Here is a 230,686-nt window from a genome sequence, read left to right on the forward strand (position 1 = left end):
TTTTTTCGGAAAAATCCCGGCGGGCCTCCGGGATTTTTTTGTGTGCTTCGCAGCGGAAAAACAACGAAAAAACAAACATTTTTTGCCGGTTATATATAGTATTGCTAAACTTTTAGGAGCGTTTTAGATAAAATTTAAAAAGCAAAGAAATATCCCGCATGCAAAACGGGCTTTCATAAAGCAAAAATATGTTGACATGGGGCAGGCGCATGTGATTAAATAATATTTGCGCCGGAAGTTTAATGGCAATAAACAATTTGTTTAGTATTGCATGAATGCGGAACCGCGGAAGGATAAAAAGTTATGGAAATCGGCAGGAAGATCAAGGCGAGAAGGCAGAGCCTCGGCCTCACGCAAAGCGAGCTCGCCGACCGTGCGGAACTTTCAAAAGGATTTATTTCGCAGCTTGAGAGGGACCTTACTTCCCCCTCGATCGCGACGCTGATGGATATCCTCGAATGTCTCGGAACAGACCTGCGGGAATTTTTTAATGAGCGTGAAGAAGAAAAGGTGACGTTTGCGGCAGCGGATCTTTTTGAAAAGGCGGACGACGAAAAAAGCATCCTGTGGCTTGTGCCGAATGCGCAGAAGAACAAAATGGAACCGATCCTGCTGCATCTTGTGGCGGGCTGCTCCACCGAGGAAGACCGTCCGCATGAAGGCGAGGAATTCGGCTACGTGCTCTCCGGCACGGTCACGCTCGTCCTCGGCATGAAGCGCTATAAGGTCAGGAAGGGCGGCAGCTTCTATTTTCAGGCAGATATGCCGCATAAAATTGAGAATAACGGGAAAAAGGATGCGGAAGTGATATGGATTTCCACGCCTCCCATGTTTTAGCCGCGCATCCGGTTGCGGCGTGGATAAAGTCTTACACCGGTCCGCCTTGTATGGCGCACATCCGGGCGCTCTGCGCATGAACGGGCCGCCGCCGGACTTTTGCGGGAATTTACCGCGGCCGGCTGCTGCGGGCTTCAAAACCTGAAGCTCTTTGCAAAAAAAGATTATGCTTTGAAAGGGTTTATGCTATGTCAGAACACATCATCGATTTTTTAGGGGTCTACAAGGAGTACGACGGGGTGGAAGTCCTCTCCAACATCAACCTGTATATCAGGCAGAATGAATTCCTGACGCTGCTCGGGCCTTCCGGCTGCGGGAAAACGACGCTTTTGCGCATCATCGCCGGATTTGAAGAGCCGACACGCGGCGATGTGCACCTGTTCGGCGAAAGCATTAAGGGCCTTCCGCCCTATAAGCGGCGCGTCAATACAGTGTTTCAGAAATACGCGCTGTTTCCGCACCTCAATGTGTTCGACAATATTGCATTTGGCCTTAAGATCAAGAAGATGGATAAGACGGTGATCCGGAAAAAGGTGGAAGATATGCTCCGGCTGGTGGGCCTCTCCGGCTATGGAGACCGCGATATCGCCAAGCTCTCCGGCGGACAGCAGCAGCGCGTTGCCATTGCGCGCGCTCTCGTGAACGAGCCGGAGGTGCTGCTCCTAGACGAGCCGCTTGGCGCGCTCGACCTCAAGTTCCGGCAGGAGATGCAGCTTGAATTAAAGCGCATGCAAAAAACCCTCGGCATCACCTTTGTGTATGTAACGCACGACCAGGAAGAGGCGCTTACCATGAGCGACGCGATCGCCGTAATGAACGACGGCGTGATCCAGCAATTAGGGACGCCCGAGCAGATTTACAACGAGCCCCGCAACTCCTTCGTCGCGGATTTCATTGGGGAATCAAATATCATCAACGGCGTCATGAAACGGGATTATTTTGTGCATTTTGCAGACAACGATTTTGTGTGCCTCGACCGCGGCTTCAACGAAAACGAACCGGTACAGGTGGTCGTGCGGCCAGAGGATATCAACATCACCAAAAATATTGCGGAAGATATGGTCACGGGTACGGTTTCCTCCACGCTGTTCATGGGCGTTCATTATGAAATCCGTGTACAAGGCGATAATGGCTTTGAATGGCTGGTTCACTCCACGGATTTTTATGATGTGGGCGACCGCGTCGGATTCACGCTCGAACCGGACGACATCCATGTCATGGAAGTAAGCCAGTACGATAAAATGCGAATCGACATAGCTGCGGGGGCGGGCCAATGAAAAGTAAGCAGATTTCAGGCGTGGTGAACTCGCGCAAGGTGTTCGCGCTGCCCTATGTCGCATGGATTGCGGTCTTCACGGTCGCGCCGCTGATCCTTATCCTGCTGTATGCGTTCACCGACACGGGTTCAGGCGGGGTCATGATCCTTACCGCGGAAAACCTTGCGCGCGCGTTTTCGCCGCTGTATATGACGGTCTTCTGGCGCAGCGTGCTGATGGCGCTCATAGCAACGGCGGTATGCCTGCTCCTCGGATATCCCGTGGCCTATATGCTGTCGCGCATGAAGCCAAACCGCGCGGCTATCCTCTCCATCCTTTTTATCCTGCCCATGTGGATGAATTTCCTGCTGAGGACGTACGCGTGGCGCGCCCTGCTTGATAACGCGGGGATCATCAACCAGGGGCTCATGGCGCTCGGGTTTGAACCGGTGCAGTTCCTGTATACGGAAGGGGCGATCATCTTCGGGCTGGTGTATAACTTCCTGCCTTTCATGATCCTGCCCATCTATTCGGTGTTCCAGAAGATGGATACCTCGTGCATCCAGGCGGCACAGGATCTTGGGGCCAATAAGTGGCAGACCTTCTGGCGGGTCACGCTGCCCCTCTCAAAAGGCGGCATCGTCTCCGGGGTCACCATGGTGTTCATGCCCGCCATGACCACCTTCGTCATCACGCGTCTTTTAGGAGGCAGCCATTTTATGATGTACGGCGACCTTATCGAGATGGAGTTTTTGCTGATGTCCGAATGGAATTTCGGCAGCGCCCTTGCGGTGGTCATGCTGATCCTGACCATACTGTTCATGTGGCTGATGCGCAAATACGATAAAGAAGGGGAAGGGGGGGCCTTGCTGTGAAACTGTTTTTCAAACGCTTTTATCTGGCGGTCATACTGGCGTTCATGTACCTGCCCATCGGCGCGCTCATCATCTTTTCCTTCAACGAGTCCAAATCGATGGCCAAGTGGACGGGGTTCTCCCTCCATTGGTACGAACAGCTTTTTCAGGACCCTTCCATTGCGGAGGCGGTGTGGGTCACCATCTCCATTGCAATTATCGCATCGCTCGCAGCCACCTTTATTGGTACGCTTGCGGCGATCGGCATGGATAATTTCCGCAAAAAAAGTAAAAACGTGATGGTAAACCTCACCTATATTCCCATGGTCAATGCAGAGATCGTAACGGGTATATCCCTGCTGCTGCTGTTTATTTTCTTCAATATTCCGCGCGGCTATTGGACGATGCTGCTTGCGCATATCACGTTCGATATCCCCTTTGTCATCTTTTCCGTGCTCCCGAAGCTCCGCCAGATGGACCCGGGCACGTACGAAGCTGCGCTCGATATGGGGGCAAAGCCGGCCTATGCGGTCCGGAAGGTGATCCTGCCGCAGATCGCGCCGGGTATCGTAACGGGCTTCCTGCTCGCCTTCACGATGTCCTTCGACGATTTTATGATTAGCTTTTTCACCTCGCAGGGGGCGACGCAGAACCTGTCCACCTATATTTACAGTATGGCGCGCGTGGGCATCAACCCCATGATTAACGCCCTGTCTGCAATCATGTTTGTCGTAGTCATCACGCTGCTTTTGGTCATCAACCTGCGGTCCGTAAAGAAAACGAAGAGATCGCCGCGGGTAGAAAGTTTTCGCTGAAAAGGATAAACAACGTATGAAAAAATTATGTTCCATTCTGCTTATCTGCCTGCTGGCGGCGGGCATATGTGCGGGCTGCGCCTCCACGGAGACCGCGGGCGGCCGCACGGTCGTGCACTTCCTGAACTGGGGGGATTATATTGACCCGGCTGTCATTCCCATGTTCGAGGAAGAAAACCCTGATATCAAGATCAATATGACCACCGTACCCTCCAATGAGGAAATGTATGTGATCGCGACGACCGAAGGTACACAGATCGACGTGGTGGTTCCCTCCGAATATATGATCCAGCGTCTGATGCTGGAAGACCGCCTTGCTGGGCTCGACCATTCCAAAATGGAAAATTACGGCTATGTCGAGGATTTCGTCGAGACCTGCACCTATGATCCGAACGGGCAGTATTCCGTGCCCTATACGTGGGGAACGTTCGGCCTCCTCTACAATATCGAACTGACGGGAGGGGAGATCGACAGCTGGGATGCGCTTTTTGATCCCAAATATGAAAAACAAATCCTGATGTACGACAGTATCCGCGACAGCGTAGGGCTTGCGCTCATCAAGCTCGGCTACAGCATCAATACCAAAAACCAGCAGGAGATTGACGAAGCCGCGGAGCTGCTTGTGGAGCAAAAGCCCCTCGTGCTGGCTTATGGGACAGATGACCTGCGGATGACGATGATTAACGGGAGCGCGGCGCTCGCGCCCATGTACGCAGGCGACGCGGCTTACTCCATGATGGATAACCCGGACCTGCGGTATGTGATCCCCAGGGAGGGGGCGAATATTTTCGTGGACGGTATGTGCATCCTCAAAACAACGGATGTATACGATGCCGCCCTGCGCTTTGTAGACTTCATGATGCGGCCGGATATCGCGGCGCTGAATGCGGAATACAACTGCTATTCCACGCCGGAGGACGACGCCCTCGCGCTTGTAGACCCGGAGCTGCTTGAAAATACGGCTTTCAATCCGCCAAAAGAAGACCTTGCCAACTGTGAATATTACGAGCATCTCGAAAAAGATATCCTGCGAATGTACGAGGACGCGTGGATGAAAGTAAAGATCGCATGATGGCCGGGCAAAGGGAAGGGCGGTCCGCCCTTCTTTTTTTGTTGTGATAACACGAAAAAAACCGAAATATCACAAAAAATAGTAAAAAGCGTCAAAATTGAAGGAAAATAACAGCTTCAGGTCGCGATAATACGAAATTTATCGCTGTTTTGTTGAAAAGCAAAGAAATACTGGTTTATAATAAAAGAAACAAATGATCTTAATACTTCAGGCTTCGTCGCCGGGCGTAGGGGAATCTGGAATGATTTATGAAATTTGTACTTATAATGTAAAAGAAAACAGGCTGGATGAGTTTGAAGTGCTCGCGCGGGAACTTCGGGAATATTACCGTGCCTGCGAAGGCGTGCGCGAGGCCGCCTATATCCGGCAGGCGTGTGCGGCGCCGGAAGGAGCGGTAACCTATGTCCTGTATCTTGTGTGCAGCGAAGGGGCGGACACAAATATCCTCGATCTTGTACACCGGAAATACGAACGGCGTTTTTCGCGCTGCATCACGGGAGATCCCTGTGTGGTTGTAGGAGAAGCCTTGCAATAGTTATAGCTGTGTTGTCTGTTGGAAAAGAATAAGCAGCCCATGCGCGACGCATGGGCTGCTTATTCTGTTAGCGGATTAGTGTGGCAACGCTCCGTGGCTTTATGGAACAAGAATGGTTGACAAACATCCTCGTGAAACTTATGGCGATCAACGCCATAGACGGCAGTATGATTTAGGCCTGCCGCGAATGTAAAAAAATCAAGCCAAAAAACCTGTTTGGCTTGATTTTCTTTTTTGCGGCTTTTTTAGCAGGTTTACCTGCCTTCAACAAACAACTCGACATATTGGGTCAGCAGCTTTACCGAATTTTCTATCCCGATACTGTCGCTGTTCAGCATCAGGTGGTAATTTTCCTTCTGGCCCCATTTCATATCGGAATAGTAATTGTAATAGGTCGCGCGTTTTTTATCGGATTTGATAATCGCGTCCTTGAGGTTGGGTGCCTCGAGGTGATAATCGTTTTTTGCCCGCTCGATCCTGTGGTCAATGTCGGAATAAATAAAGATATTGATGCAGTTCGGATTGCCTGCGAGCACATAATCCGCGCAGCGGCCGACGATGATACACGAGCCTCTGGCCGCCACCGAGCGGATTACGTCCGCCTGGATCAGGAACAGCTTGTCGTCAAGCGCAATATCCGTTCCCCACGAGGACACGTTGCCAAGACCGGAGGAAAGGTAATACAGGAATTTGTTATTCGCCTTTTCTTCCGCGTTTTCAAAAAATTCCTCGTTATATCCGCTCTCTTTTGCCGCAAGGGTAATCAGCTCGTTGTCATAGTAGGGAAGGTCGAGCCCCGCCGCGAGCTTTTTGGCGATGGTTCTTCCACCGCTTGCAAATTGCCGGGAAATAGTGATAATAACGTCGTTTTTCATAGCTTAATTCCTCCTTGTGGCCGATTGGCAGAAACGATCCGCGCGGCACGGAGCGCGCCGTGCGTGAGGTTTGTTTACATTATGCCCCTTATATGATAAAATGTCAATTTGTGAACGGGAAACATTTGATTGGGAGAGAATGTGTATGGAAGCGGTAAAAGAAAACAAAATGGGCGTGTTGCCCGTCAAAAAATTACTGGTCACGATGGCTTTGCCCATCATGATCTCTATGCTGGTGCAGGCACTGTATAATGTTGTGGACAGCATATTTGTCGGCCAATACAGCGAAAATGCGTTTGCTGCGGTGTCGCTGGCGTTTCCGGTGCAGATGCTGATTATCGCGGTGGCGGTCGGTACCGGCGTCGGTATGAATTCGCTGGTGTCGCGCCGGTTGGGAGAAAAAAAGTATGACGACGCCAACGAGGGCGTTTCCGCCGGTATTTTCCTCGGGATCGTCAGCTGGATCGGTTTTGCGGCCTTCGGTATTTTCTTTTCGCAGATGTTCTTTGAGGCATTCACGGCGGGAATCGAGGGCGGCGTGGAAATTGCGGCAATGGGTACGCAGTACGTCTCGATCTGTACGGTTTTTTCCTTCGGCGTATTTATTGAGATCATGTGCGAACGGATCATGCAGTCCACAGGCGTTACGATTTATAATATGATTACGCAGATTGTGGGCGCGGTCATCAATATCATTCTCGACCCAATCCTGATTTTCGGCCTGGGGCCGTTCCCGGAAATGGGCGCGGCGGGCGCGGCGGGCGCGACCGTAATCGGGCAGATCGTCGCAATGCTGATGTGCCTGTATTTCGTCAACAAAAAAATCAAGGAAGTAAAGATCAAAATGCGCGGCTTCCGTCCGCGCAAAAGGATCATCGGGGAAATTTATAAGGTTGGGGTTCCTTCCATCGTTATGCAGGCGATCACCTCGGTCATGATCGTAGGCTTCAATTTTATTCTGGTCTACTTTTATGCGCCGGATATCTCCGCCGCCGCAGTCTCTGTGCTCGGAGCCTATTTCAAGCTGCAATCATTTATCTTCCTGCCGGTTCTGGGGCTTACAAACGGCTTGATTCCTATTGTGGCGTATAACTATGGCGCGCGGTATAAGCAGCGGATTACGGACGTGGTACGGTTCGCCACCATCCTTGCCGTCATCATCATGGTCGTCGGCATGGTGATTTTCCAGCTGTTTCCGGAGGCACTGCTGCAGATGTTTAACGCAACGCCTGCCATGCTGGACCTGGGAACGCAGGCGCTGCGGATCATCAGCCTGTGCTTTGCCTTTGCAGGGGTAGGGATCGTATTTTCCTCGGTATTCCAGGCAGTCGGCAACGGCGTCCTGAGTATGATTGTGTCCCTGTGCCGCCAGCTCGTGGTCATCCTGCCGGCAGCTTACCTCTTGTCGCTTTTCGGCAGTGTAAACGACGTATGGTACGCTTTCCCGGTCGCGGAATGCGTTTCGCTCATATTGAGCATCTTCTTTTTCCGGTATGTCGGCCGCAAGTATATCAAGCCGCTGGACGACCCGGCGGCGCTTGTGCCGGGAATGTAATGGCGCCTTCCCGCCGTTCGGACCGTACGGCGGGAAGGCGGAACGGGACGCTCCCTGCGGGGAAAGCGGACGGGCATTGTGCTGCCTTAGAAAGGCGCGGCCTTAAAACGCCGGCAGCCGCCTGTGGATCGATGTCGGCCAAACAGGAGAAAAAAATGAAAAAACTGTTTCATCAGATTTTAAAATTCGGTATCGTTGGAATTATCGCCTTTCTGATCGATTACGGATTGCTGTATGTATTTACGGAATGGTGCGGGATATACTACCTTGTTTCTTCTACCCTGTCGTTCAGCATTTCGGTTATTTTCAACTATATCGCCAGCGTGATCTGGGTTTTCGATGTAAATAAAAAGCACAGCAAGGTACGCAATTTTATCTTGTTTGTCATTTTCAGCGTGATCGGCCTCGGAATCAATCAGCTGATCATGTGGGCGGGGGTAGAGATGCTGGCCCTGCATTATATGCTTGTGAAGATCGGGGCAACGGCGATCGTGATGGTGTGGAATTTTATTACCAGGAAAAAGTTTCTGGAACAATAAGATGGTGCAAGACGGTAAAATATACGGCAGGACGGGGAAAGAAACATTTTTTCTTACCGGCCTGCTGTTTTCGCGTTTGCGGTATGTGGTATAATAAAGGCGGAAACTATTACAACTGTAGAGGTGAGAATAAATGGTAGATGAAAGAATCAAAAAATTGTCCCATACATTGGTAAACTATTCGTGCGGCGTTAAAAAAGGCGACAAAGTGCTGATCGACGTGTCCGGCTGTCCGGACGCGCTCACGGAAGAGCTGATCCGGGAGGTCTACGCGGCGGGCGGCCTGCCGTATTTCGATACGCCCCATAACGCGGTACAGCGCCAGTGGCTGATGCAGGCGACGAGGGAACAGATCGAAGACATTACGAAGTGGGGCAGCGCCCGCATGAAAGAGATGCAGGCGTATATCGCGTTCCGCGGAGGCGAAAATGCGACGGAAATGGCAGACGTCCCGGCAGACAAGATGGAGCTCTACCAGTCCATCTATGGAAAGAGGGTGCACCACGAGCTGCGGGTGAAAAATACCAACTGGGTCATCCTGCGTTATCCCACGCCCTCTATGGCGCAGCAGGCAGGGATGAGCACGGAAGCCTTCGAGGATTTTTATTTTGACGTGTGCAACCTTGATTACGGCAAAATGTCAAAGGCGATGGACCCGCTCGTTACCCTGATGAACAAAACCGACCGTGTGCACATCAAGGGGCCGGGTACGGATATTTCCTTCTCCATCAAGGGGATCGGCGCCATCAAGTGCGACGGGCACATGAACGTGCCGGACGGCGAGGTATATACCGCGCCCGTCAAGGACAGCGTAAACGGACGGATTACGTATAACACGCCTTCTTTCAACCAGGGCTTTAAATATGAAAATGTGAGCCTTCTCTTTAAGGACGGCAAGATCATAGAGGCGGCCTCCAACGATACGGAGCGCATCAACAAGATTTTCGATACGGACGGGGGCGCGCGGTATGTGGGTGAATTCTCCCTTGGCGTAAATCCGTATATCAACCGCTCGATGGGCGATATCCTGTTCGACGAAAAGATCGCGGGTTCCCTGCACTTCACCCCGGGCTCGAGCTACGACGATGCTTATAATGGCAATGAAAGCGCTGTCCACTGGGATCTCGTGCTTGTTCAGACGCCTGAAATGGGCGGCGGTGAGGTCTGGTTCGACGACGTGATGATCCGCCGTGACGGGTTGTTCGTACCGGATGAACTCCAATGCCTCAATCCCGAAAACCTTAGGTAAACAGGTGGCTCCAGGGTGTGTATTACGTTGTGTAGTACGGTTGTTTTCGTGTCAAAAAGTAGGGAGGACAAATGAAAAAGAACATTTTGGTCACCGGCGGGGCGGGTTATATCGGAAGCCATATCTGCGTGGAACTCCTCGGGCAGGGCTATGATGTCACCGTCATGGACAACCTTGCTAACAGCAACGAAAAAGCGCTCCGGCGTGTGGAAGAGATCACAGGGAAGAAGCTCCGGTTCTATGAGGCCGACATCCGGGACCGCAGCGCGTATGATGAAATTTTTTCGCAGAATGAAATTTACGGGGTCATCCATATGGCCGGCCTCAAGGCGGTCGGCGAATCGGTGCGCAAGCCCCTTGCCTACTTTGATAACAACGTCAGCGGTACCATCGTTCTGCTGGAGAAAATGAAAGAGCATCATATAAAGCGCATCATCTTCAGTTCCTCCGCCACGGTATACGACCTAACGCAGGGTGAATGCCTTACGGAGAAGTCCCCAATCGGCAATTCCACGAGTCCATATGGCCGGACGAAACTTGTGATAGAGCAGATGCTCGCCGATCTTTACCATTCGGACGCGAGATGGTCTATCGTCATGCTGCGCTATTTCAATCCGATCGGCGCACATGTAAGCGGCCGGATCGGGGAAGATCCGAATGGTGAACCAAACAACCTGATGCCGTACATCACGCAGGTCGCGGTGGGCAAACGCGAAAAGCTCAATATATTCGGAAACGATTACGATACGCCGGACGGTACGTGTATCCGCGATTATATCCATGTGATGGATTTGGCGGGCGGCCACAGCAAGGCGGTACGGAAGCTGGAAGAACAGGGGCTATTTATTTATAATCTGGGAACAGGACAGCCCCAGAGCGTCCTTGCGGTCGTCCATGCGTTCGAGAAAGCAAACGGCCTTAAGATCAATTATGCAATCGCGCCGCGGCGCGCGGGCGATGCACCCAAGTATTACGCGAATGCGGACAAAGCAAAAACAGAACTTAATTGGGAAGCGGAACGGGGGATTGAGGATATGTGCCGGGACAGCTGGAACTGGCAGAAAAACAATCCTGAGGGTTATCGGTAAAAAAAGCCCTTCGCTTAAGGACAGGTAGGATAAAGAAGTAATTTATCCCATCTAAGAGGCAACGGGCAAACTGAAAAACAAGGAAGAAATTTATCTTCCTTGTTTTTTAATGTTTTCGGTAATCTGTAAATGATAGAAACAGATTCCCCAAAGATTGTTGGCTTGCTTGTTATTGTTTCGCTTTATACTGAAACGCCGCGATCAAATAAAGGATCGGAACAATCAGTCCTGTCACAATAGACAAAATGCTGAAACTGTCAGGATAACCCACCAGTGTCATTATGATGGATACGACGCACAACGCGACAGTTAAAATTCCGCAAATCATGCAACTGTTTACTTTTTCCGGAACATTCCAATTTTTGATTCCCAGAATCCCTGCAATCAATTCAAAAACTGCGCTGGCCAATGCTATAATAAGAGACGCCGTCAATAGTTCCACCGGTACTGTCACTCCGGCCAATCCTGCCAATGATACGACCATCCCGATCCCCATCAGCGAGAGCAATCCGCCGATGATTGCGATGATCCCGAAAATCAGCATAATAATTCCCATTACTTTTAAAAATTTTGAACTCTCCATGCTATCTTTATCTCCTTACATTAATATTATATGAATTTAATCCCTCGTATATTCATAAGTTGTTTCCAGCGATTCATCTGTCAACGTCAGTACATCACCGCTAATGGAATAGGTATACGCCATTGCTTTTTCGCTGTCCATTCCAAACAACTGGGCATAAATATTAAGCTGATCCCCGTCTATATCATATTTAAAATCATAAGACAACAATGCATTCTCATTATGCCCTGTACCGTCTGCTTTAAATTCAAAAGTTTCCTCCATAAGATCGGAACCCTTCCATGTTCCCACTAAAGGTGAAACTTCTTCCTGCGCTCCTCCTGCACCGCAGCCCGCGAACAGGCAAAAGACAAACAAAACTAAAATAACAACGCAAACTTTTTTCATTTCTTCTCTCCCGTATCATTTTTAAATTTTAGTTGTGATTTCACCAACATAGAATTGATCTGCAAAAGGCCTTTTTCTGTTCAAGATAATACCAAAATCTTACGGGACAGGATAGTACCCAATGGGTACTCTTTAGTTTGCTTCCGTTTTTATCCCACAATAAAAAAGGTACCACGCGGGTACCATTCCTGAAAAAAATTCGGTTTGTCAGGCTTTATAATTGCTTTAATCGGTCAATTTTTCAATTTCAACCAACCGGTTACTGCGGCGGAGCAGGTCAATATAGAGCAACAGTTCTTCTTTCGTGCTGACCGCAAGCTTTCGATAGATATTTTTATTGTGCTTTCGCACCGTATAAATGCTGATAAATGCCAATCCCGGTATTTCGGCAATTTCATATCCGTCTATATAATATTGCAGAATATTCCGTTCCGCCGGAGTCAATGTTGCGATCCGGTCCACAAAAGAACCCAGCATATTTAAAACTTCAGAGGCAAACTGTCCATGCCCAGACTCTTCAGCCGCTCGTTCCTGTCCTGCGGCTTTTAATTCTTCTGACTTGACGGTCACTGGTTGCGTTTCGTGCCCTATATACGATAAGTCTACAAAACGCATCAAGCTTTCCACCGTCCAGTCTGTTCCCGCCAAATCTACTGCGCAAATTTGTATGGGAAGCTGCGCCATTTGATTTTTGTACTGCCATTCACCAGAAAATTTCCGGGCTATTTTCTCTGTTAATAGTTGCATATCATAACTGTTATGGAATACCGTCAGAGCAAAATGTCCTCTTTCACAGTCATACACGTCTATTTTTTTAGATAGGCTATTGAGCCATTCTGCCGCACCGGCCATAAATCCATTAACATATCCTGCGCCAAGCGCGGCAATATCAAAATAATGGGAACGCGAGAGCTTGACTATCGTCACATAAAGGCTGGATTGATTTTGGACTGTCAAATCAATACTTCGCAAAAAAGCCGCGCGGTTATATACTTTTGTAACCGGATTATGGGTTACGTCCAGATTTTCTACTGTAGTCAAAAATCCAAAAATACCGATCGACTGGAAAAAAAGTTCCAAAAGTTGATGCGGCATGAAAACCTGCTGCACAAAAATAGGAATAATGCTGAAAATAAGCAGCATGATCGCCGCATACCGCTGTGACTTAAGCAATAGATTCCGAAACCGTATTGCTAAATATACCGTAAACAACATATATAAATATCCCGCGCCATATAAAGCATAGATCATAACGCCGTGGGAATAGATACCATTTGCATCGTAATAAAATACCCAACCCAAAACCGGATTCAGCGCCAGCGGCAGAAAAATGAAAAGAACTTCCGGCAACAGAAACAGAATAAAAAGCGGCTTTTTAATGCGATGCTTCAATCCAAGCAATACGATCATATACCATGCAAACAAGCATGCTGTGCTGGTATGGACAAATAAGAAAATATAGTTGAGGATATCCCGTGAAAAATACGTATATTGATCTATATAAGAATTACCAACAGAACTCCAGATATCAAAAACAGCGGAGATCAGTGCTGCAATAATAACAAATAACAGTAATTGATTGGATTCTTTTTGCACCCCTTTTTTGGAAATAATCACATATAGGGAAAGAACGGAAATCACTCCGGCGCAAATATCAAAGGTTACATTGTAAATCATAGAATGTCTCTCCAACCGTCCATCGAATGGGAAAATAATTATATATCATATCATAGGGAAAAATAAATCCGCAATTTATATCATAAATTTTATTGGTACCATCAATAATTTTTCGCGCCCATTCCTTCACGCTTATTTTGTAATGATTCAGCCCTGCTTGACTCCTAATTATGGCGAATTTGCCATAATTAAAAACCGGGCTATGTATCTGTTCCCAAATTCCTGAAAATTCAACTGTATTCCGGTTACGTAACCAATCTGAAATGAAAAGTCTCCATCCTTTGCCTTAATCATATCTGTAAGGGAGATACAGTCTTTATCTTCAATTTTTAGAATTGTGATTTCTGTGGAATCGACAACTAATTTTTCATTTTTCTTTTTTCCCTGCCATATCCAACATCATTTTTTTGAGTTTAGTATTCATAGGGGAAGTGGGATCGAAACACATATCCACAAATTCTTTCCACGTATCATCTTTAGCGGCACGGCCTTTCAATGCCTGCGCCTCATAATTATATAATTTGCCCTACGGTATCCATGCGGCAAAAAACAGTCCAAAGAAACATCAAAATATTCCGCATATTTTAGTAGTATCTTATATAGTGCGTCTGAATGTTTTTTTCATAACGGTTTATTGCCGATTGCACTGTTCCGAATTCTTCCGCAAGGTTTTTTGTGAAAAATCAATCCTATCACGCAATATGCGAAGCCTATCGCCTACTGCCACCATGCGCATTTCTCCTTAACACAGTACTTATTCATATAACATGATATATTATATGAAGATTTTATTCAACGCTATTTTTAGATTTTTCTTTTTCTACTAATTTTGTCCTGTAATTCCGTCGTCTTATAGGAATATTCTCATTGACAACTTCCCGCGCCTGCGCAAGCGCCCGTACGATCCCCAGCAGGTACGCATCCTCCACATCCGGTACGGTCAGGTGTTCGGTTCCAATCCACAAACCCGGCTGCGGCAGAGTATCCCGTTCTGTCGTCAGGTAAGGTTCCTCCGCATCGATATACAGGAAATCCATGATCCGGTCAATCAGGAAATTCGTCTGCACCAATGTACTTAACGTATTCAAATATTTCCTGCTGTAACCGTCGCTATCATACTGCTTCGCGTGTTCCGTGATCCGCTCCAACGCTCCGTCGGACAGCTGCGTGGCCTCCTTCACATCCTGAAGCTCCCGCTCCGGCGTGTGGCTTTTCCCCAGCAGGTAATCATACGAACATTGCAATAGATCTGCCATGATCTCCAGCGTTTCCACCGAATAGCTCACTTTTCCCGACATATATTTCTTTAAGCTGGACAGGCCCACTCCCGCCGCTTCGGCAAACTCTTCCTGTGTGAACCCCCTGTCCTTAATTACCTTCTTTAATATGGCTCCTATTTTGGCTTTATCCACATTTAATCCCCCGAATTATATAAATATTAGCTCTTTTGAGCTCTGTATGTTTTGAGGATAATATTTTTACGGGATTTTGTCAAGCCCTGAACGGCAGCTTGTATCCTGCCAACTGCACAATGATACTTCCGTCCAGCCACAGCCCGGGCGCAGCACATACATATGCGCCGCACGCAATGGGGACGGCCCGGCACAGGAATGCGGGGAGGAAGGTTCGAAACGGTCTTTTCTATGAAACGGAAGGAGGAGAAGTTATCCACAACCGGTCCGCAGGGAGCGAAAAAAATTCCCGGCAAACATCGAGGTAAATGGATCACATCACATACCCGCCCTTGCGGCGGGTATGGTGGGTATGGCAAGCTCCCCAAGTGGCACGCCACTTGGTACCCACCCCGCACGCGGGGACCCCGGGAGCTTGCAAAGGGGAGCCCCCCCTTGATCCCCCTTATGCGAAACGGCTGCCGCAGTAGAAGTCGCCGTCCCGTTGCCCCGCAAACCCGCAATCGGGTTTTGCGGGTAAGGAAAAAGGGCGTTGCACAGGAAGGAGTGATGCGTATAGCAGAACGCAGCAGAAAACATAATATAGGGCTACGGGTAAACGACAGGGAGTGGAAGCTGATTCAAAGGAAAGTACGGTTGTCCGGGCTGACGCTGCGGGAGTTTTTCCTGCGGTGTGTTTGCGGCAAAGACATTATTGTCAAACCCGGCGGGCGCGAGGTAGTCGTGGAACTTAAGCGTTTGGGAAACAATCTCAACCAGCTTACTTACCTTGCCAACGCCGGGCGCATTTATGACTGTGCACAGGAGCTGCAGCATATCTATGCTGAGGTGCGGGAGGTGCGCAGGGCATGGCAGTAATCAAGGCGGTAAATTCACGGGCAAGCCTTGCGCGGGCTGTCAACTACATCACAGGCGGTGAGAAAACGGAGCGCACGCTGGTCGGCGGATACAACTGCAATCCCATGTGCGCCATTGAGGAAATGCGGGACACCAAAGACGCATGGCGCAAGACGGGTGGCAGGCAGTACAAACACTTCATCCAAAGCTTCCCCTACGATGAAGATATTACCCCGGAGGAAGCTTTTGACATCGCAGGGGAACTGATCCGCCGTTCCCCTTTATTCAAGGGCTATGAGGTCTGTTACGCCACCCATATAGACAAGGGACACATCCACACGCATTGGATTGTCAATTCAGTCAGTTTTGAGCATGGATATAAGTTCCGGTATTCCAAACGGATGTTACAGGAACTCAAGGACTTTTCCGACAAAATCCTCAAAGAGCGCGGCAAGAGCGTCTGCGAAAAGGGGCGCTCCGTTACCTCCTTCCGTACCAAAGCATACAAGGCTTTGGAAAAAGCCGCGCAGGGCACATACCATAGCTGGCTGCTGGATACTGTCATTGCGGTGCAGGATGCAATGCAAATGTCCCGAAGCAGGGATGCTTTCATACAGGTACTGGAAGATAAAGGATATACTGTGAATTGGAAAGGCGGCAGGAAATATATCACCTTCATCACGCCGGACGGGAAAAAAGTCCGGAATAAGACACTCTCCGCAACCTTTAAGGTCAATCTTTCAAAGGAGGAACTGCTGCATGGATTTGAATCAAATGCGCAAAGACAGGAATACGGAAATACAAAGGAACAAGGATATACTGGAAGAGCGGGTGAACCGCGATCTGCTCACTCTGGAAAACGCGCAGCTCAAGGAGCTGTGGACAAGCTTCGCTCAAGATTGGAGGATATTCAAGCAATCCCAGACAGATACTCTGAATCAGGAATTGGACGCAATGAATCGGAAGGAACAGGAGCATTGGGAGAACGTAGGGATAAGGCTGCGGAAACTAAAAGACAGCAACCTGGCGCTCAAAGAGGCAATAGACGGCAGCATCGCGGGATTCGCAGGGACGATGGACGCTCTCTGTAAGGATACACGGCAGGGCTTAGATGAAACTCTCGGTAATGTGAACAAAGCAGTGCGGCAATATATTACTGTTGTTCAAAATGATATTTCCGAAGCCCACAGGCAGCACGAGCGGTATTGGGCCTCCCAGCGCAGGCGCAATATCTGGATATCCATTTATCTCGCCGTTGTGCCCACGATTGTCTTATTCGACACCTTGATCCATTTGTTCAAATAACTACAGGAGGAGGTACTTTATACGAAACACACACACTTTGAAAACAGAATATGGAGGAGCAGTATGAGTGACACGGGCAGCACGAAAAAAATACCGGAACTCAGGCTTTGCGGGAAAATTGGCGGGACGGCATATATTGTGAAAGGATACTTCAGGAAAGACGCAAGGGAGGATATGGCCTCCAAACTGCGGCGGGTTATTCTTTCACGCAAATTCCCCGCTTAGGATAGACTTGGGCAGCCGGGTACGGTATAATGTTGCTACGCTGCATTACCGTTTGTCCGGCTGCCTTTGTATAAAGGAGGCATAGAAACATATGACAAAGCAGCCAGAACGGATCCCCGCGTTGTATTGCAGGCTTTCGCGTGACGACGAAAACGAAGGTGATTCCTACAGTATTGCAAATCAGAAAAAAATGCTGGATAAATTCGCCAAAGAACACAAATTCCACAATCCCGAATTTTTCGTGGACGACGGGTATTCCGGCGGGGATTTTGACCGTCCGGACTTCAACCGTATGATTTCACTGGTGCGGGACGGAAAGATCGGGACAATCATTGTCAGGGATATGTCCCGTTTCGGCCGGGACTACCTCAAGGTAGGCTTTTACACCGAGGTTATGTTTCCCGACATGGATGTGCGCTTCATCGCCATTGGCAACGGGATCGACAGCATCAATCAGCAGGACAGCGATTTTACCCCTTTCCTCAACATCATCAACGAATGGTACTTAAAGGACAGCTCTAAGAAAATTCGGGCGGTGTTCAAGGCAAAAGGCGAAGCGGGCGAACATATCGCTTCGCACCCACCCTACGGGTATGTAAAGGATAAGGAGAATCCCAAACAATGGGTCGTTGATGAAGAAGCCGCTGGCGTGGTACAACGTATCTTCTCGCTGTGCATGGATGGCTATGGCCCGATGCAGATCGCAAGAATCCTCCGCGCTGACCGTGTGTTATGTCCCGCGGCCTATGTCGTGCATCAGGGACACAAGCAGCGCAATCCCATTCCCGCCGATCCCTGCAAATGGAAGGCGGAAACTGTCGCGAAAATCCTTGCGCGTAAGGATTACCTTGGCCACACGGTCAATTTCAAGACCTTCACCAAATCCTACAAGGATAAAAGGTCAAAGGTGAATCCGGTGGAAAACCAACGGGTGTTTGAGGGCACGCACAAACCGGTCATCCAGCAAGATGTGTGGGACAGGGTGCAGGAACTGCGCAAACACAAGCGCAGACCCTGCAAAACCGGAAAGTCCAGCATATTCTCAGGGCTGGTGTACTGCGCCGATTGCGGTGAAAAGCTCTACTACTGCACAACGAATAACTTTACACCGAATCAGGACTTCTTCGTTTGCGCGAACTACAAGAGCAACACCGGAACGTGTTCCGCGCATTACATCCGCCAGCTTGTCCTCGAAAAGCTGGTTCACGAACACCTGCGGCAGATGCTTGCGTTTGCCAGGGGCTTCGAGGATGACTTTATTCAGGCGGTCAGCGACCAATCCGCACGGAGCTGGGAAAAAGAGCGCCGGGACGCGCACAGCGCCCTCACTGCCGCGCAAAAACGAATCGCGCAGCTCGACGCACTGTTCCAAAGGCTCTATGAGGATAATGTTTCCGGCAGGATATCTGACGAACGCTTCGGTATTCTGTCCAAAGGCTACGAGGACGAACAGGCTGCGCTGAAATCCAGTATGCGGGAGTTGCAGGCGCGGCTTGACGAAACGGAGCGAAAAGTGTCCGGCATTGGCAACTTCCTTGCGGTGGTACACAAGTATACACGCATTGAAAAGCTGGACGCGACAATCCTAAACGAGTTTATTCACAAGATTGTTATTCACGCCCCGGACAAGTCCTCCGGCAAGCGCACCCAGCAGATCGATATTTACTACAACTTCATTGGTGAAATTCCCTCAAAGGATTTTCCCTGCAGCGTTAAAGCGGTATAGCCCAGTAGGGCTACACCGCTTCCATACTTCTTTATGACACCCGCACATAAGCGAAGGGCTTTTTTAGTACCGCCAGATTCAAGCTTTGTTGTCGCAGCCGAGAACGTCTACGATCTTGTGGGCAACCATCTGCTTGATTGCTTCACGCGCTGGTTTCAGATACTGGCGTGGATCGAAATCGGACGGATGCTCTGCAAAATGTTTGCGAATCGTTCCCGTCATTGCAAGGCGCAGATCAGAGTCGATATTGATTTTGCATACCGCACTTTCAGCAGCCTTACGAAGCAGTTCTTCCGGAACGCCCTGTGCGCCCGGCATGTCTCCGCCGTATTTGTTAATCATTTCCACAAATTCCGGAATAACGGAGGATGCGCCATGAAGAACGATCGGGAAGCCGGGAAGGATTTCCGTAACTTTCTCGAGAATATCGAAACGGAGCTTCGGTTCGCCCTTGAATTTGAATGCGCCGTGACTCGTGCCGATTGCGATCGCAAGACTGTCTACGCCCGTTTTGCTTGCGAACTCATATACTTCCTCAGGACGCGTATAAGAAGAATCCTCAGCAGAGACCTTGATTTCGTCCTCCACGCCCGCGAGGCGTCCAAGTTCGCCTTCTACAACGACGCCGCGGTCGTGCGCATATTCAACGACACGCTTGGTTACGGCGATGTTTTCTTCGAACGGAAGATGGGAGCCGTCAATCATAACGGAAGTGAATCCGCCGTCGATACAGGATTTGCATGTTTCAAAGCTGTCGCCATGATCGAGATGCAAACAGATTGGGAGACCTGTATCCTCGAGGGCAGCCTCGACGAGCTTCGTCAGGTAAATCGGATTGGCATAATTGCGGGCGCCTTTTGAAACCTGAAGAATCAAAGGTGCGTTCAATTCCTTTGCGGCTTCCGTAATCCCCTGGATAATTTCCATGTTGTTCACGTTAAACGCGCCAATCGCATACCCGCCCTCGTACGCTTTTTCAAACATTTCCTTGGTTGTAACTAATGGCATCTATAAAATCCTCCTTATAATAATTCAAAAGATAAATTCATTATACTATTACAAAAAGGAAAGTACAACCTGCGAAACAGCGATTCTCCCGGGATCAAAAATTTTTTTGAAAGTGAGAAATAGAGAGATGAGAATAAACCGGACAAGTTGACATTTTAGCAAGAAAAAAGTAGCATATTGGGGACAGGAGGCGCGGTAGAATGGAGCAAGTCAAAAAGAAGGCAGATTGGCGCGGCATCATTTTTTTGCAGGCCATTATTGTTATTTATACATTTTCAAGTGTCTGTGGCAAGATGGCGACCAATGGAAACGAATTTATGTCCAGGATGTTTATTATTTATATCCTGCTTGATTTTATATTGCTTGCTGTTTACGCGTTGCTGTGGCAGCAAGGACTTAAACGTTTTGATCTTAATGTTGCATATGCAAACCGTTCGGTAGCGATCATATGGTCGATGGTATGGTCTGCGCTTATTTTTAGGGAAGGAATTACCGTGGCAAATATAATCGGGACCGCGATTATTATTATTGGCACGATGTTGGTGAATACAGATGCTGAATCTAAGTAGCGTATTGATTATGTTGTGCGGTGTGATAATCGCCGCATTTTCGCAGATATTACTTAAAACTAGCGCAAATCGGGAGTATACTGGCTTCTGGAAGCAGTATCTCAATAAGAGAGTGATTTTTGGATATTTGATGCTGCTCGTTTCCATGCTGTTTGCGATCTGGGCATATTCCGGAATGGACTATAAATATGGTCCGGCAATCGAGTCTGTTGGTATGGCATTGGTTGCTATTTTAAGCTGTGTGATTTTAAAAGAAAAAATGACAAAAAGAAGGCTCGCCGGAACCATACTTATTATCGCCGGCCTGATTGTTTTCTGCCTGTGAAAAAATGGACGAAAGCGGGTTGCAAAACGCTTTCCAATCACATATAATATTATATGTACGCAAAAAATTAATTAATAAATAAATTTAGGAGGTTTTTTACATTATGGCTATCAAAGTTGGTATCAACGGTTTTGGTCGTATCGGCAGACTGGTTTTCCGTGCTTCGACGAAAAACCCAAACATTCAGGTGGTGGGGATTAATGATCCGTTTATCGATCCTAACTATATGGAATATATGCTCAAATATGACACCGTTCACGGCCGTTTTGACGGGGAAGTTTCCCATAAAGACGATGCGATCGTTGTAAATGGCAATGAAATCAAAGTGTTCGACAAAATGAATCCGGTTGAGATCCCGTGGGGCGAGATCGGTGCGGATTATATTGTAGAATCTACAGGTGTATTTACAACGAAAGAAAAAGCGCAGGCTCACATTGAGGCGGGTGCAAAACAGGTTGTTATCTCAGCGCCTTCCGCAGATGCTCCGATGTTCGTAATGGGCGTTAATAACAAAACATATGATCCGTCCATGACGATCGTTTCGAACGCCTCCTGCACGACGAACTGCCTGGCTCCTCTGGCGAAGGTTATCAACGACAAGTTCGGCATCAAGGAAGGCCTGATGACGACGGTACACGCCACGACGGCGACCCAGAAGACGGTTGACGGTCCTTCGAAGAAAGACTGGAGAGGCGGCAGGGGCGCTGCGTTCAACATCATTCCGTCTTCCACAGGCGCTGCGAAAGCGGTCGGCAAGGTTATCCCGGAGCTGAACGGCAAGCTTACCGGCATGGCGTTCCGCGTACCGACTGCTGACGTTTCGGTTGTAGACCTCACCTGCGTGCTTGAGAAAGGCGCTTCCTACGACGAAATCAAAGCGGCTATGAAGGCTGCTTCCGAATCCGAAGAGTTCAAGGGCATCATCGGCTACACCGAAGACGCTGTCGTATCCTCCGACTTCATCACGGACGCAAGAACGTCCATCTTTGATGCGGGCGCCGGCATCAGCCTCAATGACAACTTCGTGAAGCTTGTCGCATGGTATGACAACGAGTGGGGCTATTCCAACAAAGTGCTGGATTTGATTTCTTATATCGATTCTGTGAAATAAGGTATCATAAAAGCACTCGCAGGAATGCGATAGCAAAGCGGTTTTGCGCGTAAGGCACAGCGGATTACGGAAAAGACAAAAATGTGAAGACAACGGTTCGGGTTTTCGTAACTGCAGGGTGTGAAACACAAAAAGCCGCATAAAAATGCAAGAAAAGCATCTTTTCAATAGGACGAATGTTCAAAAGAAAGGATGCTTTTTTGTATGCCCTGCGCGGCGCATCTTGAATTTTTGTGCAGCGCCGCCGACTTCGATGAACCATATGTTCTATCTCATCCGGCGGCGCTTTGAAAAATCCAACCTGCATCCACGCATTGTATACAAAAACAAGGAACATGGAATGCTGTTAAAAGATTTATTGATGGAGTATGTGTTTAACTGCCAATGCCGCAAGTTGTCTGATTGAAAGCGTATAAATGTTACTTTAAATACGCATATGAAGAACAGTATACGGATAAGCTGGTTACCGAACGAATCAGGAATGGCTGTAGGGGATAATATATCAGTATGACAAAAACAGCCGCCTGCTATCTTACTTAAATTTAGAAAGATTTGGGAGTTTCTCATAGTAGAATTGAAAGAAGATAGTATTGATGATATAATAAAAATACTTATTTTTGATGGGAAATAATCTATGGATTGTATGAGGTAGCGGATGAAAGTAGTGATTTTAGCAGGGGGATTTGGAACGCGTATCAGCGAAGAATCCCATCTGAAGCCAAAACCGATGGTAGAGATTGGCGATAAACCGATCCTTTGGCATATTATGAAATATTATTCTGCTTTCGGATTTAATGATTTTATTATTTGCCTAGGATATAAGGCCTATATTATCAAAGAGTTTTTTGCAGACTATTATTTACATATGTCGGATATCACATTTGATTTCAGGAATGAGAATAAAATGATCGTGCATGATAATTTCGCTGAACCATGGAGAGTGACCTTGGTAGATACGGGATTGAACACGATGACGGGGGGAAGAATTAAAAGGGTACGCGATTATGTCGGGGATGAATCCTTTATGCTGACCTATGGGGATGGGGTTGCTGATGTAGATATCAAAGCACTTCTTGAATTCCATAAAAAGCATGGGAAAATTGCGACAATGACAGCCATCCGCCCCAGCGGAAGGTTCGGAATATTGGATATTGAACAAGGAAATGCAATCACGTCATTCCGTGAAAAATCCCAGGAAGATATGGGGCTTATTAATGGCGGATTTATGGTTTTGGAACCGGGAATATTTGACTTTATCGAGGGGGATAATACAGTGCTGGAACGGGAGCCGCTTGAGAAGCTAGCCCGGCAACGTGAATTGATGGCTTTTAAGCACGATGGGTTCTGGCAGTGTATGGATACATTGCGTGATAAGAAATTACTGGACGAGTTGCTTGCAGAAGATAAAGCACCATGGAAGGTTTGGGAAGATTGATGTTTCAAAGAGATTTTTTTCAGGAGAAGCGCGTGTTCCTTACTGGCCATACGGGCTTTAAAGGCTCTTGGATGTGTGAATTATTGCTGCTCTGCGGAGCAAAAGTCACCGGATTTGCGTTAGAGCCGCCGACAGATCCGGCGCTTTTTGACCTGATGGGAATTGATAAGGATATTTGCTCTATAACCGGGGATATACGTGATTTAAGTCGACTGGAGAAAGCCGTGCAACAGGCAGACCCACAAATTGTGATCCATATGGCGGCGCAGCCGATTGTAAGGGATTCCTATAACGATCCGGTATATACGTATGAGACCAACGTAATGGGAACGGTCAACGTACTTGAAAGTATGCGGAGTGTCGGCAGTGTGCGGTCCTTTTTGAATGTTACGACTGATAAAGTATACAAAAATAATGAGTGGGAGTGGGGATATCGTGAAGCAGATGAATTGAATGGATATGATCCCTACTCCAATTCCAAATCTTGCTCTGAATTAGTAACAGATAGCTACAAGAAATCTTTTTTTCGTGACACATGTACTGCGATATCAACGGCGCGGGCTGGCAATGTGATTGGCGGCGGAGATTTTGCAAACGACCGTATCATACCCGATTGTGTACGGGCGGCGATGCAAAACAAAGAAATTGTTGTGCGCAATCCTTATTCCACCCGGCCTTATCAGCATGTACTTGAACCCCTATGTGCCTATTTGACGATTGCCCAAGCACAATATGAGGACAGGACTTGTGAAGGCAGTTATAATATTGGCCCGGATTATGCCGATTGTGTAACAACCGGAGAGCTTGCGACACTGTTTTGTAATGCGTGGGACGGGATCGGATGGACTGATTGCAGTGAAGAAAACGCCGTGCATGAAGCAAACTTTTTAAAGCTCGATTGCTCACGAGTAAAATCAGTATTTGGAGTGGCGCCTAAATGGAATGTGAAAAAGGCGATCGAAAAAACGGTGGAGTGGTCGAAATGTTGGCAAGCGGGCGGCGATGTGGAAGAATGTATGAAAAAGCAAATTTTGGAATATCTGGAAGGATAATGGGATGTTTGGAAATAAAACAGAACAGCAGGCGCGGGAAGAAATTTTAAAGAGCGTCAGGGAATATTGCAAAAAATATAAACTGGGGAAGAAAACGTTTTGTGAGGGTGACCGCATTACTTATGCAGCCCGCGTGTACGACGAACGGGAAATGGAAAACCTTGTGGACAGCGCGCTGGAGTTCTGGCTGACTACGGGAAAATATGCCGACAGGTTTGAAAAAGATTTCTCCGAATTCTTGGGTGTAAAATATTGTTCGCTGGTAAATTCAGGATCTTCGGCCAACTTGCTTGCTTTTATGGCGCTCACCTCTCCCTTACTGAAGGGAAAAAGGATTTTGCCAGGAGATGAAGTCATTACTGTGGCGGCAGGATTTCCTACAACAGTAGCCCCCATTATTCAGTATGGTGCGGTTCCCGTTTTTATCGATATGACGATACCGCAGTATAATCTTGATACCAAGATGCTGGATGCGGCTTTATCGGATAAAACAAAGGCAGTTTTTGCAGCGCATACACTGGGGAATCCATTTGACTTAAAAACTGTAAAAGAGTTTTGTGATAGAAACGGCCTGTGGCTCATTGAGGACAACTGCGATGCGCTTGGCTCAAAGTATTGCCTCGATGGAGAGATGAAATTTACGGGAACGATCGGAGACATTGGAACGTCCAGTTTTTATCCGCCCCATCATATGACGATGGGAGAAGGCGGAGCTGTCTATACGAACGATGCCCTATTGCATAAAATAGTAAATTCGCTTCGGGATTGGGGACGCGACTGTGTGTGTCCATCTGGGCATGACAATGTTTGCGGGCATCGGTTTGATAGACAATATGGAGAACTGCCGTTTGGATACGACCATAAATATGTATATTCTCATTTCGGCTATAATTTGAAAGTAACGGATATGCAGGCGGCTGTGGGATGTGCACAGCTTGAAAAATTCCCGTCTTTTATTGAAAAAAGGCGGAAAAATTGGCAAAGACTGCGGGATGGTCTTTCGGATATGGAGGACCAGCTCATTTTGCCTGAGCCGGAAAGAAATTCTGAACCGAGCTGGTTTGGCTTTTTGATTACGGTAAGACCGGACGCGAGGATTAGCCGGGAAGAACTTGTGCGGGAAATTGAAGGATACGGTATCCAGACGAGAAATCTATTTGCCGGGAATCTGATCAAACATCCCTGTTTCGATGAGATGCGCGCCTCAGGGAAGGGGTACCGTGTGGCTGGAGAGTTAAAAAACACGGATCGGATCATGAACGATACGTTTTGGATTGGCGTATATCCGGGAATGACGGATAAGATGCTAGACTACATGGTTGAGACGATCAGAAAAGCAATTCAATAAAGCAACAGGAGAAAGACGTGAAGATAAGAGTAGCGGATTATATCGCGAATTTTTTAGCCCAAAATGATATTACACAAATTTTTACCGTGACAGGCGGCGGCGCGATGCATCTAAATGATGCACTGGGAAAAAATAAGGAATTACATTGTACTTATAATCACCATGAGCAGGCTTGCGCAATCGCAGCGGAAAGCTATGCACGCTTAAGCGGCAAAATAGCTGCCGTGTGCGTTACGAGCGGACCGGGAGGCACGAATGCAATTACCGGGGTTCTGGGCGGATGGCTGGATTCGATTCCGATGCTTGTAATTTCAGGGCAAGTGAAATTTGAAACAACGGTGAGGAGTACGGATTTACCATTGCGTCAGCTAGGAGATCAGGAATTTGACATTACTACCTGCGTAAAAACGATGACAAAATATGCAGAAATGGTAACCAATCCAAATAAAATAAGATATCATTTGGAGAAGGCGCTTTATCTGGCGAAGCACGGCAGGAAGGGACCATGTTGGCTCGATATCCCTTTGAATGTACAAGGAGCATTGATAGATACGGAGGATTTGTGCGGGTATGACGGCAAACAGGAAGGGCTTGAGAACATCCCGGAAATTTCAGACGATGTTGTTCTTGATGTCATAGAAAAATTGAAGAACGCCGAACGGCCTGTGATTTTTGCCGGCTCCGCGATTCGTTCTTCCGGAGCGGAAAAAGTGTTTTATGAATTAATCGAACGCTTTAATATTCCGGTGGTGACGGCATGGAATGCTCATGATATTTTATGGGACAATCATCGGCTTTCCTTTGGGCGGCCGGGAACAGTTGGCAATCGTGCTGGAAATTTTGTCGTGCAAAATGCAGATGTGTTGCTTGTGCTTGGATCTAGGCTGAATATTCGCCAAATTAGTTATAATTGGGAAAATTTTGCTGAAAGTGCATATCAGATTATGGTCGATATTGACGAAAATGAACTGAAAAAGCCGACGCTCAGTTTGGATATGCCTATCCATGGAGACGTCGCTGAATTTATGGAAAAGATGCTGAAAGCGAATCAAAGCATTGAACCGAAGGAACAATGGATTACCTACTGCCAAAAAGTAAAAAAAGACTATCCGGTAGTCCGTAAAGAATATCGAAACCGGATCAGCCCGATCAACCCATACGTTTTCATTGATGAACTTACAAAATCTTTGCCGAATGGACAAATTGTTGTATGTGGGAATGGTAGCGCCTGCGTATGCACGTTCCAAGCAGCGAATATCAAAAAAGGACAACGATTATATACGAATTCAGGATGCGCTTCAATGGGCTATGATGTCCCGGCAGCCATAGGAGCCTATCAGGCATCGCATGAAAAAATTGTTTGTCTTGCCGGCGATGGAAGCCTCCAGATGAATATTCAGGAATTGCAGACCATTCGTTATAATAATATGAACATTATTATATTTATACTGAATAATGATGGATATCATTCTATTCGGCAGACGCAGAGTTCTTTTTTTGGGTTGCCGCTTGTTGGCGTGAATCGGGAGTCGGGTGTCGGGTTTCCAAATTTAAATAAAATTGCAGATGCTTATGAAATGCCATACTATAGGTTGGCCACGACAGAAAAAATGGATGCAGCGTTGAAAGAAATATTGGGGAATGACGGCCCTGCGCTTTGTGAAGTGTTGCTTGATCCGGAACAAGCATTTGAACCCAAATTATCTTCCAGGAAGCTTGAAGATGGAACAATGATTTCACCTTCGCTTGAAGATATGTATCCATTTTTAGACAGGAAAGAATTTGAGGAAAATATGATCAAGAACTCGAAGAATGAGAGGGGAAAATTATGAATCTTATCACAAAAGAAATGTTGGAGGTTTTGAAGCAACTCCGGGATGAATACGGGATTCTGGCGGTAAAAGCAGAATTTGAAGCGGAAGGCTCAAGAACTGATGAACTCATTTCTTTGAACGAAGTTGTGTTCCGGGCCGACATGAAGATGTTTATCAAAATTGGTGGATGCGAGGCGGTTCGGGATATGGACCAATGCCGCCTTTTGGGGGCGCGGGGGATCATGGCGCCTATGATTGAGACGCCATTCGCAATGCAGAAATTCTGCGATGCCTCAAATAAGGTGTTTACGGAACATGAGCAAAAAGATATCGAATTTATTATCAATGCGGAAACAGGTGTTGCACTCCAAAATTTTGATGGAATCTTAAAAAAGGGGAATGGTTTATTGGACACAATTTCGATTGGCCGTGTCGACCTTTCGGCTTCGGTGGGGCTTTCCCGAAAAGAAATCAATAGCGAACGGGTTTTTTCCATGGCAAAGGAATTTGCGGAAAAGGCGCTTGCGAGCAATATTAAGGTTGGGTTTGGCGGTGGAATTTCATTTGATGCGATTCCGTTCATACGGAATATGGAACCGTTCGTATCCCGGTTTGAAACACGTAAAATCGTTTTTGATCTGCAAAATTGCAAGGATAAGATGGAGGAGGCAATTCTGTGCGCAATGCAGTTTGAGTATTTGTATCTGAAAGGGAAATGTGCTTTCTATGACAGAATGGCGAAGGAAGACGAAAACAGAATGATCATGCTGAAGCAACGTATCGACGCAGCTGAAGGCAAGGATGCGGACTATTGTTGAAAATGATGATGCGGAACGAACTGATTTCTGAAATAAAGGAAAAAAAAGTCTTTGTATTGGATTTGGACGGAGTATTGTATTTGAACAATACTTTAATTAAGAATGCAGACAAGGCAGTTGCTTTACTGCGTGAAGCTGGATATCGTGTTGCGTTTCTGACGAATAATTCTGGGAAAAGCAGGACGTCAGTTTGTTTAAAACTGAATAAACTGGGAATATTCTGTGATAAAAGCGAAGTTTACACTTCGGTTGACTCGGCAATTCGTTACATTAAGCAAAAAAAACTTGATGAAACTGGAGTCTTTTACGTAGGAAGCGAAGAGATGCGCGAAAGGCTGTGCGAGGCAGATATACAGACAGTCCCGCCGGATGTATGCAGTTGTATCCTGGTTGGATTCAAGAAAAATGTGACATACGATGATGCGGCGCAAGCTATTATTGCGTTACGCCGCAACGTACCTTTTTTAATTTGCAACAGGGATCCATATTTCCCCGATGTGAATGATAAGCTGATGCCTGGATGCGGTTATACGGTTGGAGCAATCGAAGGTTGCTATACACGAAAAGCGGACGTAAACGCCGGAAAACCGGAGCCGCGGGTTCTGAATGTCGTCTGTGACGCATATCATGTTACCCACAATGAACTTGTATTGGTGGGAGACCTATATCATGCGGATATTAAGTTGGCGAAAGAAGCCGGCATCCCGGCGGTATATGTGGGAACGGAAGAATGGATGAAAGATGAACCGGGGGTCCTATGTGCGAAAAGTTTATACCAGTTTGTTCAAAATGACTTACTAAGGAAGAAAATGTGAAAAAAATTATTGTGACGGGGGCAACTGGAATGATTGGGGCCTTTTTGACAAGGTTGGCAGCAATGCAGGGAATCGAAGTGCTTGCTGTTATCCGTCCTGGCTCTTCAAAGCGCGCGAATGTACCAAAGCACCCTAACGTGAAAATTATAGAATGTGATCTTAGTGATTTATCCGGTTTGCCTCCTCAAAAGGGAGAGGACGGCGTATTGTTTCATATGGCATGGGAAAAAACATATGGGAATGGACGAGATGATGTCGCGGCGCAAATGAAAAATATCCAATATACGCTCGATGCGGTTGAGCTCGCGAAGCGTTCTGGTTGCAGTGCTTTTATTGGAGCAGGTTCCCAGGCGGAATACGGACGCATTGCAGACGGAATGCTTTCTCCTTTTCTTCCGGTCGATCCACAGACTGGCTATGGAATTGCGAAATATACGGCTGGAGCGCTCAGCAGGATTTTGTGCAGACAGTATGGAATCAGGCATTGCTGGGGACGTATTTTAAGCGTATATGGACCGATGGATAATCCATATACGCTGATTTCATATTGTGTAGAGAGCTTTTTGCGGGGTCAAGCGCCGGCATTGACAAATTGTGACCAAATATGGGACTATATCTACGGCGCAGATGCCGCCAGAGCGTTTTTGGCGATTGGGGAGTCTGGAAAAGACGGAAGCATATACTGTATTGGCAGCGGAAAGGCTCAAGCGCTTAAGCGGTATATTGAGACGATTCGAGACTCGATTGATACGAAGCTGAAGATTGGGTTTGGCGAACGGGACTATTATCCGAATCAGGTGATGAGAATGCAGGCTGATATCGGGAATTTGACTCAAGATACAGGCTTTTTTCCTGATACGCCCTTTGAGGAAGGCATTAAGCACGCGATTGAGTGGCAGAAAAAGGAAATGGAAAATGAAAAAAATTAGCATTTTGGTGGCATGTTTCAATGAAGTCGAGAATGTAAAACCGCTTTCAGAATCAATAAAAAATGTATTTCAGAAACAATTGCCAAGCTATGACTATGAAATTGTTTTTATTGATAATTACTCTACTGACGGTACGCGGGATTTGCTTGAAGAAATGTGCAAAAATGATGCGCATATTAAAACGATCTTTAATGCCAAGAATTTTGGGCATATTCGTTCCCCTTATTATGGATTACTGCAAACCAGCGGGGATTGTACAATATCATTGTGTGCGGATTTTCAGGATCCACCAGAATTAATTCCCCAATTTGTAAAAGAGTGGGAAAATGGATATAAGATTGTCATCGGCGTTAAAACAAACAGTGAAGAAAATAAGTTTATGTATGCCATCCGTTCGGCTTATTACAAATTAATTAAAAAGATATCCGATGTAGATCAAATCGAACATTTTACCGGCTTCGGGCTTTATGATAAGAGCTTTATCGAAGTGTTGCGTGAGCTTGATGATCCGATGCCTTATATGCGTGGTATTGTAGCGGAATTAGGGCCGGAACGTAAAGAAATACCTTATGAACAGCCAAAACGCAAAGCAGGAAAGACAAAAAATAATTTTTATACATTGTATGATATGGCAATGCTTGGAATCACGTCTTATTCAAAAGTTATTTTAAGACTGGCTACGATCATCGGATTTATTTTTTCGGCAGCGAGTTTTGTAATTGCTATTATTTACTTGATTTTAAAGCTGGTTAACTGGGATAATTTTGCGGCAGGGACGGCCCCAATCCTGATTGGCTTATTCTTGATCGGCTCTTTGCTGATGTTCTTCATCGGTTTCTTGGGGGAATATATTTTGAACATTAATACGCGCGTTATGAAGCGGCCGCTTGTAGTGGAAGAAAAACGAATCAATTTTGATGGAGCGGAAGAACGGAATAAAAAATAATTATATGAAACCAAAATTTAAACTAAGCTTTGCCAAAGATCTTTCATATAACGTTTTAGCTGTGGTGATCATGAATGTGGTCATCCAGTTTGCTGTTTACCCTTATTTGAACAAGATGATGGGGGAAGAAGCGTTTGGCACAGTTCTTTATCTGATGTCAATTGTTGCCATTGTGTCCAATTCGTTTGGAATGGCATTGAACAATACAAGATTGGTAATTAAGCCGAAATTTGAAAGCAAAAATGGCGATTATAATACGCTGATGCTTTTGTTTTGCGTGATTTCTTCGGTTGTCGCACTGATTATTCTGTATACGCTGAATATATTAACGTTGTTTAACGGTATTTTGTTTTGCATATTGGTGATTATGACCTTAATGCGTTATTATTCGGATGTTGAATATAGAATAACATTGAATTTTAAACGCTATTTTGTATATTATATGTTGCTTTCCGCAGGCTATTTAGGGGGCTTGCTACTATATCATTTTACAGGGGATTGGTATTCTACTCTTATATTGGGAGAAACAATAGCGGTTTTATTTGTGATATTTCGTGGAGAAATCTACCGCAAACCCTTTGAGTGTTCGGAAAAACGGAAAACCGTCTGGCGTATGACAATGACGGTTGCTGTTTCTTATTTGGTAAGTAATATTTTGATGAACTTAGACCGCATTGTACTTCAAAATTTTATGGGTGGAGACGCGGTTACTATATTTTATACCGCCTCCTTGCTGGGGAAAACAGTTGCGCTATTGGTCGGGCCCCTGAATGGTGTAATGATAGCTTATTTATCAAACTATCGCGGCGAGTTTACAAGAAGCGTATTTTACAAAGTACTGTGGGGGGTGATTGGGCTTACAGCGGTTTGCTATGTTGGCTGCATCCTGGTTTCTCCATGGTTGATCCAGTTGCTTTATCCAAATGTTTACGAAGCAGCCTCAGGGTTAATTAATATTGCCAACTTGGGACAAGTGTTGCTGTTTTCCTCTACAATGCTGACTGCGGTAATTCTACGGTTTTGCCATGAAAAATACCAGTTTATCATTGTTGTTGTGTATGGAATTATCTATATTGCGCTGGCTATCCCTGCAACTCTATGGTATGGGATTTATGGATTCGCTTATGCAACCCTAATCGCAAATATGTTGCGTTTCCTTTTTATTGTGATTATAGGAACACGGCATAGTATAAATCGCAGGAAGGGCGGCGCGGATTGAAAAAAGAGATATGAAGAAGTATAATAGTAGTTAAATGATAGGGGAGAAGTATGGAACCAATCGAACGGATTCACCAAGTGAATATGGAGCTTTTATTGGAAGTAAAGCGAATATGCGAAAAGCATCATATTAGATATTTTTTGGATGCGGGAACTTTACTTGGGGCAGTGCGCGAACAATCGTTCATCCCTTGGGATGACGATGTGGATATTGTTATGCCGAGGAGCGATTTTGAACGCTTTTCGAAAATTGTGGATCAGGAATTAAGAAAAGAATTTCGGTTCATATTACCGGAAGAACTGCCGAATGACGCATTTTTTGATTGCATTCCAAGAATAGTATATATGAACAGCAGGTTAAAGCATGAAAATGCTGAGACCGCTTATTATGGTAATATGTCTCACCGTATTTCTTTAGACATATTTTTATTGGATAATGTAGCCGAAAGCAAAACAGCACATAAAAAAAATGTGTATCTCCTCAAGATGTTTTATGCCATGCTGATGGGACACCGCTATAAGATAGATTATAAGAAATATAGCTTTATGCAAAAGCTGGTGATTGGCTTTTTTTCTAAAATAGGGAAATTGTTTGCAGTGCCGAATCTGATGAAGCGATACGAGAAAATAGCGCAAAAAGAGAATTCCAAGGAAAGTGAAAAGGCGTTTATATCCAATTATACAATCAATGAAATTGGCTGCGTTTTTGAGAAAGAGTGGTATGAAAAAGATTCTGTTGGTATAATAGATGGATGTGAATTCAGTATTCCAAAAGGCTACGACGGGATATTGACACAATTGTACGGAGATTATATGACGCCTCCCCCTGAACAGGAAAGGGTGACGATGCATTGTGGCGCTAGCGAAGAAATTTGTATATGGTAGCGAAGGAGAAGCAAAATGCTTAATTTTGCGGTAGGGCCAGTCATGATGGAAGAGGAAGTCTTGAAGATTGGCGCAGAACAAATTCCATATTTTCGTACAGAAGAGTTTTCTGAATTGATGTTGGAAAATGAAAAATTGCTTAAATACTGTACGAAAGCTGAAAATGACGCGCGGGTGGTCTTTTTAACTTCCTCGGGAACCGGGGCGATGGAAGCAACCGTTATGAATCTTTTGGGCCAGCAGGATAACGTTCTTGTGATTAATGGCGGAAGTTTTGGAGCGCGTTTTAAACAGCTTTGCCAGCTTCAACGCATTCCGGTGAATGAGGTCAAATTGGATGTGGGCCAAAACATAAGCGACGAGATGCTGGAAAAATTTGACGATGCCAAAATAACGGCTGTTTTAGTAAACAAGCACGAAACGTCGACAGGGGTTTTGTATAATATGGAGGCAATCAAACGATTCTGCCGGAGAAACAACTGCCTTTTAATCGTTGACGCGATCAGCTCTTTTTTGGCAGATCCTTTGAATATGAAAGAGGAGGGAATAGATGCTTTAATTATCGGCTCGCAAAAAGCATTAGCGTTGCCACCAGGAATGGCGTTCGTACTATTAGGAGAAAAAGCTCAGCAAATTGTTCGTCAAAATGAGGTATCATCTTTGTATTTTGCGTTTAAGAGCTATTTGGAAAATGGTGAAAGAGGGCAAACACCCTTTACACCCGCAGTAAGTATACTCCTGCAATTGAATGCAAAACTTCATATGCTTTTGGAGCAAGGCGTTGAAAGAGCAATTGATTCCACAAAGGAAATAGCGGAAGATTTTCGTAGGGGAATCCAAACTATTCCGTCCTTTGAGCTATTGCATTTCAATTTATCAAATGCGCTGACTCCCCTTAAGTGCAATCATTTAAGCGCTAAATATGTCTTTGAAGCGCTCAAGAACGATTATGGCATTTTTATTTGCCCGAACGGAGGGGAATTACAGGATATGGTTTTTAGGGTTGGTCATATTGGGGCAATTACAAGGCAGGATAATGCAAGACTGCTGACAGCATTAAAAAGAGTAGAGGAAGGAAGCAGGTCATGAGGGCATTGATTTTAGCGGCTGGAAAAGGGACGCGAATTGCGCGCGCTCTGAGTGGGCAGCCAAAGTCTATGGTTCATATCGGAGACAGACCATTGATTACCCACACGGTAGAACTTCTAAAAAAAGCAGGGATCGGTCATATCGGGGTAGCAGTGGGCTATCAGCATACAATGATTATGGAAGAAATCCAAAAGTATGAAGTTGAGTTTTTCTATAATCCATTTTTTGATGTGACGAACAGCATTGCTTCTGCGTGGTTCGCAAAAGATTTTATAAGTACAGAAGATGATCTGATGATAATGAACGGCGATCTTTTCATGGAAGAATGCATGCTCAAGAGTATTCTGGGGGAAAAAGCCTCTCCGGTTCTTTTTGCGGACAGCAGCAGAAAAGATGAAGCGGACTATAAATTATGCTATGAAAACGATCTGCTGTTGAAATATGGAAAAGATCTTACGGGAAATGATATAACAGGAGAGTATATAGGAATTGCAAAAATCGGCAGAGAATTCATTCCAACATTCAAAGAGCATTTGGAGTTTATGATAAGCCAGCAAAAGCATGAGGCTTGGTGGGAAGATGTTTTATACGACTTGAGTGGAGAAACCGATATTTATGTAAAAGAACTAACAGAAGGATTTTGGGCAGAGGTCGATTACATTGAAGACTATGAAAGAATTAAGGACTATCAGAAACAATTGTCCCATAAATCAGCGGAGTGAAAAGTGAAAAATATTTTTGAAAAATCCGAATATGAGTGTATAGGATGTGCTATATGTGCAAAGGAGTGTCCTGTCAACTGTCTTGATGTAAAGCTGGATGAATACGGATATTTAAGGGCTGAGTTGATCGGGGAGTGCATTGATTGCGGTGCCTGCCAAAAGGTATGCCCGCGATTTCGTGTTGAAACGCCTGAATTTAATATCTCAGGCGCTTCTTGTTATTATGGTTATAGTAAAGATGCAGAAGTACTGAAAAATTCTACTTCAGGCGGAATCGCATATGAGATATCGAAGTTTTTTTTGCAGCAGGGTTACAAAATAGTCGGCGTTACCTATGATTGTGAAAAAGATGTTGCGAAGCACATAGTGATAGACAATGAAGAGCAAATTAGGCAGATTACAGGATCCAAGTATATCCAAAGCTATACTCTTGAGGCGTTAAACCAGCTTGGAACAAAGCAGAAATATGTGTTTATCGGAACGCCTTGCCAGATTTATAGTATGCGCCAATATATTCGAAAGCATAATATGGAAGAAAATTTTTTGCTGATTGATTTTTTTTGTGGCGGAATCCCCGGATATTTATTATGGGAGCGCTATCTTGAGACCATTCGGCAGGAAATGGATATAGAAAAATTTAAATCAGTGGAATTCCGAAGCAAAAAAATGGGCTGGCATACTTTTTTGATGCGGCTTTCCAATGGAGAAGACGAGTATTTTGGGAAAGATAAGGCCGATCCGTTTATGGATCTATTTTTATCTGGGACCACGCTTATGAACGATTGCTATACATGTGGGTTTCGTTTTAACAAGGTATACGCAGATATCCGGGTAGCAGATTTCTGGGGGAATAAATTTGCGGATAATAACACAGGCGTATCCATGATACTGGCGGTAACGGAACGGGGAAGGCAAGTATGCGCTCAGCTGAAAGATCAAGTAGTCATGGAAAACGTCCCTTATGAATTGATCTATAAACTGAAAGATGGAAAGCATAAGGGAATTATGAAAAAGCCAAAATATCGGGAACGCGTATTGCAGTGGTTAGGTGACGGGAAACCTCTTTCCGAAATTACACTGTTTGTTGACAAGAAGATGAAAATAAGAGATTTTATCGTAAAAATGTATAATAGGGTACTGGGAGGATAAAAGTGAATTTACTTTTACTTGAAGCATGCAATACCTATAATTATGGCTCTATGATGATGGTTGAAAATTTTATACACTATTCTCATCAGAAAGATCCGGAGATTCAATATTATGTAGTGGCAGAAGATGAGGTTCATATAAATCGTATAAAAGAAGCTACTGGTTTGGGAGAACAAATCTTCTATATCAAAGGCGCGGAATTGTTTCGCAATAATTCTGTTATGCGGTCATTTATTCTGAAAAAAATATTTCATGTGGATGTGTATTCTGATCTGATGAAAAAAATGGATAAGATTTTGGTGTTTGGAGGCGACGATTATACCGAGATATATGGAATGAAATATTTGTATCGGCAATTATGCTATACGGACGCTATGAAGCCAAAGGAAACATATATGGCTTTAGTTGGACAGAGCATAGGACCATTCAAAAGAAAATTTACTCGAAACAGGGCATTTAGCCTTTTTGGATTAATGGATATGATTTCCTTAAGGGAGCATGAATCTTATCTTTATCTCAAAAAATATGGATTTTCTAACATTGTAGAAATGACCGATCTTGCACTGTTGCCTTTGGCAAAAGAGGATAGTAAAGCAATAACAAAAGAAAATACAATAATTCTATGCCCCAGTGAATTGATGTATAGGCATGCTAAAAAAATAAGCAGGGAAGAGTTCATAGAATTTAATATTCAGCTTTGCAGGTGCTTATTGAACAAAGGATACAAATTGATCTTGTTGCCGCATGTGTGGGATGATATGATAGGCGGAGATTTGGCTATCACGAAGGAAATTTATCAAGCCGTAGCGGATAAGGAGAATATTTTACTGGTTGAGGAACCTGTCTTACCAGCGCAGATCAGATATATGATCCGTAAGAGCAGATTATTGATCGCGGAGCGGATGCACCCGGCAATTTCCTGCCTTGAATGTGAAACTCCGTCTTTAGTGTTCTCCTATGGGAGAAAGTATGAAGGGATTTTTAAAAAATTATATGGGTTAAATGAGTTATTGATAGATATCAGAGAGTATGATGATATTAAAAGTTTGTTGTCCGATTGCATGAAAAAGCTAGAAAACATTATGCAACAATATGATTTCATTGTTGATAGAATTAAGAAAAAAAATAACGAGGCACAGCCGATTACACGCGAGCATATTTACAATATTGTGGATGCAACCCAGAAATAAAAGAGAGGAAGTAAAGGCGAATGAAAAGAGTATATGGAGAGAAAATTGATATAGACGTTGAAAATGTTAAGAATTTCTGGAATGAACGAAAAAGCAAGTATTCTGAAGAGAATCCGTATGTATCGATACAGTGTAATGATTCTGATCCCGAATATGTAAAAAAATGGGACGCTTTTGAGAAAGAAAATATACTTCCTAAAATGAATATCACAAAAGAAGATAATGTTCTTGATATCGGTTGCGGAATTGGCAGATTAGGCGAAGCCATCATACCAATGTGCAAAAGATATATTGGCGTCGATTTCTCGGACGAATTGCTTGGGATAGCACGGGAACGGATTACCTGTGAAGGAGAGTATGAATTTATAAACGCATGTTTTCAAGAAATTACACAAAATCAGCAAATTTGTGCAAGAGGGTCTTATAGCAAGGTGATTTTAGCAGGAGTTATTATGTATATCAACGATGAAAGCCTGACAAAAGGATTAAAAGATCTAAATAAAATTTTGGCTCCGCAATGTACTATTTTCACAACGGATCCTGTCGGCGTGGAAAAGAGGCTTACGTTGAATCAGTTTTATTCCGATAGCCTTTGCGCCAATTATAGTGTTATCTATAGAAAAGAAGAGGAATATGTGGAATTATTTAAGCCTCTGCTCGAAAAAGGTTTCCATATACATGAAAGTGAATTTATCTTCAAGAATGCTCACCAATATTCGGAAACAGAACGGCATTACTTTATTTTGAAAAGATAAATAAGAGACTAATATGCCGGAATATAGTATTGAAAAATTTCTGAGTAAAATTCTCAGGGCGCCACAAGATTATATGTCTGAATAAACGCTTCATATTCTTCAGGCATTAAATTTTTCATGGCTGCTAACGCATTGGCGGTAGTTAAAACAGGTTGTGGATTTCTGTTTAAATCTCGAATGATCTCGCGAAAGTGCTCTACAAATTGTGGTGACGTCGTGATGTCGGCAAAGTCCGGAGATGGCACAGGATTGACCAGGAGAGGTTTTATGAGGATGGGAGCGAAGCTCAAATACACAACTGAAACGTTACCAGAGAAACGACAACCGTTTTCCGCTGATCGTATTGGGCGGAAAGTCTCTGCTTCAATACTTCAAAGATATTGATTCCGATGTGTAACATATCATTTGACATTGTACATCATACTATAATTAGCGCGTAGACTTTACTATAAAATGTAGTTATACTATAATAGTTCAAGATGCTTAAATTTAAGCATCTTGGCGCAATGACAGGAATAAATATATTATAGGAGCTTTAGTTTTCTGCCGAAAAGCTATAAAAAAGGAAATAATGAAAAGGCAGTTTTTTTCGGAAAAACAGCAGAAGGTTAAAATTTCATATACAAGTTATTTTAATATTACTATGTTAATAAGCTTGATCGGCTTGTTCGTTTGGCTATTTATTACGCATGGACAGAATATAGACATGCTTTTTGCGGATAGTGAAAAAAGCGGTGGTACATTTATGAATTTCTTTGAACCACTTGCAAATGCTGCGATAGACCCTGTGAGAAATTTGGAAAGTTTAACGGCATTTGGGGCTCTTGTTTTTAGCGCGATTGCGTTTCCCATTTCTTCAGAAACAATTTTTGACATCTTGCAGCACAACGTTTATGACATAGTTGGAGAAAAAACGGTAATACTTTATCAGCAATTTATGTTCCCATTACTATTATGTATGTCTATAGGCATCTTACTTATAGCTTTCCTCTTGTTTTATATGAAGAATGGACGCCCTAACGAAAAATGGCTAACAGTTTTTTTGCTAATAAGTTCTTCGCCATTTCTATTTATGCTTGAACGTGCGGATATAGTTTTGTTCGCACTGATTTTACTTCTAATTTTTTTTGTATGGCATGATACAACTCCAAAGTGGCAAGTAGAAATTTCTTTGATCTGTTTGGGAGCGGCGGTTGCCTTAGAACCATTTCTGTTGGTAATTACGGTATTGCTACTGTGTGAACGAAGATATTGGTGTTTTGTGCGTGCGCTTTTATACAGTATATTAATATTTATACTTCCATATTTATTATTAGGCCAATATCAAGAGATAGGCAAAATCCTGCATCAATTATTCTGCGGATATGAAAAAAATATAGGAGATATACGATATATGGTCCAATACGACTATGTAGGACCGTGGGCTTATGTTATTCTGGGAATAAGTATTGTTTCAGCGTTTTTGACGAATAAAATGTGGAAGCGAGTTTTACTTTTATTGTGTAGTGCAATAGGGGTTATGGCTATTGCGCCGCTTTATGTTCTTTCATTTTTGGCAATACCAATCATTTTATTTTTGAAGCAGGAATGTAAAAATAGTATCTACTCTTACATTATTCTAACGTTAATGATACTTATTATGATTTCTAAACCCTGGGGCTACCTATTTGGGGATTTCCCGGTGTCTACATTGGTCGATAAAGTAAGTTTGTTTATTCTTGTTGTGACACTTAATTTGGAAGCAATAACTGGTTGGGCTCGAATTAAATTTAAAATGAGGCGCCGGAAACCAGTAGAAGGATAAATAACTATGGAAATGCAGTCTCGGAATCGTGAAAAAACTTATTACAAGTTGTTATTTTACGTGGCAATGATTGCTGCGATTTTTGTGTTTTTTTGTACGTATTTCATAACGAGGGGGGCGGCTGCTGGCTCCATATTATATATAGACATCCATGATACGTTTATGGATTTCTTTAATAGCGTGGTAAATACTGCAGTTGATCCTTATGCGGATGCGGGCATTATTTATCCACCTTTATGTACCATATTTTATCGGGCAATACTGCATATGATTTCTCCTAATGTTTTTCAGGAAATAATTATTGATGCAACTCCAGCAGCACAGCCCGAAGAGTTGAAATTATTTCAAGGATTTTGGATTCCCTTTATACTTTATGCAGCTATTACCTTTATTATTTTCATTATTGCCTTGGAAAGATTTAAAGGGGGAAAATTATCGGAAAAGATTTTATTTATTGCAGTATTATTACTTTCTAGTCCTGTTTTATTTCTGTTCGAGAGAGGGAATATTCTGTTTGTTGCATTGATTAGCTCTATTCTCTACTTTAGTCTATATGATTCGGAAAAAAAATGGAAACGCGAATTGGCATTGATTTGCCTTGCGGTAGCATTTGCTGTAAAGATATATCCGATTGTATTCGGTGTTCTGTTGCTGCGGGACAAGCGGTGGAAAGAAATACTTCGCTTGATTGTATATTGTATAGTTTTATTTGTATTACCTTTCTTCATGTTTAATGGTTTTGAAAGTATGAAACTATTTATCAAGCAATTAATGGGAGTGTCTTCCAGCCAAGGAACAGCTATGACCTTTGGTGGGCAATTGAATTTTTCTAAAAGTTTTATGTATATAAATGAGATGTTAGGTTGGGATATACCCAATCTACAATCTGCTGCCCAATTTTTCAATTGGCTACTCACAGGCTTGGCAATAATCTCGTTATTTATTTTAAAAGAAAGGTGGAAAGTTGCTGCTGTTGGAGCCGCCCTTATTGCGGGATTTCCCGGAATGAGTATATCTTATGTATTAGTATTTTTTATCATACCTATTGTGTTATTATTAGATAGCAATGAAAGAAATAAAATTTTAAATTATGTATATTTATTTTTTATGATAGTAATGATAATGCCTAAGGTGTTTTTAGATGCTGAGATGGGAGGGGGGAGCCGTTATATTGGTGGGAAACTAGATAGCTTTGCTTTTATGGGGATTGTTTTACTGGCAATAGGAGAATCGGTTATTTATCTTGCCTGCCAGATATCGAAGTGGGGAGAAATTAAAAAGGGCTTCTGCCTTGGGATTATATTAGGCTGTCTCACAGCTGTAATTGTCGTCCAAATATTCGTATGTCCGGGCGCGTGGTATTACACAGAGGATAAATACGAAAAGCTTTTTGGACAAGATTCAAATTTAGTGGCAGTAACGAAAAACAGTAGTGGGAAAATTATGGATCAATATATTAGTGAGACTGAAGCAATGGAAGAATTATTTGGAGAAGAGTATTATTTAGCATTTAATACAGCTGTTTTGGAAGATAATGAAGCGCATTCGGCAAAAAATTTATTATCCCATTTTGATACTGAAAACATAGACGAAACATACTATGATTCGGGTGATATAATTTATTATTATGCAGGACAAGAAAATAACGGGGTAGGAAGCCCTGAAACCTTTTATCACCTCCAATCAGATGAATATGTTCAGATTGCAATACCAATCTATTCATCCAGTCAAAAATTCCTCATTGATTGCTTTATTACCAGCGAAGAAGAATCCTACATTAATTTTATAATAAAAGAGGAAGCAACACGCTGTGGGGAAGATATGGTGACAAGTGTGTCGGTATTACCCGAAACAAAGCATTATTTGATAGAAATTGAAGCACAAGAAGAAAGTACACTGGGAGGTTATCTTATTTTATCCTTTCCTGAGGGAATTTATACTATTGAACAATTAAAAATTTTCCCTGTAGATGATCCGGTAAAAACGTTTAAGGAAGAGAGAAAAAATAATCAATGGGAAATAGAAGTGACACAGCCAGTCGTATTTAGTACAGAGCACGTATACGATGATATAAAAGAATTTTTAATTGATGGAGAATCAAGGGAGCCAATCAAAGTAAATGGAAGATATGCGGGTATTTATGTGTATCCTGATGATAGTCAAATACAGGTAATTAAAAAGCCATTGGGGATTAAAGTAGGCCTTAGCTTTTTGATTATTGTAACGGGAGCCGCTACTATTATTTGGAGAGGAATACATAACAGAAAAAAAAGCAGAAAACCAAAGTGATTTATGGCTTATTTACTTGAGCGGGAACCTTTCTATATAATCCCACAGTTCCATCTAATCCACGTTGAACAAATGAACGCGAGAATGTACGGAACAATTTGAAACCGTAACCGCTTTCGGCAAATATCTGTTCATTCAGATGCTGTTCATAGCTTGAGGCCGCATAGTCAAAATAGTATTGTATCAATGGAGACTTTGCATATTCTGCCTTCTGAAGCTGTGTAGTAACAAGCGGATAAATATCATTATAGAGTGAATATTCATATACATAAGGCCCCATTACATAATTGGATTGAACCGCATTGCCCAGATCAATGGCAACTTGCTTTTCTGTGTACTGCTGATTGCAATACACTTGTGAGAATGAAAAATAGATGTTAATAAAAAAGGAGCCAAACAAAGCAATAGCCAGCGCAATATATCCCAGTTTTTTGATAGACGTTTTTTTAAGGAACGTACAGTAAAGACATAATAGACCAGCACTACATTGTATAATGGAAGAAAGAATTAAAATATTCAAATCGGGAGTTGAAAAATCAGCGGCATATACATCAAAACGTACGCGAAATGCTTTCCAGAGAATTAAAATGACAACAACAGAAAAGAGAGCAAATAACATATGAGTTACTATATTTTTTTTGTGTTGAAGCATTTGACGAAAAGATTCTGTTTTGTAAAAAGCAAGCATAATATTGATAAATAGTAAAGGAAAGATTACAATGCTTTTGCGCATAATATAATCTTCTGAAAAGGTAGTTTGGAGCAAAAGGCCCAAAATGGCGCCGATTATAAAAGCATACTCCAAATTTTTCTCATTCAATAGAATACGGATATTAACAATCAGAGCCCACAATGTGAGAATTAAAAGCAGAGGATTATAAAAAAATATATTTGAAGTGAAAAAAGCAACTATATTCTTTAAGAATAATAGAGGGGATACATTCTGCGTAATAATCGTATAATCTTGTATCTGGGCAAAAGTGGAGAAAGCATCAAAAAGATTTTGGACAGCGGTAGTATTCCAAACTATGCGATAGTACAACTCTGCCAAGAAAAGAGCAGCAGCAGCGCCTAAACAATAAAATAGAAATGCGTACATCCATTTTTTTCTATCTCTCCGGAGAATTAAGACGATACATATTGCTAGGCCAATGACTAAAACAAAAAAATTAGATAAATATACAAAAAAAATTGAGGACACACTTAAAAAGGCAAGCCAGAAGTAACGCATTCGGTTAGAGTGCCGTTGCCTCAGGAAAATATAGAATGTAAGCAAGGTGAAAAAGCAACGAAAAATACTGGGCTCAAATTGACGGCTTGCAGTTAGAAAGATAAAATCTACACACAGATATGCTAAAATTACAAGCAAGGCAACACGATATTTTTTTTGATTCTCACCCAATAGATGATTTAGATTTCGAATACTAAGCGCTAGAAGAATAAAGATGCTGATTGCACAGAAAACAGAGGGCATACGCATACCATAGAAGTTATTGCCAAATAGTTGAAAAGATATATACTGAAGTGCGTTTCCCAGAGCATTTGAACGGAAATGAGGGGACGTCCACAGTTCAAATCCATCGGCTGTGGTATGAAGATCTCCATAATGGGTTAAATTAATCGCAACAGTTGAGTAAGCGCCTTCATCGATTGGCTGATACATTGCAAGGCCAAGGTTAGGTACATCTTTTTCCAAATCAATTCCCCGCATACAAAATAGAACCATTAAAATCAAAAAAACGATAAATACGGTATATTGTTTGCGAAGCGACGGCTTGAGTAGATTCATGTATTAACCTCAAAATATATTATTATAAGCTAAACTAATTATAAGTGATAAATCACTTTGGTTCAAGAAAAATGGTGAGTAGCAGTTAACTTAAAAGGTCAATCGATATAAAATATATTACCACTATATCAAGGAGAGAAATGACGGGAGGAAGAAAATATGGTATAATGTAAAACATAAAGAGCAAAGGATATTGGTAATAAAGATGATAAAAGTTTTAAGCGTTTTCGGTACCCGGCCGGAAGCAATTAAGATGTGTCCGCTTGTAAAGGAGATGGAGCTTTGCAGTGAGATGGAAAGCGTAGTCTGCATTACGGCACAGCATCGGCAAATGCTGGATCAGGTACTTGAAGTATTTGAGATAAGGCCAGACTATGATTTGAATGTTATGAGCAGATGTCAGACGCTTTTTGATATTACCGCTAAAGTAATTTGCGGTTTAAAAGAGGTGCTTGAGGACAGTCATCCGGATATTGTTTTAGTACACGGAGATACGACGACCAGTTTTGCGGCGGCGTTGGCTGCTTTTTATTGTAGAATACCGGTTGGACATGTAGAAGCGGGGCTGCGCACATACGACAAGTATTCGCCATTCCCGGAGGAGATGAACCGTACACTTACAGGCGATATTGCGGAGTTGCATTTTTCTCCTACTACACAAAATAAAGATAATCTTCTTTGTGAAAATATCCAAAAAAATATATTTGTGACGGGCAATACTGTTATCGACGCATTCAAGACAACGGTGCGGGATACTTATGTATTTGAAAATGAAGCATTGAATACCCTGCCTTTCGGAGAGAAAAGGTTTGTACTCATGACGGCACATCGACGTGAGAATCTTGGCAAACCTCTTGAAAATATATGTAAAGCCGTGCTCCGGCTGGCGGAGAAATATACGGATATTCATTTTGTGTATCCGGTACATCTGAATCCGGCGGTCAGAAAAACGGTATTTGCATATCTTGATGGTAAAAAAAATATTACATTGCTTGACCCCGTTTCGGTGGCGGATATGCATAACATGATGGCGCGCAGCTTTCTTGTGATGACGGATTCGGGCGGTTTACAGGAGGAAGCGCCTTATTTCGGGATACCTGTATTGGTCATGCGTACAGAAACAGAACGGCCGGAAGCTGTTGAAATGGGTACGGTACGCGTTGTTGGCGTAAAGGAGGAAGATATTGTTGCGGCAGCTGAACATTTGATAAATGATGCCACTGAATATGACAAGATGGCTCAGGCAGTCAATCCTTATGGCGATGGACATGCAAGCGAGCGGATCATTGATGCGATTTTAAAGTGGGCAAAGGAAGAAAAGTAATTTCATGAAAATATTTCGGAATGTAGGAAGTTTTATTGCAGATATTTTTGTAAATAGGCGCCTTGTACTTGCGCTGACGAAAAAAGACGTAAAGAGGAGATACGCCGGTGCAATATTTGGCAATCTATGGTCTTTTGTAACGCCGTTGCTCCAGATTATTGTCTATTGGTTTGTCTTTGGCTTTGTTTTTAACAGTGGCCCTGTGAATGGGGTGCCCTATGCTCTATGGTTCATATGTGGAATTGTTCCATGGCTATTTGTTTCGGAAGCAATCAGTTCTTCAAGCAATAGTTTTACAGAATATAGTTATTTGGTCAAAAAGGTTATTTTTAATGTTAATATTTTACCTTTGGTGAAAATATTTTCCTCTATGTTTGTCCACATTTGTTTTATGATTTTGGTTTTTGTGGTTGCTATGTGTTTAGGGTATTTTCCAACCCTGTATACTATACAGCTTATTTATTATATGTTTTGTTCTGTTATGTTAGTGTTTGCGATTGGCTTGATTTTTTCGTCTGTTATGGTGTTCTTCCGGGACATGAATCAGCTTATTGGAATTTTCATTATGATAGGTATGTGGATGACCCCTATCGCATGGCAGGTGAGTATCCTGAAAGGGTATGCTTGGGTCGAAAATTTGAATCCTTTCTTTTATATTATTGAGGGATACCGTGACAGTTTACTGTCACGGGCATGGTTCTTTGAGCATGGAGAGGTCACGCTTTACTTCTGGATATTCACTGGAATATTGTTTGTGATTGGAATTACGATATATAATAAACTGAAACCCCATTTTGCGGATGTATTATAAGGAGCTTCGGATGGAAGAGCAGGAATATAAAGTACAAGTTGAACATATATCAAAATCCTATCGGATGTATGAAAATCAGATAGATAGGGTCAAAGAGGCTTTTAGCATAAGAAAAAGGAGTTATCACACTGATTTCTCGGCCCTTACAGATGTTTCCTTCAAAGTTAGGGGAGGAGAGATACTGGGAATCGTAGGAAAGAATGGTTCGGGGAAATCTACATTACTAAAAATTATTACGGGAGTATTGACGCCGACTTCAGGTATAGTGACTGTAAAAGGTAGGATATCTTCACTTTTGGAGCTTGGGACAGGCTTCAATATGGAATATTCTGGAATTGAAAATATTTATTTTTATTGCACGATTATGGGATTGGAAAATGATGAGATCAATGCACGCCTCAATGATATCATCGCGTTCGCAGACATCGGCGAACATATCCATCAGCCGGTCAAAACATATTCTAGTGGGATGTTCGCGAGGCTAGCTTTTGCGTGTGCAATTAATGTTGATCCGGATGTTTTGATTGTCGATGAGATATTAAGCGTCGGGGATATTAAGTTTCAGGCCAAATCCTTTAATAAGTTTCGAGAGTTTAAAGAAAGAGGCGTTACCATTATTTATGTTGGGCATGATTTAGGAGTTGTACGCAATTTTTGTGATCGTGCTATTTGGATGAATAATGGAAAGATAATTGATGACGGTGAGCCTCTGTATATTACGGCAAAATATACTGAATTTATGTATACGGGAGAGAGTGATATAATCGATAGTTTCGAAACACAGGAAGGAAAGATTAAAGACCGTTCAACTGTAATCAAGGAAGCTGTAAAGACGGATACTCCTATTTCCCATTGGGGGACCTTTATGGGGCTGATTAAAGATACGAAAGTGCTGGATGACGAAGGAAAGGAACTGATGTATACAGATATATTTCAGCCATTCCATGTGAGGATAACATTTGAAGGCCGTGAAGATTTGAACTATAAAAATCTCAGTGTCGCCATCTCGATCAAGAATCAGGAGGGAACAGATATTTTGGTTTGTACGACTGCCGATATCGATATGACATTTGAAGCGGGCGCTTCAGAATATGTTGTAGATTTCCGTGTGGATCATAGACTGGCAAAGGGTGAATATGTTTTAGTGGTGGCGATTGAGGATAGGGAGAATGCTTCTACATCTTATTATGAATATATTGAAGGCGCAAAATATATCAAAAATTATGCACCAGATACAATATACGGATTATTTTTGCCGCATTATGATGTTACAGTTAATAAAATATAAGCTTGGAGCAAAATATGAGCGAAGAGAAAATCAATAGCAAGGAATACTGGAATGAGAGATTCGACGGCGACTGGGATGAAAGCGCCGGGAGAATACAGACAAAGTTTTTCACCTATATTTTGTTGGAAGGTCTTTCGGCGGATATCCGCGAAGATATCTTTAAAAGCAAATATTCGATAGGCGATGTGAGCGGAGGAACGGGCGACAGTCTTCCTATTCTACATGAAGAATTCCCAGAAAGTTTTCTGCGTGGCTATGACTTTTCAGAGCGTGCCATTGCGCAGGCCAGAGAGCTATATCCTAAATTTGATTTTAAGGTTGCCGATATTTTTTCGGCAGAATATCCCGAACATGTTTTAATTTGTTCTAATACGTTGGAGCATTTTAAAAATCCGTGGGAAGCGTTTGATAGTTTAGCGAAGATTGAGCCTAAATATATTGTAATCCTAGTTCCATTCCTGGAAGCGGAAACAATGAAAACTGATAATATCGTTGAAGAGCATGTATCTTACTTCGATTGCGAAAATATCCAGACGGAGCGCTGCGGATATAAATTGATACAATATCGGGCTGTTGATACGCTGGGAATATGCTGGCCGGGGTATCAGATATTATTGGTTTACGCACCCGATGACTGCAGCGCAGAGAAAGTAAGTCTGGAGAAAGAAGTAATAGATGCGCAGTTGAGAACACCGATAAATCTCCGTATGGAAAGGATGGCGGATCTATTTCGGGAATACAACACTTGTCTTTATAAGACAAAACTGAATTTTATTTATTCTCAGCTACATCTTGACAGTGAACGAAAGCATTCGGCCTATCTGACGACACGTGTGGAAGAGTTGGAGAAAGCAAAAGAAAAAATGGCGGCTGCTCAGAATGCTATGGAGAATCATATTTCTAATATTAGCAATTCGATGGGCTATAAGGTACTGCAAAGGTGTTACGCTTTTGCGGAGCGGCATAAAGCTGTGCGGGCAGTTGGCAGAAAAGTAAAGAAGATATTGGATGGGAGAAGGAAAAAGAAGCAAGAAAAAGCCTTGCTTGCCTATGTGGAAAGTATTCTTGATGCCTATAATGGGGAATATGTTTTTTTATTTCAACCTTTGATTGAGTGGCATGTACCGCTTTTTCAGAGGCCGCAGCAGATTGCACGGTCCTTAGGAAAAGCGGGTGTATTGTATTTTTATTCTACTGCAAATATGACAGATCATATCCCAATCGGTGAGGAAGTATCGAAGAACTGTTATGTATTAAATGTCGGGTCTTCTTTAGAAAAAATTGCACGCCTTATTACCAGAAAAAATAAAAAACTTATTTATAATATCTATTCGACAGATAACTGGTCGTCTATTGATTGGATCAAAAGCAATCAAAGATGGGCTTATAGAACCGTATATGAATATATTGATGCTATTTCAGAGGAAATATCTGGCAACGCAATTCCAGATGCAACCTATCAGCGCCATAATTATTTGATTCATGCAAAAGATGTATTGGTTGTTGCTTCAGCGGATAAACTTTATCAAGAGGTATGTGAGAAAGTCCCCGCAAAAAAAGAGGTTGCGTTGGTGACGAATGGTGTGGACATAGAGCATTTTACTCATTTGGAGGCAAGAGAAAGAGCGGTTCCGCGGGAAATGGAAGAAATTGTCGCGATGGGAAAGCCTATCATCGGTTATTATGGGGCGCTTGCGACGTGGACAGATACAGAGCTGATTACCTATGTAGCAAACCAGCGGCCAGATTATCAATATGTTCTGATTGGCCCGCGGTATCATAACAGACCGGAATTTGATGAGGTCGAAAAACTGACGAATGTTTATTTGTTGGGTACAATACACTATAATATTCTACCGCAATATGCGCGTTGGTTTGATGTGGCGACCATTCCGTTTATGGTAAACGATATTTCGGAATCCACCTCACCAATTAAGCTATTTGAGTATATGGCTTTGGAGAAACCTATCGTAACGACCGATATGCCTGAATGCGAAAAATATCGCTCGGTTATGGTAGCGAAAAGCTATGAGCAATATGTTGAAATGTTGGACAGAGCACTTGCACGAAAAAATGACCCGGAATATTTAGCGTTGCTTAGGGCCGAGGCGCGGGAAAATTCATGGGATCATAAAGCGGTGGAGATTCTGGAAGCTTTGAGAATCAGATAGATAAAATAATGAAGTAATATAAAAACCCCGAACCAAGAAAAAAGGACATTGAAAGAAAAGACCTCCAATTGTAGGATAGAAACTATGATAGGAGGTTTTTTGTGTGTCAGGGAAAAAGGAATGTATCACTACAGCGAAGAAATGGAGGCACAAGTGTGAAAAGAATATGAACCAGGGGAAAGCACGCATGGATTGAGCCGAAAATATGGTGTTAGCCGATGGTCAGTTCATTGATGGAGCGGATTAGCAGCGCCAGTCCGCACTGTTGAAAAGGAGGAGAAAACAAAAGAATCCCAAAGACCCGGAACAACTGATCCGACGATTGCAACGGAATGTATTGGCTGCTAAAAAATCCAGTCATTCGAACAGGCTGTGCAAATGATTGACGACTACATACATTTTTACAATTACGAGCGTATCCAACTAAAATACCGTCTGACTCCGTTCGAGAAACGAAGTCAGACGGCGTAATCCCTTGATATCCTACGATTGGTCTTTCTTTTTTATCTATTTATTCCGCCTCAGGCGATACACTCGGAGCCGCCTCAGGCGATGTACTCGGAGCCGCCTCAGGCGATGTACTCGGAGCTGCGTCAGGCGATGTACTCGGAGCTGCCTCAGGCGATGTACTCGGAGCTGCCTCAGGCGATGTACTCGGAGCTGCCTCAGGCGATGTACTCGGAGCCGCCTCAGGCGGTGCAAACAGAGATAATGTGTTTGCGGAAAGTGTGTTAGACATGCTGTTCAAAGAATTAATCAGCTTCATGATGGAATAGCCGTAAGATGTATTAGTTGCCCATTTTGCAGAGAGTTGTCCTAATGTAGGTGCTGAACCTCTTCCGTAAATATTGACTACGGCATCCCATCGAGGATCTACGCAGGAGTTCACCAGACTTGCGGAAGACGCATAACATTTCAGATGCTGGATTTGCGCCCGAATACCCATACGGATACCAGTAGCGTTATCGCCAAACTTTTCGGCAAAGTTTGCGCATTGTCCGGTACTATTATTATCGAAAGCTCCCAATCCTGCAAAATTAAAGTATTCGACTGGCACGATTCCACCGAATTGTAACCAACCTGTTTCATAGATCATCTGTGCAAAGGCAACATCAACCTTTACCCCCTCAGCTTTTGCCTCTTCATAGTATATTTGGCAGAACTGCGCTAAATCGACATTTCTGTCTATATAATATTGAGGATAAGTTTTGCCGCTATTTAAATAGTAATTTATCATCTGATTTACAGTAGTTCCTGAATCTCCCATAATTGTATAAGATAGGGATGAATCATAGATGACATTGACATACTTGGTCATCATACAACCGGTGTTACCTTTGTTATCCGTGCCGTAGATATTAACGCCATACATACCGTATTTGTTGTCGAACTTGCTGATGTCAACGGTAGCGTCCCATACGCCGGAGGCTGTGTTGACACCCGCGTATTGCTTGGCAGAACCGTAGCCGGCTGAACAGTTCCATACCTCGAAGAGGACGCTCTTAACGCCGCTCTTATCGGTGACGCCGCCGACCTGGGCGATGAATTTGGAATTGGTGGTCTCGTCCGGCTGGAACCATGTCGCTGTCGGCGCTTCAGTGTCACCTATCTTAATGTAGCGAGTCATTATACAACCGGTGTTGCCTTTGTTATCCGTGCCGTAGATATTAACGCCATACATACCGTATTTGTTGCCGAACTTGCTGATGTCAACGGTAGCGTCCCATACGCCGGAGGCTGTGTTGACACCCGCGTATTGCTTGGCAGAACCGTAGCCGGCTGAACAGTTCCATACCTCGAAGAGGACGCTCTTAACGCCGCTCTTATCGGTGACGCCGCCGACCTGGGCGATGAATTTGGAATTGGTGGTCTCGTCCGGCTGGAACCATGTCGCTGTCGGCGCAGTGGTGTCTCCAATGACATTGACATACTTGGTCATCATACAACCGGTGTTGCCTTTATTATCCGTGCCGTAGATATTAACGCCATACATACCGTATTTGTTGCCGAACTTGCTGATGTCAACGGTAGCGTCCCATACGCCGGAGGCTGTGTTGACACCCGCGTATTGCTTGGCAGAACCGTAGCCAGCTGAACAGTTCCATACCTCGAAGAGGACGCTCTTAACGCCGCTCTTATCGGTGACGCCGCCGACCTGGGCGATGAATTTGGAATTGGTGGTCTCGTCCGGCTGGAACCATGTCGCTGTCGGCGCAGTGGTGTCTCCAATGACATTGACATACTTGGTCATCATACAACCGGTGTTGCCTTTATTATCCGTGCCGTAGATATTAACGCCATACATACCGTATTTGTTGCCGAACTTGCTGATGTCAACGGTAGCGTCCCATACGCCGGAGGCTGTGTTGACACCCGCGTATTGCTTGGCAGAACCGTAGCCGGCTGAACAGTTCCATACCTCGAAGAGGACGCTCTTAACGCCGCTCTTATCGGTGACGCCGCCGACCTGGGCGATGAATTTGGAATTGGTGGTCTCGTCCGGCTGGAACCATGTCGCTGTCGGCGCAGTGGTGTCTCCAATGACATTGACATACTTGGTCATCATACAACCGGTGTTGCCATGTACATCCGTGCCGTAGATATTAACGCCATACATACCGTATTTGTTGCCGAACTTGCTGATATCAACGGTAGCGTCCCATACGCCGGAGGCTGTGTTGACACCCGCGTATTGCTTGGCAGAACCGTAGCCGGCTGAACAGTTCCATACCTCGAAGAGGACGCTCTTAACGCCGCTCTTATCGGTGACGCCGCCGACCTGGGCGATGAATTTGGAATTGGTGGTCTCGTCCGGCTGGAACCATGTCGCTGTCGGCGGATCTTTTTCCGATGAATATGGTGGAATCGAATTGGGATATTTTGCAGCATAGCTATTTACCGCGCTGGTGATACGGTCAGCCATGATACTCATATTGCTATCCTTCTGGACAGCGGTCAGATCATTGGTATTTGTCATAAAACCAGCTTCCAAGAGAATCGTAGGAACACGCGAATACTTTGTAAGATGGTTATTGCTGTTGTTAAGCTGAACACTGCTTTTTGAAGGATAGCTGGATTGTTGGAATGAACTATTTAATATATTTGCAAAATCATAGGAACGCTGAACAGATTCTTGATTTCTTTCATATTTACCAACACCATCACGATTTCCAACCCAGTTCGTATAAAAGGTAATACAACCGGAAGGATTACTGGCAGAAACGGTTCCATCACCACTTGAGTTATGGTGAAGGGAGAGCACAAGGTCCGGCTGAGAGGTGATTTTTGAATTATATTTACTGGGATTATGGATGGCATCCAAAATCACATCTAAATCATATTGGGAACGATTAGAAGGACAAGGAGTCTGAATCACCGATGGGAGGTTCGGATAGAGTGTAATGGGATTAGTAAGATATACTGTATAACCCGCCGCGGTCAATTTCTGATAAGTATAGTAAGTTAATTTTTCATTGAGATCATCTTCTCGGATGGTTTTTCCATCATAGGTTACAGATGCTCCGGAAGTTTTGGCCGATGGACTATGGCCTGCCTGTAAAAAGATAACAAAATCGCTGTTGCTTTTGGCCTGGGCGGGAATCATACCAACCAGTAACACTAAAACAAGAGTGATAACCAAAATAAAACTAAAATTTTTTCTTGCATATTTTCTCATTCACGATACTCCCGATTTGTTCTTTTTCCATAGTAATTGGTAATACTCTATATTAGGATACAGGAATCCTATCAAAAAATCAATTCATGATGTCACAAAAAATTCATGAAATTGTAAATTTTATGATACATTTTCCATGGCGCTTGGAGTGAAGACAGATATATGGTATACTAAAAAAAATTGAAAGGACGAGGACATATGAAAAAAGGAATTACATTTGCGGTGGCCATTATCTTCGGAATGTTCATGTTTATTGGATGCGCGATAGATGGAGAGAAGGAGGGAACAGTACAGTCAACAGTAACCTCCGAACCTACATTGATGGTTGAGACAACGCAAATCCCCTCTCCTATGCCGGTTCAGACTCCGGGGGCGCCGCAGGAATTTACATATGATGATCCTGCGCAAATTATAGTCAGATATCACAATGAAGAGACGCAACAGGAAGAAGAGAGCACTTATGAAATAGGCGAAGATGCGGGGAATTTTTCAGCCCTTGATGCTGTAAATGCAGTTATTTTTGGAGAGGACAAAGTCAAAGCGAATTCAATTGTACTTTCAGAGGGGAATTTATTTATTGATTTTGATAATTCCATTTATGATATAAATATGGGGTCTTCAGGAGAAGGAAATGTGTTGGAAGCGATTGCGGATGCCTATTTGAATAATGTAGAGGAAGTAAATGCGATTTATTATTCAGTTAATGGTGAAGATTATTCCAGCGGGCATATCATCCAAGGAAAAGATCAGCCATTTAAGCTAAGATGAAATTTGGAGCGGCATAAAATGGGGAAGATAGGGAAAAGGATTGACGATTTTTATGACAATGCGGAAACGCTCTATGAATTGTTGGTTGCAGATCAGCAGATTCTTGAAGAGAAACAAAATATATTAGATATAAAATGTATCGAAATTGGGAAGAAAGAGCAGGAAATTGAGCTTTTAAAAAATACAGCACAGGAATTTGGCGCCAAGCTGAATGAAATCTATCTTTCTCATGGATACCGGGCTTTACAAAAATATTATAATTTGTCTCAAAAAAATAAAATTACACGGGCTTTTTCAAAAGGTATTCACAGATGCCTTAATAGAATATTTCATGCACCGGCAGGTCCACCCTTGGCCGAAAAACGAGAAATTGAAAAACAGTCCTCCATTTTTCAAGATAAACAAAACCAAAAAACGTTTGATATTATTTTTTTGGCCATGATTGACTGGACCTACCGTTTTCAACGCCCGCAACATTTAGCGAAGGGGCTTGCCCAAAAGGGATATCGGGTTTATTTTATCAACCCTACGTTTTTGGGAAGAAACAGAAAACAAAAGGGTAATTTAGTTTCTGTTACATTTGAGAACGAGATGCCTAATATCAACGGGCTCTCAAATAGTAAGGACCTTTTTGATATTATGTCCAAAGTAGAAGCTTTGGTTAAAATGGAGGGCATTAAAAATGCAATTGTAATATCAGAATATCCTACATGGGCTCCTGTCTGCCACCGCTTGAAAAAGCGCTATGGGTTTCCGGTGGCCTTTGATTATTTGGATGACGTGCGTGACTTTACCCATTTGGAACATTCCGAATTGTTGAATGAATGCTTTGATCAAATGTTTGAAATCAGTGATCTCGTGTTTGCGTCGTCTTCGTATTTATTTGACAAAGCTGAGCGGCAAAATAGTAATTGCCTTCTATTGCGTAATGGTACGGAGTTTGCACATTTTTATCAGGCTTACGAAAAACGGGAGCAAAGTGAAAGACCGGTTGTCGGTTATTATGGAGAAATTTCCAACTGGTTTGATGATCGCCTCATGGTATATGCTGCCAAAAATTTACCGGAGTATGATTTCGTCCTGATTGGAAACCACACCTACGGACATGTAGAAGAGCTCGAAAAGCTTTCCAATGTGAAGTTGCTGGGAGAAAAACCTTATGGTGAGCTTCCCGGTTATTTGAAGTCTTTTGACGTTGCGGTAATTCCATTTGACGCGTCCAGGGATTTGATTAAAGCTACAAATCCAGTTAAATTTTATGAATATCTGTCAGCAGGGAAAAAAATAGTTGCAACGGAAATTCCGGAGTTGATGCCCTACCGTAATGAATATGCACTACTATCTAACGAACCTTCACGGTTTGTCGGGTATTTGAAAGAATGCATTGAAGGACGGGACGGATTAAAAGGCGAAGAGGAACGGCTGTGCTTTGCACGCAAGAATGATTGGACAAATCGCGTTGAGATACTCGGATGTGAGTTGGAAAAATTACAATCTTTATCGCATCACTAAAAAATATTCATATTCTTGTATAAAGGTATTGATTTTCTTGGATATATATGTATAATTATACATTATAAGTTTTAAATATTTATTGGAGGAACGATATGAAAAAGATTATTGCTTTGGTACTGACAGTATTGATGGCTGTGGCAGTGTTCGCAGCATGCTCTGCGCCGGAAACGGCTGCGTCGGAAGCGCCTTCCGAGGCTGTTTCCGCAGAACCGTCTACAGACGCGTCCGAAAGCGCGGAAGCGACAGGGGAAGGCGCGGCGGCAGGCGGCCTAGTGGATAAGATCAAGGAAGCGGGTGAGCTCGTGCTTCTGACGAATGCACAGTTTCCTCCTTATGAATACCTTGGGGACGACAATCAGCCGACGGGCGTGGATATTGAAATCGCACAGAAAATCGCAGACGAGCTGGGCGTGAAGCTGACGGTTGTAGATATGGATTTCGACGGCCTGGTTCCGGCGCTGAACGGCGGCAAGGGCGATTTTATCGCGGCTGGCTACACGATTACGGAAGAGCGTCAGCAGAGCGTTGATTTTTCGGATGAATATGCAACGTCCAATCAGATGGTGATCGTAACGAAGGACGACCCGAAGGTTGCGGGTGCGACGGTGGAAGATCTTGCAGGAAAGACAATCGGCGTGCAGCTGGGAACGACGGGCGACCTTTTTGTATCGGACGAGGTGGAAGGAGCAACCGTAAAGCAGTATAAGAGCGCAATTGAAGCGGGCATGGATCTTGCGAATGGTAAGCTGGATGCGGTAGTTGTGGATAAGCTGCCGGCACAGAGCATTGTGGCAAATAATGACAGTTTGACGGTGTATGACGACGTCCTCACAACGGAACAGTATGCGATGGCGGTTCGGAAGGGCGAATCGGATGACCTGCTGGAAGTGATTAACAAAGTATTGGCTGATATGAAGGGCGATATTCAGGATTTGACGCAGAAGCATTTCGACCAGTATTCGGGGACTTCTTCAGAAGCTGAGTAATCTCGACTTTTAAAAGTTTGCAGAAGAATTTTCTTCTGCAAACTTTTTTTTTCTCCATAAGTATAGTATAATAATACATGCTTGCGCGTTTTCCTGAAAAAATGCGGTAAATAGTTGCCGGTGTACGGTAAATAATGGAGCTTGGGGATATGTTTGACAATCTTGGACAACAAATTTATAATACACTGATTGCGAACGACCGTTGGACGATGTTCCTGGATGGTCTGCTCGTTACCCTGATGATCGCTGGAATTGCGGTGTTAATGGGCGTTGTAATCGGATCGGTTGTTGCGATCGCGAAGGTCAATGCGCTGCGCAATAAGCGCCTGAAATGGCTGAACGTCATCTGCGATATCTACCTGACGGTGATTCGGGGCACGCCGGTGCTGGTGCAGCTTCTGATTATGTATTATATTATTTTTGCTGCTGCGCCGATCGAGATGGCGCCATATGTTGCGGCGCTTGCATTTGGTATTAACAGCGGTGCTTACGTTGCCGAGATCGTACGTTCGGGCATTATGGCCGTACCGCGCGGACAAATGGAAGCGGGACGGTCTCTCGGCCTTACAAACGGCATGACGATGCGCACCATTATTTTTCCGCAGGCAATCAAAAATATCCTGCCCGCGCTGGGGAATGAATTTATCGTGCTGTTTAAAGAGACGTCTATCGTTGGATATGTTGCGGTTACGGATTTGACGCGTGCCGCCGAGCTGGTACGTTCGCGGACAATGGACGCTTTCGTTCCGCTGATCTTTATTGCACTTGTTTATCTTGGTATTGTTATGTTGATTACATGGGCGCTTAGGAAACTGGAAAAGAAACTCGCCCGGAGCGATGTGAGGTAGGAGTGCGCGATGATTATTGTAAAAGAATTATTTAAGCAATTTAATGATAATATGGTCCTCAGAGGCATTGACGAGCACATCGAGCGGGGCGAGAAAGTCGTGATCGTCGGACCCTCCGGCAGCGGAAAATCTACATTTTTACGTTGCCTGAATATGCTGGAAATACCGACCAGCGGTGAAATATGGTTCGAGGGAAAGCTTTTGACCGATAAAAACACGGATATCGATAAGGTGCGCCAAAAAATGGGGATGGTATTCCAGCAGTTTAATCTGTTCCCGCACAAGACGGTTGGGCAGAATATTATGCTTGCGCCGCTGAAGCTGGGATTGATGACGGAAGATGAAGCGCAGGAACGTGCAGAAACACTCTTGAAAAGAATCGGATTATCGGATAAAATAGATTCATATCCTTCGCAGCTCTCGGGTGGACAGCAGCAGCGTGTGGCAATTGTACGTGCGCTTGCCATGAATCCGGATGTTATGCTTTTCGACGAACCGACATCCGCGCTGGATCCTGAGATGGTTGGCGAGGTGCTTGATTTCATGCATACGCTCGCGGATGAAGGAATGACGATGGTTGTTGTCACCCACGAGATGGGGTTTGCAAAGGAAGTTGCAACCCGCTGCCTGTTTATGGACGAGGGTAAGGTTCTCGAGCAGGCGCCGCCGACGGAATTCTTTGATTCGCCGAGGAACCCAAGGCTGCAAGATTTTCTTTCCAAAGTATTGTAAACTGCATTTTGCAGTTTTATGTGCTCGTAGCTCAGCTGGATAGAGCGCAGGACTCCGACTCCTGAGGCCAGAGGTTCGAATCCTCCCGGGCACACCAAACCAAGATAATCCGAACCTGATCCCAATCGGAGAAGGGTTCGGATTTATTGTTTTCTTAGCGCCTTCTGAAGATAAAAAACCAATCAAACGGAGGCGTAAAAAATGAGCAGAATCAAAATCAATGAATCAAAAATCGGCAGGTACGGACGGATGCGGCTTGTATTCATCAAGGAGCACCGGAAAGATTTATACACAGAGCTTCTCTTTTCGGGTAGTCTGGAAGATTATCTATGTGAATTGAATAAGGAAGTGCTGGATCGGATATGGGAATATACCTGCCAGATTGCAAAAGAGCAAGGCATCGACGAAGAATTGAAAGCGCACGATCAAATGGCGTGGGTTGGAACGATGAATGCGATTAAAGCGCAGGCGGAGGAAGTTATCCTTAATGAGATAATCAGAGAATAATCCCCTATAATACGTAGATTGCAAGAACGATATGATATACTTATAATATAGGTGAGAGGATTAGATATGATGGAGAAATTCCAGATTGCTGTAGCAACATTACCCAAAAGCAGATTGGATATCCATCTGGATATTGATATGATAAAAGTGGCGTTGATATATGGCGATGAGGTAAAACTGTATAGTTTATCAGCCGAGTTTAGTACATATACACAAATAATATCGGGAATGAATAATGACCAATTTGGAGATTTCGAAGTGCTAAGGAAACTTTAACCTAAGTCAGAGTATCCAATGATAAGGCGGACGGTATCTATATGAATACCGGCCGCCAATTCATATTACCCGATTTTCTTTTTCTTTAATTTTTGTTTCCGCTTCCACTCCCGAAACTCTTTCTGACCTTCCTCGCTCTCAAAGAATCTTTGTATCTCCGGGAGCAGGCAGCGAGCCAGTGTGTCGATCTCGTACTGTGGTATTTTCTCCTCCTTTGCCTTCCTTACCATGTATCCCTCCGTATTCAGTTGTCAGACTCTATTCAGTTTTCAAGGTACTTACCGTATTGGGGCGTTATTGCGGCTGCGGCTTTCCCTGCGCATCTGCCGCTCCCGCTCCCGTTCCGCACGGTCTTTGGCAAAAATGTCTTCCAATAATTCCTTTACTCTTTTGGGCGCAATCTTCACCGCCCGAAAGAAATCCCGCGTACTCTCCCATAGCCGGTCAAAGTCTCCTCGCAGATCCCGCAGCTTCCATTCCTTCTCCGCCAGCTCCCGCTTCAATTCCGGGATTGTAGAGCGAGACACGATCCCCTCCTTGGCCAGCGTGAGCATCCCCTCAAATTCCTCCCCGGTCAGTTCCACCTTTCCGAAGATCTTCTTCTTTCCGGTATGTTCCAATTCATAAAAGGTCTTATATACCTCCCGTTTGGGCTCCAGTACCTGTTCGATCCTGTCCAGTTCCTGCTGCCGCATCCGCGCTTTCCGCTCCATTTCTCTTACTTTCTCCTGCTCCTGCCGCAACCTGTAATCCAGTACGGATAAGTGCTCCGCGGTGCTCCCGCGCACCCCGCGTTCAAAATCCGTATATCCCGCGTCCCTCATGTGTTCGTAGAATCTGTCCTGCAACAGGCTGTACGGATGTACCAGACGGGGCTTCCCCTTCCCGTCCCGTATCGTGTTTCCGCGTTCGTCCGTCATTTTCCTCGATCCCCATTTCTTGGAATGGCTGACCTGATGAACCACCTCCTTGACCTTGCCTATAAGGGCTTTGTCTCTGCACCGCTTTGTCCACCGGATCTCCTTTTCCACTACAGGGATATACACGACGTGCAGGTGGTAATGATATACGTCATATCCGTATTCGGCGGACAGGCTGCGGTTCCGCTCGTCCGCGTGCATGACCGCCGAGATAATGTACTGCTCGCCGCCCGCGATCTCTGCGGCGAGCTTGTATGCCTCCCGGTAGAACCTTACGGCATACGCATAGCCGCCGTGCCGCTCAAAGTACGCGGTGTTGACGTCGAATACCATCTCGTCGAATACGTTGGCGTCCTGCCTGAGTCCACGTGTGCTGACGACCTTGTCCTGTACCAGCCTGTCAAAGGCCTGCGCATAGGTCCCTTCGCACTTTTTGAAATATACATTGTTTCCGCTCCGCTCCGGTATGACGTCCGGGTTGCTGTACGATTCGTTCTTCCGCTCGTTGTGCCGCTCACGGATACCGATTGCTTTTTTCGTGTAAGGCTTGTTGCGCACGACGGTACGGTCTGGTTTGGGCATGAACTTCACCTTCCTTTCGCTGCGTGCCGCAGGGAGCGCCGGGAGAATACTTTGGAAAAGTATTTGACCCACTATGACACTTTCGTGCTCCGCTCCGAAAGCTGTCATGCGGGCTCTCCGAGGGCCCTGCGGGGCTGTATATCCGAGATAGACGCAAGCAGCAGTTCGCATATGAACTGCTCACGATATGATTCTATCAGTACAAATATGAACTGTCAATAAAAATATTTCAGAAGTGAACTGTTTATGATATACTGGTCACAGATAGTAACAACAAAAAGGAGAAAAAAGTAATGACGACAGGGGAAAAGATACGGAAATACAGACTGGAACGGGGGCTTTCCCAGAAGGAGCTGGGGCTGCGGGCAGGGATGAGCGAGCCCGCGGTACGCAACTATGAGCTGGGGAACCGTATCCCGTCGGTCAAGCGGTTGGAGGCTTTGGCGGGTGCGCTCGGGGTGAGCCGGTTCGCCCTGTCTGATCCGGACCTTGACACTTACATCGGGGTGATGCACGCCTTATTTTATTTGGAGGATACCTATGGACTGGAGCCGATTGACCGCAGCGGAGAGATTGTGCTGAAGTTCCCGATTGAAAATTCCCTTTATGAGGATGTGCGTTCATGGTGCAAAGAGCGGCAGGCGTTTGCGGAGGATAAGATTTCCCGCGAGGACTATGACGAATGGCGGCATACCTTTCCCAAAATACGGACGGAACGAAACATACGGGCTGTGCGTGAGCTGCAAAAGAAGCAAAAATAGCTTTGAGCCTTGTTCAGCTGCAAAAAACAACAAAAAAGAGAGGCGCGTGTCCTTTGCAAGCATCGCAAAAGTATATACTTTTGCAGCTTGTTAGGGACTATCGTCCCTATGACCCTAAGCGGATTAGCCGCTGATATAAACAAATAGTATTTCATATATTTTCGCAATTGATCGTATTGTTTTGTTATATAGGAATAAATAGAGATATATAATATTTTAATAACTTTTGATTTTGCATAGTTTAATTGAATCAATAATAAGTCTGCCCAAAATATAAATATGACTTTTTCTATTTTTAATATATTTAATATAATTTACGTAAATTGAGCAGCTTTACGTAAATTATGGCAAAATATTTTCAACTGATTGATTTTATTAGGCTAAAAAGATTATGATATATACCAAAAACAGTTTGTATTGCGGCAGTCTGAATAACAGAAAGCAATCTGAATACCATAAGAAAATTGATTGGGAGATAGATTTTGAATATTACAATAAAAGAGATTGCAAAAATGACGGGAGTATCGATTGCCACGGTATCCCATGTTATCAACAAGACCCGTTATGTCAGCCCAGAGCTGACGCAAAAAGTAGAAAGGGCCATTTATGAAACAGGATATATCAATAAAATACGAAGAAATCAATTCAAATTTGGAAGGCAATCCAGAATGGCATTTGTGCTGCCCACCACAAACAGTACCGTATATGCACAGCTTGCAAACACAATGACAGAGCTTCTTGCAAAAGAGGGATATATCCTTTCGACCTATGTTTCCCACGATAATGAAGAGTATGAAAAGCATATCCTGATGAATCTGCTTGCGGATAAAAATATTGCCGGCATCTTTTTGTCGCCTACGGTAAATGCGTCGCGGATATACACAAAGGTGAAGCGTTCCGGTATTCCTTTTATGTGCGTGGAGCGCAAGACGAAAGACGGCGAAATTCCAGCCATACTGTCTGAAAACGAAGAAGCGATGTTCAGGGGGACCCGCCACTTGATTCGCAGCGGGCATAAATTGATTGGTATCCTGCTCGAAGACTGCGACTTGATTCACTGCCAGGAGCGTCTTGCGGGATATAGGCGCGCGTTAGAGGAATATAAAGTCCCATTCGACAAAGGATTGGTTTGCAGAGTGGATCTTTACTGCCAGGAAGAGGAAAACATTTTTGAAAAAGCGCGTTTCAATACGCTCCCTTCTGCATTTATCGCGGCGGGAAACACTTTGACCCTAAAACTCCTGAAAAATGCGGACGATTACGGCTTGAAGTGCCCGGACGATATTTCCATTGTCGGCTTTGGCGATGATGAATGGAGCAGTATTTTTAATCCGTCGCTTACGATTCTCAGGCAGGATACCGCTAGCACCGCAAAGCGTGCGGTGGAGATGATGATGGGATTATTGAAAGGAAATTCTGCTGCACAGACAGTGGTTCGCATGCCCGTCGGTTTTACGGTCCGCAAATCCACGCGCGTCATCAATCGGGGGCCGTTTGGGGAAATTGCCGTTCCGCCTGAAAACATACTGGTCGATACGGCGGAAGAGGAATATTTAAAAAAGGAACAATTCAAGGTTGCCATCGCGTTCCACTGCACGGATACAGAATGGTCCCGGCTTCAGGAAACGGGGATCCGCGATACGCTTGCGCGCTATAACGTACAGGTCATTGCGGTGATGGACGCAAATTTTAATGCGCAGCTGCAGGTAACGCAGCTTGAGGCGCTTCGTATGCAGAAGCCGGATGCGATTATCGGCGTTCCGGTAGATGAAAACATTACGGCGGGCAAATTCAAGGAGCTCTCCCGCCTGACAAAAATGATTCTTATTGGAAATATACCTCAGGGGATTGACAAGAATGACTATTATAGCTGCGTTTCAGTGAACGAGCGGGAAAACGGACAAAATGCAGGAAATATATTGGGGGAATATTTCAGGGAAAGAACGGATGTCAAGCTGGGCTTGTTAAATCATGGGCTGCCGTTCCACATGACGCGCCAACGGGATAATGCAGCCGAGCAGGTTCTGACGGAAAATTATACCAATTTGCAGATCGTATCGCGCAAAAATTTTTACCAAATTCAAAACGTATATGATACCTGTATGCAAATGATGCGGGAACACCCGGAGATTTCCGGGCTTTATGTGTCGTGGGAACGCCCGGCAATGGAGGCGATACGCGCCCTGCGTACGCTTGGAAGGACGGACGTCGCCATTTCCACGGTGGATTTGGATTTGGAAATCGCATCTTATATGGCCCGCGGGGAAATGGTGCGGGGCATAAGCGCGCAGCGTCCTTACGAGCAGGGCGAAGCAGCGGCAATGGTTACGATCCAGGCGCTTCTGGGGAAAAAAGGATATAAATTTGTGGGCGTGCAGCCGGTGGTGGTATACCCGCGCGAGTTGACGCGTTATTGGCGCGAAATCATCAGAAAACCTGCGCCTGAATTTCTGAAACCGCATAAAAACCGTTGAATTTACGTAAAAAAGGCATAAAAACAGCATTTTCTTTGAAAAAAAGTTAAAACGGACAAATTTTCTTTCTTCCTTTTCTTGCTGTGCTATAGTATACGTAAACAAGGGAAAAGCACAAAGATAAAACAACAAACGATGTACCCGTGTGGAAACGGAAAAAGCAGGATTTTCCGTGGCTCTGTTAATTTACGCTTTTTTAGCGCAATCGAAAAAAAGAAAAGGAGAAAGCTTATGAAAATCACTTACTCGACAAATGCATGGGGGCCGGTCTTGGCGCATTGGGCCGCGCCAAATTGCGTAAACGCCGCATATTACAGGTGCGGCGGCAAACTCGAACAGGCGCTGGCGGATATCGCGGAAGCGGGATTTGAATCGGTGGAGATATTTGACGGAGAGTTGCTGGAGTTCGAGGGACGCAGCGGGATCCTGGAAAAAATGCTGGAAAAGTACGGTCTTACGCTAAAGGGCGTATACATTGCCTGCAATTTCATTTACGACGAGATATTGCCGGAAGAGCTGGACCGTGTCCGCCGCGCCGCGCAGTTTGCGAAAAACCTTGGGGCAACGGAGATCGCCCTTGGGGGCGGCGCGATCCGGTTCGACGGGATCAGGGAATCGGATTACGTAAAATTGGGCGAAGCGCTTGACCGGGTCTGCGACCTTGCGGACAAGCTGGAAATGCGGGCGAGCTTTCACCCTCATATGGGGTCGCTGGTAGAATCCCCGGTCCAGCTGGACAAGGTCATGCCGCATACGCGTATCCGGCTGTGCCCCGACCTTGCCCATGTAAAAAAGGGCGGCGGGGATCCGCTTAAGGTCGTAAAAAAATATCTTGACCGGATCGATTACATCCACCTGAAGGACATTATGGACGACGGTATGTTTTGCCCCCTTGGCATCGGGATACTCGATATAGACGCAATCGTGGAGGCGCTCAAAAAAGCGCCGCACAAGATCGAGATCGCGATTGAATGCGACGGCTGGACGGGCGATCCGGCAGAGGGGGCGCGGATCACGTCACATTATTTGAAGAAACAGGGATTTTAAGAAACAAAAATTGAAAGGAGAAACAAATGAAGACTTATCAGGTAGGTTTGATCGGCGCGGGATTTATGGCAAAAGCACATTCCATTGCATACGACGGGATGCCGATGTTTTTTTGGCCGGCGCCGGGGATGGCGGTCAAAAAGACCATTGCCGATTTGACGGAGGAATGCGCGAAGGACGCGGCGCAACGGCTGGGATTCCGGCAGGGGACGGCGAATTGGCGCGACATTGTGGACGATCCCGAGATCGATATCGTTGATATCTGTACGCCAAACGACGCGCACTACGAAATCGCTGTGGCGGCGGCAGAAGCCGGGAAGCATATCCTGTGCGAAAAGCCGATCTCAAGAACGCTCGAGGAAGCCGAAAAGATGCGCGACGCCGTTAGGAAAGCCGGCGTAATCAATATGCTTGCGTTCAATTACAGGCGGACGCCCGCAGTACAGCTTGCAAAAAAATTAATTGACGAAGGGGCGATCGGGACGATCCTGGATTTCCGCGGGACCTATTTGCAGGATTGGTCGGCCGATCCGGATTCCCCACTTTCCTGGAGGTTCCAGAAAAAGGTTTGTGGCTCGGGCGCGCTTGGAGATATCGGGACGCATGTGGTCGATATGGCGCGGTTCCTCATCGGAGACTTCGACGAGGTAAACGCGCGTGTCGCAACGTATATAAACGAACGGCCGCTGCAAACCGGTTCCGCGGACAGCCTTGGGAATGTGAAAGGCGGCAGCGGGCCGAAAGGAAAGGTTGACGTGGACGACCAGTGCTGCTTTATGATTAATTTCAAAAGCGGCGCGTTCGGCACGATAGAGGCGACGAGGAATGCGTGGGGCCGCAATAACTTCATTACGCTTGAGATCCACGGGACGGAAGGCTCCATCTATTTCAATTACGAACGCAGGGATGAACTGCAGGTCTGCTTTGCAAGCGACGGGGGAGACCGCCGGGGCTTCCGTACGATTTACACCGGCCCGGCCCACCCTTATGGAGAAGGCCTGTGGCCGATCCCGGCGCTGGGAATCGGATATACGGAGACCAAGATCGTCGAGTGCTACGATTTCATCAAGGCGATTGCGGAAAACAAACAGGCCTCGCCTAATTTTGAAGACGGCTACCAGATCGAGAGGATCAGCGACGCCGTCCTGAGGTCGGGCGCGAGCCGCGCATGGGAAAAGGTTTGAGCGAAACAGGTTTTGGAAACATCCAATATCAAGAGAAAACAAGGAGGAAAGAAATGAAAAAATTAGTGGCGATCATTGTAGTGATTGCGATGGCTGCGGCTGCTTTTACAGCCTGCGCCGAAACGACGGCTCCTGAAAGCTCCGCGGATACGTCTGTGGGGCAGGCAACGCAGGAAGCGACAGAGCCGACCGCCGAAGGAAGCCAAGCGGCGCCCGCCGAGGGCGGCGTAACGGAGCGCCTGAATGCAATGGCGGCGGAGTATGGATGGCAGCAGCCCTTCTGGTATGAGGAGCCCAGTGAAAATACGCTTAAAATGGCGGAATCGGCGCTTGACGGATCGGTTCTCAATTTTGGGCCGAATGGAGAGGAAGCGGTTCTGGGAAGCGATTTCGCTGCGGCCGTGACAGAGGATCAGAAAAATCAGATCGAAGCCCTCGACGGAATGACGGCGGCGCTGTGCATGCGGTGGACGGGCAGCTTCTGGCCGAACCAGCAGGTTGCGGGCATTACCGACACGCTCGAATCCTATGGGATCGAGGTGATTGCAACGACGGATGCGAATTCGGACGACGTGACGCAGATCTCCAATATTGAAGCGGCGATCGCGATGGAACCGGATCTTCTCTTTATCCATCCGACGAATGAAGCTACCCTCACGGATGTGTGCAAAAAGGCAGTGGACGCCGGAATCAAAATCGTGTTTATGGATCAGGCGGTAGACGGACTTGAAGCGGGCACGGACTACGTTACTACGGTTACGTGCGACAATCTTCTGAATGGTATGCGGCATGCCGACATCGTTGCGCAGTCGCTGGAAGGCAAAGCGGAAAAAAATGTCGGGATATTATACTACGCGCCGCAGTTTACCGCCACAAATGACCGGTATGAAGGGTTTGTAACGAGGATGGCGGCAAAATATCCGGACGTCAACATCGTGGCCATCGCGCCGTTCGAGGACGCGCTGGATACGGAAGCGTCCGCGGCTGCGCTGCTCACGGCGCATCCGGAGATCAACGCGATCTATACGGAGTGGGACGAGCCGGCAATCGGCATTATCTCAGCGGCACGCGCGGCAGGGCTTTCATCGGAGGATCTGGCAATCGGTACGGACCTCATGAGCGACGAGGTCGTGCTGGACCTGGCGCAGGGCGGATATGTAAAGGGGATCAGCACGCAGGATCCTTACCAGCAGGGAGTCGCCGAAGCGACGGCGGGCGTGCTTGCCCTGATCGGCGCGGACGTACCGGTATTTATCGAAGTCGTACCGACCATCGTTACGCGCGACAATCTTGCGGATACTTATGAAGCGGTATGCGGCGAACCCTTGTTTGCGGAGGCTGCCGAAGCGCTGAAGCAGTAAACTGAAAATATGTAAAAAATCCGAATGGGACAAGGCGGAACAGGACCTTTCCGGTTCCGCCTTACAGCCCATTTTACAGGGTGGCAAAGATGAATGAAAACGTTTTGGAAATGCACAATATCGAAAAACAATTCAACGGCGTTCCTGTCCTGAAAAAAATGAATTTTTCCCTGAAAAAGGGTGAAGTCCACGCCCTGCTCGGAGGCAACGGCGCCGGAAAATCTACGCTGATGAAGATATTGAACGGCGTGTATACAAAGGACGCGGGGCAAATACGGATCGATGGGCAGGAGGCCGACCTGCACAGTGTGGAGGATGCGCACAAAAAGGGCATCGCGATGATCTACCAGGAGTTCAGCCTGCTGCCCGCCATGAGCGTCGCGGAAAATATTTACATTACGCGCGAGTGGAAAAAGGGCGGATTGATCGATGATAGAAAAAACATGAAGAAAGCTGAGGAACTGCTGAAATGGCTGGAAATTGACAATATCGATCCCCGGGTTGCGGTCGAGTCGCTGGACGTCGGCTATTGGCAGATGGTCGAAATCGCAAAGGCGCTGTCTCAGGATGCAAAAATATTGGTTATGGACGAACCTACGTCTTCTTTGTCGAAGACGGAAACGAAGGCGCTGTTTAAGGTGATCCGCCAGCTCAAGGAAAAGGGGATCTCCATCATATATATTTCACACAGGATGGCTGAGGTTTTTGAAATTTGCGACAGGGTGACGATCCTGCGCGACGGCGTCAACGTTGCAACGGTCGAAAGCAGAGATACTACAATGGAAGAAATCATCGATAAGATGCTCGATGCAGCGGCCAAAACCTCCTTTGAGCGTGTGGAAAGGAATTTTGAACAGTCCGGCGATCCCGTGCTGCGCGTAAGGGATTTTGCGTATGGCAATAAGCTCGCGGACGTCTCGTTTGACCTATACCCGGGAGAAATACTGGGACTTGCCGGATTGATGGGGAGCGGAAGGACGGAGCTTGTCGAATCCATCTTCGGCATCAGAAGAAATTGGACGGGAGACGTTGCCATGCGGGGTGAACCCATCAAAAGCAAAAAAGACGCGATGAATAAAGGAATCGCACTCGTTCCCGAAGACCGCAGGCAGGAAGGGCTGATTCTGCAGCACAGCATCAAAAGCAATTTTATGCTTCCAAGCGTCCGGCAGATGAGAAAAGGTTTTTTGATCGACGATAAAAAAGGGGCGGATATTTCCCGGGAATATATTGAGAAGCTGTCGATCAAGGCGGATAGCATCAAGCAGATGGCCATGCTGCTTTCCGGCGGCAACCAGCAGAAAATTGTCCTGGGCAAATGGCTTGCGCGCGGCCCCAGGGTTTTGATTCTCGACGAGCCGACCATTGGCGTCGACGTCGCGGCCAAAGCCGAAATCCTGCGTATCATAAGGCAGCTTGCCGACGAGGGTGTTGCGGTACTGATGATCTCGTCGGAATTGAGTGAGCTGGTGGCGGCATGCGACCGGATCCTGGTCCTGTACAACCGGACGGTCAATAAAGAACTGTCCGGGCGAGAAATTGAATCGGAGGAGGTGCTTCATCATGCAATCCAAGGTCTCTAGCAGAAGAAGCTTTGAATGGAGAAATTACATCGTATACTTTGTTTTCATCGGCGTTTTCCTGTTCTTTCTGTTTTCAATCGGTGATTCTGGTTTCCTAAAACCAAGCAACCTGTTGAGCATAGTCAGGACGACTACGATGACAACGCTGATCGCGGTCGCAATGACGTTTACCATTGCGGCAGGCGAATTCGACCTCTCGGTCGGAGCGACGGCGGCGTTTGGCGCAATCTTTGCGGCCCTTGCGATCCAAGCGACCGGGAACGCGTTCATTGGCATTTTAGCGGGTCTCGCGGGAGGAGCGCTTGTGGGCGCGGCCAACGGGGCGCTCGTTGCCGGTCTTGGCATACCATCGTTTATCGTAACAGTTGGTATGCAAATGGTGGTTCGAGGGGCAGATATGTGGCTTACCAATACCAAGCCGGTCATCATTGGCGATGCAGCGTTCAACAATATTTTCGGACAGGCGAGCATCGGCCCCGTGCCGGTGCTGGTGATCTGGACGGCGGCAGCGCTGCTGATTGGGCACGTCGTGCTCAAGAAAACGTCTTACGGGCGCGAGGTGCTCGCGACCGGGGCTAATAGAGTGGCGGCGGAGTTCTCCGGCATTTCCACAAAAAAGGTTAAATTTATGGTCATGCTGGTTATTGGGATCGTGGCCGCCATTTCCGGTATGCTGTCTGCAGGCCTGATGCAAACGGCACGCAGCACGATCGGGGAGGGCGGCATTGAGCTAAACGCAATCGCCGCGGCGATCCTCGGCGGCGCCGCGCTGTCCGGCGGAAAGGGCTCGATCATAGGAACGGTAGTCGCGTCGCTTTTGATCGGCGTGATTAATAACGGAATCGTGATTATGGGACTTAATATCGCACAGCAATATATGGTGACGGGCGCGATCATCATTTTGGCGATCGCCTTTGGAGAAAAACGCAAAAAAGTTTGACTGCAATTAATTTTAATAAAATAAAAAGGAGAAGAAAACATGAAACAAGATATTTTGGACTTTCAGGGCAACAAGGTAACTCATTCCCGCAAGACCTGCAACGGAGTTCGCCTGCATTATTACACGGCAGGGCAGGGACCGGCGCTGATCCTGCTTCACGGCGTTCCCAAAACCTCTTATTACTGGCGGAAACTCATACCTATCCTAACGGAGAAATACACGGTCGTATGCCCGGATCTCCGCGGCCTTGGGGATTCAAACCGTCCGAAAGACGGGTATGACATGATGACGATGGCGGACGACATCGTATCGCTGGCCGACCAGCTCGGGATCGATAAGTTTTATCTGACGGGAGAAGATTGGGGCGCGGCGTGCGGATACTGCATCGCAAAAAAGTATCCTGACCGCGTAATGAAATTTGCCTATATCGAGATGCTCCTGCCCGGTTTCGGACTGGAAGAATGGTCTCATCTGACGCCGGAAAATGTGGAAGGTAACCGTTGGCTGTGGCACATCAATTTTTATAATGTGCCGGCATTTCCAGAGGCGCTGATTACGGGACGCGAACGGATCTATTTTGATCAGTTCTTAAAGAATGAGGCGCTGGACTGTAATATTCCAGATGATGCGATGGATGAATATATCCGATGCTATTCAAAGCCAGACAGCATCCGGAGTATGTGCGAAATTTACAGAGCTACATTCCAAGATGCGGAGTGGAATCTCGAAGCGGCCAAAGAAAAGCTAAAAATGCCGGTGTTGGCACTGGGAGGCAGAGAATTCATTTTCGAAGAAGTGGAACGTGAAATGAAACTGGTTGCAGAAGATGTCACCAGTGTTGTCCTCGACTATGGCCACCAGATGGCAGAGGAATGCCCAGAGCTTCTGGCATCGGAATTAGATCAATTTTTTGGAGAATAAAAGTTAGATAGGGCATCAAATTTGAAGCGCCACAAAAAGCAGACAATATTTTGAAGGGAAATTTGTTCATGCCCAAAAAACAGACACAAAGTTAAAAGCGGTTAAATCTTTATAGCTTCAAATTACGCCGGACTGAGCTAACCTAAAGCAGAATGTATGGGAATGTATGGTAGTAAAGTTCAATGTATTTGAAGATATCCATGCGGGCTTGTTCGGGATTGTCATACTTGACATCCTGAACAAGCCCTCTTTTTAGGATGCGGTAGAAAGATTCCATAATAGCATTGTCATAAGGGTTACCTTTTCGGCTCATGCTTTGCCGGAAGCCGCAGCGAATACACATAGACTGAAATCTGCGTACTGTAAATTGGCAACCTCTATCTGTATGAATAATCAATCCCTCTGGCGGATGTTTTCGGCAGATTGCTTGGGTAAGCACTGGTAAAACCAACGTATCCCGAACCATGGTGTCCATGATCCATCCAGTCACCTTACGGGAATAGATGTCAATAAAAACAACAAGATACAACCAGCCATGCTTTAATAGTTAATCTCTCTATAGTTTTTTGTACAATATATATGCTAAATCCACTACCCACTTGTAACTTTTTAGAATAGGCAGTATAATAAAATCTATACGGGAATTTTATATTATCTTTTCATAAAAGTAACAGATATTATTTGCAAAATAAAAATATACTTGAATATTTTCATAACTTAAAGAATATCGGCTAAAAACATAAAAAATAAAAAAATTATCAATATATTGCCGAATCCGTGGTATAATAAAAGCAGTGAATGAGGTACTGCTATGAAATTCTTATCGGTTGCGGAAACAGCTAAAAAATGGGATATATCTGAGAGAAGCGTGCGGAATTATTGTGCGAACGGAAGAATACCGGGGGCGTTCCGAAAAGGAAAGACGTGGAATATCCCGGAAAACGCCGTGAAACCCAAACGCGCCAACAAGAAAAAAGAAACGATGCAGGTACTTCTGGATATTTTGCGTGCGGAAAAAGATTCCGGTATGAGAGGGGGTATCTATCATAAGATACAGATCGACCTGACATATAATTCAAACCATATGGAAGGCAGCAGACTCACCCACGACCAGACGCGGTATATTTTTGAAACGAACACTATTGGCGTCGCAGAGGATGGGATGAATGTAGACGATATTATCGAGACGGTCAATCATTTCCGCTGTATCGATATGGTGATTGAAGACGCGGGAAAAATGCTCAGCGAAAGATGGATTAAAGAACTTCATCAGACCTTAAAGAATGGAACGAGCGACTCGCGGAAAAGCTGGTTTGCAGTTGGGAAATATAAACGGCTGCCGAATGAAGTCGGAGGAAAAGCAACGACGCTGCCGGAAGATGTAGAAACAGAGATGAATTCCCTGCTCAAAAAATATAGGGCAATCGAATCGCCGACGCTGCATGATATAATAAACTTCCATGTACGCTTTGAATTGATCCATCCGTTTCAGGACGGAAACGGGCGTGTGGGGCGGCTTATCCTGTTCAAAGAGTGTTTGAAGCATAATATCGTTCCCTTTATCATCGATGATAAATTAAAAATGTTTTACTATCGGGGATTGGCCGAATGGCATCATACAGAGGGATATTTGACCGATACCTGTCTTGCGGCGCAGGATACATTCAAACAGTATCTCGATTATTTCCGCATTGGCATTGGCTATATGGGTTGAAAGGCGATTGCACAGCCAGATGATTTCTAAAGGACAAAAGCGGGAGGAAAATCATGAACTCAATCAGCAAAAGGATCACTTTGCCCTGCGATTGCAAATGCTGTACGTTTGTGATCGAGAAGACGGTGTGGGAAGAAGGAGACATCGGTTATAATATTTCGATTCAGGATTCCAGATATGATCACAATTATAATACCGTGTGGGAACGAATAAAACGAGCGGTAAAAATTTTATTCGGCAAGCCGATTTATTACAATGACGTTTATTTGGACGGCGAGGAAACTTTCCGAAATCTGGTAAAGGATATGGGCGAATTGGCGAAATCGAATCCGGAGGAATCGAAGCAATGAACGGAGTGATCTATGCGCGGTATTCCTCGGACAACCAGCGCGAGGAATCCATTGAAGGACAGATTCGCGAATGTATGGAGTTTGCAGAAAAACAGGATATCAATATTCTTGGAACATATATTGACCGGGCACTTTCGGCTAAAACGGATAACCGGCCGGATTTCCAGCGAATGATAAAGGACAGCACAAAGGGGCTGTTTGATGTGGCGATCGTATGGCGGCTCGACCGCTTCGCGCGCAACCGCTACGACTCCGCCCATTATAAGATGATCCTGCGGAAAAACGGCGTGAAAGTCGTTTCAGCACGGGAGAGTATCGCAGAGGACTCGACAGGTATCCTGTTGGAATCGGTTTTAGAGGGATATGCAGAATTCTTTTCGGCAGAGCTTTCCGAAAAGGTCAGGCGCGGCATGAAAGAAAATGCGCTGAAATGCAAATCTAACGGGTGCAGTATACCGATGGGATATGTGGTCGACAGCGAACGGCATTTTCAGATCGATCCAGTTGCTGCCCCCATTGTGCAGGAAGTTTTCAACCAATATGCGGAAGGTGCAACAATGAAAGAGATCGCGGACGGGCTGAACGCTAAGGGGATCCGTTCTTCAAGAGGCGGACCGATTTCTTTGAATATCATTTCCCACATGCTGAAAAACAGGCGGTATCTTGGCGAATACCGCTATGGGGATATCGTAACGCCGGGCGGGATGCCTGTGATCATTTCAGAAGAATTGTTTGAACGTGCGCAGGAGCGGATGAAGCAGAACAAGAAGGCTCCGGCAAGACACAAGGCGGAGGACGATTATCTGCTGACGACAAAGCTGTATTGCGGAAAGTGCGGAGCCTTTATGGTGGGGGAAAGCGGTACGAGCCATACGGCGAAGATCTATCGCTACTACAAATGCACGAATACCAAGCAAAGAAAGACCTGTGATAAAAAAGCTGTGCAAAAGGACTGGATCGAGAACTTTGTAGTCAGCCGCATTATGCAGGAATTGATGCATGACGACGAACTGGAACGGCTGATCGACGCGCTGTTGAATCTGCAATCCAAGGAGAGCAGGGAGCTTCCTTTGCTGGAACGGCAGCTTGCGGAAACGGAAAATGGGATACGAAATTTGCTGGACGCGATCCAGCAGGGACTTTTGACAGAATCGACAAAGGAAAGGCTGCGGGAACTGGAGGAAACGAAAAGCAAACTGCAAACGAGTATCCTGCAGGAGAAGATACGGCATCCTTTATTGACGAGGGAGCAGATATCCTTTTTCATCTATCGTTTCCGGGACAGCGATATCACGAAACGGGAGCAGAGACAGAGGCTGATAGACAGCTTCGTCAACGCGATTTATTTATATGACGATAAGGTCGTCATCACATTAAATTATACGGAAGGTGCAAAGACCATTTCCCTTCGGGATATAGAGGGTTCGGATTTATTGAAAGAGGCTACACCAAAAAACGTTTCCATACGAAGTGTGGAGGCGTTTTTTTAATGGGAGAGGATTCGAACCGAAGAGTTCAACAGAGCGTGCGGGAAGCGCGGTGCGATGTATCCTCCCGGGCACACCAAATCGGAACAAAGCTTGCTTTGTTCCGATTTTTTCTTTTTCTTGAAAAATCTTACTGCGCGTTCGTCGTTTCTTTTCCGAAAAAGTAACGCCCGCATTGCCCAAGCACTTGCAAGCGCGTGCTTTTTACACCGGTTTGCTTGTTGCCACCTGCTTTGGGTTTTGCAGCGCATTGCGGACGGCCGCAGCAATCTAAAAAATGTATACCGCGATCAAAAGGATTTGGGATAGGAAACCGCGCTGATCTTCGTATAATGAGAAGCATGGGGACCGATCATTATAAAAAAGGGGATAGTGAAAATGGCATATATGAAAAAAACATATCTCACCAGCTACGAAGAGGCGCTTGGACTCGGGGACGAACAGATGAAAGCGCTTAAGGCTCGGGTAAAGCAGGAAAAGGCCGAGCATCCGCCGCGTCATATCGACAGCGAATGGGGAAGATTTGAAGGGCTGCACGGCCTCTCGGAAGAGCAGGTTGACGATCTGGCGAAAAAAGTGCTGGCAGGCATGACATTGGAGCAAAAGGTCAATCAAATGAGCGGCGATGAGTCGCTGGATTCTATTGCCCTCAGCATAACGCGCGAATACAATAAAACTCCTTATTACGGCGGGGAAGACCCGGAGCTCGGTCTGCCCGCAGTCAAGTTTTCGGATGGGCCAACCGGAGTGGTTATGTATCACTCCACGGCGTTTCCGGTTCCGGTCGGCCGCGCGGCCTCATTTGACCGGGAGCTCGAATATAAGATCGGGAATGCGATCGGAACAGAGATCAGGGCCCAAGGCGGAAATTACTACGGGGGCGTATGTATCAATTTGGTGCGGCATCCCGCGTGGGGCCGGGCGCAGGAATCGTTTGGAGAAGATCCCCATCTGCTGGGGGCTATGGGGGAAGCGCTGATGAACGGCGTACAGAACCACGTAATGGCTTGTATCAAGCATTTTGCGGCGAACAGTATCGAAAATACGCGGTTTGAAGTGGACGTGGATATGGATGAACGTTCCCTGCGAGAAATCTATTTGCCTCATTTTGAACGCTGCGTAAAAGCGGGAGCCGCATCCGTGATGAGCGCCTACAATTATTTCAGGGGCGAGCCCTGCGGGCACAGCGCCTACTTGCAACGGAAAATATTGAAGGAAGAATGGGGCTTTGATGGATTTATCCTTTCGGATTTTGTTTTCTGCGTACGGAACACGGAGGACTCTGTGAATGGAGGCATGGATATCGAGATGCCTTCGACGATTCATTGGGGGACCAAGCTGGTCGACGCGGTCAGGAACGGAAGCGTGAGAGAAGACGTGATTGACGACGCCGTCCTGCGTCTCCTGCGGCAGAAAATTCGTTTTGCACAGGTGAACGCCGGCACGAAGCCCGAACCGGGCAAGGTCGTATGCAGAGAACACATAGACCTTGCCCGCCGTGCGGCACAGGAGTCCTTCGTGCTGCTTAAAAACGACGCTGTCCTGCCGCTGGAAGACAAAAAAGGGCAGAAAATACTTATCGCAGGGAAGCTTGCGGAGAAAGTCAATATCGGAGACGGGAAAGGCTCAAGTGCGGTGCGCCCGCCTTATGCCGTAACACCCCTCGAAGGGATATACCGCCGGGCCGGGGAAGCTGCCATCTTCTATGACGACGGCGCCGATCTTAAAAGGACGGCCGGGAAAGCAAAAGATGCGGATGCCGTCGTTATTATCGCAGGACTTACGTGCGCGGACGAGGGCGAGTACATGGAAACCTTCAGCGGCGGCGCCGACGGTATCGTGGGCGGCGACCGGAGCAACCTGCGTCTGCATGAAGACGACCTGCGCCTGATCGAGGCTTGTGCGCAGAACAACCGGGCCGTTACAGTTTGCGTGATGGGCGGAAGCTCGATCATCATGGACCCGTGGTGTGAGGACGTACAAGGCATCGTGATGCTCTGGTATCCGGGCATGGAGGGCGGAAACGCGCTTGCGGATGTCCTCTTGGGGGATGTATCGCCAAGCGGGAAGTTGCCCGTCTCCATTCCAAGGGATGAGAGCCAGCTTCCGTTCTTTGAAGTGAACGCGGTAAAAGCGCAGTACGATTATTACCACGGTTATTTTCTCGCGGATAAGGAAGGCTACGATATGCGGTATCCGTTTGGCTTCGGGCTTTCGTATACGGAATTTGAACTGAAGAACCTGCGTGTGAGCGCGAAGGCCGCCGGGGAAGCGGATACCGTGAAAGTGCTGGTCGACGTGACGAATACGGGGAAACGGGCGGGAACGGAAATCGTACAGTTGTATACGGGCTACTGTAATCCGTCGGCAGAGCGCCATCTGAAGGACCTGCGGGGATTTGAACGCGTATCGCTTGAGCCGGGGCAGACGAAAACGGTGAGCATTCCGCTTGCTGTGAGGAATCTGGCGTATTATGACGATGCGAAAGGCGAGTGGGCTGTGGACCCGATCAGCTACCGCATCATCGTGGGGAATTCCTCCGCGGATGCGCATGCGCTCGAGACCACTCTGGAAGTACGGTAAACATTCAATAAAAAAAGCGCCGCGGCGCTTTTTTTATTCCGGTTTTTTCAGCCGGAACTCTGTTGGAGTATAGCCGCTTTGTTTTTTAAAGATTTTATCGAAATATTTTGAATTTGAAAAGCCGCATTTAACAGCGATGTCCGCGATCTTTTGCTCCGGGTCCTTGAGCAGGCGCTTTGCCTCTTCGATACGCAGGTTCGTCAGGCACTGCAAAAAGCTTTTTCCGTAATACTGCTTAAAAAGGGAGCTCAGGTAGCTCGGCGTCAGCTGGACCTGCTCGGCCGCGTCGTTGAGTCCGATATCCGAGGCGTAATTTTCCTGCAGGTAACGGAGCACGCGCTGGATAATATCTTTGTATTTTTCATTGCGGTTGGCGGAGATACTGCGGATGATCTCGAGGATCAGGTCGTCAAGGTTCTGCTTGGTAACGAACATATGCTCCGGGGACGCGGATTTCTGCCTGACATCGTCCAGCAGGCCGAGAATCCGTTTTCCCGAAATGCCGGACTCGTAAATGAATTCCTCCAGGTGCAGGATCAGTCCGCGCAGCGCAAGATGCTGGGTATGCCGCTGGAACTGTCCGGAGGAAAAAAGGAGGTCGAAGAATAATCCGGTGTTGGCGGATGCAAGGGTATAATCGGAGGAAGAGATACTCTGGAGGATTTTCTTTTCGATGTCGAGCAGAGAAAGCTGCGTGGAGGTGTGGCTGGAAAAAACTTCCGTATAACAACGTACCGGCGACGCAGACTGGTAAAAACGGTCGTGCAGCGTAGTGGCGGCTTCGCGGAAAGCTTCGGGGAGATCGGCCTCGCTGCTGTGTACGCCGGAAAGCCCCATAGTGACTGAAATGTGGTTGGAATCGGTGAGGAATTGCAGGATGCGTTCCGACCGTTCCGCGACTGCGTCGCCCAGCTCCACCTCCCTCAAAGGGTGCTCTGAAGCGATTACGCCGCATAACAGGTCCGCGTCGTTCTGGGCGAAGAAAACGTCATAGCCTGTATATTCATTTGAAAACAGCTCACGCAGGGACAGAACAAAGCAATTGAAGTCCAGCGCGGACATATCGGAAGCGGAATCGCATCCGATCGCGAAGCACATATAACCGGAGGCGAGCGAACGGATGTGGAACAGGTCCAGCGTCTGGCGGATTTCTTCCTGGGACCGGAGACGGTCCTGTGCAATCTCGGTGAAAAAGTGCTCCAAAAGATAGGCACGGTTTTGTTCTATTTGTGCGGTCATCGATTCTTCGCGCCGCTGTGCTTCGCGTTCCCGGTTCAGTTCGCCGACCGCGGTAAGCAGGGCGCGGTTCAGTTCCTGCGGGTCCAGGGGCTTGCAGATGTAATCGACAGAGCCGTAGGTAAGCGCCGGACGAAGGTATTCGTAATCGTCATAGCCGCTGATTACAATGACCTTTTTTTCGATGTTGTTTTCCTTCAGTTCGTGGATGAGGGCAATTCCGTCCATCACCGGCATTTTGATATCCGTAATGATGATATCGGGGTCCTGGCTGATTACCAGCTCCGAGGCCTCGAGTCCATTTTTTGCGAGGCCGCATACGGTGAGCGGCAGGTGTTCGTAATCGATCGAGAATTCAATGTTTTTACGAATTAGACTTTCGTCGTCGACAATTAAAACTTTATACATTGGGTCCTCCGTCCTTGTGATTGTCATACGGCAGAATGATCGTCACTTTTGTGTAATGTCCGGCAAATGAAGTAAAGGAAATCCCATACTGTGCGCCGTAATGAAGCCGGATCCTTTGGTGGATATTGTAGATCCCGTAAATATCGTTCCCCGGCTTGGTTTCGGGCAGCAACGTTGCTTCGATTTTTTGCAGGGTCTCTTCGCTGATGCCGCACCCGTTGTCGATGACCTCGATCACGAGCGTGTTCCCCCGGTGGAAGGAACGGATAGCGATGACGCAATCCGCTTCCTTATATTCAAAGCCGTGGATGATCGAGTTTTCAACCAGGGGCTGCAAAAGGAGCTTGATTACGGGCTGTTTTTCAGTTCCAGAGGCGATCCGGCAAATGAGGCGGAATTTACCGTCGTGCCGGATGTTCTGGATGTAAAGATAATTCTGTACGCGGTCGATCTCCTGTTCCAGCGTTAAAAAGGCGTTTCCCTTGTTAACGCTCAGACGGAGCATATGGGAAAGGGCCAGAACAAGCTGGCTGATATCCTTGTATCCGCGCAGGATTGCGAGGCTGTTGATTGATTCCAGCGTATTATAGAGGAAATGCGGGTTGATCTGTTCCTGCAGCGCATTGATTTCGATCATTTGCTTGGCGACCTGCTCGGCGGAAAGCTCGTCGATCGTGTCCTGCAATTTTTTCAGCGTATTATTGAATTGCAGGGAGAGCTGGTTGATTTCGTCCGTGCCCCGCACAGGCGCGCGTACCGAGAAGTCGCCCTTTTCCACCCGCGGCAGCATTGCCGAAAGCCTTGTGATCGTGGAGGTGAGGCCGCGCGAGAAGAAAAAGCTCAGGAACGTACCGATCACCATAGCGAGCAGGAACGTCATCAGGATGATATAGAAAAGGTTCGCTAAATTGTTGTCGATATAATCGAAGGGCGTGAAGCTGACAAGGTACCAGTCGTAATTCTGCGACGGAGACCAGTTGACCAGGTAATCGACGCCGTTGATGGTGAAGGAAAAAGAATTTTGCTGCGCAAGGATATGGTCTACAAATGGCAGATGGGCGGTGTAGATATCCAAAAAGGAATTTTGAGAATGGGCAATTGCCGTCCCTTCATTATCCATAATCAGGTAAGAGGAACCGGACTCGTTGCTTTCAACGGTAAGGGCGTCCGTCAGGGCAGACTCTTTGAGATTGACCAGCATCAGGGCCTTTGGCTCGCCGTTTTCATGATAGGAAATCCTGGCGTTGCACAGGATACGGTTGTTTTCCGTGAGCAGATGGGAAGTTGTGTAATAGTCATAAATCCATACTGGATCGCCTTTTTGTGCCTCCGCCAGCTGGAAGATGGAGCTTAGCCTGATGGAGTCCCATGCGTAATCGAACAGTTTGCCCTGATGGAGGCTTACCGCCTGCGCGCGTGAAATATAGATGGACGAAAGGTCGCCGTTGGAATCCATCAGAACATTGAGCAGTTCGTTGGGAACAGAGGAAGCAGCCTTGGATTGTTCCACATCGGAAAAATCCGCGTTCAGATAGCTGTTGATGACAGTGTTTTCATAGAGCGCCTCCGAGGTCTGTTCCACGGCGTTCATGCTTTGGGAAATATTATCGTCGATCTTAGAAAGCGTGCCATAAAGCTGCTGGCTGATCTCTTTGGTAAGGATATCGCGGTAAAAAACGTAACCGAAGCCTTCGGCAATCAGCGTTACGATGGTCACGAGCAGCAGGAAAAAACAGACGGTTTTCCGGCGGAAGGGAATACTGAAATACCAAAACGATAGCTTGCTCAAAAAACGGTCCATTTATCAAAAGCTCCCTGTATAAAACATAAAAGTGAATGAGAAGTTGCTTATAAACCTAACCCTATCATAACATGACACCACAAACGGAAGGTATCCCTTTTTTTTACGATTCGGCAAAAGAAAGAAAGAATCGTAAAATAATGCACCTTGTTCCAAAGAATTTTGAGTATACAGCACCTCCTTTTTTCAGTATGATGAGAACAGCAAGCGAGCCTTGCACAATTCCGGAATGAAGAGTGACCACAAAATGAAAAAGCAATATGGAACGGCCGCAGGGCGCCTCAAGCGCGCTGTGGCAATGGGAATGGTAATTGTATGCCTGTTGGCTTTGTGTGCATGCCGCACAACAGAGGGAGCCATCGTGTTTGAGGAGGAATCGGTGACGGAAGCGGGAACGGACATGAAGATCATGTTCATCACGCCGCTTGCGAAGCATCCGATCTGGCTGGAAGCGAAGGCAGGAGCGGAAGACGCGGGAAGAGAGCTGGGAGCGACCATTACGTGGCGCGGGCCGGACATTACGGACGCGGACAATATGGTCGGGGTGATGGAAGAAGCGATCGAGCAGGACTATGACGCGATCATCGTATATCCCATCGAGCCGGAACTGTTTGTGGATGTGATGAAAAAGACAGCGGACGCCGGGATACCCGTCGTAACGGTCTGCGGAGATTCCGCGCCAGAGCTGCGCGACTCCTACGTAGGCACCGATGTGGAGCGCTTCGGACAGGAGGCGGCAGAATTGATCGGGCAAAAATCCGGCGGGCAGGCAAACGTCGCCGTCCTGTGCACGGATTATGACGTGATTAACCAGATCCAGGAATATGAGGCGTTTTTGAAAGTTCTGGAGGAGAAATATCCGGATGTGAAGGTAGTGGTCCGGGAAACGGACGACACGGACTCTTTGAAGGCGATCCAAAGGACATATGAAATATTGGAGAAACATCCTGAAGTGGATTTTTTCTGGTCTATGGAAGGAGCAGGCGCGCCCGGCGTTGTGGAAGTTCTGAAGGAAAAGGACATGCTGGGCAAGGTCACGGTGCTCGGGACGGACGCCATGGAACCGATGTTGGACGCCATTGAAGCGGGAGAAGCATGGGGGTCGCTGGCACAGAACTTTTATAAAATGGGAAAACTCGCGGTAGAAAATGCGGTAAACCATATCAATGGCAACGACGTACCGGATACGACGGATTCGGGCTTCGTGTTTATTACGCAGGAAAACGTACAATCGTACCGGACGGAAAGCATTTTTTGAACAGAAAGAGGAGGAAGCACCATGGAAAGATTAAAGGACCGTAGTTCTGTAAAAAAGATCATAGGACAAATGACACTTGAAGAGAAGGCGGGCGCTTTGACCGGAGGGTCTCTTTTTTTCGGCACCGGGCTGGAAAAGTATGGGATACCGTCCCTGTATTTCCTGGACGGAGGCACGGGCGCAAATTATTTCCAGATGTATCTGGATTGCTTTTGCAAAAACCATAAAATGTCGACGGAAGGCGGCAGCGCACTTTTTGATATGAATTCGGAAGCGCAGGCTGTTCCCGAGCTGCTTGCGCTCGACGCGGACGAGCAGGCCGCGGCGCAGGCCGATGAGAAAACCCGCAAAGAAGTCGCCATGATGAAGGAAAAGATGAAGGCGTATATTCCCGGAGGCGTGATGCCGGGCTGCTTCCCTCCGGGATTTTGCTCGGGGCGACCTGGGACGGGGAAAACATCCGCAGGGTGGGCAGAGCGCTGGGAAAAGAAGCGAATTATTATGGCGTCGACGTACTGCTGGGAACGCCGAACGTCAATATCCACAGGGATCCCCTCGGCGGAAGATTATTTGAAGGATACTCCGAGGACCCCTGCCTGGTGGCACAGCTTGCCCCCGAGCTTGTAAAAGGCGTCCAGGAGGAGGGAGTACTTGCCAATCCCAAGCATTTTGCCGCCAATAACCAGGAAACGGACAGGAGGGGCGTGGACGAGACCGTACAGAAGCGCGCGCTGTACGAGATTTATTTCCCGGGTTTCAGGGCGTGCATCCAGGAGGGAAAAAGCAAGACGGTTATGAGCGCGTATAACGCAATCAACGGGGAATGCTGCGCGATGAACCGTTGGCTGCTGACGGACGTGCTCCGCGGCGAATGGGGCTTTGAGGGCTTCGTCGTTTCGGACTGGGGCGGCGCTTACGACCAAGCAGAGGCCCTGCGGGCCGGAAACGATTATGATATGCCGGGGCCGAGGAGTATAGCACCCATCGTAGAGGCTGTCAAAAGCGGACGGCTGCCGGAAAAAGTGCTCGATACTGCACTTGAGAGGGTTCTTAACATGATGTTGGAAGCTCCGGCAATGACGGGGAAAAAGACGGAAAAAATCGACATTGAGGATTCCCGGCAAGCTGCGTACGACGCGGCCAAGGAAGGCATCGTGCTGCTGAAGAACGAGGGAGGTACGCTTCCGTTTTCCACGGACGCAAATATCAGTTTCTTTGGAGGGAAAAGCAAAAAATTCATCGAGTCGGGCGGCGGCAGCGCGAACGTGATTACCGACCGGACCAGCAATGTCTATGACTGCAGCCGCACGATCGCGGGGGACGGGCGTGTGCGGTTCGGCGAGATTACGGACGATACGGACGCGGTTGTAGTAACGGTGGGCGTGATCGGCCAGGAGGGCTTTGACCGCGCATCGCTGAGTATAGACGCGGAAGATGAAAAGATGTTGAAGGAAACCCTGGAAGAGGCCAAGCGGTCCGGAAAGAAAACGGTTGTGATACTGAACGTGTGCGGGCCTGTGGACGTTAGGGAATTTATTGACGATACGGACGCGCTGCTGTGCGTGTTCATCCCCGGTATGGAAGGCGGCCGCGCGGCGGCGGACATCCTGTACGGCAGGGTGAATCCTTCGGGCAAGCTGCCGCTCACCTTTCCGAAGCGCTATGAAGACTGCCCGACCTATGGGAATTTCCCGGGCCGGGGCGCGAAGGTGATGTACGGCGAGGGCATTTTTGTGGGCTACCGTTATTACGACATGAAAAATATCGAGCCCATGTTCCCGTTTGGTTTTGGGCTTTCCTATACGCAATTCGGGATCGGCCACCTGCATTTGGACCGCGACTGTATGAACGTGGATAGGGAGGGCGACGACCTTTCCGCCACCGTGAAGGTGAAGAACACCGGCAGATGCGGGGGAAAAGAGGTCGTACAGCTTTATATCGCGCAGGAAAAACCGACATTGGTGAAACCGCCCAAGGAATTGAAGGCCTTCCGCAAGGTTTGGCTGGAACCGGGGGAGGAAAAGGAGATCACATTTACGGTCACCGCAGATATGCTGCAAAGCTATGACGACGGTACGGAAAAATGGCAGATCGAGCCAGGATATTACAAGGTGCTGGTGGGGAATTCTGCGCGGAATATCTGCGCGGAAGCGTCCTTTGAAGTAAAAGGATATAACCCTTACGGCGTGAACGAAGACACCCCGCTTGGGAAGCTTGTTATGATCCCGGGCGCGCTGGACGAACTGATGAAGCACTGCCCCGAGGGCAGGCTGACGCGCGAAAGCGTGGAACTCAGTATCCTTTTTGCGGCGACGGGAAAACTCAGCGAGTATTGGGACAAGGTGATCGCACCGGCAATGGAAGGCATTGGAGACGACGAAAAACAGCGGCGCTATGAGGCGATGCTGGCGGCGATGAACCGCTTCCATTAAGAGACGGACACGGTATGAAACGTTTGTGTAACCACAAAAACGAAAAATATTAGGAGGAAGAACAATGAAAAAAGCACTCATGGTAGTATTGGCGCTGGTGATCGTATGCGCATGCTTTCTGACGGCATGTGCAGGAACGCCGGCAGCGACGGAGGGAACGGCGGAAAGCTCCGCGCCGGCGGAAAGCGCGGCAGCGGGGAGCCCGGAGCCATCCGGCGAGGCAAGTGAAGAAGCGGCGGGAAGCGGCGGACAACTGCTGATCGGCCACAACAACATCCTGAAAGGGAACTATTCGGTCGATATTCTGGAAAACACGATCCAGGCGACCTGCGACGCGCTGGATATCGAATTGATGGTAACCAACGATGAAACGCAGGTGGAAAAATCCGTAACGAATGTGGACAACATGATTTCCGCGGGCGTGGACGGACTGATCTTTCTCGGCATGTCCGACACTTTGTTCCCGGTGATCGCTGAAAAGTGCGAAGCGGCGAACGTACCGTTTGCGATCGTCGACCACATCCCGGCGGACGACGTGGCGGCACAGCTTCAGGAAAGCCCGATGTATGTGGGCGGCGCCGTAACAGACGATTCTGTTACCGGCAAGACCATCGGCGAATATGCGGCGGCGCAGGGCTGCAAAAAGGCAATCGTCGTAACTGCCCTCAATACAGACCCGACGCACATCAAGCGTGTGGAAGGCTTTACGGAGGCGTTTGAAGCGGCAGGCGGAGAAGTTCTGGATGTCGGCTGGGGCGAACCCACGGTGGACAAAGCCCTGACCCGCGCGAACGACTTGCTGACGGCGCACCCGGACGTTGATTGCGTATATGGAACCAACGGCGACGTGGCCTCGGCAACGATCCAAGCTTTGGAAAAGCATCCCGAGGTAAGCGCGAAAATGTTTGCGACCGATCTTGACCCCGCTGTGCTGGAAGGCCTTGAAAGCGGCGTGGTAAGCGCGGCAAACGGTGCGCACTGGGTTGGCGGAGACTTTGCGGCAGAGCTGCTGATAAACTATCTGCAGGGAAATCCGATCAAGGATCCCGAAGGAAAAGCGCCCCTGTTTAAGGTAAGCGCGGCGGTACTCCCGAGCAGCCTTGTCGACCTTTACAATCAGTTCTGGATCAATTCGCAGCCGTTCTCCGATGAAGAGATGCAGGCAATGGTTGGCCCCGGCGTAACATACGATACATTCAACGATGCAATTTCAGGCTATACCGTGGAAAGCAGGCTGCAGGCAAAGGTAGACGCAGGACTGCTGACGCAGGAAGAACTGGACGCGGCCCTGGCAGGCTGACAAACAGGCAAAGATACGGCACGCCCTCCCGCGAGGCGAGGGCGCGCCTTGTATCGGTATTTGGTTCTCTTTCTGCGAAAGGAGCCGTAGGAGGGAGGTTGCTATGGGAAATACAGGCAGCGGCCGGATAAATTCCGAGCTACAGGCAAAGGCGGCAAGTGCGCAACGGAAAACGACGCTACTCGCGGTTGCCGCGATTGTCGTGATTTATATCATCTTGAGCGCAATCACGGAATGGAGGTTCCTGACCGCGTCTAATATGCTGGCGATCCTGACCAGCTCAATTGTGCCGGCCTTGGTGGTGCTGGGCTTTATCTTTATTTTTACATCGGGAATCATGGACCTTTCCACCGGGGCAATGATGATATTGGCAAGCAATGTAGGCGGCATTCTGGCCGTCCAACTGGGACTCGGTTATTTTGGACTTATCATAGGCGCGGTCGCGACGGCGATCGGGCTGGAATTGCTCAACGTAAAATTGATTCTGGTCACTAAGATACCGGCCTGGATCTTCGGGCTGGGGATGACGATGGTATATGAAGCGATCGGGGCGCTGTACAATGCATCGATGATCGCTGAGGGGACGCAATCGGTCTCGATTGGAGACCTTTACCGGGAGCTGGGCGCTCCGCCGGTGAACGTGATCGTGATTATGATATGCGTGGTCGTTGCGTTCCTGATCTACAACAGAACGAATCTGGGCTTTGGACTGCGCGCGGTGGGCAGCAACAGCTCCGTGGCCAAGATGATGGGGATAAATGTCAGCAAAACGGTATTGGCGGCAAGCGTTGTGGGCGCGATGTTCCTCGGGCTTGCCAGCGCGGTGAATATGAGCTTTGCGGGGCGCGTTGCGCCGACGACGGGGCTGGCGAGTATTTCGGTTATCTTTACGCCGCTGGCGGCTTTTCTGCTGGCCAAGGCGTTTGACCGTATCTTCAATATTACGGTGGGAGCGATTATCTGCGCCTTCCTGCTGACGTCGATTTTCAATGTTTTGACACTTCTCGGAGTGCCGTCCGGTACGTTGCAGCAGGTGTTCATGGGCGCCGCCGTAATTATCTGCGGCATCTTATCGCAAAGGAAATATAAGGGGGTAGTGCAATGAGCGGAACTGAAAAGGTTATTTTCCGTGCGGAACATATGAAAAAATATTTCGGCGCCACCCATGCGAACGACGACGTTTCCATTACGCTTGCGGCGGGCGAAGTGCGCGGGCTGATCGGAGAGAACGGTTCGGGAAAGTCGACGCTGATTTCCATGATCGCGGGGCTCGCCCCGAGGGACAGCGGGGAAATGACGATGAACGGCGCCGCCTACCTTCCCCAGAACCCGATCGATGCGGGCGATCATAAAATCGGTACGGTCGTCCAAGAGCTGGGACTTGTCGACGGGCTTCCGGTCGGTGTAAATATTTTCCTCGGCAGGACAAAACGTTTTGAAAAGGGCGGCGTACTGGATATGAAGGCGCTCTATCAGGCGGCGGCGGAACAGTTTGAACAATGGAATTTTCCAGTGTTCCCGGTACAGTCGCTGACGGGGTCCCTTTCCGTGGAAGAAAAAAAGATCGTGGAACTCATTCGTGCCCTTTCCATCGATCCGGACCTGCTGATCCTGGATGAGATCACACAGGCGCTTTCCCTAAATTACCGGGATATCCTGTTCGAGGTCATCAAAAAATTTAGGAACGATGGGAAAACGGTTTTAATGGTCACGCACGACGTGGAAGAAATGATCGAGGCAACGGACAGCATCACGATTATGCGGGACGGAAAAATTGTGGAGACATGCCAGTGCGACGACATTTCGCCGGACGACGTGAAGCGGATGATGGTAGGACGCGACCTTGAAGGAGACTATTACCGCAGCGACCAGGTGGAAAGCTATGAAGACGAAGTCGTCATGAGCGTCGAAGGTCTTACGAATGACGCGTTTGAAGGAGTCGGATTTGACCTGCACAAGGGCGAGATACTCGGATTCTGCGGGCTTTCGGGTGCGGGTATCCACGAGCTTGCGGAAACATTGTTTGCGGTTCGCCCGGCATGGTCGGGAACGGTCAGGATTACGAAAACGAATACCATAATTAAATCCCCGCGCCAGGCGATGCTGGAAAAGATGGGGTATGTTCCCAAGGACCGGGATAAGCAGGCGTTGATGGTCAGCGATTCGATCGAGGACAACGTATGCCTTGCAGCTGTAGATATGACACAGGGCAGGCTGGGCTTCCTGAGCCCCAGACGGCGGCGGGAGGTCAGCAACCGGGTCGTCAAAAAATTTGACGTGAAGACAAAAGGCATTACACAGGTAATCAGCGGCCTTTCCGGCGGCAACAGGCAGAAGGTCAATCTTGGCCGGTGGATGATCCAGGATAAGGAAGTGTTGATTTTGGACTGCCCGACGCGCGGTGTGGATGTAGGAGTCAAATCTTATATTTATCGTTCTATGATGGAAGCCAAAAAGCAGGGAGTCGCCATGATCGTCGTATCGGACGAGCTGCCGGAGCTGATCGGTATGGCGGATACCCTGATGGTGATGAAGGCCAGCCGGCTCGCCGCGGTTATGAAGAGGAGCGAAGTCTTCACGGAAGAAAAAATAATCGAGGTGATGCTGTGATGAAAAAAGATTTTTGGACGTTTTTTCAGCGGTTGTTCCCCTTTGTCGGCCTGATCGTTATCATTGTCATATTTACCATCATCAATCAGGGCAATATGTGGTCGGCGACCAATCTGCTTACGGTAATCAGCATTATGATTCCTCTTTGCCTGGGCGGCAGCGGAATGGTGTTTGTAGCGGCTCAGGGCAGTACGGATCTTTCCATGGGCTCGCTGGTCGCGCTATGCGGGACGATCGCCGGGATCGCGAGCATGTCGCTGGGCTTCTGGGCATTTATTGTAATTTCACTTGCGGTGGGCATTGGCGTAGGGATTCTAAACGGTGTAATTGTCAGCAAATGCAAGGTATCTTCCCTGATGGTGACGCTGGCGATGTTAATTGCGCTGCGTGCGCTGGTGGCGTTTATCACCAACGGGCAGGTGTTCTTTGTGGACCAGCAGATACTGATGCTGAACCGCATGGAGATTAAGCTGCCGATTTTCCTTGGGGTGATCGCCCTTATGTGGTACTTGTTTGAATATACAAAAATTGGATATTTTTCGCGCTGCATGGGCGAAAACCAGACGGTAGGCAAGTTTGCCGGGATATCGGTTGCAAAATACCAGATTTTGGGCTTTGCGCTTTCAGGAGCGATGGCCGGAATGATCGGGATATTTACGGTAGGCAGCATCGGTGGGATTTCCCCGACGATGGGCAACTTCCTTGAACTTCAGGTCATGATCGCGATGTTTGTGGGCGGCGTTCCCGTTACTGGCGGCGCGGGCAGCAAATTCTACAAGGTGGTCGTAGGCGCGCTGATGCTGGCGTTCCTGCAGAACGGCCTGACCGTAAGCCGCGTGAGCGCGGAGATGTCGGAATTGATCCAGGGGATCATTTTGATTTGCGTGGTGTTCTTCGGGCTGTTTGTACGCCAGAAATATATCCAGCGGCAGATCGCGCGGGAGTTGCAATAAACCAGTCCTCTTACTTCCTTTGGATGCACGGCGTTTTGCAGGGATAGCGCCGTGCATCTTTTTACAGCGGGTAAGGGGCGTAATGATAAAAACCATGTAAAAAGGCCGCTCAGAAAGAGCGGCCTTTTGTTGTATTCCGTTAGAGGCGCTTACTTTTTGCCGGAGAACCACTGGACGATGGTAATGATTCCGAAAACGATCAGGAAAATACCGAGCAGCGTCCCGAGGAAATTGGCGCCCGCCGCCATACAGATCAGCACGATAACGCCCAGGATTATGGTAATAATTGATAAAATCTTCGACGCTAAGCTGCTGTTCGGAGCAGTTGTAAGGCTGATTACGCCGTTTACGATCATCCAGATGCCGATAATCAGCGGCAGCACGATTCCCGCTGTCGGTCCGCGAAAGACGATCAGCAGGATACCAAGGATCGCCACGATTACGGGGATGGTGTAAGCGCCGAACACACCGGCATTCTCAGTGCGCTTACTGTAATTTGAGATAATCGTAATTACACCGTAAGCAATCATGATAATGCCGAGGATGAGGATAATGACCTCCATCCCGCCAACGGGGTTTGCAAGCAGGGCAATACCAATAATAAAAAGAATAATGCCCATAATCAGATTCAGGATATTGTTTTGTTTCATTTTAAAGTCCTCCATTTTCATTTAATGATTCGCACCCTATGATTAACCGCTCCGCGTTTGACGTAAACCATTTCATGAAATCTTTAATCTTTTTTGAATGCGAGACTGGAAATGGCGGAGCGCCGGACCGGAGTCTCTAAATTTTAATATTACAGAGATGACTGCCTAAAAATCTTTTTGCAAAGCGGAAAATCCGTAATTGTACCGAAGACGGAAAAATTAAAAATAGGCGCGTATCCGTTTATGGCGGAAGAGCGCGGTTACAAATGGAAACACAACCGGCGGGAGAGATATCCCGGAAATAAAACGAACAGGAATGGAGGCTCCAATATGTACAACGAAGAAAAGATCAACCGCTTGCAGGAAGACGTGGCAAGGGAACAGAAGAAGGCGGAAGAAAAGCTGGATAAGCTTGATTCCAAAATCAAAGTGGAAGAGCTCAAAGCACAGAAGAAACTGACGAAGCTCGAAAGCAAACGCGACGTTGAAATGAAGCTGGCCCAGAAAGATGCAGTTGAAATGAAAAACGATGCGCGCATCGAGCAGAAAACGCGCGAAACGGAAGCGGCCAGGGACGTCAGGCAAAATGTTAGCGGCGACACCCGCATGTAAAAAGGAGGAATGAATAATGGCACAGATGCAGACAGAGCATAAGACGGATAAAAGCGCTGGGGAAGTGATCGGCAGCGTATTGAGCCAGGCAAAGGACGGATTGATTTCATTTGGAGAGACGATCGCCAGCAAATCCAAAGAAATGGTGAACAACGCGAAGGTGAACGCACAGGTTGCGGCTCTTGAAAAGGAGAATGACGAGAACTATATCAAGCTTGGCAAGATGGTCCGCGAAAAAGAGGAATATACGGACGAGATGCGTGAGATCGGCAAGAAGATCGATGAAAATGAAAAGCAGATCGAGCAGATCGAAGCCCAGCAAAACGACGGCTCCGATGAAAGCGGACAGGATAGCAAGGATCTGGCGCAGGGAAGGGAAGACGATCATTCCAGTCCTAAGGAAGCAAAAGCGCAGGGAAACGGGGATGGCGGTAAGACTGAAGTAAAGATGTCCCGCAGCGAAGAACCGGCGAGCAGCGCCCAGGAAGACGTCAGCCGGCAATATAACGCCGCACCGGACCGGAATACAGACAAAGTGAAATCCGAACAGGTATATCACGAGTAAGCCGTCCGGCAGAAAAACAAGGACGTATACGCGGGCAATGCGCCGGCGTTTACAATAAAAAATGGAGGATTAAATTGATGGAAACAACGAAAAAAACAAAATCAACACCGCATAAGGACGTAGAAAAGAAAACGACAAAATATGCGGACGGCAGCAAAAAAACAGAAAAAACTGCGGCCAAAAAGAAGCTTGACGGCTCTACGAAAGTGACTCATAAAGTCGAAGCAAAATAAAGCGCCGTTTGGCACCTCTTGCCCCGTAAGGGGAAATAATGAAGCAGCTTCCGAAGCCGGGAAAAAATCCGGCGGCGGAAGCTGCTTTGATCGTTTCCCGCCGATTTAAAAATTTTCATAAAGGGCATCGAATGCTTGACAAATTAATATATTTCATGCTATATTCAACTTAGCAGTTCGGATGTAGTATTAATGATTTCACATATTTTGCAAGTCATTTATTACGGTAGATGCTTTGCGAAATATGTGTTTTTTGTTTCATGGCCGGGTTACAGCATGTTATGCCGGGGCAATAAGCTTGGGTGTTCGGCGGCGCCCGTACGTGGGTTATTATTATTAGGAGGTACTGGTTGATGAACAGCGGTACGGTAAAATGGTTCAATGCAGAAAAAGGATTTGGCTTTATCTCGGATGACAATGGCGGCGATGATGTATTCGTACACTTCTCGGCGATCCAGACTGATGGATATAAGACACTTTCCGAAGGCCAGAAAGTAACGTATGACACAGAGCAGGATACGCGCGACTCGAGCAAGATCCGTGCGGTCAACGTTTGCCCCGTATAAGAAAGCATGAATCAAAAAAACACTCCCCTTTTGGGGAGTGTTTTTTTATTGACGTTTTGCTGTGCCGGATTATACATTAGGCGTTTTCGATAAAATCGATGATTTCTTCCTTTGATTTTACGCCCACAAATTTGGACATCTTGGCGCCGCCGTCGAACAGGTACACGGTGGGGATAGATATTACGCCATACTGCTGCGCAAGGCCCTGCGCCTCGTCTACATTGACCTTCACGATTTTAATACGGTCGCCAAGGGCATCCGCGACTTCTTCGAGAATCGGCCCGAGCATCTGGCACGGCCCGCACCAATCAGCATAAAAATCAACCAGTACAATCCCTTTTTGCTGCAGAACTTCTGCATCGAACTGAGCTTCGGTAATGTGTTTAATATTCATTTGATCCACTCCTCGTTAATATTCTGATTTATAATTAAACAGTCTCGGAATATGCGAAACATCTAATTACACCGCTTCGGCGGATTATTTTAATAATCCTTTGCTTTCCTTGAACACCCAGTCCCGCTGGATCGTGAAGCTTGCAAGGAAGATCACAAGGTCTACCACAACCTTGAGCATCGTATTGACTGCGTCGCCGCCGCCCAAAAGTGAACCTATCCCCCACACGAGCAGCCAGGAAGCGACCAGCTGGCCGACCGCAAGAATTACAAAGCGCACCACCGCGCCCGTGGATTTTGCGTTAGAGTTAAAGACGGCTCCACGGTTCAAAAGATAGGTTGCAATCGAACACAGGATACGGGACAGCACGGTGGCGGTCAAGATCTTGAATTCGTCGTCCATACCGGAAAACAGCTTCTGGAACACATAGAACGTGCCGATATCCACCAGGTAGGCAATGAATGCGGCAATACTGAATTTGATAAACACTTGATAGAGCTTTCCGGTGGAAAGGAGAATATTCCAGCCGGGCGTTTCGTTTGTGGAGGATTCGACAAGAACGCTTTCCACCAAAATATTTTTAGCGCGCGCAACGAGGGGGATGTTTTGGAAAAAAGCCCCGTCCTTTGCCTTTATGCACGATATCGTCTCGAGGAATTCACGGGACATGCCATATAGCGAAGTCGTGATATCCTTTGCCTCGAGCCCTGAAAGAAAGCCATAGACGTTTTGCGGAAGGGACTTTTTTTCGGGCAGCGTACGTTCGCCCAGATAAACCTTCGACGGGTCCGCAAGAAGCGCGTCCGCGACCTTCAGGACGTCCGCCGGCATAAAGCCGCCGTCCGCCCGCAGGGTAAGGAAAAATTCTGCCTTTGAATTTGCAGAAGCGTCTTTCAAGCTTCCGCACAGCCCGGAATCTGCAAAAACATCCACAATCATACCGGACCGCCTCAGTTCCTGTTCCAAGTTTTCGTTATGTCCGAACAGCAGGACAGTGCAAGTTTCGTAATTCATAATGCTACTATTTTATCACTGAACGTATGTTCATGCAATGAAAGGCCGGAATAAAACCACGGATTATGTCCTGTCCTTAAGGATTTTGTTCGGGCTTACGGAATAATCCAGCTTCTCATTGGTCAGGTTGATATTGTAATAGGGATCATATGGATATTTTTTATCCCACTTGGAGAGCCAAAGCGCTGTTTCGTGGTCCAGGCGCTCCATTTTTTCCGGGGTGGTCTCCAGCCCCCGGGTCTTTGATTCGTCATGGTAAAGCTCTGCAAACGGCGTCCACAGGATATAATAACCCTTTTCACGCACCTTTAAAGACAGGTCAACGTCGTTATAGGCCACAGTAAAGGTTTCGTCGAAGCCGCCGACTTCACGGAAAACGGAAGCGCGCATCATAGCGCAGGCGGCCGTTACGGAAGAAACGTTGTGCGGGGCGACAAGCAGGCCGAAATAGCCGATATCGAACCGGCTTAGAAATTTGTGCGGATGATTGGCAACCGGGCCAATTTTCAGGACGATACCACTGTGCTGGATCGTATTGTCCGGATAGTAAAGCTTTGCGCCGACCTGGCCAATCTCCGGGCGCATGGCGTGCATTGCCATCTGTTCAAGCCAATCCGGGCTGATTACGGAAATATCGTTGTTTAAAAACAGCAGGAGGTCCCCTTTTGCCTGGGATGCAGCATAGTTATTGAGCGCCGAATAATTAAACGGATGATCCCAGCGTACGATACGGATACGGGAATCCTGCTCAAGCTGCGCATAATAATCAAAAATCTCCTTTTCCGTGCTGTTATTCTCTGCAATAATGATTTCGTAATTCGGATAGGTCGACTTTTCCGTAATCGATGTAATGCAATTTTCGAGTGTTCTTTTCTCATCCTTATTTGGAATGATGATAGAAATCAGGGGTTTGGGGTCGGGAAGATCGTACCGCGTAATATAATAATTCGGATACTGACAGCTGCTGACATGCGCGTTTTTGATCCCCAAACGCTGGTATGCCGCTTCGACAGCCGACCGGCCAGCCTCTACGGTATAGCTCTTTGCGGAAGACGCAAGCGCGGTAGAGCCTTCCGATATCCGCCAATGATACAAAATATCGGAAATATGCCCGATTTTTTTTGCTTTTTCCGTAGCGCGCAAAATAATATCGAAATCCTGCGCGCCGTTGAAACGGTCTTCAAATCCGCCGATCTTATCCAGGAGCGTTTTTTTGAAGACTGAGAAATGCGTGATATAATTGAACGTATGCAAAGTATCGGGAGCAAAATCTGGCTTGAAGAAAGGATTAAAACGGTATTTTCCGTCTTCAGTGATTTTGTCCTCATCCGAATACATGAACTCATAATCACGGTCTATGTTTACAAGCTCGACGTAGGAATACAGGGCATGGGGCATCAGCAGATCGTCGTGATCGAGCAAGGCAACGTAATCTCCCGTAGCCATACGGATCGCTTCGTTGGAGTTCCCGGAGATTCCCTTGTTTTCCTCGAGCTTTCGGTAGAGTATCCGCGCATCTTCATAGGAATGGGCGATCTCTCCCAAATTCTTCGATGAAGTGCTGCCGTCGGCAAGACACAATTCCCAATTGGAATAGGTCTGCGCCTGTACGGATTCGATCATCTGACGCAGGAATTTTTCCGGAGTATTATAGAGCGGAACAACAATGCTGATCTTTGGCATATAATTGAAAACGCGTGCACGCTGATAATTAAGTTCTTTTTCCGTCGGCGTATTATTCGCGATCCAATGAAGATATTCGGCGTTATGGACAGTGTATATCCTGCAGCCCACGCTTCCGCCGCCGTCTACGGAAAAACCATGCCGCCGTTTGTTTCTGTTCACATAGACGCCGCAGCCGTTTTTACAGGTCAATGAAACGGTAAGCGCGGCACCCATTACGCCGCAGATCGGCAGAAAATCAATCGCCGTATAGTCGTCGTGTGCCACGCCGCCCACTTCGGCGTGAAGAAGAACGGCGTCTCCCTTTGAGACAGTTATTTCCAAAGCGCCTCCGCCGGCCCTGTTTTGCGTCAATAATTCAATTCGCCCAATATTGGGAACGGACGGGGTGAACGTAAAAGATACCCGCTCTTCCGCCTGGTATCCTTTATGCTCCGAGGGATTTTTTACGAATGATTCCCCTGCGAGCTCGCCGCCGTACATGTTGTTGTTGACAACTGCCGTGCCGGGTCCGTATTTGATTCTGGTTCCCAGCTTATGGAAAAATTCGCCCCACCCATAGTCGCGGATCATGACAGCCGCGCGCTTAAAACTTTCTCCTTTAAGATGTTTTATGGTTGAAGCCAAGTTTCTTACTTTTGACATTTCCTCTCTCCCGAATATATTAAAATTTTTATCAACAGCCGCTTATTACATGAAAGCGCCGTAAACCAATTTATAGAGCAGGATCATTCCGCCGATAAAAGCAAACGTACCGAGAAGGGCGATCCAAAACGATTTCGGGACCGCTTTTTGTTCTTCCTTTTCCGCTTCTTCAAAATCTTCCAGCTGCGCCTTGCACTTTGGGCAATATTCAGCGGAATCTTCAAATTTTGTATGGCACAGAGGACATATTTTCATGACTCGCCTCCATCTTCGTTATCACGCATGCGCCGGCGTTCCCGGCGGTAGAATCTGAGCAGGATGCCAAACAGAACGGACAGCCCGGCAATTGCGATCACGCACATCAGAACGCTGCTCGACAAAAAAATACTGCTCAGGATAAAACAGGCATATGAAAAAGCGCTCAGCTTTGAAAGGCCGCGCCGCAGTAGCTCAATCAGCAGAAGCACGACGCCTGCAAAGAAAGCGACTGTGCCGATTGCTTGATAATTCATCCATAACGTCATATCCATCATAAATACCTTGCACCCATTATAGCATGACCGTATGGTTCGATAAAGTATGGACATAAAAAATTTACGGAAAATTTGTTAACAAAGTATGCTTAATATGTTACTATTATAATAAACATGGGTATCTGAAAACAGACCGTAAAGGGCGGAAATAATGGATATTATCGATCGGACGCTGGCCTTTGCCAAGCGCGAGGACAGGCCCGTGATCGTCGTTTATCAAGGTAAAAAAGGAATCAGCCAGCGGCGTGTCTATGTGCGCGGCATTGCCGGGGATAAAATAACGGTGTATTGCACGCAGAAAAAAGCAATTCGTGTTTTCGACAGGGCGGGGGTATTGTCTGCGATGCTCGCGGATGAGTAAGGATTAAACGATGAAGGTGAACAGTGAGGAGAAGAAACGCGGAGCGCTGAATGAACTGGATAAAAAAATGCGTGAGTTTGCAAGGGAGCGCGAAACGCTGAATCAAATGAGCTCCGAGAGGATCGCGCTTGGAAAGCCCCTGACGGACGTGGCGCTCCTGAAACAAAACAAGACCTGCGGGGAGATCGGCGCTTCGATTACCCGGCTGCAGGAATTTCTGGATGAAATCGAAGGAGATTGATTTTTGAACCGTGTAACGTACAGCACAGAATATATAGCATCCATCATCAATGCGATGAGCGACATGGTTCGGGTCATTGGCAGGGACGGACGGGTCCTGATGACGAACAGCGCTTTTGATGAGCGTTTCGGATACGAGGAGGGAATGGAATGCTATACGCCGTTCCATCAGGAAACGAGGTGTGAGCGCTGCCTGTCGCACGAGGTAATGCTGTCGGGCGAGACGCAGCGCCTGACGCGCAAGCTTTCCGGACGTGTGTATTCGGTGACCGTATCTCCCCTGAAAGACGAAGGCGAAAAGACGATCGCCGCCGTTGAAGTTTTCCGCGACATTACCCTTGACTACAACATCAAGCAAAATCTGCTGATGCAGAATGCGAAAATGCAGAAAGACCTGCAGCTGGCGCGGAAACTGCAGGAAGCCCTGGTAAAGGGCGCGCTGCCCAAGGTTGGCGGCGATTACGAGCTTACGGCGGGCTTCTTCCCGTGCGAAGCGGTCGGCGGCGATATTTATGACTGTACGGTCTATGATGATAAACTCGTTATGTATGTGGCGGATGTTTCGGGGCACGGCGTGATGCCGGCGATGCTCGCTGTCTTTTTCTCGCGCGTAGTGCGCGCGGCCTGCCTGACGGGCAATTTTCTTCCCTCGGAAATACTCAGCTATGCGGAAAAGGAATATCTCGACCTGAATCTTTCCGATTCGATCTATATTACGGCCTTTATTACGGTGATCGATTTGAAGACCAACCGCGCGGCTTATTCCAATGCGGGCTTTTCCGTAATGCCCGTGATTTATCACGAAGGCAATTTTGAAGAGCTGTATATGCCGTCCCATCCGCTCTGCGACTGGTTTGGCGAGGAGGAATTCCAGGACGGATTTTTTGAATTCAAAAAAGGCATGCGTATGCTGATCTATACGGACGGAGTGGATAATATTCACAGCGATCCCAAGGTTAAGGACAGACTGTTCGAGCTGCTGGGGAAAAAAGAATTCAGCAGCCGCCAGTTTATCAGCGAAGTGCGGGAAGAACTGCACAGCAAGCCTGAGGACGACCTTACGATGCTTCTGTGCGTGAAACAATAGCAACTGGGAGAAAAATATTTTGACAGATTTTTGGGAGCCGCTCAAAAATAGCCTGATGGCGTTTAGCTGGATGGACGTAATCGATATTCTTGTCGTTGCGCTGATTTTGTATTGGCTGATTAAGATACTGGCCAAAACACGGGCGATCCGCGTTTTGATCGGTCTTGGCGTGATCCTGATCCTGGCGCGTATTTTTGTGGCGATGGGCTTGCAGACGGCAACGTGGCTGATGAATGCGGTGATTCCGGCCGGGGCGATCGTTATCGTTATCCTTTTCCAGCCGGAGATCCGCCGCGCGCTCGAGGCGCTCGGCCGCGGGAAAATATTCAGCTTTGCCACAAAATCACAGATTGAAGTGCAAAACGCAGAACACATCATAGAGGAAATCTCGCGCGCAGTGCTGAATATGTCCAAGCAGAAGGTGGGAGCGATCCTTGTTTTCGAGCGGAAGACAGGCCTGGCGGACGTGCTTGATTCGGGTACGATGCTGGATGCGGATATTTCAAGCGAACTGATTGAAAATATTTTCTATCCGAATACGCCGCTGCACGACGGCGCGATGATCCTGCGGGACGACCGTATTATTGCGGCCGGCTGCTTCCTGCCCCTTTCGGACAACAAGCAGGTAGCGCAGGAACTTGGCACGCGCCACCGGGCGTCGCTGGGGATTTCCGAGGTATCGGACGCGTATATCGTCGTTGTTTCGGAGGAAAAAGGGATCATTTCCTTTGCCTATGACGGCGTTTTGAAGCGTTATATTGACGCCAAAGCTCTAAAAGAGATACTCGAAGAGCTGTATATGCCGCAGGCGGGAAACAAGGAGCAGGGTAAGCTTGCGACCTTTAAATTCAAGCGCAAGGTGGGTGATGACAAATGAGTAAAATCGTTGCGGTCATCAAGCGCCTTTTCGTACAGAACTGGAAGATGAAGCTGATTGCGCTGATCTTCGCCTTTATTCTGTGGAGCTTTGTGATTGCGGAAGATAATCCGTACAAGACAAAGACTTTCCGCGACTTTCCCGTTACCTATACTGCGGCGGATGAGCTGCGGCAGAAAGACCTTACGACGTCGGAGCCTCTGGCCCAGCTTTTAAGTTCGGTGACGGTAACGGCGCAGGCGCGGGCGGACGCCCTCCAGTATTTGAATGAAAATATGATCCAGGTCACGGTAGACTTGTCCTCCATTGACGGCATAGGGGAATATACCCTTCGCGTGGAGGGGAAATCTTCGCTCAATGATACGACGGTCAATGTGGAGCCGTCCACCGTTACGGTCAATGTGGAAGAGATCGTTCCACGGTCTGTTCCGGTCGATGTACAGCTTACGGGCGAACAGGAAGGATTTTATTACGGGGAACCGGTTCTTGAAGACGAGACCATCGAGATTCGGGGGGCCCGTTCCAAGGTAGAAAGCGTTGCGAAAGCAATCTGCAAGATTGACGTCGGCGAAATGACAGGACCGACAACGGCAAGTTATACCGTAGAGTATGTGGACAGCAAAGGGGAAACGATTCCTGCCAACAACTTTACCGGGAGCAGTTCCGTGATTGTGGAGCTGCCGGTCTATCCGCAGAAAGAGGTGCCTATCGACCTTGAGGCAGTCAGGAGCACCACATCGGGACTGGCGGAAGGTTATGAGATCACAGGCGTTACCGTCGAACCACAAGCTGTTAATATTGCGGGCAAGCTTGAAGACATTGAATCGATCGGTACGGTTACGCTGGAACCGATTGTCCTTGACAACGCAATGGGTGATACCATTGTGGAAGCGAATGTTAGGCTGCCGGAGGGCGTGATTGCATCCGTGCCTTCCAAGGTGCAGGTCCAGCTTACGATCATGCAGCCGGAACTCAGCCAGACGTATTCGGCGATGCGGATTGCCGCACGGAATCTGGAAGACGACAATCTTGACGTCTCCATTACGCCCTCGGCCGTGGACGTAACGGTGTATGGCACGCAGGCGGCTCTCGGTGATTTTTCAGCATCCCTGCTGAAACCATTCGTTGATCTTACGGGGCTTGGAAAAGGGGTACACCAAAATGTACCGGTGAAATTTCAAAACGAGCCGGACCTTGGAGTGCGGCCCGTTTCCTCGAGCACGACGGTTACGGTAACGATCAGCTAAAATCCAACTCAATTGAAAGCAGTTTAGGGGCACCGTTACGGTGCCCTTGCCATACGGGAGGAAAACGATGAAAAGATTTAATATATTTGCGGGAAATTACGGAAGCGGCAAGACGGAGATTTCGCTCAATACGGCGCTGGCGCTGGCGAAGGACCGGAAGACCACTTTGGTGGATATGGATGTTGTGAATCCGTATTTTCGGAGTGCGGAAAGCGAGAAGCTTCTCGCGGATCACGGCATACGCCTGATCGCGCCGCCGTATGCCAATACAAATGTGGATGTCCCGGTACTGTCCGCAGAGGTGATGGCCGCATTTGAGAGCGAAACGGCGGTGTTCGATGCGGGCGGCGACCCGGTAGGGGCGGCCGCGCTTGGCGGGCTTTTGGCAAAATTCAGCGTCCATAGGGACGAGACGATGCTGTATTATGTTGTCAATGCGCGCAGGCCGCTGCAGCAGACGGTCCCGGAGATTATCGAAATGATGGAGCAGATCAGCGGACGTATCCGCCTTCAGGTGGACGGACTTATCAACAACACTAACCTTGGCCGCGAGACCACGGCGGCGGACCTTGCGCACGGGCAGCAAATCTGCGAAAAGGTGAGCCGAAAAACAGGAGTTCCGGTTTCTTACATTGCGGGCAAGCCGGAAATCCTTGCCGCATTCCGGCCGCAGGGTGGGGATATCCCGGAAATACCGCTTGCCATATACACTTTTCCAGACTGGCTTGTTGACGATATAGATGAAAAGTGATATTCTAAATGGAAGCGTTTTTAAGCGTTTTTTTGCAACATAAACGAAAAAATTTACATAAAAAAGGTGAGAAACAATGGCAAAATTAACAATTTATGAGGATACGTGCAAGGGCTGCGGCCTGTGCATCGGTGCGTGCCCGAAGGAACTTTTGGCGATCGATAAATCGCACCTCAATGCGAAGGGATATCATCCGATCGGGATCGAACATATGGAGGACTGTATCGGCTGTGCATCGTGCGCGCGTATGTGCCCGGATTGTGCGCTCGAAGTAGACAAATAAGAAATTATTTTATTTTTAGGATAAGGTGAATTTATATGGCAAAGGTATTGATGAAAGGAAACGAGGCGATTGCGGAAGCTGCCATCAAAGCGGGCTGTACGCATTATTTCGGCTACCCGATTACGCCTCAGAATCAGATTCCTGAGTATATGTCAAAGCGTATGCCTCAGGTGGGTGGAACGTTCATTCAGGCGGAAAGCGAAGTGTCGGCAATCAACATGGTATATGGGGCCGCGGGCGCAGGAGCACGGGCGATGACGTCGTCGTCTTCCCCGGGAATCAGCTTGAAGCAGGAGGGCATCAGCTATATTGCGTGCGCACAGCTTCCCTGCGTGGTTGTGAACATGATTCGTTCCGGTCCCGGTCTTGGTGGGATTCTCCCTTCGCAGGGAGATTATTTCCAGGCGACAAAGGGCGGCGGCCACGGAGATTACCACATGGTGGTGCTCGCGCCGTCGGGCGTACAGGAAGCGGCCGATCTCGTAGCGGAGGCCTTTGATATCGCGGATGAGTACCGGATTCCGGTAATGATCCTCGGGGACGGCATGATCGGCCAGATGATGGAGCCGGTAGAGTTCAAAGAACATGAAGGACGCAAGCTGCCGGAAAAGACGTGGGCGGCCAACGGCTGGAAGGATAAATCGCGCCCGCGCAACATCGTCAATTCGCTTTATATCGAGGCGGAGTCGATGGAAGAGGTGAACCGCCAGCTGCAGGAAAAATATGCCGAGATTACGCAAAACGAAACGCGCGTGCAGGAGATTATGACGGAAGATGCGGAATATATTATCGCGGCGTTCGGCACTACGGCGCGCATTGCGAAAAATGCGGCCTTAAAGGCCCGTGAAATGGGGATCAAGGTCGGCGTGATCCGGCCGGTCACTCTTTGGCCCTTCCCGGCGGAAGCGTTTGCGAAGGCCGCAGACCGCGTCAAGGGGATTCTGTGTGTCGAGATGAACACGGGGCAGATGATCGAAGACGTGAAGCTTGCGGTGAACGGAAAGGTTCCGGTGGAATTCTATGGCACGACGGGCGGCTTTGTTCCGGCTCCGGGGGCTGTCGTGGACGCACTGAAAAAATTGAAGGAGGGCAAATAATATGGCCAAGGTGTTTGAAAAGACGAAAATGCTGACAGACGTGCCCTTCCATTATTGTCCGGGATGTACGCACGGCATTATCCACCGGCTGGTTGCTGAGTGCATCGAGGAACTGGGAATGCAGGATAAAGCGGTGGGCGTTGCGCCGGTCGGCTGTGCGGTATTTGCGTATAATTATTTCAACTGCGATATGATGGAGGCTGCGCACGGACGTGCGCCGGCTGTAGCGACGGGCATCAAGCGGGCCTGTCCGGACGATCTCGTCTTTACCTATCAGGGAGACGGAGACCTTGCGTCAATCGGTACGGCAGAGATCGTGCATGCCGCCGCGCGCGGAGAAAAGATTACGACGATCTTTGTCAACAACGCGATCTACGGCATGACGGGCGGCCAGATGGCGCCTACGACCCTTGTCGGCCAGGTCACGACGACTTCGCCTTACGGCAGGAATGCGGAAACGCAGGGAATGCCGGTAAAGATGGCGGAGATGCTGGCAACGCTCGACGGGGCGTATTACATCGAACGGACTTCCGTACATAATGTGCCCAACATTGTAAAAACGAAAAAAGCGATCAAGAAAGCATTTCAATACCAGATGGAAGGGAAAGGCTTTTCCATTGTGGAAATTCTCTCCACCTGCCCGACAAACTGGGGGCTGAGTCCGGTGGAAGCGCTGAAATGGCTTAATGATAACATGATTCCGCAATATCCTCTGGGCGTAACAAAGGAGGGCAGATAATCATGACAGAACAGATTATTTTGGCAGGCTTCGGCGGACAAGGCGTATTGCTCGCCGGACAGATCATCGCATATGCGGGGATGAACGAAGGCAAGAACGTATCGTGGCTTCCGTCCTACGGGCCGGAGATGCGCGGCGGTACGGCGAACTGTAATGTTGTGGTATCAGATGAAGAGGTTGGCTCGCCCGTTGTGGTCGAGGCGGATTGCCTGATCGTGATGAACAGGCCGTCGCTTGAGAAATATGAAAAGGACCTGAAACCGGGCGGTTTGCTTCTGCTGGATTCCGACCTGATTGAAATCGAGCCTACGCGTACCGATATCAAGGTAATCAAGGTTCCGGCTAACTCGCTTGCGGAGCAGGCGGGGAGCATCAAGGCGGCCAATATGGTGATGCTGGGGGCGTATAACGAATGCGCTCATGTTGTGGAAAACAAGACCATCATCGAATGCCTTGAGAAGATTATGGGCAAAAAGAAAGCGCATCTGATCCCGATGAATGAACAGGCGCTTGAACTTGGTGCGCAGGCCGCGCGCTGAAAAGGAACAAAACCAGAACCGCTTCGGCGGTTCTTTTTTTGAATAAATAAAATAAAAAGGTCCGCATTCTGTAAATGCGGACCTTTTTGTGTGCAGTTATTCGCCTTCGGGCACGACCGTGGGCGAAGGTTCCACCGGGTCCGGATCCGGGACTGCCGGGACAGAAGGCGTAGGCACCGCAGGAGCCGGTGATACGGTTGGAAGCAGAGCCTGATGGTCTATCGTGCAGTCCTGCGTCGGATCCTCTGCGATAGACCCGTCTTCATTGGTTGTTACAGAAATCCCGCCGCCGGAACGCCACCCATAGTAGGGAGAGCCTTCCGCAAAGGTACGGTAGCTGACTGTATAATTATATGCCAATTCTTCCGGGCATTTGCCCTCGACAAAACGCATATGTGATTCGCCGCACATTTTGATCTCTTCACTCGTTGAATAACGGCATACATCGCATTCCTGGTCAAGGAGCGGGCTGTCGGCCGGCATCAGGGCGGTGACGGGCTCACAAGCGCCGCTTGACGGCTTTTTATTGGAGTATTTGCACACTGTAGTGGAAATGAGGTTATAATCCGATGCGTCTCCCGGCATGATCGCCTGATCGCTCAAATTCTCATGTATCTGCTGCATATAGGCCTTCCACAAAGGCGCACTTGTATGTACAGAAGATCCGCCCATACCTTTCAGGTTTTCGTCGTTCCCAATCCAAAGAGTAGAGGTATAATACGGCGTATAGCCTGCAAAATATACGCCCATATTATCCGCATTTGTTCCCGTCTTGCCTGCCGTGGTCATATTATCAAGGCGGGCTTCGTAGCCTGTACCGGATTTCACAGCTTCTTCAAGCGCCTCGGTCAGCATGTAGCAGGTAGACGGCTTAAACGCTTCGTGGATTTCGCGGTCGTTTTCCGTATCAATCACGACATTGCCGTTTGCATCGAGGACCTTGGTAAAAGAAACGGGCTGTTTATACTCGCCGCCGCGTGCAATAGTCGCGTATGCGCCCGCCATCTCGATAGGCGTGATGTTGGAGCCGCCCATCGCCAGGCCGGAGCCTGTAGCCGTCCCTTCGAGGCTGGCCTCGGACACACCTAGCTTATACAGGTACTCCACGGATGTTGGAACGGTAACATAATTCATGATTGTCTGCGCCGCAGCGATATTGAGCGAATGAACGATCGCATCCTCGATTGTAATAGGGCCTTCGGACAATTCGCCCTGCCATTTCGGATAGGTCGGCAGCCCATCGTCTCCCAGCCATCCGTTGATGTCCTGCTTGATGTAGGGCACATAAGAAGTGAGGCCATATCCAAGCTCGAATGCCGGGCCATATACGGCAATAGGCTTTGCGGACGATCCCACCTGCTTATTCCCGTCATAGGCGCGGTTGAAGGTTTTCATTTTGTCTGGTGTCGTACGGGAACCGATGATCGCCTTCAGATTCCCGGTTGCGTTCTCCACCACAACAGCGGTAGCCTGCGGTTGGATTACTTCATAAGAGTTTCCGTCCGCATCGGTTTTGATAATAGGATCCATATTAGGATAATCGTCCCAATTTGCAAGTGTATCCTGAACCGTTTGCTGCATATCCGTATCGATCGTCGCGTAAATTTTATACCCGCCCGAACGCAGCGCTTTATCTACCCTCTGGCGGTTGGCCGTCGTATGCTCCAGCCCTTCCTTATCCATCATAAAGTTTTGGACGTCATAGATCATATATTCAATAAAATGGGGATAAGGATAGAGGGAATTGGCGGGGGACTCCTCAAGGATATTCATTTCCGCTTTCCACGTATCGAGGTAACCGTCCCTAAGGACCATGTCCGTATCTTCCTTCAGCTTCCACGTACCGTCTTCGTTCTGCTCGAGGCACGAAGGCGCAAGGTATTTCTCGGCGGGGGTCACGACATCTTCATATTGTTCTTTTGTCAGCTTTCCGTTCCAATACATCCGCTCGGCAATGATGTTCATACGGTTCACAAGTCCGGGCAGGTTTTCCGGCCTAGTATATGTCGCGCGCCGGGGACTGTACTTCGTGGGGTTCTGCGTAATGGCGGCAATACAGATCATTTCGCGCAGATTAAGCTCGGAAAGTTCTTTGCCAAAATAATCTTTTGCGGCGGCCTTAACGCCGTATACCGTCCCGCCAAGGGGAATCGCGTTCAGGTACGCCTCAAGGATTTCGTCTTTGCTGTATGTTTTTTCAAGCTCCATCGCGAGATACGCCTCCTGGAGCTTGCGTTTATAGGAGCGCTCATTGGTCAGCAATTCGTTCTTGACCAGCTGCTGCGTGATCGTACTGCCGCCTTCCGTTTTACTGGAGGAAAGGTTCGAGACGAACGCGCCCAAAAGGCGGCGGAAATCGACGCCGTTATGGTCGTAGAAACGAATGTCCTCCACGGCGATCACCGCATTCTGCAGGTCTGACGGGATTTCTTCCAAATTAGCCCATTCCCGGTTCTCAAGGCCGGTATAGGTTGCCAGTTCGACGCCCTCTGAATCGTATATTTTTGTGTTCTGACTCTGATTTTCTATTTTAGAAACGTCAAGCTCGGGCGTTGTCCCGAGATATGCGTTCGCGACGCCCATGACGGAACCCAGCACGATGGCGACGGCTATAATGATGGCGACAAAAGACATTTTGATCGTGGTAAGAATTACGCCCAAAGCAAAATTCGGCTTTTTCTCGCGCGGCTTGAAAATCGAACGCTTCCCCGTAACCGGGACCGGCTGGGTCAATTCCTTTTTAGGGACCGTTTTTTTACCCTGCGGAGGCGAGGCCTTTTTTACCATGCCGGGAGAAAATTGCCGCGTCATATCATCCGTAAAAACGACGGTTTCCTCGGTGGGAGCTTCCGCCGGATTTTTAGCGGGCCGCGCCGGTTTTTTCATCTGCTGTTTTGGCGGCAGGGGTTTGCTCTTTTTAACCTTTTTACCGTCAGGAACGGAAAGAATATCAATCGACTGAGTTTTTTCCCTATCGGCGGATTGTTTTGTTTCCGATTTTGACGCGGCACGAACGGGCATGGTACGAGGAGCAGGCTTTTTCCGCGGCTCTTTTGGCGCTTCCGGCGCTTTAGCCTGGTCCTCCTCCTTGTCAAGCGCAAAGAAGCCCTTTACCTTCGAGCCAAGTTCACCGAACTTTTTTCCGATGGATTTCATCGTGTCTTTGGCTTTGCCGCCCAATTTTTTTACTTTATCCTGAAACTCTTTTTTAGGAGCCATAAGATTTGTTACCTCCATAGCATGGGAAAAATGCAAAGGCCATGCCTATACATGGAAACATTTTAGCATAAAACCGGGGTTAAATAAATGATTTTCATAAATTATTCATAGTTGGCCGTGGTGCGACATTTACAAGAAACTGAAGTTATGGTACTATCATTAGGGTATTAAAAAGGGAAATTTCCCCTATAAGATTATATTTGAGGTGAATTTTATGTCCGGACATTCCAAATGGTCAACGATTAAAAACAAGAAAGGCAAGGCCGACGCCGCGCGCGGCAAGGTTTTTACGAAAATAGGAAGAGAGCTGGCGGTAGCGGTTAAGCTGGGCGGGCCGGATCCTGCGAGCAATTCGCGCCTGCGTGACGTTATCGCGAAGGCAAAGGCAAACAATATGCCGAACGACAATATTACACGGTCGATTAAAAAAGCGTCGGGAGAGCTCGGTAACATCAATTATGAAGAATTGACCTACGAAGGCTATGGCATTGGCGGGGCCGCGGTAATTGTTGAGACAATGACGGATAATAAAAACAGGACGGTTGGCGAGGTGCGGCATGCATTCGATAAGTTCGGCGGCTCGCTTGGCACCAATGGAAGCGTATCTTTTATGTTTGATAAAAAGGGCGTGATCGTCATCGATACGGAAGCGGGCGATGAGGATACCGTGATGGAAGCGGCGCTCGAGGCGGGAGCGGAAGATTTTTCCGCTGAGGACGGCGCATACGAAATCACAACGGCGCCTGAAGATTTCTCGGCGGTGCGTGAGGCGCTGGAAGGGCAGGGATACGAATTCCTGTCTGCGGAGATCGATATGGTTCCGCAGACCATGACCTCTCTTTCGGAAGAGCAGCGAAAGCAATTTGAAAAGATGCTCGATATGCTCGAGGACAACGACGACGTGCAGAACGTTTACCATAATGCGGACTTGCCGGACGAAGAGTAGGGTGAATGACGCTGGAAGCGTCAGCGAGGGCGGCGCCCTGGGGCAAGTGAACCGACGGCTATTTAAAAGGGGATTTAACGGTGCTATACTGCTTTTAGGTTAAGAAATAATTATGGCTTTGACGGGGATGGACTATGTGTGGGGGGCTCTGCTGTGCGCAGAAGCCATAAAAGCTAAAAAGGAATAATACCTGATGAGACAGACAAAGAAAAAGGGTTCACACTGATTGAATTGATTATTGTAATCGCAATTTTGGCAATTCTTGCGGCAATTTTGATTCCGAACATTGCCGGATATCTGAAGTCCGCCAGTACGGAAGTGGCGCACTCCGACCTGAAATTGATCGAAAGGACGTTCCAAAACGCGACGGCGCTTGCTGCGGCGAAAGAGTACGAACTGCAAGGGCAGATCATTATTCCAGCCAACGCGCAGCATTCAACAGCGGCTGAGCAATACCTTACCGGGAAAATGAATGAAACGCTAGGGGAAGAACTTGAATATTCTATTTTTTACGAGGCTTCAAATGATCCGCAGCATCCCGATGTTCCCCAGTATCTTATCATTAGTTACTGGCCCGACGGGCGGGACGGCGATGTTTACGTCCTCAATAACGGCACATTTGAGGATCCGCAGTAAAACGACCCTAAGAGAATAAGCTGTCTGCCTAAGGGGTAAAAGGCAGACGGCTTTTTTTATGGCCAATTTTTTTGTTCAGGCGGCATGGATGGTTTTACGTACGCAAAAGACACATTCACCGCATCCATGCAGCTGTTCACGGATGCGGTGAATACGGAGCCTGAATATTTGCAATGTTACGCTTGCGTTCTCAGCAAATTTTTAAAAAGCGCTTATTTGCTATTTCATTGCCCCCCACAGCGTCATCACCGAGCCTGCGGGGAGGATTTTGGCAAAAAACAAATGCAGTTTATTAAAAATTCCATATACGGAAAGATCCCGGCCCTTTTGTGCGTCCCTGATCGCGCGCGCGACGACATTTTTGGGAAGGGAAGGAAAGAAGAAGTTCCGTACCGCACCCGCGTCCGCATTTTTTCTGGCGACGTCGAAAAATTCCGTTTTGGTCCAGCCCGGGCATACTGCCGTCACAGTCACTCCCCGCTTTCCGAGCTCGCGGTTCAATGCGCGGGAATAGCTCAGTACGAATGCTTTTGTTGCGGCGTAAATATTCATGTCCGGCAGGGGCTGGAACGCAGCTGTGGAGGCGATCTCAAGGATATGCCCGCCGGATTCCATATAAGGAATTGCAGCGAGGGTCATCTGTGTCAGGGCGCGCACGTTAAGATCGATCATTGAGAGGGAATCCGCTTCGCTCACCGCGTCGAAATCTCCGAATTTGGCAAAGCCGGAACAATTCGCGAGATAGCGGATGTTGGGGTTCTCCGCGGCAAGTGCGGCCTTGATTCCTTCTATGCCGGACGGCTGCGTCAGATCGCATGCAAAAATGCGCAGGGGGGTCGAAACTTCCCTGGCAAGCTCTTTCAAACGTTCTTCACGACGTGCGGCAACCCATATCTGGCCGAGCCCGCCAAGATCGGAAAGCTGTTTTACAAATTCTTTTCCCATACCGGAAGATGCGCCCGTTACGATTGCGATTTCCAATTTCCATTCCTCCTTCGCTTTATACTGTACAGATAAACAAAGGGAAAAAAGGAAAACTTATTTTCCCTGCTTTCCTTTCTGGATACCATATGCCATCTTCGCGACAATGCTGTCCGGCAGCAGCTTTGAGAAAAAATGAGCGGCTTTCATGACTGCCCCGGGGACGATCACCGTTTTTCCGCCGAACATCTTTCTGACGGCATATTTGGCGACATATTCGGAAGAAAGCCCGTTCATGCCGAACCGCACGCCTGCGGTAGCGTTGAACTCCGTGTCCACCGGGCCAGGGCACAGGGCGCCAATATACACGTTTCGGCCCGCTTTCCTAAGCTCCTCATGGATTCCCTGCGAGAGACGCAGAACGTACGCCTTGGAGGCGTAGTAGGATGCAAACAAAGGCCCGGGCATAAACCCGGCTGAAGAAGCGACATTCAGGATATATCCGCTGTCTTTTTGAATAAAATCTTTTAGGAACAGCTTGGTGAGGATGTGCACGGAAAAGATGTTTACGTCGAGCATGCTGATCTCCTGCGAAAGAACCGTTTCATCGAACGCACCGAAGACGCCGTAGCCTGCATTATTGATTAGGATATCGACATCCTCCCCGCGCGTCTCCTCATAAAGGCGCAGGCATTCTTCCTGTTTGGATAAATCTGCCGTAATGACGCGGACATTCGCCGGGATTTTTTCTTTGAGTGCAAGGAGGCGTTCCTCGCGCCTCGCGCTGATAATCAGGTCGCAGCCCCGGCCCGCGAGCTCATATGCGATATCCCGGCCGATCCCCGAGCTTGCGCCCGTAATAAGTGCTTTCATTGCTTCCTCCTGCTGAGTTTTTATTGCGGTTTTGCAAATGACCGCGGAAAACCGTACGGTTTCCCGGGTGTTAGGCCTAGCTGCCTGCAAGACGCCAACTCGTCCCTTAATAGGTACATTTTATTATAGCATGCCGGCGCAGCATTGTGTAATCGGGGAAGTATGGCTATAATAGCGGTATACGAAAGGAAGCGTAAAGCGATGAGAAAAATCTGGACCGTATTGATTTGTATGATATTGTGCACGGGGATCGCGGCATGCGCGGCCCGGCCGGAGGAGGCTACGGCCGGACGGTCGGAAGCTGCACGGGAGGCCCCCACGGCTTCTCCCACGGCAACTCCCGTTCCGGCCCAGCCCTCTGCGACCATGGCTGCGCCCACGCCCGACCCGACGCTTAAAAGCGGGATGGAAAGCGAGGAGGTTAGAGCGCTGCAGCAGCGCCTCGGCGAGCTCGGGTATCTGAACATCGATGAATATACGATAAAATTTGGCCCGGCAACCGAACGTGCCGTGCGTCTTTTCCAACGGCAGAACGGGCTTGCGGAGGACGGTATAGCGGGAATAGAAACGCTGGCGCGTATCTACGCGGAGGAAGCAAAGGAATGTACCCTGCCGCTCTCCGGAGTGAAAATAGGACTCGATCCGGGACACCAAAGAAAAGGAAACCCGGAGCAGGAAGCTGCCGCTCCCGGTTCTCCGGTGACGAAAAATAAGGTGACCTCCGGTGCGGACGGCAAGAATACCGGCACTCCGGAATATCAGGTGAATCTTGATGTGGCATTGAAGCTGCGTGATTTGCTGGAGGAAAATGGTGCGGAAGTGGTGATGACCCATGAGACGGCGGATGTCGACATCTCGAACCAGGAGCGCGCCAAAATGATGAACGGCGCAGGCGTAGACCTCGTACTCAGGCTCCATTGCGACGGTGTGGACGATTCGTCGGTGCGCGGCGCAATGATGCTTGTGCCTGCCGGTGAACACGCGGAAGGGTTTGAGCAGCAAAGCCGGGCGGCGGGCGAGGCGATTTTCGCGGCCTATCTTGCAGCCACGGGCGCGCGCGACCGCGGGATCATCGCGCGGGACGACCAGACGGGTTTTAACTGGAGCACCGTCCCGGTATGCAATATTGAAATGGGGTGCCTGTCAAACGGAGACGAGGAGGCCCTGCTTATTTCAAACGATTATCAGAACCAGTGCGCACAGGGGCTTTTGAACGGTATCGCCGATTATTTTGCGGGCTGAAAGCGATGAATATCAATCTGGATTATTATAAAACATTTTACTATGTGGCAAGACTCGGCAGTATTACGCTGGCGGCAGAGGCGCTCTGCGTTTCCCAGCCCGCTGTGAGCCAGTCGATCCGGCAGCTTGAAGAGGCGCTGGGGTGCAGCTTGTTTTTCCGCACGCGCAGCGGCGTGCAGATGACGCCGGAAGGCAAAGCGCTGTATTTCCATGTGGAAAAAGGATATGAGCAGATCCTGCTGGGGGAGAAAAGAGTGGAAGGCATGCTCGATTTTGAAGCGGGAGAGGTACGGATCGGGGCATCCGATATGACGCTCCAGTTTTACCTGCTGCCGTTTCTTGAAGAATTCCACAAAAAGCATCCGAAAATCAAGATCAGCGTGACAAACTCTTCCACTCCGGTAACGGTCGCGGCGCTGCGTGAAGGGAAGATCGACCTTGGCGTGGTGGGATCGCCGGTGGAACACTATAAAGACCTTTCCGTGCGCGAAGCCGCTGAGATACGGGATATCTTCATTGCCGGAGACGAATTCGGCGCGCTGAGGGGAAAAACGCTGTCTCTGAAGGAGCTTGCGGACTATCCGATCGTATGCCTTGGGCGCGAGACAAGTACAAGGCGCTATCTCGACGAATTCTTTTATTCGCACGGCGCGGTGCTCGAACCCGATTTCGAGGTCGCGACCTCCGACCTTGTCGCACCTTTTGTAGAACGCAATATGGGCATTGGGATCGTCGTCCGCTTTTTTGCGGAAGAAAGCATTCGTGCGGGACGGACCTTTGAGGTGCGGACGAAACATTCGATTCCTGCGCGCAGTATTTGCATCGTTTCGGGAAGCAGGGGACAAATATCGCGTGCGGCGCAGGAATTCCTGAATACATTAAAATAAGTTTAGCTTATATATAATATAAATATTATTGAGTTTACTTATGCACCCTTCCGGAGTATCATAAATCGTGGAGTTTGTGACGGAAGGAAGTTGTTTTTGTGAAAAAGGGCTGGATGTATATCGTTATTTCGACCATTCTCTTCAGCACGATGGAGATTGCCCTCAAAGAGATTGCAGGGGATTTCAATCCTATGCAGCTTACCATGACACGTTTTCTGGCGGGGGGGGTATTCCTCATTCCTTTTGCAGTCAATACGATGAAAAAAAGAGGCGTTCGCATAGAAGTAAAAGACCTCCGCTTTTTTGCACTGCTCGGATTTCTTGGCGTCGCGGTCAGTATGACGTTCTACCAGCTTGCCATCACAGATACCAATGCATCGGTAGTTGCGGTTCTCTTTTCCTGTAATCCAGCATTTGTCATGGTGTTTGCCGCTCTGCTCCTGCACGAAGCGGTTCGCCGCCGCAATGTGGCCGCGATTATCCTCGAGATCATAGGCATTATCGTCATTATCAATCCATTCCATGTACAGATCGGCGTTTCGGGAATCGTATTTACTCTGCTGTCCGTCCTTACCTTTGCGCTTTACGGCGTACTTGGCAAACGGAAGTGCGCGAAATACGGCGGTGTTGCCGTCACCTGTATGAGCTTCCTGTTTGGCGCGTTTGAACTGCTGGCGTTTGCCGGCATAAGCCACATCCCGGCCTTTGCCGCCACTATGGCGGGAAACGGCCTTGGCGTATTCGCCGATATTCCTTTCTTCACGGGCTACAGCATGGAAAATATAGGCTTCGTACTGTATATTTTTATCGGCATCACGGGCGCGGGCTTTGCCTCCTATTTTACGGCGATGGAAAAAACCTCCGCGAACAGCACCTCGCTGATCTTCTTTTTCAAACCGGTGCTCGCTACGGTCCTTACGTTCTTTATCTTGCATGAGGTTATCCCCTGTAACATGGTGGCAGGCATCGTGCTGATCCTGGCTGGTTCTATGGCGAATATCCTGCCAGGGCTGATAGAAAGCCGCAAAGCCAAAAACAGAATCGGCGCTGGAGCGGGGGCGGAAACATAAGCGGCCCTTCGCCGAAAATGCTTCGCCCATAACCCTCTTGGCCGCCGTTCCCCGCTGCAAAGGCTCCGTGAAGCCTGGTTGACACTGTTTGGGGAATCTCTTACAATTACAATATGGAAACAAAGCAATTCAGGGTCGTGATCGTAGACGACGATCCGATGGTATCATATATCAGCCGGGAATATTTGGAACGCGACTGCCGCTTTGCTGTGGCGGGCGAATTTGCAGACGGGCGCGAAGCGCTTCACTTTCTCTGCGGGAATACGGTGGACCTTGTGCTCCTCGAGCTCCGTATGCCCGAATATTCCGGGGAAGAGCTGATGAAGGACCTGCTTAAAAACGACGTCCCGGCGGATGTAATTCCGGTGACGGCAGAACGGAGCGGGGAAAGCCTCGGGCATGCGCTCCGCCTCGGCGCGGCGGATTACCTGATCAAGCCCTTTACCTATGAACGATTCCGCCAGTGCCTCGAGCGGTATGCGCAGCGCGCGCAGATCGCGGCGGGGCTTAAGGCCGCGGACCAGGAGGCGGTAGACCATTTGCTGCATATGCCGCAGGCCGCCGTGGATGCGGGCGGCGGACGGGAGCAGCATATTATGGGCTGCTTCCGGAATGCACCGGAACGCAGCTTCACCGTTAAGGAGGTCGCGCGGGAAGCCGGGCTTTCCGATGTTACTGTGCGGCGCTACCTCAAACGGCTCGCAGATGCCGGACGTATCATGAGCGGTATCGACTATAACACGGGAGGACATCCCCGTATCCTCTATAAATTACCGTAAACAGGTCCGGACAAAGGAGAAGCTTATGAAAAAAAGGGTTCCCGCCTATTATGAAAAAGGCGGCGCAACGGAAATACTATCGGATATTTCCCGGGCCAAAAGTATTCTTGACGTGGTGATCGGCGGCTCGTACGATGGAATCTATATTACGGACGGCAGCGCGAACACGATCATGGTTAATGAATCCTACGAGATTATTTCCGGGCTGAAACGCGAGGATGTGCTGGGAAAAAATATGCGCGACCTCGTTAAAGACGATATTATCAATGTATCCGGCACCCTGATGGCGATCGAATCGCGCGAGCCCGTGACGCTGGAGCAGGAATTCCAGACGGGGAAACGTGCGGTCATCACCAGCACACCCACGCTCGACGAATCGGGCGAGGTCGTATTGGTGATTACCAATGTGCGCGACGTAACGGAGCTCTATGAGCTGAAAGACCAGTTGCGGCAGAACGAAAAACTGTCGGCAAAGAACGTATCCGAGCTGGAGGCCATGAGGCGGCAGATCATCGGCGATGGGGAGCTGGTGGTCCACGACCCGGTGATGCTGTCGGTGATGCATATGATCGACCGGGTGAGCAGACTTGATACGACGGTGCTCCTTACGGGGGAAACCGGAACGGGTAAAGACAGGATTGCTTCCTATATTTACCGGAACAGCAGCCGCAGCGAGGAACGGTTTATCAAAGTAAACTGCGGCGCGATTCCGGCGCCGCTGATCGAGAGCGAGTTGTTCGGCTATGAACGCGGCGCTTTTACGGGCGCGAACCGGGAAGGGAAAATGGGCCTCTTTGAAGTTGCGGACAAGGGCACGATTTTTCTCGACGAAGTGGGAGAACTTCCGCTCGATATGCAGGTCAAGCTTCTGCGCGTCCTGCAGGAACAGGAAATCGAGCGCATTGGGTCAAACAGGCCCGTTAAAGTGGATGTGCGTGTGATCGCTGCGACGAACCGGAACCTGCAGGATATGCTGCGGGAAAAAACCTTCCGTGCCGACCTTTATTACCGGCTCAACGTATTTCCTGTGACGATTCCTCCTTTGAGGGAGAGAAAGAAAGATATTATTCCACTTGCCGAACGCTTCCTGGGCGAGCTGAACCGCAGATACAATATGAATAAATACCTGACTTCGTCCGGACGCGACGCGCTGCTTGAGTACCGCTGGCCGGGAAATGTGCGTGAACTGAAAAACGTGGTGGAACGGGCGATGGTCATGAGCAGTACGGAAGATATTTCCGCTGGGAACTTTTTCCTGCATACGCCGCCTGCGGCAGGCCTGCCGCAGGAATATGGAGAGGTGAACCTCAAAGCGGTGACCGAGCGGCTTGAACTTGATTATATTGAGCGCGCCTATGGGAAGACGGGCAATGTGCGCGACGCGGCAAAAAGCCTCGGCATGGATGCGGCGACCTTTGTGCGCAAGCGGAAAAAATACCGGGAAAAATACGGGATGTTGCACAAATGAAACATGTTGCACAAATGAAACAAAAAGCGAAAAAGGGCACTGTAAAAGTATTTTTCCCCATATGCAATTTTAATGCCAAGCTGAAGCTGTTGCAGAAATGAAACAGAATACTCTTTCTGCCGGCGAAAGCGCGGCGGCATTAAATATTAGAATGGAAAATCAGGCCGGAATTCACAAATTTTTTGGATGAAATCCGGTTTTTTGGTTGGATTTTTGTGCAGGCGCCGGAAAAAATTAATTTTTTACAAAAAATTGATAAAAAAATCACATTTTCCTATCGCTTGGCACGATAATTGCATGTATAATAATAGAGGAATAAACCGGCGAAAAGCCGGGGGGAATATGAGAGAATGGAAAGGGAGATCAAATTATGGCACTAATGACAGGCGAAGAATACATCGAAAGTATTCGCAAAATCAACATGGAAGTATATATGTTTGGCAAGAAGGTCGACAGCCCGGTGGACGATCCAATCCTCCGCCCGTCGCTCAACTCGGTCCGCATGACGTATGATCTGGCCCAGATGCCGGAATATGAAGACCTGATGACGGTCACGCTCGAGGACGGAAGGAAGATCAACCGTTTCACGAACATCCACCGCAACACGGACGACCTCATCAAGAAGGTGAAAATGCAAAGGCTGCTCGGACAGCAGACGGCTGCGTGCTTCCAGCGCTGCGTTGGTATGGACGCGTTCAATGCGATCTACAGCACGACGTTTGAAACGGATAAAGCATGCGGCACGAACTATCACGAGAATTTTTTGAAGTTCATGCGTTATTGCCAGGACAACGACCTTACGGTGGACGGGGCAATGACCGACCCGAAAGGCGACCGTTCGCTGGCGCCGCATGCACAGCCCGATCCGGATATGTACCTGCGCGTGGTGGAACGCCGTCCGGACGGCATCGTTGTGCGCGGCGCAAAAGCGCACCAGACGGGCATGCTCAATTCCCACGAAGTGATCGTTATGCCTACGGTTTCCATGAGGCCGGAGGATAAAGATTATGCCGTTTCATTTGCCGTACCGCTTGATGCTCCCGGCCTTTTTATGATTATTGGCCGCCAGTCCTGCGATACGCGTAAGCTGGAGGGCAGTGAGCTTGACGTAGGGAACTCCGAATTCGGCGGCGTAGAGGCCCTCACGATCTTCGATGACGTATTCGTTCCGAACGACCGAATCTTCCTCAATGGGGAAACGGAATTCGCGGGCATGCTGGTTGAGCGTTTCGCGGGCTATCACCGCCAGAGCTACGGCGGCTGCAAGGTCGGCGTGGGCGACGTGCTGATCGGTGCGGCGGCGGTCGCTGCGGAATACAACGGCGCGGCAAAGGCTTCGCACATCAAGGACAAGCTGATCGAGATGACGCACCTCAACGAAACGCTGTATGCGTGCGGTATTGCGTGCTCGGCGGAAGGGCATCAGACGGAATCGGGCAACTATATCATTGACCTGCTGCTTGCCAATGTATGCAAACAGAACGTAACGCGCTTCCCATATGAGATTGTCCGCCTTGCGGAGGATATTGCGGGCGGCATCATGGTTACGGCGCCATCAGAGAAGGATTTCCGCGATCCGAAGCTCGGTAAATACGTGGAGAAATACCTGAAGGGAGTGGAAGGCGTTTCCACGGAAAACCGCCTGAGAATCCTGCGCCTGATCGAAAACCTAGCCCTCGGTACGGCGGCGGTCGGTTACCGTACGGAGTCCATGCACGGCGCGGGCAGTCCCCAGGCACAGCGGATCATGATCGCGCGCCAGGGCAACCTTGGCATGAAGAAAGAGCTGGCGAAAAAGATCGCCCACATTAAGGAATAACGGCGCATATCCGAGGCGGATGCAGGTTGGCCGTCCGGCAGGTGAGGCGCGGAGGTGCGTATCAACGTGCGCCGCGCAAGGCAGCCGCCGAGCGTCAACCTGCGCCGTATTCGGGCGCGCTTTGGAAGGCGTGCCGGCGGCAGGAAGGATGGTCTTGCGGCCGCACGAGGTTCGGATGCCTGCATCTGAGGGCGAGGGGTCAAAGGACGTCATGCCTGTGGCCACGCGTCATAACGAAAGGAAAGCCCATGTCACAGGAACTACTTAAAAAAATCGAACGGGTGCTGGAAGAAAAGGTGCGGCCGGAGCTCGGCGGGCACGAGGGTGATATTGAGATCGTTTCGTTTGAAGACGGCATTTTAAAAGTAAGGTTTTTAGGCAAATGCAGTAATTGTCCCTCCGCCTCCCTGACGCTTGAATCGGTCGTTGGGTCGGAAGTAAAACGGGGGGTGCCGGAGGTAAAAGAGGTCGTGCTCATAACAGGCGTAAGCGACGAAACGTGGAGCATGGCAAAGGAAATATTGAGACAGAGAAGAGAGCGGCGTGAGGATAGGGATTAAATACTGCGGGGGATGCAACCCGCGCTATGACAGGACTAATATTGCGCAGCGGCTGCGGGAGGATCTGCCGGAGAGCGAGATCATGTCCGCGGCGCCCGGCCTCAATATGGATTACGTGGTCGTCGTATGCGGATGCAAAAGCGCGTGCGCCCTTGTGGACGGGCTGGCAGGAAGATACGGCAGGACGATCCTCACGGAGCCGGACGCTTATGACGGGCTTCTGAATACATTGAAACAATTGCAAAGGAGATAGGCCAGAGATGGGTTGGAAAGAGATTTTTGAGTCGAGACTTACGACCGCGGAAGAGGCGGTAAAGAAAATTAAGTCGGGAGACCGTGTGGTGATCGCTCATGCAACGGGCGAGCCGGTGCATGTGACGGACGCTATGGTGGCAAATGCGGAGGCATATGAAGATGTGGAGATCATCCACATGGTGTCCATGGGCAAATCGGCTTACTGTGCGCCGGGCATGGAGAAGCATTTTCGCCATAATGCGTTTTTCCTCGGCGGGACGACGCGCGCGGCCTGCGCGGAAGGCCGCGCGGATATTACGCCGGTTTATTTTTCCAAAGAGCCGGAGCTTTTGCGTACGAACTGCAAACCGGATGTTGCGCTCGTGCAGGTGACGCCCCCGGACGAGCACGGCTATGTGAGCCTCGGCATTTCGGTGGACTACACGATGGAAGCGGTAAAACAGGCGAAAACGGTGATCGCCCAAGTAAATAAATATATGCCGCGTATCCACGGCGATTCCTTTGTACATGTGAGCGAAATCAGCGATTTCGTGAAATTCGACGAACCGATTCTTGAACTGCCGAACCCGAAAATCACGGAAGTGGAGGAAGCGATCGGGCGCAACTGCGCCTCCCTCATCCACGACGGCGACTGCCTCCAGCTCGGAATCGGGGCCATCCCGGACGCGGTGCTGCTGTTTCTCAAGGATAAAAAGGACCTTGGTATCCACAGCGAAATGATTTCGGACGGCGTGGTGGAGCTCGTGGAAGCGGGTGTTATCACCAACAGGAAAAAGAACCTGCACCCCGGCAAAAGTATCCTGACGTTTGCTATGGGCACGCGCCGCCTGTACGATTATCTTGACGATAATCCGGCCGTGGGGATATACCCTGTGGATTATGTCAACGATCCGGTCGTCATCGCGCAGAACGACAATATGGTATCCATCAACTCCTGCGTACAGGTAGACCTGATGGGGCAGGTGGTTTCAACTTCTGTCGGCCACAAGCAGATTTCGGGCGTAGGCGGACAGGTCGACTTTGTGCGCGGCGCGGCGATGAGCAGGGGCGGCAGAAGCATTATCGCGATGCCTTCCACGGCGGCGAAGGGTAAGGTCTCCAAAGTCGTCAGCATTATCGACGAGGGCGCGGCGGTCACGACGTCGCGGTATGACGTTCAGTATGTGGTGACGGAGTACGGTATCGCGGACCTGCGGGGTATTACGCTGCGGGAACGCGCGGTGCGCCTTATACGGATCGCGCATCCGGATTTCCGTCCGCAGCTGATCGAATTTTTCGAGAACAAGTTTAAATGCAAATACGAGGACCAGGACTAATAAGGAGAAAAGCTATGAAAGAATTGTCGATCAAACCCGAAATATTCTCGTTCGACACCTGCAAGGAGTTTTGCGCGGAATATAAGATTGGCGAGGGAGACCTCATCATCACCAACGAATATATCTTTAACCCGTATTTCACGGACCTTGATATCAAGGCGGATGTGCTGTATCAGGAAAAGTACGGCGCAGGAGAGCCTTCCGACGAAATGGCGGAAGCAATGTATGCCGACATGAAGGGCGACTATAAACGCATCATTGCCATCGGCGGAGGTACGATTATCGATATTTCCAAAATCTTCGCACTCAAGAACGTAAGCCCCATCCTGGACCTTTACGACAGGAAGGCGGAGATCGTTAAGGATAAGGAGCTGGTGCTTGTACCCACAACCTGCGGAACGGGCAGCGAAGTGACGAACATCGCGATCCTCGAATTAAAGAGCCGCCACACCAAGCTTGGTCTTGCGGTGGACGAGATGTATGCGGACAGTGCCGTACTGGTGCCCGAACTGCTCAAAGGGCTGCCTTTCAAATTCTTTGCGACAAGCTCTATCGACGCGCTGATCCATGCGCTCGAGTCCAGCCTTTCGCCTAAGGCGACCTCGTATACGGAGATGTTCGGCTATCAGGCGATCGAAATGATTCTGAACGGATACAAAGAAATCGCGGCGAACGGACAGGATGCGCGGATGCCGCTCCTGAAGGATTTCCTGCTCGCCAGCAACTATGCGGGGATCGCCTTTGGCAACGCGGGCTGCGCGGCGGTTCATGCCATGAGCTACCCCCTGGGCGGTACTTATCACGTACCGCACGGCGAGGCAAATTATTGCCTGCTGATTGGTGTCTTTAAGGCATATATGGAGATCGATCCGAGCGGGAAGATCAAAAAATTGAACAAGTTCATTGCGGACATTCTCGGATGTGGCGAAGACGTGGTCTATGACGAGCTTGAAAAGCTGCTGAATCAGATCATCCAGTGTAAGCCGCTGCATGAATATGGCGTCAAGGAAGAGGAGCTTGAAACGTTTACCGGTAACGTAATGGAAAAACAGGGACGCCTTATGGCCAATAACTACGTGGAGCTCTCACGGGAAAAGGTCTACGACATTTATAAGAAATTGTATTGATTGGGCTTAGCGCGCAGGAAAACGCGTAAGTGATCCGGCGCCGAGGAGAATGTAATATGTATCGTATGACGGTTTTAAAACAGGGTCTTGCAAGGCTGCACACGCCGATGACGGACACGATCAAGGGATGCGGGTTCATAACGGATATGATACCGCTTGAAGAAGGGATTTCCGCGGAATATTTCGTATCTCATCCGGTGGACCTGCTTCTGATCGACCTGTGCAAAAACCCGCGGCTCGGACTCTCCCTCCTGAAACAGCTGCGGATACTGGGCGCGAAAAGCGAGATAGTCGCTTATATTGCCGAGGGAGACTGCGACACGCTGAGGCGTGTGCTGCGTCTTGGCGTGGCGGACTGCCTTGTAGACCCGTTCGATACAAACCGTTTCGAGCAGGCAGTGGAACGGTTTTTGAGGCGCAAACGCCTGTTTGCCCAGAAAACCGTTACGCAGGAACAGGCGGACGGGCTCTATAGCGGGCTTGAGAAATTGCCGGAGCTTCCAAAGGGATTGCAGAAAAAGACCCTCAATACAATCCGCGCGGTCCTCTCGAGCAGTCCGGATACCAGCTTCTCCTGTGAAGATATTGTGGGAACGGTCAATCTTTCGCGCATCACGGTACGGCGTTACCTTTCCTATCTTCGGCAGGCAGGCGAGGTTACCGAGGCGGTGAATTACCGCACCGGGGGAAGGCCGTGTTCCCTGTACCGCTGCAATCCGGGCGTATTTGCGTAAAAAAGCCGACGGTACGGATAAAAAAGGTATGGAGCCTTGGCCCCATACCTTTTTTTGGGTAAATGCAGTTTATTTTCCCTGGAACACTTCGCCAAGAAGCTGTGGCGTATGCTTGTGCGCGCACTGTGCGCACGCACGGTCGAGGTAATCGTGCAGCATAGGCCGGAAATCCGGATGCGCGCAGGTATCGATGATCTTCCGCGCCCGTTCTTTCGGCGTGGTCGCCCGCAGGTCGGCGTAGCCGTATTCCGTTACGAGGAAATGGATGTCGTGCTCCGTATGGTCAACGTGGGTGATAAACGGAACGATACAGGAAAGCGTGCCGTTTTTCGCCGTGGAAGGAGTCATGAAAATGGAGAGGCCGGCATTCTGCGCGAAATCGCCGCTGCCGCCGATGCCGTTCATGATGCGTGTGCCGTTGATATGGGAAGAATTGACATTCCCGTAAATATCGGTCTCAATCGCCGTGTTCATGGCAATAATTCCAAGTCGGCGGATGACTTCAGGATGATTGCTGATCTCCTGCGGACGCAGCATGATCTTATCCCGGTAGCTTTCAAAATTCGCTTTGTAGTGCTCTTCAAAATCAGGCGAAATGGTGAGCGACGTGCCCGAAGCAAAGGAAATTTTTCCAGCTTCGATCAGGTCGAACACTGCATCCTGAAGGACCTCGGAATAGACCTTGAGGTCCGTGAAATTCGATTTTTTCAGGCCTGCGAGCACCGCGTTGGCAACTCCGCCCACACCCGACTGGAGGGGAGGAAGCGGCACGGGAAGACGCCCGGCCTCGGTCTCTTTCGTAATCAGCTCGATAATGTTATCCGCAATTTTCTGGGAAATTTCATCCACAGGCTGTACGGAGCGGCCTTTGTCCGGAATATCCGAATAGACGATCGCCGCGATCTTGTCGAAGTCGCACGGATAATAATCCGTTCCCACACGGTCGTCCGCATGGATAATCGGGATGGGCTTCGAGTTTGGCACGCGCTCGACCGTATAAACGTCATGGATGCCGCGCAGCGATTCGGGCTGCGTGGTGTTGACCTCCAGAATGACGTGTTTTGCGCACTCGATATAGGTGTTCGCCGCACCGATAGAAGTGGAAGGGATCAGGTGTCCCTCCTCGTCAATGCCTATGATTTCAACGATCGCAAAGTCGATATCGCCGAAAAATCCGTTTTTTGCCCATACGGCTACTTGGCTCAGATGTACATCGAAATAATCGATCTCTCCCGCGTTGATGGCGTTGCGGACGGTGGAATTCGTCTGGTAGGGCGTACGGCGCTTCATTGCGCCGCTGCGCGTAAGGGCGCCGTCGATCTCGTCGCCCACCGAAGCGCCCGTCATCACCGTGAGGTTTAGCTTTTCACCCGTTGCTTCCGCACGCCTCGCAATGGCAAGCGGCACGGCTTTGGCATGACCCGCCGGCGTAAACCCGCTCATACCGATGGTCGCGTTCGGATAAATGAGCTTTGCCGCCTCGTCGGCGCTCATGACTTTACTAAGATATTTCTCGCACTTGATTCTATCGTTCATACCGTTCCCTCCATATAAGCCGCAGCCGTGCGGCGATTGTTCCTATTATCACAATTATATATTATACACTGAGGGGCGGAATTTTGCATCCTGAAAATCCTTTTCCAAACTTAAGAATCGAATGGCGGCAGCGAAAGCTTTTTTTAGTTACATAACTTTGAATTCCGGCAAAAAACCACTATAATAATATAAGTAAAATTGTATATAAATTTAAATGGAATATTTTATTTAGGAGGATTTTGAAATGGCAACAGTAGCAGAAATTTTCGAGCGTGCCCACAAGGCGCAGGCCGAGTACGAGAAGAATGCGAGCCAGGAACAGGTGGATGCGGCGGTAAAAGCAATCGGCAAAGTGGTTTACGACCGTGCCGAAGAGCTTGGGAAGCGCGCGGTGGAAGAGTCCGGCATGGGCGTGGTGGAAGACAAGATCGCCAAATGCCAGGGAAAATCCAAATGTATCTGGAACAGCCTGAAGGGCAAAAAGTCCTATGGAATCATTGAGGAAAACAAGGAAACGGGCATCATCAAGGTCGCGAAGCCGAAGGGGGTTGTGGGCGCGGTAACGCCCGTCACCAACCCGGTGGTTACCCCGATGTGCAACGCGATGTTCGCGCTGAAGGGGAAAAACGCGATTGTGATCGCGCCGCATCCGCGTACGAGCGACCTCAACAAATATGTTGTGGACCTGTTCCGTGCCGAGCTTAAAAAGCTGGGCCTGCCGGAAGACCTGATCCAGACGATCGAGCATCCTTCGCTCGATATGACGCAGGAAGTTATGAAAACGGCTGACGTCGTTGTGGCAACGGGCGGCGCAGGCATGGTAAAATCCGCGTATTCCAGCGGGAAACCGGCCCTTGGTGTCGGACCTGGCAACGTGCAGGTTATCATTGACCGCGGCGTTGACTATGACGCGGCGGCTTCCATGATTATTGCGGGGCGTAAATTCGATAACGGTATCATCTGTTCGGGCGAACAGTGTGTAATGATCCCGTCGGACGAATATGATACGGTGATTAAAGCGTTTGAGAAGAACGGCGCTTACTATATTGATGATCCGGAGCAGGTTGAGAAATTTGCCGGGGCGATTTTCCCGGACGGCGTGATTAACAAGGACGTGGTTGGCCAGAGTGTGCAGAAGATTGCTTCCCTTGCGGGCGTTTCCGTACCGGAAGGCACAAAGGTCGTGCTCCTGAAAGCGCGCGGCCGCGGCAAGGCGGACCTGCTGTGCAAGGAGAAAATGTGTCCGTTCATGATCGCGATCCCGTACGACACGTTCGACGACGCGATGAGCGCAGCCTATGAGAACCTTTGCTACGAGGGCAAGGGCCACACGTGCTCCATCCATTCAAACGATATGGAGCACGTACGCATGGTCGGCGAATATATGCCTGTGAGCCGTATTGTTGTCAACCAGCCTTCCTCCACGACGGCGGGCGGCGCGCTCACAAACGGATTCTCTCCTACCACGACGCTTGGCTGCGGTTCCTGGGGCAATAACAGCATTTCCGAAAATCTCAACTATACGCACCTGATTAACGTTTCGCAGATCGGCCTTTACAATAAGGACAAGAAGATACCGACGGACGAAGAAATCTGGGCGTAAGCAATGCGTTTCCAAATTGGGGGCCGCCGCCGGGATTGGGCGTGGCAGCCGGAGGGGGCGCTGTAAGGTATGCGGCTTTCCGTTGAACAAAAGCAGGTACAGTCACAGGTTGCGTCCCAGCAGATGCAGCAGGCGCTGTTCCTGCTTTCCAAAAACGCATGGGAGCTGAACGAATATGTGCGGGAACAGACGGTTGAAAATCCCGTGCTCGAGGCGCTTGAACCGCAATGGCAGGAGCGTGGCCTTGGTTTCGGGGCGGTTCGTTATTATGGGGAAAGCTTTGAAAAGGCTGCGCCGGAAACGCTGGCGGAGAGTCTTCGGAGCCAGCTTGACTTGAAAAAGCTTGACCAGGACGAACTCAGGGCAGCAAAGGAAATTATCGGCGCGCTTGATTCCCGGGGATATTTTACGGAGCCGCTCGCCGATATGGCGCGGCTGTGCAAGGTCAGTACGGCGCAGGCTGGGCGGGCGCTTGCAGCGGTGCAGTCCCTCGATCCTGCGGGAGTGGGGGCGCGCAGCCTTTCCGAATGCCTGTGCCTGCAGCTTCAACGCCGCGGGGAAACGGAGGAGGCGCCTTACCGGATTGCCCGGGATTACCTCGAAGAGCTTGCCCGGGGAGATTATGCGGGCATTGCGTCCGCGCTGGGGATATCAGCGGCCAAAAGCCGCGCCTGCTGCGAATTGCTGCGGTCGCTTAAACCGGGTGTTTCCAACACTGCGCCGGAGGATGCCGCGCAGTATGTTTTCCCCGAGATTCTTGTAGAAAAGGATGGGGACAGGCTTCGCGTGATCCTCGACGAACGGAAGATTATCCGGCCGTTTGTAAACGACGCTTACGAGCCTGGCGGGCTTGACGGCGAGGCAAAGGCATATTTGCGGGAGCGCCGGGCGCTTGCAAAACGGATCGTGCAGTCTGTGGACCTCTGGAAGACGATGCTGCGGCGCGTGGCGGAAAAAATTGTTTTGGCGCAGCAGGATTTTTTCCTTAGGGATGAAGCGCTGCAGCCCCTCAAAATGTCGGATATCGCGGAAGAGCTGGGTGTGCATCCCTCTACGGTCAGCAGGGCCGTAGCGGGAAAATATCTGATGTCGGATGCGGGCATATTTGCCCTGAAGGGCTTCTTTTCGCGCAGTATTCCCGAGGGGGAGAAACGTGTGAGCGGGGATTATATCAGGAGGAGCATCCGGGAGATGCTTGCGCAGGACCCCACGCTCACGGACAGCGCGGTAACAGAGCGCCTTCACAGCCGGGGAGCAAAAATTGCCCGGCGGACGGTCGCAAAATACCGCAGGGAAATGGGGATCGTGTCCTCATACCGCAGGAACAAATAGGAAACGGAAACAATGAGCCGTGCCCTGTGCACGCGCCGTATACACTGCATCCGGGACTCAAAATGGGGTCCGGATCGAAACGATTAGGAGAACGATATGGATTTCACATTAAGCAAGGAACATCAGATGCTCAGGACCCTGTTTCGGGACTTTGCTGAAAATGAAGTGAAGCCGCTCGCGGAGGAGCTGGACGAGGAAGAACGGTTCCCGGTCGAAACGGTGGAGAAAATGAGAAAATACGGCTTTTTGGGCATACCCTTCCCCAAGGAATACGGCGGGCAGGGCTGCGACACGCTTGCGTATATCATGTGCGTGGAAGAGCTTTCCCGTGTGTGCGGAACAACGGGCGTAATCGTGTCCGCGCATACGTCGCTCGGCTCAAACCCCATTAAGCAATTCGGCAACGAAGAACAGAAGCAGAAATATCTCGTACCGCTCGCGAAGGGCGAAAAACTCGGCGCGTTCGGCCTTACCGAAGCCGGTGCGGGAACGGACGCTTCCGGACAGCAGACAAAGGCTGTACTGGAAGGGGACCATTATGTTTTGAACGGCACGAAGATATTTATCACGAACGCTGGATATGCGGATACGTACGTAATCTTTGCCATGACGGATAAATCCAAGGGGAACCACGGCATTTCGGCATTTATCGTTGAAAAGGATTTCCCGGGCTTTTCGGTCGGCAAAAAAGAGCGTAAAATGGGGATACGCGGCAGCGCGACGGCGGAGCTCATCATGGAGAACTGCATCGTGCCCCGGGAAAACCTGCTGGGCAAGGAAGGCCAGGGATTCAAGATCGCGATGGCGACGCTCGACGGCGGCAGGATCGGTATCGCGGCGCAGGCGCTTGGCATTGCCGAGGGCGCGTTTCATGAAACGGTGGCCTATGTGAAGGAGCGCAAGCAGTTTGGCAAGCCGCTCTCCAAATTCCAAAATACGCAATTCGTGCTCGCGGACCTGAAGGCGCGCATCGATGCGGCACAGCTGCTCGTTTACCGTGCGGCGATTGCCAAGGATACGATGGACCGCTTCTCCGTCGAGTCGGCGACCGCAAAGCTCGTTGCGGCGGAAACGGCGATGGAAGTAACTACCAAATGCGTGCAGCTGATGGGCGGCTATGGATATACGCGGGAATATCCTGTGGAGCGCATGATGCGCGACGCAAAGATCACCGAAATTTACGAAGGCACCAGCGAGGTGCAGCGCATGGTCATCTCCGGCGCAGTTTTGAAGTAAAGCAGGAGGGATAACACAGTGAATATAGTTGTTTGCATCAAACAGGTACCGGATACGAATGAAGTGAAGCTCGATCCCAAGACGGGCACGCTCATTCGCGAGGGCGTTCCCTCCATTATCAATCCGGACGACAAAGCGGGCCTTGAAGCGGCCCTGAGATTAAAAGATTCAATGGGCGCGAAAGTCAGCGTCATTTCCATGGGACCGCCGCAGGCGGACGTTGCGCTCAGGGAAGCGCTCGCAATGGGCGCGGACGAGGCGATCCTGATAACGGACAGGGCGTTCGGCGGTGCTGATACATGGGCGACTTCCTCCACTCTCGCTTCAGCGGTAAAGAAGCTGCCTTTCGATCTTATCATCACCGGACGGCAGGCCATCGACGGCGATACGGCGCAAGTCGGCCCGCAGATCGCGGAGCATCTTCATTTGCCCAACATCAGCTATGCGGAAGAGATCAAGGTCGAGGGAGACAGCATTGTCGTGAAGCGGCAGTACGAGGACCGGTACCATATCATCAAGGCGAAAATGCCGTGCCTTATTACGGCGCTTGCGGAGCTAAACGAGCCCCGCTATATGACGCCGATGGGTATCTGGGACGCCTACCACGAAAAGGAAGTTACCATCTGGACGCTCGAAGATCTCGATGTAGACCGGTCGAATATCGGCCTTAAAGGGTCTCCGACGCGGGTGTGGAAATCCTTTACCAAGCCCCTCAAGGCGGCGGGAACGGTCGTAAATACGGATGTTCAGGATTCGGTCCGGTTCCTGATGGACTCGCTCCGCAGTAAATTCGTACTGTGACGGAAAGTGGTGATACAATGAATATACAGGATTATAAAGGCGTATTCGTATTCGCACAGCAGGAAGACGGTAAACTCGCGGGCGTGTCGCTCGAGTTGGTCGGCAAGGCAAAAGAGCTCGCGAAGGACCTTGGAACAGAAGTAACGGCGGTCGTCCTCGGATCGGAGATCCGCGATATGGCGAAAAAGCTTGGACGCTACGGTGCGGACAATGTGGTCCTCGCGGACGATCCGGGCCTTAAGGTTTATATGACGGAGCCTTATGCGCATGTATTGACGCAGATCATTCAGGAAAAAAAGCCGGAAATCGTGCTCTACGGCGCGACGGCCATCGGCCGCGACCTAGCGCCGCGCGTATCGGCGCGTGTGCATACCGGCCTTACGGCGGACTGCACGGGGCTTGAGGTCGATCCGGAAACCAAAAACCTGCGCATGACGCGGCCCGCATTCGGCGGCAATATTATGGCGACGATCATCTGTCCGGAGTTCCGGCCGCAGATGGCGACGGTCCGCCCGGGCGTGATGCAGCGCATCCATCCGGCGGCGGAATCTTCTGCGAAGGTCGAAAATTACAAGGTGGAACTTCCACGGGAAAGCTTCAATGTGGAAATTCTCGACATTGTGAAAAAGGTCAGCGACAAGATGGATATTCAGGATGCGAAAATACTCGTATCCGGCGGACGCGGGATGGGCTGCCCGGAAAATTTCCAGTTGCTTGAAGACCTCGCGGCGGCGTTTGGAGGCGGTGCGACGGTAAGCTCTTCCCGCGCGTGCGTGGACGCGGGGTGGGTAGAGAAGGACAGGCAGGTCGGCCAGACGGGCAAGACGGTCCGTCCGGATCTTTACATTGCATGCGGTATATCAGGAGCCATCCAGCATCTTGCGGGCATGGAGGATTCGGACCTTATCATTGCCATTAATAAGGATGAATACGCGCCTATTTTTGAGGCGGCGGATTATGGCGTCGTGGGCGATGTGACAAAGATACTGCCTGCGTTCACTGAGCAAGTGAAGCGTGCCATCGCGGAGAAAAACGAATCCTGACGAAGCATGGCGGGGCTGTCTCATATCAGATGAAACAGCCCCGTTTTGCATTTTAGGAAAAGAATGGGAACAACGTGTTACAAGATGCGGCTCAGTTACGTATAAAATGTTAAGTTGTGAAAAAAAAGACAATAGCGCGTTAAAAAATCATGAACTTTACGCCTTTTGAGGCGCGGAAGTATTTACAAAAACGCTATAATTTGTTAAAATATACACAAACTTTGTTTTTGGTGCATGATACGCATGGGGAGCGTGCCATAGGATGACTGCAGAGAGGCAAAAAGAATGGCTTGAAGGTGGCCTGGAGCGTGAAGGGAAAGGACGCTTTAGGCTTTGTGCAGTCCCGGAATATCCGGCATGCAAAAAAGTATCACAGTCAAAAAGAGAGGGCGTACGCACCGCGGATCATAAGCGGCGTGGAATGCCTGCTTTTTTTGAAAAGAGAAGTTAGAAAAGGCGTAAGCCTGTATGTTTGCAGATGCGACAAATTTAGGAGGATGCAGTAATGAGCAGGAAAGTAACGATCATTGGCGCTGGAAGCGTCGGTTCCACGATCACGTATACGATGGCGGTTAACGGACTCGCTTCCGAGATCGTAATGATCGACGTCAATACCGAGAGGGCGCTCGGCGAGGCGATGGATATTCGCCAGGGTACGCCGTTTTGTTCCCCGATCCAGATTTATGCGGGGACTTATGAAGATGCGAAGGATTCCGATGTAGTGGTCATCACATCTGGCATGCCCCGTAAGGCCGGCCAGTCCCGGATCGACCTCGCGCAGACTAATGTGGACGTGATCCGCGAAATTGCGCCGGAGATCGTAAAGCATGCGCCGGACGCGATCTATATTCTTGTCAGCAACCCGGTGGACGTACTTACCTACACCTTTTGCAAGGTGTCCGGCCTGCCGGAAAACAGGATCATCGGCTCGGGCACAATCCTCGATACCGCGCGCCTGCGTTCGCGCCTTGCGGAATACCTCAGCATCAGCCAGAAGAGCATCCATGCCTATGTAATGGGAGAGCACGGCGACAGTTCTTTTGTCCCGTGGTCTACTGCGCGTGTGGGCAGCGTCGAAATACTTGACGACAAGGGCGGCTTCAACTTTACCGGCCGCATCAAGGCAAAGCTCAATCCGGAAGAGATCGAGCAGTATATCCGCACGTCGGGCGGCAAGATCATTGAGCGCAAGGGCGCGACCTTCTATGCGATCGCCATTTCGGTGTGCCATATCGTGGACTGTCTGTTCGGCAGCTCGAACCGCGTTATGACGGTTTCCTCCATGCTGCACGGCGAATACGGCATCGACGACGTGTGCCTCTCGATCCCGTTCATTTTTGGGCCGCAGGGTATCTGCGGAAACGTGCTTCCCGCAATGACGGAGCAGGAGCTTGAAAAACTCCAGCATAGTGCGGACGTCCTCAAAGGAGTCATCAAACAGGTTAATATCTGATTGGAGGGAACTATATGGAATACCGTATCGAACGGGACTCGATGGGAGAAATGAAAGTCCCGGCAGATAAATACTGGGCGGCGCAAACGCAGCGCAGCCTGCAGAATTTTGAGATCGGCGGGGAAGTAATGCCGCGTGAGATCACGCATGCGTTCGGAATTTTGAAGAAAGCGGCGGCGATCGCGAATTTCAACCTTGGCAAGATTAGCGAGGAAAAGAAAAATGCGATCGCGGCGGCGTGTGATGAAGTGGCCGCGGGCAAGCTCAATGACCATTTTCCGCTTGTGGTATGGCAGACGGGCAGCGGCACGCAGTCTAATATGAACGCGAATGAAGTAATCGCTAACCGCGGAAACGAGATCGCGGGAGAAAAGCTGCTGCATCCGAACGACGATGTGAATAAATCGCAAAGCTCAAACGATACGTTCCCGACGGCGATGCACATTGCCGCGGTGCTTGGGATCGAAGATAAACTGATGCCGCAGATGGACGCGCTCATCGAAACGATGAAGAGGCTCGAGCGGGAAAACGAAGGCATTGTGAAGAGCGGCCGCACCCACTTGCAGGATGCGACGCCGATCGCATTTTCCCAGGAGATCAGCGGATGGCGCAACATGCTGGAAAAAACGAGGAAAATGCTGGAGGCGGCGCTTCCGGGTCTGAAAGAGCTTGCGCTCGGCGGCACGGCGGTGGGCACCGGCCTCAACGCGCCCGAGGGCTTTGCGGAAGAAATTGCAAAGCAGATAGGGCTTCTTACGGGGAAGGATTTCGTGACGGCGGAAAACAAATTTCATGCCTTAACGTCCAAGGATGATCTGGTATTCGCCCACGGTGCGCTCAAGGCGCTTGCCGCGAATATGATGAAGATTGCCAATGACGTACGGTGGCTGGCAAGCGGCCCGCGCTGTGGACTTGGAGAGATTTTTATTCCGGAGAACGAGCCGGGAAGCTCCATCATGCCGGGCAAGGTGAATCCCACCCAGTGTGAAGCGATGACGATGATTGCCGTGCAGGTGATGGCCAACGATGTGGCCGTCGGGATGGCGGCATCGCAGGGTAACTTTGAACTGAATGTATTTATGCCGGTGTGCATCTATAATTTCCTGCAATCCGTGCGGCTTCTCGCGGACGGTATCGCGTCCTTTAACAAAAACTGCGCGGCAGGCATCAAAGCCAACAGGGAAAAGATGGCGCACAACCTGCACAATTCATTGATGCTGGTAACGGCGCTCAACCCGTATATCGGCTACGATAATGCGGCCAAGACGGCCAAAAAGGCCTATAGGGAGAATATCTCGCTGAAGGAGGCGTGCGTGGAACTCGGGTTCCTGACGCCCGAAAAGTTTGACGAGGTGTTCCATCCGGAAGAAATGGTGTGACCGGCCGAAGCGCCGTGCTACGGCATCGGCGGTGTCTTTATCCGCTATGGCTGCAACAGGTCTGTATGAATCAGGGGAAAGCCGCTTAAAAAGCGGCGTGAATTTGGAGGCAACTGGTAACATGAGATTTAGTTATTATCCGGGATGTACTTTGAAGACAAAGGCAAAAGACCTGGATCAATATGCGCGCGCATCTGCGGAGGCGCTCGGCGTGGAGCTCTGTGAACTGCCAGAGTGGCAGTGCTGCGGCGCGGTTTATCCGATGGCGGCTGACGAGGTTGCGACCAAGCTTTCGGCGGTGCGCGCACTCGCGGATGCCCGGGCGTCGTCGGGCGAGCTTATTACGCTCTGTTCGGCGTGTCATCATGTATTAAAGCGGGTCAACGGCGATATGAAGTCGAATGAGGATATACGCGGGAAGGTAAACCGCTATTTAAATCTTGATGAAGATTATGCGGGCGAAACAACTGTGCTGCATTACCTTGAAATGCTGCGTGACCGCGTGGGATTTGGCGAACTGGAGAAGAAAGTGGTAAACCCGCTCAAAGGCAGGAAAATCGGGGCCTATTACGGCTGCCTGCTGCTGCGTCCCGCCAAGGAGATGAAGTTTGATAACCCGGAAAATCCGTCGATCATCGAAGACTTTATTGCGGCGCTCGGCGCCGTGCCGGTGAAATATCCGTACCGTAACGAATGCTGCGGCGGATATGTGGTGGTGGAGGATAAGCAGGCACCGAAGAAAATGAGCGGAAAGGTTCTGAGTTCGGCGGCCAAACATGGGGCGGAAGCCGTTGTGACGGCGTGTCCCCTGTGCAAATATAATTTGGAAGAAAACAGCGGGGAAACGGGCGTTTCGGTCTATTATTTCACAGAACTGCTCGCGGAGGCGCTGGGGCTTAAGGAAAGGGGCGAGGCACAGTGACGGACGCACAAAAGGAACGCAAGGAGCTGGTGCTGCGGATGAGCGGCGTCGATCCCGGGAAGTGTATGACGTGCGGGAAATGCTCGGGAACATGCCCGGCCTACGATGAGATGGAATATCATCCGCACCAGTTTGTTTCGATGGTCAAAAAGGGCAACATCGAACCGCTGATGAAATCGGAGTCCCTGTGGCAATGCCTTTCCTGTTTCGCGTGTATGGAACGCTGCCCGCGCGGCGTAGAGCCGGCAAAACTGATTGAAGCGGTGCGCCTGCTCGTGATTCGCGAGAAGGGCGGCAATCACTTAAGCTCGCAGGAAATTCCGGGAAAGCTGGATGAAAATATGCCGCAGCAGGCAATTACCAGCGCTTTCAGGAAGTACGGGAAGTAATAAACAGCGCAGAGAATGGGGTCCCCGCGCAATCTCGAATGAGCGAAGCGAATGAGTTTTGCGGGGCAGAGGAGCAGCAGCCCCAGGGAGGTTCGCGCAAAAGGGCGAACCGGGTAAAAGGGCGCTGCGACGAGAGGAGTGAGTTTTTCTTGCAGAGGATAGGAGTTTTCGTCTGTTGGTGCGGAAGCAACATTGCGGCAACCGTGGACGTCTCGGCGGTCGCCGCGGCGGTCAAAAACGAGCCGGGGGTTGTTCTCGCCACAGATTACCAGTATATGTGTTCCGAGGTCGGGCAGGCCAAGATCAAGGACGCGGTCAAAGAGCACGGGCTTACGGGGGTCGTGGTCTGTTCGTGTTCGCCGAGGATGCATGAAGCGACCTTCCGCAAAACGGCGGCGGCCGCGGGGCTTAATCCGTATATGGTCGAAATTGCAAATATCCGCGAGCAGTGCTCGTGGATTCATAAGGATAAAGAAGAGGGAACGGAAAAGGCGATCATCCTGGCGAAAGCGGCGATTGCCAAGCTGAACCTCAACGCTCCGCTGACTGCCGGAGAGAGTCCGGTCACAAAGCGCGCGCTTGTCATTGGCGGCGGTATCGCAGGGATCCAGACGGCGCTCGACATCGCGGACGCGGGCTATGAAGTAGATATCGTTGAAAAGTCGCCGACCATCGGCGGAAAGATGGCGCAGCTTGATAAGACGTTTCCTACGCTCGACTGCGCAGCATGTATCCTGACGCCTAAAATGGTGGACGCGGCACAGCACGAGAAGATTCACCTGTATACGTACAGCGAGGTAGAGAAGGTTTCCGGCTTTGTCGGCAACTTTACGGTGGATATCCGCAAAAAAGCGCGGAACGTAAAGGAAGACCTGTGCACGGGCTGCGGTGTGTGTATGGAGAAATGTCCTTCCAAAAAGGCGAAAAGCGAATTCAATATGGGGCTTAATACCCGCAGCGCTATTTATGTGCCGTTTGCACAGGCCGTGCCCAACGTACCGGTCATCGATCACAGTGCGTGCATTCACTATAAGACGGGAAAATGCGGCTTGTGTGAAAAGAGCTGTCCGTCAAACGCGATTGATTTTGAACAGCAGGACGAGATTATCACACGGGAATACGGCGCGATCATCGCAGCGACGGGCTTTAATCCGATTCCCATGGATGATTTTGACGAATATGGGTATTCCCAAAGCCCGGATGTGGTAACGAGCCTTGAGTTCGAGCGCTTAATGAACGCGGCAGGGCCCACAAAGGGCGTGCTGCTTCGCCCGTCGGACGGGAGGCATCCGAAAACGCTGGTGTTTGTGCAATGCGTAGGCTCGCGCGATACCACGGAGTGCGGAAAGCCGTATTGCTCCAAAATATGCTGCATGTATACCGCGAAGCACGCGATGCTTGTGCGGGAGAAATATCCGGACACGGAGGTTTATGTATTTTACATCGACGTGCGGACGCCGGGGAAAAACTTCGATGAGTTCCAGCGCCGCGCGGTAGAGCAGTATGGCGTGAATTACGTCAAAGGCATGGTCGGCAAGGTCGCGGAGGAAAACGGCGTGCTTAAGGTACAGGCGTCCGACCTCATCGGCGGCACGCAGATGCATATCGATGCGGATATGGTGATCCTCGCGGCAGCGATCGAGCCGGATAAGAGCGCCCGTCCGCTGGCGACGATGCTGACGGCGAGCATGGATACGAATGACTTTTTCACGGAAGCGCATCCCAAGCTGCGTCCGGTGGAAAGCCCGACGGCGGGCGTATTCCTCTCGGGCATATGCCAGGGGCCGAAGGATATCCCCGAAACGGTCGCACAGGCAGGGGCCGCCGCCTCTAAGGTCATTGGGCTGCTGGCAAAAGATAAATTGACGTGTAATCCGTGCGTAGCGGGTGCGAACGAGCTTTTGTGCAATGGGTGTTCGGCCTGCCAGAATGTGTGTCCGTACGGCGCGATCGAATATGTGGAAAAAGAGATCAACGACCACGGCGTGCGCGAAACGCGCAGAGTGGCGCAGGTCAACGAGGCCGTATGCCAGGGCTGCGGCGCGTGCACGGTTACGTGCCCGTCCGGAGCGATGGACCTCAAGGGCTTTACCAATAAACAAATCATGGCGGAGGTGGACGCAATATGCAGGTAGAAAAGCAAAAAGCGGGCGAATTTAAGCCTTTGATCGTCGCGTTTTGCTGCAACTGGTGCAGTTATGCCGGTGCAGACCTCGCGGGAACGAGCCGCCTCAACTATCCGGCCAACGTAAAAATTATCCGCGTACCCTGCTCATGCAGGGTAAATCCGCTGTTTATCCTGCGGGCGTTCCAGCGCGGTGCGGACGGCGTGATTATCAACGGGTGCCACCCGGGAGACTGCCACTATTCGACGGGGAACTATTATGCGCGCCGCCGTATGGCGCTTTTGTTCAGTATGCTTGAATACCTCGGCATTGAAAAAGGACGCACGCGTGTGGAATGGGTGTCGGCGGCTGAAGGCCAGCGCTTTGCGCAGGTGATGAATGAATTTGTAGAGACCATCCATGGTTTGGGTGAGAATAAGAGACTGGAGGATCTGAGATGCAAGCGGTAGAGAAAGCAATCAGGGAAAAAGCGCGCGCGCTGCTTGCGGACGGCACGGTGGACCGGGTGCTCGGCTGGGAAAAGGGCGACTATTGCTACGACAATACGCCTGCTGTTTTCACGGCGGAAAATTTGGACCGTCTCGTATACAACAGTTTCTGCGGCGCGAATTTGAGCAAATATCTCATTGCGGAGAGTAAAAAAGAGGGCAGGGTGCTTGCGCTTTTAAAGCCCTGCGATACCTATAGCTTCAACCAGCTTATAAAGGAACACCGGATCGACCGGGAAAAGGTCTATGTGCTGGGTATCCCCTGCCACGGCATCGCGGATGTGGAAAAGCTGAATGTGAGAGGCATCAAGGGCATCGAAAGCATCTCGGAGGACGGCGGAAAGCTCATAGTGCAGACGATGTATGGCGAAAAAGAGTGCGAATTAAACGACGTTCTGCTCGAACGCTGTTTAGCCTGCAAGGGACCGGAATATATGGCGGCGGACGATACGGTCGAAGACCCGGCGCCGGTGGAGCTTCGCACACACGGTCGGTTCGGTATGGTCGAAAAGCTCATGCAGATGACGCCGGACGACCGGTTCGGGTTTTGGCGCAGCGAGCTTTCAAAGTGCATCCGCTGCAATGCGTGCAGGAATGTGTGTCCTGCATGCTCATGCCTGAAGTGCGTGTTTGACAACGACGCATCGGGCGTCGGCAGCAAGGCGAATGTGGATACGTTTGAAGAAAACATGTTCCATATCATTCGCGCGTTTCACGTCGCGGGCCGGTGTACGGACTGCGGGGAATGCAGCCGCGTGTGCCCGCAGGGGATTCCGCTGCATCTTTTGAACCGCAAGTTCATTCGTGATATCAACGAAAATTACGGCGAATATCAGGCCGGTGCGGACGACAACTCGCCATGGCCGCTGGTGGACTACACGCAGGACGATGTGGAGCCAGGCGCCATCAAAGGAGGGAAGAACTGATGCAGAAAATAGCGATAGACCGCATTCCGGAGCTTTTTTCCGCGATTGCCGCAGAGCGGGCATTATATCTTCCCCTGAAGAAAAAAGGCGCGGTCAATTTTGGGAAGTGGGAGAAAGGCGCAGAGGTAGACCTCAGTGCGCTCCATACAGTGAAATCCCCGAAGGATCTGTTTTTCCCGCAGAGTGAGGACCTGGTTTCCTTCAAGATGCAGGGAAAAGAAATTTCTGTCGACGCCCCGGATGCCCCGGATGAGAAATTCGTCATTTTCGGAGTGCGCGCATGCGACGCAAAGGGGATGGAAGTTCTCGACAGGGTATTTCTCTCCGACCCGGTGGATACCTACTACCAGGCACGGCGGAAAAACGGCGTCGTTGTAACGCTTTCGTGCTCCGCGCCGGAAGAAACGTGTTTTTGTTCGGTGTTTGGGATCGATCCGGCACGGCCGGGCGGGGATGTTTCCGCATGGATCGCGGACGGCGGGCTCTATGTAAAGGCCTTGACGGAAAAGGGAGAAGCGTTCCTTTCCGGGCTTTCGCTGCTTGAGGCGGCGGATGAAGCGGAGATCGAACCGGCCGTAAAAGCTCTTGGGGAGATCATGGAAAAGCTTCCCTTGAAGGACCTCGACCTTAATGGAATCGACGGAAATGCGACTGAAAAGCTGTTCGGTTCCGAACAATGGACGGAGCTTTCCCGGGCGTGCCTTGGCTGCGGAACGTGCACTTATGTATGCCCGACCTGCCAGTGCTACGACATCCGCGATTTTGATACGGGAAGGGAAATCCGGCGTTACCGCTGCTGGGATTCGTGTATGTATTCCGATTTTACGCGCATGGCGCACGGGAATCCGCGCAAAAGCCAGGTGGAGCGTTTCCGCCAGCGGTTCATGCACAAGCTTGTATACTTCCCCGCCAACAACGACGGGATGTATTCATGCGTAGGCTGCGGACGCTGCGTTGCAAAGTGCCCGATCTCCATGAATATTGTAAAGGTCGTAAAAGCGTTGGGACCGGAGGCGAGGAATAAGGTATGAATATGAGACACGATACGCTGATCCCGCAAATCGGGGTCATTACGGATATCAGGAAGGACACGCCGGACGTAAAAACATTCCGTGCGGTGTCACCCGGGGGGGGCGTGGTTTTCAAGCATATGCCCGGCCAGTGCGCCATGCTTTCCATCCCGGGGGTAGGAGAAGCGATGTTTTCCATCACTTCGTCGCCGACGAATACGGAATTTATGGAATTCAGCATTAAAAAGTGCGGCTGCCTTACGGACTGGCTGCACCAGATGGATGTTGGGCAGCAGATTACGATTCGCGGACCGTACGGCAATGCGTTCCCGGTGGAAACGGAGCTTCGCGGCAAGGACCTGCTGTTTATTGCCGGCGGCATCGGCCTCGCGCCGCTGCGCTCGGTAATCAACTATGTGCTGCATTACCGTGAAAATTATGGGAAGGTCGATATCGTCTATGGTTCGCGCTCCAAGGAAGATCTTGTGGATTTCGATGAAATCAAAAACGAATGGTCGAATGCGGAAAATGTGAACGTATATCTTACGATTGACCGCGAACAGGAAGGCTGGGACGGTCATGTGGGCTTTGTGCCTACTTATGTGAAAGAACTCGGCTTTTCTACGGATAAAACGGCGCTCGTATGCGGACCGCCGATCATGATAAAATTCGTTCTGGGCGCGCTTTCTGAGCTCGGTTTCGATAAGACGCAGGTTTATACGACAATGGAGCTGCGGATGAAATGCGGAGTCGGCAAGTGCGGACGCTGCAACATCGGTTCCAAATACGTGTGCAAGGACGGACCGGTTTTTCGCTGCGACGAGCTTGAAGAACTGCCGGACGAGTACTGATTGAGAGGAGAGACACAGAAGGTTATGGAGAAAATGGTAAATGTCTTCCTGTTTGGAAAAAAATATAGTGTCCCAGCGGGCCTTACCATCATGGGGGCGATGGAATACGCGGGATATAAGCTTGTGCGCGGATGCGGATGCCGCAACGGTTTCTGCGGAGCGTGCACGACGATCTACCGCGTCAAAGGTGACAACACGCTGAAATTCTGCCTTGCGTGTCAGACAACGGTGGAGGACAATATGTATGTTGCGACCCTGCCGTATTTCCCGATTGTGAAGCCGCTTTACGATATCGGGGAGGTGCGCCCGGACGAGCAGGTCATGATGCAGCTTTATCCGGAAATCTACAAGTGCATCGGCTGTAACGCATGTACCAAGGCATGTACGCAGGATTTGAAGGTCATGCAGTATATCGCGCACGCCCAGCGCGGCGAATACGGCAAATGCGCAGAGCTTTCGTTTGACTGTGTGATGTGCGGAGCATGCTCCGCGCGCTGCCCTGCCGAGATATCGCATCCGCAGGTGGCGGTCCTTGCGCGCAGGCTTACCGGAAAATATATCGCGCCCGAAGCGAAACACCTTACACAGCGCGTGAAGGACATTGAGCACGGCGACTTCACCCAGCTGCTCGAGGATGTGGCGGCAAAGCCCATTGAGGAACTGAAAGAGCTTTACAACCACAGGGAAATCGAAAGCGACCAGACGGCACCGACAGACGAGGATTAAGGAGGCGGGAAATATGTTTACACCGGAAATGCTTGCTTCGGCGAAGAAAGTCGAGGCGACAAGGGCACAGAGGATCGGCATGGAGCCGAAAAGGATGACCGCCGAAGAAAAGCACAATCTGCTGCGGGAATTTCATCCGGATTATAAGACGGATGGCTTTGAAAATTTGAAAATAGGTCCCAATAAAGGGGAAAAAGTCCCGAAGGAGCTGGCGGCGCTTTTGCAGGCAAACAGCCGCGTCAAAGGGCTGGACCTTGATCTTGGCCGTATTGCCTATGATGTGGACGTGCTCATCATAGGCGGCGGCGGCGCGGGCGCGTCTGCGGCTATCGAGGCCGCGGGCGGCGGCGCGAACGTGATGGTTGTGACTAAGCTGCGGATGGGCGATGCGAACACCATGATGGCGGAGGGCGGCATCCAGGCTGCCGACAAGGCGAACGATTCCCCGGCAATCCATTACCTTGATGCGCTCGGCGGGGGACATTATGCAAACAAGCCGGACCTGCTGAAAAAACTTGTGACAGAAGGGCCGGGGGCCGTCAAATGGCTCAACGATCTCGGCGTGATGTTTGATAAAGCGCCGGACGGCACGATGATTACCACGCACGGCGGCGGTACGTCCCGCAAGCGTATGCACGCGGCGCGCGATTATTCGGGCGCAGAGATCATGCGCGTGCTGCGCGACGAGGTTTGGAACAGAGGAATCCCGGTTGTGGATTTCACAGCGGCAGTGGAATTGATTCTCGATGAAAACGGCCGTGCGGCAGGCGCTGTGCTGCAAAATATGGAAACGGGCGAATACCTGGTGGCGCGCGCGAAGACGGTGATTCTTGCGACTGGCGGCGCGGGCAGGCTGCACTACCAGGGTTTTCCGACTTCGAACCACTATGGTGCGACGGCGGACGGCCTCATTCTTGCCTACCGCGCGGGAGCGAAGCTGCTTTATCAGGATACGCTGCAGTACCATCCGACGGGCGCGGCCTTCCCGGAACAGATATTCGGTGCTCTTGTAACGGAAAAGGTGCGTTCGCTCGGGGCGATGCTCATCAACTCAGAGGGCGAGGCATTTATGCATCCGTTGGAAACGCGCGACGTCGCGGCAGCTTCCATCATCCGCGAATGCAAGGCGCGCAAGAAGGGAATCCCGACCCCGGAAGGCTGCGGCGTATGGCTTGATACGCCGATGATCGATATGATTCACGGCGAAGGAACGCTTGAAAAACGAATCCCGGCAATGCTGCGGATGTATATGAAATATGACATCGATATGCGCGAGGTGCCGATTCTTGTCTACCCGACGCTGCACTATCAGAACGGCGGCGTCGATATTTCGGTTGACGGCCAGAGCGGCGTGGAAAACCTATTTATCGCCGGTGAAGCGGTAGGAGGCATCCACGGCAGGAACCGCCTGATGGGCAATTCGCTTCTCGATATCATCGTATTCGGGCGCAACGCGGGCAAGAACGCGGCGGCAAAGGCGAAGAATGTAAAGGGCGGAAAGCTGACCCTTAGGCATGTGGAAGCCTATGCGCAGGAAATGGCGGATGCCGGCATCGTGAGCGATAAGGTGTCTCCGCTGTTGCTTCCGACCTATACGCATGGCCGCGAAAAATGGCAGGCGGAAAAATAAAAAATCAGAAAAACCGTCCGGCAGGGGCGGTTTTTTGGTTATAATAATAGATAGAGAGAAAACCAATGGAGAGTGGGCTATGCAAACGCAGATCACGTATCTTGACAACAGCGGCTTTGCAGTAAAAACGAAGCGGCATTTTTTGATTTTTGACTGCTGGGCTAAGCATCCGGCCAATGGAAAGCAGGGCCTTGCAGGCGGCATAATCGTCCCGGAAGAGCTTGCGGGAAAGTATGTTACCGTCTTTGTTTCCCATGCCCATGGCGATCATTTTAATCCCATGATTTTTAGATGGGCGGATAAAATCCAGGATATTCGTTACGTACTTTCTGACGACATCCCTTCGCGTGCGGGCGCGCTGATGGCTGCGCCGCACCGTAGCTATGACCTTGGAGATATGACGGTAGAGACTTTCCGTTCCACAGACGAGGGCGTGGCGTTTCTCACAAGAGTGGACGGGCTTTCCATCTATCACGCGGGAGACCTCAACTGGTGGCACTGGAAAGGGGAAGACCCGTGGTGGAATGAGGATATGGCCCGCGATTACAAAAAAGAAATCGGCCTGCTGGCGGACAAACAAATCGATATTGCGTTTATCCCGGTCGATCCCCGGCTGGGAGACAGCATGCTGCTTGGGATCGAGTATTTTATGGAACATGTTGGCGCGAAGATGGTGGTTCCCATGCACTATGGAAGTGCGGGCGCAGAGGCGGCGCATGCGCTGCGCGCATCAAGGGTGCTGGCACCCTTTCGCGGACGCATCGTGATGCCGCTTACACGCGGGCAAAGCATTGTTTTTGAAAAGTAAGCGCATGGATTGTACGAAAACGGGCAAAAGGCGTGTTGTACTTCATGAAAGGGAATGTTATACTGAAAAAAACGGAAAAGGAGTGTTCCCATGGGTAAGGTAATACAGGTGGCAGAAGCGGCGAAAGCGGCAAAATCTGCAATGAACCGCCTGAATACAATTGAGAAAAACAGAATCCTTGAGGCGATGGCGGCGGGCCTTCTGTCCCACACCGAAGAGATTATGAAGCAAAATGCGCTTGATGTGGACGCGGCGCGTGAGAAAGGGCGTACGCCCGCACTGATCGACCGTTTGGCGCTCGATAAAAAACGGATACAGGCAATGGCGCAGGGCCTGCGTGACGTAGCGGAGTTGCCCGATCCGATCGGCGAAATTATCCATGCGACCAAGCGCCCGAACGGTCTTCTGATTGCGAAACAGCGTGTGCCTATGGGAGTGATCGGCATCATTTATGAGGCGCGCCCGAATGTGACGGCGGATGCGGTCGGCCTGTGCCTCAAGACTTCAAATGCGGTTGTTTTGAAGGGCGGCAGCGAAGCGATCCATTCCAATAAGGCGATCGCGGACGTACTGATCCGCGCAGGAGAAGCGGCAGGTATGCCAAAGGGAGCGGTGGGCCTTATCACGGATACCTCGCGGGAAGCTGTTGCCGGAATGATGAAGCTGAACGATTTGATAGACGTGCTCATTCCGCGGGGCGGCGGCGGGCTGATTCAGTCCGTTGTACAAAACGCGACCATCCCGGTCATCCAGACGGGGGTAGGTAATTGCCATATTTATGTCGACCAGACCGCAGATTTTGAAATGGCGACAGCGATTACGGTCAACGCGAAAACCTCGCGGCCGGCAGTGTGCAACGCGGCGGAGAGCCTGCTTGTGCACCGCGGTATCGCGGCGGAATTCCTGCCGAAGGTATTCCGGGCGCTGAAAGAAAAAGAAGTGGAGATCCGCGGAGACGCGTTCTGTCAGAAATACGGCGCGGTCCCCGCGACGGAGGAAGACTACGACACGGAATTCCTCGATTATATTATTTCCGTGAAGGTAGTCGACGATGTGGATGCCGCCATCGACCATATCAATATGCACGGAACGGGCCATTCCGACGCCATTATTACGAATGATTACCGCAACGCGGAGCGTTTCAAGGCGGATGTGGATTCGGCGGCGGTGTACGTCAACGCCTCCACACGCTTTACGGATGGTTTTGAGTTCGGTTATGGCGCGGAGATCGGTATCTCCACACAAAAGCTCCATGCGCGCGGGCCGATGGGCCTTGCGGAGCTCACTACCGCCAAATTTGTGATCGATGGAGACGGACAGATACGTTAGGAGGAATGACATATGGATAATGAAAACCTGATACCGGATCTGGAACCGGAAGCGGAAGAGCTTCTGGTGAAACGGGTAAAACAGCATAAGGTCATGGGATGTATCATTGCGGTCTGTATGATCGTGCTTGGCATACTGCTGCTGGTGATGCCGGAAGGCGTCGGTTTTGCGGTCAATTATACGGTTGCGGCCGGGATTCTTTTAATGGGAATATACGAGCTGGTGGCTTTTTTCCGGACGTCGCCGCCCTTTCGTAATGAAGGCTCACTTGCCAGCGGCGTGATTCTTGCGCTTATGGGCATCGTGATTATTGTCCTTTCGGTCGGAGATCCTGAAAACCAGATCGCCATGATGGGGATATTTACGACGGTGCTCGGCTTTTTCGCGTTATACCGCGGGATCCTGGAATTCTTTTCCTACAGCCAGTTCAGACAGCTGGACGCCAAGGATACCGGCTGGCTGATGATGAGCGGGGTGCTGAACCTCATCATCGGCGTGCTGATGGTGATTCTGCCTTTTACCGGCCTTATTTCGGTCGCGCTCGTTCTCGGTATTTACCTGATTGTCGCGGGCGCCGCGCTTTTTGCCGAAGCGATATCGGGTAAAGTAGCAAGAAAACACTGAAACTTATCAGTCATTATTTTACGGGCCTTTGCCGCACGCGGCAAAGGCTTGGTTGTATCTCCGGGGATACAGAAGCAAAAGCCGGGAACAGGCGCGGCCCTGCGGTCCGGGCATAAAAGTCAGAAAGGAGCAATCATATATGAAAGCGGCCTATCTAAAAGCGCCTTATCAGTTTGAAATAAGGGATGTAGAGTTGCGGGATTTGAAGCCGGAAGAAGTGCTGATCCGCGTAAAAGCGTGCGGATACTGCGGACACGACAATATCCTTGCCAAATATGCCGCGGAGGACTGGCAGCCGTTCGGACATGAGCTTGCGGGAATCGTCGAGCGGACAGGGGAAACAGTTACCCGGCTTGCCGCGGGGGATCATGTGGCTGTCGAAACGTCTATCTTTGATCCGGGAGCGGACGTCAGCCTCAACGGACGCGTAGACCTCGATATGAACGGTCCTAATTTCATGTCAATGGGTGATAACAGCATGGGTTTTTCGGAATATGTGGTTGCGCCGGAGCTTCTGTGTGTGAAGTTCAGCGGCCTTTCCTTTGAGGAAGGCGCATTCTTGGAGCCGCTCGGCGTGGCGATCGACCTGATCAAAACAGCGGATATTAAACTGAATGACGATGTGCTTGTAATGGGTCTCGGGCCAATCGGCCTTATGGCGCTGCAGATGGCGAAAAAGAGCGGAGCGCGCAGGGTATATGCCGCCCAGCGTTCAGGAGCGGACGCGCGAATTGGTCTGGCGAAACAGTTCGGAGCGGACGGTGTTATTTTTACGGACAAGGTGAACCTTGCGGAATTCGCGTTTGAGCGCGGGGGCGTGAACCACGTGCTCGTTACCTCGCCGCCGGATACCATCGATGTGGCAACCAGGATATGCGCGGTGGGAGGGATCGTTTCCTTCCTGGGGATCGGCTATGGGGAAAAGGAAACGTTTTCCCTGAACTCCAACGTTATTCATGGGAAAAAATTGCAGATCAGAGCGTCGAACGCGATCCCGGCGCTGTATTTCCCGGAGGGGATCGGCCTCCTGAAAGCGGGAATCGTCGACGTAAAACCGCTGATTTCGCACCGCTTTGCACTGGAAGACGCCCCGGAGGCGCTGAAAAGCTTTATCGCGGACCGAAACCACGGCGTTAAGGCGATGATGGTAAGTGAATAAGACACGAAAAGAAGCCGCACGCAGGCGGCTTCTTTTTTAAAACAGTGTTCTAAAGCATACATTTTGCAGAGCATCCTGCGCGCCGGCGTTTATCAATACGGTAATCGTATGGCGACCCGGTGCATATGGGAGATAGAAAAGAGGCGAGAGGGAAATTCCAGTATGGGTATTAATTAAACTTTCAAAATACTACGACGTATCAGTTGATTGATTATGTTCCCTGCCCCACGGACATCAAAGCTCCCTGCCGCAAGCCCAGGGAATCAAAACCATTTGTGCTTTTTGAAATAAACAATTCCCACCACCGCAACGAGGATGCAAATCACGATCACGATCGGGTAAGCGGCCGCAACACCGTATTCCGGCATGCGCAGGTTCATCCCATACCAGCCCACAATCAGCGTCAGAGGCATAAAAATGATCGTCACAATGGTCAGGACCTTCATAATATTATTGGTGCGGATATCGACCTCCGCCTGATAGGCCTCGCGGATTTCCGATACGTATTCGCGTAAATTTTTTGCCTTGTCGTATAGCCGCTGTGTTTTGCCATGAATGATATTCAAAAAGCGAACGGAGCGGCTGCTGAAAACATGCTTTTCATTCATGGCTATGTATTCCAGAATACTCAGAAGGCCTTCATAATAGCGCATGATCGCCATCAGGCGTTTACGTTCCCGGATGATTTCCTCGGTAAAATTTTCCTGGCGGTCCGTCAGTACGCGGCCCTCGAGATCCGCAATTTGTTTTTCGATGTTATCTAGCTCAGTGAGGTCGTCGTCCAGCTGATATTCAAAAAACGCGCATAGCAGCCTGCCCAGCCCGGCAGTCCCGGCATTGTTTTTGGCAAATTGTTCGAGCAGGGAAACAAGATTTTTACATTCGTCGCATACAAAGTACACAATGTTCTTTTGAATAAACAGATAGACAGAAGGGCTGTGTTTAAGATCGCGGAAGGAACGAAACAAAGGCAGGCACAGCAAGTCGAACTGCTCATGATTCTCAAACCGCATGGAAGGATTCTCAAAAATCCGTACCGCCAGCGTTCTGGGGATTATTTCCGGAAAATATTGGAGCGCCTCGGAGACCGTGACGGCGGAAACATAGGAATAGCCGTCCGTTTGGACGATTTTATCTACAGAAGACATATTTCCTTCATAAATCTGGTACAGCATATTCCATCCCTCTTTTCGTGCACCATTGTAGCACCAAATTACACCGAATGCAAAAAAGCTTTTTTCATGATATAATATGCTTAACCAGCTGAGCGGGGAAACAAACCGGGAGGAAAAAACATGGGAAAGAGAAAGACCGTCTTAATAATTGCAGCAGTGCTGATTGTCGTGGTATTTACGAGCGGATGCATGGGCAATACGAATGCGGCGTTTATGAGCCGCTTAAATAGCCTTGAAGACCAGATTGACAGTCTGTGGCAGGAGATATATGATCTGCAAGACGAAGTGTACTACGGGCAATGGGAAGATTCGGAAGCTTCGGCAGAGCCGCCCCTTGATCCGTTGCCGGCGCCATCGGCGGAGCTTCCCGCCGGGGAAGACTATGCGAGCGCTGTCGCGGCGCTTGGAACAGAGGTCCAGACGCTGGCAGACAAAGCCGCGAAGGTTACCGTGCCGGCGACCTATGAGGAGAGCCTGAATCTCTATTTTGAGATGAAGTCGGAATTCAAGATGCTCGAATATGAAATCGACGCGCTCGACAGCCAGCTCGAGATGGAATACTGGTCGGGAACGCTTACCCAGGAGGATTACCGCAGCTACGAGCACCAGCTCGGCCAGCTGGACGATCAGCTCGGCGCAGCCAAAGACCAGCTCGAACACAGGCTTGGCATCGACGATTAGGGGTACACGAAAAGACAGCATTACGCTGTCTTTTTTTGCGCCGTTTTGTGTTATAATAAACCATACAAAGAAAAACGGTAGGAGTAATGATTTATGTCGAAATTATGGGGCGGAAGATTCGAAGGGAATACAGATGAATTTGCGGAGGGGTTCCAGTCCTCCATCGGCTTTGACAGCCGCATGTACCGAGAAGATATCATGGGAAGCATCGCGCATGCGCATATGCTCGGTGCACAGGGAATCATCCCGCAGGAAGACGCGGACAAAATTGCGGAGGGCCTGAGATCGATCCTCGGCGATATCGATGCGGGCAAGGTGGAGTTCTCTGTGCACGACGAGGACATCCATATGAACATCGAACGGCTGCTCACGGAGCGGATCGGAGACACGGGTAAAAAGCTGCATACGGGCCGCAGCCGCAACGACCAGGTGGCGACGGATTTTCGGCTTTACATGAAACGCATGGTGGACGAAACCACGGAGCGCCTGACTGTGTTGTGCGGTACGCTTGTCGATATCGCCGAGGAAAACACCGGTACCATTATGACGGCGTATACCCACCTGCAGAAGGCGCAGCCAACGACGCTCGGGCATTATATGATGGCCTATTTTGAAATGTTTTACCGCGACATCCAGCGTTTTCTCGATTGCAGAAAGCGGACGGATGTGTTGCCCCTCGGGGCGGGGGCGCTGTGCGCGACGACCTATCCGATCGACCGGGAGATGGTGGCCGGGGAGCTTCATATGTCCGGCATTACGCGCAACAGCCTCGATTCGGTTTCCGACCGTGATTTTGCCCTTGAATACCTTGCGGCGGCCTCAATCTGCATGATGCACCTCTCGCGGCTGTGCGAGGAGATCATTCTATTTTCCACCAACGAATATGGAACGCTCCGGCTTTCGGATGCTTATTCTACGGGGTCAAGCATCATGCCGCAAAAGAAAAATCCGGATATGGCGGAGCTGATCCGCGGCAAAACGGGAAGGGTGTATGGCGACCTTACGGCGCTTTTGACGGTAATGAAGGGTTTGCCCCTTGCCTACAACAAAGATATGCAGGAAGACAAGGAGAGCGCCTTTGACGCGGCCGATACGCTGAAGGCATGCCTGAGGGTGATGGACGGCATGCTGAAAACGGCGGAATGGAAAAAAGATAAGTTGCGCGCAGGGGCGGGACTTGGCTTTACGAACGCGACGGACGCGGCGGATTATTTTGTGAAGAACGGAATGGCGTTCCGAGACGCGCACGCGGTGGTGGGCCGCCTGGTGCTGTATTGCGAGCAGCAGGGGAAGGCGCTCGACGAACTGACGCTGGAGGAGGTGCGGCAGTTTGCGCCGGAAGCGGAGAAAGATATTTTTGACGCGATCAGCCTTGAAACTTGTGTACATACACGGAACGTGCCCGGCGGCCCGGCGCCCGAAATGGTGCGGGAGCATATCCGGCAGGCCAAAAGGCTGCTTGGCGAACTCTAAGCGCTGGACCGGGTGGAGTGAGCTTTAAGCACCGGGCCGGGAGAGTGGCTTTCAACCATCGAACAGGGCGGGGAAGGAGAAGAAATGAATCTTAGAAAAGCGGGCTGTTTTATCGTTATACTTATGCTTTGCGTGGGAGCTGTATTCGGCTGCGCAAAGGAAGATGAGCCGGCGCCGGACGGACCGCCGCCGCAAACGGCTACGGCAGAACCGACACCCACGCCCTCTCCGTCTCCTTCCCCTTCGCCCACGCCTTATACAGAGCTTTCCGAGGGTGCGCAGGGGCCGGAGGTTCAGGCGCTGCAGGAGGCGCTTATGGAGCTTGGATACCTTGTGCAGGACAAAGCAACGGATTATTACGGATCGAGGACGAGATCGGCGGTCGCAGCGTTCCAGAAGCAAAACGGTTTGCAGGCGGACGGGATCGCGGGGGAGGAGACCCAGAAACTCCTTTATTCCGGCGATGCCAAAGAATGCGACCCGTTCTCAAAATTTGCACCTACCGTCAATATGACGTTTGAAGAATTGGTAATGAGCGATGACGGAACGCGCGACCAATATCCGGAAGGGTTCCCGGCAGCGGACACCTACAAGATTATTGTGGATATCGAGCACCAGGTGACGATGGTGTATTCGCAGGATGAGAACGGCGGTTACACGGTCCCCGTGCGTTATATGCTATGTTCGACCGGAAAGGACGACTGTACGCCCAAGGGAACGTTCAAAATGGATAAGTACCACGTGCGGTTCAGCCAGTTTGTGCGTGATAAGACCTACGGACAGTATTGGACGCAGATACGCGGGGCGATCTATTTCCATACGATCCTGTATGAAGAATTCGATACGTCGACGTATATCGAAGAGGTATGGGAAAAGCTGGGAACCGCCGATTCGCACGGGTGCATCCGCCTTACCGTGCCGGACGCGAAATGGATGTGGTTTCACATCGCGCCGGGGACCGTATGCGTGATCCGCGACGGCGACCCGGACGACGAGGAAACGGCAGCCATCCGTAAACAGCTCGTGCTTGCGGATATGCCGGAGGAGCGCCCGGTCATCGATCCGCAGGATATTCCCAGCACGGACAACTGGAGCCCGGGCGACGTGGCGCACGACGTGCCTTTTGTACAGGGATCGCAGGATTAGGCATGCTGCAGCAATATAGGAATTCCTGCTGAAAAGTGTGGAAAAATCCAGCCTGGCCCAAGAAAACGGGTTCTGTGAAAAAAGCTGCCTGTATATTAAAAACCGGAACGACGCAGCATAGAGCCGAATAAAGAGGAAAACGCCAAACAGGAGCCGCAGGCCGCAGAAAATCCAAAAATCCGACCGGAAGCGGACCGGCTGACATGGCCGGAAAAACGGCTATAGCCAAAAGCAACGCTATTTTCAAATAAGGATGGGAATTGTTGCCGCGTTATATCTTTCGCACCTGTGCGCTGGATAAAAAAGCGCCGGACCGCTTCTATGCGTCCAGCGCTTTTTTCTTTTTATGAGTCCATTCCCTGCTTTGACCGGAATATCAACCACCCGACGAGCAGCGCACAAAAATCCAGCCGGATATTGGCGTTCCGTCCATTTGCGGGGAGGGGCTTATTTCACGGCGGTAAAGAAAAAGCGCGGGAAACGGAAAATGATCCTGCCGTTTTCCTGCATAGGGTATTTTTGCCGGAGGAGGGTACGGATATCTTTTTCAAATTCCTCCTTTTTTTCGGCGGGAAGCTGTTCCAGATAAGGACGCAGACCCGTTCCGCGGTACCAGTCCAGGATATCCTCCACGGAATCCATACTGTGGTAATAGATGGTCTGCCAAATAGAAAAGCTTGGAGAGATACCGGATAGGAGGGCGTAATATTCCTCGGGCGGCAGCGTATGGAAAATACGCTTCGACGGAAGAAGGCCGCTCCATTTTGCGGAATGGACGACTGTGCCGATTATCTGATGGACCGGCTCATGGAAGTTCATGGGAACCTGTACGGCCAGCGTGCCGCCCGGCTTCAAAAGCTCCATCATGGCGGGGACCAGCGTGGTATGCCGGGGGATCCATTGGATACAGGCGTTTGAAAACACCAGATCGAAATCACGGGGCAAGCGGCGGAAACCACCGGGTGCGCTCAGCACCTGCCAGCTTTCCTGCGGATAGGACTGGCGCGCGCGGGAGATCATGTTTTCGGAGCTGTCTGTTCCCAGAATGTATGCGCCGGGATAACGGCGCCGCAATACATGCGTGCTGTTTCCCGGACCACAGCCGATGTCGAGGACGCGCGCAACTCCTTTCTGGGGAAGGCGCGCGGCGAGGTCGCGGGAGGGCTGCGTACGTTCCTGCTCATATTTTAGGTAGAGTACCGAATCCCATTGCGTCATAAAATCCACCTCGTTTGATAACGGATTATTTTACGGAAATTCCCCTGCGGGGAAGGCCTGCCGCTGCCCGGAAGGATCCCGGAGGCATGCAAATATCCTATAAAAATCGTATCAAACCACGGATACAAAGTCAATTGGCTTCCAGCGGTTTTGGCACACGTACGCGGTGTTTTTTGAAAAATGAAAGCATAAACGCCACGCAGCATATAAAGGTCAGCAGCTCTGCGGCCGGCCCCGTCATCCACACGCCGCTCAGACCAAACGCGCGCGGCAGCAGGAGAAGGCAGGGAACAATCAGCCCAAAGCCGCGCAGGGCGGAAATCAGGAACGAGGGCTTTGGACGCGCGATGGAAGCGAAAAAAGAGGTCGTCACCACGTTCACGCCCGCAAACAGGAAGCCGAAGAAATAAATAGAAAGCCCATCCCGCGTGAGCGCCTGCAGCTGCCCGTTTCCTTCGCTGTTGAAAACGGAGGCGATCTGGTCTGGAAAGAACAGGGCGGCGAGGTAAAATAATCCGCCGAGGACGAAAGCAAGCGCCGCGCCGAGGAGATAGGTGCGCAGTACGTTCCCCATGCGTCCCGCGCCGTAATTCACACTGACGACGGGCTGTATTCCCTGGCCGACGCCCGTGAAGATAGCGATACATACCAGCGCAAGGTTGGCGACGATGCCGTATGCCGCCACGCCGATATCCCCGGCGATGCCCATAATTACCATGTTGAACAGGAAAATGATTATGCCGGAAGAAAATTCCGTAATAAAAGAGGGAATGCCTGTGAGAACGGAGCTTATAAGCTCTTTTGCATTCAGGCGGGTCTTTTTCAGACGGAAATGATTCTTTTTGCGGAAGAAATGCGAGGACAGGATTACCATGCTGAGGATGGGAGAGACCCCGGTCGCGAGGGCCGCGCCGAAAATGCCGAGCTGCATGGGGAAGACAAAAATATAGTCGAACACAATATTAAAGAGGCAGCTGCCAAGCATGCCGAACATCGCGAGGCGGGGATTGCCGTCGTTACGCACAAACGCGACGAGCAGGTTGTTGAGGATAAACGCACAGGAAAATACCATCAGCAGCTTGAGGTAGGTTGACGTCATGGAGATGATATGATCCCCGTTGGCGCCGAGCATCATTGCAATCGGCTGGTTCAGGAAAATACCGCACAGTGTAAGGATTACGCCAAGGACCGCGCCAAGCAGGAAAGACTGTGTGAAAATGCGGCTGCCCGCGCCACGCTCTCCTTTTCCGGTGGCGATGGAAAAGAGAGTTGCCGAGCCAATGCCGATGAGAAGACCCGTGCCGTTGATAAGGCTGAACACGGGCAGCGCGAGATTGAGGGCTACCAGCCCGTCCGCGCCGACGCCGTTTGCGACAAAGAAGGTATCCGCGAGGACATACAGGGAAACCCCGAGCATGCTCAGCACATTCAGGGAGACGTATTTGAAAAACGTCTTGTAGATGCCTTGGTTCAGGATGTTCGTTTGTTCCATTTCTTCCTCCCGGCCGGGCGCATGAGGGATGCTTCCCGGCGTGATTTTAGCGTTTTACCCGGATCCGCACGCCGTGAAGGGGTCCGGATGCCAAAAAATAATAGGCCTTCGCGTATCCGAAGGCCTAACAATACGAAAAAATTTGTGCATTTTATGTGACGCGCACCCGGCGGTGCAGCGGCACGGCACGATCTAATTTCCGGTACCAACAAAAAGCGGCGGTATCAGTCCGCTAAATTATAGCAAAGGAAAAATTTTATGTCAAGCAGCGGAAAGGACTTTTTCATCCTTACGGTTTTGGGGAAAATGAAAAAACGGCCATGGCATAGGCCGTCTTTCCGGAGGTCTGTATTTAAGAATGGGGGGTCAAACTTTATGGGTGGAACCTGTGTGGCAGGAGGATGAGTGCGAACAACCCTTGCACGATCCGCAGCATCCTCCTTTTTTCTGCTGCCGAATCAGTCCCCAGATCGAAAGCCCAAAGCAAGCGGCAACGATTACAACTACGAGAATGGTTCCGGGATTCACTTTAACGCCTCCTTTGTTTCCCCCGTACCGGCCTTCCTGGTTTTCGCCGGGCCCTGAGATCGGAGGTCATCGACCTTGAAACCCGGCGCAAAACATATCAGGAGTATGTACGTATGGGGAACGTATCTTTTCGTGCAGTACGCAGGAGAGTCGGCCTCCGTACTGTTTCCGCCTCGGGCGGATGGTTTACCGGAATTAGCATATGCTAACTCGCTTGGTAAAATTTTAGTTAGTCTTCGCTAACCATGATTAAAGTTTACCACTCCGGCCCGAGTTTGTCAACCCCATATTGCAAAAATTTATTTGAGAACCCCAAAGGCGTATGTTACAATAGATACAATAACTTCGGGGACGAAGAAACAGAGGGGGAAACGGAATGCGTGAATCTGGGGAAAACTATCTGGAGACGATCCTGCTCCTGCAAAAAAAACTCGGCTGCGTCCGTTCGATTGACATTGCAAACAAGCTGGATTACTCTAAGCCAAGCGTCAGCAGGGCAATGGGTATCCTGAAGAAGCAGGACTATATTACGATGGATAAGAGCGGTTTCATCGAGCTGACAGATAAAGGACTGCAGAAGGCCAGAGAGATCTACGAGCGGCATACGCTAATCCAGGAGTTCCTGATCGAAACGCTGGGAGTGGAGCCGGACATCGCGGAGCAGGACGCCTGCCGGATCGAGCACATTATCAGCGTCCGCACCTTTGACCGCATCAGGGAATATGTGGAAGAGCATCATAAATAGCGGGGCGCGGGCAAGGGAAAGACGGCGCTTTGAGCTGCGGCGGGAGAGGACGAATTCCCTGATTTTGAAAGCAGAGCGGCGCAGCGGCGTTTTGGGACCGCCGCCGGACGTGCGGAAAATAGAAAAAAAGGCAAGAAAAAATCCGGCAGGCCTGCCGGATTTTTTACCCTTTTGGGCGGGCCGGGAAGGTTCCGGCCCAAGGGGGGTTAGAGAATCTGTTAAAATCAATCGGTTTTGTTATGAATTTGCTTCCACAGCGGAAAGCGTTTCCTTCTTCTTCGACGGGTCGTAGCCTTTGCGTGCCATCAGCCATACAATAAGGGCGATCAGTGCTACGGCAATCACTGCGCCGACACCGAAGGGCTGCCCGAGAACGAATACGCTGCCGAGCTGGAAGATGATGAACGCGACCACATACGCGAGAAGCGTCTGGTAGCCAATCGCCGCCCATGTCCATTTCGCATTGCCCATTTCGCGCTTGATCGCACCGATCGCTGCGAAGCAGGGAGCGCACAGAAGGTTGAATGCCATGAAGGAGAAGGCGCTGACCACGGTGAACGTACCGGCCACGCTGGCGAGCAGAGCCACGCTTTCTTCGGTCGCGTCGGCGATACCGTGCAGGACGCCCATCGTTGCCACGACGTTTTCCTTGGCCACAAGGCCGGTGATCGTCGCGACGGAGGACTGCCAGTCGCCAAATCCAAGCGGTGCAAAGACTGGGGCGATGGCATTGCCGATTCCCGCCAGCATACTTTCGCCCGTATCCACCATTTCAAACGAAGTGTTAAAGTTGCTCAGCAGCCAGATAACGACTGTCGAGGCGAAGATGATGGTACCGGCTTTGATGATGAACGATTTACCGCGTTCCCACATGTGGATCAATACGCCTTTGGCGCCCGGTACACGATACTGGGGAAGCTCCATCACGAAGGGAGCCGGTTCGCCCGCGAACGGTTTGGTTTTTTTCAGGATGATACCGGAGACGATGACCATGCCGATTCCGAGGAAGTACGCACACGGCGCCAGCCACCAGGAATTTTCCGGGAACATCGCGCCCGCGATGAGGGCAATGATCGGAAGCTTGGCTCCGCAGGGGACGAACGTCGTCGTCATGATCGTCATGCGCCGGTCAGATTCGTTTTCAATCGTACGGCTTGCCATGATTCCGGGAACGCCGCAGCCGGAAGCAACCAGCATCGGAATGAAGGATTTACCGGACAGCCCGAATTTGCGGAAGATACGGTCCATGATGAAAGCGACACGCGCCATATAGCCGCAGTCTTCCAACAGCGCGAGCAGTACGAAGAGGATAAGCATCTGGGGTACGAAGCCGATAATTGCGCCCACACCGCCGATGATGCCGTCCACGACAAGGCTTTGCGCCCAATCGGCCGCGCCGATTGCCGCAAGGCCGCCCTCTGCCCAGCCGGAAATCCATTCGCCAAAGAGGACGTCGTTCGCCCAGTCGGTAACGATAGTCCCGAGCCAGCTGACCGAAATGAAGTAGACAAGGAACATCACGCCGATAAAGATCGGGATCGCAGCGGCACGGTTGGTGACTACGCGGTCGATCTTATCGGAGATCGTCATTTGCTCTTCGCGCTTCTTTACGCATTCGCGCATCAGGCTGTGGATGAAGAGATAGCGTTCGTTGGTGATGATGCTTTCGCTGTCGTCGTCATACTGGTTTTCACACAATTTGACAATCTCGTTGATTTTGTTTTTGGTATCCGCCTTGAACTTGAAATGCGCCTCCGCTTTTTCGTCCCGCTCGAACAGCTTGACCGCGTACCAGCGGAGGTTTTTTTGGTCAACAACGCCGGAAAGGACCCCCTCGATGTCCGTAAGGGAAGCCTCCACATCCGCCGCAAATTTGTGAACGATGGGCTGCACCGCCACCGTCTTCGCTACGCCGAGCGCCGTCTCGATCAGCTTCGTGAGGCCGGTGCCTTTCAGCGCCGAAGTCTCAACGATCGGGCAGCCGAGTTTTTCGCTCAGCTTCCTGATATCTATCTTATCGCCGCGCTTTTTAACTACGTCCATCATATTGAGCGCGATGACGACGGGCACACCCGTTTCCAGAAGCTGGGTCGTGAGGTACAGGTTGCGTTCGATGTTTGTTGCGTCTACGATGTCGATAATAACGTCGGGATGTTCTTCTAATAAATAATTCCGTGCAACAACCTCTTCCAGCGTGTAAGGGGACAGGGAATAGATACCCGGTAAGTCCGTCACAATGATATCTTTATGCTCTTTTAATTTGCCTTCTTTTTTTTCAACCGTTACGCCCGGCCAGTTGCCGACGTACTGCGATGCACCCGTAAGGTTATTGAACATGGTGGTTTTACCGCAGTTTGGGTTGCCTGCCAGTGCAAGTTTCATTTGCTTCCTCCTCTCAAAAGTTAGTCTAAGCTAACAATCGCTTCAAAAAAATGCAGGGAAATCCCCGCGATACGCCCACAAAATATCAGCTGACTTCGATCATGTCGGCGTCCGCCTTGCGGATCGAAAGTTCATAGCCGCGCACAGTGACCTCGACCGGGTCGCCGAGCGGCGCAACCTTGCGCACATAGACCTGGGTTCCCTTTGTGAGGCCCATGTCCATGATCCTGCGCTTTACGGCTCCCGAGCCAGTCAGTTTAACTACCGTTACCGTCTCGCCGCACTGAGCAGTGCGCAGGGTTTTCGCTTCGGATGTTTCATGCTTCATACCGTTCCTCCTTTCCGGCATGCGCCAAAGGGCGCAAAAAAATACAATACTTCCAAACGCAAAGGCGTTTTTTGGTCTAAAAGGGATCACGCATCCGCAATCATGATACGGCCGGCCATCGCTTTGCTGATCGCGATGCGTGTATCTTTCACGTTTACGATCATGTTTCCGCCCATCTCGGACACAACGGTCACATGTTCGCCCTCCACAAAACCAAGGCTTCCGAGAAAATGGCGCACATCATCTTTTCCCTTGATCTTGCAGATAAAAGCTTTTTTCCCCGCAGGGGCAAATGTAAGCGGCATGATGATAAACACTCCTTTCGATTAGCATACGCTAATATCTTGGCGAAATACAAGGGTTAGCAATTACTAACCCTTTTCCACCTGAAAGTTTACCATTGCTAACCAGAGAAGTCAATATGTAAACCGCAAAAAAGCAAAAAATAATCCCAAGGGGAGGAGCAACGGCAGGGCATGCTTTTTTCGCTGCTTGGGATGGAGCGCCGATCGAAAGGATTCCATTCTATAATAATCAGGGCAAATCCCGTATTTTGTTTGGGGAATCTTCGCAGAGGGTTGCCACAGCGCGAAAAAAAAGAGTATACTATTCATGAAACCTATTATGGCCGCGCAAGGCGGGCATGATGGAATAAACAGGAGGAATCATAAATTATGGGTAACGAAAGCAGTCAGAACGAACAAAGGACCACGCGGCGTGCGGGCATGAACGATGTGGCCCGCAAAATGACGGGCGGCAACAAAACGGCAGGGATCGTTATTGCCATCTGCATGGTGGTGCTCGGCATCCTGATTTTTGCCGCTCCGCTCATCATGGGGCTGGGGATCGCCTACCTGGTGACGATCGGCTTCATCGCCTACGGAATTTTTGAAATCGTCGCCTATGTCCGCACCCCCGCGGATTACCGCAACGGGTGGACGATTGCCAACGGAATCATCTTTACGCTCCTCGGCATCATGATTTTAGCAGAAGCGCTGGGCGGACAGTATGGGAAGATCAATATGATCTCCACGTTCTCATTCATCATCGGCTTCTTCGCCCTGTTCGGCGGTATCACGCAAATTTCGTCGTACGGCGCGTTCAAAAAAGCGGGCGAGCCGGGAGCGGGATGGATCCTCGCGAGCGGCATCATCAATCTGGTGCTTGGCATCCTGATTATCTGCGCGCCGATCGCGGGTTGGTTTACTATGGAATGGATTTTCGCGATTTACCTGATCGTGGGCGGCGTAGCACTGTTTGCGGAGGCCTGCTCGGGAAAGCTTGCTTATAAAAAATAACGCCGATCCATTGCAATGACAGAATCGAACAAAGTATTTGGCGGGAAATTCCGCGACAGAACGGCGATGTGCGGGGAAAAAGGCATATCGCCGTTTGCCGCCCGGAAATTATTTTGCCGCGCGGCCTGAATTCGGGCTGATAATTCGATATGACCGCATCGCAACGCTTTCCTGCCGTGCCCGCTGCAGGCGGGAAGCCGCCGCTGGGCGATCTGGCCGGCCAAAATAAATGCGGGACGCTGAAACAGACCGTCGCGCCCCGTTTTTTCGTAAGACAATAAAAAAGGATATGACGATGCAGACAAGAGGGATGAAAATCTGGTCCGGCCTGAATGTTGCGCTCGGCGCGCTCGCATACGCCGTGCTTTTGGACGGGATGTGGTTCTGGATAGGCTTTGCCTGCGCGGCAGCCGCGCTTATCCTTGGGAGCAAGGGGCGCAAAAGTCCATATAAAAGCAAACAAATCTGCTCGGTGGTCAGTATTGCGCTGGCTGTCGGGGCGGCTGTTTGCTATCTTATTCTTATGCTCTCGCTTGGATATTCCATGCCGGATATATTATGACAGATAAATTGGGGGGGACGGTATGCTAAAGCTTTACAAAGGATTGAAATCATATGTAAAGCAGCTGATTCTCATGGTTTTATTGCTTTTCGTACAGGCATTTTCCATGCTGATGCTGCCATCTATGATGTCGCTTATCATCGACCGGGGGGTCGTTCAGGGCGATATGAACTATATCGTTACGGCCGGGATCATTATGATTTGTATCACGCTTGCCGGATCGGTATCCGCCATCGGCGTGGGATATTTTGCTTCCAAAGTGGCGGTAGGCTTTTGCACGGATACGCGCAAAAAGCTGTTCCGCCATATTGACCGCTTTACCATGGAGGAATTTGACAAGGTGGGGACATCGTCCCTGACGACGCGTTCTACGAACGATATCCTGCAGGTACAGAATTTTACCATTATGCTGTTCCGGGTAATCATACTGGCGCCGATCATGTGCATTGGCGGCATTACGCTCGCCTTCCAGAAGAACGCGACGCTTGCGATGGTGCTGGTCGTCTGTATGCCGGTTATCGTGGTATTCCTCGTGCTTGTGCTGCGCAGCGCGTTTCCGGTTTTCCGTTCGATGCAGGCGAAGCTCGACAAGGTGAACCTGATTATACGCGAAAACATTACCGGGGTGCGCGTCGTGCGCGCGTTCACAGCTGAACAGCGGGAAGAGAAACGCTTTGAAGAGGCCAACGAGGATATGACGCGGACATCGACCAAATCGCAGGTGAAGGTGTCCACGCTGATGCCCCTTTTGATGCTGATTATCAATCTTGGTACGGTGGCGGTCGTTTGGTTCGGCGGACAGCAGATTTCCCAGGGCGTGATCCAGGTGGGCGATATGATGGCGCTGATCCAGTATTTGATGCTGATTATGTATGCGCTGGTGATGATGTCGCTGATCTTTGCCCTGATGCCCCGCGCCAGCGTATGCGCGGAGCGCATTATGGAGGTGCTGGAAATTAAGCCTGCCATCAAGGATGCGGTGAATCCAAAAATCCCGGAGAAAAAGACCGGAATTGTGGAATTCCGCGACGTGACGCTTGCCTATGGAAATTCGGATACGCCGGCGGTCTCAGGCATCAGCTTTACCGCGATGCCCGGCCAGACCACCGCCATCATCGGGGCGACGGGCAGCGGGAAGTCGTCTGTGATCTGCATGATCCCGCGGCTGCGCGACCCTGTGCAAGGTACAGTTTTGGTGGACGGCGTAGACGTGCGGGAATACGACCTTGACGCGCTGCGCAAGCGAATCGGTTATGTGCCGCAAAAGTCGAACCTGTTTGCGGGGACGATCCGCTCTAATATCGCTTTTTCCAACGAGGATATGAGCGACGGGCAGGTGGAGCGCGCCGCGCGGATCGCCCAGGCGGACGACTTTATTTCCAAAAAGGAACTGGGGTATGACGATCCCGTCGCAGAAGGGGGAACCAACGTATCCGGCGGCCAGCGCCAGCGCCTTGCAATCGCGCGCGCCATGGCGACGAACGCGAATATCTTCGTGTTTGACGACAGCTTTTCGGCGCTGGATTTCAAAACCGACGCAGCCGTACGGCGGGCGATCCGGGAAAGTACGCAGGATGCGACCGTCATTATCGTGGCCCAGCGGGTGGGTACGATCATGAATGCGGACAAAATACTGGTAATGGACCAGGGAAAAATAATCGGGGAAGGAACGCACGAAGAGCTGCTCCGAACTTGCGGCATCTATGAGCAGATCGCCAAAACACAGCTGGCTGGGGGAGGTGAGGAGGAATGAGCAAGCAATCGCCGAAAAAGAATTCAACCGCAAAACGGCTGATCGGCTATTTTAAGCCGTACAGGAAAAAAGTGGTCTTCCTTTTGATCTGCGCGATCGTGGGCGTTGTATTCCTGATCACCGGTCCGCGCGTCCTCGGGACGGCAACGAACGTGATTACCATGCGCGCGCAGTATAACCAAACGGGCGTATTGAACCTCGACGTCAATAACCCCGAGCTGGCGGGTATCGGGGAAATCCGCGAGAATGTCGATGCGGAGGGAAACTACGCCGGACCTCCTCTTAAAGAGGGGGAGATGCCGGTGCTGAAGATGGTGCTGATGATCCTCGTCGCCATTTACGGGCTTTCCGCATTCTTTACATACCTGCAGCAGAAAACCACGGCGCAGGTCGCACAGCGGGCGATGTTTGACCTGCGGGAAAATGTGGACAAGAAGATACAAAAGCTTCCGCTGAATTATTACGATACGCACACGCACGGGGATGTGCTATCCCGCACGACGACGGATATCGAAACGATATCGACTTCGCTCCAGCAGATCATGACGCAGCTTTTGACGGCGATTTTTACGATCATCGGCATCGTGGTCATGATGTTTACCCTAAACTGGCAGATGGCGCTGATCGCGCTCGTCGTGCTTCCGGTGGCGCTGTTCGTTTGCTCGCGTATCGCGAAGAAATCACAGGCGTTTTTCAAGGGCCAGCAGGAGGGCCTTGGGGCCGTCAACAGCTATGTGGAGGAGCACTACGCGGGACACGACGTATTGAAGCTGTATGGCGGGGAGGACCGCGCGGAACACGAATTCGATGAAATGAACGATACGCTCAACGAGGACGCGCGACGCGCGCAGTTCGCGTCTTCCATCATGATGCCCGCCACCAACCTGGTGGGAAACCTGGGGTACGTGGGCATCTGTATCCTCGGCGGCCTCCTGACAGCGGGCGGCTCGCTTACCATCGGCGCGATCCAGGCGTTCCTGCAATATATGCAGCAGTTTACACAGCCCATTATCCAGACATCCAATATTGTCAACATGATGCAAAGCACCCTTGCCGCGGCCGACCGCGTGTTCGGGTTCCTGGATGAACCAGAAATACCGGAGGAGCGGGAGAACGCCGTTCATATTGAAAAAACAGAGGGGCATATTACCTTCGAGCATGTGAAATTCGGGTATTCGCCCGACCGCATTTTGATTACCGACATGAACGCGGAAATAAAGCACGGGCAAAAGGTAGGGATTTGCGGGCCGACCGGCGCCGGAAAAACGACGCTCATCAACCTGTTGATGCGTTTTTACGACCTCAATGGCGGGGCGATCAGGATCGACGGGACAGACACTACTGACATGACGCGCCAAAATGTGCGCAGCCTGTTTGGGATGGTGCTGCAGGATACGTGGCTGTATTCGGCCAGCATTCGCGACAATATCCGTTACGGGCGGCCGGAAGCGACGGACGAAGAGGTGGAGGAGGCGTGCCGGATGGCAAACGCCGATTATTTCATCCGCACCCTGCCGGAAGGCTACGATACCGTGATTGACGAGAGCGCGGGGAATCTTTCCTCCGGGCAAAAGCAGCTGCTTACGATCGCGCGCGCGTTCTGCGCAAATCCGCAGATATTGATTCTGGACGAAGCGACAAGCTCCGTCGACACGCGTACGGAAAAGCTGATGACGGACGCGATGAAAAAGCTGACGGAGGGGCGGACCAATTTCCAAATCGCCCACAGGCTGTCCACCATCTTTGACGCGGACCTGATTCTTGTTTTGAAGGACGGCGACCTTGTGGAGCAGGGAACGCACGACGAGCTGATGAAGACGGGCGGCGTGTATGCCGCACTGTACAACAGCCAGTTCTCGTAAGCGCCCCAAAGGAACAAAACCGGTATCCCGCAAGGGGTACCGGTTTTTGCTATCGCAGAGAATGATAGGGGATCAGATTTCTTTGTCTTTGAGCGCGAGGGCGCGCACCTTGAGCGGCAGGCCGAACAGGTTAATGAAGCCCTCCGCATCCTTGTGGTCGTATACCTCGTCCTCGCCGAAGGTGGCGAACTCTTCGCTGTACAGGGAGTAGGGGGACTTAAGGCCGACATGCGTGCAGTTGCCCTTATAGAGCTTCATACGCACCGTCCCGGTGACCGTTTTCTGCGTTTCGGCCAAGAATGCCGCCAGCGCTTCGCGCAGCGGGCAGAACCATTTGCCGTCATATACGAGCTCCGCGTATTTCGCGGCCACGCCTTCCTTGTAATGCATGGTATCTTTGTCGAGCGTCAGCATTTCGAGTCCCGCATGCGCCGTATAGAGGATGCGTCCACCGGGGTTTTCGTATACGCCGCGGCTTTTCATGCCCACGAGACGGTTTTCCACCAGGTCGTCGATGCCTACGCCGTTTTCCGCACCAAGCTCGTTCAGCTTGGCGACAAGCTCGACCGGGCCGTATTTTTGTCCGTCGATGGAAACGGGGATGCCCTGTTCAAATTCGATAGTGAAATAACATGGCTTATCCGGCGCTTCTTCCGGCGTTTTGCAGATCATATAGAGGTCGTCCTTGGGTTCGTTCCACGGGTCTTCGAGGTCGGAACCTTCGTGCGAAAGATGCCAGATGTTGGCATCCATGCTGTAATTGTGCTCCTTATCTACCGGGACGGGGATGTTGCGCGCCTGTGCGTATTCGATCTCTTCCTCGCGGGATTTGATATCCCAGATACGCCAGGGGGCGATGATATCGATTTCCGGGGCAAGCGCCTTTACGGTAAGCTCGAACCGCACCTGGTCGTTACCTTTGCCGGTCGCGCCGTGGCAGATAGCGTCCGCACCCACTTCTTTGGCAATCTCGACCAAACGCTTTGCGATGACCGGACGTGCAAAAGAGGTGCCGAGCAGGTATTTTCCTTCGTATACCGCGCCCGCCTGCATTGTCGGGTAGACATAATCGGTGATAAATTCTTCCGTGAGGTCTTCGATATATGCATCCGACGCGCCGGTATTGATGGCCTTTTCGTACAGACCGTCAAGCTCTTTGCCCTGCCCGACGTTGCCGCATACCGCGATTACGTCTTTTACGCCGTAGGTTTCCTTGAGCCACGGAATGATGATGGAGGTATCGAGACCACCGGAATACGCGAGAACTACCTTGTTATACTGTTTCTTTGCATTCATGACAAAACTCCTTTTCCGCGCACCCAAGGTGCGTTGCATTCATTTGATATTCATAATTATACATAAAAATGAATAATTATGCAATAGGGAATTTGTAAAAAATACAAACTTTTTTATTTCCAGCGCAAAATTGCGAAAAAAGAAGTAATCATGTATACTGTATTTAACTCGGAATGTTCTGCAAAAGGAAAGGTGAAAATGATTGTACTCGGTATTGACCCCGGCCTTGCAACAGTGGGCTATGGTGTGATAAGCTGTGACGAAAAGGTAAGGCTGAAATTGATTGATTACGGCACGATCCTGACGGAGGCGGGCGAGCAGTTTCCGGTCCGCTTAAAGCAGATTAACCACGGGATCGCCCAGTTAATCGATATGTACCGGCCGGATTCGATTGCGTTTGAAGAATTGTTCTTCAACAAGAACGTGACGACGGCGATCAGCGTCGCGCAGGCGCGCGGGGCGGCGCTTGTGGCAGCGTCTGAACGGACGGAGCAGCTTTACGAATATACGCCCTTGCAGATCAAGCAGGCGGTGGTGGGATATGGACGGGCGGATAAAAACCAGGTGCAGATGATGGTAAAGACGATCCTGTCCCTAAAGGAAGCACCGAAGCCGGACGACGCGGCGGACGCGGTGGCGGTGGCGATTTGCCATGCGCACAGCGCACACACGGCAGGGATACTTAACACAAAGATCAAGTAAGGCGCGCAGGCCTCTGGAATTGAAGGAGTAAACATCTATGTATGCATATATAGCAGGGGAAGTCGTACAGAAGGCGGCGGCCTATGCGGTGATCGACGTGGGCGGCGTGGGCTACCAGATATTTACGGACACGTTTTCCCTGAACTCGATCAAAACGGGAGAGAAAGCAAAGCTGTATACCTATCTTAAGGTAGCGGAGGACGATATGACCCTTTACGGGTTCCTGACGCAGGAGCAAAAAACGATGTTCGAGAAGCTGCTGTCGATCAGCGGGATCGGTCCGAAAGCGGCTGCGTCCGTGCTTTCGGTCATGCGGGTGAACGATATCGCCGCAGCTGTGATTTCAAACGACGATAAGGCGTTTACCAATGTGCCGGGGATTGGCAAGAAAACGGCACAGCGGCTTGTGCTGGAGCTGAAGGAAAAGGTGGACTTCGAGGATGCGGTGGGCGCCGGCGTGGACATGGCGGAATTTTCGCAGGATGCGGCGGCGGAAGCGGCCGCGGCGCTTGCGGGGCTCGGATATAACCGGCAGGAGGCCGTTGCCGCGGTCGCTGCGGTGCGGGGCCTTGGAGATACGGCGGAGGAGCTTGTGGCCCTTGCGCTGAAGAGAATAGGAAAATAACCCGAAAACAGAAAGGAACAGAAAACGATGAAAAAGATACTGACCGTACTGATGGCGGCAATATTGGTTATGGCGCTCGCGGCCTGCGCCGCGCAGCCCGCGGCGGAAGAGCCCGCGCAGATCGCGAATCCGTGGAGTACGGTTGCGGACGCGGCGGAAGCGAAGGAAAAAACAGGCCTTACGATGAGCGCGCTGCCCGAAGGAGCGGCGGACGCCTCCTATTCCGTATTGGAAGAAGATAAAATTGCACAGGTGATATTCACATGGAACGGCGATGAATATACGTTCCGCATGGCACCCGGAACGCAGGAGAACCTTGCGGGAATGTATGTGGAATTTGATACCACGGAAGAAATGTCATGGGAAGATTATCCGTATACCATCAGCTATACTGAAGGCAAGGAAGGCATGAGCGAGTGGCACGATACGCTTGCGGACGCAACCTACACGGTGACAATGTCCGGGGGGGCCACGAAGGAAAAGCTGGCGGAGGTGTCCGAAGCGCTGATCCCGGCGGGCTGAGTTTATCCCGAAAGGGCGGAGCAAAGGGAGCGTCCCGGAATGCGGCAGGCTTAGCGCTGTTGATTTCAAGGGGCCGTCAGAAACAAGCAGGGTTTCCGCGCGCCGGCATGCGCGGGGAATTAAGTTAGAGCGGGAAAAAACGGGAGACAAACCGTCGGGAAGGCCGAGCCGTGGGCGATGGCCCGGTTGTGGCGGTTCAGAGGTTCTTTTGTAAAGCAAACAGAACCCTGCGGTGTGTTTTCCCGAAGTGACCGAAGGGAGCGCCATAGGGTATGGAAGAAGAGTCCCGTATTGTTTCGGGAATGAAAATGAATGAAGACGTGACTGCGGATGTGACGCTGCGTCCGCAGTCGCTCGGGGAGTATATCGGGCAGGATAAGGTCAAGGAAAAAATGGCGGTCTTTATCGAAGCTGCCAAAAAACGCGGGGAAGCGCTGGACCATGTGCTTTTATACGGCCCGCCCGGCCTTGGGAAAACGACGCTGGCACATATTATCGCACAGGAGCTGAACGTCAATATCCGCATAACATCCGGACCGGCAATCGAGCGTCCGGGAGACCTCGCGGCGCTGCTGACGAACCTTTCCGATAAGGACGTGCTGTTTATTGACGAAATCCACCGCCTGAATTCCAGTGTGGAGGAGGTGCTTTATCCGGCGATGGAGGATTACGCGCTGGATATTATCCTCGGGAAAGGACCGTCCGCACGGTCGATGCGCATCGACCTGCCTCGTTTTACGCTGGTGGGGGCGACAACGCGCGCGGGGATGCTGACCTCGCCCCTGCGGGACAGGTTCGGGGTCATGGGCCGTTTGCAGATGTATGACACCGATCAGCTTAAAACGATCGTAAAGCGCTCCGCAAGGATATTGGAGATCGAGGTAGATGAAGAAGGCGCGGCGGAGATTGCGCGGCGTTCCCGCGGGACCCCGCGTATCGCCAACCGGCTTTTGCGCCGCGTGCGCGATTTTGCGGATGTGAGGGCGGAAGGCATCATTACAAGGGATGCGGCGGATCAGGGGCTGAAGCTGCTGGAGGTCGATGAACTCGGGCTTGATAATTCCGACCGTTTGATCCTTGACGCGATCATTACAAAATTTGGCGGCGGGCCGGTGGGCCTCGACACGCTTGCGGCGACCACGGGTGAGGAATCGGGCACGATCGAGGATGTGATCGAACCTTTCCTTTTGCAGCTTGGTTTTATCCAGCGGACGCCGCGAGGACGCTGTGCGACGGAAAATGCATACCGGCATATGGGACTCCCGCTGCCGAAGAATATTGATAGCAAGGGGCAAACCCGGCTCTTTTAGCTGGAGCGGACACTATGAAGACATCTGATTTCGATTACAATTTACCTGAAGAACTGATTGCACAGACTCCGATCGAGCCGCGAGACCATTCGCGGCTTCTTGTATACGACCGGGAAACGCAGGAGGTCAGCCACCGGCATTTTTACGATGTGACCGATTACCTGAAACAAGGGGACGTGCTCGTTTTAAATGAAACGAAGGTCCTTCCCGCCCGTTTGTACGGGAAAAAGAGGGGGACGGGAACGGATTTTGAATTTTTGCTGCTAAAGCGCCTCAAGCTTGACGTTTGGGAAGCGATCATGCGTCCGGGCAAAAAGCTGAAGCCGGGCGGATGGGTGGATTTTGGCGGCGATCTCTGTGCGGAGCTACTTTGCAAAAAGGAAGACGGCGTATGCGAGGTGCGCTTCCGGTATGACGGTGTGTTTGAAGAATTGCTCGACAAGTACGGCAACATGCCGCTTCCGCCATATATCACAAAGCGCCTCGAACGGAAGGAACGTTATCAGACAGTATACGCAAAAGAGGACGGCAGCGCCGCCGCACCCACGGCGGGCCTGCATTTTACGCCGGAGTTGCTGGATAAAATTGAGGGAATGGGCGTTACGGTCGTGAAAATATTGCTGCATGTGGGACTAGGTACGTTTCGTCCGATGAAGGAGGAAACGGTAGAGGAACACGTGATGCATTCAGAGTATTACAGCGTAAGCCCGCAGGCGGCGGAGACCATTAATGCCGCCAAGCGGGAAGGAAGGCGTGTGATCGCCGTGGGGACAACCTCGGTTCGCACCCTTGAAAGCGCGGCAAGGAACCGTCTCGTGCAGGCGGGGAGCGCGGATACGGATATTTTTATTTATCCGGGTTATGAATACCAGATTGTGGATGCGCTGATTACCAATTTCCACCTTCCGAAGTCTACGCTGATTATGCTCGTAAGCGCGCTTATGGGCAGGGAAGCGACACTTGACGTCTACCGGCAGGCCGTGGAAGAGCGTTACCGGTTTTTTAGTTTTGGCGACGCAATGATGATCGTATGAGGAAACGTTATGAAGTTATGGGCCGTTTATTTCAGCGCGACGGGTACGACCAAAAAGATCGTCACCGCTGTTGCCCGGGTACTTGGCGAACGCCTTGGGGCGGAAAAATATGAATTTGATTTCACGCTGCCTGCCGCGCGGCGCGGATGGCCGGAGTTTAAGCGGGAAGATATCGCCGTGTTTGGTATACCCGTCTATGCGGGCCGCGTACCAAACGTATTGCTGCGGTACTTGGATACGGTTGCCGGGAACGGCGCGCTTGCCGTACCCGTCGTTTTATACGGGAACCGTAATTTTGACGATGCGCTGGCGGAACTGCGGGACATTCTCGTAAAGGACGGATTCATGCCCGCCGCTGGTGCGGCGTTTATAGGTGAGCATGCGTTTTCCCGCAGGCTTGCAAAGGGACGGCCGGATGAAAAGGATATGGAACGCGCAAAGCGGTTTGCGGAGAAGATATTTACCAAACTGGAGATGGGAACCGTTTCCGGCCCGGAGATTCCGGGAATACCGTTCCCTTACCGGGGATATTATATGCCGCGCGACGGGGAAGGGAACCCTATTGATATCCGCAGGGTAAAACCACGGACTGCGGACTGCTGCGGCGGATGCGGAATCTGTGTGGATGTGTGTCCGATGGGCAGTATTTCCCGTGAAAATGTGCGGGAATGCGGCGGAATCTGCATCAAATGCGGCGCGTGCGTGAAGGCATGCCCGAAGCACGCGAAATATTTTGACGACGAGGGCTATCTGTGTCATTTGCACCAGCTTGAGGAAGGACTTAAGGACCGGCGGGAACCGGAGCTATTTTTATAAAACGGGGGAAGGATTATGTTTGGGCATTTGGGATTTTCATATGTGGGACTTATTTTTCTTGTTTTGCTTATCGTTCCCAATATTCTATGGAGCAGGAATCCGCCCGAAGATTACGACAACAGCTTTGAACACGGTATTTTGATGCTGCTGGAGCGCATTGGACAGGTTGGCTGTTTTCTGTGCGCGCTGATGTTCAGCGATTTCAATTTTGCGCCCTTTACACCGTGGACGTTATGGCTGGTTTTTGCTTTCGCGGCGATGGCGCTCTACGAATTATGCTGGGTGCGGTATTTCAAAAGCAGACGGCGGGCGCGGAATATGTACCGCAGCTTTTATGGAATTCCCGTTCCGCTGGCGACGCTGCCCGTAGCGGCCTTTGTGTTGCTGGGCGTTTACGGGAAAATAATCTGGATGATCCTGTTTTCCATCATCTTCGGCGTGGGGCATATCGGAATCCATTTACAGCATGCGGAGGTATGCGGGGTAAAATTAAAATAAAAAAAGGACATGCGGTTCATTCAGCGCCTGTCCTTTTTACTGACGTTTTTACCAGATGCCGAGGAGGTGCTGCATACCGAGGCTTACGGCGGCAATACCGATCCAGCAGACGAGCCCCATGAAGATCGGCTTTCCGCCTGTCCTGACCAGCTTTACGATATGGGTATTGAGGCCGATGGCCGCCATTGCCATGATAATGAAAAACTTACTGAGTTCCTTGAGCGGGCCGGTGACGAACGCCGGAAGATTGAATATCGTTGTGACGACCGAGGCAAGGACAAAGAACAGGACGAACCAGGGAAATATTTTTTTAAAGCTGAATGCGGTACCGGCCGCCGCGTCCAGCTTTTTTTCTTTGCGCGTACGCACGAAGGCCAGTACCAGGGTGATTGGAATGATCGCGAGGGTGCGCGTGAGTTTCACGATTGTCGCCTGGTCAAGCGTATTGCTGCCGTGAATTCCGTCCCACGCGGCGGCTGCGGCCGTGACGGAGGAGGTATCGTTGATGGCCGTACCCGCAAACAGGCCGAACCCTTCGTTCGAGAGGCCAAGCGCGCCGCCGAGCGTTGGGAAAATGAGCGCGGCGATGACATTGAACAGGAAGATGACAGAGATGGACTGGGCGATCTCCTCGTCGTTCGCGCCGATAACGGGGGCGGTGGCTGCGATGGCGGAGCCGCCGCAGATAGAGGAGCCTACGCCGATCAAAGTGGAGATGCGCGAAGGCATTTTCATGGCGCGGTACAGGATGAATGCGAGAATAAGCGAGGTGGAAATCGTGGAAATAATAATCGGCAAGGACTGTGCGCCTAGCCGCAGGATCTCCGCCAGATTCATACCGAAGCCGAGGAGCACCACCGCCCATTGCAGGATCTTCTTGGAAGTGAAGTTGATTCCCGGCTGGAGGACCTCCTTCCGTTTTATCAGGAGAGCCAGGAGCATGCCGGTCAGGATCGCAAACACCGGCCCGCCGACCACGGGCAGAAGTTTGCCGAGAAAAAATGCGGGAATGGCGATCAAGAGGCACAAAATGATCCCCGTCCAGTTCGTTCTTAAAAATTTCATACCATTAACCTGCCTTAACTATAGATAAAAATTGTAAATACAAATATCATTATACTAGTTTAGCTGATAATTTAAAATTATATATATTTATATAATGATAAATATATGTTATTATATATAAAAGGAGGGATATCATGCTCGATTTTAGGATGGATACGTTCCTGATGGTGTGTGAGACCATGAATTTTACGCGCGCCGCGGAACGGCTCAATATTACCCAGCCGGCCGTATCGCAGCATATCCGTTTTCTGGAGGACTATTACGGCGCGAAGTTGTTTGCGTATCAGGGAAAGAAAATGGAGATCACGGAGGCGGGACGGCTTTTGCAGAGCGCGGGGCTTACCATGAAACATGACGTGATGTCTTTAAAGGAGGAGATGGGCGGCCTAGGAGACGGGGAAAGCCTTCGTTTCGGCGTCACGCTTACGGTGGGGGAATTTGTGATTCCCGAGCCTGCCGCGCGCTATCTGGCGAACCATCCGGAGGCAGCTTTGCGGATGGACGTATCGAACACCAAGGAGCTCCTGCGGAAGCTCGACGGCGGCGAGATCGATTTTGCGCTGGTAGAGGGCAATTTTGCCAAAAGCGAGTACGAGCACCTTGTCTATGCGACGGAACCGTATATCGCCGTATGCGGGGCGGACCATGCGTTCAGGACGGAGGTGCATAAGATAGAGGACCTGACCGGGGAGCGGATCATTGTGCGGGAAGCGGGATCGGGCACACGGGAGATATTGGAACGGTATCTCGAGGGGCGAAACCTTATGCTGGAAGACTTCGGGAATTTTGTCGAGGTCAGCAATATCGATGCGATCAAAACACTTGTCGGGAAAAATTGCGGGATTACGTTCCTGTATGAAGCGGCGGTGCGCAGAGAGCTATGCGAAGGCACTCTGAAAAAGATTCCGCTGGAGGAGTTTTCCCTCACGCACGACCTGACCTTTATCTGGCGTAAGGGGAGCGTGTTTTCCGAAAATTACAGGAAAATATTCCTTGAATTGCAGGAAGCTCCGGGCGCTGCGGGCTGAATGGAAACGCGGGCAGGACGAGCGGCCCGGGAAGAAAGAAATAGAGAGATTTGCGGTTGACTTCAACCTTTGTTTCCGTTATTATAAAATAAATGAAACGTTCAAAAAGTAATCAAATGATTGAAAATAACGAAGAATGTTTTAAAATAAGGAAAATATGCCGGATTTGGCGCTCTGATTGATTTTGAACAAAATGAGCAAAATCATTAATCGGCCGAAGGCGAACGGTGAGGGAGAGGTATGCCAGAGACATTTCAGGGGAATCAGGACAAGGAGCGGAAGCTGGAACGGCACAAGATTGCGACCATGCGCGACGTCGCGCGGCTTGCCGGCGTATCTCAAGGCACGGTTTCAAACGTTCTGAATGGTGTGAAGGGCGTAAGCAGCGATAAGATAAAGCGCGTGGAAGCGGCGGTGAGGGAGCTTGGATATGAGCAGAATGCCCTCGCCAAAAACCTGAAGACCAGCAAAAACGGAAATACGATCTATGTGGTTTTTCCCAATCTCAACGAACCGGAGTTTGAAGAGATATTCGATGCGGTAACCCGGATGGCGGAAGAGCGCGGTTTTTCCCTGAACGTATTTGTGTGCAGCGAGCTTCCTTACCGGGAGAAGCAGATATTGAACCAAGCGCGGATGTTCAACGCAGATGGAATCCTGCTGATTACCTGTCAACCGGAAAACGAGCGGTTGTTCCAGAAGCTGGAGAAGGGCGGGCACCGCGTTGTAGGGATGCTCCGCAAAATTGAAAACTGCGGCTTTGTCGGCATTGACGTCAGGGAGGTCCTGATAAAAAATATCAACAGGCAGATCGGCTGCGGGATCAAAAGGATTGCGATGCTGACGGGACCGCGGGAATATTCTTTCGATACGGCCTGCGTCGACGCGTACCTGAACGCCTTGTTTTCCGCCGATATCGAGATCCGCAACGATTATCTGCTGACTACCGAATATGACAAGGAAAGCGCGATGCAGCAGGCGGTCCGCCTCCTGAACCTCGAGGAAAAGCCCGAAGCGATTTATGTGACGAGCGAGGTTTTGGCGGAAGGAGTGCGCAAAGCGGTTGCGCTTACAAGCATTGACGGGAAAGATATTCCCAAATTGATTATCATGAAGAGCAGGCGGTGGACGGACACGCCGGCGGCAAATGAGGAAAGCATGATCCTTCCGTATGGGAAGATGGGAAAGATGGCGTTCGAGATGCTGGCGGGGCTGATTGGAAACCCGAAAGGAGGCGCCGAAGAGCGTCTTATAAAGCCGGAGGAAAAGCAGGAAGAGCTGTTGAAGCTGCAAGCCGGAAAGCCGCGGCAAGGACGTGTGCGGGTTCTTTTGCCGAACAACCATGCGGGCCGCGCGGTGAAATATCTGTGTAATGATTTTACGAGGAGCACGGGGATTGGGGTGCAGGCAGACCTGATAAATTACCGTGGAATGCTCGATGAAATCTGGAGGAGCAGCGACGGGAAATATGATGTGTTCGCCCTTGACGTGCCGTGGGTCAAAGAACTTGTGGTGGAGGGCTGCCTTGAACTGCTGGAGGATTATATCGGAGACGCTTCCCAGCTGCGGGAAAGGTTTCCGGGACAGATATTCGACGCCTATTCGCTGATGAACGGCCGGGTGTGGACGCTGCCCTTTAGTTTTACGACGCAGCTGCTGTTTTACCGCAAGGACCTTTTCGAGAAGCTGAAGAACCAGCGCCTTTATTTTGAGTGGTATAAGGAAGAGCTGAGGGTTCCGACGACATGGGAAGAATATAATAAGGTGGCCCGCCTGTTTACCCGGAAATTCAATCCGGATTCCGACACCCTTTACGGGACCTCGCTGTCCGGAAGGGTACCCACCGGAGCGACGAGCGAATATCTGCCGCGCATATGGGCGCAGGGGATCGACCTTTTCAATGGCGAGACGGCGATCAATGACCGCGAAAAAGCGGTGTATGCGTTGGAAAACTATATTGAATGCTATGATTATGCCCATCCTGACGCACCGGACTGGTGGTGGGATGACGAGGCGATGGATTTCTGCCAGGGAAATTCCGCAATGATGGTGCAGTATTCCGACCAGGTGACTATCCTGCGGGACAGGAATATATCGCGCGTTGTCGGCAAGGTGGGATACGATGTGGTCCCGGGGAACGCTTCCCTGTTCGGGGGATGGTCTATCGGGATGAACAGTCATTCCAAGGAAAAGGCGGCGGCGTATGAATTCATCAAATGGGCGGCTTCGGAGCGGATGTCGGTGGTGAACGCCGTATTGGGACGGATCATTCCGTATACGAGCATTTGCGACAGTACGGAACTTCTGAACCTGTATCCATGGCACAAGGAGACGTTCGAGGTATTTCAAGATGCGAAAAAGCGCTTTGCGCCGAATACGGCGGATGGCAGGTGTATTTCGGAAAATGTATTTGAAAAGATCATTGGCAGCACGGTAAATGAGGCGATTACGAAAAAATGCACGGCAAAAGAAGCGGTTGACAGGATGGATACGGAGATTGGGAAGATTTACCTGAGATAACGGAACGCGTAATGGCCGTTTCCCTTATGGGAAACGGTTTTTTTGTTACAAGAAAAAATTAAAATTCAAAAATAAAATTATTGACACGTTACAAAAATTATTGTAATATAAACTTACAACAAAGGCCAGCAGCCTTTTAAAAGCAATAAACCCCAATATAAAAAGAAAAATCAATAATAAAAAGACTGAATAAAAGCAAATAAAAATTATTTTGATACGATACAAATATATTTTAACGTTTAAATATATGCGGACAAATGGCGTGCCGGGATGACCGTCCCGCATACGGATGGACGCAAATCAAAAAATAAACGGCAATCGGCGGAGGGAGAGGACGCGATGGAGACGCAACGACAAAAATACTTGGAGGACAAGGCGTGGAAAATACGGAAAACCGGGCTTGAAATGGTGAAGGAAGCAAGGTCCGGGCACATAGGAGGCGCTTTTTCCCTTGCGGAAATTATGGCGGTGCTCTATTTTGAAAAAATGAAGATCGACCCGGAAAACCCGCAATGGGCAGAACGGGACCGGCTGGTACTTTCCAAGGGGCACGCTACGGTGGCACTGTATCCAACGCTTGCCCTGAGGGGATTTTTTCCGGCAAAGCGGCTGAAAACGTTCCGCAAGATCGACGGGTCGCTTTCGGGGCACGCGGAAATGAGGAATGTCGAAGGAGTGGATATGTCGACCGGATCGCTGGGCCAGGGGTTCTCGGCGGCGGTCGGGATGGCCCGGGCCGCGAAAATGACGGGAAACGGATGCACGGTCTATGCAATTTTGGGAGACGGGGAAATTCAGGAAGGCCAGATATGGGAAGCGATGATGTATGCGGGAGCGCATGGGCTCGATAACCTGGTGGCTATACTGGACTGCAATAAGGTGCAGCTTGACGGTACGGTAAAGGAGGTGCTGGATACAGGCGACCTCAAGGCGAAATTTGAAAGTTTTGGAATGCATACGCAAAGAATCGACGGACATAGCGTGCGGGAGATCGCGCAGGCAATCGACGCGGCAAAGGAGACGCGGCAAAAGGCGCACATGATTATTGCGGATACCATCAAAGGTAAAGGGGTTTCCTTTATGGAAGGCAAAAATCAGTGGCACGGAAAAACGCCGAGCGATGAAGAATTTGAGCAGGCTTTTGCGGAATTGGAAGCGAGGAGCTGAGGGGATGAAAGGAAAAATTTCTACAAGGGACGTATATGGAGACACGCTAAAGGAGATCGGAGCGGATGAAAGAGTTGTCGTGCTGGATGCGGACGTGAGCACCTGTACTATGTCATGTATGTTTGGGGAAGCTTACCCGGAACGGTTTTTTAATGTAGGAATCGCCGAAGCGAACATGGTTGGTATGGCAGCCGGTATGGCGGCGTTTGGGCTTAAGCCCTTCGTGAGCTCCTTCGCGATGTTCATAGCGGGCAGAACGTTTGACCAGATTCGCAATTCGGTGGCATACCCGGGGCTCAATGTGAAGCTGATCGGTACGCACGCCGGACTTATCGTGGGTGAAGACGGAGCGACCCACCAGTGCCTGGAGGATATGGCACTGATGAGGAGCATCCCCGGGATGGTGGTCATTTGCCCGGCGGACGGAAATGAAACAAGGCAGGCAGTGCTTACGTTGAACCAGTATGAAGGACCTGCATATCTTCGGATCGGCCGGGCAGCCGTAGAAACGGTTACCGACTTTGAGGCGTATTCATTCGAGATCGGGAAAGCGGTGGAAATGCGTCAGGGAAGCGACCTTACCGTTATTGCCTGCGGGATCACCGTGGGCAAGGCTCTCGAGGCGGCGAACATATTAGCGGGGGAAGGCGTGCGGACAAGGGTGCTCAATATGCATACGATCAAGCCGATCGACCGGGAAGCGGTCGTGGCGGCGGCGCGGGAGACCGGGGCGATCGTAACGGCGGAAGAGCACAACGTTATGGGAGGCCTCGGCAGCGCGGTCAGCGAGGTCGTGGGCGAATGTTGCCCGGTGCCGGTGCTTAAGGTCGGCACGCAGGACACCTTCGGGCGTTCCGGAAACGCAGACCGGCTGCTGGAGATGTACGGAATCAGCACCGGCGCGATCGTAAAGAAGGCAAAGGAAGCTTTGGAACTGAAATAGATGGAAGGAAATGCAATGAAAACAATAAAAGCAGAGAAATTGACGCGGGAAGCGTTCTGGGAATTTGGCACCTATGTGAATATCACAGAGCCGGAAGGAAACAGCCTGGGAGATTTTTTCAACGATAAGGGCCTGTTCCCAGTCTCCGGGGATATGCCGGTCGCCTTCTCGCCGCTCCTGCTGCACGGGGCGGATGAAATGGTCGTTACGATGGCGGAATACCATAATACGACGGGAGAGGGCATTATTGCCATGGACGATGATATCGTGATCCATGTGGCGCCGCCGACAGGGGCGCCGGTTCCCGGTTCGACACGGGCCTTTATCGTTCCAAAAGGGACGATGGTGATCTTGAAAACGGGCGTATGGCATTTTGGAGGTTTTCCGCTCCACAAGGACGCGGGACATGTATTGATCGTTCTTCCGGAACGCATTTATAAAACGGATTGCTGTGTGGTGGAGTATGCAAAGGAAAACCACATCAAAATCGAATTGTAAAAACATTTGGAATGGAGAAGGAATTATGAGCACAAAAAATGTAATGGAGCAGTTTTCCCTGAAAGACAGGACGGCGATTGTTACCGGCGGCGGGCAGGGCCTGGGCAAGTCTATGGCGATCGCCCTTGCCCAGGCGGGAGCGGACATCGTGATCGCCGCCCGGCGGGTCGAAACGGCGCTTGCGACGCAGAAGCTGATTGAGCAGGAGGGCGTGAAATGCACCGTAATCAAGGGCGATATGCGCAACGAGGACGATGTGAAAACCATGGTCGCCCAGGTAATGGATGAATACGGAAAAATCGATATCCTGTTCAACAACGCAGGGACATGGCTCGGCGACGACGCGGAGAAAGTGACCACGGAGGACTGGAAAGAGGTCATTGACGTTAACCTTACGGGACCGTTTATCGTCTCGCGGGAGGTTGGCAAGGTGATGCTTCAGCAGGGCAAGGGGAGCATCGTGAACATCGGCTCTATGTCCGGCTTGATCGTCAATACGCCGCAGAACCAATGCGCGTACAACGCCTCCAAGGGCGGACTTATCATGCTGACTAAGTCTATGGCGACGGAATGGGCGATGCGCGGTGTGCGTGTGAACGCGCTTTGCCCGGGATACATGCGCACGGAAATGAGCGAAGACCGCTACCAGCGCAAGGATCCGGCAATCGAACGCTGGTTCTCCATGACGCCCATGGGGCGATCTGGGCAGACGGACGAGCTGATGGGGATCGCGGTCTACCTGGCGTCGGACGCGTCCAGCTTTGTGACGGGCGCCGTATATCTCGTGGACGGCGGCTATACGGCATGGTAAGCCGGTTAAAAAAGAAAAAATTTTAGCTAAAACGCTAAATAAATAAAAAATGGAGGAAAATCATTATGAAAAAATTTTCACTGATCGCTGTGGCCCTGTTCATGGCAATCGCACTTGTTGCCTGTTCGGCAGTCACGACAGATTCACCGGCAGCTGCTGAACCGTCCGCTCCGGCTGAACAAAGCACGGAAGCTTCCGCAGAGGCGCCGGCGGCGGAGGGGGCGATCAAAATAGGCGTTTCCGTGGCGGACCAGTCTAACCCGTTCTACATTGAAATACTGGACGGCATGGAATCCGCAGTCCAGGGCGACGACCAGCTGATCGTAATGGACGCCGGGTTCGACGCGGCAAAGCAGATCACAGACATCGAGGACATGATCCAGCAGGGCGTCAGCGTTATGATGATCGACCCTGTGGACTCGAACGGAATCCAGGCTTCGCTGAATGCGTGCAAAGCGGCGGGCATTCCGGTTGTATGCTATAACTCGCCGGTCGACGATACGAGCCTCGTGGCGAGCACGGTTGCAACGGACAACTTCATGGCGGGCCAGCTGATCGGCGAGGCGCTTGGAAAAGCGCTTGAAGGCAAGGGACAGGTCGTGATGCTGACTTACAACGTGGCCCAGGTTTGCGCGGACAGGGCGAACGGCTTCAAGGACGCGCTCTCCAAATATCCCGACATCGAAATCGTTGAAGAGCAGGAAATCCAGCCCGGCGTCGATACGGCAATGCCGGTGATGGAAAATATGCTGCAGGCGTATCCGGACCTTACGGGTGTGTTCGCACTCAACGATCCTTCGGCAATCGGCTGCGCGGCGGCCGTTGACAGCGCGGGTAAGCTCGGCCAGATCAAGATCGTGGGCGTAGACGGTTCCGAAGACGGAATGGCCGCAATCAAGGAAGGCAAGATGTTTGCGTCGGCTTCCCAGGATCCGGTTGAAATCGGCAAGCAGAGCATCGAGATTGCGTACAAGGTAATCGCGGGTGAAACGGTAGAAGCGGACATCAAGGTCCCGAGCGCGCTGGTTACGGCCGAGACGATGGAAGCGGGAGAATAATTCAAATTCCAGGATACTGAAAATATCGAGGGTAAAGGGGTGTGCCGCTGTCCGTCCACGGTATGGCGGCACCTTTTCCCTCTATGCTTTGCAAAACATATGAAGCATATGGAAGATTTCGACTGATTGCTTTATGGAGGGCAGGTATGGAAAATGAATACTATCTGGAAATGTCGGGCATCAGTAAGACATTTCCGGGCGCTAAGGTGCTTGACAGCATTGAATTCAATGTGAAGGCCGGCGAAGTGCGTGCCCTGATGGGCGAGAACGGCGCGGGAAAATCGACCTTAATTAAAATATTGGGCGGGATCTATGACATGGACCCCGGACAGGGAACGATCCGGATCAACGGGCAGGAAGCCAAAATCAATACGGTACAGGATGCACAGCATTACGGAATTGGTATCATCCACCAGGAAATCAGCCTCGCGGAGAACATGTCGATCGCGGATAACCTCTTTATGGGGAAAGAAATCAAGGGCGGAGCGCTTTTGAACGACCGGGAAATGGTTCGCAGGTCGCAGGCGGTCCTGGAAGAGATGGGGCTGGGCGTCGACGCACGTACAAAGGTGCGGGACCTGAGCATTGCGAAACAACAGATGGTGGAGATCAGCAGGGCGCTGCTGTCGAACGCCAGGATCATCGTGATGGACGAACCGACTTCTTCTTTGACAAAAACAGAGATAGATCAGCTTTTTTTGCAGATAGATAAACTGAAAAAATCAGGGATTGCCATTATTTATATCTCTCACAGGATGGACGAAATTTTTGAAATAGCGGATTCTATTTCCATTTTGCGGGACGGAAAAATGATTGGGACGGATACGGTGGAAAATCTGACGCAGGACAAGGTAATCAGCATGATGGTTGGCCGCGAGCTTTCGGAGATTTTCAAACGGGACGGGAAAATAGATGTGGGCGAAGTTTGCCTGGAAGTCAAGCATTATTCCAACAAGAAAATTAACGATATTAATTTTTCCCTGCGGAAAGGGGAAATCGTCGGGTTTGCCGGCCTTGTAGGCGCGGGACGGACTGAGCTTGCCAGGGCGATCTTTGGGATCGACAAGGTGGATTCCGGGGAGCTTTACATAAACGGCGAACTGGTGAATATTCAAAATACACAGGATGCGATCAGGCATGGCATCGGGTATGTTCCTGAAGACAGGAAAACGGAAGGGCTGTTCCTGATGCACACAATCAAATACAACACCTCTATCGTCGTGCTGGATAAATTCATCAAGAATGTAGGCGTCAACAAAAAATATGAAAACGAGCTGACCGGAAAGTACGCGGACGCCCTCTCTATCAAGATGACGTCTCCGGAACAAAAGGTGCAGTTCCTTTCCGGCGGCAACCAGCAGAAGGTGGTCCTTGGGAAATGGATGGCTGCCGACCCGGATATTTTTATCCTCGACGAGCCGACGAGGGGCGTCGACGTTGGCGCGAAGGCTGAAATCTACCAGCTGATCTACGGACTTGCCAAGCAGGGAAAAGCCGTTATGCTGATTTCCTCTGAAATGGAGGAGATCATCAACCTCAGCGACCGGATCGTCGTTATGCACGAAGGTTCGGTGACGGGAGTGCTTGACAATAACGAAACATCAAGGGCAAGGCAGGAAGAAATTATGTGGTTTGCTTCGGGAGGGAAAGAAAATGCAAAAAATTAATGAAAACAAGATTGGAGCCGGCTCGAACCCGGTCGTCGTCTTTTTCAAAAATAACATGGGCATACTGATTGCGCTGCTTGCGCTTTGCGCGGTTTTGTCTATCGCGACGGACTCGTTTTTAACGGCAAATAACCTGCTTACCGTACTGCGGCAAATATGCATCAACGCATTCCTTGCGATCGGCATGACCTTTGTGCTGATTATCGGCGGGATTGACTTGACCGTGGGCTCGGTGGTCGGGGCGAGCGGCGTTGCGGTGGTTATGCTGATGGAAGGCGGCGTTGAGATCGCTCCGGCGATCATCGTGGCGCTCCTGTTCGGAGCGGCGATCGGCCTGATAAACGGCACGATCATCGCTTTCACGGGCATGCCGCCTTTCATCGTGACGCTTTCTTTGATGGGATCGCTGCGCGGGCTGTGTTACCTGATTACGGATGGGCGGTCCGTGGCCTCGAAAAACGAATTGTTTACGGTGATTGGCAACGGTTACCTGTTTGGAATCCCGATCCCGATCTATATCCTTGTCGTGACCGCGGTCGTGATGTCGATCCTGCTTTACAAGACTAAATTCGGCAGGCGGATGTATGCGGTGGGCGGAAACGAGAATGCGGCGCGTTTTGCGGGCATCAAAATCAAGGGCCTTACGGTCCGCGTTTATATGATTTCCGGTATCCTTTCAGCGCTTGCGGGCATCGTGCTTGCATCCCGGATGTATTCGGGCCAGCCGACGGCAGGCAACGGATATGAAGCGGACGCCATCGCTGCGGCGGTGCTGGGCGGTACGAGTTTCAACGGCGGGATCGGGACGATCGGCGGGACGATTATCGGCGCGCTGGTGATCGGAATACTCAGCAACGGCCTGAACCTGCTCCATATCTCGTCTTATGTACAGATGATTATCAAGGGACTGGTTATCATCTTGGCCGTAGGTTTTGATATCCTCAAAAACAGGAAGATGGCAAGACAATGATGGAAACGCCCATGAGCGGAAGAAATTATGTGCTGGGGGCGGATTTTGGCAGCGATTCGGTGCGCGCGGTGGTAGTGGACCTTGCGGACGGCTCTATGTGCGCGGAAGCCGTATGCACATACCCAAGGTGGGACGATGGTTTGTACCAGATGCCAGAGGAAGGGATTTTCCGGCAGCATCCGGCGGATTACCTCGAAGCGCTGGAAACGGTTGCCGCGGAAGCGCTTGGAAAGGCCGGGGACGGAGTGCGAAGGGCGGTACGGGGAATCGCGGTGGATACCACCGGCTCGACGCCGTGCCCTGTCGACCGGGCGGGAACTCCTCTTGCGCTTACAAGGGGCTTTGAAGAAGAACCCGGAGCGATGTTTCATCTGTGGAAGGACCGCGCGGCGGCAAGCGAAGCGGGAGAAATCAACCGCGTACTCTCTGACTGGCATGGACTGGATTATACCAAGTACCAGGGCGTCTATTCCAGCGAATGGTATTGGGCGAAGATACTGCGCACCAGCCGCTTGTCGGAAAAAATACGGGAGGCCGCATTTAGCTGGGTCGAGCATTGCGACTGGATTACGGGAGAACTTGCCGGCAATACGGACCCGCTGACGATGTACCGATGCTCGTGTGCCGCCGGGCATAAAGCGCTGTGGCACAGCGAGTGGAACGGACTTCCGGATGCGGAGTGCCTTGGATCGCTGGATCCGGCGCTGAAAAAAAACGCCCTTAATTTTGGCCGGAACGTGCGGCCGGCGGGGACGAAAGTTGGTACGCTGTGCGAAAAATGGGCGAAGAGGCTTGGCCTGCCGGCGGGAGCGGCCGTGGGCGGATGCTCGTTTGACGCGCATGCCGGCGCGGTGGGAGCGGGGATCTGTGAGCGGGTCCTCGTCGCCAATCTTGGGACCTCCGCCGTCGACATGATGATAGAGCGGGCGGAGCGCCTGCGGGACAGGCGGATGACCTACGCCTGCGGGATGGCGGAAGATTCGATCCTTCCCGGGTATATGGGGATTGAAGCGGGGCAGTCTGCCTTTGGCGACGTATACGCATGGCTGAAACGGTTCCTGATATGGCCAAGCGAGCAGTTTGGGGATGAAAAAACGAGAAGGGAACTGTCGGAAAAGCTGCTCGGAGAATTGACGAGGCAGGCGGAGGCTCTCGATGCAGGGAGCGCGCTGCCCGCGCTCGACTGGTTCAATGGCAGGCGCTATCCGTATGCGGATGAATTTGCACGCGGAGCGATCGCGGGGCTTTCCCTTGGAACTGAGCCGCCGCAGGTGTTTCAAAGCCTTGTTTTCGCCACGGCGTTCGGTTGGAAGCGGATTGTTGACAGCCTGAGCCGGGAAGGGCTTGCCATTGAAAAAATAATCGCCGTCGGGGGGATTGCGCAGAAATCCCCCTATGTGATGCAGACGATGGCGGATGCGCTGGAACGTCCAATTTCCGTTTCGGCGTCAGCGCAGGCCTGTGCCCGCGGTGCTGCGGTATTTGCGGCGGTGGCATGCGGGGCATATCCCGATATGTTTACGGCGCAGAAGGCGATTTGTGAAGGATATGTGAGCGAATATATCCCCGATGCCGCGCGGAAAGGCAGTTACGCGGAGGCGTTCCGGCGGTATTGCCGTCTTGGGGAGAACGCAGGATGAATCAGGGCGAAACGGGTGAGGATATGCGGAGGGGCTGGACCTGCGGCCGGGAAGAAAGACCGACTGCTCCCTACTTAGAATAAAAAAGACCGATCCGGCAGGCAAGAGCCGGCCCCTGATTTTTTTCGGCAGGCGGAAAAGGCCTTGACGGCCCGGCCTGCGGATGGTATAGTAGCGGTAATAAAAAGAGGAGGCAGTTTGATGCGCAATATTTCTTGCTAAAGACATTTTATGTTGGGAGAAAGGGATGCTTTGCATTCGTGGTTTCCCGTGCAAGAAATTACGTTTCAGGATTGCCGGCAGAGTAAGAATTGTTTGCGGTACCTATGACCTGCAGGAAAATAACGTATTTTCCTGCAGGTTTTTTCGTATTGGTCCGGTCTTTGCTGCAGGAGGGAACGGACGCCCGGAGGAGGGTGATGGCAATGTCGCAAATCAGCGTGAACGACCTGTCGTTTTGCTACGACGGCAGCTGTGATATGATTTTTGAACATGTTTCCTTTCAGGTCGATACGGACTGGAAGCTGGGCTTTACGGGACGAAACGGCTGCGGGAAGACTACTTTTCTGAAGCTGCTTATGGGAAAATATTCATACGGCGGTACGATTTCGAGCGCCGTAAAGTTTGAGTATTTTCCGTTTGAAAATGCCGACCCATGGGAATTTACAGGGAACGTCGTAAGCGGGATATGCCCGGCTATGGAAGAATGGCAGATTTCCCGGGAACTGAACCTTCTCGAAGTGCGGCAGGACGTTTTGCGGCGGCCGTTTGGAACGCTGAGCAACGGCGAGCAAACCAAGGTGCTGCTGGCGGCGTTGTTCCTGAAGGAAAACAGCTTTTTGTTGCTCGACGAGCCGACCAACCACCTCGATGCGCGGGCGCGTGATACGGTGGCCGGGTACCTGCGCCGGAAAAAAGGATTTATACTCGTGTCGCACGACAGGAATTTCCTGGACCTGTGTGTCGACCATATTTTAGCGATCAACCGGACAAACATTGAATTATTAAATGGGAATTTTTCCGCATGGCTCACGCATAAGGAAAAACGGGATGCCTACGAGCTGGAACGGAACAATCAACTGAAAAAGGAGGTCCGCAGGCTGTCCGGGACCGCCCGGCAGAAAGCGGAGTGGGCGGAGCAGGCGGAGCGGTCCAAGAAAGGGCAGCGTGTTGCCGGGCTGCGGCCGGACCGGGGGTATATCGGCCGCAAGGCCGCGAAAATGATGAAGCGGGCAAAGGCGGCGGAGGTGCGTACGGCAAGGGCTGCGGAAGAAAAGGCGAAGCTGCTGAAAAATATAGAAAGGACGGACAAGGTGGTTGTGCGGCCGCTTGCGTTTCACGCGCAGCGGCTGGCGGAGCTGAAAGACGTCCGCATCCGGTATGGAGGCAAGGAAATCTGCGGGCCGGTCGGCTTTTCCGTGGAGCGGGGAGAGAGAATCGCCCTGGTGGGGAAAAACGGCAGCGGAAAATCAAGCGTCCTGAAGCTGATAAGCGGGGAAAAGATCGACCATGGCGGAATGCTTTTTACCGCATCGGGACTCGTCGTCTCTTACGTTCCGCAGGACCCGTCCTTCCTGAAGGGTCCGCTTGACGCGTATGCGGAGGGAAGCGGGATTGACCGGACCTTGTTTCTGACGCTGCTGCGCAAGCTTAACTTTACGCGGGAACAATTTGAAAAGGATATGGCGGATTTCAGCGCCGGACAGAAGAAAAAGGTCGTGCTTGCAAGGAGCCTCGCCGAACGGGCGCACCTTTATATTTGGGACGAGCCGCTCAATTATATCGATGTACTGTCGCGCATGCAGATCGAGCGGCTGATCTGCGAATGCACGCCCACCATGCTGTTTGTGGAGCACGACGGCGCATTTGTGCAAAATATTGCGGACAGGTTTGTAAGCCTGTAAGTTTTTTGATAAAATGGAACGGACGAAGTTGGAAAAACGCGCAAAAGCCCGGAAAAGCGGGATTCGGCGAGCGAGGTAACGAATGAATTTTAGTTTTCAGGTTGAGAAAAAAGACGGGGGCAGCAAGGCGCGTGCAGGGCGCCTTGCGACCCCGCACGGCGAGATCAAAACGCCCGTATTTATGCCGGTGGGCACGCAGGCTACGGTCAAGGCGATGACGAACGACCAGGTTCTCCGCGCGGGCGCGCAGATCATCCTTGGGAATACCTACCATCTTTATATGCGGCCGGGGCACGAACTGATCCGCGAAGCGGGCGGGCTGCACCGGTTTATGAACTGGAAAAAACCGATTTTGACGGACAGCGGGGGGTTTCAGGTGTTCAGCCTCGGCGACCTCAGGAAGCTGACAGAGGAAGGGGTGGAGTTCCAGTCGCACCTCGACGGGTCGCGGCATATGTTCACCCCTGAGAAGGCAGTGGAAATAGAGGAGGCTCTCGGCTCGGACATTATGATGGTGCTCGACGAATGCACGCCTTATCCGGCGGACTTTGATTATACGAAGCATTCCATGGAGCGGACACACCGGTGGGCAAAGCGGTGCAAGGAGGCGCAGACGCGGGACGACCAGGCGTTGTTTGGCATCGTGCAGGGAGGGATGTATCCGGACCTGCGCAAGAAGAGCGCGGAGGAGATTGCCCGGCTCGACTTTATCGGCAATGCGATCGGCGGGCTTTCCGTAGGGGAACCAAAGCCGGTGATGTATGAGATGCTCGATGTGGTCACGGACACATTGCCGGAGGAAAAGCCACGCTACCTGATGGGCGTGGGCACGGCGGACTGCCTCGTGGAGGGGGTGGCCCGCGGGGTGGATATGTTTGACTGCGTATTACAGACGCGGATCGCGCGCAACGGGACGGCGTTGGTGCGCAACGGGAAGCTGGTGATCCGCAATGCGGAGTATGCGAAGGATTTCCGGCCCATCGACGAGGCTTGCGATTGTTATGCGTGCCGCAATCATACGCGGGCCTATATCAGGCACCTGATTAAGACAGGGGAGATATTGGGCGCTATTTTGCTTTCCATTCACAACACGAGGTTTACGATCCGCCTGATGGAGGAGATACGCGGGCATATCGAGGCGGGAACGTTTGGCGAATTCAGGCGCGGATTCATGGAAGATTTCCGCATATAAAGCGAAATAATGGTTGACTTGCGCGTGCTTTACCGATATTATAAATATTAGTGATTTTTGAATTTGAAAGGCGGTAAAAAGTATGCCAGTAAGTGATGGTGGCGCGACAAGCGCAGCCGGTTCCAGCAATATGATGATGATGCTCTTCCCGATCCTGCTGATCGTGGTGTTCATCGTACTGATTATTGTTCCGAACAAGAGGAAAGAGAAACAGTTTAAAAACATGCTCGGCAATTTGCGCGTGGGCGATATGATTAAGACGATCGGCGGCTTCTATGGTAAAGTCGTTATGATTAAAGAGGACCTCGTGACCATCGAGTGCGGTCCGGACAAGACGAAGCTGGTGCTTTCGAAGGGGGCGATCGCTTCTGTGGAGAGCTTTGAGGAAGGAAAGGAAATTCCGGAGAAGACAGACGCCAAGAAGGACGACGCCAAGAAGGACGACGCCAAAGATTCTTCCGAAAAGACCTCAAAAAAAGGGAAATAACTTGAGTTTCGGGATGCTGTGTGGTACAATACACGGGTAAAAGTTTCGAGGGAGGAATTTCTGATGAAGCACATTAAGACGGTAACCAAGAGCAATCTGAAGGATACGTTGCGTACGGGCGGCTGCGGGGAATGCCAGACGTCATGCCAATCGGCCTGCAAAACGTCGTGCACGCTCGCAAACCAGAAGTGCGAAAAGAAAAACTGATTTTTTTAGAGTAATGAGGTGGCGGCATGTGACAATGCCGCCATTTTTTCATGTACGGCATCCGGCCGGAGCGCACGTTTTCCAAAGCGTGCGCGGCAGAAAAATGCGAATGCGTTTTAAGAAGGGGAAATAATGGTTCATTTAATAGAGTTTTGCGGGAAGTATGCGGCGCTGGACGTGGAATCCGGGTCGGTGCACGCGATCGATAAGACCGCAATGAGCGTGCTTACATTTAAAAATGCGGGCAAGACAAACGAACAGATCGTAAACGACCTGGGGGAGGAAGCGCGCGAGGCGCTGGATGAGATCGAGGAGCTCGAGCGGCAGGGCCTTTTATATTCGGAATGCGAAATCAGCGGCGAAAACGCGCAGTTTAACACACCTGTGATTAAAGCGCTGTGCCTGCTTGTTGCGCAGGACTGCAACCTCCGGTGCTCTTACTGTTTTGCGGACACCGGGGAATACCACGGGGCGCGGGCGCTGATGGATGCGGAGACGGCAAAGGCGGCAATCGATTTTTTGATCGGGCATTCCGGCGGGCGCAGGAACCTCGAGGTTGATTTTTTCGGCGGCGAGCCGCTGATGAATTTTGATGTTGTGAAGCAGACCGTGGAATACGGAAGACAGCAGGAAAAGGCGCATGGCAAGAATATTCGCTTTACGCTGACGACAAACGCCTACCATGTGACGGACGAGATGGCGGATTTTATCAACAAAGAGATGAAAAACGTAGTCATCAGTATTGACGGGCGAAAAGAGATACACGATAAGATGCGTAAAAACGTCGCCGGAAAAGGCAGCTACGACAGGGTGCTGGAAAATGCGCGCAAGATCGTGGACGGGCGCAAAGGTCAGGAATACTATGTGCGCGGTACCTATACGGCGGAAAATCTTGATTTTTCAAACGACGTATGCGCAATTGCTGATGCGGGCTTTGACCAGATTTCCGTGGAACCGGTGGTAACGGGCGAGAGCTATGCAATCAGGGCGGAGCATATTCCGCAGCTGAAACATGAATATGAGATTCTGGCGCGCGAATACCTGAAGCGGGAAAAGGCGGGACGGGGATTCAATTTTTTCCATTTTATGATCGATCTTAATTCAGGTCCGTGCCTGAACAAGCGGCTCCGGGGATGCGGGGCGGGAAGCGAATATTTGGCGGTGACGGCCGACGGTAACCTTTATCCCTGCCACCAGTTTGCCGGTATGGAGGATTTTTACATGGGCAACGTCCATGATGCGGATGTGGACCAGGGAATCAAAAAGATGTTTATGGATACCCATGTTTTCACCAAAAAAGGATGCAGCGAATGCTGGGCGAAATATTATTGCTCGGGCGGGTGTGCGGCAAACGCATACCATTCCACCGGGGATATCAGGAAGCCATATGAAATTGGCTGCGAGACGGAAAAAAAGCGGATCGAGACCGCGATAGCGATCAAGGTTTTCGAGGAGGACTTACTATGATTACAAAGGTAAAAGGGAAAACGCCGCAGATCGACGCAACGGCTTTCGTACATAAAAGCGCGGTGGTTGCGGGCGATGTTATATTGAAGGAGAATGCGAGCGTCTGGCCGTGTGCAGTCGTGCGGGGAGACATCGGGCAGCCGATTTTGATAGGGAAAAATTCCAATGTGCAGGATAACAGTGTGCTGCATACCAACGATGAAGAGCCGCTTGTGATCGGCGATAATGTTGTGGTGGGGCATAATGCGAATCTGCATTCCTGCGAGATCGGGGAGGGGTCCCTGATCGGCATCGGCGCGGTGGTGCTGGACGGCGTTAAGATCGGGAAGAACTGCCTTGTGGCGGCGGGGGCGCTTGTAACGCCGAACAAGGAATTCCCGGACGGAAGCATGATCATGGGGTCGCCTGCCAAGGCGACGCGGACGCTGGGGCAGAAGGATATCGATTATCAGCGCAGCCTCGTAGAGCATTATGTAAACGAAGCAAAAGAATATCTGGAGACGGAAGAAGAACAGTAAAACCGGGGAAAAAAGCGGCGGCCTTCTGGCAGCCGCTTTTTTTGGTGCGGCAAAACTTGCACAGAAGCGTATTTTTCGTTATACTAAATAAATCAATTGTTTCATTTCATATCGAAAAAGGGGAATTTGTATGGAGTTTGATTGGGGCGTAGTTATCTCTTTTATTGGCTATTTTGTCTTTGTTCTGCTGATCGGGTTTTATTTTTATAAGAAATCATCCAACCTTTCAGATTATATGCTCGGCGGCAGGGGGCTCAATCCGGCGGTGACGGCGCTTTCCGCGCAGGCATCGGACATGAGCGGGTGGCTCCTGATGGGGCTGCCGGGGGCGCTGTATCTTTCCGGTATGAGCGAGGTATGGATCGGGGTCGGCCTCGCTGTGGGCGCATACTGCTCATGGCTGGTCGTTGCCAAACGCCTGCGCCAGTATTCCTATGTGGCGGGCGATTCAATTACGGTTCCGCAATTTTTTGAAAACCGCTTTAAGGATGAAAAAGGCGTCCTTCGCCTGATTAGTTCAGCGGTTATTCTGGTCTTTTTTACTTTTTATGTAGTCTCGGGATTTGTATCCGGCGGGACGGTATTTACGGCGGTCTTCCCCGGGATGGATTACCAGGCGGCGATGATTATCTGCGCAGCGGTCATCATTGTTTATACGTTTATGGGCGGATTTAAGGCTGTGTGCTGGACGGACTTCTTTCAGGGCATGCTGATGCTGGTGGCGATTTTTGTCGTGCCGCTTGCCGCTATGGGTAAGCTTGGCGGGCCTACGGAGGCGGTAAACGCGGCGAACAACATTGCGCCCGGGTTCCTCGACCCGTTTACCAATACGGACGGCACGCCGCTTTCGCCGATGGTGCTGATCTCAAACCTTGCATGGGGCCTCGGTTATTTCGGTATGCCGCATATTATCATCCGCTATATGGCGATCAAAGAACCGCGCATGATAAAGACCTCGCGGAGGATTGCCACGGGATGGATCGTACTTGCGCTTGCGGGCGCTGTGATGGTGGGTATCATTGGCCGGGTGTACCTCGGCGATATGTTCACGGATGCGGCGGGCGCGCAGACCGTGTTCCTGGTGATGGCAGGGAAGCTCTTTGTGCCTGTAATCGCGGGCATTCTGCTTTCGGCGATTCTTGCGGCCGTTATGAGCACGGCGGATTCCCAGCTGCTGGTTGCGTCTTCGGCGATTACGGCTGATATTTATGAGAAATTTACAAAGAAAAAACCTTCCGAAAAGAAATTGATGTGGATCGGGCGAATCGGTGTGATTATTATCGCGGTGATCGCGGCTGTGCTTGCACGCGATCCGCAGACCTCTATCATGTCGGTCGTTTCCTTCGCATGGGCGGGCTTCGGCAGCGCTTTCGGTCCGATCGTGCTACTTGCGCTGTTCTGGAAACGGACGACGGCGAGAGGCGCGATTGCCGGGATGGCGACCGGATTCGTGATTTCGATCCTGTGGAACCAGCTGTGGGCTGGACCGACAGGGCTGTATGAGATCGTGCCCGGCTTCCTGCTTGCGCTGGCGGTTTGCGTCATCGTGAGCCTGTTGGATAAAAAACCTTCTGCCGATATCGAAAAGGAATTCGAGGAAGCAAAAGTGAGCGAAGCGTAAGGCTATTGTGAAACAAAAGGCGGGTCCGCGCGTAAAGGGCCCGCCTTTTTTTATGCCAGGAACTGTTATTTGTGTTTGATAAACGTACCGTCCTGCAATTCGGAAAACGCTTCGTCGAGTTCGTCCGGCGTATTCATTACGATGGGGCCGCCCCATGAGACCGGTTCTTTGAGCGGTTTCCCGGCAAAATAGGCGAAACGGACTCCGTCGGGACCGGCGTGCACGGTGAATTGATCCCCGTGGCCGAACAGGGCCGCGGTTTTTTCCGGGATAAGCTGCTTGCCATCCCCGAAGCGCGCGCTTCCCTCGAAGAGATACACAAATACATTTTTTTCGGCATCTGTTGGAAACGCGAGCGTCCCGCCGGGAGCGACCGCAACGTCGAGCAGGTCGGCCTTCACGTAACCGCCCTGCGCCCGGCCATCCTGGCCGTCGAAGGACCCGCCGATGATACGCACGGTCGCGCTGCCGCGTTCGACTGCGGTAATCATATCCTCTGTGATATCGAAATACTTAGGCTCCGTCATTTTATCTTTTCGGGGAAGGTTAATCCAAAGCTGGTAGCCAAGCATGCGGTCCGCAGCCTGGGGCATCTCCTGGTGGAGCACGCCGCTTCCGGCCGTCATCCACTGGCAGCCGCCGTCACAAATACTCCCTTTATTGCCCATGCTGTCGCTGTGTTCGATACCGCCGTGAATCAGATAAGTCACGGTTTCGATCCCACGGTGCGGATGCCAGGGGAACCCCTTGATATAATCGGCGGGATTTTTGGAATCGAACGCGTCGAGCATGAGGAACGGATCGAAGTCCTCCACGTCGCGTCCAGAGATGACGCGCACTAAATTCACGCCCGCTCCATCCTGTGTATGGATCCCTGTTACGGTTTTTATGATATTTCTGTCTGCCATAATATCGCTCCTTTCGAGTTATGCTATTAATAAACGGTTTTCCCACCCGCTTACCATATTTTGCGGTATACTGGATGGGAGGAGGGAAAGCAATGAAACGGAATATTATTATCGACTGCGATCCTGGCCACGACGACGCGGTGGCACTTGTGCTTGCGGCGCGGGCGGCAGGCCTCGCGCTGATGGGTGTGACGGTGGTGGCGGGCAATAGCGGACTTGCGAACACCGTGCGCAATGCGCTCAACATACTTGCTTTTGCGGGGGCAAAAGACGTACCTGTGTACGCCGGATGTGGGAAACCGTTGGAACGGGAATTGCTGAACCAGTCCGGCGAGAGGATACATGGTAAAGACGGACTGGGGGACTACCGGTTTGATGCGGAGGCGGAGCGGCCGCAGGAAAAGAATGCTGTAGACTATCTGGCGGAGACATTGAATGCCGCAAAAGAGAAGGTTACGCTCGTGTGCCTCGGACCGCTGACCAATATTGCGGCGGCGTTCCGGCAATGCCCGGAATGCAGGCGGAATGTGGAATGCCTCGTAATTATGGGCGGGGCGGTGTACGTACCGGGCAACGTTACGCCCGCGGCTGAATTTAATTTCTATGTGGACCCTGAGGCGGCGGAAATTGTGATGTCGAGCGGGTGTAAAATCTATTTGCATCCGCTTGACGTGACGATGCGCGCTTTATTCGGGAAGGAAGAGATCGAAGCGCTCCGATGTTCAACAAGCAGGCTGGCGCAGTTTGTGGGGAGTCTGCTCGCGCTATATGCGGGGACCTACGAGCGTGAGCTTGGATTTTATGCCTGTCCGGTGCATGACGCACTGTGCATCGGCGTACTGGTGGAGCCCACACTGGTGGAGTATGAAAATACCGCAATCGGCGTCCTCACTGCGGGAGAGATGGCTGGGAAATGCGTGCCCGGTGCTGCCGGAGGGAACACATGGTTTGGCACGAAGATCGACAGCGGGAGATTTGTGAAGCTCGTGACAGATATGGTTTCGGCGGAAGAATAATTTGTTTGGTTTGGGGAAAATGCCTTATATATATACCATCAGGCAAAGGAAAAGGATGGTGTGATATCATGACAGAGAAATATTTTTTGGGATTTCAGGAAGTTCCTTTTGGAGAGTTCCAGGATGCGCGCGCAAAGGCGGAAGAAAAGGGATATACGGTTGCCGCGGAGCGCGAGGAAAATGGATACCCGGAATATGAACTGAAAAATGGAGATGTAATCCGGGGCGATAAGCAGGGCGGTTTTAACCGGATGGAAGGCGGAGAACCGCAGGAGAGATGGAGCGTCGGTACGGTAAACCAGTATTCGCAGGGAGAAGCGATGGGGACCGGAGACGTGGCTTTCTTTATGCCAGCGAAATAGACTGGAAGAAAAAACTCCCGCGTTTCTTTTGCGGGAGTTTTTTATGCAGAAAAGGATTGTGTATTTCAAAAAAATCTGATAAAATATTATGGTGTCAGAAATAAATGTCTGGGTGTGGCTCAGCTTGGTAGAGTACCTGAATGGGGTTCAGGGGGTCGGAGGTTCAAATCCTCTCACCCAGACCAAACGACAATAATCCGAACCTTTCTTTATAAAAGAAGCGTTCGGATTTGTTGTTTATACTGCTCGATTTTAATTTCCCCCCAAATAGCCACAGTATGTTATTTAGAATGAAAATTTTTTGATCAACTAATATGCAATATGCTATCTGTTATATCGATATGATCTTTTTCACCACGAGCTAACAAATACTTATCACCTTGTTGTCGGATAACAATATGCCAGTACATCCGTCCATTGTTATCCGTTATCCACATCTTACTTAAGTATTCCAAAAATTTATTATACTCGAACATAAAGACTAAATCAGAGCTCCCGCAGCCAAAACAAATATATGCTTTTTTATACTTGCTTAACGACTCTTTTTGCGATGGGTGGAAAGCAAACCAGTAACTTCCATTCTTATCTGTTCCATGGTTCTTTGAAACTGCACAAGTTAATCCGATACCTTTTTCTGAGTTGTCAAACAGTGTTCGCATCCTTTTTTTGAAAGGTATTCCCATTTTCTTTTGTATGACCGAGATACATGCATCGTGGAATGCTACCGGTTTTTGCTTATCCTTTTGTTCAGGATTAGAAGAATGTTGTATTATTTCAGAAACCGATCCCTCAACAACCTGTGAATCACGCCCAGCAATAAAAATTGTATCGATCAGATAATCTAATCGAGTAAACTCCATAGGTTTTAGCACTTGACATATATGCTCAAAAGTAGCTTCGTCATCCAATAGCTCTTCCTTTAAATGCAATAGCTTTAATAGAGCATCTGTACTGATTAAGCGTATATCCCAAGCGTGCTTTGAGCCCCGAATTTGCGCCTCCAGTCCTCCAGTGTCTTTTCTACCAACGACCATCAATATAGATGATCGATTACTTTGAATTTTATCTGACTTTATTAACTTTTGTCTATATTCCGCAATGGTATCAATATTTATGGAATAAGTATCTGTAGTCTTAACTTCAATAACTATATCATGATCTTTCGATAGCCATAAACCATCAAATCCGATCGAGTCCTTTTTGCCTCTATAGAGTCCGTGTTCCACGCTAAAGCCCAATCTTTTGCCCAGCTCATTTACCAGATCTTGAAGAGCATATCCTGAGAAATCAAAAGGCAGTGACAAACACTCTTCGATGTAGATTTCGATTTGTTCTGTTGGCAATAGATCAAAAAACTCTCTCATTTCTTGACAGGTTCGGCTATTATCCATCAACTTGCCTTCGCCAGAAAAAGACAATATTTGCGCTAAACTTTTACTCTCAATCGTTTCTTTATCTCGTTTCCAAATATCAGCAATAGTTTCTGCCATCTGGCTTCTCCTGTTTTGTGAATGTTTTAGCAAATAGAATAGAATTATTTTAATTATAACATATAAAAAGGCAAAACATGTATAATTATCTTTTTGCAAAGCATAAATTATAGAAAAATGAAGTTAACAATCAAATTATTAGGTAGATATAATGCTAGTTTAGGATTTTTTCTTTTTTGCACCTTGTTTAGCGCATAGTAATCTCGTTTCTCAAAAAAGATTGATTCTTAGGGTAAATACTGCTTTTTGTTGCTGGAAAATCCCTTTGTTATGAGCTTTTTGCGTGGATGCTGTATCGCCACCCAGACCAAGAAAACCGCTCAACCGATAGGGTTTGAGCGGTTTTTATTTAGATTTTTGTAAATGTTAAAATCCATATCCTTAAAAACATTGAACACGATCCTATCTATCGAAGCCGTGTTTTGCCTTAGATAGTCTTTTACTGTCTGTACTGCAATCTCTGCGGCTTCTTTATTCGGGAAGTGAAATTCGCCTGTGGAAATACAGCAAAATGCAATACTATTCAATTTATGTTCGGCGGCTATATCAAGACATGATTTATAGCAGGCCGCAAGCAGGCCGCAATCTTCCTGTGTCAAATCGCCGTGAATGATTGGGCCAACGGTATGAATCACATATTTGCTGGGCAGGTTATAGGCGCTCGTGATCTTTGCGCTGCCTGTCGGCTCTGCGTGTTTTTGCTTCTGCATGATGTCAAAGCAATTCTGCCGAAGCTGTACGCCCGCTGCCGTGTGAATGGCGTTGTCAATACAACCGTGGCAAGGGATGAAGCAACCCAAAAGCTGGCTGTTAGCGGCGTTTACAATCGCGTCAACTGCAAGCCGGGTAATATCACCTTGCCAAAGGTACAACCTATCGTCCGATGGACAGGGAGGTATATCTTCCAGCCTGACACTGCCTTTCGCTTTTGTTTCTTCCTGCAGGAAAGCATCCTGTACAGAAAGAAATTCCTCTGAAACAGGTTTGGGCGGCCGAATATTCACAAGCGAACGCAATAACGCCCGTTTTTGTGCGTAGCCGTTAGGAATTTGTATATCCTCTGCCGGGTGTTCATGCACAAGATAATCCAGCATATAATCAAGACGTTTTGCCTGTTCCATAATGATGTCCTCCTTCACAGCGTAGTAATGTGCGTATGGCAGGTGCAATATCTTCCGTGAAAGCAACCGTGCGCCGTATATTTTCCTTTGCACCGTTCGGATAATCCCGATTGAACCTGACAAGGGTTGCATCCACATTCTGATATGTGATCTGCTCAAAAGGAAAACGGATAATGCCCGGTGTATTATAGCCGACGCCAAGCTCTAACAGCACGAGTTTTTTATCCAGTACTTTTTTGATGTAATCGCTGTACCTCGTATGGTTTTGGCGCCACACTTCATTCTCTACAAAGTATTCGTCTTTCCGCACATGCACGGACATATCCCCGCCGCATATCGGACACTTCGGAACAAGGCTAGATGGTATTTTCAGATCAACAGCATTCTCTATCATTTCACGCACAGCGGCTTCATTTCGGTATAGCTTACTGTGGCATCCTTTGGCGCATTGGAAAAAGCCGTAATCGCCCTGTATGGCGAAAAACCTTTCCATGGAAAACCCCGCTTTTTCAAACTGTGCGTCCACATTCGTTGTGATAACGAAATAGTCCCTGTCTTGTATCAGTTTAAGCAATTCCTTATATAATGGCAGGGCAGGAACGTCCCATCTGTTAGCGGCAATATGCCGCGCCCAATACGCCCATAGCTCTTCCTGTGTCTTATATGGGTAGAAGGTTGCCGAATACATATCTTCCACTCCATACTTTTTGATAAAGTCGGCAAATTGTTTTTCAAACCGCTCACCGGAATAGGATAATCCCGCCGAAGCGGATAGCCCCGCGCCCGCGCCTATCAAAATATATTCCGCATTTTGCACCGCCTTATATGCCCGTTCCAGCCTTTTGCCGTAATCATTTTTCATCTGCAAACCCTCTGTATATCACTGCTCCTGCCAAACAAGCCTCTTTGCAGTTCCCGCAGGGAAGACAATTTCGTTGTTCAATTTGTACGGGATATCCATACGGATACAGCTTGGATTGCGGTTTTCCGAGGCAATCCTTTGCCATTTCTGTTATCGCCGCATACCCGTTGTGGGTAAGCTGTGCATGGAAATCCTTACCCTTTAAGGTTACAAAGTACAGCTTTTCATAAAATAAAGATCAATGGCTTTTTCATGTTGTATTCCTTTCCCTGCGGATATATTGTCCTTACCCGCCGACAACGGTAAAACGCTCTTTGATATGCTCGCCATTTTCGATTTCGTCCACCATAGCAATCGCGTAATCCGCGTAACTGATTTCACTTTGTCCAGCGGAATTGACAAGCAGTTCTTCGCCGCCTGCCCTGTACTTGCCGGTGCGCGCGCCTTCCGCATCAAAATTCGCGGATGGGCTGATATATGTCCAGTTCACATCATTGCGGGTTTTGAGTTCATTAAACGCCGCGCACATGTTTATTGCAAGGGGTTTGAACGTGTCCGGGAAGTCCGGTGTGTCCATGACGCGGGTAGTGTGCTGTGGGTCAACATACAGGCCGCCCGCGCCGCCAACGACGAGCAGGCGGTTGGGTTTGCCGCTCAAAACATCCGCAAGGTGCATGAGCGATGTTTTATGCTGCGGTAAATCTTTTTCCGCCCATACGCCGAAAGCGTCAACAATCGCGTCATAGTCCTTCAGATCGTCGTAGGTAAGGGCCAAAATATCTTTTGTCATTTTTTGAGCCTGCGCGGGTACATCCTTTGAAGCATCCCGCACGATTCCCGTTACCTTGTGGCCCCGCGCAAGGGCTTCCTTTGTTATAACACTACCCGATTTTCCGCTTGCTCCGATTACTGCAATTTTCATTTTCGAATCCTCCTTAAATTTTCGGCTTGCTTTTTCCTGTCGATAACATTAGAATACGGATATAAGGCAATATTGTAAAGTAAGCACTTTAAAGTACCGTAGTTACTTTATGGTGACTATTGCGCAACAAAGCAATTTGGAAGGTGTGATGATATGAAAAAAGATTTGCCTGCTTGCCCTGTGGAAACCACTCTTTTATTTTTGGGGGAAAAATGGCGCGTACTTATACTGCGGGATTTGATGGAAGGTACAAAACGTTTCGGGGAGTTGCGAAAGTCTGTAAGCGGCATTTCCCAAAAAGTATTGACTTCTAATCTACGAGCCATGGAAGAAGGCGGCATTGTGAAACGCAAAGTCTATGCGGAAGTACCGCCGCGCGTGGAATATTCGCTAACGGAAACGGGAAAAAGCCTGCAACCAGTTTTGGATTCTATGACAGACTGGGGTATGATGTATAAGGCGGAGAATGGAGTGTAAATACAAAAAAGCGATTGGGTTATTCTTCAATCATTCCGTTTGATTTCTGTAAATACTGCTTATCTGCTGCAAGAAAAATCTATTATGTATTCCCTGGTTTTGCAGAATATACACTTGCATCGTGCTATATACTATGATTTGGGAGAGTCCTTAAAGGGCGCTCCCGTTTTTTTCCCGCTCCGCAAAAAAAACTTTATAAAAGCCGAAACGGGTTATATATGTATGTATCATGAAAGCAAAGGAACTGATCGTATGGCAAAAACGCAACGCAGCGCTATCTCATTTGGGCTGGTGCATATCCCTGCGGAACTATATACTGTTGTGCAGGATAACGATATCCATTTCAATCAATTGGCAAAGGATAATCATGAAAGGGTCCGGTATAAAAAAACGTGCCCTTCCTGCAAACGGGAACTGACCAGCAACGACATCGTGAAGGGGTTCGAGTATGAAAAGGGCAAATATGTTGTCATAACAGATGACGATTTTGAGAAAATCAAGACGGAAAAGGACCGGTCGATCCAAATTATGTTTTTTACCGATTTTGGAAAAATTGATCCGATTTATTATAACAGGTCCTATTATGTCCTGCCGGAAAAAGGTGGGGAAAAAGCATTTGAACTCCTTCGCGAGGCGATGTACGAAGAAAAGAAAGCGGCCGTGGGGAAGACTGTGCTGGGGAACAGCGAAACGCTGCTGGTGCTGCTTCCGCAAAAAACGGGGATCCTCATGGAAACCTTATTTTATGCCGATGAGGTGAAGGATATCCCCAGAGAATTACCTAAAACGAAGGTGGGCAAGGCGGAGCTTGACATGGCAAAGCAGCTGATTGAAACCATGAATGGGGAATTCAGGCCGGAGCAGTATCAGGACGGGTATCAGCAGAAGTTGAGAGAACTGATTGAGAAGAAGATCGAAGGACAGGAGATTGTAGCGCCGGGAGAGGAGAAGGAAAGCAATATCATCGATCTTATGGATGCGCTCAAGGCCAGCCTTGGAAAAGACGGACAAAAAAACGCGAAAAGGGCGACGGGAAAATAATGGACGTATTTGAAGGCAAAGCACTGAGGCCCATGCTTATTGGAAAAGAAGGCAGGCCGTTTGACAGCGGCGATTACTTGTACGAGCTTAAATTCGACGGGGAGCGGTGCCTTGCTTATTTAGACGGCAGCGGCACCACACTTGTCAACAGGCAGGGAGGAAAGGTGCTGCAGAAAGTACCTGAGCTCGCTTCGCTCCACAGGCAGGCCAGCCAAAAGTGTATCCTGGACGGAGAACTGGTTGTGGCGGAGAGCGGGATATCCGGTTTCGAGCAGATGAAACAGCGCTGGCTGACATCCAACAAGGCGAAGATAGAAATATTGTCAAAGAAAGTTCCCGTTACTTTCATCGCCTTTGATATTCTTTACTTGCAAAACGATATGTTGATGGACCGGGAGCTGCTGGAAAGGAAAATATTGCTTGAAAAAGCGCTTGTGGAAAACGAACGCCTGTCGGTCTCGAAATATATTGAAAAGCGCGGAACCGAATTTTTTGAATTAGCCAGCCGGAAAGGGCTGGAAGGGATTGTCGGCAAAAAAATGGACAGCAAGTATTATCCCGGCAGGCGAACGGCGAACTGGATCAAAATAAAAAACATACAGGATGATGATTTTGTCGTATGCGGCTACTTAAAAAAGCTGAATCACATTATAAGCCTTGTGTTGGGGCAGTATGGTCCAACAGGCAGGCTTTTATATATGGGACGCGCAACGCTCCGCGAATCGCAGGAAGATTTCTCGGTGATAGAAGGACAAAAGAGAACAGAACGGCAGCCCTTTGAAGAAAAATTACCGGACGGGATGCGAAATATAGTCTGGATCGAACCGAGACTGGTATGCAGGGTGGAGTTTCTGAACCGTACGCCGGGCGGCGGCATAAGGCAGCCTGTATATAAGGGACTTAGGCTGGATAAAAAACCGAGAGAAGCGGTTTTGCCAGCACCGCGGAGTTCGCGTGGATAAAAATAAGGAGAAACGGCCTTATGGATAAAGCGTTGGAAGAATATAACCGGAAACGGCGATTTGGCCGAACGGGCGAACCGGAAGGGAAGACTGCGCCGAAACGGCCAAAACAGCTCCGGTTTGTAGTGCAGCATCATATCGCAAGCAGGGATCATTACGATTTTCGTTTGGAATGGGACGGTACGCTCAAAAGCTGGGCCGTGCCCAAAGGACCGTCGTATAACAGCCATGATAAGCGGCTGGCTGTACAGGTGGAGGATCATCCTCTGGAATACCGCAATTTTGAGGGAACGATCCCCCAGGGCCAATATGGAGGCGGGACCGTGATGATTTGGGATGAAGGTATTTGGCAGCCCTTGATGGATCCGGCAGAGGCCTTTGCCGCCGGCTCTCTTAAATTTACGCTGGAAGGGAGCAGATTGAAAGGAAAATGGGCGCTTGTCAGGATGAAGCCGAAGCCCGGCGGGAATGGCCGGAACTGGCTGCTGATTAAAGAAAAGGACCGGTTTGAAAACGTTTATGATGCCGGCCAATTCCTGACCAGCATCAGGACAGGGCGGACGATGCCGGAGATAGGAGCGGCCAGCAAAATGAAAGAACAATACGGGAGCATCCCGGAAATCGAGAAAGAAGCGGTGGGTAAAAAAGAAATAACGGAGGATGTGAGGATAACGCATCCTGAAAAAGTTCTTTATCAGGAGGACGGTATTACAAAAGGAGACATCGTGCAACATTATTCCAGAGCGGCGGACCGCATGCTTCCCTATGTGAAGAACAGGATATTAAGCACGGTGCGCTGCCCCGGAGGGATTGCAAAAGCCTGCTTTTTTAAAAAGCATCCCGCAAATGAACGGGGGATTTTCACGGTTTCCCTGACCGGGAACGGCGGCGAACCGGAAGAATATTATTATGTAACGGATCGAAAGGGATTGCTGTCAGAGGTGCAAATGAATACGCTCGAGTTCCATACCTGGGGAAGCCGCGTCGAAACGCTGGAGAAGCCTGACGTTATGGTGTTTGACCTGGATCCGGACGAAGGGCTGGATTTGGAAAAAACCAGAACGGGAGTCCGGGATCTAAAGAGTTTGCTGGACCAGCTTGGACTGAAAGCCTATCTTAAAACAAGCGGCGGGAAAGGATACCACATCGTCATACCTTTCAGGCCTGCGGCCGACTGGACCGCCTTCCATGAATTTGCCCGCAGAACGGCGAAGACAATGGAAGCAATGAGGCCCGGTCGTTATACGAGCAATGTCAGGAAAGAACAGCGGAAGGGCCGTATCTTTATCGATTGGATTCGCAACGGAAGGGGAGCCACGAGCGTTGCTCCCTATTCGGTGCGGGCCAGGAAGGGCGCTCCCGTTTCCACGCCGATTTTTTGGGAAGAGCTTGACGCGGTCGCTCCGAACGGCATTACAATAGAGGGCGCGGCAGAAAGACTGGAACGCGAAGACCCGTGGGAGGGTTTTTTTGAAAATGACCAGCAGCTGAAATGATGGGGATCGCGCCGGGGAAGAATACCATATTAATTTAGAAGCAGCCGCCTTAAGGCGGCTGCTTCTAAATTAATATGGCAATAAACCACCACAGCATGAGGGCAATGCCGATCAGGAATAGCCACCACAGCACCTTTAGCTTGACGATAAGCCATATAAAGGCAATAATCAAAATGAGCGGTATGATAATCAAAAGCATAAATGCCACCTCCCTGTTGTTTTGGTATGGAATACATAACCATATATGATCCCGGGAAACAGAAATCCTGCATAGGCGCGGCGCTGCGGAAAGGGAGGACGGCCCCGGGCCGGTTTGCTATACGGAACTGAGGCAGTCAATATGAATTATGGCGGATATGCATCCGGCAGCCTTGATGTGTGGAAAGGCCTTTTACACCGTTTCTACACATAGTTCAACGTCTTTGCAGGATTGCCTCAATTTGCGTAAACTGACCGGTTGGGTTACAATGTACCTATAGTAAGGCAGGAAAGATGACGGCCGCGCATACGGAAGTGGCCCGGGGTCTTATGCTTGGCTGGTGAAGGCTCCATGAAATGTTTCGCCCGGGAACGGTGAAAACGGGTGGGCCGGAAGCTGTAGGCGCGCGGGAGTTGTATCTGCGCGCAAGCGGGAAGACTTTATATAAGTGGGGTTGAAAAAAGAGGCGGCTTTTGACCCGTTCCTGAAAGGATAACTGAGGAGCATGCGATGACGATAGAAGAATGCTATACCAAATTGGAGTCGGACTACAGGGAAATAGTCCGCCGCCTTGGAAAGGAAGAACGTGTGAAAAAATTTTTATCCCTTTTTCCTGAGGATGAGAGCTATCCCGCCCTTTGTGCCGCATTGGAAGAAGGACGGGGAGAAGAGGCGTTCCGGGCGGCCCATTCGCTGAAAGGAATTTGCATGAATCTGGGGATCGAAAGATTATACCGGATGGCGGACGTTCTTACGGAGGAGCTGCGGGACAGGAAGATTACAAAAAAGGCCGAGACGCTTTTTGAACAGGTGCGGAAGGAATATGTGCGAACGGTGGCATATATCCGGAATTTAACAATATAGAAAGAACTCATGTGGAATGAAAAAGAAAAAATTGATCCTGATCGTGGATGACGCGGAAATGAACCGCGCGATGCTGGCGGATATTCTGGCAGCGGAGTATGAGATCATCGAAGCGGGGGACGGCGTGGAAGCGATTGAGATTCTGCAGCGCAGGCATTACGAGGTGTCTTTGGTTCTGTTGGATATCGTTATGCCCCGGATAGACGGCTTTGAGGTCCTTGCGGTGATGAACAAAAGCGGCTGGATCACCCAGATTCCAGTAATTACGATCTCTTCGGAGACCGCTTCTTCCTACATTGACCACGCCTACGATTTGGGAGCCACCGATTATATCAGCAGGCCCTTTGACGAAAAGACGGTCCAACGGCGGGTCCGTAACACCATTATGCTTTATTCCAAGCAAAAAACGCTTGAAGACATGGTGACGGAGCAGATCGTGGAGAAGGAACGGAACAATTTTCTGATGGTGGAGATATTATCCAATATCGTTGAGTTCCGGAATGGAGAATCGGGCCTGCATGTGCTTCATATCCGCACCCTGACGGAAATGCTGCTCAGAAAGCTGGCGGAAACGACCGACCGGTATTCGCTTCCGGCGGCACGGCTTGCCCTGATCGTCAATGCTTCCGCATTGCACGACATTGGGAAAATTTCGATACCGGAAGAAATACTGAACAAACCCGGACGGCTGACCCCGGAGGAATTCGAGGTCATGAAAACGCACAGCGCCATTGGAGCGCAGATCATGGAGGATGCGCTCCAGCGCCACCATGAGGACTTGATACAGGTAGCTTACAATATTTGCCGGTGGCATCATGAACGGTACGACGGGCAGGGGTATCCCGATGGACTGCGGGGGGAGGATATCCCGATTGAGGCGCAGGTGGTGGCGCTTGCGGACGTATACGACGCACTGACTAGCCTTAGGGTGTATAAGCCGCCTTATTCGCACGAAACTGCCCTGCGGATGATTTTAGGCGGGGAATGCGGCGCGTTTAACCCGCTTTTGCTGCAATGCCTGCAAGCGATGGGGCCGCGCCTGACGGAGGAGCTTAAGATCCGTTCCCTCGATACCGTATCGGAAGTAAATATACAGGAGTTATCCAACCAGATGATTGCGGACGGGCAAGTTTCGAGCCGCACCCTCTCGCTGTTGGAACAGGAGCGGACAAAATACCAGTTTTTTGCCTCTATGTCGAAAGAAATTCAATTCGAGTACAGCTGCAGGACAGATATACTTACTATATCGGAATGGGGCGCGCAGCAGTTAGGCCTCGGGACTCTGATCGAGCATCCGGAACGGAACGTGGACCTGCAAGAGGTTTTGCTGCCGGAGGCCTATCAGGACCTGAAAAGACGCCTGCGCGGCGCTTCGCCGCACTATCCGATTGTAAATAACATCTATTGCCTTCATGTGAAGGGAGAAAACCGCTGGTATAAGGGGGTCGCGCGGCCCCTGTGGGAAGAAGAGGATCCGGAAAAGATAATTGGAGTGATTGGGAAGTTCATTGATGTTCATGAGGAACAGACGAAGCTTGTGAAGCTGAAAAGGCAGGCTGCGCAGGATTCGCTGACCGAGCTTAACAACCATTCGGCCGCCAGACAGGTTATCTGCAAAGAATTGGCGGAGTCCGGAAAGCATTCTGCCGTAATGCTGTTCGATTTGGATGATTTTAAAGAGGCAAACGACCAATACGGACATATGTTCGGCGATGAGGTGCTGAAATATGTATCGAGAAAAGTACGGAAATGTATGCGCAAGAGCGACATCGCCGCGCGTGTCGGAGGAGATGAATTCCTGATGTACCTGGAGTATGAGGGGGATATTGAAGGGGTCATCCGGCGCATATTCAATACCCTACAGGGAAGGTATAAAACATTTGGCATATCTGTCAGCATGGGAATCGCGCTCGCTCCGGAAAATGGAGTGGAATATGATGTGCTGTTCCATGCGGCCGACCAGGCGCTCTATGCGGCAAAGAAAGCGGGAAAGAACCGGTACTGTTTTTACGACGATTCCCTTAAAGGGCTTCTGAGCGTGCTGTCCCCGATGGATCATTGAATAGGGGAGAAGGATTATGAAGGAACAAAAAAGTGATATCCCGGTCAAGGGCTACGAATACGATACCCTGATGAATATGCTCCATGTCAGCGTGAGCAAGCATTTGCTGGACGAACATTTTACGATGGTTTGGGCGAACGATTTTTATTATGAAACGATAGGTTACCCCAAAGAGGAATATGAGGCGTTATTCCACAACCGTCCTGATCTTTATTATGCGGAGGAACCAAGACTCTGGAATGAGCTTGTTGGCGCCGTGATGCAGGCGATCGGGGAAGGACGGAACGGATACAGCATCGTGACGAGGATGCGGCGGAAAGGCGGGGAATACCGCTGGATACAGATTGCGGCTACCTTTGTGGACGAGTATATCGACGGATACCAGGTGGCCTATTCCGTAATGACGGACGTTGATGATGTGATGCGGATAAAACAGGAGCAGTCGGTCACTTACGACAACCTGCCGGGTTTCGTTGCCAAATACAAAGTGGAGAAAGACCTCCACTTTACCCTGATCGAAGCGAACGGCCGTTTTTTGGATTTTTTCGGCAAGGACAGCTGGAAAAATGAGGAGTATTCCGTATCCCGGGAAAATGTGGAGCGGAACATAAAAGCATTTGAAGCGCACCGCGAGGAACTGCTGGCGGGCGAGCCGGTACATTTTATGGTAAATATGCGCAGCTGCAGCGGGAAGGAAGCGTGGCTCCAGATTAACGCCGATTGCGTCGACTGGCAGGGCGGCGATCCGGTGTATCTCGTTATTTATATTGACGTTACGGACGAGACGGAATTGCGCGAGATGCAGAAAAAACTTGAGAGGCAGGCAGAGGAACTGCGCTGCGCGCTGAGGCAGGCAGAGGAAGCAAGCAGAGCGAAGTCGGATTTCTTTTCCCGGATGTCCCACGATATCCGTACGCCGATGAATGCAATCCTCGGCATGCGCGATATTGCGCTCGCCCATCTTGACGACGGGGAAAAGGTACGGGACTGCCTGAAAAAGATCGGACTGTCCGGCCAGCACCTCTTGGGGCTGATTAACGACGTTCTCGATATGTCTAAAATTGAAAACGGGGAGATGGTATTGCGCAGCGATACGGTATCCCTGCCCGAAGAACTGGAAAATATCGTTACCATTATGCAGCCGCAGTTCAAGCAGAAAGACCAGAAATTTTCCATACGGCTTAAGGAAGTGGTGCATGAGCAATTCCTGAGCGACGCCCTGCGGCTGCGGCAGATTTTCCTGAATATCCTTTCCAACGCATACAAATTTACGCCCTGCGGCGGCAGTATTACAATGGATGTGAGGGAGACGGTCTCTGGGCAGCCGGATGTTGCGCTGTTCACGTTTGCGATTACCGATACGGGCGTCGGTATGCAGCCGGAATTCCTGACGCATATTTTCGACGCTTTCAGCCGCGAGCGGGACAGCCGGACAGACAAGACGGAAGGGACAGGACTTGGCATGGCAATTACCGAAAAACTGGTGGAATTGCTGAACGGTAAAATCGAAGTGCAAAGCAGACCCCAAAAAGGTACGGTTTTTTGCGTGACGCTTCCGCTGAAAATAGAGGAAGCTTCTCCCTGCGGCGGCACTTTCCCGAATCTGCGTGTAATCGTGGCGGACGACGATGTGGTTATGTGTGAGTATACCGTAGAAATGCTTCGCCACCTCGGCATTTATGCAGATTGGGTGGATTGCGGGGAAAAGATGATACAAGAGGTCAGGGAGGCAAAGCGCAGGGGTGAAGCTTATGACGCCGTTATCCTCGATTGGAAAATGCCGGGGCAGGACGGGCTCCAGACGGCGAGGCGGATCCGCAGGATATGCGGAGAGGTCCCCATTTTGATTATTTCAGCGTATGATTGGAGCGATATCGAAAAAGAAGCACAGGATGTAGGGGTGAGCGGTTTTTTGACAAAGCCCGTTTTCGCATCCACGCTGTGCAGTGGACTCCGGAAGTATGTATTGGGTGAAACGGCCGACGGGCCGGAAACGAAAGGGGCAGGCCCGCAAAGGAACTTTTCCGGGAAACGGTTCCTGTTGGTTGAGGATAACCTGCTGAACCAGGAGGTCGCCGTTGATCTTTTGACGGACGCGGGAGCGGAGGTAGACATCGCCTGTGATGGCGAGGAGGGAGTGAGGGTGTTTGCCGGATCGGCGGAAGGGACCTATGATATGGTTCTGATGGATATCCAGATGCCGGTAATGGACGGCTATACGGCGGCGGAAAAAATACGCGCACTTGGGCGGGAAGACGCACGCGAGGTCCCTATTCTGGCTATGACGGCAGATGCTTTTGCAGAAGATATTGCGGCAGCAAAAGCAGCGGAAATGGATGGACACCTGGCAAAGCCGCTTGACGAGAGAACACTGAAAAGAGAGATCGGAAAATACCTCTTAAAAAAGTAAAGAGGGTATTTGTTAACAGGCAGAAGTGAAAAAGCGGTGGGAGGTCTCTCATCGGCGGACCGGAAAGGAACACATTTCAAAGATGCGTTCTTTTTTTTAGACGGAATATTGCGACGGCCTACCGGTATTCGGGGATATCGCTGAAGATGGGTTAACCGGGCACCAAGAAAGAGAGGGCGCCTGTGCCGGGCGAGCGGCCGAAACGACGCAAGAGGAAATAAGCGCGGAGCGGGCAGGAGGAATTTTGGAAAAGCAAAGTTTCCCGAAAAGAAACTTGCGGCGGGATAGAAAAGACATTATAATCAAAGAAAAGGGAAGCGGGAGGCAATTTTATGTATGATGTAGCGGCCATTGGAGAAGTGTTGATCGACTTTACACCCGACGGAGTGAACGATCAGGGAATTGCGCGGTTTGCGCGGAACCCGGGCGGCGCGCCGGCGAATGTGCTTGCCATGAACGCGAAGCTTGGCGGCAGGACGGCCTTTATCGGCAAGGTGGGGCGGGATGACTTCGGAAAATTCCTGGTGGATGTCCTGAAAGGAAGCGGGATCGGAACTGAAGGCGTTTTAATGGATGCGGACGTCAATACAACGATTGCATTCGTCCAACTGAATGAATTCGGCGACAGGTCGTTTAGTTTTTACCGCAAGCCGGGAGCGGATATGATGCTCAGGGAGGACGAACTCCGGTGGGATATCATTGCGGACAGCCATATTTTCCATTATGGATCGATCTCCTTTACGGACGATCCATGCAGGGGCGCGGCACATGCCGCGATCCGATTTGCGAAAGATCAGGGGAAGATACTGAGCTATGACCCTAACTACAGGCCGTTTCTATGGGACGAAGAAGAGCGGGCTGTGAGGGAAATATTAAATGCGCTTCCGATGGCGGATATCCTGAAGGTATCTGAGGAAGAGATGCTGCTCCTTACGGGAGAGAGCGACCTTGAGACTGGCGCGCGAAAGCTGCGGGAACAGGGGCCGGGACTGGTGCTCGTGTCGCGCGGCGAATTCGGGTCCTTCTATTGCGCGGAGTGCGGGACGGGGCAGATGCCGGCCTTCAAAGTTGACGTGGTGGATACCACGGGTGCGGGCGACGCTTTTCTTGGAGCAGTCCATTACCGCCTGAGGGACCGGGATGTACAGGATATCGACCGGCTGACAAAGGAGGAGCTTGACGATATACTCGATTTTGCAAACGCGGCAGGGGGGCTTACAGCCACGAAGCGCGGGGCGATCCCGTCCATGCCTACGCTCGAGGAGATCGCGGCGTGCCGTAAAAATATACCGCGGTCGACATGTGAATAGAGATAAAAAACTGCAGCCAATGGGCTGCAGTTTTTTACGGCCGTTTAACAAGATGCGATGTACAGATGCGCGCCGCAAATGTATACCGTGCAAGGAGGAGAAATGGACGGCAGAAAGGAACAGACCCAAAGGGCTGACAGTTTCTGCGGAAGACAGGCCGTAAAGCCTGCATGGTTGCAAAGCGCATACTGCGCGAACTGGTCTATGGAAAAAAGCCGTTTACTCTCCGGCGTGTTCTTTCTCCTTTACATATTCATATGCGCGGTATGGATTTTGGACTTTGAAGAAACCGCCATCCACACCAATGATCTCACCCGTGATATATCCGGCACCAGGAGAAGTCAGGAAACAAACAAGCGCAGCCGCATCTTCGCCATTCCCAAAACGCTGCAGGGCTATTTGCTTTACCTGAACGTCGCCACGTTCCACTATCATGGAATCTGTCATATCTGTATGGATGATGCCCGGGGCGTAAGCATTTACGGTGATCCCATAGGGGGCAAGCTCACCTGCGGCTGTTTTCGTCATCATGTCAATACCAGCTTTGCTCGCTGCATAAGCGATGAGTCCGCAATCGGCGAATGTACTTGAGATAGAGGAAGCATTGGCGATCCTTCCATAATGGTTTTTTTTCATATAGGGGATACAGGCCTGAATCATATGCAGCTGTCCTTTAAAATTGATATTAAACACGCGGTCAAAATATTCGTCCGTAATGTCTTCGATAAAACAGAAATCAAAGATGCCGGCATTATTCACCAGAATATCAATTCTGCCGTATTTATCTCCTATTTCCCGTACGGCACGCTCCGTAGAGGAGCGATTGGAGACATCGCATTGTAGAATATCTGATTCCAGAGAATAATTTCTCATTTTTTCAAGTGTTTCCTGCGCACTTTTTTCATCCGAACGATATAGTGCAAAAACAATGTTATTTTCCCGGGCAAGGCCGATGCTGATGGCCTGTCCCATGCCGCGCGTACCACCCGTTACGATTGCGATTTTCTTTTCCATGAGGGACACTCCTTAATAATTAAAATACTTTTTTAAAATATATTTATTAATCTTGCGTTTATAGTAGCACTGCTTTTTTCCCATGTCAAGAAAAATTATGTTGGCCAATCGAACTATAAATGCGTGAGGTGAATTCGTAAAAATATATGTGAAAAAAGTATCAAAAATAGGTTGAAATTGAAGAAAAACTGTATTATACTCGAGCTAACAGTTTTATAAAATGCTTTTAAAAAATAAGGATGGATGAACAATGGAGCAAGGGAAGTCCGGAATGGACATTAAGGGGATGAACCGTAAAAAGATATACGAATTTTTGCGAAGAAGCAGGTCGGTGTCTAAACAGGACATTGTCTATGCGCTTCAGCTGAGCCTGCCCACAGTGACGCAGAATTTGCAGGAGCTGCAGGAGAAGGGGCTTCTTGATACGGCGGGAAAGATCGGGAATACGGGAGGCCGGAACGCGACGGCCTTCACCTTTATCAGCGATGCAAAAGTAGCGGTCGGAATTGATATCCAGAAACACCGTAATACGATCGTAGTTGTCGATCTGGATGGCAAGGTGATCGAAACTTTAAAGAAAAAAATAGACTTTTCGATGACGGACGAATATTACAGCAAGCTTGGGGAAGGGGTCAGGGAAATTCTCGAAAAGACCCATACCGATCCGCAGAAAGTGCTGGGCGTTGGGATGGGCGTGCCCGGCCTGATCTCCGGGGATGGGCAGGAAGTCGTTTATGGGCGCATTTTGAACTTTACAGGGGAGACGTGTGCTAATTTTTCCAAATATATCCCTTACCGTTCTCTGCTTTATAACGACGCAAATGCGGCGGGATTTGCAGAAATCTGGTCGCTGCATAATATCAAAAATGCTTTTTATATCTGCCTAAGCAATAATATAGGCGGTTCGGTATTGTTGGACAACAAGGTATATGAAGGAGATAACCAACGCAGTGGAGAAGTTGGGCATATGACTGTAGTGGCGGATGGGCGGCCCTGTTATTGCGGGCAATACGGATGCCTCGAAACCTATTGTTCGGCGACGGTATTATCAGATACGACGGATGGGGACCTGGGCGTCTTTTTTGAAAAATTGAAAAACGGCGATATGGAAAGCAGGATGCTATGGGATTCCTATTTGCGGTATTTGTCGCTGGCAGTCAATAACCTGCGGATGCTGTTCGATTGCAAAATTATTATCGGAGGCTATGTAGGCTCATATATCGACGGTTATATGGAACAGCTTTGGGAAATGGTCCGCCAGCGCAATATGTTTGAGGACGATCCGGAACAGTTTTTATTGCCATGCCAATATAAGACGGAAGCGATCGCCGCAGGCGCGGCGCTGCCTTTTGTTGCAGAATTTTTTGAGCAGATATAATCTATCCGGAAATAAAAACAGCAGCGGAGCCGATAGGCTCCGCTTTTTTATGATTCAATACATTTAAAAATTTACTATTGACTTTCTGGAAAATATAGGTATACTTTAAAATATAAAATACTTTTATTAAAGTAATTCATAAAAGAAAATTAAAAAACAAAAAGAGCAAAAGGGCGGGATGGATTTATGAAAAAGATACCTGAGACAATGAAAGCGCTTGTAGCCTATGGACCCGGCGAATATAAATTGGTGACAGACTTTCCCACGCCGGATTGCGGTCCGGACGATATTATCATCAAAACAGAAGGATGCGGAATCTGCGCCGGAGATTTGAAATGTCAGCTTGGCGCCGCGCGATTTTGGGGGGACGATATACAGCCAGCCTATGTGGAGCCTCCATTTATTCCCGGACATGAATTTTTGGGGACCGTGGTAGATAAGGGTGAAAATGTGACGGAGTATGAAATCGGAGACCGGCTAACGGCGGATCAGATCGTCCCGTGCGGAGAATGCGAATACTGCCGGACAGGACGGTATTGGCTATGCGAGCCGCACAATGTATTCGGATTCAAGAATTTTCTCAATGGTGGAATGGCTGAATATGTACGCTATCCAAAGACGGCGGTCTTGCATCGTGTTCCGAAAGGAATGCCCTTGCTTGATGCTTTACTGGTGGAACCCTACGGCTGCTCGAAGCATGCGGTGGACAGGGCGGAAATAACAAACGAAGATTTCGTAGTGATCTCGGGCGCCGGTTCGCTCGGACTCGGGATGATCGCCTATGCAAGGATGAAAAATCCGGCGAAACTCGTCGCGCTTGATATCTTGCCTGAGAGGCTCGAAAAAGCGGCGGAATTCGGCGCTGACGTGGTGATGAACCCCAAAGGAACGGATGTTGCACAAAAAGTGCTTGAGATGACGGGCGGCTATGGCTGCGACGTTTACATCGAGGCGACTGGGCATCCCTCGAGCGTGCTGCAAGGCCTGAAAATGATCAGGAAGCAGGGACGCTTCATTGAATTCAGCGTATTTGCCGGGGAAACATCTGCCGACTGGTCCATCATAGGAGACGGGAAAGAGCTGGAACTCCGCGGCTCACAGCTGAGTCCTTATTGCTTTCCTTTCGTCATCGAACATATTATGAACGGAGACCTGAAAACAGCAGGCGTCGTATCCAAAACCTTTCCGCTGGATGAATGGGAAGCAGCATTTGATTGTGCCACCGGAAAATACGGTGATTTTAAAATCGCCATTACGTTCTGAATTTCGGACGGGAATTTTGCGGAAGCAATCATTTGGATCGAGAAATTCAAAAATTGCCAGTTAATTAATCATATTTTATAAAAAAGATTTATAAAAAATATTGACAATTTAAATTCATGATTTTATAATGAGGTCAACAATTAAAGCTCCATTTCATACAATTCAAACAACAACGTACTTCAACCTTTCATGAATCATGAAGAAGAAAAAACTTTCCGGAGAGGGGAAAAACCATGCAGACTTTTTTGGAAATCGATCATATCAGCAAGACGTTTCCGGGAGTAAAAGCGCTCAGCGATGTTCATTTTGATATTTACCCTGGGGAAGTGCATTCCCTGGTGGGCGAAAACGGCGCGGGAAAATCTACCCTGATTAAAATTATGTCGGGGGTATATCAACCGGATGAAGGCGGAACGATCAAAATCAATGGAAAAGAAACAAAAATACATAATGCGATGGATGCGATTCGGCAGGGAATTGCCGTTATTTATCAGGATTTCAGCCTGTTCGGCAATCTGAGCGTGGCAGAAAATATCGTTATCAATCAGATGATCGAAAAGAACCGACAGGTACTGAACTGGAAAGAGATACGTAAAAAGGCTGCGGAAGCGCTCCGGATTGTGGGCGCAGATATCAGTCCGTCAGAAACGCTGGAAAATCTTTCAGTCGCCAAGCAACAAATGGTTGCGATCGCAAGTGCGGTGGCGCAAAAGGCACAGATGATTATTATGGACGAACCGACTTCGGCTCTATCGACGACGGAGGTGGAAACGCTGTATGGCATTATTGAGAAACTGAAAGCGGAAAATATTGCCGTGATGTTTGTTAGTCATAAGATGGACGAATTGTTCCGGATCAGCGACCGTTTCACAGTATTCCGGGACGGCCAGTATATCAAAAGCTGTAAAAAAGAAGAAATTGACCGTGGGGGACTTATTTCACTGATGGTGGGCCGGAAGATTGAATTTGACAGCCTTGCCAACCCGGTACAAAAATCCGAGGTGGTACTTGAGGTTTCCCATCTGAGTAAAAAAGGGAATTTTAAAGATATATCTTTCACGCTTCACAAGGGAGAGATATTGGGGATCACCGGCCTTGTCGGCGCAGGGCGGAGCGAGATGGTACAGGCGCTTTTCGGCTTAAATCGGCCGGACAGCGGCACCGTGAAAATTGACGGCAGGGAAACTCATATCGATAATACATGGGGCGCCGTGGACGCAGGGATCGGATATATACCGGAAAGCAGGCAGACCCAGGGGTTGGTGCTTGATAAATCGGTGGCGGAAAACATTGCACTGCCACAGCTTAAAAAGTATACAGGAAAATTTGGTTTTGTAAACCGTAAAAAGCAAAAAGAGACAGTGGGTGAATGGGTAGAAAAGCTGGACGTGCGCCCACGCAATGAAGAACTTCTGGCGATGCAACTTTCCGGCGGCAACCAGCAGAAGGTGGTCCTTGCAAAGTGGATCGCTACGGACGCAAAAATATTGATTGTCGACGAGCCTACAAACGGTGTAGATGTGGGTGCGAAGTCTGAAATCCATAAAATATTGCGGCAGCTTGCAGATCGGGGCACGAGCCTTATCGTGATTTCGTCCGAACTGCCGGAAGTCCTTGCGGTAAGCGACCGCATCCTTGTCATGAGGCGAGGCAGAATTTCGGGAGAATTTGTGAATAAGGACCTGACACAAGAACTTATCATGGATAAGGCAGTCGTGAGCTGAGAGGGAGGACGCAAGATGATAAAAAGCTTGGTAAAAAAAAGGGAGTTTACGATTTTTATGATCGTAGTCGTAATTGCGGTCGTAATTGCGATCTCAAACAGCGTCTTCTTACGGGCGGACAACATTATTGATGTGTTGAAAAGCAATTCAGTAATCGGCATTATGGCGCTGGGAATGCTGCCCGTATTGATCTCCGGCGGCATCGATGTATCGGTATCGTCTACGATTGCTTTATGCGCGGTGATCTCAGGAAAGCTGCTTACAGTCAGCGGAGCAAATCTTTTTGCCGTGCTGGTCGTTTCGGTTGCGGTGGGAGCGGCTGTCGGACTCGCGAACGGACTTATTATTTCGAAGTTGAAAATATCCCCGATTGTCGCCACGCTTGGCACAATGTCTATCGTTCTCGGAGCGGTGCTTTATTGGACAAACGGGGAATGGATCACCAATCTGCCGGAGGATTTCAAAAATTTTGGTACGACAACCGTCGCTGGAATCCCGATTCAGGTCATAATTTTTGCCGCACTTATTGCAATCACAGCGCTGGTTTTGAAATATACACTAGTAGGGCGCGGGGTCTATGCTATCGGCGGCAGCGCGTCCTCGGCAGTACGTGTTGGTTACAACGTAAACAAGATACAGACATTAATTTATGTGTTTACAGGTATGACCGTAGGTCTTGCAGCGGTAGTTCATACATCGATCGTGCAGCAGGTGGATCCGAATACATTCACCGGACTGGAAATGGATGTGATCGCCTGTGTGGTAATCGGCGGAGCGAGCACTATGGGCGGATCTGGCTCTGTTACGGGAACCGTACTGGGTGTGCTGCTGATGGCGATTATGAAAAACGGACTTATTCTTGCACGCATTCCCACTTATTGGCAGGACATCGTGGTTGGCCTGATTATCGTGGTCGCAGTTTCTATCGACGTGCTGAACAGAAATCGGGAACAAGAAAAACTCGTCCGCGTAGACGTGGAAGAATAAGGAGGCGCACACATGAAAGCGTTTAAAACCTTGAAGGAAAAGTATGCAAACGAATTGACGCTCGCATGCATTTTTATCGCAGTTTTTATCATACTGGGCATTCTCGCGCCGGATAAGTTCTTAACAGCCTATAACCTTGGCTCCATGATGTCGCAAATGCCTGAACTCGGCCTGTTGTCGCTTGGTATGATGGCGGCGATCTTGACCGGGGGAATGAATCTCTCTATTTGCTATATTGCTTCTCTCTCCGGAATATTTGCAGCTTATGTTTTGTCGAGCGATTTTGCGGCGACAAACGTTGGAGCCGGGATCGCGGCGGCAATCGGTGTGGCGATGCTGGCCGCGGTGATAACGGGATTAATTAATGGCGGTGTGATTGCCTATATCGGCGTCGCGGCAATGCTTGTAACGCTTGGAACTATGACACTGTTTCAAGGGATTGCAACCAATATTACCCAAGGCGGGGCAATATCCGGGTTTCCTGAAGAATTTATGGCGCTCGGAGGGGGAAACGTACTTGGAATCCCTGTTCCCATGCTTATTTATATCGGAGCGATCATTGCGGCCTATCTGCTTCTTGAGCGGTCCGCATGGGGATCGCGGGTTTATATGACAGGGTGCAATGAAACAGCAGCGAGATTTTCCGGCGTAAACACAAAGGCCACAGTTTTAAAGGTCTATATATTTTCAAGCGTGATGGCGGCAATTGGCGGACTGATTATGATATCACGCTATAATTCAGCACGCGTTGACTATGGCTCTTCCTATCTAATGATGAGCATTTCGGCGGTAGTCCTTGGTGGCACGAGCATTATGGGAGGCCATGGCTCTGTGATTGGAACGGTGATTGCCGTTGGCATTATCCAGATTGTAACGACAGGGCTGAATGTACTTGGGATCAACCGCTACCTGATCGACATTATTATAGGTGCAATTCTGATTGGCGTGTTAGCAATCCGCTTCCTGAGCAAGAAGCTTTCCGACCGCAATCTTGTGAAAGCCCGGACGGTAAAAGCGGACGTGCAATCAAATACGATTTAATTTCCCGAACGCTGCGGCGTTCCGAACTATCAATAAATTCAGGAGGAAATGATTATGAAGAAGTTAGTGGCAATTTTGCTCGCTGCGGCTATGATGCTTTCACTCGCGGCCTGCACGGGCAGTCCAGATGCGGGCGGTGCATCCGCATCAGCGTCGGCCGAAACGCAAGCGCCTGCGGCAGATACGTCGGGTGCGGACAAAACGGCAGATGAAGCAGGCGACAGCAATTACAAGATTGCAGTTGTTCCGAAGCTCATTGGCATCCCGTATTTCACACAGACGGGCGACGGCGCCAAAGCAGCAGGCGATGAACTTGGAGTGGAGGTCATTTATACTGGCCCTTCAAAGGCGGATGCGGCGGAACAGGTAAAGATGATCGAGGACCTAATTGCACAGGGCGTAGATGCGATTGCAGTTGCCCCCAATGATCCGGCGGCAGTCGTCCCGGCACTCGAAAAGGCAAAAAATGCAGGAATCGTATGTCTTGACTGGGACGCCCCGGTAGACAACGAAACGTTGATTGATGCGTCTATCCACCAGATCGAAGACAAGGAATTTGCAGAACATTCCATTGATATGCTGGTCGAAGCGATGGGTGACAGTGGGGATTATGCGATCCTGACCGGCTCGCTTTCCGCACCGAACCAAAACCTGTGGATTGATTACGCAAAGACCTATGCGGCGGAGAAATATCCAAATCTAAACCTTGTGACGGATCCGATTCCAACGGAAGAAAAACAGCAGGAAGCTTATAGTAAAACGCTTGACCTGGTTAAGGCTTACCCGGACCTTAAGGGCATTGTTGGATACGCGACGGTTTGCCCGCTGGGCGCGGCGCAGGCAATCCGTGAGAAAGGGTTGCAGGACCAGATTGCGGTTGTGGGTACGGCAGTGAAGGAGGACGCTCAGGAATTTATTGAAGACGGCTCGCTGGATATCGCATTCCTTTGGAATACGCAGGACCTTGGCGCACTCACTGTTAAAGTTGCGAAATATCTATTGGATGGCAACGAGCTTTCAAGTGATATGACGATCGACGGATTTCCAGATATCTCGGTGGACGGCAATGTCGTATATCTCGGACCACCGGAAGACTATACGAAAGATACCTACAAGTAATCAAAAATCAAACTGAACTGGGGAGGCCGAATGGTTCGGCCTCCTTTGTATTTGGAAAAGAGAAACAGGATGTTTCCCTGGATAACAAGGGATATATGAAAATAAATGATAAATTTTATTACAGAAGCACAAAAATCCAGTGGCGAAATAACCGTTCAGGGATTAGAATAGTAGAAAAGGGAAGTTATAGCTTCCATCCGGGAGGGAATGACATGGGAAAATATTCGATTGGAATTGATTATGGGACGTTATCAGGCCGTGCGGTGCTCGTGGACGTTGTGACGGGGGCAGAAATCGCGTCGAGTGAAATGGCGTATCCGCATGCTGTCATGGACGAAGCGCTGCCGTCCGGGAAAAAACTGGGCGTGGACTGGGCGCTCCAGCATCCGCAGGATTACCTCGACGTGCTGTATCATATCGTTCCGGATGTACTAAAACAGGGCGGCGTAGCTGCCGCGGATGTGATTGGCGTGGGCGTTGATTTTACATCGTGCACCGTCCTGCCGGTGAAGAAGGATGGGACGCCTCTTTGCTTCCTGCCTGAGTATGCGGACGAACCGAACGCCTATGTGAAGCTGTGGAAGCATCATGCGGCACAGGACAAAGCGAATATAATCACGGAAACAGCGGAAAAACGCGGGGAAAAATGGCTGGCCCGGTATGGCGGGAAAATTTCGTCGGAATGGGTGTTCGCGAAAATCTGGCAGATACTGGACGAAAGTCCGGAGGTCTATGCGGCGATGGACCGTTTTATCGAAGCGGCGGACTGGCTCGTATGGCAGCTGACCGGAAAAGAGACGCGCAATTCCTGCACAGCCGGATATAAAGCGCTGTGGCATAAACAGGAGGGATACCCTTCCAGGGAATATTTTGCGGCACTCGATCCGCGGCTGGAGAACGTGGTGGAGGAAAAACTGGGAACGGACATCCTGCCCCTGGGGAGCCGTGCGGGCGGAATCACCCCGGAAATTGCGGAAAAAACGGGACTTGCCGCCGGGACTGCGGTCGCTGTCGGCAATGTGGACGCGCATGTATGCGTTCCCGCGGTAAAGATCAGCGGGGCGGGCAAGATGCTTGCTATTATGGGGACGTCCACCTGTCACATGCTGCTTTCCGAAAAGGAACGGGCAGTGCCCGGTGTGTGCGGATATGTGGAGGACGGAATCCTTCCGGGATTTTATGGATATGAAGCGGGGCAGTCGTGTGTGGGCGACCATTTTGCATGGTTTGTGGAAAACTGCGTTCCCGCAAGCTATAGGGAAGAAGCGGAGAAAGAGGGCCTTCCGATCCAGGTTTACCTGCAAAAGCTGGCGGGACGGCAGAAAGCGGGAGAAAGCGGCCTGCTGGCGCTTGACTGGTGGAACGGGAACCGCTCGATCCTTGTGGACGTAGACCTTACGGGAGTCATGCTCGGCATGACGCTCCAGACGAAGCCTGAGGAGATGTACCGCGCGCTGGTAGAAGCGACAGCATTTGGAACGCGTACGATTATCGAGAACTTTGAAAAGCACGGTGTGCCTGTCGACGAATTTTATGCCGCAGGCGGCATTGCGGAAAAGAGCCCGTTTATGATGCAGGTATATTCGGACATCATCAAAAAGCCGATCCGCATCTCGGGCAGCAAGCAAGGCCCGGCACTGGGCGCGGCGATTTTTGGCGCGGTGGCGGCAGGAAGCGCCGCCGGCGGGTATGACAGCGTATTCGAAGCGGCGGAAAGAATGGGCAAGCTGAAAGACGTCTTGTATACGCCGGACGAGGAGGAGGCAAAGACATACGACGCGCTTTATGCAGAGTATGAGAAACTCCATGATTATTTCGGACGGGGCGGAAACGACGTAATGAAAACTTTGAAAAGGATAAAAAAAGCACATGAAGGATGAACTGAAACGCAGGGTCTATGAAGCGAATATGCTGCTCCCCAAATATGGGCTCATTACCTTTACCTGGGGCAATGTATCCGAACGGGAAGGGGATGTGGTCGCGATCAAGCCGTCCGGTGTGGAATATGATGCGCTTCGGCCGGAAGATATCGTGCTTGTGGGCATGGACGGAAGCATACTGGAAGACGGCCTGAACCCGTCCTCCGATCTTGAGACCCACCTGGAACTGTACCGTAATTTTGAAGGAGTGGCGGGGATTACCCATACACATTCGGAATGGGCGACTTCGTGGGCGCAGGCGGGGATGGACATTCCCGCGGCGGGAACGACGCATGCGGATTATATTTACGGGGACGTGCCGTGCACGCGTGGACTTACGCCGGGCGAAATACGCGGGGCGTATGAGCTTAATACCGGCAAGGTGATCGTGGAGACCTTCGCGGGCCTTGATCCTCTGGCTGTGCCGTGCGTGCTGGTGAAAAACCACGGACCGTTTACCTGGGGCGCAAGCGCAGCGGAATCGGTGCGCAATGCAGTGGTTTTGGAGCAAATAGCCAAGATGGCGTTTGTCGGACGGACCCTTCAAGGCGGCGGCCCTGAGCGGATGCCGCAGAGCCTGCTTGACAAGCACTACCTAAGAAAGCATGGCAAAAACGCTTATTACGGGCAAAAGAAATAAAAAAAGCCATCCCGCCGGGATGGCTTTTTTCAATACGGTTTGCATGCGGCCACCCTGTTGGGCGGACCGTTTTCAGCTTTCAAGCAGGCGGAAATGGTCCAGGACCCACTGCGAATCCACTGTTTCAAAATCTCCCGACTCTTCAAAATGTGGAGAGGAAAGCTCTGTGAGCATCTGGTTGTACAGCCCGAACGGTGTTTTGAGGATAAAATCGTTTCCGTCTTTTGCAAGGGCAAAAAAGCTCAGGGCTTCTTTATCCGCATCCGCGAGCAGCAATACATCCGGGTCCTTCACGTCGAACCGCTCCGGGTTTTGTTGGATCGTGAGGATTTTCAGCAATTCGATGGCCCGGTCGTCAAGGCCGCGGTTGAAAATGAGAACCTTTTCCCGGAAACTATGGGTGGAAAACACATCGCGCAGCGAATAACCGGGCTGCGGCGCGGGCACGTCCGGGGGCAGGTCGGTAAGATCAAAGCCGCGGGGAATAAAGCGGATCATGACGCGCTTTGCGGGATCGTGATAAATGCATGGATAAGGCAGCATCAGCTCCGCCCCACACGAAGGGCATGCCGCCCGGAAGGCTGTCAGGTCAAGGATTTTTTCCGCGCGTTCCGCCAAGGGGAAGGTTTCAAATTCAAATTGCGCCCCGCATTTGGGGCAATCAACGGTTTCTTTCATCAAGGCTCCTTTCCGCCGGAAATAAATTCAGAGCTTGCAGCAAGTGATGGGATTCCCATGCTCCTCGATCAGCCGCCGGAGGTCGGCAAAGCTGAGAAACACGGTCGCTGTATTTTCGCACGGATGCACGCCCAGCGGCATTTCGCCTGCGAGGTCCTGATCGATCACGACCTCGACCTCCGCGTTTTTATCGTTTAGGACACCAAGCGGCGTAACCGCGCCGGGCGTGAGACCTAAGTGCTTTCGCAGGCGTTCCGCAGAGGCAAAACTCATGCGGGAACCGAGGAGCGCGCCAAGCTGTTTCAAGTCTACGGTTTTATCTTTTTGCACGCATACAAGGAAATGGCGTTTGCCGCTCCCATTGCGGAGAAACAGGTTTTTGCAGACGTTTCCGCGGCTGCAGATACCGATTTTTTCCATATCTTCAATCGTAAAGACCTCTTCGTGCTCTATCGTTTCATATGCGACGCCCTTTGCGTCGAGCAGTGCATAGACGTCTTCCTTTTTACCCATGGCTTAAAGTTTACGCTTTCTTCTTTATTTGCTACAAATATACCATATTCCGCAGGGAAAATCCATAAGGACAGAACTATATTGGTTCATTGTGCTTGTATAGATATAAGGCGCCGCCGGCAGGATCCTTTATAATCCGTAATATCCGCAGGCCTTGTATTTAGAACAACGATACCAGAAAATGTTATGTAAAGCAAAGAAAGGACGGACAGGCGGACGAGACGGCAGGATTTCCAAATCAAAAGGGCACAGCCTATGACGGCTGTGCCCGGAAAGGGCGGTGGTTTTTTATGGACGCCCGCATGAAAGCACGCTGTGCGGATGCGGTCATTCGCTGATACGGCCGTCGCTGATGGTGATGATGCGTTTGCTTGCGCCAGCGACGTTGACGTCATGGCTGATCATCACGATCGTATTTCCGGCCTCGTTCAATTCGCGAAACAGCGCCAGGATTTCTTTACCTGTTGTAGAATCGAGCGCGCCTGTCGGCTCGTCGGCCAGCAGCAGGGCGGGCTTCGTTACAAGGGCCCGGGCAATGGCAACGCGCTGCTGCTGGCCGCCCGAAAGTTCATTCGGACGGTGTCTGATCCGGTCCATAAGGCCTACGAGGCGGATACTACCCTCCGCCTGTTCTATTGCTTCCGTGCGCGAAAGGCCGCGCAGCAAAAGAGGCATGATAACATTTTGCAGCGCCGTATACTGCGGGACAAGGTGATACTTCTGGAAGATGAACCCGATCTTTTCATTGCGCAGGCGGGTGAGTTCGCCGTCGCCTTGTTCGTGCACCGCTTCGCTGTCCAGAAAATAGCTGCCCGAATCAAGCGTATCCATACAGCCAAGGATGTTCATCAGCGTAGATTTCCCGCTTCCCGAGGGACCGAGTATCGTCATGTATTCGCCCCGGTCTACAGAAAGGGTGATGTTTTTTAATACGTGCAGGCTTTCTTCGCCCACGGCATAGGATTTATTGACGCCGGCAAGCTTTAAGAAGTGTTCCATTGCCTACTCCATAAGGGCGATGGACGAGATAGAGCCGTCCTCGTTTTGTATCACCATCAGTACATTGCCTTCTTTCAGGTCGGACATTTTGAGCTCCTGCCCGACAGAGTCGTAAATTTTGAGGCCCGCGGGGATGGACAGCTCTTTGGTCTCGCCCGTGTATTCGAGCTCCAATTTAGGCATATCTTCCGGGCTTATCTGGACGATATTGCCGTTTGTATCTTCGGCAAAGTAACCGATGCCGCCCTCAGAGCCGCCGTCTCCCTCGCTTTCGCTTCCGCCCGCATCGCCGCTGTCTGTGATGGTGACGCTTTTGCTGCTGCCGATAGCCGCTTCATATCCATCGGCAGCTTCGCCGCCGGTGTCCGGAACCGCGCCCTCCGGGATTACCGTGGATGTGCCGTCCCCCTCGGGCTGCTTGGCGAGGTCGAGCGTCAGGCTGTTGCCCACGAGGGATTTGACCTTGCCGTACAGGATTTCCACTGTCCGGGCATCTGTGCCTCCGGAATTTTCGGATGGGGAAGCCTCCGGTGCGGCGGGCGCAGAGCATGCCGCGAGGGAGAGGAACAATATGGCCGATAAGGCCGCCATAAGAAATTTTTTCATGTTTTTGTTTTCCTTTCATGTTTGTTTATTCATAGTTAAGGGCGTCGATCGGTTTTAAGCGGGACGCCTTATATGCGGGGTAAAAACCGAACAGGGTACCCGTCACCACCGCGAACAGCAGCGCGATGACCTGTCCGTCGATCGTGGGCAGTACGGGGATATCGGTATAGTCCATCAGTGGCATACAGGCATAGGACAGGCCCACGCCTGCAAGCCCGCCGAACAGGCTGATGATAACGGATTCCAGCAAAAACTGCGTCATGATATCCTTTTTGGAACTGCCGAGAGCCTTCAGGATGCCGATCTCCTTGGTGCGCTCCTTGACCGATACGAAGAGCACGTTCATGATGCCGATACCGCCGACGATGAACACGATGGTCGCCACGGAAATGAGCAGTACGTTCATGGTGCGCGCGGACTCCATGGCCGCGTCGATACGGCTGCCCGCGTCTTCGAGCATGTAGGCGCTGCCGTCCTCAAGGATATAGTTGAGCGTGCCCTGCAGCTGCTTCATGGCGGCCTGAACATGACCTAAATTATCCGCCATGGCGACGACCTGGGGAATGGTGTAATCGTCCCCCAAAAAGCGCTCGCCCGTGGTGAAGGGAATGAAGATCGTGTCGTCGGGATTCACACCCTGCATACCGTCGCCCTTGCGCTCCAAGACGCCGATGATCCTATACTGCTGCTCGCCGGCCTTGATGGTCTTGCCGACAGCATCCTCCGGACCTTTGAAATATTTTTGTGCCAGTCCGTCGCCGATCACGGCTACGCGGGCTTCGTTTTCCACATCCGCGTCCGAGATATTTTCCCCCTGCACGACGGCAAGGTTGTTGATCTTCTCATAGTTTTCGAGCACGCCCGTTATCTGAGAAGATACTTTCTGACCGTTGACGGTGGCATCGGCATAGTAGCTGGCACGCAGGGTGATATCCTGCAAATAGTTGTTTTCCTCAAGCATCTGTTCCATATCCTTGCGCGTCAGTTTAGGGAGGCTGCTCATGTCCTCGCCCGAACCGAACATTTTGCTGTAATCCGGGTTGACGTAGATGGTCTCCGCACTGAGGCCCTGGAACTGTCCGGCGATTTCCGCCTCGCCGCCCTTGCCGATGGCGATGACCATGACGATGGTGACGGCGCCCACGATGATCCCAAGAGACGTTAAAAGCACCTTGAACTTATTTTGCATCAGGTTAATCCATACGATGCGCAGTGTTTCAATCAGTCTCATAACGTTAACCTTCCACGATCACGGTGTCGCCCTCGGAAAGGCCGCCGGTGATCTCGCTGACCTTGCCATCCGAAAAACCGGTCGTAATTTCCGCGTCGCGCAGGGTGCCGTCGTCGTTTCTCATCTTCACGTATTGCTTGCCGTCACGGACAAAGATCGCCTTATTGGAAAGCTGCAATACGTCCTTTTGCCGCTTGATTACCATGGTCGCGTTGGCGCTCATACCGTCCAGCATTTCAGCGTCGTTTGGATCGACGGAGATAGTTACGTTATAGGAGACAGGGTTGCTGTCCTTAATGGGGACGAGGCTGCGGGACTGCACCCTGCCGGTGAATTTCTGGTCGCCGAAGGCGTCGAGCATAAACTCCGCATCCTGTCCTTCTTCGATTTTGCCGATGTCCGACTGGGAGACGGGAACGGTGAGTGTTTTCGTATTTGGGTCGCCGATCATGGCAACGGGAGATTCCGTCTTTGTCTCCGCGCCCGGCGCCGCGTCGAGGGAGAGAATAACGCCGTCTGTGCTTGCGTAAAGGTAAGGATCATCCTTAATGGCCTGTAACTGGCCGGCCTTCTTTTGCGCGGCATCTACATCAAGCATGGCAAGATCGATGGCGTTTTGCAGGCTGCCGGAATTTTCGCCTGCGATTTTTTTATCGATCGCATCGTTTTTTGCCTGTGCCTCATCCTGCCTGTTTTTTGCGTCTTCTAAAGAAGAGCGGTTTAATTGTGCGCTTTCGAGCTCTTGCTTGGCGGCGTCAAGCTCGGCCGTGAGGGCCTCGCGCCTAGTATTGAGTTCCGCGGCCTGCGGGCCGCCCTCGGGCAGGGCGGCGAGCTGCGCATCGGTTTCGCTGATCTGCGCAGTGAGCGCATCGACTTGCTGCCGCAGGGAATCGACTGCGCTGTTTGCCTGTGCGAGCTGGCCATCCGCTTCTGCGCTGCCTACGGCCTGCGAAGCGGCCTCCTTTTGCGCATTCAGCTCTCCAAGTGTTTTGGCGCTTTGGGCCTGTTTTAAGGCAATGCGTGCTTTTTCAAGCTCGTTTTGCGCGGCTTCGATCGCTTCGCTCAATTTTCCCTCATCTGCCATGACGAGCTTATCGCCCGCTTTGACGGCCTGCCCGGGTTTGACCAGCGCCTCGCCGATGACGACCGCTTCACTGAAATTTTGCGGCGCGGAGCCGTAATGCAGAACGCCCTGTCCGTTGATGCCGGCGGTGATGTCGCCGCGGGTCACGGGATATTCGCGCTGGATGGCCCCGGGCGTATCGCTGCCGGCGGCGTTTGTCACGCCGAAATAGCTCGCTATACTGATCCCTGCGATGACGACAGCCAGGGCAGCGATCATCTTTTTAGATGGTTTCTTAACTTTCATGGTATCCTCCAAAAGCTTTTCTTTGCTTATCATACAGGAGGAAGGATTAAGAGACGGTTAAGACGGATATGAAAAAAACACACCCTGCCGTTTGGACGGGATGCGCTTTTGGGATCAGCTTTATTCTGCGGGGATACGGGGGAGCGTAACAGTGAATACCGTACCCACGTTTTCGCCCGGGGCGGCGGAGACCGTTCCGCCGTGGCGTTCGATGATATCTTTGGCAATGGCAAGACCAAGGCCCGCACCGCCTATTTTGCGGGAGCGGGAATCATCCGCGCGGTAGAATGGATCAAAAATATGCTCCCGTTTTTCTGCTGGGACGCCGATGCCCGTATCCATTATGGCAAAGGTATATTTTTTACCGTCGGCAGAAGAGGAGATATCGATACTGCCGCCCTCCACATTATATTTTACCGCGTTTTCGACGAGGTTGGAGAAGGCGCGCATAAGCATGACGCTGTTGCCCGTCGTTGTGAGGCCGCCCGGATCGATATTTAAGGTGAGCCCCTTTTCTTCAATGCGCGGCGCGAGTTGTGCGGCGATGTCTGAAAACATGGAATCAAAATCTACAGCGTCGTTAAAATCGTAATCGCGCTGTGAAGAAATGGTGAACAGGTCGTCCACCAGGCGGATCATGCGTTCGGTTTGCTTTTTAACGACACTGAACGTCTGCCGGTATTCTTCCGTGGTGGGGGCGTCCGACAATTGCAGCACGTCGAGATTCGTTTTGATCGCCGCGAGCGGCGTTTTCAGCTCGTGCGCCGCGTCGGACGAAAAACGCTTCTGGTAGGAAAACGCTTTGGAGAGGCGAGAGAGCATCGTATTAAAGGAATGGGCGAGGCTGCTGATCTCGTCGTGTGCGTCGCCGGCATTGACACGCTGGGAAAGCTCGTGCTCGGTGATGCCCTCAATCTCCGTGCTCAGATCCCGCACGGGCCGAAGCGCCCGGCCGAGCAGAAAATAAGTGAGCAGGCCTCCGCCGCCGATGACCGCGAGCATGATCCACAGGCTGATGCTGTTGAACTGGGCGGTTGATGAATTCATCACTGATACGGCAGCCATTTGGTCCGGCGTGTACAGCTCGTAGTCTTCAGACTCGCCGGGGACGTCGTCACCTGCCGCCTGCGATGAGGTAATGGTGCTCCCGGACACTTCGAATTCATTGAAATTTATATCGGAATCCAGATAGGGGACGACGTACGAAAATTGCGCGTTATAGATGGTGGAAAGGGTAAAGAGGACGGATACTCCCGCCAACAGCAGCACGGTAAACAGAGTCAGCCGCATGCGCAGCGATAGCTTCCTCATAGATTGGGCCTCCGCAGTTTTGCGTCGATATTCTGCACGGGCTTTAAGATACAATAACCTGCGCCGCGCAGGTTGGTAATGAGCTCCTGGTCGGTATGGGCGGCGAGCTTTTTGCGCAGAGTGCTCACATGAACCTTGATGGCGTTGGAAAAAAGGCTGCTGTCACTAAGCCATATATGCTCGATCAGCTCCTCCGCGCTGACCGCCTTGCCGCGGTGCAGAAGCAGGTATTCAAGAATAGAATATTCCTTGGGGGCGAGGTCTATGATTTCGTCCTGATCCGTATATAAAAGATGTGCACAGGTATCGAGTGAGAACCTGCCGAATTTAAGAACGGCACCCATTTGCGTGAAGCTGCGGCGCAAAAGGCTGCGGACGCGCGCTTCCAGCTCGCCGAAATCAAAGGGCTTTACCAGATAGTCGTTCGCGCCGAGGTCAAGGCCTTCGATGCGCTGGGCGTAATCGCTGCGCGCGGAAAGGATGAGCACCTTTTGGTGCAGATCGTTTTCCCGTATCTTTTTGAGAATTTCGAGCCCGTCCATACCGGGCAGGTTCAAATCCAGAAGGATAAGGTCGTAGTCGTTTATAAACGCAAGCTCGCATCCATCCGTCCCGTCCACGGCGGCGTCCACCACATATCCTTTCTTTTCAAAGCCTGCCTTTAAGGCGGCCAGCAAATCTTCTTCATCTTCGATGATTAATAATTTCATTGTCTGCTCCTATCCGATTTTTAGCTGTTATATCCTTTATACTATATCATTACCATGGATCCGGTTAAGAAACGGTTAAATTTTGATGAATTGTAGAAAAAAGGCTTGCATTCACAAATTATATTTCCAAAAGAGCGGGCGAAGAGGGTGTTGACAGAAACCGGGGCCGGATTTATAATGGAGGTCAATAAGGAAAATCCGCAGAGCGGAAGTAAGTAGCCATGGAAACGATGTCAAAGAGAGCGGGCGGCTGGTGGAAAGCCCGTACATACGCCGGTGGCGAATGGGTCCGTGAGGAGCAGGTGGAATTTTTTGAGTATACCTCGCCGTGATTCCCGCGTTAAGGGAAAGGATATAAGCGCTGTAAGCGCCGTATCTGTAACGAGCAGATCAGAGGATTGATCTGAAATTTGGGTGGCACCGCGAAGCTTTTCGTCCCTTGGAGGACGGAAAGCTTTTTTTATTGCAAAAGCGCCGGATGGGGCGCGAAGGGAAAGAAAAGGAGAATCAAATGTTGTATCCAGACAAACGGGAAGTGGAAGAATTGCTCAGGGAATACGATGTCGTACCAGTGTTTTACGAAATCCTTTCGGACAGCTGTACGCCAATCAATATCTTCAACTCGTTAAAACAGGGGGAAGAGACCTGCTTTATTCTGGAAAGTGTGGATAATTCACAGAAATGGGGACGCTATTCGTTTATCGGCGTACATCCCAAAATGGAGCTTAAGATAAAAGACGGGAAGGCCGTTATGATCGAGGACGGGCATGCGGCGGTGCGTCTGACAAAGGACCCAGCTTCCTACCTGTCGGACCTCATGGCGAAATACAAGTCCCCGGTCTTTCCCAACCGGCCCAAGATGACGGGCGGGCTTGTGGGATATTTTGGCTACGATATGGTGCGCTATATGGAAAAAACACTTACCCACGCGCCGCAGGACGACCTCGATATGCCAGACTGCCATCTGATGCTGTATGATGAGATCGTGGCCTTTGACCACCTGACCAACAAGGCGGTGATTATCCTGAATATTTACGCGGATGAAGGTATTGACGAGCAATACGGGGCGTGCATCCAAAAAGCGGAAGAAATTGCGGGAAGGTTAAATGCTTTCACACCGGCCGGCCATGCCGGACCAAATGAAGGGATTGCCGTTTCTTCCAATCTTACCAAAGAACAGTATGTGGAAAACGTTAAAAAAGCGCAGGAGTATATTAAAAGCGGCGACATCTTCCAGGTGGTGCTGTCACAGCGGTTTGAAATCACAAATCCGCCCGATCCGTTTGACGTATACCGCGTTCTTCGCGCGAGCAATCCGTCGCCGTACCTGTTCTATTTTAAGCTGCGGGATTACAGCATCGCGGGCGCTTCGCCGGAAATGCTGGTGAACGTCACAAAGGGGATCGTTACCACAAAGCCCCTTGCCGGGACGATCCGCCGAGGCGGGACGGACGAGGAAGACGCGGAGCTTGAGGAGGCGCTGCTCTCCGATCCCAAGGAACGCGCGGAGCATACGATGCTCGTGGACCTTGGCAGGAACGACGTAGGGCGCGTAAGCAAATTTGGCACGGTGGAAGTGACCAAATTTATGGAAGTTGAAAAATATTCCAAGGTGATGCACCTCATGAGCGACGTAAAAGGGATACTGCAGGACGGCCTTTCGGCGGTGGACGCGCTGATGTCGGTGCTTCCGGCGGGGACCCTGTCGGGAGCGCCCAAGGTGCGCGCGATGGAGATTATTGACGAACTGGAAAACGAACGGCGCGGGCTTTACGGCGGGACGGTCGGCTATCTTGGCTTTGACGGGAACATCGATACGTGCATCGCGATCCGCACGGTGCTGTTTAAGGGCGGCAAGGCGTATGTACAGGCGGGAGCTGGCATCGTAGCGGATTCCGATCCGGAAAAGGAATTTACGGAAACGGAGAATAAAGCCCTCGCGGCGGTAAATGCAGTGAAGGAGGCGGCAGCCTTATGATAGTATTGATCGATAACTACGATTCCTTTACCTATAACCTTTACCAGGAGATTGGAGAGCTTTACGGGGAGGTGAAGGTCTTCCGCAACGACGAAATCACTCTTGGCGAAATCGGACGGATGGCTCCGGAAGCGATCGTTATTTCACCGGGACCGGGATACCCGGGCTCCGCCGGGATATCCGTGAACGCGGTGCGGATGTTCAGCGGCAGGATGCCGATTCTCGGCGTGTGCCTCGGACACCAGGCGATCGCGGAAGCGTTCGGCGGGAAAATCGTACGCGCAGGCAAGCTGATGCACGGCAAGGCCAGCAGCATTGCACTTAAGCAGGATAACCCTCTGTTCTATGGCCTGCCAGGGACGGTTCTTGCCGCCCGGTATCATTCGCTGATCGTGGACGAGGATACGCTGCCCGGCTGTCTTGAAATCACGGCGCGGGACGAGGCGGGGCAGATCATGGCCGTTTCGCATACGGAACACCCGACCTATGGAGTACAATTCCATCCGGAATCTATTTTGACAAAAAGCGGACAAAAAATGCTTGAGAATTTCCTGGACCGCGTGGCGCATGTCCCGGTGCGGCGCCTCGATTTTGACGAGACGCTGCTTCCGCCGGAACAGCGCAACCTGCTGAAGCCGTATATTTTCAAGGTGATTGAGGGAACGGACCTTACGCAGGACGAAGCCTATGCGGCAATGGACTGCATTATGAGCGGCGGCGCGACGGATGCGCAGATCGGCTCGTTTATTACGGCCTTGCGCATGAAGGGCGAGACCATTGATGAGATAACCGGTTTTGCGCGTGTGATGCGCAGCAAAGCTGCGGTGATGCCTCACAGCGCTGCGGCGATCGATATCGTGGGTACGGGCGGCGACCTTGCGAATACCTTTAATATTTCCACAACCGCGGCATTTGTGGCGGCGGGGGCGGGGCTTTCCGTGGCCAAGCACGGCAACCGCAGCGTATCGAGCAAGAGCGGGAGCGCGGATGTTCTTGAGGCGTTGGGGGTGAAGATCGATATGACGCCCGCGCAGGCGAGCGAGTGCCTCGACGCCTGCGGACTTTCGTTTCTCTTTGCGCAGAAGTTCCACGGATCGATGAAATTCGCCGCCATGCCGAGAAAGCAGATCGGCGTGCGGAGTGTGTTTAATATTTTAGGACCGCTCGCCAATCCGGCATTCACACGGTATATGCTGATTGGCGTATACGACGAGGCACTGATGGAGCCGATGGCGAAGGTGCTCCAGAATCTTGGCGTGAAAAGGGCGATGGTGGTGCATGGGAGCGACGGGCTTGACGAGATCACGATTTCCGGAACAACGAAAATTTGTGAGATAAAAGGCTCCAAACTGATTAAATATGAATTGGACCCCCGCGATTATGGAATGCGGACTGCAAACATCGGCGAAGTGGCGGGCGGGACTGCGGAAGAGAATGCACAGATCACTCTTGCGATCCTCAGCGGGCAAGAACGGGGAGCCAAGAGGGATATTGTTCTTTTGAACGCCGCGTGCGCGCTTGTCATCGCGGGGAGTGCGGAAGATATCGGGCAGGGGCTTTCCCTCGCGCGTGCCTCGGTGGATACGGGCGCGGCGATGGGAAAGCTTGGGGAATTGAAGGCGCGGACGCGCGGCTTCGGAAAGGAAACGTCATGATTTTAGACGATATTGTTTCTTACAGGAAAAAGCAACTGGAATATGAGAAGGAGGTCATGGGCGAAAAAGAGGCCATGGACCGTGCGGCGGAGGACGAACGCACGCCCAGAGACTTTTTAGGCGCCCTTCAAAAAAGCGGGCTTTCCGTGATCGCCGAGGTCAAAAAGGCCTCGCCGTCAAAGGGGGTGATCCGTGAGGATTTTACGCCGATCGGGATCGCGAAGGAATATGAGAAGGCGGGGGCGAACGCAATTTCGGTACTTACGGAAAAGCATTATTTCGGGGGAAGCAGCGAATATTTGCAGGCGATCCGCGAAAAGACGGACCTGCCGATCCTGCGCAAGGATTTCATTATCGATGCTTACCAAATCTATGAATCCCTTGTGATAGGCGCGGACGCAGTGCTTCTTATAGCGGCGCTGCTCGACAGCTTCACCATCGCGCGCTTTATGCGTATTGCGGATACGCTTGGGCTTGCGTGCCTGGTGGAGGCGCATAACGAAAAAGAGCTTCGCATTGCGCTTGACGCGGGCGCGCGGATCGTCGGCATCAACAACCGCGACCTTAAAACATTTGAGGTGGACCTTGGAACGACGGAGAGGCTGGCAAAGCTGATCCCGGCGGACAGGGTGGTGGTCGCGGAAAGCGGGATAGTGACAAATGCGGACATGAAGGCCGTTGCTTCTTATGGCGCGGATGCAGTGCTGGTCGGCGAAGCGCTGATGCGTTCGGACAATATTCCGGGAAAGCTGGCCGGACTGAGGCAGGGCGTATGAAGATAAAGCTGTGCGGTATGCGCAGGGAAGAGGATATCGTCTTTGCAAACCGCTACCGGCCGGACTATATCGGTTTCGTATTCGCGAAAAGCCCGAGGCAGGTGAGCCCGGCGCAGGCGGCGCAGCTTGGACGGATGCTGGCTCCGGACATCGAAGCAGTGGGTGTATTTGTGAACGAACCGCTTTCCAGCCTGGAAAAGACCATGCGGGAAGTGCCGCTCCATGTGATACAGCTCCACGGCGATGAGGACGCAGGTTATATCGGCGGGGTAAAGAAGCTGGGGGTCTCCGTTTGGAAGGCGGTCAGAGTGCGCGCAGAAGGCGACATCCGGCATGCGGAAACGCTGGGTGCGGACATGCTGCTGATCGACGCTTTTTCGCCGGACGTATACGGCGGAACGGGAAAAACCGCAGACTGGAGCATGATCGCCCGTGCACAGCCGGCGCAGCCTTTTTTCCTTGCCGGCGGGCTCCATGCGGGAAATATAATGGAAGCCGTGCGCCGGGTGGAACCGTTTGGCGTCGATATATCCGGCGGGATCGAGACGGACGGCTATAAGGACGAAGATAAGATTAAAGAGCTGATGGGGGAAATGAAAAGGTTATGAACAAAAAAGGAAGATTCGGTACGCACGGCGGCCAATACCTGCCGGAGACGCTGATGAATGCGATCATCGAGCTCGAGGAGGCGTACGAACGGTATAAAGACGACACGGCATTTAAAGAAGAGCTGAAAGACCTGCTTGAAAACTACGCGGGCCGTCCATCCCTGCTTTATTATGCGGAGCGTATGACCCGGGACCTTGGCGGCGCCAAGGTTTACCTGAAGCGCGAAGACCTCAACCACACAGGATCGCACAAGATTAACAACGTGCTGGGACAGGTGCTTTTGGCAAAAAAAATGGGTAAAACGCGCGTGATTGCGGAGACGGGCGCGGGCCAGCACGGCGTGGCGACGGCCACGGCCGCCGCGCTGATGGGCATGGAATGCGAGGTCTTCATGGGAAAGGAAGATATGGAGAGGCAGGCGCTGAACGTTTACCGTATGGAGCTTTTGGGCGCGAAAGTACATCCCGTAGCCAGCGGGACGGGGACGCTGAAGGACGCTGTTAACGAGACGCTGCGGGAATGGACCTCGCGCATCAGCGATACGCATTACGTGCTGGGATCGGTGATGGGACCGCATCCGTTTCCCACGATTGTGCGGGATTTCCAGAGTGTGATTGGAAAAGAGGTAAAAAAGGAGCTGCTGGCGAAAGAGGGCAGGCTGCCGGATGCGCTGATTGCATGCGTGGGCGGCGGCAGCAACGCCATGGGTCTGTTTTACGATTTTATCGGCGACGACAGCGTACGCCTGATTGGCTGTGAGGCGGCGGGGCACGGAGTGGATACGGATCAAAACGCTGCGACGATCGCAGGAGGAACGCCGGGAATTTTCCACGGCATGGAATCGTATTTCTGCCAAGACGAATACGGACAGATCGCCCCGGTATACTCGATCTCCGCCGGGCTCGATTACCCGGGCATCGGCCCGGAGCACGCATGGCTGCACGATACGGGCCGTGCGGAATACGTGCCTGTTACGGACGGTGAAGCGGTGGAAGCGTTTGAATACCTGTCCCGTACGGAAGGGATCATTCCGGCAATCGAAAGTGCGCACGCTGTGGCCTACGCAAAAAAGGCCGCGGCCGGGATGGGCAAGGATAAGATCGTCGTTGTGAACATTTCGGGCAGGGGAGACAAGGACGCCGCGGCGATCGCGCGTTACAGGGGGGTGGATATCCATGACTAAAACAAAAGCGGCATTTTCCGGAGGAAAAGCGTTTATCCCGTTTCTTACGGCGGGCGATCCCAGTCTCGCGGTGACGGAGGAGCTGATTGTGGAACTGGCTGCGGCGGGGGCGGACCTGATTGAGATCGGCATCCCGTTTTCGGACCCGGTGGCGGAAGGACCGGTGATTCAGACGGCGGACGAGCGGGCGCTTGCTGCGGGAACAACGACAGACGGGATATTCGCAATGGTTTGCCGTG

The 230,686-nt window shown here is 50.3% G+C and carries 216 protein-coding genes, 2 tRNA genes, 1 pseudogene and 1 other annotated feature (1 of these 220 only partly in view); of the genes and pseudogenes, 170 read left to right on the plus strand and 49 right to left on the minus strand.

The window, feature by feature from the left end:
- The first annotated feature begins 303 nt into the window (after positions 1-303).
- The 6 genes from B1H56_RS00860 to B1H56_RS00885 all read left to right on the plus strand — a co-directional run bounded on the left by B1H56_RS00860 (position 304) and on the right by B1H56_RS00885 (position 5,369).
- Positions 304-837, plus strand: coding sequence for a cupin domain-containing protein (locus B1H56_RS00860; protein WP_066522071.1), 534 nt, complete (start codon positions 304-306; stop codon positions 835-837).
- 188 nt (positions 838-1,025) lie between these two features.
- Positions 1,026-2,114, plus strand: coding sequence for an ABC transporter ATP-binding protein (locus B1H56_RS00865; protein ID WP_066522070.1), 1,089 nt, complete (start codon positions 1,026-1,028; stop codon positions 2,112-2,114).
- Entirely contained in the window at positions 2,111-2,968 is an 858-nt protein-coding gene (locus B1H56_RS00870) for an ABC transporter permease (RefSeq protein ID WP_066522068.1), read from the plus strand. The genes B1H56_RS00865 and B1H56_RS00870 overlap by 4 nt, the downstream gene beginning before the upstream one ends.
- 44 nt (positions 2,969-3,012) lie before the next feature.
- Positions 3,013-3,762, plus strand: coding sequence for an ABC transporter permease (locus B1H56_RS00875; protein WP_066522266.1), 750 nt, complete (start codon positions 3,013-3,015; stop codon positions 3,760-3,762).
- A 16-nt stretch (positions 3,763-3,778) separates the two neighbouring features.
- Positions 3,779-4,834 carry an ABC transporter substrate-binding protein gene (locus tag B1H56_RS00880; protein ID WP_066522066.1) on the plus strand — a complete coding sequence of 352 codons (1,056 nt, stop codon included), beginning with the start codon at positions 3,779-3,781 and terminating at the stop codon, positions 4,832-4,834.
- Positions 4,835-5,027: 193 nt separating this feature from the next.
- Positions 5,028-5,369: a hypothetical protein gene (locus B1H56_RS00885; protein ID WP_207644466.1), complete on the plus strand. Its 342-nt coding sequence runs from the start codon at positions 5,028-5,030 to the stop codon at positions 5,367-5,369.
- Between the two features lie 254 nt (positions 5,370-5,623).
- On the opposite strand, the gene B1H56_RS00890 is transcribed toward B1H56_RS00885, so the two are convergent.
- Positions 5,624-6,244, minus strand: a complete 621-nt coding sequence (locus B1H56_RS00890) for a cytidylate kinase-like family protein (RefSeq protein ID WP_066522060.1) — start codon at positions 6,242-6,244, stop codon at positions 5,624-5,626.
- A gap of 145 nt (positions 6,245-6,389) precedes the next feature.
- Between B1H56_RS00890 and B1H56_RS00895 the strand changes: the two genes are divergently transcribed.
- The 4 genes from B1H56_RS00895 to galE all read left to right on the plus strand — a co-directional run bounded on the left by B1H56_RS00895 (position 6,390) and on the right by galE (position 10,675).
- Positions 6,390-7,799 (plus strand): MATE family efflux transporter, encoded by a 1,410-nt coding sequence (locus tag B1H56_RS00895; RefSeq protein ID WP_066522058.1) that lies wholly within the window; start codon positions 6,390-6,392, stop codon positions 7,797-7,799.
- Positions 7,800-7,954: 155 nt separating this feature from the next.
- Positions 7,955-8,338, plus strand: a complete 384-nt coding sequence (locus tag B1H56_RS00900; protein WP_066522264.1) for a GtrA family protein — start codon at positions 7,955-7,957, stop codon at positions 8,336-8,338.
- Between the two features lie 133 nt (positions 8,339-8,471).
- Positions 8,472-9,587, plus strand: a complete 1,116-nt coding sequence (locus tag B1H56_RS00905) for an aminopeptidase (RefSeq protein WP_066522056.1) — start codon at positions 8,472-8,474, stop codon at positions 9,585-9,587.
- Between the two features lie 71 nt (positions 9,588-9,658).
- Entirely contained in the window at positions 9,659-10,675 is a 1,017-nt protein-coding gene (gene galE, locus B1H56_RS00910) for a UDP-glucose 4-epimerase GalE (RefSeq protein WP_066522053.1), read from the plus strand.
- 169 nt (positions 10,676-10,844) lie between these two features.
- Here galE and B1H56_RS00915 read toward each other — a convergent pair whose 3' ends face one another.
- The 6 genes and pseudogenes from B1H56_RS00915 to B1H56_RS00935 all read right to left on the minus strand — a co-directional run bounded on the left by B1H56_RS00915 (position 10,845) and on the right by B1H56_RS00935 (position 14,734).
- Positions 10,845-11,258, minus strand: a complete 414-nt coding sequence (locus B1H56_RS00915) for a hypothetical protein (RefSeq protein WP_066522051.1) — start codon at positions 11,256-11,258, stop codon at positions 10,845-10,847.
- A gap of 36 nt (positions 11,259-11,294) precedes the next feature.
- The gene (locus tag B1H56_RS00920) at positions 11,295-11,645 is read right to left on the minus strand and encodes a DUF5640 domain-containing protein (protein WP_066522049.1); all 351 of its coding nucleotides are present in this window, start codon (positions 11,643-11,645) and stop codon (positions 11,295-11,297) included.
- A gap of 225 nt (positions 11,646-11,870) precedes the next feature.
- Positions 11,871-13,322 carry a LuxR C-terminal-related transcriptional regulator gene (locus B1H56_RS00925; protein WP_066522047.1) on the minus strand — a complete coding sequence of 484 codons (1,452 nt, stop codon included), beginning with the start codon at positions 13,320-13,322 and terminating at the stop codon, positions 11,871-11,873.
- A gap of 109 nt (positions 13,323-13,431) precedes the next feature.
- Positions 13,432-13,664 (minus strand): annotated as a pseudogene (locus B1H56_RS15105) (KilA-N domain-containing protein); the annotation flags it as partial.
- 25 nt (positions 13,665-13,689) lie between these two features.
- Entirely contained in the window at positions 13,690-13,818 is a 129-nt protein-coding gene (locus tag B1H56_RS14920; RefSeq protein WP_278287616.1) for a hypothetical protein, read from the minus strand.
- Between the two features lie 292 nt (positions 13,819-14,110).
- Positions 14,111-14,734 carry a helix-turn-helix domain-containing protein gene (locus B1H56_RS00935; RefSeq protein ID WP_066522043.1) on the minus strand — a complete coding sequence of 208 codons (624 nt, stop codon included), beginning with the start codon at positions 14,732-14,734 and terminating at the stop codon, positions 14,111-14,113.
- A gap of 549 nt (positions 14,735-15,283) precedes the next feature.
- Between B1H56_RS00935 and B1H56_RS14445 the strand changes: the two genes are divergently transcribed.
- The 4 genes from B1H56_RS14445 (at position 15,284) to B1H56_RS00960 (ending at position 18,827) form a co-directional block, all read left to right on the plus strand.
- Complete coding sequence (locus B1H56_RS14445; RefSeq protein WP_052740632.1) at positions 15,284-15,592, plus strand: plasmid mobilization protein; 309 nt, start codon at positions 15,284-15,286, stop codon at positions 15,590-15,592.
- Entirely contained in the window at positions 15,583-16,662 is a 1,080-nt protein-coding gene (locus B1H56_RS00945) for a relaxase/mobilization nuclease domain-containing protein (RefSeq protein ID WP_066522041.1), read from the plus strand. Before B1H56_RS14445 ends, B1H56_RS00945 begins: the two co-directional genes overlap by 10 nt.
- 277 nt (positions 16,663-16,939) lie before the next feature.
- Positions 16,940-17,101, plus strand: a complete 162-nt coding sequence (locus tag B1H56_RS00955; protein WP_082103604.1) for a transposon-encoded TnpW family protein — start codon at positions 16,940-16,942, stop codon at positions 17,099-17,101.
- Between the two features lie 91 nt (positions 17,102-17,192).
- A complete protein-coding gene (locus tag B1H56_RS00960) occupies positions 17,193-18,827 on the plus strand; it encodes a recombinase family protein (protein ID WP_066522038.1) in 1,635 nt (544 codons plus the stop codon).
- Between the two features lie 78 nt (positions 18,828-18,905).
- Here the strand turns inward: B1H56_RS00960 and fba are convergent, their stop codons facing one another.
- Positions 18,906-19,835, minus strand: a complete 930-nt coding sequence (fba, locus tag B1H56_RS00965; protein WP_066522036.1) for a class II fructose-1,6-bisphosphate aldolase — start codon at positions 19,833-19,835, stop codon at positions 18,906-18,908.
- A gap of 200 nt (positions 19,836-20,035) precedes the next feature.
- Between fba and B1H56_RS00970 the strand changes: the two genes are divergently transcribed.
- From B1H56_RS00970 to B1H56_RS01070, 20 genes are all read left to right on the plus strand, one after another.
- Positions 20,036-20,404, plus strand: a complete 369-nt coding sequence (locus B1H56_RS00970) for an EamA family transporter (protein WP_066522034.1) — start codon at positions 20,036-20,038, stop codon at positions 20,402-20,404.
- Positions 20,388-20,729 (plus strand): hypothetical protein, encoded by a 342-nt coding sequence (locus B1H56_RS14450; RefSeq protein ID WP_066522032.1) that lies wholly within the window; start codon positions 20,388-20,390, stop codon positions 20,727-20,729. The genes B1H56_RS00970 and B1H56_RS14450 overlap by 17 nt, the downstream gene beginning before the upstream one ends.
- A gap of 103 nt (positions 20,730-20,832) precedes the next feature.
- Positions 20,833-21,840, plus strand: coding sequence for a type I glyceraldehyde-3-phosphate dehydrogenase (gap, locus tag B1H56_RS00980; RefSeq protein WP_066522024.1), 1,008 nt, complete (start codon positions 20,833-20,835; stop codon positions 21,838-21,840).
- 655 nt (positions 21,841-22,495) lie between these two features.
- Positions 22,496-23,275 carry a glucose-1-phosphate cytidylyltransferase gene (gene rfbF / locus B1H56_RS00990; protein WP_066522017.1) on the plus strand — a complete coding sequence of 260 codons (780 nt, stop codon included), beginning with the start codon at positions 22,496-22,498 and terminating at the stop codon, positions 23,273-23,275.
- A complete protein-coding gene (rfbG, locus tag B1H56_RS00995) occupies positions 23,254-24,327 on the plus strand; it encodes a CDP-glucose 4,6-dehydratase (protein WP_066522015.1) in 1,074 nt (357 codons plus the stop codon). Before rfbF ends, rfbG begins: the two co-directional genes overlap by 22 nt.
- Before the next feature lie 4 nt (positions 24,328-24,331).
- Positions 24,332-25,675: a lipopolysaccharide biosynthesis protein RfbH gene (gene rfbH / locus B1H56_RS01000; protein WP_066522013.1), complete on the plus strand. Its 1,344-nt coding sequence runs from the start codon at positions 24,332-24,334 to the stop codon at positions 25,673-25,675.
- Between the two features lie 17 nt (positions 25,676-25,692).
- Positions 25,693-27,507, plus strand: coding sequence for a thiamine pyrophosphate-binding protein (locus B1H56_RS01005; protein ID WP_187161458.1), 1,815 nt, complete (start codon positions 25,693-25,695; stop codon positions 27,505-27,507).
- Positions 27,504-28,307, plus strand: coding sequence for an aldolase/citrate lyase family protein (locus tag B1H56_RS01010; protein ID WP_066522004.1), 804 nt, complete (start codon positions 27,504-27,506; stop codon positions 28,305-28,307). Before B1H56_RS01005 ends, B1H56_RS01010 begins: the two co-directional genes overlap by 4 nt.
- Before the next feature lie 2 nt (positions 28,308-28,309).
- Entirely contained in the window at positions 28,310-29,122 is an 813-nt protein-coding gene (locus tag B1H56_RS01015; RefSeq protein WP_242862055.1) for an HAD-IIA family hydrolase, read from the plus strand.
- Complete coding sequence (locus B1H56_RS01020; RefSeq protein ID WP_066739997.1) at positions 29,119-30,051, plus strand: NAD-dependent epimerase/dehydratase family protein; 933 nt, start codon at positions 29,119-29,121, stop codon at positions 30,049-30,051. Before B1H56_RS01015 ends, B1H56_RS01020 begins: the two co-directional genes overlap by 4 nt.
- Entirely contained in the window at positions 30,038-30,997 is a 960-nt protein-coding gene (locus B1H56_RS01025) for a glycosyltransferase family 2 protein (RefSeq protein ID WP_066521997.1), read from the plus strand. Before B1H56_RS01020 ends, B1H56_RS01025 begins: the two co-directional genes overlap by 14 nt.
- A 4-nt stretch (positions 30,998-31,001) precedes the next feature.
- Positions 31,002-32,216, plus strand: a complete 1,215-nt coding sequence (locus tag B1H56_RS01030) for a lipopolysaccharide biosynthesis protein (protein WP_147554711.1) — start codon at positions 31,002-31,004, stop codon at positions 32,214-32,216.
- A 50-nt stretch (positions 32,217-32,266) separates the two neighbouring features.
- Positions 32,267-33,100: a LicD family protein gene (locus tag B1H56_RS01035; RefSeq protein WP_066521986.1), complete on the plus strand. Its 834-nt coding sequence runs from the start codon at positions 32,267-32,269 to the stop codon at positions 33,098-33,100.
- A gap of 15 nt (positions 33,101-33,115) precedes the next feature.
- Positions 33,116-34,189, plus strand: a complete 1,074-nt coding sequence (locus B1H56_RS01040) for a pyridoxal-phosphate-dependent aminotransferase family protein (RefSeq protein WP_066521984.1) — start codon at positions 33,116-33,118, stop codon at positions 34,187-34,189.
- Positions 34,186-34,911 carry a phosphocholine cytidylyltransferase family protein gene (locus B1H56_RS01045; protein ID WP_066521982.1) on the plus strand — a complete coding sequence of 242 codons (726 nt, stop codon included), beginning with the start codon at positions 34,186-34,188 and terminating at the stop codon, positions 34,909-34,911. The genes B1H56_RS01040 and B1H56_RS01045 overlap by 4 nt, the downstream gene beginning before the upstream one ends.
- 3 nt (positions 34,912-34,914) lie before the next feature.
- Positions 34,915-36,060: a Coenzyme F420 hydrogenase/dehydrogenase, beta subunit C-terminal domain gene (locus tag B1H56_RS01050; RefSeq protein WP_066521977.1), complete on the plus strand. Its 1,146-nt coding sequence runs from the start codon at positions 34,915-34,917 to the stop codon at positions 36,058-36,060.
- 2 nt (positions 36,061-36,062) lie between these two features.
- Positions 36,063-37,250 (plus strand): polysaccharide pyruvyl transferase family protein, encoded by a 1,188-nt coding sequence (locus B1H56_RS01055; RefSeq protein ID WP_066521976.1) that lies wholly within the window; start codon positions 36,063-36,065, stop codon positions 37,248-37,250.
- A gap of 20 nt (positions 37,251-37,270) precedes the next feature.
- Positions 37,271-38,005, plus strand: coding sequence for a class I SAM-dependent DNA methyltransferase (locus B1H56_RS01060; protein WP_066521974.1), 735 nt, complete (start codon positions 37,271-37,273; stop codon positions 38,003-38,005).
- A gap of 571 nt (positions 38,006-38,576) precedes the next feature.
- Positions 38,577-39,809 (plus strand): hypothetical protein, encoded by a 1,233-nt coding sequence (locus B1H56_RS01065; protein ID WP_066521972.1) that lies wholly within the window; start codon positions 38,577-38,579, stop codon positions 39,807-39,809.
- Between the two features lie 6 nt (positions 39,810-39,815).
- On the plus strand, positions 39,816-42,098 hold the full coding sequence (locus tag B1H56_RS01070; RefSeq protein WP_066521969.1) for a glycosyltransferase family 87 protein: 2,283 nt from the start codon (positions 39,816-39,818) through the stop codon (positions 42,096-42,098).
- 1 nt (position 42,099) lies between these two features.
- Here B1H56_RS01070 and B1H56_RS01075 read toward each other — a convergent pair whose 3' ends face one another.
- Positions 42,100-43,887: an ArnT family glycosyltransferase gene (locus tag B1H56_RS01075; RefSeq protein WP_066521967.1), complete on the minus strand. Its 1,788-nt coding sequence runs from the start codon at positions 43,885-43,887 to the stop codon at positions 42,100-42,102.
- Positions 43,888-44,092: 205 nt separating this feature from the next.
- On the opposite strand from B1H56_RS01075, the gene wecB reads away from it, so the two are divergent.
- From wecB to B1H56_RS01100, 5 genes are all read left to right on the plus strand, one after another.
- A complete protein-coding gene (gene wecB, locus B1H56_RS01080) occupies positions 44,093-45,211 on the plus strand; it encodes a non-hydrolyzing UDP-N-acetylglucosamine 2-epimerase (protein WP_066522255.1) in 1,119 nt (372 codons plus the stop codon).
- 4 nt (positions 45,212-45,215) lie between these two features.
- Positions 45,216-46,022, plus strand: coding sequence for an ABC transporter permease (locus B1H56_RS01085; protein ID WP_066521963.1), 807 nt, complete (start codon positions 45,216-45,218; stop codon positions 46,020-46,022).
- A 10-nt stretch (positions 46,023-46,032) separates the two neighbouring features.
- A complete protein-coding gene (locus B1H56_RS01090; RefSeq protein ID WP_066521961.1) occupies positions 46,033-47,310 on the plus strand; it encodes an ABC transporter ATP-binding protein in 1,278 nt (425 codons plus the stop codon).
- A 14-nt stretch (positions 47,311-47,324) separates the two neighbouring features.
- Positions 47,325-49,481 carry a glycosyltransferase gene (locus B1H56_RS01095; protein WP_066521958.1) on the plus strand — a complete coding sequence of 719 codons (2,157 nt, stop codon included), beginning with the start codon at positions 47,325-47,327 and terminating at the stop codon, positions 49,479-49,481.
- 351 nt (positions 49,482-49,832) lie between these two features.
- A complete protein-coding gene (locus B1H56_RS01100; RefSeq protein WP_278287619.1) occupies positions 49,833-49,952 on the plus strand; it encodes an IS3 family transposase in 120 nt (39 codons plus the stop codon).
- A 40-nt stretch (positions 49,953-49,992) separates the two neighbouring features.
- Here B1H56_RS01100 and B1H56_RS01105 read toward each other — a convergent pair whose 3' ends face one another.
- Positions 49,993-53,157 (minus strand): GBS Bsp-like repeat-containing protein, encoded by a 3,165-nt coding sequence (locus B1H56_RS01105; RefSeq protein ID WP_121418950.1) that lies wholly within the window; start codon positions 53,155-53,157, stop codon positions 49,993-49,995.
- Between the two features lie 198 nt (positions 53,158-53,355).
- Here B1H56_RS01105 and B1H56_RS01110 point away from each other — a divergent pair, with 198 nt between their 5' ends.
- The 8 genes from B1H56_RS01110 (at position 53,356) to B1H56_RS01145 (ending at position 58,789) form a co-directional block, all read left to right on the plus strand.
- Positions 53,356-53,925 carry a hypothetical protein gene (locus tag B1H56_RS01110; protein WP_066520076.1) on the plus strand — a complete coding sequence of 190 codons (570 nt, stop codon included), beginning with the start codon at positions 53,356-53,358 and terminating at the stop codon, positions 53,923-53,925.
- An 18-nt stretch (positions 53,926-53,943) separates the two neighbouring features.
- Positions 53,944-55,437: a glycosyltransferase gene (locus B1H56_RS01115; protein WP_066520086.1), complete on the plus strand. Its 1,494-nt coding sequence runs from the start codon at positions 53,944-53,946 to the stop codon at positions 55,435-55,437.
- Between the two features lie 95 nt (positions 55,438-55,532).
- The gene (locus B1H56_RS01120) at positions 55,533-56,426 is read left to right on the plus strand and encodes a transporter substrate-binding domain-containing protein (RefSeq protein WP_066520088.1); all 894 of its coding nucleotides are present in this window, start codon (positions 55,533-55,535) and stop codon (positions 56,424-56,426) included.
- A gap of 134 nt (positions 56,427-56,560) precedes the next feature.
- Entirely contained in the window at positions 56,561-57,274 is a 714-nt protein-coding gene (locus B1H56_RS01125; RefSeq protein ID WP_242862173.1) for an amino acid ABC transporter permease, read from the plus strand.
- A 9-nt stretch (positions 57,275-57,283) separates the two neighbouring features.
- Positions 57,284-58,006 carry an amino acid ABC transporter ATP-binding protein gene (locus tag B1H56_RS01130; protein WP_066520096.1) on the plus strand — a complete coding sequence of 241 codons (723 nt, stop codon included), beginning with the start codon at positions 57,284-57,286 and terminating at the stop codon, positions 58,004-58,006.
- 20 nt (positions 58,007-58,026) lie between these two features.
- Positions 58,027-58,103 (plus strand) — tRNA-Arg (locus B1H56_RS01135).
- 104 nt (positions 58,104-58,207) lie between these two features.
- Entirely contained in the window at positions 58,208-58,513 is a 306-nt protein-coding gene (locus B1H56_RS01140) for a TnpV protein (RefSeq protein WP_066520103.1), read from the plus strand.
- A gap of 66 nt (positions 58,514-58,579) precedes the next feature.
- Positions 58,580-58,789 (plus strand): hypothetical protein, encoded by a 210-nt coding sequence (locus tag B1H56_RS01145; protein ID WP_066520104.1) that lies wholly within the window; start codon positions 58,580-58,582, stop codon positions 58,787-58,789.
- A gap of 65 nt (positions 58,790-58,854) precedes the next feature.
- Here the strand turns inward: B1H56_RS01145 and B1H56_RS14455 are convergent, their stop codons facing one another.
- Both B1H56_RS14455 and B1H56_RS01150 read right to left on the minus strand, forming a co-directional pair.
- Entirely contained in the window at positions 58,855-59,019 is a 165-nt protein-coding gene (locus B1H56_RS14455) for a hypothetical protein (protein WP_162938948.1), read from the minus strand.
- Positions 59,020-59,067: 48 nt separating this feature from the next.
- Positions 59,068-60,291, minus strand: coding sequence for a plasmid recombination protein (locus B1H56_RS01150; protein WP_066520639.1), 1,224 nt, complete (start codon positions 60,289-60,291; stop codon positions 59,068-59,070).
- 293 nt (positions 60,292-60,584) lie between these two features.
- On the opposite strand from B1H56_RS01150, the gene B1H56_RS01155 reads away from it, so the two are divergent.
- The 8 genes from B1H56_RS01155 to B1H56_RS01190 all read left to right on the plus strand — a co-directional run bounded on the left by B1H56_RS01155 (position 60,585) and on the right by B1H56_RS01190 (position 70,562).
- Positions 60,585-61,052, plus strand: coding sequence for a helix-turn-helix domain-containing protein (locus B1H56_RS01155; protein ID WP_066520107.1), 468 nt, complete (start codon positions 60,585-60,587; stop codon positions 61,050-61,052).
- Positions 61,053-61,534: 482 nt separating this feature from the next.
- Entirely contained in the window at positions 61,535-63,526 is a 1,992-nt protein-coding gene (locus B1H56_RS01160; protein ID WP_066739708.1) for a LacI family DNA-binding transcriptional regulator, read from the plus strand.
- 231 nt (positions 63,527-63,757) lie between these two features.
- Positions 63,758-64,573, plus strand: coding sequence for a sugar phosphate isomerase/epimerase family protein (locus B1H56_RS01165; protein ID WP_066520109.1), 816 nt, complete (start codon positions 63,758-63,760; stop codon positions 64,571-64,573).
- Positions 64,574-64,599: 26 nt separating this feature from the next.
- Positions 64,600-65,757 carry a levoglucosan dehydrogenase gene (locus tag B1H56_RS01170; RefSeq protein WP_066520111.1) on the plus strand — a complete coding sequence of 386 codons (1,158 nt, stop codon included), beginning with the start codon at positions 64,600-64,602 and terminating at the stop codon, positions 65,755-65,757.
- A 53-nt stretch (positions 65,758-65,810) separates the two neighbouring features.
- Positions 65,811-67,118 carry a substrate-binding domain-containing protein gene (locus B1H56_RS01175; protein WP_066520112.1) on the plus strand — a complete coding sequence of 436 codons (1,308 nt, stop codon included), beginning with the start codon at positions 65,811-65,813 and terminating at the stop codon, positions 67,116-67,118.
- An 89-nt stretch (positions 67,119-67,207) separates the two neighbouring features.
- Positions 67,208-68,701: a sugar ABC transporter ATP-binding protein gene (locus B1H56_RS01180; protein ID WP_066520113.1), complete on the plus strand. Its 1,494-nt coding sequence runs from the start codon at positions 67,208-67,210 to the stop codon at positions 68,699-68,701.
- A complete protein-coding gene (locus B1H56_RS01185) occupies positions 68,682-69,641 on the plus strand; it encodes an ABC transporter permease (RefSeq protein WP_066520117.1) in 960 nt (319 codons plus the stop codon). The genes B1H56_RS01180 and B1H56_RS01185 overlap by 20 nt, the downstream gene beginning before the upstream one ends.
- A 39-nt stretch (positions 69,642-69,680) precedes the next feature.
- Complete coding sequence (locus B1H56_RS01190) at positions 69,681-70,562, plus strand: alpha/beta fold hydrolase (RefSeq protein ID WP_066520119.1); 882 nt, start codon at positions 69,681-69,683, stop codon at positions 70,560-70,562.
- Positions 70,563-70,704: 142 nt separating this feature from the next.
- On the opposite strand, the gene B1H56_RS01195 is transcribed toward B1H56_RS01190, so the two are convergent.
- Positions 70,705-71,091 carry a DDE-type integrase/transposase/recombinase gene (locus B1H56_RS01195; protein WP_082771046.1) on the minus strand — a complete coding sequence of 129 codons (387 nt, stop codon included), beginning with the start codon at positions 71,089-71,091 and terminating at the stop codon, positions 70,705-70,707.
- Positions 71,092-71,373: 282 nt separating this feature from the next.
- Here B1H56_RS01195 and B1H56_RS01200 point away from each other — a divergent pair, with 282 nt between their 5' ends.
- The 4 genes from B1H56_RS01200 (at position 71,374) to B1H56_RS01215 (ending at position 76,696) form a co-directional block, all read left to right on the plus strand.
- Positions 71,374-72,276 carry a Fic family protein gene (locus tag B1H56_RS01200; RefSeq protein WP_066520122.1) on the plus strand — a complete coding sequence of 301 codons (903 nt, stop codon included), beginning with the start codon at positions 71,374-71,376 and terminating at the stop codon, positions 72,274-72,276.
- Positions 72,277-72,329: 53 nt separating this feature from the next.
- Positions 72,330-72,626, plus strand: coding sequence for a hypothetical protein (locus B1H56_RS01205; RefSeq protein ID WP_066520125.1), 297 nt, complete (start codon positions 72,330-72,332; stop codon positions 72,624-72,626).
- Positions 72,623-74,116, plus strand: coding sequence for a recombinase family protein (locus B1H56_RS01210; RefSeq protein WP_066520128.1), 1,494 nt, complete (start codon positions 72,623-72,625; stop codon positions 74,114-74,116). The genes B1H56_RS01205 and B1H56_RS01210 overlap by 4 nt, the downstream gene beginning before the upstream one ends.
- A gap of 384 nt (positions 74,117-74,500) precedes the next feature.
- Positions 74,501-76,696: a beta-glucosidase family protein gene (locus B1H56_RS01215; RefSeq protein ID WP_121419025.1), complete on the plus strand. Its 2,196-nt coding sequence runs from the start codon at positions 74,501-74,503 to the stop codon at positions 76,694-76,696.
- A 33-nt stretch (positions 76,697-76,729) separates the two neighbouring features.
- Here the strand turns inward: B1H56_RS01215 and B1H56_RS01220 are convergent, their stop codons facing one another.
- Both B1H56_RS01220 and B1H56_RS01225 read right to left on the minus strand, forming a co-directional pair.
- On the minus strand, positions 76,730-78,340 hold the full coding sequence (locus tag B1H56_RS01220; protein ID WP_066520134.1) for a response regulator transcription factor: 1,611 nt from the start codon (positions 78,338-78,340) through the stop codon (positions 76,730-76,732).
- Positions 78,333-80,141 (minus strand): cache domain-containing sensor histidine kinase, encoded by a 1,809-nt coding sequence (locus B1H56_RS01225; protein WP_121418951.1) that lies wholly within the window; start codon positions 80,139-80,141, stop codon positions 78,333-78,335. Before B1H56_RS01225 ends, B1H56_RS01220 begins: the two co-directional genes overlap by 8 nt.
- Before the next feature lie 247 nt (positions 80,142-80,388).
- On the opposite strand from B1H56_RS01225, the gene B1H56_RS01230 reads away from it, so the two are divergent.
- The 6 genes from B1H56_RS01230 to B1H56_RS01255 all read left to right on the plus strand — a co-directional run bounded on the left by B1H56_RS01230 (position 80,389) and on the right by B1H56_RS01255 (position 88,694).
- A complete protein-coding gene (locus tag B1H56_RS01230) occupies positions 80,389-81,399 on the plus strand; it encodes a sugar ABC transporter substrate-binding protein (RefSeq protein ID WP_066520137.1) in 1,011 nt (336 codons plus the stop codon).
- A gap of 428 nt (positions 81,400-81,827) precedes the next feature.
- Positions 81,828-83,831, plus strand: a complete 2,004-nt coding sequence (locus B1H56_RS01235; protein ID WP_121418953.1) for a glycoside hydrolase family 3 C-terminal domain-containing protein — start codon at positions 81,828-81,830, stop codon at positions 83,829-83,831.
- A gap of 64 nt (positions 83,832-83,895) precedes the next feature.
- Positions 83,896-85,131, plus strand: coding sequence for a sugar ABC transporter substrate-binding protein (locus B1H56_RS01240; RefSeq protein ID WP_066520143.1), 1,236 nt, complete (start codon positions 83,896-83,898; stop codon positions 85,129-85,131).
- Between the two features lie 103 nt (positions 85,132-85,234).
- Complete coding sequence (locus B1H56_RS01245) at positions 85,235-86,236, plus strand: ABC transporter permease (RefSeq protein ID WP_066520145.1); 1,002 nt, start codon at positions 85,235-85,237, stop codon at positions 86,234-86,236.
- Positions 86,233-87,741: a sugar ABC transporter ATP-binding protein gene (locus tag B1H56_RS01250; RefSeq protein ID WP_066520148.1), complete on the plus strand. Its 1,509-nt coding sequence runs from the start codon at positions 86,233-86,235 to the stop codon at positions 87,739-87,741. Before B1H56_RS01245 ends, B1H56_RS01250 begins: the two co-directional genes overlap by 4 nt.
- Positions 87,741-88,694, plus strand: coding sequence for an ABC transporter permease (locus B1H56_RS01255; RefSeq protein ID WP_066520151.1), 954 nt, complete (start codon positions 87,741-87,743; stop codon positions 88,692-88,694). Before B1H56_RS01250 ends, B1H56_RS01255 begins: the two co-directional genes overlap by 1 nt.
- Before the next feature lie 149 nt (positions 88,695-88,843).
- Here B1H56_RS01255 and B1H56_RS01260 read toward each other — a convergent pair whose 3' ends face one another.
- Positions 88,844-89,344, minus strand: coding sequence for an HdeD family acid-resistance protein (locus B1H56_RS01260; protein ID WP_066520154.1), 501 nt, complete (start codon positions 89,342-89,344; stop codon positions 88,844-88,846).
- 330 nt (positions 89,345-89,674) lie between these two features.
- Between B1H56_RS01260 and B1H56_RS14460 the strand changes: the two genes are divergently transcribed.
- The 4 genes from B1H56_RS14460 (at position 89,675) to B1H56_RS01275 (ending at position 91,320) form a co-directional block, all read left to right on the plus strand.
- Positions 89,675-89,956 (plus strand): hypothetical protein, encoded by a 282-nt coding sequence (locus B1H56_RS14460; protein WP_147554693.1) that lies wholly within the window; start codon positions 89,675-89,677, stop codon positions 89,954-89,956.
- 16 nt (positions 89,957-89,972) lie between these two features.
- Complete coding sequence (locus B1H56_RS01270) at positions 89,973-90,521, plus strand: hypothetical protein (RefSeq protein ID WP_066520163.1); 549 nt, start codon at positions 89,973-89,975, stop codon at positions 90,519-90,521.
- 77 nt (positions 90,522-90,598) lie between these two features.
- Positions 90,599-90,754, plus strand: coding sequence for a hypothetical protein (locus tag B1H56_RS14465; RefSeq protein WP_156468696.1), 156 nt, complete (start codon positions 90,599-90,601; stop codon positions 90,752-90,754).
- Between the two features lie 353 nt (positions 90,755-91,107).
- On the plus strand, positions 91,108-91,320 hold the full coding sequence (locus B1H56_RS01275) for a cold-shock protein (protein WP_066520166.1): 213 nt from the start codon (positions 91,108-91,110) through the stop codon (positions 91,318-91,320).
- A gap of 76 nt (positions 91,321-91,396) precedes the next feature.
- Here the strand turns inward: B1H56_RS01275 and trxA are convergent, their stop codons facing one another.
- From trxA to B1H56_RS01300, 5 genes are all read right to left on the minus strand, one after another.
- Positions 91,397-91,714: a thioredoxin gene (gene trxA, locus B1H56_RS01280; RefSeq protein WP_066520167.1), complete on the minus strand. Its 318-nt coding sequence runs from the start codon at positions 91,712-91,714 to the stop codon at positions 91,397-91,399.
- Positions 91,715-91,798: 84 nt separating this feature from the next.
- Positions 91,799-92,728, minus strand: coding sequence for a GtrA family protein (locus B1H56_RS01285; RefSeq protein WP_082771050.1), 930 nt, complete (start codon positions 92,726-92,728; stop codon positions 91,799-91,801).
- A 63-nt stretch (positions 92,729-92,791) separates the two neighbouring features.
- Entirely contained in the window at positions 92,792-95,056 is a 2,265-nt protein-coding gene (locus tag B1H56_RS01290) for a glycosyltransferase family 2 protein (RefSeq protein WP_066651244.1), read from the minus strand.
- A gap of 45 nt (positions 95,057-95,101) precedes the next feature.
- Positions 95,102-95,311, minus strand: a complete 210-nt coding sequence (locus B1H56_RS01295; RefSeq protein ID WP_066520172.1) for a hypothetical protein — start codon at positions 95,309-95,311, stop codon at positions 95,102-95,104.
- Positions 95,308-95,589: a hypothetical protein gene (locus B1H56_RS01300; protein WP_066520173.1), complete on the minus strand. Its 282-nt coding sequence runs from the start codon at positions 95,587-95,589 to the stop codon at positions 95,308-95,310. Before B1H56_RS01300 ends, B1H56_RS01295 begins: the two co-directional genes overlap by 4 nt.
- A 151-nt stretch (positions 95,590-95,740) precedes the next feature.
- On the opposite strand from B1H56_RS01300, the gene B1H56_RS01305 reads away from it, so the two are divergent.
- From B1H56_RS01305 to B1H56_RS01350, 10 genes are all read left to right on the plus strand, one after another.
- The gene (locus B1H56_RS01305) at positions 95,741-95,950 is read left to right on the plus strand and encodes a hypothetical protein (protein ID WP_066520179.1); all 210 of its coding nucleotides are present in this window, start codon (positions 95,741-95,743) and stop codon (positions 95,948-95,950) included.
- A 10-nt stretch (positions 95,951-95,960) separates the two neighbouring features.
- Entirely contained in the window at positions 95,961-96,191 is a 231-nt protein-coding gene (locus tag B1H56_RS01310) for a hypothetical protein (protein WP_066520180.1), read from the plus strand.
- 3 nt (positions 96,192-96,194) lie between these two features.
- Complete coding sequence (locus tag B1H56_RS01315) at positions 96,195-97,277, plus strand: SpoIIE family protein phosphatase (protein ID WP_066520184.1); 1,083 nt, start codon at positions 96,195-96,197, stop codon at positions 97,275-97,277.
- A 19-nt stretch (positions 97,278-97,296) separates the two neighbouring features.
- Positions 97,297-98,154, plus strand: coding sequence for a diadenylate cyclase CdaA (gene cdaA, locus B1H56_RS01320; protein ID WP_066739720.1), 858 nt, complete (start codon positions 97,297-97,299; stop codon positions 98,152-98,154).
- Positions 98,151-99,401, plus strand: a complete 1,251-nt coding sequence (locus tag B1H56_RS01325) for a CdaR family protein (RefSeq protein WP_066520186.1) — start codon at positions 98,151-98,153, stop codon at positions 99,399-99,401. The genes cdaA and B1H56_RS01325 overlap by 4 nt, the downstream gene beginning before the upstream one ends.
- Before the next feature lie 67 nt (positions 99,402-99,468).
- Positions 99,469-100,152 (plus strand): hypothetical protein, encoded by a 684-nt coding sequence (locus B1H56_RS01330; protein ID WP_066520188.1) that lies wholly within the window; start codon positions 99,469-99,471, stop codon positions 100,150-100,152.
- Positions 100,153-100,228: 76 nt separating this feature from the next.
- Positions 100,229-100,435, plus strand: coding sequence for a 4Fe-4S dicluster domain-containing protein (locus B1H56_RS01335; RefSeq protein ID WP_066520194.1), 207 nt, complete (start codon positions 100,229-100,231; stop codon positions 100,433-100,435).
- A 35-nt stretch (positions 100,436-100,470) separates the two neighbouring features.
- Complete coding sequence (locus B1H56_RS01340) at positions 100,471-101,532, plus strand: 3-methyl-2-oxobutanoate dehydrogenase subunit VorB (RefSeq protein ID WP_066520197.1); 1,062 nt, start codon at positions 100,471-100,473, stop codon at positions 101,530-101,532.
- Position 101,533: 1 nt separating this feature from the next.
- The gene (locus B1H56_RS01345; protein WP_066520200.1) at positions 101,534-102,271 is read left to right on the plus strand and encodes a thiamine pyrophosphate-dependent enzyme; all 738 of its coding nucleotides are present in this window, start codon (positions 101,534-101,536) and stop codon (positions 102,269-102,271) included.
- 2 nt (positions 102,272-102,273) lie between these two features.
- Positions 102,274-102,810 (plus strand): 2-oxoacid:ferredoxin oxidoreductase subunit gamma family protein, encoded by a 537-nt coding sequence (locus tag B1H56_RS01350; RefSeq protein ID WP_066520203.1) that lies wholly within the window; start codon positions 102,274-102,276, stop codon positions 102,808-102,810.
- Positions 102,811-102,906: 96 nt separating this feature from the next.
- Here the strand turns inward: B1H56_RS01350 and B1H56_RS01355 are convergent, their stop codons facing one another.
- Positions 102,907-106,029 carry a transglycosylase domain-containing protein gene (locus tag B1H56_RS01355; protein WP_066520205.1) on the minus strand — a complete coding sequence of 1,041 codons (3,123 nt, stop codon included), beginning with the start codon at positions 106,027-106,029 and terminating at the stop codon, positions 102,907-102,909.
- A 214-nt stretch (positions 106,030-106,243) separates the two neighbouring features.
- Here B1H56_RS01355 and B1H56_RS01360 point away from each other — a divergent pair, with 214 nt between their 5' ends.
- Both B1H56_RS01360 and B1H56_RS14800 read left to right on the plus strand, forming a co-directional pair.
- Positions 106,244-106,975, plus strand: coding sequence for a YebC/PmpR family DNA-binding transcriptional regulator (locus B1H56_RS01360; RefSeq protein ID WP_066520207.1), 732 nt, complete (start codon positions 106,244-106,246; stop codon positions 106,973-106,975).
- Between the two features lie 231 nt (positions 106,976-107,206).
- On the plus strand, positions 107,207-107,611 hold the full coding sequence (locus B1H56_RS14800; protein ID WP_066520211.1) for a hypothetical protein: 405 nt from the start codon (positions 107,207-107,209) through the stop codon (positions 107,609-107,611).
- Between the two features lie 219 nt (positions 107,612-107,830).
- On the opposite strand, the gene B1H56_RS01370 is transcribed toward B1H56_RS14800, so the two are convergent.
- Both B1H56_RS01370 and B1H56_RS01375 read right to left on the minus strand, forming a co-directional pair.
- A complete protein-coding gene (locus B1H56_RS01370; RefSeq protein WP_066520213.1) occupies positions 107,831-108,592 on the minus strand; it encodes an SDR family NAD(P)-dependent oxidoreductase in 762 nt (253 codons plus the stop codon).
- 57 nt (positions 108,593-108,649) lie between these two features.
- Entirely contained in the window at positions 108,650-109,405 is a 756-nt protein-coding gene (locus tag B1H56_RS01375; RefSeq protein WP_066520217.1) for an SDR family NAD(P)-dependent oxidoreductase, read from the minus strand.
- A 201-nt stretch (positions 109,406-109,606) separates the two neighbouring features.
- Between B1H56_RS01375 and B1H56_RS01380 the strand changes: the two genes are divergently transcribed.
- The 12 genes from B1H56_RS01380 to B1H56_RS01430 all read left to right on the plus strand — a co-directional run bounded on the left by B1H56_RS01380 (position 109,607) and on the right by B1H56_RS01430 (position 120,662).
- Positions 109,607-110,647 carry an N-acetylmuramoyl-L-alanine amidase gene (locus tag B1H56_RS01380; protein ID WP_066739722.1) on the plus strand — a complete coding sequence of 347 codons (1,041 nt, stop codon included), beginning with the start codon at positions 109,607-109,609 and terminating at the stop codon, positions 110,645-110,647.
- Positions 110,648-110,652: 5 nt separating this feature from the next.
- Positions 110,653-111,534 (plus strand): LysR family transcriptional regulator, encoded by an 882-nt coding sequence (locus B1H56_RS01385; protein WP_066520218.1) that lies wholly within the window; start codon positions 110,653-110,655, stop codon positions 111,532-111,534.
- A 98-nt stretch (positions 111,535-111,632) separates the two neighbouring features.
- A complete protein-coding gene (locus B1H56_RS01390; RefSeq protein WP_121418955.1) occupies positions 111,633-112,604 on the plus strand; it encodes a DMT family transporter in 972 nt (323 codons plus the stop codon).
- Between the two features lie 113 nt (positions 112,605-112,717).
- On the plus strand, positions 112,718-113,383 hold the full coding sequence (locus B1H56_RS01395) for a response regulator (protein ID WP_066520222.1): 666 nt from the start codon (positions 112,718-112,720) through the stop codon (positions 113,381-113,383).
- Positions 113,384-113,408: 25 nt separating this feature from the next.
- On the plus strand, positions 113,409-114,851 hold the full coding sequence (locus B1H56_RS01400; RefSeq protein ID WP_066520230.1) for a sigma-54 interaction domain-containing protein: 1,443 nt from the start codon (positions 113,409-113,411) through the stop codon (positions 114,849-114,851).
- A 370-nt stretch (positions 114,852-115,221) separates the two neighbouring features.
- A complete protein-coding gene (locus B1H56_RS01405) occupies positions 115,222-116,670 on the plus strand; it encodes a 4-hydroxyphenylacetate 3-hydroxylase family protein (protein WP_066520232.1) in 1,449 nt (482 codons plus the stop codon).
- A gap of 54 nt (positions 116,671-116,724) precedes the next feature.
- Complete coding sequence (locus B1H56_RS14925) at positions 116,725-116,859, plus strand: hypothetical protein (protein WP_279221304.1); 135 nt, start codon at positions 116,725-116,727, stop codon at positions 116,857-116,859.
- Positions 116,860-116,918: 59 nt separating this feature from the next.
- Positions 116,919-117,230: a NifU family protein gene (locus B1H56_RS01410; protein ID WP_066520233.1), complete on the plus strand. Its 312-nt coding sequence runs from the start codon at positions 116,919-116,921 to the stop codon at positions 117,228-117,230.
- A complete protein-coding gene (locus B1H56_RS01415) occupies positions 117,214-117,483 on the plus strand; it encodes a hypothetical protein (RefSeq protein WP_066520235.1) in 270 nt (89 codons plus the stop codon). Before B1H56_RS01410 ends, B1H56_RS01415 begins: the two co-directional genes overlap by 17 nt.
- Before the next feature lie 7 nt (positions 117,484-117,490).
- Positions 117,491-118,801 (plus strand): acetyl-CoA hydrolase/transferase family protein, encoded by a 1,311-nt coding sequence (locus B1H56_RS01420; RefSeq protein WP_066520237.1) that lies wholly within the window; start codon positions 117,491-117,493, stop codon positions 118,799-118,801.
- Positions 118,802-118,815: 14 nt separating this feature from the next.
- Positions 118,816-119,928: a 4-hydroxybutyrate dehydrogenase gene (locus B1H56_RS01425; RefSeq protein ID WP_066520238.1), complete on the plus strand. Its 1,113-nt coding sequence runs from the start codon at positions 118,816-118,818 to the stop codon at positions 119,926-119,928.
- 56 nt (positions 119,929-119,984) lie between these two features.
- On the plus strand, positions 119,985-120,662 hold the full coding sequence (locus tag B1H56_RS01430) for a response regulator (protein ID WP_066520239.1): 678 nt from the start codon (positions 119,985-119,987) through the stop codon (positions 120,660-120,662).
- A gap of 69 nt (positions 120,663-120,731) precedes the next feature.
- On the opposite strand, the gene B1H56_RS01435 is transcribed toward B1H56_RS01430, so the two are convergent.
- Positions 120,732-122,198 carry a succinyl-CoA:acetate CoA-transferase ScpC gene (locus tag B1H56_RS01435; protein ID WP_066520242.1) on the minus strand — a complete coding sequence of 489 codons (1,467 nt, stop codon included), beginning with the start codon at positions 122,196-122,198 and terminating at the stop codon, positions 120,732-120,734.
- 244 nt (positions 122,199-122,442) lie between these two features.
- On the opposite strand from B1H56_RS01435, the gene B1H56_RS01440 reads away from it, so the two are divergent.
- From B1H56_RS01440 to B1H56_RS01540, 20 genes are all read left to right on the plus strand, one after another.
- A complete protein-coding gene (locus B1H56_RS01440; protein WP_066520244.1) occupies positions 122,443-123,801 on the plus strand; it encodes an aldehyde dehydrogenase family protein in 1,359 nt (452 codons plus the stop codon).
- Between the two features lie 69 nt (positions 123,802-123,870).
- On the plus strand, positions 123,871-125,133 hold the full coding sequence (gene rpoN / locus B1H56_RS01445; protein WP_066520246.1) for an RNA polymerase factor sigma-54: 1,263 nt from the start codon (positions 123,871-123,873) through the stop codon (positions 125,131-125,133).
- 96 nt (positions 125,134-125,229) lie between these two features.
- Positions 125,230-126,369: an acyl-CoA dehydrogenase gene (locus B1H56_RS01450; protein ID WP_066520249.1), complete on the plus strand. Its 1,140-nt coding sequence runs from the start codon at positions 125,230-125,232 to the stop codon at positions 126,367-126,369.
- An 18-nt stretch (positions 126,370-126,387) separates the two neighbouring features.
- Positions 126,388-127,170: an electron transfer flavoprotein subunit beta/FixA family protein gene (locus B1H56_RS01455; RefSeq protein ID WP_066520252.1), complete on the plus strand. Its 783-nt coding sequence runs from the start codon at positions 126,388-126,390 to the stop codon at positions 127,168-127,170.
- 17 nt (positions 127,171-127,187) lie between these two features.
- Positions 127,188-128,213, plus strand: coding sequence for an electron transfer flavoprotein subunit alpha/FixB family protein (locus B1H56_RS01460; protein ID WP_066520254.1), 1,026 nt, complete (start codon positions 127,188-127,190; stop codon positions 128,211-128,213).
- 505 nt (positions 128,214-128,718) lie between these two features.
- Positions 128,719-129,666 carry an L-lactate dehydrogenase gene (locus B1H56_RS01470; RefSeq protein WP_066520260.1) on the plus strand — a complete coding sequence of 316 codons (948 nt, stop codon included), beginning with the start codon at positions 128,719-128,721 and terminating at the stop codon, positions 129,664-129,666.
- Between the two features lie 14 nt (positions 129,667-129,680).
- Positions 129,681-131,045, plus strand: a complete 1,365-nt coding sequence (gene fumC / locus B1H56_RS01475) for a class II fumarate hydratase (protein WP_066520262.1) — start codon at positions 129,681-129,683, stop codon at positions 131,043-131,045.
- Between the two features lie 121 nt (positions 131,046-131,166).
- A complete protein-coding gene (locus B1H56_RS01480; protein WP_066520265.1) occupies positions 131,167-131,967 on the plus strand; it encodes a CoB--CoM heterodisulfide reductase iron-sulfur subunit B family protein in 801 nt (266 codons plus the stop codon).
- 38 nt (positions 131,968-132,005) lie between these two features.
- On the plus strand, positions 132,006-132,356 hold the full coding sequence (locus B1H56_RS01485) for a 4Fe-4S dicluster domain-containing protein (protein WP_066520650.1): 351 nt from the start codon (positions 132,006-132,008) through the stop codon (positions 132,354-132,356).
- 149 nt (positions 132,357-132,505) lie between these two features.
- The gene (locus B1H56_RS01490; protein WP_066520652.1) at positions 132,506-134,491 is read left to right on the plus strand and encodes a CoB--CoM heterodisulfide reductase iron-sulfur subunit A family protein; all 1,986 of its coding nucleotides are present in this window, start codon (positions 132,506-132,508) and stop codon (positions 134,489-134,491) included.
- Positions 134,482-134,931 carry a hydrogenase iron-sulfur subunit gene (locus B1H56_RS01495; protein ID WP_066520268.1) on the plus strand — a complete coding sequence of 150 codons (450 nt, stop codon included), beginning with the start codon at positions 134,482-134,484 and terminating at the stop codon, positions 134,929-134,931. The genes B1H56_RS01490 and B1H56_RS01495 overlap by 10 nt, the downstream gene beginning before the upstream one ends.
- Positions 134,919-135,896, plus strand: a complete 978-nt coding sequence (locus B1H56_RS01500; protein ID WP_066520276.1) for a 4Fe-4S dicluster domain-containing protein — start codon at positions 134,919-134,921, stop codon at positions 135,894-135,896. Before B1H56_RS01495 ends, B1H56_RS01500 begins: the two co-directional genes overlap by 13 nt.
- The gene (locus tag B1H56_RS01505) at positions 135,896-136,927 is read left to right on the plus strand and encodes a 4Fe-4S dicluster domain-containing protein (RefSeq protein WP_066520279.1); all 1,032 of its coding nucleotides are present in this window, start codon (positions 135,896-135,898) and stop codon (positions 136,925-136,927) included. Before B1H56_RS01500 ends, B1H56_RS01505 begins: the two co-directional genes overlap by 1 nt.
- A 2-nt stretch (positions 136,928-136,929) precedes the next feature.
- The gene (locus tag B1H56_RS01510) at positions 136,930-137,757 is read left to right on the plus strand and encodes an FAD/NAD(P)-binding protein (protein ID WP_066520655.1); all 828 of its coding nucleotides are present in this window, start codon (positions 136,930-136,932) and stop codon (positions 137,755-137,757) included.
- Positions 137,758-137,781: 24 nt separating this feature from the next.
- Positions 137,782-138,483: a 4Fe-4S dicluster domain-containing protein gene (locus B1H56_RS01515; protein ID WP_066520283.1), complete on the plus strand. Its 702-nt coding sequence runs from the start codon at positions 137,782-137,784 to the stop codon at positions 138,481-138,483.
- A gap of 13 nt (positions 138,484-138,496) precedes the next feature.
- Positions 138,497-140,113: an FAD-dependent oxidoreductase gene (locus B1H56_RS01520; protein ID WP_066520288.1), complete on the plus strand. Its 1,617-nt coding sequence runs from the start codon at positions 138,497-138,499 to the stop codon at positions 140,111-140,113.
- A gap of 79 nt (positions 140,114-140,192) precedes the next feature.
- Positions 140,193-140,921, plus strand: coding sequence for an MBL fold metallo-hydrolase (locus tag B1H56_RS01525; RefSeq protein ID WP_066520290.1), 729 nt, complete (start codon positions 140,193-140,195; stop codon positions 140,919-140,921).
- Between the two features lie 90 nt (positions 140,922-141,011).
- On the plus strand, positions 141,012-142,250 hold the full coding sequence (locus B1H56_RS01530; protein WP_066520292.1) for a glutamate-5-semialdehyde dehydrogenase: 1,239 nt from the start codon (positions 141,012-141,014) through the stop codon (positions 142,248-142,250).
- Positions 142,251-142,262: 12 nt separating this feature from the next.
- Positions 142,263-142,874, plus strand: coding sequence for an HdeD family acid-resistance protein (locus B1H56_RS01535; protein ID WP_066520294.1), 612 nt, complete (start codon positions 142,263-142,265; stop codon positions 142,872-142,874).
- 139 nt (positions 142,875-143,013) lie between these two features.
- Entirely contained in the window at positions 143,014-144,033 is a 1,020-nt protein-coding gene (locus B1H56_RS01540; RefSeq protein ID WP_066520303.1) for a zinc-dependent alcohol dehydrogenase, read from the plus strand.
- 263 nt (positions 144,034-144,296) lie between these two features.
- Here B1H56_RS01540 and B1H56_RS01545 read toward each other — a convergent pair whose 3' ends face one another.
- Positions 144,297-145,208, minus strand: coding sequence for a magnesium transporter CorA family protein (locus B1H56_RS01545; protein WP_066520306.1), 912 nt, complete (start codon positions 145,206-145,208; stop codon positions 144,297-144,299).
- A gap of 120 nt (positions 145,209-145,328) precedes the next feature.
- On the opposite strand from B1H56_RS01545, the gene B1H56_RS01550 reads away from it, so the two are divergent.
- The 3 genes from B1H56_RS01550 to B1H56_RS01560 all read left to right on the plus strand — a co-directional run bounded on the left by B1H56_RS01550 (position 145,329) and on the right by B1H56_RS01560 (position 148,508).
- On the plus strand, positions 145,329-145,889 hold the full coding sequence (locus tag B1H56_RS01550; protein WP_066520309.1) for a hypothetical protein: 561 nt from the start codon (positions 145,329-145,331) through the stop codon (positions 145,887-145,889).
- Between the two features lie 93 nt (positions 145,890-145,982).
- A complete protein-coding gene (gene argH, locus B1H56_RS01555; protein WP_066520312.1) occupies positions 145,983-147,362 on the plus strand; it encodes an argininosuccinate lyase in 1,380 nt (459 codons plus the stop codon).
- An 84-nt stretch (positions 147,363-147,446) separates the two neighbouring features.
- The gene (locus B1H56_RS01560) at positions 147,447-148,508 is read left to right on the plus strand and encodes a L,D-transpeptidase family protein (protein WP_066520318.1); all 1,062 of its coding nucleotides are present in this window, start codon (positions 147,447-147,449) and stop codon (positions 148,506-148,508) included.
- Positions 148,509-148,955: 447 nt separating this feature from the next.
- On the opposite strand, the gene B1H56_RS01565 is transcribed toward B1H56_RS01560, so the two are convergent.
- The 3 genes from B1H56_RS01565 to B1H56_RS01575 all read right to left on the minus strand — a co-directional run bounded on the left by B1H56_RS01565 (position 148,956) and on the right by B1H56_RS01575 (position 151,746).
- On the minus strand, positions 148,956-149,726 hold the full coding sequence (locus tag B1H56_RS01565; RefSeq protein ID WP_066520324.1) for a methyltransferase domain-containing protein: 771 nt from the start codon (positions 149,724-149,726) through the stop codon (positions 148,956-148,958).
- A gap of 130 nt (positions 149,727-149,856) precedes the next feature.
- On the minus strand, positions 149,857-151,218 hold the full coding sequence (locus B1H56_RS01570) for an MATE family efflux transporter (RefSeq protein ID WP_066520330.1): 1,362 nt from the start codon (positions 151,216-151,218) through the stop codon (positions 149,857-149,859).
- Positions 151,219-151,584: 366 nt separating this feature from the next.
- Complete coding sequence (locus B1H56_RS01575) at positions 151,585-151,746, minus strand: FeoB-associated Cys-rich membrane protein (protein WP_162938950.1); 162 nt, start codon at positions 151,744-151,746, stop codon at positions 151,585-151,587.
- 376 nt (positions 151,747-152,122) lie between these two features.
- Between B1H56_RS01575 and B1H56_RS01580 the strand changes: the two genes are divergently transcribed.
- Positions 152,123-152,491 (plus strand): metal-dependent transcriptional regulator, encoded by a 369-nt coding sequence (locus B1H56_RS01580; protein ID WP_066520332.1) that lies wholly within the window; start codon positions 152,123-152,125, stop codon positions 152,489-152,491.
- Between the two features lie 237 nt (positions 152,492-152,728).
- On the opposite strand, the gene feoB is transcribed toward B1H56_RS01580, so the two are convergent.
- The 3 genes from feoB to B1H56_RS01600 form a co-directional block, all read right to left on the minus strand.
- Positions 152,729-154,873, minus strand: a complete 2,145-nt coding sequence (gene feoB, locus B1H56_RS01590) for a ferrous iron transport protein B (protein ID WP_066520340.1) — start codon at positions 154,871-154,873, stop codon at positions 152,729-152,731.
- Between the two features lie 85 nt (positions 154,874-154,958).
- Complete coding sequence (locus B1H56_RS01595) at positions 154,959-155,201, minus strand: FeoA family protein (RefSeq protein WP_066520348.1); 243 nt, start codon at positions 155,199-155,201, stop codon at positions 154,959-154,961.
- 86 nt (positions 155,202-155,287) lie between these two features.
- On the minus strand, positions 155,288-155,506 hold the full coding sequence (locus B1H56_RS01600; protein WP_066520350.1) for a FeoA family protein: 219 nt from the start codon (positions 155,504-155,506) through the stop codon (positions 155,288-155,290).
- A gap of 369 nt (positions 155,507-155,875) precedes the next feature.
- Between B1H56_RS01600 and B1H56_RS01605 the strand changes: the two genes are divergently transcribed.
- From B1H56_RS01605 to B1H56_RS01620, 4 genes are all read left to right on the plus strand, one after another.
- Positions 155,876-156,499, plus strand: a complete 624-nt coding sequence (locus B1H56_RS01605) for an HdeD family acid-resistance protein (protein ID WP_066520352.1) — start codon at positions 155,876-155,878, stop codon at positions 156,497-156,499.
- Between the two features lie 289 nt (positions 156,500-156,788).
- On the plus strand, positions 156,789-157,061 hold the full coding sequence (locus B1H56_RS01610; RefSeq protein WP_156515144.1) for a hypothetical protein: 273 nt from the start codon (positions 156,789-156,791) through the stop codon (positions 157,059-157,061).
- A gap of 22 nt (positions 157,062-157,083) precedes the next feature.
- Positions 157,084-158,814: an ABC transporter ATP-binding protein gene (locus B1H56_RS01615; RefSeq protein ID WP_066520355.1), complete on the plus strand. Its 1,731-nt coding sequence runs from the start codon at positions 157,084-157,086 to the stop codon at positions 158,812-158,814.
- Positions 158,811-160,676 carry an ABC transporter ATP-binding protein gene (locus B1H56_RS01620; protein WP_066520357.1) on the plus strand — a complete coding sequence of 622 codons (1,866 nt, stop codon included), beginning with the start codon at positions 158,811-158,813 and terminating at the stop codon, positions 160,674-160,676. Before B1H56_RS01615 ends, B1H56_RS01620 begins: the two co-directional genes overlap by 4 nt.
- Before the next feature lie 72 nt (positions 160,677-160,748).
- Here B1H56_RS01620 and B1H56_RS01625 read toward each other — a convergent pair whose 3' ends face one another.
- Positions 160,749-161,972: an argininosuccinate synthase gene (locus B1H56_RS01625; RefSeq protein WP_066520359.1), complete on the minus strand. Its 1,224-nt coding sequence runs from the start codon at positions 161,970-161,972 to the stop codon at positions 160,749-160,751.
- Positions 161,973-162,170: 198 nt separating this feature from the next.
- On the opposite strand from B1H56_RS01625, the gene ruvC reads away from it, so the two are divergent.
- From ruvC to B1H56_RS01660, 7 genes are all read left to right on the plus strand, one after another.
- A complete protein-coding gene (ruvC, locus tag B1H56_RS01630; RefSeq protein WP_066520656.1) occupies positions 162,171-162,674 on the plus strand; it encodes a crossover junction endodeoxyribonuclease RuvC in 504 nt (167 codons plus the stop codon).
- Between the two features lie 37 nt (positions 162,675-162,711).
- A complete protein-coding gene (gene ruvA / locus B1H56_RS01635; RefSeq protein WP_066520362.1) occupies positions 162,712-163,299 on the plus strand; it encodes a Holliday junction branch migration protein RuvA in 588 nt (195 codons plus the stop codon).
- A 27-nt stretch (positions 163,300-163,326) separates the two neighbouring features.
- Positions 163,327-163,821 carry a hypothetical protein gene (locus tag B1H56_RS01640; protein ID WP_066520363.1) on the plus strand — a complete coding sequence of 165 codons (495 nt, stop codon included), beginning with the start codon at positions 163,327-163,329 and terminating at the stop codon, positions 163,819-163,821.
- 272 nt (positions 163,822-164,093) lie between these two features.
- On the plus strand, positions 164,094-165,131 hold the full coding sequence (ruvB, locus tag B1H56_RS01645) for a Holliday junction branch migration DNA helicase RuvB (RefSeq protein WP_066520366.1): 1,038 nt from the start codon (positions 164,094-164,096) through the stop codon (positions 165,129-165,131).
- Between the two features lie 14 nt (positions 165,132-165,145).
- Positions 165,146-166,165: a tRNA preQ1(34) S-adenosylmethionine ribosyltransferase-isomerase QueA gene (gene queA / locus B1H56_RS01650; RefSeq protein ID WP_066520369.1), complete on the plus strand. Its 1,020-nt coding sequence runs from the start codon at positions 165,146-165,148 to the stop codon at positions 166,163-166,165.
- 9 nt (positions 166,166-166,174) lie between these two features.
- The gene (locus B1H56_RS01655) at positions 166,175-166,981 is read left to right on the plus strand and encodes an EFR1 family ferrodoxin (protein WP_066520371.1); all 807 of its coding nucleotides are present in this window, start codon (positions 166,175-166,177) and stop codon (positions 166,979-166,981) included.
- Positions 166,982-166,996: 15 nt separating this feature from the next.
- A complete protein-coding gene (locus tag B1H56_RS01660) occupies positions 166,997-167,479 on the plus strand; it encodes a hypothetical protein (protein WP_066520372.1) in 483 nt (160 codons plus the stop codon).
- Between the two features lie 48 nt (positions 167,480-167,527).
- Here B1H56_RS01660 and B1H56_RS01665 read toward each other — a convergent pair whose 3' ends face one another.
- Positions 167,528-168,544 (minus strand): YeiH family protein, encoded by a 1,017-nt coding sequence (locus B1H56_RS01665; RefSeq protein WP_066520377.1) that lies wholly within the window; start codon positions 168,542-168,544, stop codon positions 167,528-167,530.
- Between the two features lie 134 nt (positions 168,545-168,678).
- On the opposite strand from B1H56_RS01665, the gene B1H56_RS01670 reads away from it, so the two are divergent.
- The 17 genes from B1H56_RS01670 (at position 168,679) to putP (ending at position 188,242) form a co-directional block, all read left to right on the plus strand.
- The gene (locus B1H56_RS01670) at positions 168,679-169,572 is read left to right on the plus strand and encodes a LysR family transcriptional regulator (protein ID WP_066520381.1); all 894 of its coding nucleotides are present in this window, start codon (positions 168,679-168,681) and stop codon (positions 169,570-169,572) included.
- A gap of 240 nt (positions 169,573-169,812) precedes the next feature.
- Positions 169,813-172,092, plus strand: coding sequence for an extracellular solute-binding protein (locus B1H56_RS01675; RefSeq protein ID WP_066520382.1), 2,280 nt, complete (start codon positions 169,813-169,815; stop codon positions 172,090-172,092).
- Positions 172,093-172,431: 339 nt separating this feature from the next.
- Complete coding sequence (locus tag B1H56_RS01680) at positions 172,432-173,259, plus strand: transketolase (protein ID WP_066520659.1); 828 nt, start codon at positions 172,432-172,434, stop codon at positions 173,257-173,259.
- A 4-nt stretch (positions 173,260-173,263) separates the two neighbouring features.
- Positions 173,264-174,202 (plus strand): transketolase family protein, encoded by a 939-nt coding sequence (locus B1H56_RS01685; protein WP_066520384.1) that lies wholly within the window; start codon positions 173,264-173,266, stop codon positions 174,200-174,202.
- Between the two features lie 15 nt (positions 174,203-174,217).
- A complete protein-coding gene (locus B1H56_RS01690; RefSeq protein WP_066520663.1) occupies positions 174,218-174,700 on the plus strand; it encodes an ureidoglycolate lyase in 483 nt (160 codons plus the stop codon).
- A 25-nt stretch (positions 174,701-174,725) separates the two neighbouring features.
- Positions 174,726-175,511: an SDR family NAD(P)-dependent oxidoreductase gene (locus B1H56_RS01695; protein ID WP_066520386.1), complete on the plus strand. Its 786-nt coding sequence runs from the start codon at positions 174,726-174,728 to the stop codon at positions 175,509-175,511.
- Between the two features lie 65 nt (positions 175,512-175,576).
- Positions 175,577-176,569, plus strand: coding sequence for a sugar ABC transporter substrate-binding protein (locus B1H56_RS01700; protein WP_066520388.1), 993 nt, complete (start codon positions 175,577-175,579; stop codon positions 176,567-176,569).
- A 146-nt stretch (positions 176,570-176,715) separates the two neighbouring features.
- The gene (locus B1H56_RS01705; RefSeq protein ID WP_066520390.1) at positions 176,716-178,236 is read left to right on the plus strand and encodes a sugar ABC transporter ATP-binding protein; all 1,521 of its coding nucleotides are present in this window, start codon (positions 176,716-176,718) and stop codon (positions 178,234-178,236) included.
- Positions 178,223-179,206, plus strand: coding sequence for an ABC transporter permease (locus tag B1H56_RS01710; protein WP_066520392.1), 984 nt, complete (start codon positions 178,223-178,225; stop codon positions 179,204-179,206). The genes B1H56_RS01705 and B1H56_RS01710 overlap by 14 nt, the downstream gene beginning before the upstream one ends.
- Complete coding sequence (locus B1H56_RS01715) at positions 179,203-180,846, plus strand: ribulokinase (protein WP_121418957.1); 1,644 nt, start codon at positions 179,203-179,205, stop codon at positions 180,844-180,846. The genes B1H56_RS01710 and B1H56_RS01715 overlap by 4 nt, the downstream gene beginning before the upstream one ends.
- Positions 180,847-181,271: 425 nt before the next feature.
- On the plus strand, positions 181,272-182,750 hold the full coding sequence (gene abc-f, locus B1H56_RS01720) for a ribosomal protection-like ABC-F family protein (RefSeq protein ID WP_066520395.1): 1,479 nt from the start codon (positions 181,272-181,274) through the stop codon (positions 182,748-182,750).
- Between the two features lie 82 nt (positions 182,751-182,832).
- Positions 182,833-183,942 carry a tRNA guanosine(34) transglycosylase Tgt gene (gene tgt / locus B1H56_RS01725; protein ID WP_066520398.1) on the plus strand — a complete coding sequence of 370 codons (1,110 nt, stop codon included), beginning with the start codon at positions 182,833-182,835 and terminating at the stop codon, positions 183,940-183,942.
- Positions 183,943-184,024: 82 nt separating this feature from the next.
- Entirely contained in the window at positions 184,025-184,429 is a 405-nt protein-coding gene (yajC, locus tag B1H56_RS01730) for a preprotein translocase subunit YajC (RefSeq protein WP_066520400.1), read from the plus strand.
- A 63-nt stretch (positions 184,430-184,492) separates the two neighbouring features.
- Complete coding sequence (gene scfA / locus B1H56_RS01735) at positions 184,493-184,636, plus strand: six-cysteine ranthipeptide SCIFF (protein ID WP_066520402.1); 144 nt, start codon at positions 184,493-184,495, stop codon at positions 184,634-184,636.
- A 132-nt stretch (positions 184,637-184,768) separates the two neighbouring features.
- A complete protein-coding gene (gene scfB / locus B1H56_RS01740) occupies positions 184,769-186,103 on the plus strand; it encodes a thioether cross-link-forming SCIFF peptide maturase (RefSeq protein WP_066520403.1) in 1,335 nt (444 codons plus the stop codon).
- Complete coding sequence (locus B1H56_RS01745; RefSeq protein WP_066520409.1) at positions 186,100-186,621, plus strand: gamma carbonic anhydrase family protein; 522 nt, start codon at positions 186,100-186,102, stop codon at positions 186,619-186,621. The genes scfB and B1H56_RS01745 overlap by 4 nt, the downstream gene beginning before the upstream one ends.
- 130 nt (positions 186,622-186,751) lie before the next feature.
- A complete protein-coding gene (gene putP / locus B1H56_RS01750) occupies positions 186,752-188,242 on the plus strand; it encodes a sodium/proline symporter PutP (protein ID WP_066520411.1) in 1,491 nt (496 codons plus the stop codon).
- Positions 188,243-188,307: 65 nt separating this feature from the next.
- Here putP and B1H56_RS01755 read toward each other — a convergent pair whose 3' ends face one another.
- Positions 188,308-189,150 (minus strand): pirin family protein, encoded by an 843-nt coding sequence (locus tag B1H56_RS01755; RefSeq protein ID WP_066520413.1) that lies wholly within the window; start codon positions 189,148-189,150, stop codon positions 188,308-188,310.
- A gap of 92 nt (positions 189,151-189,242) precedes the next feature.
- On the opposite strand from B1H56_RS01755, the gene B1H56_RS01760 reads away from it, so the two are divergent.
- The 3 genes from B1H56_RS01760 to B1H56_RS01770 all read left to right on the plus strand — a co-directional run bounded on the left by B1H56_RS01760 (position 189,243) and on the right by B1H56_RS01770 (position 190,713).
- Positions 189,243-190,166: a nucleoside hydrolase gene (locus B1H56_RS01760; RefSeq protein ID WP_066520414.1), complete on the plus strand. Its 924-nt coding sequence runs from the start codon at positions 189,243-189,245 to the stop codon at positions 190,164-190,166.
- A 68-nt stretch (positions 190,167-190,234) separates the two neighbouring features.
- On the plus strand, positions 190,235-190,528 hold the full coding sequence (locus B1H56_RS01765; RefSeq protein WP_066520417.1) for a hypothetical protein: 294 nt from the start codon (positions 190,235-190,237) through the stop codon (positions 190,526-190,528).
- A 108-nt stretch (positions 190,529-190,636) separates the two neighbouring features.
- Positions 190,637-190,713, plus strand: a tRNA-Pro gene (locus B1H56_RS01770).
- Between the two features lie 120 nt (positions 190,714-190,833).
- On the opposite strand, the gene B1H56_RS01775 is transcribed toward B1H56_RS01770, so the two are convergent.
- The 4 genes from B1H56_RS01775 to B1H56_RS01790 form a co-directional block, all read right to left on the minus strand.
- A complete protein-coding gene (locus tag B1H56_RS01775; RefSeq protein WP_066520422.1) occupies positions 190,834-192,018 on the minus strand; it encodes a hypothetical protein in 1,185 nt (394 codons plus the stop codon).
- 320 nt (positions 192,019-192,338) lie between these two features.
- Positions 192,339-193,139: a protein-ADP-ribose hydrolase gene (locus tag B1H56_RS01780; protein WP_066520423.1), complete on the minus strand. Its 801-nt coding sequence runs from the start codon at positions 193,137-193,139 to the stop codon at positions 192,339-192,341.
- A complete protein-coding gene (locus tag B1H56_RS01785) occupies positions 193,117-194,001 on the minus strand; it encodes an SIR2 family NAD-dependent protein deacylase (protein ID WP_066520427.1) in 885 nt (294 codons plus the stop codon). Before B1H56_RS01785 ends, B1H56_RS01780 begins: the two co-directional genes overlap by 23 nt.
- A gap of 286 nt (positions 194,002-194,287) precedes the next feature.
- Positions 194,288-194,923: an NAD(P)-dependent oxidoreductase gene (locus tag B1H56_RS01790; protein ID WP_066520429.1), complete on the minus strand. Its 636-nt coding sequence runs from the start codon at positions 194,921-194,923 to the stop codon at positions 194,288-194,290.
- A 153-nt stretch (positions 194,924-195,076) separates the two neighbouring features.
- Between B1H56_RS01790 and B1H56_RS01795 the strand changes: the two genes are divergently transcribed.
- From B1H56_RS01795 to ligD, 4 genes are all read left to right on the plus strand, one after another.
- Complete coding sequence (locus tag B1H56_RS01795) at positions 195,077-195,400, plus strand: winged helix-turn-helix transcriptional regulator (protein WP_066520432.1); 324 nt, start codon at positions 195,077-195,079, stop codon at positions 195,398-195,400.
- Positions 195,401-195,652: 252 nt separating this feature from the next.
- On the plus strand, positions 195,653-196,441 hold the full coding sequence (gene ku, locus B1H56_RS01800) for a non-homologous end joining protein Ku (protein WP_066520666.1): 789 nt from the start codon (positions 195,653-195,655) through the stop codon (positions 196,439-196,441).
- Entirely contained in the window at positions 196,441-197,403 is a 963-nt protein-coding gene (locus B1H56_RS01805; protein ID WP_066520435.1) for an ATP-dependent DNA ligase, read from the plus strand. Before ku ends, B1H56_RS01805 begins: the two co-directional genes overlap by 1 nt.
- A gap of 20 nt (positions 197,404-197,423) precedes the next feature.
- Entirely contained in the window at positions 197,424-198,899 is a 1,476-nt protein-coding gene (ligD, locus tag B1H56_RS01810) for a non-homologous end-joining DNA ligase (protein WP_066520437.1), read from the plus strand.
- Between the two features lie 64 nt (positions 198,900-198,963).
- On the opposite strand, the gene B1H56_RS14930 is transcribed toward ligD, so the two are convergent.
- Positions 198,964-199,098 carry a hypothetical protein gene (locus B1H56_RS14930; protein WP_258106571.1) on the minus strand — a complete coding sequence of 45 codons (135 nt, stop codon included), beginning with the start codon at positions 199,096-199,098 and terminating at the stop codon, positions 198,964-198,966.
- 510 nt (positions 199,099-199,608) lie between these two features.
- On the opposite strand from B1H56_RS14930, the gene B1H56_RS01815 reads away from it, so the two are divergent.
- From B1H56_RS01815 to B1H56_RS01830, 4 genes are all read left to right on the plus strand, one after another.
- On the plus strand, positions 199,609-199,962 hold the full coding sequence (locus B1H56_RS01815) for an Hpt domain-containing protein (RefSeq protein ID WP_066520439.1): 354 nt from the start codon (positions 199,609-199,611) through the stop codon (positions 199,960-199,962).
- A 16-nt stretch (positions 199,963-199,978) separates the two neighbouring features.
- Entirely contained in the window at positions 199,979-202,024 is a 2,046-nt protein-coding gene (locus B1H56_RS01820; protein ID WP_066520441.1) for a bifunctional diguanylate cyclase/phosphohydrolase, read from the plus strand.
- A gap of 16 nt (positions 202,025-202,040) precedes the next feature.
- The gene (locus B1H56_RS01825) at positions 202,041-204,434 is read left to right on the plus strand and encodes a hybrid sensor histidine kinase/response regulator (protein WP_066520444.1); all 2,394 of its coding nucleotides are present in this window, start codon (positions 202,041-202,043) and stop codon (positions 204,432-204,434) included.
- A gap of 332 nt (positions 204,435-204,766) precedes the next feature.
- The gene (locus tag B1H56_RS01830) at positions 204,767-205,744 is read left to right on the plus strand and encodes a carbohydrate kinase family protein (RefSeq protein ID WP_066520446.1); all 978 of its coding nucleotides are present in this window, start codon (positions 204,767-204,769) and stop codon (positions 205,742-205,744) included.
- A 219-nt stretch (positions 205,745-205,963) separates the two neighbouring features.
- Here the strand turns inward: B1H56_RS01830 and B1H56_RS01835 are convergent, their stop codons facing one another.
- Entirely contained in the window at positions 205,964-206,758 is a 795-nt protein-coding gene (locus B1H56_RS01835; RefSeq protein WP_066520452.1) for an SDR family NAD(P)-dependent oxidoreductase, read from the minus strand.
- Positions 206,759-207,008: 250 nt separating this feature from the next.
- Between B1H56_RS01835 and B1H56_RS01840 the strand changes: the two genes are divergently transcribed.
- The 8 genes from B1H56_RS01840 to B1H56_RS01875 all read left to right on the plus strand — a co-directional run bounded on the left by B1H56_RS01840 (position 207,009) and on the right by B1H56_RS01875 (position 216,829).
- Entirely contained in the window at positions 207,009-208,136 is a 1,128-nt protein-coding gene (locus B1H56_RS01840) for an ROK family transcriptional regulator (protein WP_066739727.1), read from the plus strand.
- A gap of 186 nt (positions 208,137-208,322) precedes the next feature.
- The gene (locus tag B1H56_RS01845) at positions 208,323-209,399 is read left to right on the plus strand and encodes an alcohol dehydrogenase catalytic domain-containing protein (protein ID WP_066520455.1); all 1,077 of its coding nucleotides are present in this window, start codon (positions 208,323-208,325) and stop codon (positions 209,397-209,399) included.
- Positions 209,400-209,632: 233 nt separating this feature from the next.
- Complete coding sequence (locus tag B1H56_RS01850) at positions 209,633-211,123, plus strand: sugar ABC transporter ATP-binding protein (RefSeq protein WP_066520459.1); 1,491 nt, start codon at positions 209,633-209,635, stop codon at positions 211,121-211,123.
- A 15-nt stretch (positions 211,124-211,138) separates the two neighbouring features.
- Positions 211,139-212,110 (plus strand): ABC transporter permease, encoded by a 972-nt coding sequence (locus tag B1H56_RS01855; RefSeq protein WP_066520460.1) that lies wholly within the window; start codon positions 211,139-211,141, stop codon positions 212,108-212,110.
- A gap of 12 nt (positions 212,111-212,122) precedes the next feature.
- Positions 212,123-213,151, plus strand: a complete 1,029-nt coding sequence (locus B1H56_RS01860; RefSeq protein ID WP_066520461.1) for an ABC transporter permease — start codon at positions 212,123-212,125, stop codon at positions 213,149-213,151.
- A 54-nt stretch (positions 213,152-213,205) separates the two neighbouring features.
- A complete protein-coding gene (locus B1H56_RS01865) occupies positions 213,206-214,270 on the plus strand; it encodes an autoinducer 2 ABC transporter substrate-binding protein (protein WP_066739730.1) in 1,065 nt (354 codons plus the stop codon).
- A 212-nt stretch (positions 214,271-214,482) separates the two neighbouring features.
- Complete coding sequence (araB, locus tag B1H56_RS01870; protein ID WP_066520463.1) at positions 214,483-216,150, plus strand: ribulokinase; 1,668 nt, start codon at positions 214,483-214,485, stop codon at positions 216,148-216,150.
- Positions 216,140-216,829: an L-ribulose-5-phosphate 4-epimerase gene (locus tag B1H56_RS01875; RefSeq protein ID WP_066520464.1), complete on the plus strand. Its 690-nt coding sequence runs from the start codon at positions 216,140-216,142 to the stop codon at positions 216,827-216,829. The genes araB and B1H56_RS01875 overlap by 11 nt, the downstream gene beginning before the upstream one ends.
- Positions 216,830-216,901: 72 nt before the next feature.
- Here the strand turns inward: B1H56_RS01875 and B1H56_RS01880 are convergent, their stop codons facing one another.
- The 8 genes from B1H56_RS01880 to B1H56_RS01915 all read right to left on the minus strand — a co-directional run bounded on the left by B1H56_RS01880 (position 216,902) and on the right by B1H56_RS01915 (position 224,246).
- A complete protein-coding gene (locus B1H56_RS01880; RefSeq protein ID WP_066520468.1) occupies positions 216,902-217,507 on the minus strand; it encodes a CpXC domain-containing protein in 606 nt (201 codons plus the stop codon).
- A 27-nt stretch (positions 217,508-217,534) separates the two neighbouring features.
- The gene (locus B1H56_RS01885; RefSeq protein WP_066520471.1) at positions 217,535-218,020 is read right to left on the minus strand and encodes a prolyl-tRNA synthetase associated domain-containing protein; all 486 of its coding nucleotides are present in this window, start codon (positions 218,018-218,020) and stop codon (positions 217,535-217,537) included.
- Between the two features lie 327 nt (positions 218,021-218,347).
- Positions 218,348-219,019: an ABC transporter ATP-binding protein gene (locus tag B1H56_RS01890; RefSeq protein WP_066520473.1), complete on the minus strand. Its 672-nt coding sequence runs from the start codon at positions 219,017-219,019 to the stop codon at positions 218,348-218,350.
- 3 nt (positions 219,020-219,022) lie between these two features.
- Complete coding sequence (locus B1H56_RS01895) at positions 219,023-219,625, minus strand: hypothetical protein (RefSeq protein WP_066520475.1); 603 nt, start codon at positions 219,623-219,625, stop codon at positions 219,023-219,025.
- 25 nt (positions 219,626-219,650) lie between these two features.
- Positions 219,651-220,856, minus strand: coding sequence for an ABC transporter permease (locus tag B1H56_RS01900; RefSeq protein ID WP_066520481.1), 1,206 nt, complete (start codon positions 220,854-220,856; stop codon positions 219,651-219,653).
- Positions 220,857-220,860: 4 nt separating this feature from the next.
- The gene (locus B1H56_RS01905) at positions 220,861-222,225 is read right to left on the minus strand and encodes an RND family efflux transporter (RefSeq protein WP_066520484.1); all 1,365 of its coding nucleotides are present in this window, start codon (positions 222,223-222,225) and stop codon (positions 220,861-220,863) included.
- Between the two features lie 120 nt (positions 222,226-222,345).
- Positions 222,346-223,536 carry a sensor histidine kinase gene (locus tag B1H56_RS01910; protein WP_066520485.1) on the minus strand — a complete coding sequence of 397 codons (1,191 nt, stop codon included), beginning with the start codon at positions 223,534-223,536 and terminating at the stop codon, positions 222,346-222,348.
- Complete coding sequence (locus tag B1H56_RS01915) at positions 223,533-224,246, minus strand: response regulator transcription factor (protein WP_066520488.1); 714 nt, start codon at positions 224,244-224,246, stop codon at positions 223,533-223,535. Before B1H56_RS01915 ends, B1H56_RS01910 begins: the two co-directional genes overlap by 4 nt.
- A gap of 192 nt (positions 224,247-224,438) precedes the next feature.
- Positions 224,439-224,689, plus strand: a binding site (T-box leader).
- Between the two features lie 68 nt (positions 224,690-224,757).
- Between B1H56_RS01915 and trpE the strand changes: the two genes are divergently transcribed.
- The 6 genes in view from trpE to trpA are tightly spaced (each overlapping or abutting the next) and all read left to right on the plus strand, a layout consistent with a single transcriptional unit that may run on beyond the window.
- On the plus strand, positions 224,758-226,224 hold the full coding sequence (gene trpE / locus B1H56_RS01920; RefSeq protein ID WP_066520676.1) for an anthranilate synthase component I: 1,467 nt from the start codon (positions 224,758-224,760) through the stop codon (positions 226,222-226,224).
- The gene (locus B1H56_RS01925; protein ID WP_066520491.1) at positions 226,221-227,879 is read left to right on the plus strand and encodes a bifunctional anthranilate synthase component II/anthranilate phosphoribosyltransferase; all 1,659 of its coding nucleotides are present in this window, start codon (positions 226,221-226,223) and stop codon (positions 227,877-227,879) included. Before trpE ends, B1H56_RS01925 begins: the two co-directional genes overlap by 4 nt.
- Positions 227,876-228,655: an indole-3-glycerol phosphate synthase TrpC gene (trpC, locus tag B1H56_RS01930; RefSeq protein ID WP_066520494.1), complete on the plus strand. Its 780-nt coding sequence runs from the start codon at positions 227,876-227,878 to the stop codon at positions 228,653-228,655. Before B1H56_RS01925 ends, trpC begins: the two co-directional genes overlap by 4 nt.
- Positions 228,652-229,263, plus strand: a complete 612-nt coding sequence (locus tag B1H56_RS01935) for a phosphoribosylanthranilate isomerase (protein ID WP_066520496.1) — start codon at positions 228,652-228,654, stop codon at positions 229,261-229,263. The genes trpC and B1H56_RS01935 overlap by 4 nt, the downstream gene beginning before the upstream one ends.
- Positions 229,260-230,447: a tryptophan synthase subunit beta gene (gene trpB, locus B1H56_RS01940; protein WP_066520499.1), complete on the plus strand. Its 1,188-nt coding sequence runs from the start codon at positions 229,260-229,262 to the stop codon at positions 230,445-230,447. Before B1H56_RS01935 ends, trpB begins: the two co-directional genes overlap by 4 nt.
- Positions 230,440-230,686, plus strand: the 5' portion of a protein-coding gene (gene trpA / locus B1H56_RS01945) for a tryptophan synthase subunit alpha (RefSeq protein WP_066520501.1). Its footprint extends 533 nt past the window's final position; 247 of the gene's 780 nt are visible here — the first part of the coding sequence; the start codon lies at positions 230,440-230,442; the stop codon falls past the right edge of the window. The genes trpB and trpA overlap by 8 nt, the downstream gene beginning before the upstream one ends.

Origin of the sequence: Christensenella minuta (genome assembly GCF_003628755.1) — a bacterium.
Lineage (GTDB): Bacteria > Bacillota > Clostridia > Christensenellales > Christensenellaceae > Christensenella > Christensenella minuta.

Coding starts and splice junctions, on each gene's coding strand:
- scfB (WP_066520403.1), top strand. CDS start 184,769: ATGGTTCATTTAATAGAGTTTTGCGGGAAGTATGCGGCGCTGGACGTG.
- B1H56_RS01910 (WP_066520485.1), bottom strand. CDS start 223,536: ATGAGGAAGCTATCGCTGCGCATGCGGCTGACTCTGTTTACCGTGCTG.
- B1H56_RS01275 (WP_066520166.1), top strand. CDS start 91,108: ATGAACAGCGGTACGGTAAAATGGTTCAATGCAGAAAAAGGATTTGGC.
- B1H56_RS01030 (WP_147554711.1), top strand. CDS start 31,002: ATGAAACCAAAATTTAAACTAAGCTTTGCCAAAGATCTTTCATATAAC.
- galE (WP_066522053.1), top strand. CDS start 9,659: ATGAAAAAGAACATTTTGGTCACCGGCGGGGCGGGTTATATCGGAAGC.
- feoB (WP_066520340.1), bottom strand. CDS start 154,873: ATGAAACTTGCACTGGCAGGCAACCCAAACTGCGGTAAAACCACCATG.
- B1H56_RS01130 (WP_066520096.1), top strand. CDS start 57,284: ATGATTATTGTAAAAGAATTATTTAAGCAATTTAATGATAATATGGTC.
- ligD (WP_066520437.1), top strand. CDS start 197,424: ATGGATAAAGCGTTGGAAGAATATAACCGGAAACGGCGATTTGGCCGA.
- B1H56_RS01875 (WP_066520464.1), top strand. CDS start 216,140: ATGAAGGATGAACTGAAACGCAGGGTCTATGAAGCGAATATGCTGCTC.
- B1H56_RS01755 (WP_066520413.1), bottom strand. CDS start 189,150: ATGGCAGACAGAAATATCATAAAAACCGTAACAGGGATCCATACACAG.
- B1H56_RS01470 (WP_066520260.1), top strand. CDS start 128,719: ATGAGCAGGAAAGTAACGATCATTGGCGCTGGAAGCGTCGGTTCCACG.
- B1H56_RS01095 (WP_066521958.1), top strand. CDS start 47,325: ATGAGCGAAGAGAAAATCAATAGCAAGGAATACTGGAATGAGAGATTC.
- B1H56_RS01860 (WP_066520461.1), top strand. CDS start 212,123: ATGAAAGCGTTTAAAACCTTGAAGGAAAAGTATGCAAACGAATTGACG.
- B1H56_RS01255 (WP_066520151.1), top strand. CDS start 87,741: ATGAAAAAAGATTTTTGGACGTTTTTTCAGCGGTTGTTCCCCTTTGTC.
- B1H56_RS01815 (WP_066520439.1), top strand. CDS start 199,609: ATGACGATAGAAGAATGCTATACCAAATTGGAGTCGGACTACAGGGAA.
- B1H56_RS01310 (WP_066520180.1), top strand. CDS start 95,961: ATGAAGGTGAACAGTGAGGAGAAGAAACGCGGAGCGCTGAATGAACTG.
- B1H56_RS01115 (WP_066520086.1), top strand. CDS start 53,944: ATGGGGAAGATAGGGAAAAGGATTGACGATTTTTATGACAATGCGGAA.
- B1H56_RS14930 (WP_258106571.1), bottom strand. CDS start 199,098: ATGCTTTTGATTATCATACCGCTCATTTTGATTATTGCCTTTATATGG.
- B1H56_RS01780 (WP_066520423.1), bottom strand. CDS start 193,139: ATGGAACAGGCAAAACGTCTTGATTATATGCTGGATTATCTTGTGCAT.
- yajC (WP_066520400.1), top strand. CDS start 184,025: ATGCCAGTAAGTGATGGTGGCGCGACAAGCGCAGCCGGTTCCAGCAAT.
- B1H56_RS01260 (WP_066520154.1), bottom strand. CDS start 89,344: ATGAAACAAAACAATATCCTGAATCTGATTATGGGCATTATTCTTTTT.
- B1H56_RS01250 (WP_066520148.1), top strand. CDS start 86,233: ATGAGCGGAACTGAAAAGGTTATTTTCCGTGCGGAACATATGAAAAAA.
- B1H56_RS00870 (WP_066522068.1), top strand. CDS start 2,111: ATGAAAAGTAAGCAGATTTCAGGCGTGGTGAACTCGCGCAAGGTGTTC.
- B1H56_RS01690 (WP_066520663.1), top strand. CDS start 174,218: ATGAAAACAATAAAAGCAGAGAAATTGACGCGGGAAGCGTTCTGGGAA.
- B1H56_RS01895 (WP_066520475.1), bottom strand. CDS start 219,625: ATGAAAAAATTTCTTATGGCGGCCTTATCGGCCATATTGTTCCTCTCC.
- B1H56_RS01405 (WP_066520232.1), top strand. CDS start 115,222: ATGGCACTAATGACAGGCGAAGAATACATCGAAAGTATTCGCAAAATC.
- B1H56_RS01610 (WP_156515144.1), top strand. CDS start 156,789: ATGACGATGCAGACAAGAGGGATGAAAATCTGGTCCGGCCTGAATGTT.
- B1H56_RS01595 (WP_066520348.1), bottom strand. CDS start 155,201: ATGAAGCATGAAACATCCGAAGCGAAAACCCTGCGCACTGCTCAGTGC.
- B1H56_RS01385 (WP_066520218.1), top strand. CDS start 110,653: ATGAATATCAATCTGGATTATTATAAAACATTTTACTATGTGGCAAGA.
- B1H56_RS01625 (WP_066520359.1), bottom strand. CDS start 161,972: ATGAATGCAAAGAAACAGTATAACAAGGTAGTTCTCGCGTATTCCGGT.
- B1H56_RS01615 (WP_066520355.1), top strand. CDS start 157,084: ATGCTAAAGCTTTACAAAGGATTGAAATCATATGTAAAGCAGCTGATT.
- B1H56_RS01900 (WP_066520481.1), bottom strand. CDS start 220,856: ATGAGACTGATTGAAACACTGCGCATCGTATGGATTAACCTGATGCAA.
- B1H56_RS01350 (WP_066520203.1), top strand. CDS start 102,274: ATGACAGAACAGATTATTTTGGCAGGCTTCGGCGGACAAGGCGTATTG.
- B1H56_RS01500 (WP_066520276.1), top strand. CDS start 134,919: ATGCAAGCGGTAGAGAAAGCAATCAGGGAAAAAGCGCGCGCGCTGCTT.
- B1H56_RS01660 (WP_066520372.1), top strand. CDS start 166,997: ATGTTTGGGCATTTGGGATTTTCATATGTGGGACTTATTTTTCTTGTT.
- abc-f (WP_066520395.1), top strand. CDS start 181,272: ATGTCGCAAATCAGCGTGAACGACCTGTCGTTTTGCTACGACGGCAGC.
- B1H56_RS01375 (WP_066520217.1), bottom strand. CDS start 109,405: ATGAAAGCACTTATTACGGGCGCAAGCTCGGGGATCGGCCGGGATATC.
- B1H56_RS01335 (WP_066520194.1), top strand. CDS start 100,229: ATGGCAAAATTAACAATTTATGAGGATACGTGCAAGGGCTGCGGCCTG.
- fumC (WP_066520262.1), top strand. CDS start 129,681: ATGGAATACCGTATCGAACGGGACTCGATGGGAGAAATGAAAGTCCCG.
- B1H56_RS01820 (WP_066520441.1), top strand. CDS start 199,979: ATGAAAAAGAAAAAATTGATCCTGATCGTGGATGACGCGGAAATGAAC.
- queA (WP_066520369.1), top strand. CDS start 165,146: ATGAAGACATCTGATTTCGATTACAATTTACCTGAAGAACTGATTGCA.
- B1H56_RS01425 (WP_066520238.1), top strand. CDS start 118,816: ATGAAAGAATTGTCGATCAAACCCGAAATATTCTCGTTCGACACCTGC.
- trpC (WP_066520494.1), top strand. CDS start 227,876: ATGATTTTAGACGATATTGTTTCTTACAGGAAAAAGCAACTGGAATAT.
- B1H56_RS01190 (WP_066520119.1), top strand. CDS start 69,681: ATGAAACAAGATATTTTGGACTTTCAGGGCAACAAGGTAACTCATTCC.
- B1H56_RS01035 (WP_066521986.1), top strand. CDS start 32,267: ATGGAACCAATCGAACGGATTCACCAAGTGAATATGGAGCTTTTATTG.
- B1H56_RS01010 (WP_066522004.1), top strand. CDS start 27,504: ATGAATCTTATCACAAAAGAAATGTTGGAGGTTTTGAAGCAACTCCGG.
- B1H56_RS00885 (WP_207644466.1), top strand. CDS start 5,028: ATGATCTTAATACTTCAGGCTTCGTCGCCGGGCGTAGGGGAATCTGGA.
- B1H56_RS01340 (WP_066520197.1), top strand. CDS start 100,471: ATGGCAAAGGTATTGATGAAAGGAAACGAGGCGATTGCGGAAGCTGCC.
- B1H56_RS01210 (WP_066520128.1), top strand. CDS start 72,623: ATGAACGGAGTGATCTATGCGCGGTATTCCTCGGACAACCAGCGCGAG.
- putP (WP_066520411.1), top strand. CDS start 186,752: ATGGAGTTTGATTGGGGCGTAGTTATCTCTTTTATTGGCTATTTTGTC.
- B1H56_RS00945 (WP_066522041.1), top strand. CDS start 15,583: ATGGCAGTAATCAAGGCGGTAAATTCACGGGCAAGCCTTGCGCGGGCT.
- B1H56_RS01605 (WP_066520352.1), top strand. CDS start 155,876: ATGGGTAACGAAAGCAGTCAGAACGAACAAAGGACCACGCGGCGTGCG.
- ruvB (WP_066520366.1), top strand. CDS start 164,094: ATGGAAGAAGAGTCCCGTATTGTTTCGGGAATGAAAATGAATGAAGAC.
- B1H56_RS01765 (WP_066520417.1), top strand. CDS start 190,235: ATGACAGAGAAATATTTTTTGGGATTTCAGGAAGTTCCTTTTGGAGAG.
- B1H56_RS01925 (WP_066520491.1), top strand. CDS start 226,221: ATGATAGTATTGATCGATAACTACGATTCCTTTACCTATAACCTTTAC.
- ruvC (WP_066520656.1), top strand. CDS start 162,171: ATGATTGTACTCGGTATTGACCCCGGCCTTGCAACAGTGGGCTATGGT.
- B1H56_RS01695 (WP_066520386.1), top strand. CDS start 174,726: ATGAGCACAAAAAATGTAATGGAGCAGTTTTCCCTGAAAGACAGGACG.
- B1H56_RS01460 (WP_066520254.1), top strand. CDS start 127,188: ATGAATATACAGGATTATAAAGGCGTATTCGTATTCGCACAGCAGGAA.
- gap (WP_066522024.1), top strand. CDS start 20,833: ATGGCTATCAAAGTTGGTATCAACGGTTTTGGTCGTATCGGCAGACTG.
- B1H56_RS01535 (WP_066520294.1), top strand. CDS start 142,263: ATGGATAATGAAAACCTGATACCGGATCTGGAACCGGAAGCGGAAGAG.
- B1H56_RS14455 (WP_162938948.1), bottom strand. CDS start 59,019: ATGGTAAGGAAGGCAAAGGAGGAGAAAATACCACAGTACGAGATCGAC.
- B1H56_RS01355 (WP_066520205.1), bottom strand. CDS start 106,029: ATGGCTCCTAAAAAAGAGTTTCAGGATAAAGTAAAAAAATTGGGCGGC.
- rfbH (WP_066522013.1), top strand. CDS start 24,332: ATGTTTGGAAATAAAACAGAACAGCAGGCGCGGGAAGAAATTTTAAAG.
- B1H56_RS00880 (WP_066522066.1), top strand. CDS start 3,779: ATGAAAAAATTATGTTCCATTCTGCTTATCTGCCTGCTGGCGGCGGGC.
- B1H56_RS01545 (WP_066520306.1), bottom strand. CDS start 145,208: ATGCTGTACCAGATTTATGAAGGAAATATGTCTTCTGTAGATAAAATC.
- B1H56_RS01655 (WP_066520371.1), top strand. CDS start 166,175: ATGAAGTTATGGGCCGTTTATTTCAGCGCGACGGGTACGACCAAAAAG.
- B1H56_RS01125 (WP_242862173.1), top strand. CDS start 56,561: ATGGAGCTTGGGGATATGTTTGACAATCTTGGACAACAAATTTATAAT.
- B1H56_RS14450 (WP_066522032.1), top strand. CDS start 20,388: ATGCTGAATCTAAGTAGCGTATTGATTATGTTGTGCGGTGTGATAATC.
- rfbG (WP_066522015.1), top strand. CDS start 23,254: ATGGAAGGTTTGGGAAGATTGATGTTTCAAAGAGATTTTTTTCAGGAG.
- B1H56_RS01665 (WP_066520377.1), bottom strand. CDS start 168,544: ATGAAATTTTTAAGAACGAACTGGACGGGGATCATTTTGTGCCTCTTG.
- B1H56_RS01185 (WP_066520117.1), top strand. CDS start 68,682: ATGCAATCCAAGGTCTCTAGCAGAAGAAGCTTTGAATGGAGAAATTAC.
- B1H56_RS01715 (WP_121418957.1), top strand. CDS start 179,203: ATGATGGAAACGCCCATGAGCGGAAGAAATTATGTGCTGGGGGCGGAT.
- B1H56_RS01850 (WP_066520459.1), top strand. CDS start 209,633: ATGCAGACTTTTTTGGAAATCGATCATATCAGCAAGACGTTTCCGGGA.
- B1H56_RS01700 (WP_066520388.1), top strand. CDS start 175,577: ATGAAAAAATTTTCACTGATCGCTGTGGCCCTGTTCATGGCAATCGCA.
- B1H56_RS01075 (WP_066521967.1), bottom strand. CDS start 43,887: ATGAATCTACTCAAGCCGTCGCTTCGCAAACAATATACCGTATTTATC.
- B1H56_RS01150 (WP_066520639.1), bottom strand. CDS start 60,291: ATGCCCAAACCAGACCGTACCGTCGTGCGCAACAAGCCTTACACGAAA.
- tgt (WP_066520398.1), top strand. CDS start 182,833: ATGAATTTTAGTTTTCAGGTTGAGAAAAAAGACGGGGGCAGCAAGGCG.
- B1H56_RS01835 (WP_066520452.1), bottom strand. CDS start 206,758: ATGGAAAAGAAAATCGCAATCGTAACGGGTGGTACGCGCGGCATGGGA.
- B1H56_RS00900 (WP_066522264.1), top strand. CDS start 7,955: ATGAAAAAACTGTTTCATCAGATTTTAAAATTCGGTATCGTTGGAATT.
- B1H56_RS01325 (WP_066520186.1), top strand. CDS start 98,151: ATGAGTAAAATCGTTGCGGTCATCAAGCGCCTTTTCGTACAGAACTGG.
- trpB (WP_066520499.1), top strand. CDS start 229,260: ATGAACAAAAAAGGAAGATTCGGTACGCACGGCGGCCAATACCTGCCG.
- B1H56_RS01865 (WP_066739730.1), top strand. CDS start 213,206: ATGAAGAAGTTAGTGGCAATTTTGCTCGCTGCGGCTATGATGCTTTCA.
- B1H56_RS01520 (WP_066520288.1), top strand. CDS start 138,497: ATGTTTACACCGGAAATGCTTGCTTCGGCGAAGAAAGTCGAGGCGACA.
- fba (WP_066522036.1), bottom strand. CDS start 19,835: ATGCCATTAGTTACAACCAAGGAAATGTTTGAAAAAGCGTACGAGGGC.
- B1H56_RS00860 (WP_066522071.1), top strand. CDS start 304: ATGGAAATCGGCAGGAAGATCAAGGCGAGAAGGCAGAGCCTCGGCCTC.
- B1H56_RS01395 (WP_066520222.1), top strand. CDS start 112,718: ATGGAAACAAAGCAATTCAGGGTCGTGATCGTAGACGACGATCCGATG.
- B1H56_RS01450 (WP_066520249.1), top strand. CDS start 125,230: ATGGATTTCACATTAAGCAAGGAACATCAGATGCTCAGGACCCTGTTT.
- B1H56_RS01560 (WP_066520318.1), top strand. CDS start 147,447: ATGAATCTTAGAAAAGCGGGCTGTTTTATCGTTATACTTATGCTTTGC.
- B1H56_RS01305 (WP_066520179.1), top strand. CDS start 95,741: ATGGATATTATCGATCGGACGCTGGCCTTTGCCAAGCGCGAGGACAGG.
- B1H56_RS01430 (WP_066520239.1), top strand. CDS start 119,985: ATGTATCGTATGACGGTTTTAAAACAGGGTCTTGCAAGGCTGCACACG.
- B1H56_RS00915 (WP_066522051.1), bottom strand. CDS start 11,258: ATGGAGAGTTCAAAATTTTTAAAAGTAATGGGAATTATTATGCTGATT.
- B1H56_RS01495 (WP_066520268.1), top strand. CDS start 134,482: ATGCAGGTAGAAAAGCAAAAAGCGGGCGAATTTAAGCCTTTGATCGTC.
- B1H56_RS01330 (WP_066520188.1), top strand. CDS start 99,469: ATGAAAAGATTTAATATATTTGCGGGAAATTACGGAAGCGGCAAGACG.
- B1H56_RS01065 (WP_066521972.1), top strand. CDS start 38,577: ATGAAAAGGCAGTTTTTTTCGGAAAAACAGCAGAAGGTTAAAATTTCA.
- B1H56_RS01140 (WP_066520103.1), top strand. CDS start 58,208: ATGAGCAGAATCAAAATCAATGAATCAAAAATCGGCAGGTACGGACGG.
- B1H56_RS01620 (WP_066520357.1), top strand. CDS start 158,811: ATGAGCAAGCAATCGCCGAAAAAGAATTCAACCGCAAAACGGCTGATC.
- B1H56_RS01105 (WP_121418950.1), bottom strand. CDS start 53,157: ATGAGAAAATATGCAAGAAAAAATTTTAGTTTTATTTTGGTTATCACT.
- B1H56_RS01420 (WP_066520237.1), top strand. CDS start 117,491: ATGGGTTGGAAAGAGATTTTTGAGTCGAGACTTACGACCGCGGAAGAG.
- B1H56_RS01760 (WP_066520414.1), top strand. CDS start 189,243: ATGAAACGGAATATTATTATCGACTGCGATCCTGGCCACGACGACGCG.
- B1H56_RS01145 (WP_066520104.1), top strand. CDS start 58,580: ATGATGGAGAAATTCCAGATTGCTGTAGCAACATTACCCAAAAGCAGA.
- B1H56_RS01510 (WP_066520655.1), top strand. CDS start 136,930: ATGAGACACGATACGCTGATCCCGCAAATCGGGGTCATTACGGATATC.
- B1H56_RS01380 (WP_066739722.1), top strand. CDS start 109,607: ATGAGAAAAATCTGGACCGTATTGATTTGTATGATATTGTGCACGGGG.
- B1H56_RS14460 (WP_147554693.1), top strand. CDS start 89,675: ATGTACAACGAAGAAAAGATCAACCGCTTGCAGGAAGACGTGGCAAGG.
- B1H56_RS01015 (WP_242862055.1), top strand. CDS start 28,310: ATGATGATGCGGAACGAACTGATTTCTGAAATAAAGGAAAAAAAAGTC.
- trxA (WP_066520167.1), bottom strand. CDS start 91,714: ATGAATATTAAACACATTACCGAAGCTCAGTTCGATGCAGAAGTTCTG.
- scfA (WP_066520402.1), top strand. CDS start 184,493: ATGAAGCACATTAAGACGGTAACCAAGAGCAATCTGAAGGATACGTTG.
- B1H56_RS01905 (WP_066520484.1), bottom strand. CDS start 222,225: ATGAAAGTTAAGAAACCATCTAAAAAGATGATCGCTGCCCTGGCTGTC.
- B1H56_RS00895 (WP_066522058.1), top strand. CDS start 6,390: ATGGAAGCGGTAAAAGAAAACAAAATGGGCGTGTTGCCCGTCAAAAAA.
- argH (WP_066520312.1), top strand. CDS start 145,983: ATGTCGAAATTATGGGGCGGAAGATTCGAAGGGAATACAGATGAATTT.
- B1H56_RS00925 (WP_066522047.1), bottom strand. CDS start 13,322: ATGATTTACAATGTAACCTTTGATATTTGCGCCGGAGTGATTTCCGTT.
- B1H56_RS01845 (WP_066520455.1), top strand. CDS start 208,323: ATGAAAAAGATACCTGAGACAATGAAAGCGCTTGTAGCCTATGGACCC.
- B1H56_RS01180 (WP_066520113.1), top strand. CDS start 67,208: ATGAATGAAAACGTTTTGGAAATGCACAATATCGAAAAACAATTCAAC.
- B1H56_RS00875 (WP_066522266.1), top strand. CDS start 3,013: ATGTACCTGCCCATCGGCGCGCTCATCATCTTTTCCTTCAACGAGTCC.
- B1H56_RS01825 (WP_066520444.1), top strand. CDS start 202,041: ATGAAGGAACAAAAAAGTGATATCCCGGTCAAGGGCTACGAATACGAT.
- B1H56_RS01435 (WP_066520242.1), bottom strand. CDS start 122,198: ATGAACGATAGAATCAAGTGCGAGAAATATCTTAGTAAAGTCATGAGC.
- B1H56_RS01935 (WP_066520496.1), top strand. CDS start 228,652: ATGAAGATAAAGCTGTGCGGTATGCGCAGGGAAGAGGATATCGTCTTT.
- B1H56_RS01885 (WP_066520471.1), bottom strand. CDS start 218,020: ATGGGTAAAAAGGAAGACGTCTATGCACTGCTCGACGCAAAGGGCGTC.
- B1H56_RS01110 (WP_066520076.1), top strand. CDS start 53,356: ATGAAAAAAGGAATTACATTTGCGGTGGCCATTATCTTCGGAATGTTC.
- B1H56_RS00905 (WP_066522056.1), top strand. CDS start 8,472: ATGGTAGATGAAAGAATCAAAAAATTGTCCCATACATTGGTAAACTAT.
- B1H56_RS01570 (WP_066520330.1), bottom strand. CDS start 151,218: ATGGAACAAACGAACATCCTGAACCAAGGCATCTACAAGACGTTTTTC.
- B1H56_RS01775 (WP_066520422.1), bottom strand. CDS start 192,018: ATGGCAGAAACTATTGCTGATATTTGGAAACGAGATAAAGAAACGATT.
- B1H56_RS01410 (WP_066520233.1), top strand. CDS start 116,919: ATGTCACAGGAACTACTTAAAAAAATCGAACGGGTGCTGGAAGAAAAG.
- B1H56_RS01540 (WP_066520303.1), top strand. CDS start 143,014: ATGAAAGCGGCCTATCTAAAAGCGCCTTATCAGTTTGAAATAAGGGAT.
- B1H56_RS01855 (WP_066520460.1), top strand. CDS start 211,139: ATGATAAAAAGCTTGGTAAAAAAAAGGGAGTTTACGATTTTTATGATC.
- B1H56_RS01220 (WP_066520134.1), bottom strand. CDS start 78,340: ATGTATAAAGTTTTAATTGTCGACGACGAAAGTCTAATTCGTAAAAAC.
- B1H56_RS01915 (WP_066520488.1), bottom strand. CDS start 224,246: ATGAAATTATTAATCATCGAAGATGAAGAAGATTTGCTGGCCGCCTTA.
- B1H56_RS01360 (WP_066520207.1), top strand. CDS start 106,244: ATGTCCGGACATTCCAAATGGTCAACGATTAAAAACAAGAAAGGCAAG.
- B1H56_RS01795 (WP_066520432.1), top strand. CDS start 195,077: ATGAAAAAAGATTTGCCTGCTTGCCCTGTGGAAACCACTCTTTTATTT.
- B1H56_RS01245 (WP_066520145.1), top strand. CDS start 85,235: ATGGGAAATACAGGCAGCGGCCGGATAAATTCCGAGCTACAGGCAAAG.
- araB (WP_066520463.1), top strand. CDS start 214,483: ATGGGAAAATATTCGATTGGAATTGATTATGGGACGTTATCAGGCCGT.
- wecB (WP_066522255.1), top strand. CDS start 44,093: ATGATAAAAGTTTTAAGCGTTTTCGGTACCCGGCCGGAAGCAATTAAG.
- B1H56_RS00920 (WP_066522049.1), bottom strand. CDS start 11,645: ATGAAAAAAGTTTGCGTTGTTATTTTAGTTTTGTTTGTCTTTTGCCTG.
- ruvA (WP_066520362.1), top strand. CDS start 162,712: ATGTATGCATATATAGCAGGGGAAGTCGTACAGAAGGCGGCGGCCTAT.
- B1H56_RS01565 (WP_066520324.1), bottom strand. CDS start 149,726: ATGACGCAATGGGATTCGGTACTCTACCTAAAATATGAGCAGGAACGT.
- B1H56_RS01205 (WP_066520125.1), top strand. CDS start 72,330: ATGAACTCAATCAGCAAAAGGATCACTTTGCCCTGCGATTGCAAATGC.
- B1H56_RS01285 (WP_082771050.1), bottom strand. CDS start 92,728: ATGAATTACGAAACTTGCACTGTCCTGCTGTTCGGACATAACGAAAAC.
- B1H56_RS01600 (WP_066520350.1), bottom strand. CDS start 155,506: ATGCCGCTTACATTTGCCCCTGCGGGGAAAAAAGCTTTTATCTGCAAG.
- B1H56_RS01710 (WP_066520392.1), top strand. CDS start 178,223: ATGCAAAAAATTAATGAAAACAAGATTGGAGCCGGCTCGAACCCGGTC.
- B1H56_RS01680 (WP_066520659.1), top strand. CDS start 172,432: ATGGAGACGCAACGACAAAAATACTTGGAGGACAAGGCGTGGAAAATA.
- B1H56_RS01155 (WP_066520107.1), top strand. CDS start 60,585: ATGACGACAGGGGAAAAGATACGGAAATACAGACTGGAACGGGGGCTT.
- B1H56_RS00865 (WP_066522070.1), top strand. CDS start 1,026: ATGTCAGAACACATCATCGATTTTTTAGGGGTCTACAAGGAGTACGAC.
- B1H56_RS00960 (WP_066522038.1), top strand. CDS start 17,193: ATGACAAAGCAGCCAGAACGGATCCCCGCGTTGTATTGCAGGCTTTCG.
- B1H56_RS01530 (WP_066520292.1), top strand. CDS start 141,012: ATGGGTAAGGTAATACAGGTGGCAGAAGCGGCGAAAGCGGCAAAATCT.
- B1H56_RS01225 (WP_121418951.1), bottom strand. CDS start 80,141: ATGGACCGTTTTTTGAGCAAGCTATCGTTTTGGTATTTCAGTATTCCC.
- B1H56_RS01840 (WP_066739727.1), top strand. CDS start 207,009: ATGGAGCAAGGGAAGTCCGGAATGGACATTAAGGGGATGAACCGTAAA.
- B1H56_RS01230 (WP_066520137.1), top strand. CDS start 80,389: ATGAAAAAGCAATATGGAACGGCCGCAGGGCGCCTCAAGCGCGCTGTG.
- B1H56_RS01295 (WP_066520172.1), bottom strand. CDS start 95,311: ATGAAAATATGTCCTCTGTGCCATACAAAATTTGAAGATTCCGCTGAA.
- B1H56_RS01805 (WP_066520435.1), top strand. CDS start 196,441: ATGGACGTATTTGAAGGCAAAGCACTGAGGCCCATGCTTATTGGAAAA.
- rfbF (WP_066522017.1), top strand. CDS start 22,496: ATGAAAGTAGTGATTTTAGCAGGGGGATTTGGAACGCGTATCAGCGAA.
- B1H56_RS01640 (WP_066520363.1), top strand. CDS start 163,327: ATGAAAAAGATACTGACCGTACTGATGGCGGCAATATTGGTTATGGCG.
- B1H56_RS01345 (WP_066520200.1), top strand. CDS start 101,534: ATGGCCAAGGTGTTTGAAAAGACGAAAATGCTGACAGACGTGCCCTTC.
- B1H56_RS01515 (WP_066520283.1), top strand. CDS start 137,782: ATGGAGAAAATGGTAAATGTCTTCCTGTTTGGAAAAAAATATAGTGTC.
- ku (WP_066520666.1), top strand. CDS start 195,653: ATGGCAAAAACGCAACGCAGCGCTATCTCATTTGGGCTGGTGCATATC.
- B1H56_RS01290 (WP_066651244.1), bottom strand. CDS start 95,056: ATGTCAAAAGTAAGAAACTTGGCTTCAACCATAAAACATCTTAAAGGA.
- B1H56_RS01085 (WP_066521963.1), top strand. CDS start 45,216: ATGAAAATATTTCGGAATGTAGGAAGTTTTATTGCAGATATTTTTGTA.
- B1H56_RS01480 (WP_066520265.1), top strand. CDS start 131,167: ATGAGATTTAGTTATTATCCGGGATGTACTTTGAAGACAAAGGCAAAA.
- B1H56_RS01485 (WP_066520650.1), top strand. CDS start 132,006: ATGAGCGGCGTCGATCCCGGGAAGTGTATGACGTGCGGGAAATGCTCG.
- B1H56_RS01060 (WP_066521974.1), top strand. CDS start 37,271: ATGAAAAGAGTATATGGAGAGAAAATTGATATAGACGTTGAAAATGTT.
- B1H56_RS01240 (WP_066520143.1), top strand. CDS start 83,896: ATGAAAAAAGCACTCATGGTAGTATTGGCGCTGGTGATCGTATGCGCA.
- B1H56_RS01505 (WP_066520279.1), top strand. CDS start 135,896: ATGCAGAAAATAGCGATAGACCGCATTCCGGAGCTTTTTTCCGCGATT.
- B1H56_RS01120 (WP_066520088.1), top strand. CDS start 55,533: ATGAAAAAGATTATTGCTTTGGTACTGACAGTATTGATGGCTGTGGCA.
- B1H56_RS01025 (WP_066521997.1), top strand. CDS start 30,038: ATGAAAAAAATTAGCATTTTGGTGGCATGTTTCAATGAAGTCGAGAAT.
- B1H56_RS01300 (WP_066520173.1), bottom strand. CDS start 95,589: ATGATGGATATGACGTTATGGATGAATTATCAAGCAATCGGCACAGTC.
- B1H56_RS01070 (WP_066521969.1), top strand. CDS start 39,816: ATGGAAATGCAGTCTCGGAATCGTGAAAAAACTTATTACAAGTTGTTA.
- B1H56_RS01215 (WP_121419025.1), top strand. CDS start 74,501: ATGAAAAAAACATATCTCACCAGCTACGAAGAGGCGCTTGGACTCGGG.
- B1H56_RS01685 (WP_066520384.1), top strand. CDS start 173,264: ATGAAAGGAAAAATTTCTACAAGGGACGTATATGGAGACACGCTAAAG.
- B1H56_RS01045 (WP_066521982.1), top strand. CDS start 34,186: ATGAGGGCATTGATTTTAGCGGCTGGAAAAGGGACGCGAATTGCGCGC.
- B1H56_RS01880 (WP_066520468.1), bottom strand. CDS start 217,507: ATGAAAGAAACCGTTGATTGCCCCAAATGCGGGGCGCAATTTGAATTT.
- B1H56_RS00955 (WP_082103604.1), top strand. CDS start 16,940: ATGAGTGACACGGGCAGCACGAAAAAAATACCGGAACTCAGGCTTTGC.
- B1H56_RS01270 (WP_066520163.1), top strand. CDS start 89,973: ATGGCACAGATGCAGACAGAGCATAAGACGGATAAAAGCGCTGGGGAA.
- B1H56_RS01790 (WP_066520429.1), bottom strand. CDS start 194,923: ATGAAAATTGCAGTAATCGGAGCAAGCGGAAAATCGGGTAGTGTTATA.
- B1H56_RS01090 (WP_066521961.1), top strand. CDS start 46,033: ATGGAAGAGCAGGAATATAAAGTACAAGTTGAACATATATCAAAATCC.
- B1H56_RS01175 (WP_066520112.1), top strand. CDS start 65,811: ATGAAAAAATTAGTGGCGATCATTGTAGTGATTGCGATGGCTGCGGCT.
- B1H56_RS14465 (WP_156468696.1), top strand. CDS start 90,599: ATGGAAACAACGAAAAAAACAAAATCAACACCGCATAAGGACGTAGAA.
- B1H56_RS00970 (WP_066522034.1), top strand. CDS start 20,036: ATGGAGCAAGTCAAAAAGAAGGCAGATTGGCGCGGCATCATTTTTTTG.
- B1H56_RS01170 (WP_066520111.1), top strand. CDS start 64,600: ATGAAGACTTATCAGGTAGGTTTGATCGGCGCGGGATTTATGGCAAAA.
- B1H56_RS01580 (WP_066520332.1), top strand. CDS start 152,123: ATGCGTGAATCTGGGGAAAACTATCTGGAGACGATCCTGCTCCTGCAA.
- B1H56_RS01040 (WP_066521984.1), top strand. CDS start 33,116: ATGCTTAATTTTGCGGTAGGGCCAGTCATGATGGAAGAGGAAGTCTTG.
- B1H56_RS01165 (WP_066520109.1), top strand. CDS start 63,758: ATGAAAATCACTTACTCGACAAATGCATGGGGGCCGGTCTTGGCGCAT.
- B1H56_RS01890 (WP_066520473.1), bottom strand. CDS start 219,019: ATGGAACACTTCTTAAAGCTTGCCGGCGTCAATAAATCCTATGCCGTG.
- B1H56_RS00890 (WP_066522060.1), bottom strand. CDS start 6,244: ATGAAAAACGACGTTATTATCACTATTTCCCGGCAATTTGCAAGCGGT.
- B1H56_RS01785 (WP_066520427.1), bottom strand. CDS start 194,001: ATGAAAAATGATTACGGCAAAAGGCTGGAACGGGCATATAAGGCGGTG.
- B1H56_RS01675 (WP_066520382.1), top strand. CDS start 169,813: ATGCCAGAGACATTTCAGGGGAATCAGGACAAGGAGCGGAAGCTGGAA.
- B1H56_RS14445 (WP_052740632.1), top strand. CDS start 15,284: ATGCGTATAGCAGAACGCAGCAGAAAACATAATATAGGGCTACGGGTA.
- B1H56_RS01400 (WP_066520230.1), top strand. CDS start 113,409: ATGAAAAAAAGGGTTCCCGCCTATTATGAAAAAGGCGGCGCAACGGAA.
- B1H56_RS01550 (WP_066520309.1), top strand. CDS start 145,329: ATGGGAAAGAGAAAGACCGTCTTAATAATTGCAGCAGTGCTGATTGTC.
- trpE (WP_066520676.1), top strand. CDS start 224,758: ATGTTGTATCCAGACAAACGGGAAGTGGAAGAATTGCTCAGGGAATAC.
- B1H56_RS01525 (WP_066520290.1), top strand. CDS start 140,193: ATGCAAACGCAGATCACGTATCTTGACAACAGCGGCTTTGCAGTAAAA.
- rpoN (WP_066520246.1), top strand. CDS start 123,871: ATGCGGCTTTCCGTTGAACAAAAGCAGGTACAGTCACAGGTTGCGTCC.
- B1H56_RS01440 (WP_066520244.1), top strand. CDS start 122,443: ATGGCAACAGTAGCAGAAATTTTCGAGCGTGCCCACAAGGCGCAGGCC.
- B1H56_RS01830 (WP_066520446.1), top strand. CDS start 204,767: ATGTATGATGTAGCGGCCATTGGAGAAGTGTTGATCGACTTTACACCC.
- B1H56_RS01200 (WP_066520122.1), top strand. CDS start 71,374: ATGAAATTCTTATCGGTTGCGGAAACAGCTAAAAAATGGGATATATCT.
- B1H56_RS01705 (WP_066520390.1), top strand. CDS start 176,716: ATGGAAAATGAATACTATCTGGAAATGTCGGGCATCAGTAAGACATTT.
- B1H56_RS01670 (WP_066520381.1), top strand. CDS start 168,679: ATGCTCGATTTTAGGATGGATACGTTCCTGATGGTGTGTGAGACCATG.
- B1H56_RS01745 (WP_066520409.1), top strand. CDS start 186,100: ATGATTACAAAGGTAAAAGGGAAAACGCCGCAGATCGACGCAACGGCT.